197 protein-coding genes and 18 pseudogenes (2 of these 215 only partly in view) are annotated in these 224,450 nt (G+C 70.7%); 121 read left to right on the plus strand and 94 right to left on the minus strand.

The genetic code is table 11. From position 1 onward, the window contains the following. The 3 genes in view from SSPS47_RS16995 to SSPS47_RS17005 are tightly spaced (at most 58 nt apart) and all read left to right on the plus strand, a layout consistent with a single transcriptional unit that may run on beyond the window. Window positions 1-748, plus strand: the 3' portion of a protein-coding gene (locus SSPS47_RS16995) for an NAD(P)/FAD-dependent oxidoreductase (RefSeq protein ID WP_164251839.1). It extends 311 nt beyond the left edge of the window; 748 of the gene's 1,059 nt are visible here — the last part of the coding sequence; its start codon lies beyond the left edge, outside the window; it ends in the stop codon at window positions 746-748. A gap of 58 nt (window positions 749-806) precedes the next feature. Then, on the plus strand, window positions 807-1,175 hold the full coding sequence (locus SSPS47_RS17000; RefSeq protein WP_164251840.1) for a metalloregulator ArsR/SmtB family transcription factor: 369 nt from the start codon (window positions 807-809) through the stop codon (window positions 1,173-1,175). A gap of 29 nt (window positions 1,176-1,204) precedes the next feature. Continuing rightward, window positions 1,205-1,651: a GNAT family N-acetyltransferase gene (locus tag SSPS47_RS17005; protein WP_239064937.1), complete on the plus strand. Its 447-nt coding sequence runs from the start codon at window positions 1,205-1,207 to the stop codon at window positions 1,649-1,651. On the opposite strand, the gene arsB is transcribed toward SSPS47_RS17005, so the two are convergent. After that, window positions 1,614-2,750, minus strand: a complete 1,137-nt coding sequence (arsB, locus tag SSPS47_RS17010) for an ACR3 family arsenite efflux transporter (protein WP_164251841.1) — start codon at window positions 2,748-2,750, stop codon at window positions 1,614-1,616. The two genes, SSPS47_RS17005 and arsB, sit on opposite strands and share 38 nt — an antisense overlap. Further along, a complete protein-coding gene (locus tag SSPS47_RS17015; RefSeq protein WP_164251842.1) occupies window positions 2,747-3,055 on the minus strand; it encodes a metalloregulator ArsR/SmtB family transcription factor in 309 nt (102 codons plus the stop codon). Before SSPS47_RS17015 ends, arsB begins: the two co-directional genes overlap by 4 nt. 114 nt (window positions 3,056-3,169) lie before the next feature. On the opposite strand from SSPS47_RS17015, the gene SSPS47_RS17020 reads away from it, so the two are divergent. Together SSPS47_RS17020 and trxB are read left to right on the plus strand one after the other, a co-directional pair. After that, complete coding sequence (locus SSPS47_RS17020) at window positions 3,170-3,583, plus strand: arsenate reductase ArsC (RefSeq protein WP_164251843.1); 414 nt, start codon at window positions 3,170-3,172, stop codon at window positions 3,581-3,583. Then, on the plus strand, window positions 3,580-4,578 hold the full coding sequence (gene trxB, locus SSPS47_RS17025) for a thioredoxin-disulfide reductase (protein ID WP_164251844.1): 999 nt from the start codon (window positions 3,580-3,582) through the stop codon (window positions 4,576-4,578). The genes SSPS47_RS17020 and trxB overlap by 4 nt, the downstream gene beginning before the upstream one ends. An 8-nt stretch (window positions 4,579-4,586) precedes the next feature. On the opposite strand, the gene SSPS47_RS17030 is transcribed toward trxB, so the two are convergent. Further along, on the minus strand, window positions 4,587-4,895 hold the full coding sequence (locus SSPS47_RS17030) for a thioredoxin family protein (protein ID WP_164251845.1): 309 nt from the start codon (window positions 4,893-4,895) through the stop codon (window positions 4,587-4,589). 75 nt (window positions 4,896-4,970) lie between these two features. Continuing rightward, window positions 4,971-5,336, minus strand: coding sequence for a metalloregulator ArsR/SmtB family transcription factor (locus SSPS47_RS17035; protein ID WP_164251846.1), 366 nt, complete (start codon window positions 5,334-5,336; stop codon window positions 4,971-4,973). Window positions 5,337-5,494: 158 nt separating this feature from the next. Between SSPS47_RS17035 and SSPS47_RS17040 the strand changes: the two genes are divergently transcribed. After that, window positions 5,495-6,163: an arsenate reductase ArsC gene (locus SSPS47_RS17040; protein WP_164251847.1), complete on the plus strand. Its 669-nt coding sequence runs from the start codon at window positions 5,495-5,497 to the stop codon at window positions 6,161-6,163. Between the two features lie 52 nt (window positions 6,164-6,215). On the opposite strand, the gene SSPS47_RS17045 is transcribed toward SSPS47_RS17040, so the two are convergent. The 7 genes from SSPS47_RS17045 to SSPS47_RS17075 form a co-directional block, all read right to left on the minus strand. Next, complete coding sequence (locus SSPS47_RS17045) at window positions 6,216-6,503, minus strand: hypothetical protein (RefSeq protein WP_164251848.1); 288 nt, start codon at window positions 6,501-6,503, stop codon at window positions 6,216-6,218. Between the two features lie 10 nt (window positions 6,504-6,513). Next, on the minus strand, window positions 6,514-7,299 hold the full coding sequence (locus SSPS47_RS17050) for a response regulator transcription factor (RefSeq protein ID WP_164251849.1): 786 nt from the start codon (window positions 7,297-7,299) through the stop codon (window positions 6,514-6,516). A gap of 52 nt (window positions 7,300-7,351) precedes the next feature. Beyond that, window positions 7,352-8,200 carry a phosphate ABC transporter ATP-binding protein PstB gene (pstB, locus tag SSPS47_RS17055; RefSeq protein ID WP_164254623.1) on the minus strand — a complete coding sequence of 283 codons (849 nt, stop codon included), beginning with the start codon at window positions 8,198-8,200 and terminating at the stop codon, window positions 7,352-7,354. A gap of 61 nt (window positions 8,201-8,261) precedes the next feature. Continuing rightward, window positions 8,262-9,176 (minus strand): phosphate ABC transporter permease PstA, encoded by a 915-nt coding sequence (gene pstA, locus SSPS47_RS17060; RefSeq protein WP_164251850.1) that lies wholly within the window; start codon window positions 9,174-9,176, stop codon window positions 8,262-8,264. Beyond that, window positions 9,173-10,123: a phosphate ABC transporter permease subunit PstC gene (pstC, locus tag SSPS47_RS17065; RefSeq protein WP_164251851.1), complete on the minus strand. Its 951-nt coding sequence runs from the start codon at window positions 10,121-10,123 to the stop codon at window positions 9,173-9,175. The genes pstA and pstC overlap by 4 nt, the downstream gene beginning before the upstream one ends. Beyond that, window positions 10,120-11,097, minus strand: a complete 978-nt coding sequence (locus SSPS47_RS17070; protein ID WP_275405152.1) for a PstS family phosphate ABC transporter substrate-binding protein — start codon at window positions 11,095-11,097, stop codon at window positions 10,120-10,122. Before SSPS47_RS17070 ends, pstC begins: the two co-directional genes overlap by 4 nt. Window positions 11,098-11,487: 390 nt before the next feature. After that, complete coding sequence (locus SSPS47_RS17075; protein ID WP_164251852.1) at window positions 11,488-11,643, minus strand: hypothetical protein; 156 nt, start codon at window positions 11,641-11,643, stop codon at window positions 11,488-11,490. Window positions 11,644-12,298: 655 nt separating this feature from the next. On the opposite strand from SSPS47_RS17075, the gene SSPS47_RS17080 reads away from it, so the two are divergent. Further along, on the plus strand, window positions 12,299-12,739 hold the full coding sequence (locus tag SSPS47_RS17080) for a hypothetical protein (RefSeq protein WP_164251853.1): 441 nt from the start codon (window positions 12,299-12,301) through the stop codon (window positions 12,737-12,739). Window positions 12,740-12,805: 66 nt separating this feature from the next. On the opposite strand, the gene SSPS47_RS17085 is transcribed toward SSPS47_RS17080, so the two are convergent. Both SSPS47_RS17085 and SSPS47_RS17090 read right to left on the minus strand, forming a co-directional pair. After that, complete coding sequence (locus SSPS47_RS17085) at window positions 12,806-14,611, minus strand: AIPR family protein (protein WP_239064939.1); 1,806 nt, start codon at window positions 14,609-14,611, stop codon at window positions 12,806-12,808. Window positions 14,612-15,032: 421 nt separating this feature from the next. After that, a complete protein-coding gene (locus SSPS47_RS17090) occupies window positions 15,033-15,647 on the minus strand; it encodes an NAD(P)H-dependent oxidoreductase (RefSeq protein WP_164251854.1) in 615 nt (204 codons plus the stop codon). Between the two features lie 143 nt (window positions 15,648-15,790). On the opposite strand from SSPS47_RS17090, the gene SSPS47_RS17095 reads away from it, so the two are divergent. From SSPS47_RS17095 to SSPS47_RS17110, 4 genes are all read left to right on the plus strand, one after another. Continuing rightward, complete coding sequence (locus SSPS47_RS17095; RefSeq protein WP_147873283.1) at window positions 15,791-16,144, plus strand: helix-turn-helix domain-containing protein; 354 nt, start codon at window positions 15,791-15,793, stop codon at window positions 16,142-16,144. 194 nt (window positions 16,145-16,338) lie between these two features. Next, window positions 16,339-17,802, plus strand: coding sequence for a DUF2252 domain-containing protein (locus SSPS47_RS17100; RefSeq protein ID WP_164251855.1), 1,464 nt, complete (start codon window positions 16,339-16,341; stop codon window positions 17,800-17,802). 70 nt (window positions 17,803-17,872) lie between these two features. Continuing rightward, window positions 17,873-18,817: a hypothetical protein gene (locus tag SSPS47_RS17105; protein WP_164251856.1), complete on the plus strand. Its 945-nt coding sequence runs from the start codon at window positions 17,873-17,875 to the stop codon at window positions 18,815-18,817. 68 nt (window positions 18,818-18,885) lie between these two features. Continuing rightward, entirely contained in the window at window positions 18,886-19,230 is a 345-nt protein-coding gene (locus SSPS47_RS17110) for a rhodanese-like domain-containing protein (RefSeq protein ID WP_147873286.1), read from the plus strand. 54 nt (window positions 19,231-19,284) lie between these two features. On the opposite strand, the gene paaE is transcribed toward SSPS47_RS17110, so the two are convergent. From paaE to paaA, 5 genes are read right to left on the minus strand one after another with little or no spacing between them, the layout of a single operon-like run. Beyond that, on the minus strand, window positions 19,285-20,349 hold the full coding sequence (gene paaE, locus SSPS47_RS17115; protein WP_164251857.1) for a 1,2-phenylacetyl-CoA epoxidase subunit PaaE: 1,065 nt from the start codon (window positions 20,347-20,349) through the stop codon (window positions 19,285-19,287). Continuing rightward, the gene (gene paaD, locus SSPS47_RS17120) at window positions 20,350-20,856 is read right to left on the minus strand and encodes a 1,2-phenylacetyl-CoA epoxidase subunit PaaD (RefSeq protein ID WP_164251858.1); all 507 of its coding nucleotides are present in this window, start codon (window positions 20,854-20,856) and stop codon (window positions 20,350-20,352) included. Further along, the gene (gene paaC, locus SSPS47_RS17125; RefSeq protein ID WP_164251859.1) at window positions 20,850-21,632 is read right to left on the minus strand and encodes a 1,2-phenylacetyl-CoA epoxidase subunit PaaC; all 783 of its coding nucleotides are present in this window, start codon (window positions 21,630-21,632) and stop codon (window positions 20,850-20,852) included. Before paaC ends, paaD begins: the two co-directional genes overlap by 7 nt. After that, window positions 21,629-21,919, minus strand: coding sequence for a 1,2-phenylacetyl-CoA epoxidase subunit PaaB (gene paaB, locus SSPS47_RS17130; protein ID WP_069628646.1), 291 nt, complete (start codon window positions 21,917-21,919; stop codon window positions 21,629-21,631). The genes paaC and paaB overlap by 4 nt, the downstream gene beginning before the upstream one ends. Further along, window positions 21,916-22,938, minus strand: a complete 1,023-nt coding sequence (gene paaA, locus SSPS47_RS17135; protein WP_164251860.1) for a 1,2-phenylacetyl-CoA epoxidase subunit PaaA — start codon at window positions 22,936-22,938, stop codon at window positions 21,916-21,918. The genes paaB and paaA overlap by 4 nt, the downstream gene beginning before the upstream one ends. Window positions 22,939-23,052: 114 nt before the next feature. Here paaA and SSPS47_RS17140 point away from each other — a divergent pair, with 114 nt between their 5' ends. Genes SSPS47_RS17140 through SSPS47_RS17150 form a run of 3 tightly spaced genes read left to right on the plus strand, consistent with a single transcriptional unit; the run spans window position 23,053 to window position 25,866 of the window. Next, entirely contained in the window at window positions 23,053-23,808 is a 756-nt protein-coding gene (locus SSPS47_RS17140; protein WP_164251861.1) for a DUF5819 family protein, read from the plus strand. Continuing rightward, on the plus strand, window positions 23,805-25,079 hold the full coding sequence (locus SSPS47_RS17145) for an HTTM domain-containing protein (RefSeq protein WP_239064940.1): 1,275 nt from the start codon (window positions 23,805-23,807) through the stop codon (window positions 25,077-25,079). The genes SSPS47_RS17140 and SSPS47_RS17145 overlap by 4 nt, the downstream gene beginning before the upstream one ends. A 34-nt stretch (window positions 25,080-25,113) precedes the next feature. Further along, window positions 25,114-25,866 (plus strand): TrmH family RNA methyltransferase, encoded by a 753-nt coding sequence (locus SSPS47_RS17150; protein WP_164251862.1) that lies wholly within the window; start codon window positions 25,114-25,116, stop codon window positions 25,864-25,866. Between the two features lie 50 nt (window positions 25,867-25,916). Here the strand turns inward: SSPS47_RS17150 and paaN are convergent, their stop codons facing one another. Further along, window positions 25,917-27,626, minus strand: coding sequence for a phenylacetic acid degradation protein PaaN (paaN, locus tag SSPS47_RS17155; protein ID WP_164251863.1), 1,710 nt, complete (start codon window positions 27,624-27,626; stop codon window positions 25,917-25,919). Between the two features lie 243 nt (window positions 27,627-27,869). Between paaN and SSPS47_RS17160 the strand changes: the two genes are divergently transcribed. Then, a complete protein-coding gene (locus SSPS47_RS17160; RefSeq protein WP_164251864.1) occupies window positions 27,870-29,402 on the plus strand; it encodes a 3-hydroxyacyl-CoA dehydrogenase in 1,533 nt (510 codons plus the stop codon). After that, window positions 29,399-29,995: a TetR/AcrR family transcriptional regulator gene (locus SSPS47_RS17165; RefSeq protein WP_147873295.1), complete on the plus strand. Its 597-nt coding sequence runs from the start codon at window positions 29,399-29,401 to the stop codon at window positions 29,993-29,995. Before SSPS47_RS17160 ends, SSPS47_RS17165 begins: the two co-directional genes overlap by 4 nt. A gap of 44 nt (window positions 29,996-30,039) precedes the next feature. Here the strand turns inward: SSPS47_RS17165 and SSPS47_RS17170 are convergent, their stop codons facing one another. Continuing rightward, on the minus strand, window positions 30,040-30,555 hold the full coding sequence (locus SSPS47_RS17170; RefSeq protein WP_147873296.1) for an Lrp/AsnC family transcriptional regulator: 516 nt from the start codon (window positions 30,553-30,555) through the stop codon (window positions 30,040-30,042). Window positions 30,556-30,730: 175 nt separating this feature from the next. Here SSPS47_RS17170 and pdhA (SSPS47_RS17175) point away from each other — a divergent pair, with 175 nt between their 5' ends. The 7 genes from pdhA (SSPS47_RS17175) (at window position 30,731) to SSPS47_RS17205 (ending at window position 39,185) form a co-directional block, all read left to right on the plus strand. Continuing rightward, window positions 30,731-31,912, plus strand: a complete 1,182-nt coding sequence (pdhA, locus tag SSPS47_RS17175) for a pyruvate dehydrogenase (acetyl-transferring) E1 component subunit alpha (protein WP_164251865.1) — start codon at window positions 30,731-30,733, stop codon at window positions 31,910-31,912. Next, on the plus strand, window positions 31,909-32,940 hold the full coding sequence (locus tag SSPS47_RS17180; protein WP_164251866.1) for an alpha-ketoacid dehydrogenase subunit beta: 1,032 nt from the start codon (window positions 31,909-31,911) through the stop codon (window positions 32,938-32,940). Before pdhA (SSPS47_RS17175) ends, SSPS47_RS17180 begins: the two co-directional genes overlap by 4 nt. Next, a complete protein-coding gene (locus SSPS47_RS17185) occupies window positions 32,940-34,376 on the plus strand; it encodes a dihydrolipoamide acetyltransferase family protein (protein WP_164251867.1) in 1,437 nt (478 codons plus the stop codon). Before SSPS47_RS17180 ends, SSPS47_RS17185 begins: the two co-directional genes overlap by 1 nt. Before the next feature lie 133 nt (window positions 34,377-34,509). Continuing rightward, window positions 34,510-35,469: a DUF6457 domain-containing protein gene (locus SSPS47_RS17190; RefSeq protein ID WP_164251868.1), complete on the plus strand. Its 960-nt coding sequence runs from the start codon at window positions 34,510-34,512 to the stop codon at window positions 35,467-35,469. Next, entirely contained in the window at window positions 35,466-36,977 is a 1,512-nt protein-coding gene (locus SSPS47_RS17195) for a molybdopterin molybdotransferase MoeA (protein WP_164251869.1), read from the plus strand. Before SSPS47_RS17190 ends, SSPS47_RS17195 begins: the two co-directional genes overlap by 4 nt. A gap of 20 nt (window positions 36,978-36,997) precedes the next feature. Beyond that, complete coding sequence (locus tag SSPS47_RS17200) at window positions 36,998-38,053, plus strand: potassium channel family protein (protein WP_343234925.1); 1,056 nt, start codon at window positions 36,998-37,000, stop codon at window positions 38,051-38,053. A 145-nt stretch (window positions 38,054-38,198) separates the two neighbouring features. Continuing rightward, window positions 38,199-39,185, plus strand: a complete 987-nt coding sequence (locus tag SSPS47_RS17205) for an NAD(P)H-quinone oxidoreductase (RefSeq protein WP_164251871.1) — start codon at window positions 38,199-38,201, stop codon at window positions 39,183-39,185. A gap of 79 nt (window positions 39,186-39,264) precedes the next feature. Here the strand turns inward: SSPS47_RS17205 and SSPS47_RS17210 are convergent, their stop codons facing one another. The 7 genes from SSPS47_RS17210 to SSPS47_RS17240 form a co-directional block, all read right to left on the minus strand. Next, window positions 39,265-39,819: a bacterial proteasome activator family protein gene (locus tag SSPS47_RS17210; RefSeq protein WP_164251872.1), complete on the minus strand. Its 555-nt coding sequence runs from the start codon at window positions 39,817-39,819 to the stop codon at window positions 39,265-39,267. A gap of 111 nt (window positions 39,820-39,930) precedes the next feature. Next, complete coding sequence (locus SSPS47_RS17215; RefSeq protein ID WP_164251873.1) at window positions 39,931-42,894, minus strand: ABC transporter permease; 2,964 nt, start codon at window positions 42,892-42,894, stop codon at window positions 39,931-39,933. After that, window positions 42,891-43,634, minus strand: a complete 744-nt coding sequence (locus tag SSPS47_RS17220; RefSeq protein WP_164251874.1) for an ABC transporter ATP-binding protein — start codon at window positions 43,632-43,634, stop codon at window positions 42,891-42,893. The genes SSPS47_RS17215 and SSPS47_RS17220 overlap by 4 nt, the downstream gene beginning before the upstream one ends. 82 nt (window positions 43,635-43,716) lie before the next feature. After that, window positions 43,717-44,382: a PadR family transcriptional regulator gene (locus SSPS47_RS17225; RefSeq protein WP_164251875.1), complete on the minus strand. Its 666-nt coding sequence runs from the start codon at window positions 44,380-44,382 to the stop codon at window positions 43,717-43,719. A 158-nt stretch (window positions 44,383-44,540) separates the two neighbouring features. Next, entirely contained in the window at window positions 44,541-45,203 is a 663-nt protein-coding gene (locus SSPS47_RS17230; RefSeq protein WP_239065284.1) for a hypothetical protein, read from the minus strand. A 170-nt stretch (window positions 45,204-45,373) separates the two neighbouring features. Continuing rightward, window positions 45,374-45,841 (minus strand): hypothetical protein, encoded by a 468-nt coding sequence (locus SSPS47_RS17235; RefSeq protein ID WP_164251877.1) that lies wholly within the window; start codon window positions 45,839-45,841, stop codon window positions 45,374-45,376. A gap of 68 nt (window positions 45,842-45,909) precedes the next feature. Beyond that, window positions 45,910-47,529 carry a protein kinase gene (locus SSPS47_RS17240; protein ID WP_164251878.1) on the minus strand — a complete coding sequence of 540 codons (1,620 nt, stop codon included), beginning with the start codon at window positions 47,527-47,529 and terminating at the stop codon, window positions 45,910-45,912. A 396-nt stretch (window positions 47,530-47,925) separates the two neighbouring features. Between SSPS47_RS17240 and SSPS47_RS17245 the strand changes: the two genes are divergently transcribed. Next, a complete protein-coding gene (locus SSPS47_RS17245) occupies window positions 47,926-49,524 on the plus strand; it encodes a protein kinase (RefSeq protein ID WP_164251879.1) in 1,599 nt (532 codons plus the stop codon). Between the two features lie 21 nt (window positions 49,525-49,545). Here the strand turns inward: SSPS47_RS17245 and SSPS47_RS17250 are convergent, their stop codons facing one another. The 3 genes from SSPS47_RS17250 to SSPS47_RS17260 form a co-directional block, all read right to left on the minus strand. After that, window positions 49,546-50,667: a phosphotransferase gene (locus SSPS47_RS17250; protein ID WP_164251880.1), complete on the minus strand. Its 1,122-nt coding sequence runs from the start codon at window positions 50,665-50,667 to the stop codon at window positions 49,546-49,548. 45 nt (window positions 50,668-50,712) lie between these two features. After that, a complete protein-coding gene (locus SSPS47_RS17255) occupies window positions 50,713-51,165 on the minus strand; it encodes a pyridoxamine 5'-phosphate oxidase family protein (RefSeq protein WP_164251881.1) in 453 nt (150 codons plus the stop codon). Window positions 51,166-51,328: 163 nt separating this feature from the next. Continuing rightward, window positions 51,329-51,988 carry a response regulator transcription factor gene (locus SSPS47_RS17260; protein ID WP_164251882.1) on the minus strand — a complete coding sequence of 220 codons (660 nt, stop codon included), beginning with the start codon at window positions 51,986-51,988 and terminating at the stop codon, window positions 51,329-51,331. A gap of 326 nt (window positions 51,989-52,314) precedes the next feature. Between SSPS47_RS17260 and pdhA (SSPS47_RS17265) the strand changes: the two genes are divergently transcribed. From pdhA (SSPS47_RS17265) to SSPS47_RS35460, 4 genes and pseudogenes are all read left to right on the plus strand, one after another. Further along, the gene (gene pdhA / locus SSPS47_RS17265; RefSeq protein WP_147873315.1) at window positions 52,315-53,505 is read left to right on the plus strand and encodes a pyruvate dehydrogenase (acetyl-transferring) E1 component subunit alpha; all 1,191 of its coding nucleotides are present in this window, start codon (window positions 52,315-52,317) and stop codon (window positions 53,503-53,505) included. A gap of 2 nt (window positions 53,506-53,507) precedes the next feature. Beyond that, a complete protein-coding gene (locus SSPS47_RS17270) occupies window positions 53,508-54,488 on the plus strand; it encodes an alpha-ketoacid dehydrogenase subunit beta (protein ID WP_164251883.1) in 981 nt (326 codons plus the stop codon). Between the two features lie 14 nt (window positions 54,489-54,502). Beyond that, window positions 54,503-55,933: a dihydrolipoamide acetyltransferase family protein gene (locus SSPS47_RS17275; protein WP_164251884.1), complete on the plus strand. Its 1,431-nt coding sequence runs from the start codon at window positions 54,503-54,505 to the stop codon at window positions 55,931-55,933. 274 nt (window positions 55,934-56,207) lie between these two features. Beyond that, window positions 56,208-56,563 (plus strand): annotated as a pseudogene (locus SSPS47_RS35460) (protein-L-isoaspartate(D-aspartate) O-methyltransferase); the annotation flags it as partial. 233 nt (window positions 56,564-56,796) lie between these two features. Here the strand turns inward: SSPS47_RS35460 and SSPS47_RS17285 are convergent. Further along, entirely contained in the window at window positions 56,797-57,615 is an 819-nt protein-coding gene (locus SSPS47_RS17285) for an RNA methyltransferase (RefSeq protein WP_164251886.1), read from the minus strand. Between the two features lie 156 nt (window positions 57,616-57,771). Next, entirely contained in the window at window positions 57,772-58,671 is a 900-nt protein-coding gene (locus tag SSPS47_RS17290; protein ID WP_147873555.1) for a serine hydrolase, read from the minus strand. A 276-nt stretch (window positions 58,672-58,947) separates the two neighbouring features. On the opposite strand from SSPS47_RS17290, the gene SSPS47_RS17295 reads away from it, so the two are divergent. Beyond that, on the plus strand, window positions 58,948-59,625 hold the full coding sequence (locus SSPS47_RS17295; RefSeq protein ID WP_164251887.1) for a GntR family transcriptional regulator: 678 nt from the start codon (window positions 58,948-58,950) through the stop codon (window positions 59,623-59,625). A gap of 110 nt (window positions 59,626-59,735) precedes the next feature. Further along, the gene (locus SSPS47_RS17300; protein WP_239065285.1) at window positions 59,736-60,977 is read left to right on the plus strand and encodes an MFS transporter; all 1,242 of its coding nucleotides are present in this window, start codon (window positions 59,736-59,738) and stop codon (window positions 60,975-60,977) included. Between the two features lie 26 nt (window positions 60,978-61,003). On the opposite strand, the gene SSPS47_RS17305 is transcribed toward SSPS47_RS17300, so the two are convergent. Further along, window positions 61,004-61,828: a maleylpyruvate isomerase family mycothiol-dependent enzyme gene (locus tag SSPS47_RS17305; RefSeq protein ID WP_164251889.1), complete on the minus strand. Its 825-nt coding sequence runs from the start codon at window positions 61,826-61,828 to the stop codon at window positions 61,004-61,006. Between the two features lie 177 nt (window positions 61,829-62,005). Here SSPS47_RS17305 and SSPS47_RS17310 point away from each other — a divergent pair, with 177 nt between their 5' ends. Continuing rightward, window positions 62,006-62,818, plus strand: coding sequence for a carbon-nitrogen family hydrolase (locus SSPS47_RS17310; RefSeq protein WP_164251890.1), 813 nt, complete (start codon window positions 62,006-62,008; stop codon window positions 62,816-62,818). A gap of 267 nt (window positions 62,819-63,085) precedes the next feature. Here the strand turns inward: SSPS47_RS17310 and SSPS47_RS17315 are convergent, their stop codons facing one another. After that, entirely contained in the window at window positions 63,086-63,580 is a 495-nt protein-coding gene (locus SSPS47_RS17315; protein WP_164251891.1) for an LURP-one-related family protein, read from the minus strand. Further along, window positions 63,577-64,821, minus strand: a complete 1,245-nt coding sequence (locus SSPS47_RS17320; protein ID WP_164251892.1) for an MFS transporter — start codon at window positions 64,819-64,821, stop codon at window positions 63,577-63,579. The genes SSPS47_RS17315 and SSPS47_RS17320 overlap by 4 nt, the downstream gene beginning before the upstream one ends. Before the next feature lie 101 nt (window positions 64,822-64,922). Between SSPS47_RS17320 and SSPS47_RS17325 the strand changes: the two genes are divergently transcribed. Together SSPS47_RS17325 and SSPS47_RS17330 are read left to right on the plus strand one after the other, a co-directional pair. Next, entirely contained in the window at window positions 64,923-65,906 is a 984-nt protein-coding gene (locus tag SSPS47_RS17325; protein ID WP_164251893.1) for a winged helix-turn-helix domain-containing protein, read from the plus strand. A 61-nt stretch (window positions 65,907-65,967) separates the two neighbouring features. Next, on the plus strand, window positions 65,968-67,821 hold the full coding sequence (locus SSPS47_RS17330; RefSeq protein ID WP_164251894.1) for an NHL domain-containing thioredoxin family protein: 1,854 nt from the start codon (window positions 65,968-65,970) through the stop codon (window positions 67,819-67,821). A 204-nt stretch (window positions 67,822-68,025) separates the two neighbouring features. Here SSPS47_RS17330 and SSPS47_RS17335 read toward each other — a convergent pair whose 3' ends face one another. The 3 genes from SSPS47_RS17335 to SSPS47_RS17345 form a co-directional block, all read right to left on the minus strand. Next, on the minus strand, window positions 68,026-68,244 hold the full coding sequence (locus SSPS47_RS17335; RefSeq protein ID WP_147873327.1) for a DUF6458 family protein: 219 nt from the start codon (window positions 68,242-68,244) through the stop codon (window positions 68,026-68,028). 89 nt (window positions 68,245-68,333) lie between these two features. Then, entirely contained in the window at window positions 68,334-69,638 is a 1,305-nt protein-coding gene (locus tag SSPS47_RS17340) for a M18 family aminopeptidase (RefSeq protein WP_164251895.1), read from the minus strand. A 117-nt stretch (window positions 69,639-69,755) separates the two neighbouring features. Beyond that, window positions 69,756-71,582: an acyl-CoA dehydrogenase gene (locus SSPS47_RS17345; RefSeq protein ID WP_164251896.1), complete on the minus strand. Its 1,827-nt coding sequence runs from the start codon at window positions 71,580-71,582 to the stop codon at window positions 69,756-69,758. A gap of 173 nt (window positions 71,583-71,755) precedes the next feature. Here SSPS47_RS17345 and SSPS47_RS17350 point away from each other — a divergent pair, with 173 nt between their 5' ends. Beyond that, window positions 71,756-72,217 carry an SseB family protein gene (locus SSPS47_RS17350; protein WP_147873330.1) on the plus strand — a complete coding sequence of 154 codons (462 nt, stop codon included), beginning with the start codon at window positions 71,756-71,758 and terminating at the stop codon, window positions 72,215-72,217. Window positions 72,218-72,317: 100 nt separating this feature from the next. Here the strand turns inward: SSPS47_RS17350 and SSPS47_RS17355 are convergent, their stop codons facing one another. Then, window positions 72,318-72,944: a hypothetical protein gene (locus SSPS47_RS17355; RefSeq protein WP_203557862.1), complete on the minus strand. Its 627-nt coding sequence runs from the start codon at window positions 72,942-72,944 to the stop codon at window positions 72,318-72,320. A 98-nt stretch (window positions 72,945-73,042) separates the two neighbouring features. After that, a complete protein-coding gene (locus tag SSPS47_RS17360; protein WP_164251897.1) occupies window positions 73,043-73,546 on the minus strand; it encodes a hypothetical protein in 504 nt (167 codons plus the stop codon). A 288-nt stretch (window positions 73,547-73,834) separates the two neighbouring features. Here SSPS47_RS17360 and SSPS47_RS17365 point away from each other — a divergent pair, with 288 nt between their 5' ends. Continuing rightward, window positions 73,835-74,788 (plus strand): pirin family protein, encoded by a 954-nt coding sequence (locus tag SSPS47_RS17365; protein WP_164251898.1) that lies wholly within the window; start codon window positions 73,835-73,837, stop codon window positions 74,786-74,788. Window positions 74,789-75,032: 244 nt separating this feature from the next. Further along, window positions 75,033-75,497: pseudogene (locus SSPS47_RS17370) on the plus strand (AI-2E family transporter); the annotation flags it as partial. Window positions 75,498-75,671: 174 nt separating this feature from the next. Here SSPS47_RS17370 and SSPS47_RS17375 read toward each other — a convergent pair. Further along, the gene (locus SSPS47_RS17375) at window positions 75,672-77,849 is read right to left on the minus strand and encodes a SpoIIE family protein phosphatase (protein ID WP_164251899.1); all 2,178 of its coding nucleotides are present in this window, start codon (window positions 77,847-77,849) and stop codon (window positions 75,672-75,674) included. Window positions 77,850-78,039: 190 nt separating this feature from the next. Here SSPS47_RS17375 and aspS point away from each other — a divergent pair, with 190 nt between their 5' ends. The 3 genes and pseudogenes from aspS to SSPS47_RS17390 all read left to right on the plus strand — a co-directional run bounded on the left by aspS (window position 78,040) and on the right by SSPS47_RS17390 (window position 81,347). Then, window positions 78,040-79,803, plus strand: a complete 1,764-nt coding sequence (gene aspS, locus SSPS47_RS17380) for an aspartate--tRNA ligase (protein ID WP_164251900.1) — start codon at window positions 78,040-78,042, stop codon at window positions 79,801-79,803. Between the two features lie 203 nt (window positions 79,804-80,006). Further along, a pseudogene (locus SSPS47_RS17385) lies at window positions 80,007-80,254 on the plus strand (hypothetical protein); the annotation flags it as partial. A gap of 268 nt (window positions 80,255-80,522) precedes the next feature. Further along, window positions 80,523-81,347, plus strand: a complete 825-nt coding sequence (locus tag SSPS47_RS17390; protein WP_164251901.1) for a L,D-transpeptidase family protein — start codon at window positions 80,523-80,525, stop codon at window positions 81,345-81,347. Window positions 81,348-81,570: 223 nt separating this feature from the next. On the opposite strand, the gene metG is transcribed toward SSPS47_RS17390, so the two are convergent. Beyond that, window positions 81,571-83,184: a methionine--tRNA ligase gene (gene metG, locus SSPS47_RS17395; protein WP_164251902.1), complete on the minus strand. Its 1,614-nt coding sequence runs from the start codon at window positions 83,182-83,184 to the stop codon at window positions 81,571-81,573. A gap of 156 nt (window positions 83,185-83,340) precedes the next feature. Between metG and SSPS47_RS17400 the strand changes: the two genes are divergently transcribed. Both SSPS47_RS17400 and SSPS47_RS17405 read left to right on the plus strand, forming a co-directional pair. Then, window positions 83,341-84,000, plus strand: a complete 660-nt coding sequence (locus SSPS47_RS17400) for a response regulator transcription factor (RefSeq protein ID WP_147873341.1) — start codon at window positions 83,341-83,343, stop codon at window positions 83,998-84,000. Continuing rightward, a complete protein-coding gene (locus tag SSPS47_RS17405) occupies window positions 83,997-85,118 on the plus strand; it encodes an ATP-binding protein (RefSeq protein ID WP_164251903.1) in 1,122 nt (373 codons plus the stop codon). Before SSPS47_RS17400 ends, SSPS47_RS17405 begins: the two co-directional genes overlap by 4 nt. Window positions 85,119-85,141: 23 nt before the next feature. Here the strand turns inward: SSPS47_RS17405 and SSPS47_RS17410 are convergent, their stop codons facing one another. The 3 genes from SSPS47_RS17410 to SSPS47_RS17420 all read right to left on the minus strand — a co-directional run bounded on the left by SSPS47_RS17410 (window position 85,142) and on the right by SSPS47_RS17420 (window position 88,040). Next, a complete protein-coding gene (locus SSPS47_RS17410; RefSeq protein WP_239064941.1) occupies window positions 85,142-85,624 on the minus strand; it encodes a hypothetical protein in 483 nt (160 codons plus the stop codon). A gap of 172 nt (window positions 85,625-85,796) precedes the next feature. Next, complete coding sequence (locus tag SSPS47_RS17415; protein ID WP_164251904.1) at window positions 85,797-87,575, minus strand: alpha/beta hydrolase; 1,779 nt, start codon at window positions 87,573-87,575, stop codon at window positions 85,797-85,799. Between the two features lie 9 nt (window positions 87,576-87,584). Then, window positions 87,585-88,040: a hypothetical protein gene (locus SSPS47_RS17420; protein ID WP_164251905.1), complete on the minus strand. Its 456-nt coding sequence runs from the start codon at window positions 88,038-88,040 to the stop codon at window positions 87,585-87,587. A 237-nt stretch (window positions 88,041-88,277) separates the two neighbouring features. Between SSPS47_RS17420 and SSPS47_RS35990 the strand changes: the two genes are divergently transcribed. From SSPS47_RS35990 to SSPS47_RS34870, 6 genes are all read left to right on the plus strand, one after another. After that, the gene (locus SSPS47_RS35990) at window positions 88,278-88,406 is read left to right on the plus strand and encodes a hypothetical protein (RefSeq protein WP_275405154.1); all 129 of its coding nucleotides are present in this window, start codon (window positions 88,278-88,280) and stop codon (window positions 88,404-88,406) included. Window positions 88,407-88,649: 243 nt separating this feature from the next. Beyond that, window positions 88,650-91,652, plus strand: coding sequence for an AfsR/SARP family transcriptional regulator (locus SSPS47_RS17425; RefSeq protein ID WP_164251906.1), 3,003 nt, complete (start codon window positions 88,650-88,652; stop codon window positions 91,650-91,652). A gap of 159 nt (window positions 91,653-91,811) precedes the next feature. Then, a complete protein-coding gene (locus tag SSPS47_RS17430) occupies window positions 91,812-92,429 on the plus strand; it encodes a hypothetical protein (RefSeq protein WP_164254633.1) in 618 nt (205 codons plus the stop codon). A gap of 35 nt (window positions 92,430-92,464) precedes the next feature. Then, on the plus strand, window positions 92,465-92,923 hold the full coding sequence (locus SSPS47_RS17435) for a hypothetical protein (protein ID WP_164251907.1): 459 nt from the start codon (window positions 92,465-92,467) through the stop codon (window positions 92,921-92,923). Window positions 92,924-93,262: 339 nt separating this feature from the next. Then, window positions 93,263-93,931, plus strand: coding sequence for a hypothetical protein (locus SSPS47_RS34865; protein ID WP_203557863.1), 669 nt, complete (start codon window positions 93,263-93,265; stop codon window positions 93,929-93,931). Continuing rightward, entirely contained in the window at window positions 93,928-94,116 is a 189-nt protein-coding gene (locus tag SSPS47_RS34870; protein ID WP_203557864.1) for a hypothetical protein, read from the plus strand. The genes SSPS47_RS34865 and SSPS47_RS34870 overlap by 4 nt, the downstream gene beginning before the upstream one ends. A 5-nt stretch (window positions 94,117-94,121) precedes the next feature. Here the strand turns inward: SSPS47_RS34870 and SSPS47_RS17445 are convergent, their stop codons facing one another. The 4 genes from SSPS47_RS17445 to SSPS47_RS17460 are packed head-to-tail and all read right to left on the minus strand — an operon-like array spanning window position 94,122 to window position 95,695. Further along, window positions 94,122-94,454 (minus strand): MazG nucleotide pyrophosphohydrolase domain-containing protein, encoded by a 333-nt coding sequence (locus SSPS47_RS17445; RefSeq protein ID WP_164251908.1) that lies wholly within the window; start codon window positions 94,452-94,454, stop codon window positions 94,122-94,124. A gap of 26 nt (window positions 94,455-94,480) precedes the next feature. Beyond that, complete coding sequence (locus tag SSPS47_RS17450) at window positions 94,481-94,669, minus strand: DUF397 domain-containing protein (RefSeq protein WP_164251909.1); 189 nt, start codon at window positions 94,667-94,669, stop codon at window positions 94,481-94,483. Continuing rightward, a complete protein-coding gene (locus SSPS47_RS17455) occupies window positions 94,662-94,871 on the minus strand; it encodes a DUF397 domain-containing protein (protein WP_164251910.1) in 210 nt (69 codons plus the stop codon). Before SSPS47_RS17455 ends, SSPS47_RS17450 begins: the two co-directional genes overlap by 8 nt. Further along, window positions 94,850-95,695: a helix-turn-helix transcriptional regulator gene (locus tag SSPS47_RS17460; RefSeq protein ID WP_164251911.1), complete on the minus strand. Its 846-nt coding sequence runs from the start codon at window positions 95,693-95,695 to the stop codon at window positions 94,850-94,852. Before SSPS47_RS17460 ends, SSPS47_RS17455 begins: the two co-directional genes overlap by 22 nt. A 121-nt stretch (window positions 95,696-95,816) precedes the next feature. Between SSPS47_RS17460 and SSPS47_RS17465 the strand changes: the two genes are divergently transcribed. Further along, entirely contained in the window at window positions 95,817-95,999 is a 183-nt protein-coding gene (locus SSPS47_RS17465; protein WP_164251912.1) for a hypothetical protein, read from the plus strand. Window positions 96,000-96,287: 288 nt separating this feature from the next. Here SSPS47_RS17465 and SSPS47_RS17470 read toward each other — a convergent pair whose 3' ends face one another. Beyond that, the gene (locus SSPS47_RS17470; protein WP_164251913.1) at window positions 96,288-96,560 is read right to left on the minus strand and encodes a RidA family protein; all 273 of its coding nucleotides are present in this window, start codon (window positions 96,558-96,560) and stop codon (window positions 96,288-96,290) included. A 216-nt stretch (window positions 96,561-96,776) separates the two neighbouring features. On the opposite strand from SSPS47_RS17470, the gene SSPS47_RS35465 reads away from it, so the two are divergent. After that, on the plus strand, window positions 96,777-97,178 hold the full coding sequence (locus SSPS47_RS35465) for a hypothetical protein (protein WP_164251914.1): 402 nt from the start codon (window positions 96,777-96,779) through the stop codon (window positions 97,176-97,178). Between the two features lie 74 nt (window positions 97,179-97,252). Here SSPS47_RS35465 and SSPS47_RS17480 read toward each other — a convergent pair whose 3' ends face one another. Further along, window positions 97,253-98,194 carry an alpha/beta hydrolase gene (locus SSPS47_RS17480; RefSeq protein WP_164251915.1) on the minus strand — a complete coding sequence of 314 codons (942 nt, stop codon included), beginning with the start codon at window positions 98,192-98,194 and terminating at the stop codon, window positions 97,253-97,255. Window positions 98,195-98,310: 116 nt separating this feature from the next. Between SSPS47_RS17480 and SSPS47_RS17485 the strand changes: the two genes are divergently transcribed. Then, entirely contained in the window at window positions 98,311-99,291 is a 981-nt protein-coding gene (locus SSPS47_RS17485; RefSeq protein WP_164254635.1) for a WYL domain-containing protein, read from the plus strand. 72 nt (window positions 99,292-99,363) lie between these two features. On the opposite strand, the gene SSPS47_RS17490 is transcribed toward SSPS47_RS17485, so the two are convergent. Both SSPS47_RS17490 and SSPS47_RS17495 read right to left on the minus strand, forming a co-directional pair. Further along, window positions 99,364-99,978: a YdeI/OmpD-associated family protein gene (locus SSPS47_RS17490; RefSeq protein WP_203557865.1), complete on the minus strand. Its 615-nt coding sequence runs from the start codon at window positions 99,976-99,978 to the stop codon at window positions 99,364-99,366. A 361-nt stretch (window positions 99,979-100,339) separates the two neighbouring features. Further along, window positions 100,340-100,480: pseudogene (locus SSPS47_RS17495) on the minus strand (RidA family protein); the annotation flags it as partial. 46 nt (window positions 100,481-100,526) lie between these two features. Here SSPS47_RS17495 and SSPS47_RS17500 point away from each other — a divergent pair. The 3 pseudogenes from SSPS47_RS17500 to SSPS47_RS35470 all read left to right on the plus strand — a co-directional run. Then, a pseudogene (locus tag SSPS47_RS17500) lies at window positions 100,527-101,216 on the plus strand (WYL domain-containing protein); the annotation flags it as partial. A 94-nt stretch (window positions 101,217-101,310) separates the two neighbouring features. Beyond that, a pseudogene (locus SSPS47_RS17505) lies at window positions 101,311-101,666 on the plus strand (RraA family protein); the annotation flags it as partial. After that, a pseudogene (locus SSPS47_RS35470) lies at window positions 101,660-101,989 on the plus strand (SAM-dependent methyltransferase); the annotation flags it as partial. The pseudogenes SSPS47_RS17505 and SSPS47_RS35470, both read left to right, overlap by 7 nt. A 91-nt stretch (window positions 101,990-102,080) precedes the next feature. Here the strand turns inward: SSPS47_RS35470 and SSPS47_RS17510 are convergent. Both SSPS47_RS17510 and SSPS47_RS17515 read right to left on the minus strand, forming a co-directional pair. Then, window positions 102,081-102,791: an AAA family ATPase gene (locus tag SSPS47_RS17510; RefSeq protein WP_164251917.1), complete on the minus strand. Its 711-nt coding sequence runs from the start codon at window positions 102,789-102,791 to the stop codon at window positions 102,081-102,083. Between the two features lie 109 nt (window positions 102,792-102,900). Beyond that, the gene (locus SSPS47_RS17515) at window positions 102,901-104,253 is read right to left on the minus strand and encodes a VWA domain-containing protein (RefSeq protein ID WP_203557866.1); all 1,353 of its coding nucleotides are present in this window, start codon (window positions 104,251-104,253) and stop codon (window positions 102,901-102,903) included. 372 nt (window positions 104,254-104,625) lie between these two features. Here SSPS47_RS17515 and SSPS47_RS17520 point away from each other — a divergent pair, with 372 nt between their 5' ends. After that, window positions 104,626-106,686, plus strand: coding sequence for a PhoX family phosphatase (locus SSPS47_RS17520; RefSeq protein ID WP_164251918.1), 2,061 nt, complete (start codon window positions 104,626-104,628; stop codon window positions 106,684-106,686). Between the two features lie 190 nt (window positions 106,687-106,876). Here SSPS47_RS17520 and SSPS47_RS17525 read toward each other — a convergent pair whose 3' ends face one another. Beyond that, window positions 106,877-107,518, minus strand: coding sequence for a DUF6879 family protein (locus SSPS47_RS17525; protein WP_164251919.1), 642 nt, complete (start codon window positions 107,516-107,518; stop codon window positions 106,877-106,879). Window positions 107,519-107,963: 445 nt separating this feature from the next. Here SSPS47_RS17525 and SSPS47_RS17530 point away from each other — a divergent pair, with 445 nt between their 5' ends. The 3 genes from SSPS47_RS17530 to SSPS47_RS17540 all read left to right on the plus strand — a co-directional run bounded on the left by SSPS47_RS17530 (window position 107,964) and on the right by SSPS47_RS17540 (window position 110,612). Beyond that, a complete protein-coding gene (locus SSPS47_RS17530) occupies window positions 107,964-109,652 on the plus strand; it encodes an ATP-binding cassette domain-containing protein (protein WP_164251920.1) in 1,689 nt (562 codons plus the stop codon). Window positions 109,653-109,662: 10 nt separating this feature from the next. Next, window positions 109,663-110,055 carry an RNA-binding S4 domain-containing protein gene (locus tag SSPS47_RS17535; RefSeq protein ID WP_147873357.1) on the plus strand — a complete coding sequence of 131 codons (393 nt, stop codon included), beginning with the start codon at window positions 109,663-109,665 and terminating at the stop codon, window positions 110,053-110,055. 110 nt (window positions 110,056-110,165) lie between these two features. After that, window positions 110,166-110,612 (plus strand): ATP-binding protein, encoded by a 447-nt coding sequence (locus tag SSPS47_RS17540; RefSeq protein WP_239064942.1) that lies wholly within the window; start codon window positions 110,166-110,168, stop codon window positions 110,610-110,612. 27 nt (window positions 110,613-110,639) lie between these two features. Here the strand turns inward: SSPS47_RS17540 and SSPS47_RS17545 are convergent, their stop codons facing one another. Continuing rightward, window positions 110,640-112,643 carry an FUSC family protein gene (locus tag SSPS47_RS17545; protein WP_239064943.1) on the minus strand — a complete coding sequence of 668 codons (2,004 nt, stop codon included), beginning with the start codon at window positions 112,641-112,643 and terminating at the stop codon, window positions 110,640-110,642. 282 nt (window positions 112,644-112,925) lie between these two features. Between SSPS47_RS17545 and SSPS47_RS17550 the strand changes: the two genes are divergently transcribed. From SSPS47_RS17550 to SSPS47_RS17565, 4 genes are all read left to right on the plus strand, one after another. Further along, on the plus strand, window positions 112,926-113,255 hold the full coding sequence (locus SSPS47_RS17550; RefSeq protein ID WP_239064944.1) for a hypothetical protein: 330 nt from the start codon (window positions 112,926-112,928) through the stop codon (window positions 113,253-113,255). 171 nt (window positions 113,256-113,426) lie between these two features. Further along, window positions 113,427-114,026: an NAD(P)H-dependent oxidoreductase gene (locus SSPS47_RS17555; protein WP_164251921.1), complete on the plus strand. Its 600-nt coding sequence runs from the start codon at window positions 113,427-113,429 to the stop codon at window positions 114,024-114,026. A gap of 118 nt (window positions 114,027-114,144) precedes the next feature. Then, window positions 114,145-115,176, plus strand: coding sequence for an ATP-binding cassette domain-containing protein (locus SSPS47_RS17560; RefSeq protein WP_164251922.1), 1,032 nt, complete (start codon window positions 114,145-114,147; stop codon window positions 115,174-115,176). Then, window positions 115,173-116,033 carry an ABC transporter permease gene (locus SSPS47_RS17565; RefSeq protein WP_164251923.1) on the plus strand — a complete coding sequence of 287 codons (861 nt, stop codon included), beginning with the start codon at window positions 115,173-115,175 and terminating at the stop codon, window positions 116,031-116,033. Before SSPS47_RS17560 ends, SSPS47_RS17565 begins: the two co-directional genes overlap by 4 nt. 109 nt (window positions 116,034-116,142) lie before the next feature. Here the strand turns inward: SSPS47_RS17565 and SSPS47_RS17570 are convergent, their stop codons facing one another. Next, on the minus strand, window positions 116,143-119,520 hold the full coding sequence (locus tag SSPS47_RS17570; protein WP_164251924.1) for an AAA family ATPase: 3,378 nt from the start codon (window positions 119,518-119,520) through the stop codon (window positions 116,143-116,145). 150 nt (window positions 119,521-119,670) lie between these two features. Then, a pseudogene (locus SSPS47_RS35475) lies at window positions 119,671-120,045 on the minus strand (helix-turn-helix domain-containing protein); the annotation flags it as partial. On the opposite strand from SSPS47_RS35475, the gene SSPS47_RS17580 reads away from it, so the two are divergent. From SSPS47_RS17580 to SSPS47_RS17595, 4 genes and pseudogenes are all read left to right on the plus strand, one after another. Continuing rightward, the gene (locus SSPS47_RS17580) at window positions 120,035-120,814 is read left to right on the plus strand and encodes an SDR family oxidoreductase (protein ID WP_239065286.1); all 780 of its coding nucleotides are present in this window, start codon (window positions 120,035-120,037) and stop codon (window positions 120,812-120,814) included. The pseudogene SSPS47_RS35475 and the gene SSPS47_RS17580 sit on opposite strands and share 11 nt — an antisense overlap. Window positions 120,815-120,850: 36 nt before the next feature. After that, on the plus strand, window positions 120,851-121,198 hold the full coding sequence (locus SSPS47_RS17585) for a nuclear transport factor 2 family protein (RefSeq protein ID WP_164251927.1): 348 nt from the start codon (window positions 120,851-120,853) through the stop codon (window positions 121,196-121,198). Between the two features lie 81 nt (window positions 121,199-121,279). Continuing rightward, on the plus strand, window positions 121,280-121,804 hold the full coding sequence (locus SSPS47_RS17590; RefSeq protein WP_239064945.1) for a GNAT family N-acetyltransferase: 525 nt from the start codon (window positions 121,280-121,282) through the stop codon (window positions 121,802-121,804). 69 nt (window positions 121,805-121,873) lie between these two features. After that, a pseudogene (locus SSPS47_RS17595) lies at window positions 121,874-122,455 on the plus strand (GrpB family protein). Between the two features lie 7 nt (window positions 122,456-122,462). Here the strand turns inward: SSPS47_RS17595 and SSPS47_RS17600 are convergent. Then, entirely contained in the window at window positions 122,463-123,338 is an 876-nt protein-coding gene (locus SSPS47_RS17600) for a peptidoglycan DD-metalloendopeptidase family protein (protein ID WP_164251928.1), read from the minus strand. 206 nt (window positions 123,339-123,544) lie between these two features. On the opposite strand from SSPS47_RS17600, the gene SSPS47_RS17605 reads away from it, so the two are divergent. From SSPS47_RS17605 to SSPS47_RS17620, 4 genes and pseudogenes are all read left to right on the plus strand, one after another. Next, the gene (locus SSPS47_RS17605; RefSeq protein WP_164251929.1) at window positions 123,545-124,000 is read left to right on the plus strand and encodes a nuclear transport factor 2 family protein; all 456 of its coding nucleotides are present in this window, start codon (window positions 123,545-123,547) and stop codon (window positions 123,998-124,000) included. Between the two features lie 249 nt (window positions 124,001-124,249). Then, window positions 124,250-125,446: a S1 family peptidase gene (locus SSPS47_RS17610; RefSeq protein ID WP_164251930.1), complete on the plus strand. Its 1,197-nt coding sequence runs from the start codon at window positions 124,250-124,252 to the stop codon at window positions 125,444-125,446. A 147-nt stretch (window positions 125,447-125,593) separates the two neighbouring features. Further along, window positions 125,594-126,556, plus strand: coding sequence for a helix-turn-helix transcriptional regulator (locus tag SSPS47_RS17615; protein ID WP_239064946.1), 963 nt, complete (start codon window positions 125,594-125,596; stop codon window positions 126,554-126,556). Window positions 126,557-126,832: 276 nt separating this feature from the next. After that, window positions 126,833-127,600: pseudogene (locus SSPS47_RS17620) on the plus strand (AAA family ATPase); the annotation flags it as partial. Window positions 127,601-127,706: 106 nt separating this feature from the next. On the opposite strand, the gene SSPS47_RS17625 reads toward SSPS47_RS17620, so the two are convergent. Beyond that, window positions 127,707-127,850: a hypothetical protein gene (locus tag SSPS47_RS17625; protein ID WP_164251931.1), complete on the minus strand. Its 144-nt coding sequence runs from the start codon at window positions 127,848-127,850 to the stop codon at window positions 127,707-127,709. A gap of 33 nt (window positions 127,851-127,883) precedes the next feature. On the opposite strand from SSPS47_RS17625, the gene SSPS47_RS17630 reads away from it, so the two are divergent. Then, a complete protein-coding gene (locus tag SSPS47_RS17630) occupies window positions 127,884-129,416 on the plus strand; it encodes a hypothetical protein (RefSeq protein ID WP_164251932.1) in 1,533 nt (510 codons plus the stop codon). A gap of 28 nt (window positions 129,417-129,444) precedes the next feature. Here SSPS47_RS17630 and SSPS47_RS17635 read toward each other — a convergent pair whose 3' ends face one another. The 3 genes from SSPS47_RS17635 to SSPS47_RS17645 form a co-directional block, all read right to left on the minus strand. Continuing rightward, window positions 129,445-129,873, minus strand: a complete 429-nt coding sequence (locus tag SSPS47_RS17635) for a protein-tyrosine phosphatase family protein (RefSeq protein WP_164251933.1) — start codon at window positions 129,871-129,873, stop codon at window positions 129,445-129,447. Between the two features lie 146 nt (window positions 129,874-130,019). Next, entirely contained in the window at window positions 130,020-130,820 is an 801-nt protein-coding gene (locus tag SSPS47_RS17640; protein ID WP_164251934.1) for an SAM-dependent methyltransferase, read from the minus strand. Continuing rightward, a complete protein-coding gene (locus SSPS47_RS17645; RefSeq protein ID WP_343234890.1) occupies window positions 130,817-131,776 on the minus strand; it encodes a helix-turn-helix transcriptional regulator in 960 nt (319 codons plus the stop codon). The genes SSPS47_RS17640 and SSPS47_RS17645 overlap by 4 nt, the downstream gene beginning before the upstream one ends. A 150-nt stretch (window positions 131,777-131,926) precedes the next feature. On the opposite strand from SSPS47_RS17645, the gene SSPS47_RS17650 reads away from it, so the two are divergent. Together SSPS47_RS17650 and SSPS47_RS17655 are read left to right on the plus strand one after the other, a co-directional pair. Next, on the plus strand, window positions 131,927-132,394 hold the full coding sequence (locus SSPS47_RS17650; protein WP_164251936.1) for a hypothetical protein: 468 nt from the start codon (window positions 131,927-131,929) through the stop codon (window positions 132,392-132,394). Between the two features lie 358 nt (window positions 132,395-132,752). Next, window positions 132,753-133,439, plus strand: coding sequence for an SDR family NAD(P)-dependent oxidoreductase (locus SSPS47_RS17655; protein WP_164251937.1), 687 nt, complete (start codon window positions 132,753-132,755; stop codon window positions 133,437-133,439). Window positions 133,440-133,548: 109 nt separating this feature from the next. On the opposite strand, the gene SSPS47_RS17660 is transcribed toward SSPS47_RS17655, so the two are convergent. Both SSPS47_RS17660 and SSPS47_RS17665 read right to left on the minus strand, forming a co-directional pair. Next, window positions 133,549-133,995, minus strand: coding sequence for a PPOX class F420-dependent oxidoreductase (locus SSPS47_RS17660; RefSeq protein ID WP_164251938.1), 447 nt, complete (start codon window positions 133,993-133,995; stop codon window positions 133,549-133,551). A 45-nt stretch (window positions 133,996-134,040) separates the two neighbouring features. Further along, window positions 134,041-134,913, minus strand: coding sequence for an NAD(P)-binding domain-containing protein (locus tag SSPS47_RS17665; RefSeq protein ID WP_164251939.1), 873 nt, complete (start codon window positions 134,911-134,913; stop codon window positions 134,041-134,043). A gap of 81 nt (window positions 134,914-134,994) precedes the next feature. Between SSPS47_RS17665 and SSPS47_RS17670 the strand changes: the two genes are divergently transcribed. The 8 genes from SSPS47_RS17670 to SSPS47_RS17705 all read left to right on the plus strand — a co-directional run bounded on the left by SSPS47_RS17670 (window position 134,995) and on the right by SSPS47_RS17705 (window position 146,131). Next, window positions 134,995-135,384, plus strand: coding sequence for a MerR family transcriptional regulator (locus tag SSPS47_RS17670; RefSeq protein ID WP_164251940.1), 390 nt, complete (start codon window positions 134,995-134,997; stop codon window positions 135,382-135,384). 370 nt (window positions 135,385-135,754) lie between these two features. Then, window positions 135,755-136,999 carry an alanine racemase gene (locus tag SSPS47_RS17675; RefSeq protein WP_203557867.1) on the plus strand — a complete coding sequence of 415 codons (1,245 nt, stop codon included), beginning with the start codon at window positions 135,755-135,757 and terminating at the stop codon, window positions 136,997-136,999. Between the two features lie 35 nt (window positions 137,000-137,034). After that, window positions 137,035-138,024 carry an aminotransferase class III-fold pyridoxal phosphate-dependent enzyme gene (locus tag SSPS47_RS17680; RefSeq protein WP_164251941.1) on the plus strand — a complete coding sequence of 330 codons (990 nt, stop codon included), beginning with the start codon at window positions 137,035-137,037 and terminating at the stop codon, window positions 138,022-138,024. Next, window positions 138,021-139,607 (plus strand): pyridoxal-dependent decarboxylase, encoded by a 1,587-nt coding sequence (locus tag SSPS47_RS17685; protein ID WP_239064947.1) that lies wholly within the window; start codon window positions 138,021-138,023, stop codon window positions 139,605-139,607. Before SSPS47_RS17680 ends, SSPS47_RS17685 begins: the two co-directional genes overlap by 4 nt. Continuing rightward, window positions 139,604-141,445, plus strand: a complete 1,842-nt coding sequence (locus SSPS47_RS17690; RefSeq protein WP_164251942.1) for an IucA/IucC family protein — start codon at window positions 139,604-139,606, stop codon at window positions 141,443-141,445. Before SSPS47_RS17685 ends, SSPS47_RS17690 begins: the two co-directional genes overlap by 4 nt. Continuing rightward, window positions 141,442-142,911 (plus strand): SidA/IucD/PvdA family monooxygenase, encoded by a 1,470-nt coding sequence (locus tag SSPS47_RS17695; RefSeq protein WP_203557868.1) that lies wholly within the window; start codon window positions 141,442-141,444, stop codon window positions 142,909-142,911. The genes SSPS47_RS17690 and SSPS47_RS17695 overlap by 4 nt, the downstream gene beginning before the upstream one ends. Beyond that, window positions 142,908-144,722 (plus strand): IucA/IucC family protein, encoded by a 1,815-nt coding sequence (locus SSPS47_RS17700; RefSeq protein ID WP_164251943.1) that lies wholly within the window; start codon window positions 142,908-142,910, stop codon window positions 144,720-144,722. Before SSPS47_RS17695 ends, SSPS47_RS17700 begins: the two co-directional genes overlap by 4 nt. Beyond that, window positions 144,719-146,131: a glutamine synthetase family protein gene (locus tag SSPS47_RS17705; RefSeq protein WP_164251944.1), complete on the plus strand. Its 1,413-nt coding sequence runs from the start codon at window positions 144,719-144,721 to the stop codon at window positions 146,129-146,131. The genes SSPS47_RS17700 and SSPS47_RS17705 overlap by 4 nt, the downstream gene beginning before the upstream one ends. Before the next feature lie 227 nt (window positions 146,132-146,358). On the opposite strand, the gene SSPS47_RS17710 is transcribed toward SSPS47_RS17705, so the two are convergent. Then, on the minus strand, window positions 146,359-147,330 hold the full coding sequence (locus SSPS47_RS17710; RefSeq protein ID WP_164251945.1) for an iron-siderophore ABC transporter substrate-binding protein: 972 nt from the start codon (window positions 147,328-147,330) through the stop codon (window positions 146,359-146,361). A gap of 275 nt (window positions 147,331-147,605) precedes the next feature. Here SSPS47_RS17710 and SSPS47_RS35480 point away from each other — a divergent pair. Both SSPS47_RS35480 and SSPS47_RS17720 read left to right on the plus strand, forming a co-directional pair. Then, window positions 147,606-147,746, plus strand: a pseudogene (locus tag SSPS47_RS35480) (GntR family transcriptional regulator); the annotation flags it as partial. Between the two features lie 179 nt (window positions 147,747-147,925). After that, complete coding sequence (locus tag SSPS47_RS17720; protein ID WP_164251946.1) at window positions 147,926-148,624, plus strand: GPP34 family phosphoprotein; 699 nt, start codon at window positions 147,926-147,928, stop codon at window positions 148,622-148,624. A gap of 27 nt (window positions 148,625-148,651) precedes the next feature. Here the strand turns inward: SSPS47_RS17720 and SSPS47_RS17725 are convergent, their stop codons facing one another. Then, window positions 148,652-150,115 (minus strand): hypothetical protein, encoded by a 1,464-nt coding sequence (locus SSPS47_RS17725; RefSeq protein WP_239064948.1) that lies wholly within the window; start codon window positions 150,113-150,115, stop codon window positions 148,652-148,654. A 113-nt stretch (window positions 150,116-150,228) separates the two neighbouring features. Here SSPS47_RS17725 and SSPS47_RS17730 point away from each other — a divergent pair, with 113 nt between their 5' ends. Then, a complete protein-coding gene (locus SSPS47_RS17730; RefSeq protein ID WP_164251947.1) occupies window positions 150,229-151,548 on the plus strand; it encodes a molybdopterin-dependent oxidoreductase in 1,320 nt (439 codons plus the stop codon). Between the two features lie 364 nt (window positions 151,549-151,912). Here SSPS47_RS17730 and SSPS47_RS17740 read toward each other — a convergent pair whose 3' ends face one another. From SSPS47_RS17740 to SSPS47_RS17750, 3 genes are read right to left on the minus strand one after another with little or no spacing between them, the layout of a single operon-like run. Then, window positions 151,913-152,737 carry a methyltransferase domain-containing protein gene (locus SSPS47_RS17740; protein ID WP_239064949.1) on the minus strand — a complete coding sequence of 275 codons (825 nt, stop codon included), beginning with the start codon at window positions 152,735-152,737 and terminating at the stop codon, window positions 151,913-151,915. After that, the gene (locus SSPS47_RS17745; RefSeq protein ID WP_239064950.1) at window positions 152,734-153,387 is read right to left on the minus strand and encodes a DUF2064 domain-containing protein; all 654 of its coding nucleotides are present in this window, start codon (window positions 153,385-153,387) and stop codon (window positions 152,734-152,736) included. Before SSPS47_RS17745 ends, SSPS47_RS17740 begins: the two co-directional genes overlap by 4 nt. Continuing rightward, entirely contained in the window at window positions 153,384-154,127 is a 744-nt protein-coding gene (locus SSPS47_RS17750; protein ID WP_164251948.1) for a glycosyltransferase family 2 protein, read from the minus strand. Before SSPS47_RS17750 ends, SSPS47_RS17745 begins: the two co-directional genes overlap by 4 nt. 123 nt (window positions 154,128-154,250) lie before the next feature. Here SSPS47_RS17750 and SSPS47_RS17755 point away from each other — a divergent pair, with 123 nt between their 5' ends. From SSPS47_RS17755 to SSPS47_RS17765, 3 genes are all read left to right on the plus strand, one after another. Then, complete coding sequence (locus SSPS47_RS17755; protein ID WP_164251949.1) at window positions 154,251-155,222, plus strand: response regulator transcription factor; 972 nt, start codon at window positions 154,251-154,253, stop codon at window positions 155,220-155,222. Next, complete coding sequence (locus SSPS47_RS17760; protein WP_164251950.1) at window positions 155,219-156,325, plus strand: HAMP domain-containing sensor histidine kinase; 1,107 nt, start codon at window positions 155,219-155,221, stop codon at window positions 156,323-156,325. The genes SSPS47_RS17755 and SSPS47_RS17760 overlap by 4 nt, the downstream gene beginning before the upstream one ends. A gap of 118 nt (window positions 156,326-156,443) precedes the next feature. Next, entirely contained in the window at window positions 156,444-157,274 is an 831-nt protein-coding gene (locus SSPS47_RS17765; RefSeq protein ID WP_164251951.1) for an isocitrate lyase/phosphoenolpyruvate mutase family protein, read from the plus strand. On the opposite strand, the gene SSPS47_RS17770 is transcribed toward SSPS47_RS17765, so the two are convergent. Next, complete coding sequence (locus SSPS47_RS17770; RefSeq protein ID WP_164251952.1) at window positions 157,233-158,318, minus strand: NAD-dependent epimerase/dehydratase family protein; 1,086 nt, start codon at window positions 158,316-158,318, stop codon at window positions 157,233-157,235. The genes SSPS47_RS17765 and SSPS47_RS17770 overlap by 42 nt on opposite strands. 116 nt (window positions 158,319-158,434) lie before the next feature. Between SSPS47_RS17770 and SSPS47_RS17775 the strand changes: the two genes are divergently transcribed. Both SSPS47_RS17775 and SSPS47_RS17780 read left to right on the plus strand, forming a co-directional pair. Beyond that, complete coding sequence (locus SSPS47_RS17775) at window positions 158,435-160,108, plus strand: hypothetical protein (protein ID WP_164251953.1); 1,674 nt, start codon at window positions 158,435-158,437, stop codon at window positions 160,106-160,108. A gap of 70 nt (window positions 160,109-160,178) precedes the next feature. Then, on the plus strand, window positions 160,179-160,520 hold the full coding sequence (locus SSPS47_RS17780; RefSeq protein ID WP_164251954.1) for a DUF5713 family protein: 342 nt from the start codon (window positions 160,179-160,181) through the stop codon (window positions 160,518-160,520). A gap of 9 nt (window positions 160,521-160,529) precedes the next feature. Here the strand turns inward: SSPS47_RS17780 and SSPS47_RS17785 are convergent, their stop codons facing one another. Then, window positions 160,530-160,877 (minus strand): hypothetical protein, encoded by a 348-nt coding sequence (locus SSPS47_RS17785; protein WP_164251955.1) that lies wholly within the window; start codon window positions 160,875-160,877, stop codon window positions 160,530-160,532. A 404-nt stretch (window positions 160,878-161,281) separates the two neighbouring features. Beyond that, window positions 161,282-162,514: a DNA sulfur modification protein DndB gene (locus SSPS47_RS17790; RefSeq protein WP_164251956.1), complete on the minus strand. Its 1,233-nt coding sequence runs from the start codon at window positions 162,512-162,514 to the stop codon at window positions 161,282-161,284. A 170-nt stretch (window positions 162,515-162,684) separates the two neighbouring features. On the opposite strand from SSPS47_RS17790, the gene SSPS47_RS17795 reads away from it, so the two are divergent. The 5 genes from SSPS47_RS17795 (at window position 162,685) to SSPS47_RS17815 (ending at window position 171,735) form a co-directional block, all read left to right on the plus strand. Next, entirely contained in the window at window positions 162,685-164,910 is a 2,226-nt protein-coding gene (locus SSPS47_RS17795) for an N-6 DNA methylase (protein ID WP_239064951.1), read from the plus strand. A 91-nt stretch (window positions 164,911-165,001) separates the two neighbouring features. Next, window positions 165,002-167,014: a class I SAM-dependent DNA methyltransferase gene (locus SSPS47_RS17800; protein WP_164251957.1), complete on the plus strand. Its 2,013-nt coding sequence runs from the start codon at window positions 165,002-165,004 to the stop codon at window positions 167,012-167,014. 71 nt (window positions 167,015-167,085) lie between these two features. Then, window positions 167,086-168,315, plus strand: a complete 1,230-nt coding sequence (locus SSPS47_RS17805; RefSeq protein ID WP_164251958.1) for a restriction endonuclease subunit S — start codon at window positions 167,086-167,088, stop codon at window positions 168,313-168,315. Then, window positions 168,312-171,500, plus strand: coding sequence for a type I restriction endonuclease (locus tag SSPS47_RS17810; protein ID WP_164251959.1), 3,189 nt, complete (start codon window positions 168,312-168,314; stop codon window positions 171,498-171,500). Before SSPS47_RS17805 ends, SSPS47_RS17810 begins: the two co-directional genes overlap by 4 nt. A 73-nt stretch (window positions 171,501-171,573) precedes the next feature. Then, the gene (locus SSPS47_RS17815) at window positions 171,574-171,735 is read left to right on the plus strand and encodes a hypothetical protein (RefSeq protein ID WP_164251960.1); all 162 of its coding nucleotides are present in this window, start codon (window positions 171,574-171,576) and stop codon (window positions 171,733-171,735) included. Window positions 171,736-171,807: 72 nt separating this feature from the next. On the opposite strand, the gene SSPS47_RS17820 is transcribed toward SSPS47_RS17815, so the two are convergent. Both SSPS47_RS17820 and SSPS47_RS17825 read right to left on the minus strand, forming a co-directional pair. Then, the gene (locus SSPS47_RS17820; protein ID WP_164251961.1) at window positions 171,808-172,053 is read right to left on the minus strand and encodes a DUF397 domain-containing protein; all 246 of its coding nucleotides are present in this window, start codon (window positions 172,051-172,053) and stop codon (window positions 171,808-171,810) included. An 8-nt stretch (window positions 172,054-172,061) separates the two neighbouring features. Next, window positions 172,062-172,928, minus strand: a complete 867-nt coding sequence (locus tag SSPS47_RS17825; RefSeq protein WP_239064952.1) for a helix-turn-helix transcriptional regulator — start codon at window positions 172,926-172,928, stop codon at window positions 172,062-172,064. 120 nt (window positions 172,929-173,048) lie between these two features. Between SSPS47_RS17825 and SSPS47_RS17830 the strand changes: the two genes are divergently transcribed. Then, window positions 173,049-173,546 carry an ATP-binding protein gene (locus SSPS47_RS17830; protein WP_164251962.1) on the plus strand — a complete coding sequence of 166 codons (498 nt, stop codon included), beginning with the start codon at window positions 173,049-173,051 and terminating at the stop codon, window positions 173,544-173,546. A gap of 37 nt (window positions 173,547-173,583) precedes the next feature. On the opposite strand, the gene SSPS47_RS17835 is transcribed toward SSPS47_RS17830, so the two are convergent. From SSPS47_RS17835 to SSPS47_RS17845, 3 genes are read right to left on the minus strand one after another with little or no spacing between them, the layout of a single operon-like run. Continuing rightward, entirely contained in the window at window positions 173,584-173,847 is a 264-nt protein-coding gene (locus SSPS47_RS17835) for a hypothetical protein (protein ID WP_239064953.1), read from the minus strand. Window positions 173,848-173,906: 59 nt separating this feature from the next. Then, window positions 173,907-175,298 carry a hypothetical protein gene (locus SSPS47_RS17840; RefSeq protein ID WP_164251964.1) on the minus strand — a complete coding sequence of 464 codons (1,392 nt, stop codon included), beginning with the start codon at window positions 175,296-175,298 and terminating at the stop codon, window positions 173,907-173,909. Beyond that, complete coding sequence (locus SSPS47_RS17845) at window positions 175,295-175,735, minus strand: hypothetical protein (protein ID WP_239064954.1); 441 nt, start codon at window positions 175,733-175,735, stop codon at window positions 175,295-175,297. The genes SSPS47_RS17840 and SSPS47_RS17845 overlap by 4 nt, the downstream gene beginning before the upstream one ends. Before the next feature lie 267 nt (window positions 175,736-176,002). Between SSPS47_RS17845 and SSPS47_RS17850 the strand changes: the two genes are divergently transcribed. The 3 genes from SSPS47_RS17850 to SSPS47_RS17860 all read left to right on the plus strand — a co-directional run bounded on the left by SSPS47_RS17850 (window position 176,003) and on the right by SSPS47_RS17860 (window position 181,405). Continuing rightward, window positions 176,003-177,589 carry a serine/threonine-protein kinase gene (locus tag SSPS47_RS17850; RefSeq protein ID WP_164251965.1) on the plus strand — a complete coding sequence of 529 codons (1,587 nt, stop codon included), beginning with the start codon at window positions 176,003-176,005 and terminating at the stop codon, window positions 177,587-177,589. A 37-nt stretch (window positions 177,590-177,626) separates the two neighbouring features. Then, window positions 177,627-179,765 (plus strand): UvrD-helicase domain-containing protein, encoded by a 2,139-nt coding sequence (locus tag SSPS47_RS17855; RefSeq protein ID WP_164251966.1) that lies wholly within the window; start codon window positions 177,627-177,629, stop codon window positions 179,763-179,765. Window positions 179,766-179,890: 125 nt separating this feature from the next. After that, a complete protein-coding gene (locus tag SSPS47_RS17860; RefSeq protein ID WP_164251967.1) occupies window positions 179,891-181,405 on the plus strand; it encodes an alpha/beta hydrolase in 1,515 nt (504 codons plus the stop codon). A gap of 26 nt (window positions 181,406-181,431) precedes the next feature. Here the strand turns inward: SSPS47_RS17860 and SSPS47_RS17865 are convergent, their stop codons facing one another. Further along, window positions 181,432-182,730 carry a CAP domain-containing protein gene (locus tag SSPS47_RS17865; RefSeq protein WP_164251968.1) on the minus strand — a complete coding sequence of 433 codons (1,299 nt, stop codon included), beginning with the start codon at window positions 182,728-182,730 and terminating at the stop codon, window positions 181,432-181,434. Between the two features lie 362 nt (window positions 182,731-183,092). Between SSPS47_RS17865 and SSPS47_RS17870 the strand changes: the two are divergent. From SSPS47_RS17870 to SSPS47_RS35490, 4 genes and pseudogenes are all read left to right on the plus strand, one after another. Next, window positions 183,093-183,786, plus strand: a pseudogene (locus tag SSPS47_RS17870) (class I SAM-dependent methyltransferase). A 99-nt stretch (window positions 183,787-183,885) separates the two neighbouring features. Then, window positions 183,886-184,962 carry a pyridoxal-phosphate dependent enzyme gene (locus SSPS47_RS17875; protein ID WP_164251969.1) on the plus strand — a complete coding sequence of 359 codons (1,077 nt, stop codon included), beginning with the start codon at window positions 183,886-183,888 and terminating at the stop codon, window positions 184,960-184,962. Further along, window positions 184,959-185,228 (plus strand): annotated as a pseudogene (locus SSPS47_RS35485) (argininosuccinate lyase); the annotation flags it as partial. The gene SSPS47_RS17875 and the pseudogene SSPS47_RS35485, both read left to right, overlap by 4 nt. A 95-nt stretch (window positions 185,229-185,323) precedes the next feature. Continuing rightward, a pseudogene (locus tag SSPS47_RS35490) lies at window positions 185,324-185,763 on the plus strand (MFS transporter); the annotation flags it as partial. A gap of 50 nt (window positions 185,764-185,813) precedes the next feature. On the opposite strand, the gene SSPS47_RS17880 reads toward SSPS47_RS35490, so the two are convergent. Together SSPS47_RS17880 and SSPS47_RS17885 are read right to left on the minus strand one after the other, a co-directional pair. Next, window positions 185,814-186,458 (minus strand): sigma-70 family RNA polymerase sigma factor, encoded by a 645-nt coding sequence (locus SSPS47_RS17880; protein ID WP_164254665.1) that lies wholly within the window; start codon window positions 186,456-186,458, stop codon window positions 185,814-185,816. Between the two features lie 142 nt (window positions 186,459-186,600). Further along, window positions 186,601-187,314 (minus strand): hypothetical protein, encoded by a 714-nt coding sequence (locus SSPS47_RS17885; protein ID WP_203557870.1) that lies wholly within the window; start codon window positions 187,312-187,314, stop codon window positions 186,601-186,603. Between the two features lie 228 nt (window positions 187,315-187,542). Here SSPS47_RS17885 and SSPS47_RS17890 point away from each other — a divergent pair. The 7 genes and pseudogenes from SSPS47_RS17890 (at window position 187,543) to SSPS47_RS17920 (ending at window position 197,464) form a co-directional block, all read left to right on the plus strand. Beyond that, a pseudogene (locus SSPS47_RS17890) lies at window positions 187,543-188,558 on the plus strand (ferric reductase-like transmembrane domain-containing protein). Between the two features lie 263 nt (window positions 188,559-188,821). Beyond that, window positions 188,822-191,035: a septum formation family protein gene (locus SSPS47_RS17895; protein WP_164251970.1), complete on the plus strand. Its 2,214-nt coding sequence runs from the start codon at window positions 188,822-188,824 to the stop codon at window positions 191,033-191,035. Between the two features lie 53 nt (window positions 191,036-191,088). Next, complete coding sequence (locus SSPS47_RS17900) at window positions 191,089-191,895, plus strand: FHA domain-containing protein (protein WP_164251971.1); 807 nt, start codon at window positions 191,089-191,091, stop codon at window positions 191,893-191,895. Then, a complete protein-coding gene (locus tag SSPS47_RS17905; RefSeq protein ID WP_164251972.1) occupies window positions 191,892-193,013 on the plus strand; it encodes a serine/threonine-protein kinase in 1,122 nt (373 codons plus the stop codon). The genes SSPS47_RS17900 and SSPS47_RS17905 overlap by 4 nt, the downstream gene beginning before the upstream one ends. Beyond that, entirely contained in the window at window positions 193,010-193,858 is an 849-nt protein-coding gene (locus tag SSPS47_RS34880; RefSeq protein WP_203557871.1) for a hypothetical protein, read from the plus strand. Before SSPS47_RS17905 ends, SSPS47_RS34880 begins: the two co-directional genes overlap by 4 nt. Next, complete coding sequence (locus tag SSPS47_RS17915; RefSeq protein WP_164251973.1) at window positions 193,851-196,367, plus strand: Hsp70 family protein; 2,517 nt, start codon at window positions 193,851-193,853, stop codon at window positions 196,365-196,367. The genes SSPS47_RS34880 and SSPS47_RS17915 overlap by 8 nt, the downstream gene beginning before the upstream one ends. Before the next feature lie 5 nt (window positions 196,368-196,372). After that, complete coding sequence (locus tag SSPS47_RS17920) at window positions 196,373-197,464, plus strand: hypothetical protein (protein WP_164251974.1); 1,092 nt, start codon at window positions 196,373-196,375, stop codon at window positions 197,462-197,464. Window positions 197,465-197,490: 26 nt separating this feature from the next. Here the strand turns inward: SSPS47_RS17920 and SSPS47_RS17925 are convergent, their stop codons facing one another. Both SSPS47_RS17925 and SSPS47_RS17930 read right to left on the minus strand, forming a co-directional pair. Further along, window positions 197,491-197,856, minus strand: a complete 366-nt coding sequence (locus SSPS47_RS17925) for a PH domain-containing protein (protein WP_164251975.1) — start codon at window positions 197,854-197,856, stop codon at window positions 197,491-197,493. 145 nt (window positions 197,857-198,001) lie between these two features. Further along, window positions 198,002-198,997: an alpha/beta hydrolase gene (locus SSPS47_RS17930; RefSeq protein WP_239064955.1), complete on the minus strand. Its 996-nt coding sequence runs from the start codon at window positions 198,995-198,997 to the stop codon at window positions 198,002-198,004. Between the two features lie 450 nt (window positions 198,998-199,447). Here SSPS47_RS17930 and SSPS47_RS35995 point away from each other — a divergent pair, with 450 nt between their 5' ends. After that, on the plus strand, window positions 199,448-202,450 hold the full coding sequence (locus SSPS47_RS35995; protein WP_164251976.1) for a LuxR family transcriptional regulator: 3,003 nt from the start codon (window positions 199,448-199,450) through the stop codon (window positions 202,448-202,450). 117 nt (window positions 202,451-202,567) lie between these two features. Here SSPS47_RS35995 and SSPS47_RS17940 read toward each other — a convergent pair whose 3' ends face one another. Further along, the gene (locus tag SSPS47_RS17940; RefSeq protein ID WP_164251977.1) at window positions 202,568-203,140 is read right to left on the minus strand and encodes a hypothetical protein; all 573 of its coding nucleotides are present in this window, start codon (window positions 203,138-203,140) and stop codon (window positions 202,568-202,570) included. Window positions 203,141-203,388: 248 nt separating this feature from the next. Further along, window positions 203,389-204,351, minus strand: coding sequence for a threonine/serine dehydratase (locus SSPS47_RS17945; protein ID WP_164251978.1), 963 nt, complete (start codon window positions 204,349-204,351; stop codon window positions 203,389-203,391). Window positions 204,352-204,493: 142 nt separating this feature from the next. Here SSPS47_RS17945 and SSPS47_RS17950 point away from each other — a divergent pair. Further along, a pseudogene (locus tag SSPS47_RS17950) lies at window positions 204,494-205,368 on the plus strand (IS5 family transposase). Window positions 205,369-205,548: 180 nt separating this feature from the next. Here the strand turns inward: SSPS47_RS17950 and SSPS47_RS17955 are convergent. Continuing rightward, window positions 205,549-205,908, minus strand: coding sequence for a darcynin family protein (locus tag SSPS47_RS17955; RefSeq protein ID WP_164251979.1), 360 nt, complete (start codon window positions 205,906-205,908; stop codon window positions 205,549-205,551). Window positions 205,909-206,107: 199 nt separating this feature from the next. Here SSPS47_RS17955 and SSPS47_RS17960 point away from each other — a divergent pair, with 199 nt between their 5' ends. Beyond that, the gene (locus tag SSPS47_RS17960; RefSeq protein ID WP_203557872.1) at window positions 206,108-206,323 is read left to right on the plus strand and encodes a hypothetical protein; all 216 of its coding nucleotides are present in this window, start codon (window positions 206,108-206,110) and stop codon (window positions 206,321-206,323) included. 333 nt (window positions 206,324-206,656) lie between these two features. Here SSPS47_RS17960 and SSPS47_RS17965 read toward each other — a convergent pair whose 3' ends face one another. The 3 genes from SSPS47_RS17965 to SSPS47_RS17975 form a co-directional block, all read right to left on the minus strand. After that, a complete protein-coding gene (locus SSPS47_RS17965) occupies window positions 206,657-207,346 on the minus strand; it encodes a siderophore-interacting protein (protein ID WP_164251980.1) in 690 nt (229 codons plus the stop codon). Window positions 207,347-207,673: 327 nt separating this feature from the next. Continuing rightward, window positions 207,674-208,875, minus strand: a protein-coding gene (locus SSPS47_RS17970) for an IS3 family transposase (RefSeq protein WP_164250193.1) whose coding sequence is annotated in 2 segments (ribosomal slippage) — window positions 207,674-208,584 and window positions 208,584-208,875 — 1,203 coding nt in all. Because the reading frame shifts where the segments join, the coding sequence is not laid out codon by codon here. A gap of 455 nt (window positions 208,876-209,330) precedes the next feature. Then, window positions 209,331-209,954, minus strand: coding sequence for a TetR/AcrR family transcriptional regulator (locus SSPS47_RS17975; RefSeq protein ID WP_164251981.1), 624 nt, complete (start codon window positions 209,952-209,954; stop codon window positions 209,331-209,333). 133 nt (window positions 209,955-210,087) lie between these two features. Here SSPS47_RS17975 and SSPS47_RS17980 point away from each other — a divergent pair, with 133 nt between their 5' ends. Then, window positions 210,088-211,167: an aldo/keto reductase gene (locus tag SSPS47_RS17980; protein WP_164251982.1), complete on the plus strand. Its 1,080-nt coding sequence runs from the start codon at window positions 210,088-210,090 to the stop codon at window positions 211,165-211,167. On the opposite strand, the pseudogene SSPS47_RS17985 reads toward SSPS47_RS17980, so the two are convergent. After that, window positions 211,103-211,764 (minus strand): annotated as a pseudogene (locus tag SSPS47_RS17985) (DedA family protein). The gene SSPS47_RS17980 and the pseudogene SSPS47_RS17985 sit on opposite strands and share 65 nt — an antisense overlap. A 304-nt stretch (window positions 211,765-212,068) precedes the next feature. Between SSPS47_RS17985 and SSPS47_RS36000 the strand changes: the two are divergent. From SSPS47_RS36000 to SSPS47_RS18000, 3 genes are all read left to right on the plus strand, one after another. Next, a complete protein-coding gene (locus tag SSPS47_RS36000) occupies window positions 212,069-212,710 on the plus strand; it encodes a TetR/AcrR family transcriptional regulator (protein ID WP_164251983.1) in 642 nt (213 codons plus the stop codon). A gap of 68 nt (window positions 212,711-212,778) precedes the next feature. After that, window positions 212,779-215,070 carry an MMPL family transporter gene (locus SSPS47_RS17995; protein ID WP_164251984.1) on the plus strand — a complete coding sequence of 764 codons (2,292 nt, stop codon included), beginning with the start codon at window positions 212,779-212,781 and terminating at the stop codon, window positions 215,068-215,070. A 294-nt stretch (window positions 215,071-215,364) separates the two neighbouring features. Then, on the plus strand, window positions 215,365-216,348 hold the full coding sequence (locus tag SSPS47_RS18000; protein WP_164251985.1) for a sporulation protein: 984 nt from the start codon (window positions 215,365-215,367) through the stop codon (window positions 216,346-216,348). Window positions 216,349-216,576: 228 nt separating this feature from the next. Here the strand turns inward: SSPS47_RS18000 and SSPS47_RS18005 are convergent, their stop codons facing one another. Together SSPS47_RS18005 and SSPS47_RS18010 are read right to left on the minus strand one after the other, a co-directional pair. After that, window positions 216,577-217,530: a M56 family metallopeptidase gene (locus SSPS47_RS18005; RefSeq protein WP_164251986.1), complete on the minus strand. Its 954-nt coding sequence runs from the start codon at window positions 217,528-217,530 to the stop codon at window positions 216,577-216,579. Window positions 217,531-217,533: 3 nt separating this feature from the next. Beyond that, entirely contained in the window at window positions 217,534-217,929 is a 396-nt protein-coding gene (locus tag SSPS47_RS18010; protein ID WP_164251987.1) for a BlaI/MecI/CopY family transcriptional regulator, read from the minus strand. Between the two features lie 167 nt (window positions 217,930-218,096). Here SSPS47_RS18010 and tatA point away from each other — a divergent pair, with 167 nt between their 5' ends. Beyond that, window positions 218,097-218,450 carry a Sec-independent protein translocase subunit TatA gene (tatA, locus tag SSPS47_RS18015; RefSeq protein WP_164251988.1) on the plus strand — a complete coding sequence of 118 codons (354 nt, stop codon included), beginning with the start codon at window positions 218,097-218,099 and terminating at the stop codon, window positions 218,448-218,450. Window positions 218,451-218,547: 97 nt separating this feature from the next. Here tatA and SSPS47_RS18020 read toward each other — a convergent pair. After that, window positions 218,548-218,878 (minus strand): annotated as a pseudogene (locus SSPS47_RS18020) (LLM class flavin-dependent oxidoreductase); the annotation flags it as partial. A gap of 1 nt (window position 218,879) precedes the next feature. Here SSPS47_RS18020 and SSPS47_RS18025 point away from each other — a divergent pair. The 5 genes from SSPS47_RS18025 to SSPS47_RS18045 form a co-directional block, all read left to right on the plus strand. Continuing rightward, window positions 218,880-219,776: an erythromycin esterase family protein gene (locus SSPS47_RS18025; RefSeq protein ID WP_164251989.1), complete on the plus strand. Its 897-nt coding sequence runs from the start codon at window positions 218,880-218,882 to the stop codon at window positions 219,774-219,776. A 391-nt stretch (window positions 219,777-220,167) separates the two neighbouring features. Further along, window positions 220,168-221,811, plus strand: a complete 1,644-nt coding sequence (locus SSPS47_RS18030; protein ID WP_164251990.1) for a hypothetical protein — start codon at window positions 220,168-220,170, stop codon at window positions 221,809-221,811. A gap of 192 nt (window positions 221,812-222,003) precedes the next feature. Then, window positions 222,004-222,678, plus strand: coding sequence for a hypothetical protein (locus SSPS47_RS18035; protein ID WP_239064956.1), 675 nt, complete (start codon window positions 222,004-222,006; stop codon window positions 222,676-222,678). Between the two features lie 125 nt (window positions 222,679-222,803). Continuing rightward, a complete protein-coding gene (locus SSPS47_RS18040) occupies window positions 222,804-224,045 on the plus strand; it encodes a SpoIIE family protein phosphatase (RefSeq protein ID WP_164254673.1) in 1,242 nt (413 codons plus the stop codon). A gap of 117 nt (window positions 224,046-224,162) precedes the next feature. After that, window positions 224,163-224,450 carry the 5' portion of a TerD family protein gene (locus SSPS47_RS18045; RefSeq protein ID WP_164251991.1) on the plus strand. The gene runs 297 nt beyond the window's last position, so the window shows 288 of its 585 coding nt (coding positions 1-288); the start codon lies at window positions 224,163-224,165; the stop codon falls past the right edge of the window.

A 224,450-nucleotide genomic window follows, 5' to 3' on the forward strand; every position in this document is an offset into this window, starting at 1 on the left:
GGACGGGGACGGGTTCACCCTCACCATGGCCGACGGATCCGAGGCCGGCGCCCGAGCCGTGGTGGCCGCGACCGGCGGCTTCGGCCGGCCCAAGCTACCCGCGCTGCCGGGCCTGGACTCCTTCGCCGGAAGAGTCCTGCACGTCACCGACTACCGCAGCCCCGAGCCCTTCGCCGGGCAGCGCGTCGTGGTGGTGGGCGCCGGCAACTCCGCCGTGCAGATCGCGTCGGAACTCGCCCTGCGCTCCCGTGTCACCCTCGCCAGCCGGGCACCCGTGAAGTGGTTCAGGCAGCGCCCGCTGGCGGGGAAGGACCTGCACTTCTGGCTCAAGGTCACCGGCCTGGACACCGCACCGCTCGGCCGCTTCCAGAAGGCTCCGGCCACCATGGCCGTCATCGACGACGGCCGCTACCGCGCGGCTCTCGCGGCCGGGGCGCCCGACCGGCGCCCGCTGTTCACCGGCATCGACGGCACGGAGCTGACCTGGCAGGACGGTACGACCGAGCACGTCGACACCATCGTCCTGGCCACCGGCTACCACCCCGACCTCGCCTATCTCGCCCCCCTTGGCGCACTGGACGGGCAGGGACGCCCCCGTCACCGCGACGGAGCCTCCCTCACCCATCGCGCCCTGGCGTATGTGGGCCTGGAGTGGCAGCGCAGCCTCTCCTCCGCTTCCCTGCGAGGCGTCGGCCGCGACGCGCAGCGCGCCGCCCGTCGCCTCGCGACCCGCCTCAGCCTCGCGTAACCGTCCACGGCAGCGGCAGCCCCTGGGCGCTTGGTTCGACGTGTGTCAACATAGACGTATGTCGAATGTGCAGGTGTTGCCGCTGCTGGAGCCCGAGGCTGCCGTCGCGCCGTGCTGCCCGCCGCTGACCGAACGGCCCTTCAGCGCCGAAGAGGCCGAAGTGGCCGCCAGGATGTTCAAGGCGCTCGGCGACCCGGTCCGGCTCCGCCTGTTCTCCGCGGTCGCCTCCCACGAGGGCGGCGAGGCGTGCGTGTGCGACATCTCCGACGTCGGTGTCTCCCAGCCGACCGTCTCCCACCACCTGAAGAAGCTCAGGGACGCCGGACTGCTGACCTCCGAGCGGCGGGGCACCTGGGTCTACTACCGGGTGGAGCCCAGCGTGCTGGCCGCGATGGGCCGGCTGCTGACCACCGCGGCCGGCACCTGACCTTCGCCCCGACCCGCAGGAGCCACACCGTGTCCACCCACGTCGGACGGGCGCCCACCGTCATCGTGCCGCTCCGAGCCGCGCACGCCGACGAGGTGCTGGCGATCTACCAGGCCGGCATCGACGAGGGCAACGCGACCTTCGAAACCGCAACACCGTCCTGGGAGTCCTTCGACACGGCGAAACTGCCCGAGCACCGCTTCGCCGCCCTCGCCGACGACGGCACGGTAGCGGGCTGGGCAGCCGTCGCACCCGTATCAATCCGCCCCGCGTACGCAGGAGTTGTCGAGCACTCGGTCTATGTCCACCCCAGTGCCCGAGGGCGCGGCATCGCCTCCGCACTGCTCGGAGCACTGATCGAATCCACCGAGGCCGCCGGCATCTGGACCATCCAGTCCAGCATCTTCCCCGGGCGTGCCGGGCAGTTGGGTCCGCCCATCAGCGGTTGGTCGTATGCGTGGCCGTGCTGGTGGTGATCGCCGTGGGGGCGAACTTCCTTCGCCAGGCCAGGGAGACGTAGACGAGACCGATGAGGACGGGGACTTCGATGAGGGGGCCGACGACGCCGGACAGGGCCTGGCCGGAGGTGACGCCGAAGGTGGCGATGGCGACGGCGATGGCGAGTTCGAAGTTGTTGCCGGCCGCGGTGAAGGCGAGAGTCGTGGTGCGGTCGTAGGCGAGTCCGATGGCCTTGCCCAGCGCGAAGGTGCCGAAGAACATGATCGCGAAGTACACCAGCAGCGGGAGCGCGATCCGGGCGACGTCCATGGGCTGGGAAGTGATCGTCTTTCCCTGGAGGGCGAAGAGGATGACGATCGTGAACAGCAGGCCGTACAGGGCCCAGGGGCCGATCTTCGGCAGGAACGTGGACTCGTAGGACTCGCGGCCCATCTTCTTCTCGCCCAGACGGCGGGTCAGGAAGCCGGCCAGCAGGGGGACGCCGAGGAAGATGACGACGTTCAGCGCGATCTTCCACATGGAGATGTCGAGGCTCTCGCCGTCGCCCAGGCCGAGCCAGCCGGGGAGCAGGTCGAGGTAGAGCCAGCCGAGCAGGCCGAAGGCGATGACCTGGAAGACGGAGTTGAGGGCGACGAGGACGGCGGCGGCTTCGCGGTCGCCGCAGGCGAGGTCGTTCCAGATGATGACCATGGCGATGCAGCGGGCGAGGCCGACGATGATCAGGCCGGTGCGGTACTCGGGCAGATCCGGCAGGAAGATCCAGGCCAGTGCGAACATCACGGCCGGGCCGGCGATCCAGTTGACCGCGAGGGACGAGAGCATCAGCCGCTTGTCCCCGGTGACGGCGTCCAGCTTGTCATAGCGGACCTTCGCCAGTACGGGATACATCATGATCAGCAGGCCGACGGCGATCGGCAGGGAGATGCCGCCGATCTCGACCTTGGCGAGCGCGTCGTTCAGTCCTGGGATCAGCCGGCCGAGCCCGAGACCGAGGGCCATGGCGAGCAGGATCCACACCGCCAGGAACCGGTCGAGCGTCGAGAGCTTGGCGACGATCGAGGCGTCCTCTCCGCTCTGCGCAGTGGCGGTAGCAGCGGTCGGTTCGGTGGGGGTCACGGACAGGCCCTCTTGTTCTCGGCAGCGGTACGGGCGGAGGCGGCCAGGTCGGAGAACTGGCCCGCGAGCTGGGCGATGACGTCGGGCCGGAGCTTGTAGTACGTAAAGCGCCCGCACGGTTCCGTCTCCACCACGCCTGCCTCGCGCAGGACCCGCAGGTGGTTCGAGAGGTTCGTCTGCCGGGCACCGGTCTCCTCGACCAGATGCGTGGTGCAGAGGGTCTCGCGGGCGAGCAGGGTCACGATCTGCATCCTGAGCGGGTCCGCGAGAACCCGGATCAGGTCAGTGTCGACTGACGTCATCATGGGCTGATACTGTCACATCAGTGGCGACTGACGCCACCGGGTACTGATGTCACTGGTGCCTGACTTTGTCGCGTGACGCCTGGCGTCGCCCGTGAGAAACAAGAGACCCCCTCGATGTCTGACAAGCCTTCTGTGCTGTTCGTGTGTGTCCACAACGCCGGCCGTTCCCAGATGGCCGCCGCCTGGCTGACCCATCTCGCGGGGGACCGCGTCGAGGTCCGCTCGGCCGGCTCGAACCCCGGCGACGCCGTGAACCCCGCCGCCGTCGAGGCGATGGCCGAGGTCGGCATCGACATCTCCGCGGAGACCCCGAAGATCCTCACCGTCGACGCGGTCAAGGAGTCGGACGTCTGCATCACCATGGGCTGCGGCGACACCTGCCCCGTCTTCCCCGGCAAGCGCTACCTCGACTGGACGCTGGACGACCCGGCCGGCCAGGGCGTCGACGCCGTACGCCCCATCCGCGACGAGATCAAAAAGCGCGTCGAGGTCCTGATCCAGGAGATCGCGCCGGAGAAGACGGCATGAGCGGGATACGCGACGTCATCGTCATCGGCTCCGGCCCCGCCGGCTACACCGCCGCGCTCTACACCGCTCGTGCGCAGCTGAAGCCGCTGCTGTTCGGCAGCTCGATCTTCGTCGGCGGCGCCCTGACGACGACCACCGAGGTCGAGAACTTCCCCGGCTTCCCCGACGGCGTCGACGGGCCCGTCCTCATGGAGAACATGCGGGCCCAGGCCGAGAAGTTCGGCGGGGAGATGGTCGACGACGACATCGTCTCCGTCGACCTGACCGGCCCCGTCAAGGAACTCACCGACTCACAGGGGACGGTCCACCGCGCGAAGGCCGTGATCGTGGCAACCGGCTCCGGCTACCGCAAGCTCGGACTGCCGCGTGAGGACGAACTCTCCGGACACGGTGTGTCCTGGTGCGCGACCTGCGACGGCTTCTTCTTCAAAGGCCGCGACATCGTCGTCGTCGGCGGCGGGGACACCGCCATGGAGGAAGCCACCTTCCTCACCCGCTTCGCCAGCTCCGTCACCGTCGTCCACCGCCGCTCCGCCCTCCGCGCCTCGCAGGTCATGCAGAACCGCGCCTTCGCCGACGACAAGATCTCCTTCGCGTTCGACAGCGAGATCGCGGAGATCAAGGAGAAGGGTGGCATGCTCTCCGGCCTCGTCCTGCGGGACACCTTCACCGGCAAGACCCGCGACCTCGACGCGACGGGCCTGTTCATCGCGATCGGCCACGACCCGCGCACCGAACTCTTCACCGGCCAGCTGGAGCTGGACCACGAGGGCTACCTCAAGGTCGACACCCCATCCACCCGCACCAACATCCCCGGGGTCTTCGCGGCAGGCGACGTCGTCGACCACACCTACCGCCAGGCCATCACCGCCGCCGGCACCGGCTGCGCCGCCGCCCTGGACGCCGAGCGCTACCTCGCCGCCCTCACCGACACCGAGAACGCCACGCGCGGCACGAACACCGCCGAGCCGGGCAGGGCTCCCGCCGGCGTCTGACCCCTCGTCTACGGTCCGTGAGTGAGGACTTGGACGAGCTGGTCCACGGTAGGTGCGCCGGCGAGCCCGTCGCGGGTCGTATAGAGGCGGCAGGTAGGTCCGTAGGTTTCGCCTGGGGCCGGGAAAGGGTCCTGCCCGTCGATGCGGATCGTGGGTGATCCGGGGAAGCGCAGAGCCTGGGCCGTCGCGTCCGTGTCCACGGGGCGCAGGCGCACCGCCTGGCCGGGGCTGCCGGTGGCGTTCAGTGCTTCGGTGAGGCGTTCGTGGGTGAGGTGCCAGTTGGGGCAGCCGTCGAAGTAGAGCAGTTCAATGTCCACGGGCCCATGATGTACCCGGCCGCACCCTTCGATTCGGGGTGTTTTTCCTCCGACGGCGTGACCGGGCAGCGGCGCTCAGACGGTTGCCGGGTCCAGAATGTTGCGGACGCGGCGAAGGCCGTCGTGGTTGACGGAGAACCAGGCCCAGGTGCCGCGGCGTTCGCGGTTCAGCAGTCCGGCCTCGGTCATGAGCTTCAAGTGGTGGCTGATGGTCGGCTGGCGCAGGCCGAGGCACTCGGTCAGGTCGCAGACGCAGGCTTCACCGTCGGGTGAGCGTTCGATCAGGCGCAGGAGCTGAAGCCGGGTGGGGTCCGCGATGGCCTTGAGCATGCCGGCCAGACGCTCGGCCTCTTCGCGTTCGATGAGCAGGCAGGCCAGCTTCGGTGAACACGGTTCCGTGTTCACCGCCGTCTGCGCCGCCCCGACTGTAGTGATGGCCATCTATTCACCGTACGTGCCCATGGCACCCAATTCGGCATAGCCAACCGTCTATTCACTTGCCGTTCACTTTCGCCGCACCGCTGTTCCGGAAGATAGATGAATGTCTATAATCGCAGTTCGGTGACTATGACATACCGACAAGTGCGAGGAGATGCGTGATGGACGATTCCCGCCCCGGCCGGGCCACGCCGCCTTTGCGCAGCAGTGCAGCTCTGCTGACGCGCATCACCTCGCGCCTTGCGGCACGTCACGGCCGGTCGTTCTCGAAGCAGACCGTGGAGCGGTACGTGCAGGAGTGCGCCGCCGTTCTGGCGGGCCGGGCGAGTGTGCCGCTCCATCTTCCCCTGCTCGTCGAACGGTTCGCCGACCAGCGGCTGGGGGCCCTGGCCCGTGGGCTGGGGCTGTCGCCCAAGCCGGTCCCGGAGGTCTTGTTCGTCTGTACGGAGAACGCGGGACGCTCCCAGTTGGCCGCAGCGCTGATGCGGCACCGCGCCAAGGGGGCGGTCAGGGTGATGACGGCCGGGTCCGACCCGGCCGCCGGCATAGCGCCGGTGGTGGTGCGACTGCTGGCCGAGCAAGACCTGGACACTGGTGAGGAGTTCCCTAAACCGCTGACCCCGGAGGTGGTCACGGCCGCTGATGTGGTGGTGACCCTGGGCTGCGGCGACGCGTGTCCGGTCAGGCCGGGCCGCCGTTATCTGGACTGGGACCTGCCGGATCTCAGTGGGCTCGACATCGAAAGCGCGCGGTCGGTACGTGATGCGCTGCAAAGCCGCATCGACCTGCTGACGCAGGAACTGCTGTCGGCCTCTCTGTCGCAACACTGAGACCGGCCCCAGTTCTTGCCCGGCGATGAGAGGGGAGCACCGTCCGCTCCGGTCAGGGCTGTCGGCGCGGGTCGGGCAGGCACCACGAGATCAGTGTGCGTGCTTCGGACAAGGTGTCGGCGGTGATGAGCTCTTCCACCGTCGCCCAGTCGGTGACGCCCGACTGCCATTTGCTCGTGCCGGTCGCGAGGAATCTGATGCGGACTTTCGAGGAGTACCACCGCTTGCGGTGCACCGGCGTCCCGACCGTCGGGACGTGATGTCGACCCCGGATGCCCGCGAACCTCGGATGGCGCACCGCCCACACCGGCATCTCGATGAAGGAGTCCTCCTCCGGCACACCGTCTCCCCTACTGTGCCGGCGCCGGCCGCTGTGAGGTCGGCCCGTGCGTGGTGCGGGGGCTGCACTCCAGCCGGTAGCCCATGCCGCGGATCGCGTCGATGGTGCAGCAGCTGCCGGACTCCTCGCGGAGCCTGTTGCGGACCCGCCGGACGTGGACGGTGAGGGTGTTGCTGTCCAGGCTGTCCGAGCCCCACAGGGCCTGGGTCAGTTCATTGCGGCTGACAACGCGGTTCGCGTTCTGCATCAGATAGCGCAGCAGCATGAATTCACGTACCGGCAACTGCAGCGGGCGGTCCCGTACGTGGACGTGAAACCCGGCCGGGTCAAGCTCGATGTCACCGACAGTCAGCGGGGTGGCTGAGCTGCCGATCGGGTTCAGTCCGGAGAGGAGAGGGAGGATCTCCTCGATCCGGTAGGGGCGGGTCACGAAGGCTACGGCGCCGGCGGCGAGGGCAGCGGTGGCTTCGTCCACTCCGTCGGGCCCGGCGCCGACGATCACGGGGACCGGCTTGAGTCTGGCGATCAGCGCCGTGACGTCGGCCGCGCCGACCACCGGCAGGGGTGCGCCGAGCAGTACCGCGCGGGGTTGGCAGACCCCGGCTTGCAGGAGCGCTTCGGCGCCGTCGCGGCAGGCGGTGACGTTGATACCCGCGGCGGCGAAGCGGGCGATGGCCTTGGCCGCGAGTTTCTCGTCGGACTCGGCGAGAAGCAGGGGCGGTTCGTGACCGGAGCCGGGGCAGCACGGGGCGGCCCGTGTGTCGGTCTCCGGTGGTCGTCGTGGGTCTGGGTACACCTCTGGGACTCCTTCACGTATGGCGGTGCGCAAAGGGCAGTTGGTCTGCGGATCAGCCGAAGCGGCCCGAGATGTAGTCCTCGGTGCGCTGGTCGGAGGGGTTGGAGAAGATGCGGGCCGTCTCGTCGTATTCGACGAGACGGCCGTGGCGTACGCCCTTGGCGTCGACGTCCGCCGTGAAGAAGGCGGTGCGGTGGGATACTCGCGCGGCCTGCTGCATGTTGTGGGTGACGACGATGATCGTGAATTCCCGGGACAACTGCTCCATCAGGTCTTCGATCTTGGCCGTCGCGATGGGATCCAGGGCCGAGCAGGGCTCGTCCATGAGGATCACCTCGGGCTTGACCGCGATGGTGCGGGCGATGCACAGGCGCTGCTGCTGGCCTCCCGACAGGGCCAGGGCGGAGGTCTTGAGCTTGTCCTTGACCTCGTCCCACAGGGCGGCGTGGGTGAGGGTCTCCTCGACGAGGTCGTCGAGACTGCCCTTGAAGCCGCCGACCCTCGGCCCGTAGGCGATGTTGTCGTAGATCGACTTGGGGAACGGGTTCGGCTTCTGGAAGACCATGCCGATCCGGCGGCGGACCTCGATGGGATCGACCTCACGGCCGTACAGGTCCTCGTCGTGGTAGTGGACCTTGCCGGCCACACGCGCGGTGGGCACCAGGTCGTTCATGCGGTTGAAGCAGCGCAGTACGGTCGACTTGCCGCAGCCCGACGGGCCGATCATCGCGGTGATCTGGCGGTGTCCGATGTCCATGTTGACGTCGCGGACGGCCTCGTGGTCCCCGTAGAACACCGACAGACCGCCGACCTGGAAGACCGGGCTGGCAAGGGAGGGGGCATCGCGGAAGGCGACCTGCGGAGTCCGGGTTCCCCCGGCGGCGTCGGAGGAAGGGGGCATGGCGGTCTCCTGCGGAGTGTCGGCGGGCGGTTCGAGCGCGTCGGTGGCGGACGTCATGGGGTCACCAGGTCCGGGAGTAGCGGTTGCGCAGCCAGATGGCCACGGAGTTCATGGCGAGCAGGATCGCCAGGAGGATGACGATCGCGGCCGAGGCGAGGGAGACGAACTCGGCCCGTGACTGGCTGATCCAGTTGAAGATCTGGATCGGCAGAACGGTGAACTGGCTCTGCAGACCGGTCGGGTTGAACGTGATGAACGTCAGGCCGCCGAGGAGCAGCAGCGGCGCCGCCTCGCCGATGGCACGGGAGAGCGCGAGGATCGAGCCCGTCGCCATGCCGGGGACTGCCGCCGGGAGGACCTGGCGCGAGATGGTCTGCCACTGGGTGGCCCCCAGCGCGAGGGAAGCCTGGCGTATGGACTGCGGCACCGCTCGGATCGCCTCTCGCGAGGAGATGATCACCACGGGCAGGACCAGCAGGGACAGGGTCAGCGAGGCGGTGAGGACGGTCTGCCCGAAGCCCAGACCGCGGGAGATGATGCCGAGACCGAGGATGCCGTAGACGATCGACGGGACGGCGGCCAGGTTCTGGATGTTGATCTCGATCGCCCGGTTCCACCACCGGTTCGGGTCGGCGTACTCCTCCAGATAGATCGCTGTGAGGATGCCGGTCGGCAGGCAGTACACGGCCGTGAACCCGATGACCCAGACGGTCCCCATGATCGCGGACTGGGCGCCTCCGTTCTCGGGAGCGATGATGTCCGGGAAGTTGGTCCACAGGCGCGGGTCCAGCCGGGACCATCCCTCGCTGATCACGTACGCGAGGAGAGAGCCGAGGAAGGCGACGGCGATCGCCAGGGAGACCCACAGGCTCAGATGGAAGAACCGCTCCCGCAGCGGGGTGCCGCTCCCCCTGAGGCGTGGCACGTGCGGGGTGTCCCGCACGGGCGCGTCGCGGTCGATGACGTCGGGACTCATTCGTACACCTCGCGGTACTTACGCACCAGACGGATGCTGAGCAGGTTCATCACCAGGGTCATCACGAACAGCAGGGAACCCACGGCGAAGATCGTCTGGTAGCCGGTCGAGCCGGTGGGCAGGTCGCCGATACCGGCCGCGGCGATGAACGCGGTCATGGTCTGCATGCCCTCCAGCGGGTTGAAGGACAGATTCGGCTGGCCGCCGGCGGCGATCGCGACGATCATCGTTTCGCCCAGTGCCCGGGAGATGCCCAGCACGACAGCGGCGACGATGCCGGACAGCGCGGCCGGGAACACCACGCGCGTGGACACCTGCATGCGCGAGGAGCCGAGCGCGAACGCGCCGTCACGCAGGGCGCGGGGTACGGCGCTCATGGAGTCCTCGGCGAGCGAGGCGATCGTCGGGATGATCATGATGCCCATGACGAACCCGGCGGCCAGGGCGTTGAAGATCTGCGGGCCGTCCCCGGCGGGCCAGATGTCCTGCAACATTGGGGTGATGGCCTTCAGGGCGAAGAAGCCGTAGACCACGGTGGGGATGCCGGCGAGCACTTCCAGCAGCGGTTTGAAGACCGTGCGCACCCGGCGGTCGGCGTATTCACTCAGATACACGGCCGCGCCCAGTCCCAGCGGTACCGCGACGAGCAACGCGATGAGCGTGACCATCAGAGTGCCGCCGACCAGCGGCAGGACCCCGAAGTGCGGGGGCTTGAACAGCGGTGACCAGTTGGTGCCGGTGATGAACTCGCCGAAGTCGACCTTGCCGAAGAACTCGCCGGCCGGGGGGATCAGGGCGATGACGATGCCGACCGTGGTCAGCACCGAGACCATGGAGGCGGCCACCAGGAGGACCTTGATGACCTTCTCGCCGTAGCGCGGCTGGGACCGCTTCAGGAAGCCGGGGCTTCCCGAAGCGGTACGCCGCCCGCTGAGGGAGGAGCTCATGACTTGTGCTGCTCCCGCAGGGTTGCGAGGTCCTTCTTCAGTTCAGCTTCCTGTGTCGTGTTCAGCGGCACGAACTGCGACTTCTCCGCGATGTCGGCGTTGTTCTCGACGTAGAACTCGACGAACGCCTCAACCTCCGGCTTGTCCAGGGACGTCGCCTTGGGGTAGATGAACAGAGGGCGACTGAGCGGCTTGTACGTGCCGTCCTGCACCGTCTGGACGGTGGGCGCGACGCACCCGTCGCCGCCGTCGATCTCAAGGGCCTTGAGCTTGTCCTTGTTCTCCTCGAAGTAGGAGAGGCCGAAGTAGCCCATGCCGCCCTTGGAGCCCGACACACCGCGGACGGTGACGTTGTCGTCCTCGCTCGGGTTGTAGTCGGTGCGCGAAGCGCCTTCCTCACCGTTGATGGCGTCGGTGAAGTAGTCGAAGGTGCCCGAGTCCGTGCCGGCTCCGAACAGCTCCATCTTCTGGTCCGGGAACTGCGGGTCGACCTGGTTCCAGTTGTTGACCTTGGAGCCCGGCTCCCAGATCTTCTTCAGCTGCTCGACGGTCAGGCAGTCCGCGAAGTCGTTGTCCTTGCTCACCACGACGGACAGACCGTCATTGGCGACAGTGAACTCCTCGAAGCTGATGCCCTCCCTGTCACAGAGCGCCGTCTCCTCGTCCTTGACCGGCCGCGACGCGTTGGCGATGTCGGTTTCCCCGGCACAGAACTTCTCGAAGCCGCCGCCGGTGCCGGACGTGCCCACGGTGACCTTGACGCCCGCGTTCTCGGCCTGGAAGAGCTGAGCCGCGGCGGTGGACAGCGGGGCGACCGTGCTGGAGCCGTCGACCTTGACGTTGCCGGCGAGCTTGTCGCCGTCACCACCGGAAGTGCCGGCGTCGGCACCGCCGCACGCACTCGCGGCCAGCAGCACAGCAGCCGATAGAGCCAGCGGAACCCTGGCCCGGCGCAACGAAGTGGATATGTTCACGACTTTCGACCCTCGTGTCTGCCGGGCAACCCGGCGTTTGGCTCAGGCACGCAGCGCGCCCCGTTGACCCTTGGATCGAAGCTCGCCTATATGAACAGGCGGTGTACGGACAGCCCCTTGGGGATGAACTATAGTCAGGCATCTATATAGATGATCGGTAATCAATGCCGGTCGAGAATTCACCTGTCGCTCCGGCAGATCTCGACGATCTGTCCGTTGGATCTGCGGACTTCCGTGTTGCCCGGGGGGCGAGGAGCGGCAGCGGCGTCTGTTATCCGGGCGAGGGGAAGACTGGCGATCAACGTCACGACGACGCCAGTGCTTCTGTTCGGTGCCTCAGGGCGCGTGATCGGCCCGCTCTCGGCCGGGCGGGCCGTGGCACCGATCAACTCAGCGCAGGTGGTAGGAGTCGATGGTGATCGTTCCTCGGCGTACAGGCTCGTCGGCGTAGACGTCCGGACGCAGCGCCGGCCCGTAAGCCCGGTCCATGGCGTCCAGCCGCCAGGGCGTCGTCCGGTAGTCGACGGTGCGGTAGTCGGCGATCAACTGGGCTACCTCCGTTGCGGAGTCATTGCCTTGCGGCATGAGATCGGCGGCGCGAGCGGCAGCGGCAACCCGTAGCGGGTCAGTCCACAGTGCCCGCTCCAGCCACGGGCGGGGTGCGCGGAGGCTGCGGACCGCGAACAGAAGCACGGGATCCCCGCGACGGAGCATTGCCGGCGTGAGAAGTGGTGAGCACCGCTGTCAGCGAGACGAGCCTTCTGTCGTCCGCCGTCGCAGCTCCGTCCAGCCATGCGTTGATCCGCGCTTGGAGGGAGAGGACGGCGCTGTCACTTACGGGCACCGGAAGATACTTGGTGACAGGGAATCCACATCGCTCGTCGTATCCGTAGCGATGAAAGCGCTCGTCCGCCGTGCCGGCCTCGCAACGAACCTCGAAGCGGATGCTGGTGCCATCGGACAGTGGCATGCAGGAGCGTGGCTCTGCGACCGGCACCTCCGCTGGTGCCCTCGCTGTCTTCCGGCTGTTCCCATAAGGCAGATTCTTCGATCTGAGTGGGACCGGAAACCGCGAATGGGCGCAAGACCACCGGTGTGAGTGATTGCGGGTTGCCTCGTGGTTTACGCCTTGGGACGCCTTCGCGCATCACGATAGAACCCAAATAGCGCTATTCGAATAGCACTATTGGAGAGTGAGGGGATGACCAAGGCGACTCCCGAGGCCGGCGACACTGTGCGCCCGGTGCTCTTTTCCTCCTCGGAGCGGCAGCTCCTCCTTACGCCCGTGGGTGACGTCTGGGCTGTGCCGAGCATCCCGATCCGCCCTGGAGAGACCAGCCGTCGCGCCGCAGTTCGCCACCTGCGGCGAGAATTGCGACTTCCCACGGTTCGGATCATGCCGGTCATCGGCCGGCTGGAGGCCAGAAGAAAGCCGACGGGCGCTCAGTACGTGGTCCTGGTAGCGCCCGCTGCCGGAAGCTGGCCCACCTCTGTTGGCCGTGCGCTGGGCCCGGCCACGCGATGGTGGACTACGGAGAGCCTGCGCACGGCGAACATGATCGTCGAGCCAGTACAACTACTCGATCTCATGGACGGCTACCGGGAAGGGTGGCTGCCAGACGGTGAAATCGCGCTGGACTGACTCACGGAGTAACGGGTCATTCGAGGAGCTTCCGATGGCGCCGGGTCCGGACTGTCAGGGTTCGGATTACTGCCCGTCAATCTCCTTGTTGCTTCCTTCCTTTTCGGAACGAACTTTCTGGACCAAGTCGCGGCACTTCGTAATGTTTTTGAAGAGACTGGTCAGATAATTATTCGAATAGGCCTCATTGATACACTCCGTGAGGGACATCAAGCTCTGCTCGGTCAGCCCGGGAACACGTTTCAGTTCCGATGACCAGTCGTACTCGGGATCCTCGATACGCTGCAGATCGAGTTCCCGGAAAACCAGATGAAGAACCAGTCGATTCCCTTGGAGGCAGATGGAACGCGGGCGCCCATCAAGCTGACCCTTCAAACGCGTCAATGTCGCGTCAACTTCTCGCATGACTTCGACGCAGCGCCATACGCGATAGGGTCCTATCCTCGGATTGAAGAGTGTTCGGTACGGGGCCTTTTCTATGGACTCCCAGAGACTTCCCATCCTGCTCTTCGCCATAACCGCAAAACTGGGCTCCCTGTTCGCACACGCCAGAGCCACTGTGGCGTCGACCACCGTGCAGCCATGTTCGGGACTCGGAACCGGCTCCCCACGCTTGATCGAATATGTCTTTTTGAGCGAGAGAACCAATTCTGTGCGCAGGCGGCCCTGCTCCGGGTCCAGCGAGACAAAATCTCGGGTCTCCACAGTGTTCTGTGTGTTCGTCGCCCTGGTCACCGCTGTTGCAAAACCTTCTGGGCATCCTTCAAGGCTGATAAAGCGAACCCACACCATGGCTTCGTCCAGGCCGGCTTCGCCCTTGTGTGCTGCTTGATGAATGCTTGCCACCGTCTGGGCGCCGTTGACGATGCTCACGCCCGTGAGCGAGAAATCACCAAAAGTGCGACTGGCGGCACCCCGTGCGGTCTTCTTTACGCTCTCACACAGGGCTGTCACACCATTGTTGAAGTACCAGAAGTGCTGTGGATCCTTGAGGATCGTGTGCGTGACTGCCTCATTGACACTGGTATTGCCCAGGGATTTCCTGATGTTCTGAGAGAAAAGGCGATCCCCGAAATGCTCGTACCAGTTCGCAACGCTTGAAGCGGTAACCACGCCGTAGTAGGCCTCATATGGCTCGCTTACCGTGCCCCAGTTCTCCAGCTGTACGCCGAAGTCGATTCGCGAACCCCCCAATCCTTCGGATATGAAGGAATGGAAATCGCTCAAGCCCAGGGTCTCCATGGATACGACCTGCTGTGACTCGTTCATTTCATCGAGCAGGTCGCTAAAAACGGCAGACGAGGGCGCGGCCAAGTCGGTTCGGCCGGTGGTCGCCACTACAAGGATGAAGGTCACATCGACGTCGTCAAGTGCGTCCGTGATCTTCGCCTCTTGGGCACGTAGCCGTGCGTTGAACCGGTCGAACTTCGTGTCAAGAAGATCCCTGAACCCGGCCGTAAAGTGCCGGGAATCACCCAATCCGAGGCTGCCGTCCCCGGAACCGTCCCACTTTGACTGGACAAGGATCACCCTTCGCTGCAGGGGATCGATTGCGATGGCATCGATTCCGTTGTCGCCGGATCCGTCGACCACTGTGGCCGCCGCTTCGGCGGCAGACAGTTCGGTGAACCTCTGTACGGCGAGAGCCGCTAAGGATCGGCTCAGGAAGGACTTTTCGCGGACGGAGTCGCTGGCTTTTGCGTAGTCACTCATGTCGATGTGCTCCGCGAAACCCGTGTGCAGCGCCTCCTTGACGTGCCTGACCCACAGCCGTTTCATGCGGCCCCCCTGATCACCAGTTCTGACAGACATGCTCAAGGTGCGGAGGCCACGGTAGCCATCGCACAGGGTGATCAGGAAGAGGCGGAACATGATCCGGCTATGTACGCCTGTAACTCTGTCCTGTGGTCGCCACTCTGCCCCGCCTGCGCCCTGGCAGACATCCTGCTGAGACCCTCGGTGACCAGCGCGGTGGGAAAAGACCGCTTGATTCGCGGGAAAAGATCTTGGACGCGCAGAGATCGCCGCTGATCAGCGCATTTCGTCGGTTGCCCACCAGACCAGGAGACCCGTTTCTCGTATGCCCGGATCCTGTGCCGCGATACCCGTGCCGCGATGTGGCTTGTCGTGAACCCCGCGTCGAGTGGGGTGCGGTGCGCGGGGGGCGTGGGGTTCGCCTCGGCGGTGACGCATGTCACCGGGCGGGTGCGTGTGTTCATGATCCGACCCGCACCCGTACTGCTCGGGGTGCGGGTCGGTCTGTTCCGGCTGTGCCTCCCGTTCTCGGTCCGGGTCAGGCGGCGAGGCGGGAGGCGAGGGCCTTGGCCTTCTGCGCGGCCTCTTCCTGCGCCCTGGCGCGGGAGGCCTCGGCGAGCGGGATGAGCTCGGCCATGGCGGGCACGGCGTGGGCGAGGGTCAGCTCGGGGACGATGAAGTCGACCTCCTTGACGCCGAACATGCCGGTCAGCACCTTCTCCAGATAGTTCTGGACGAACTCGAAGTCCGCGCGCGGGCTGCCGGCCACGTACGAGCCGCCCCGGCTGGCGACCACGGTGAACGGCGTGCCGGTGACGGGACTCTCCTCAAGGGCGTTGTAGCCAAGGATGATCACGTGATCCAGCCATGCCTTCAGCGTGGACGGAATCGTGAAGTTGTACATCGGGGCGCCGATGAGAACGGCGTCCGCGGCCGCGAGTTCGGCGGCGAGTTCGGCGCGCAGCGCGTTGTCCGCGCCCGCCGCGACGGCGGCGATGTCCAGGTGCGGCAGCGGGGCCGCGGCGAGATCGCGGTAGACGACCTCGCCCTCGGGGTGCTGCTCGCGCCAGCTCTTGACGAAGGCGGCGGTGACGTCGCGCGAGGCGGATCCCTGCGGGGAAACGGCGGAGTCGATGTGCAGCAGCGTGGCCATGAGGGTCTCCATGGGGAACAGAGGGGTGGGTCTCGGCACGGCGGACGGCCGGATGCCGGGTCCGCACTTTCGTACGTACCTATTGATAACACAGGAGCTTACTTTTTTTCACCCCCTCATGGGTTCGCAGTACTCTGGGTGTCATGGAGGGAAACGGGGATCCGTGTAAGCCGGTGGACGTGGGGATGACGCGCGTCTTCGAACTGTTCGGCAAGAGGTGGACCGGGCTGATCGTGTCCGTCCTGATGCAACGGCCCGTGCACTTCGCGGAGTTGCGGCGGGCGATCCCCGGCATCAGTGAGCGGATGCTGTCCGACCGGCTGACAGAGCTGGCGGGCGCGGGACTGGTGGTGCGCGAGGTCGACGAAGGGCCGCCACTGCGGGTCGCCTACCGGCTCACCGATGCGGGGGCCGCGATGGAGCCCGCGCTGCAGGAACTGGGACGGTGGGCCGAGAAGCATCTGGCGGGCGAGAGCGGCTGCCCGAATCACGGTTAGGAGCCGTCCGGGCTGTCGGGACCAGGCCCGGTTCGGGCTGTCCGGGCTCGCCCGGCGCTCCGCGACCCGGGTGTGGGTTACGGCTGTCCGGGCCGGGCTGTCGAGGGTTGTCCACAGGGGGAGACGACTTTCGGGGCGCGGCGGTAACGTCGTGGGCGGTTGATGTTGGACGAGAGCGGGGGAGGCGGCGCGCCATGGGTGAGGCCGGTGCGGTGGTGACGGACGAGCGCATTCCGGTCGTGCCCGGGTTCGCGGGGCGCGCGGCGTCGGGCGGTGGGCGGGGCACGCCGAAGGACGCGGGGAAGGCGCTGCGGGAGCGGGTTCCGAGGTCTTCGCACGATTCGCTGGTGCTCCCGGCCGCGCGGCCGGACGCGGTGCGGGCCGTCGAGGAGTCGAGCCGTGACCGGGTGCCCGAGCTGGCTCCGCTGCGGGTGGGTCGCATGGCCGCGACGCCATTTGCTTTTCTGCGGGGCGCGGCGGGACTGATGGCGCACGATCTGGTGGGGACGCCGGTGACGGGCGCGGGGGCGCAGATCTGCGGCGACGCGCACGCGGCGAACTTCGGACTGTACGGGGACGCGCGAGGCCGGCTCGTCATCGATCTGAACGACTTCGACGAGACGGTCGTCGGCCCCTGGGAGTGGGACGTCAAGCGGCTCGCGACCTCGCTGGTGCTCGCCGGTCGTGAGGCCGGAGCGGACGAGGACACGTGCCGCCGAGGTGCTCAGGACGCCGTGGGGGCGTACCGGCGCACGATGCGGCTGCTGTCGAAGCTGCCGGCCCTGGACGCGTGGAACGCGATCGCCGACGAGGAGCTGGTCTCCCACACGGACGCCCGCGATCTGATGGGCACCCTGGAGCGGGTGTCGGAGAAGGCGCGCAAGAACACGAGCGCGCGGTTCGCCGCCAGGTCGACGGAGATCGTGGACGGCGACGGGGACGCCGAGGGGAGCGGGAGCGCGGGTGCGGCGGCGCAGCGGCGCTTCGTCGACGCGCCGCCGGTGCTGCGGCGGGTGCCGGACGAGGAGGCCGCGGCGGTCGCGGCCTCGCTGGGCGAGTATCTGGGCACGCTCTCGCCGGACCGGCTGCCGCTGCTCGCGCGGTACGCGATCCATGACGTGGCGTTCCGGGTGGTCGGCACGGGCAGCGTCGGGACGCGGTCGTACGTGGTGCTGCTGCTGGACCACCGGGGCGAGCCGCTGGTGCTCCAGGTGAAGGAGGCGCGGGCGTCGGCGCTGGTGCCGTTCCTGGAGGCCGCGGGGTTCGAGGCGCCGGGCGTGGAGCACGAGGGGCGCCGGGTGGTGCTCGGGCAGAAGCGGATGCAGGTCGTCAGCGACAATCTGCTGGGCTGGACGACGGTGGCGGGCCGGCCGTATCAGGTACGGCAGTTCAGGAACCGCAAGGGCAGTGTGGATCCGGCCGCGCTCCCGGCCGACCAGGTCGACGACTACGCGCGGATGACCGGCGCGCTGCTGGCCAGGGCGCACGCGCACAGTGTGGATCCGCGTCTCGTCGCCGGGTACTGCGGCAAGAGCGAGGAGCTGGACGAGGCGGTCGCGGCCTTCGCCGTCGCGTACGCGGACCGGACCGAGGCGGATCACGCGGAGCTGGTGACGGCCGTCAAGAGCGGCCGGATCGCCGCCGAGCTCGGGGTGTGAGGCCGGGCGCGGCGGGGCGTGGGGCCGGGGACGTGAAGGAGGAGGGCGGGTTCGCCCGTACGCTGGACGGGTGACGCAGGACGCCCCCGGGGAGCCGACGATCCGTAACGACGACGAGCAGGACGTGCCAGACGTGCCGGACGCCACGACGGATGCCACCAAGGACGCGGACGCCACCGAGGACGCCGCGGACGCGGCAGGCGCGGCGGACGGGGGAGCCGACGCGGGGGCGGGGCCCGAGCGGCCGGAGGCGCGGCTGGAGCGGGCCGTGCGCGCCGCCGAGCAGGCGCTGATCGAGTTCGAGATCGCGCTGGAGACGTTCCGGGTCGAGGTGGAGAACTTCTCGCGGCTGCACCACCAGCGGCTGGGCCCGATGTACGCGCGGCTGGACGAGCTGGACGCGATGATCGCCGAGGCCCGCGCGTCCCGGTCGGGCGACCCCGAAGATCTGCGCAAGGCGCGTGAGGCCCGTGCCATGGTCCAGCCGATGCCGGGGATCGAGGAGCTGTTCCACGACTGGCTCGACTCCGACGGCCTGTCGGCCGAGGCCGCGGCGATGCTGACCGACCAGCCCGTGCAGCCGCCGAAGCGGGTGCGGCCGACCGACGAGGTACGCAAGCTCTACCGCGACCTGGCCCGCAAGGCGCACCCGGACCTGGCGCAGGAAGAGACCGAGCGGGCCCGGCGCGAGGAGTTCATCACCCGCGTGAACGCGGCCTACGGGCGTGGGGACGAGGGACTGCTCAGACAACTCGCGGAGGAGTGGGAGGCGGGGCCCGCGCCGCAGGAGCCGCGCCTGAGTGAGAACGAGGAGCTCTACGCCCGGCTGGAGTGGCTGGCCCAGCGCAAGGAGATGCTGACGCTCCTGGCGCAGGAACTGGAGCAGAGCGCGATCGGCGCGATGCTGCAGATGGCGCCCGACGACCCCGACCGGCTGCTGGAGGAGATCGCCGAGCAGTTGCTCGCCGAGGTCTCGGGACGCGAGTCGGAACTGGCCAGGTTGGTGCAGTCGTAGCACGTCCCGTGCGCGAGGCTGTACCTGTCGCACCCGCATACACACACGTACGAGAGAAGGCGCATCACATGAGTTTCGCCCAGCTGCCCACGGTGGATGTCGCGGCAGTCCCGTCCGACGCCCTGGTGCTCGACGTCCGGGAGGACGACGAATGGGCGGCGGGCCATGTCGAGGGCGCGCTGCACATCCCGATGAGCGAGTTCGTCGGACGCTTCGGTGAGGTGACCGAGGCGGTGGCCGACGGGCGCAGGGCCTATGTCATGTGCCGGGTCGGCGGCAGGTCCGCGCAGGTCACGCAGTATCTGGTGGGGCAGGGCGTCGACGCGGCGAACATCGACGGCGGGATGCTGGCCTGGGACGGCGCGGGCCGGCCGATGGTCACCGACAACGGCAGCCCCGCGCTGGTTCTCTGACGAACCGTCGGCCGCGCCGGGGGCCCGCCCAGTAGACCGGGCGGGGGCCCCGGGTCAGCGGTCGAAGTCCAACTCGACCTCGGCGGTGGCCGGATGGGACTGGCAGGCCAGTACGTAGCCCGCTTCCGTCTCCTCCGGCTCCAGGGCGTAGTTGCGGTCCATCCGCACCTCGCCCGAGACGAGGAAGGCCCGGCAGGTCCCGCAGACGCCCCCCTTGCAGGCGTACGGCGCGTCCGCCCGGCTGCGCAGCACCGTCTCCAGCAGGGAGTCCCCGTCCTGGACGGGCCAGCTGCCGGAGCGGCCGTCGAGCGTCGCGGTGAGTTTGCTGCCTCCGGGCGCGGCCGACGCGGCGGCGGTCCTGGCGGGCGTGGTCACGCCCGGCGCGCCGTCGTCGATGTGGAAGATCTCCTGGTGGATCACCTTCCGGGGGACGCCGAGGGCGCGCAGTGCCCGCTCCGCGCCCATGACCAGACCGAGCGGACCGCACAGGAACCAGCCGTCGACGCTCTCCACCGGGAGCAGCGCGGGCAGCAGACCCGCCAGCCGCTCCTCGTCCAGTCGGCCCGAGGGGAGCCCGGTCTGCTGCTCCTCCCTGGAGACCACCGTGACCAGCTGGAAGCGGTCCGGATGGCGGTCCTTGAGGTCCGCGACCTCCTCCAGGAACATCGTCGAAGCCACCGTGCGGTCGCTGCGGATCAGACAGAACCGGGCGTCCGGCTGCCGCGCGAGGAGCGTCGAGGCGATCGACAGCACCGGGGTGATGCCGCTGCCGCCGACGATCGCGACGAAGTGTCCGGCGCGCGGCTCCAGGCGGAAGCGGCCGGTCGGCTCCATGACGTCCACGGTGTCGCCCACGGCGAGCTCCTTGAGGGCGTACGTGGAGAACTCGCCGCCCTCGACCAGCCTGATACCCACCCGCAGCACGGGGCGCTCACCGGCGGGCGTGCAGATCGAGTACGTACGGCGGATCTCCTCGCCGTTCACGACCCGGCGCAGCGCGACGTGCTGTCCGGGTGTGTGCCGGAACGTCTCGTTCAGCTCGGGCGGCACGGCGAAGGTGACGGTCACCGAGTCGTCCGTGAGCCGCTCGACCTCGCTGACACGGAGCGGATGGAACATCTACAACTCCTTGAAGTGGTCGAACGGTTCACGGCAGGCCGCGCAGCGGCGCAGCGCCTTGCACGCGGTCGAGGAGAACCTGCTCAGCAGCTCGGTGTCCGTCGAGCCGCAGTGCGGGCAGCGGATGGCGAGGGTGAGCGGCACCGGCCCGTCCGTGCTGTGCGGGCGGGGCGGTGCGATGCCGAAGTCCGCGAGCTTGCGCCGTCCTTCGGCGCTGATGTCGTCCGTCGACCAGGCGGGGGAGAGCACCGTGACGACGGAGACGTCCGGTATCCCGTGGTCGTGCAGGATCCGCTCGATGTCCGACGACATCGTCTCGATCGCCGGGCAGCCGGTGTAGGTGGGGGTCAGCTCGACCTCGACCCGGCCGGGGGCCGAGACATGAACGGCGCGCAGCACGCCCAGCTCCTCCAGTGTCACCACCGGCAGCTCCGGGTCGGGCACGGAACCGGCGAGCGCGCGCAGTTCGCTCTCCAGCGCGGTCGGTCGGCCCGTGTCGGTCACCATGACGCCCCCGGGTGGCTGCGGTGCAGGTGCTGCATCTCGGCGAGCAGCCGGCCGAACGATTCGGTGTGCAGGCCCTGCCGGCCCGCGCCCGCCGCCCAGGCCCCGGAGCGCGGTCCGTCGGGCACGGTCAGCGTCGCGCGCTCCAGCACGGCGGTGATCGAGGAGAGCCAACTCTCCTCCAGCTCCTGCCTGTTGACGCCGCCCAGCCCGTCCGGCCCGTTCCCCGCGTCGCTGCCGCCGGCGCCGTCATCCTCGCCCACGACAGGTTCGAACATCTCGCCGGTGAAGCGCCACAGCGCCGTACAGGCCCGCTGCATCCGCTCATGGCTCTCGGCGGTGCCGTCACCGAGCCGCAGCGTCCACTGCTCGGCGTGGTCCTGGTGGTAGTCGACTTCCTTCACGGCCTTGGCGGCGAGCCCGGAGAAGGGACCGTCACCGGCCGCCAGGGCGCCGTACAGGAGCCGCTGACAGGTGGAGAAGTAGAGCTGGCGCGCGATCGAGTGCGCGAAGTCGCCGTTCGGCTGCTCGACCAGCTGGAGATTGCGGAAGGCGCGCTCCTCGCGCAGGAAGGCCAGCTCGTCCTCGTCCCCCACGAGGGAGTACAGGATGCGGGCCTGGCCCAGCAGGTCCAGCGCGATGTTGGCGAGGGCCACGTCCTCTTCCAGCTCGGGCGCGTGTCCCGCCCACTCCCCCAGCCGGTGCGACAGGATCAGCGCGTCGTCGGCGAGGGCGAGGGCCGCGGTGTCGGTCCCGGTCCGGGTCGGGGTGCCGGTCACAGGTGACGCACCCCCTCGGGGATCTCGTAGAACGTCGGGTGGCGGTACGGCTTGTCACCGGCCGGTTCGAAGAAGGAGTCCTTCTCGTCCGGTGAGGAGGCCGTGACCGAGGCGGAGGGGACCACCCAGATCGACACCCCCTCGCTGCGGCGGGTGTAGAGATCGCGCGCGTTGCGCAGGGCCATCTCGGCGTCCGGGGCGTGCAGGCTTCCCGCGTGCGTGTGCGACAGCCCGCGGCGGGACCTGACGAACACCTCCCACAGAGGCCACTGGGTCGATCCGCTCATGCCGTCGCCTCTTTCTCCACGTGCCCGGCCGCGTCCTCGGCCGTGCTCCTCCCGGCGTGTTTCGCCGCGTACGCCGTCGCCGCCTCGCGCACCCACGCGCCTTCCTCGTGGGCACGGCGCCGCTGGCCGATCCGCTGTTCGTTGCAGGGGCCGTTGCCCTTCAGGACCTCCCGGAACTCGGTCCAGTCGATCGCCCCGAAGTCGTGCTGGCCCCGCTCCTCGTTCCACTTCAGGTCCGGGTCGGGGAGCGTGAGACCGAGCGTCTGGGCCTGGGGGACGCAGATGTCCACGAACCGCTGGCGGAGTTCGTCGTTCGAGTGCCGCTTGATCTTCCAGATCATCGACTGCACGGAGTGCGCCGACTCGTCGTCCGGGGGGCCGAACATCATCAGCGACGGCCACCACCAGCGGTTCACCGCGTCCTGCGCCATCTCGTGCTGGGCGGGGGTGCCACGGCTCAGGGCGAGCAGCGATTCGTACCCCTGCCGCTGGTGGAACGACTCCTCCTTGCAGATACGGACCATCGCACGGGCGTACGGGCCGTAGGAGCAGCGGCAGAGCGGAACCTGGTTCGTGATCGCGGCGCCGTCCACGAGCCAGCCGATCGCGCCGACGTCCGCCCAGGTCAGCGTCGGATAGTTGAAGATCGACGAATATCTCTGGCGGCCGGCGTGGAGCTTGTCCAGCAGCTCGTCACGGCTCGTGCCCAGGGTCTCCGCCGCGCTGTACAGATACAGCCCGTGTCCCGCCTCGTCCTGCACCTTGGCCATCAGGATCGCCTTGCGCCGCAGCGAGGGCGCGCGCGTGATCCAGTTCGCCTCCGGCTGCATGCCGATGATTTCCGAGTGCGCGTGCTGGGCCATCTGGCGGACGAGCGATGCGCGGTAGGCCTCCGGCATCCAGTCGCGGGGCTCGATGCGCTCGTCGGCGGCCACGGCCGCGTCGAACGCCGCCTCGGCTTCCTCTGCCGTCGTCTCCACCGTTGCCTCCACAGCCGTCCCCGCGGTCACTGCCGTCATCCGAGCCCCCTACCGACCGATCGTTCGGTTCATTGACTTCAATGGTCGGTCGGCGGCCCGTAGGGTGTCAACCCTGTGGATAACCGACTGTGGAAAGACGGGGATCGGGGCGGGATGGATTCGTACGACGCCAAGGGTGAGAACCCGGCACCAGAACCGGGTCCACCAGCGGGTCCACCGAGGGGGATAGCCGGCCTCTCCTTCCCGTACCAAGTGGTCGCCGCCATCGCCCTCGCGGTCGTCGGACTGTTCGCCGTGGGCCATGTGGCCATGGTGTTCCTGCACGTCGCGCCCGACAACACGGTCTCCAAGGAGTACGGCGAGGAAGTGGGCGACTGGGTGTTTCCGGAGTTCGAGCAGAACTGGAAACTCTTCGCGCCCAACCCCCTCCAGCAGAACATCGCCGTCGAGGTCCGTGCCGAGGTGGACCGGACGGACGGATCGCGCGGCACGACCGGTTGGATCAACCTCACAGAGGAGGACGCCAGGGCGATCCGCGGCAACCTCCTCCCCAGCCATGTCGACCAGAACGAGCTGCGCAGGGGCTGGGACTTCTACGTCGATTCCCACGACGAGAAGGCCCGCCCCAACGGTCTGCGCGGGCAGCTCTCCGAGAGCTACATACGCCGGATAGTGATGCTGCGGCTGGAGGCGCACGACCTCGGCGGTCCCGTCGAACGCATCCAGCTCAGGTCCGTCACACGGGCGGTCGCGGCGCCCCCGTGGAGCGACGAGAAGATCAGCACGAAGCCCGGCCACCGGCTCTTCCCCTGGTGGACCGTGACCTCGGACGACCTGCCCGAAGGCGTCCGGAACGAGGGCGTGGGCAACGGCGCGCGCGACGACGCCCGTACGGAGGCCCGCCGATGAGCCGCCCCGCCCACGAGCTGTCCGTCGACCGCAAGGCCGCGCTCGCCCTCCAGCGCGTCACGTCCCGGTCCCTCGGCCCCTACCAGAGCGCCGTCGTCCGCATCGGCTTCGCCGCCGCCTGGCTGCTGTTCCTGCTGCGTGAGCTGCCGAACCGCCGTGAGCTGTACGGGCCCGGCAGCCCGTGGAGCTGGGACATGGCCCAGCAACTGATCGCGGGAAACGGCGCGTTCACCACACTGATGTGGTCCGACAGCGGCGTCTGGTTCGAGATCGTGTACGCCGTCGCCGTACTCTCCAGCGCCCTGCTGATGCTCGGCTGGCGCACCCGCACCATGTCGGTGCTCTTCATGGTGGGCGCGCTGTCCCTCCAGAACCGCAGCATCTTCATGGGTGACGGCGGCGACAACGTCATCCATCTGATGGCGATCTACCTCGTCCTCACGCGCTGCGGCCAGGTCTGGTCGCTGGACGCCCGCCGACAGGCCCGCGCCGAGCGCGTCGTGGCGTCCGGCGGGACCGCGCCCGCCGACCGGGTCGGGCCGGTGCTGTGGGTGGTGCTCGGCGTGGCCCTGCTGGGCACGCTGCTGGATTCCACCGGCGGCGAGTGGTGGGTGATCGCGCTGCTGTGGACGCTGTGGATCTCGCAGGGGGTCTGGTGGGCGGTCAACCGCTACGCGCCCAGGAGCGAGCCGCGCGCGCTGCTGGACGTCCTCGCGAACCTCACGCACAACGCCACGCTCGTCGTGATCATGGTCGAGGTCTGTCTGATCTACGCCACGGCCGGCTGGTACAAGATCCAGGGCTCGCGCTGGCAGGACGGCACCGCGCTGTACTACCCGCTGAATCTGGACTACTTCGCGCCCTGGCCCGCTCTCTCCGACATCCTGGCGTCCAGCGGCGTGATGGTGATGGTGCTGACGTACGGCACGGTCATGGTGCAGGTCGCCTTCCCGTTCACACTCTTCAACCGGCGCGTCAAGAACGTCCTGCTGGTGGCGATGATGCTGGAGCACGCGGGTATCGCCCTGCTGCTCGGGCTGCCGTTCTTCTCGCTGGCCATGATCGCCGCCGACGCGGTCTTCCTGCCGACGAACTTGCTCGTGCGCGTCGGGGACATGGCGGCGAGGAGCGCGCGGCTGCTCCCCCAGCGGACGCCGGGCGCCACCGGGCCGGACGGGCGCCGGGGGGACGACTCCGGGAAGCCGGGCACCGACTCCGCTACCGATACCGGCTCCGACGCCGCCGGCGCGGACCCTTCGCTCGTCCGGTGACGGCCGGCTCCGTCGGCCCGCCTACGCTGGCGCGATGAACGATGTCGATCCCGGGGGCGCCGTGCGGCTGTGGCACGAGAGCGCCCCCGGCGCGGTGGTGCTCGACGGCTTCCACGCGCTGAAGCACGCGCTGCGGTTCGGGGCGGAGGTGCGGGTGGCCCTGACGAGCGACAAGGAGTCCGTGCTCGCCCTCGCGGCCGAACTCGCCGACGATCTGACCGGCACGCTGCGGCGCTCCGTCGTGGAAGTGCCGGCGGAGGCACTGCGGCAGCTGGTGCCGAAGGTGCACCCCACGCGGGTGATGGCCCTGGCCGTCAGGCGGGGGCGCACGGACAATCTGGCCGCGTTGGCGGCGGCGCCCCGGCGCTCGCCGGTCGTCGTGCTCGACAATCCGCGCAATCTCGGGAACGTCGGTGCCGTGGTGCGGCTCGCGGCCGGTTTCGGGGCGACGGGGGTGGTGACGACCGGGGATCTCGATCCATGGCATCCGAACGCCGTCCGCGCGGGCGCCGGGCTGCACTTCGCCACCGCGGTGGAGCGGCTGACCCTCGACGCGTTCCCCCCGGGCCCGCTGTACGCGCTGGCTCCGGAGGGCGACGACATCCGCTCGGTGACCGTCCCCGACGACGCGCTGCTGGCCTTCGGCTCCGAACGGCACGGGCTCTCCCCCGAACTGCGGGCGCGGGCCGACGCGTTGCTGGCCCTGCCGATGCGGCCCCAGGTCTCCAGCTACAACCTCGCCACCAGCGTGGCCATGACCCTCTTCCACTGGGGCGGTCCGAACTGACCCGCGCCCGGCCGCCGTTGGACGGCCGGGCCCCGGATCGTGTCCGGGCCTCAGCCCTGGCGGCGGACCTCCACCGTGCGGAAGCGGTTGGCCACGAAGGCCGCGTCGCACAGCGCCGCGTTCGCCGCCGGGTTGCCGCCGGAGCCGTGGAAGTCGGAGAAGGCAGCCGTCTGGTTCACATAGACGCCGCCCGTCAGATTCAGCGAGAGCTGGGCCAGCTCCTCCAGACAGACGTCCTCGACGGCGCGCTCCGTCTCCGCCGAGGTCGTGTACGCGCCGACCGTCATCGCGCCCTTGTCGCGCACCGTGCGGCGCAGCAGCTCCAGCGCCTCCTCGGTCGAGTCCACGGCGACGGCGAACGAGACCGGGCCGAAGCACTCGGCGAGATACGGCGCCTCGGAGCCGTTCCCCCCTGCCGCCGCGTCCCACTGCTTGCGCGAGCCGTCGGACTTCACGATCGCCGGTGTGCGTACCACCGCGTCCGGGAAGTCCGGGTTGGCGATCTCGCGTGAGGCGAGCGCCACATCGCCCAGATCGGCGGCGGCGTCCAGCCTCGCCTTCACGTCCGGGTTGACCAGCGCGCCCAGCAGACCGTTGGCGCGGGCGTCGTCGCCGAGCAGACCGCTCACCGAGGCCGCCAGGTCGGCGACCACCTCGTCGTACGACTTCGGGCCCGCGTCCGTCGTGATGCCGTCGCGCGGGATGAGCAGATTCTGCGGGGTGGTGCACATCTGGCCGCTGTAGAGGGAGAGCGAGAAGGCCAGATTGGCCAGCATGCCCTTGTAGTCGTCGGTGGAGTCCACGAGGACCGTGTTGACGCCGGCCTTCTCCGTGTAGACCTGCGCCTGGCGGGCGTTGGTCTCCAGCCAGTCGCCGAAGGCGGTGGACCCCGTGTAGTCGATGATCCTGACCTCGGGCCGGACCGCCAGGGTCTTGGCGATGCCCTCGCCGGGGCGCTCGGCGGCCAGCGCGACGAGATTCGGGTCGAAGCCGGACTCGGCGAGGACCTCGCGGGCCACCAGCACCGTGAGGGCGAGGGGCAGCACCGCGCGCGGGTGCGGCTTGACGAGGACCGGATTGCCGGTGGCCAGCGAGGCGAACAGGCCCGGATAGCCGTTCCACGTGGGGAAGGTGTTGCAGCCGATCAGCAGTGAGACGCCGCGCGGCGCGGCGGCGAAGGACTTCCGCAGCTCCAGGGGATCGCGCTTGCCCTGCGGCTTCGACCAGTCGGCCTCGGCGGGGGTGCGGGTCTGCTCCTGATACGCGTACGCCACCGCCTCCAGACCGCGGTCCTGCGCGTGCGGCCCGCCCGCCTGGAACGCCATCATGAAGGCCTGGCCGCTGGTGTGCATCACGGCGTGGGCGAACTCGTGGGTGCGGGCGCTGATCCGGGCCAGGATCTCCAGGCTGACCAGGGCGCGCGTCTCGGGTCCCGCCGCGCGCCAGGCGCCCATGCCCGCGCGCATGGCGGGCAGCAGGACGTCCACGTCCGCGTGCGGATACTCCACGCCGAGCTCCGGGCCGTACGGCGACCTCTCGCCGCCCGTCCAGCCGTCGGTGCCCGGCTGGTCCAGGTCGATACGGGTGCCGTGCAGAGCCTTGAACGCGGCCAGGCCGTCGGCCGGCGCGCTCTCGCCGTACGCCTTCGGGTGCTCGGGGTGCGGCGACCAGTAGGCGCGCGTACGGATCGCGTCGAGGGCCCGGTCGAGCGTGGGCCGGTGCTTCTCGTTGAGCTGCTGGGGGCTGAGCTGGGCGGCCATGACTGACCAACTCCTCGTCGAGCTGGGCGGGAGGGGGACAAGTGGGACAGCGGGACACGGGCAACGGACAGAGTTAGAGTAACCGAACGATCGGTCGGGACAAGGGGGGCTGTGGAAAACCCGTGTCTTCCCGCCGTCGTGGACGGTTCCGTTCCGGTCAGTTCCGGCGGATCGGCGCCCGGGACCGGACTCCTTGCGGAGGTCCCGTACCGCGGCGGAAGTTCATACAGGAGGATCGGTTTCATGACTGCAATCGAGCGCTCCCGCGTCGTCGCGGTGGTCGGCACCGGCACGATGGGACAGGGAATCGCCCAGGTGGCCCTTGTCGCCGGCCATCCGGTGCGCCTCTACGACGCCCTGCCGGGCCGCGCCCAACAGGCGGCCGAGGCCGTCGGAGCCCGGCTCGACCGGCTGGCCGAGAAGGGCAGGCTGGACGCCGGGGCCCGCGACAGCGCCAAGGCCCGGCTGCTCCCCGCCGCCGAACTGTCCGAACTCGCCGACGCCGCACTCGTCGTGGAAGCCGTGCTGGAACAACTGGCGGTCAAACAGGAGCTGTTCGCCGCGCTGGAGGACATCGTCGCCGACGACTGCCTGCTCGCCACCAACACCTCCTCCCTCTCCGTCACGGCCGTCGCCGGCGCCCTGCGCCACCCGGGCCGCTTCGTCGGCCTGCACTTCTTCAACCCCGCGCCGCTCCTGCCGCTCGTCGAGGTGGTCAGCGGCCACGCGACCGACGAGACGGCGGCCACGCGCGCGTGGGCGACAGCGGCGGCGTGGGGCAAGACACCGGTGCGCTGCGCGGACACCCCCGGCTTCATCGTGAACCGCGTCGCCCGCCCCTACTACGCCGAGGCGCTGCGCCTGTACGAGGAGCGGGCCGCCGACCCCGCGACCATCGACGCCGTCCTGCGCGAGTCGGGCGGCTTCCGGATGGGCCCCTTCGAGCTGACCGATCTCATCGGCCAGGACGTCAACGAGGCGGTCACCCGCTCCGTCTGGGAATCCTTCTACCAGGACGCCAAGTTCACGCCCTCGCTCGCCCAGCGGCGCCTCGTCGAGTCCGGCGGGCTCGGCCGCAAGTCGGGCCGGGGCTGGTTCTCCTACGAGGACGGCGCCCCCGCCCCCGTACCGCACACCGCGCCGCCCGCCGACCCTCCGTCGTCCGTGGTCGTCCAGGGCGAGCTGTTCGCGGCGGGCGTGCTGCCCGAGCTGATCGAAGAGGCCGGGATCGGGGTCATGCGCAAGGAGGACGCCGTCCCCGGATTCCCCGGCTGGCTCGAACTGCCCTGCGGCACACGGCTCTTCCTCACGGACGGCGAGGCCGCGGACAACTCCGACCTCCGGCTGATCCACTTCGACCTCGCGCTCGACTACCGCACCGCGACGCGGATAGCCCTGGCGCCGTCCGCCACGGTGGCCGAGGAGTCCCTCCGTACGGCCGTCGGCCTCTTCCAGGCGCTCGGCAAGCAGGTCAGTGTGATCGCCGACGTCCCCGGCATGATCGTGGGCCGTACGGTCGCCATGCTCGTCGACTTCGCGCTCGACGCCGAGGCACGCGGCGTCGCGGCGGCCGAGGACATCGACACCGCGATGCGGCTCGGGGTGAACTACCCGCGCGGGCCGCTCGACTGGGGCGCGGAGCTGGGCGCCGACCGCACGCTGTATCTGCTGGAGCGGCTGCACGAGGAGTATCCGTCCGGCCGGTACGCCGCCTCGCAGGCGCTGCGCCGACGCGCCGCCGCCGAGGTCGCGTCGTCGGAAGGGGCGGGCTCATGACGACCGCCAAGCGGGACACCTACACCCCGGAGACACTGCTGACCGTCGCGGTCGGCGTCTTCAACGAACGCGGCTACGACGGCACGTCCATGGAACATCTGTCGAAAGCCGCCGGTATCTCCAAGTCCTCGATCTACCACCATGTGGCGGGCAAGGAGGAACTGCTGCGCCGCGCGGTCAGCCGGGCCATCGACGGCCTCTTCGGGATCCTCGACGAGCCGGGCGCCGGGCGGGGCAGGGCCATCGAGCGCGTCGAGTACGTGACGCGCCGCACGGTCGAGGTCCTGATGGCGGAGCTGCCCTATGTGACGCTGCTGCTGCGGGTGCGCGGGAACACCAACACCGAGCGCTGGGCGATGGAGCGGCGGCGGGAGTTCGACCAGCGGGTCGCCGATCTGCTCAAGGCGGCGGCGAACGACGGGGACCTCCGCGCGGACATGGACATCCGGCTGGCGACGCGGCTGCTCTTCGGCATGATCAACTCGCTGGTGGAGTGGTACCGCCCGCAGTCGGCCGGCGGCTACGACAGCGACCAGGTGGCCGAGGCGGTCGTACGGATGGCGTTCGACGGGCTCCGCACGGAATCGGCGTAGCGCTTCCGGGCGCCCTCGCGGGGCAGGGCACGCCCGCCGCCCGGTCAGGGCGCGGGCGGCGGAGCCTGCTGGTCGAGGTCGGTCTCCTCGAAGACCAGCAGGGTGCGCGTGGACAGCACCTCGGGGATCGACTGGAGGCGTGTGAGGACCAGCTCGCGCAGTGTCCGGTTGTCCGGGGCGTGCACCAGCAGCAGCACGTCGAAATCGCCGCTGACCAGGGCGATGTGCGTGGCTCCCGGCAGCTCCTGGAGCTGTTCGCGCACGGTGCGCCACGAGTTCTGCACGATCTTGAGCGTGATGTACGCGGAGGCGCCCTGACCTGCCCGTTCGTGGTTGATCCTGGCGCCGAACCCGCGGATGACACGGTCCTCGATGAGCCGGTTGATCCGGGCGTACGCGTTGGCACGGGAGACATGGACACGCTCGGCCACGGACCGTATCGAGGCGCGGCCGTCGGTCTGCAGGATGCGCAGGATGTCCCGGTCGATCGCGTCCAGCGGCCGGGGCGGGAGCTCCTGCCCGGTGCGCTCCCAGTCCTCGGCCATTTGTTCAGCCGCCATGTCCCCCACCTCTCCGCTTGTGGACGCCTTGTGCCCATCTCAGGCTGTGCAGAACCGTTTGTCCACAGGCTGAAGCCGCCAGTAGCCAAAATGGCTCGGCAACCGAACAATCGGTAGGTGAGGCGCACCACACTCATGCGCCGCCCATGCCCGCTCCCATGAGGAGGTGCACGCGTTGAAGAAGAGCAGCACGACGGTCCAGGAGCCCCCGGGTGCCGTCGTCCACCGGTCCACCCCGCCCCCGGCGTGGCAGCCCCGCACGGACCCCGCCCCGTTGCTCCCCGACCGCGAGCCGTACCGCGTGCTGGGTACGGAAGCCGTGGCGGACGCCGACCCCGAGCTGCTGCTGCGGCTCTACGCGGAGCTGGTCCGCGGCCGTCGGTTCAACGCGCAGGCCACCGCCCTCACCAAGCAGGGCCGACTGGCCGTCTACCCGTCGAGCACCGGTCAGGAGGCCTGCGAGGTCGCCGCGGCCCTGGTGCTCCAGGAGCAGGACTGGCTCTTTCCCAGCTACCGCGACACCCTCGCCGTCGTGGCGCGCGGCCTCGACCCCGTCCAGGCCCTCACGCTGCTGCGCGGCGACTGGCACACGGGCTACGACCCGCGCGAGCACCGCATCGCCCCGCTCTCCACACCGCTGGCCACCCAGCTGCCGCACGCCGTGGGGCTGGCGCACGCCGCGCGTCTGAAGGGTGACGACGTGGTCGCGCTCGCCCTGGTCGGCGACGGCGGCACCAGCGAGGGCGACTTCCACGAGGCGCTGAACTTCGCCGCCGTATGGAATGCCCCGGTCGTCTTCCTCGTGCAGAACAACGGCTTCGCCATCTCCGTCCCCCTCGCCAAGCAGACCGCGGCGCCGTCGCTGGCCCACAAGGCCGTCGGCTACGGAATGCCGGGCAGGCTGGTCGACGGGAACGACGCGCCGGCGGTGCACGCGGTGCTCGCCGAGGCCGTGCGGCGGGCCAGGAGCGGTGGCGGCCCGACGCTCATCGAGGCCGTGACCTACCGCATCGAGGCGCACACGAACGCGGACGACGCGACGCGCTACCGCGGTGACGCCGAGGTCGAGGCGTGGCGCGCGCACGACCCGGTCCGGCTGCTGGAGCACGAGCTGACGGAGCGCGGGATGCTCGACGAGGGCGGGATCAGAAGGGCGGCCGAGGACGCCGACGCGATGGCCGCGCGGCTGCGCGACCGGATGAACGCCGATCCGGAGCTGGAGCCCATGGACATCTTCGCGCACATCTACGCCGAGCAGACCTCGCAACTGCACGAGCAGGCCGTTCAGTTGCGGGCCGAGCTGGACGCGTCGGCCGAGCCGGCCGACGACGCACGCGGACAGGGAGAGGCGCGATGACCACCGTTGCCGCCACGGCCGCGAAGACCGCCAGGGCGGCGAAGCCCGCCACGATGGCGCAGGCGTTGCAGCGCGCGATGCGCGACGCGATGGCCGAGGACCCGGCCGTGCACGTCCTCGGAGAGGACGTCGGCGCGCTCGGCGGAGTCTTCCGGGTCACCGACGGACTCGCCGCCGAGTTCGGCGAGGACCGCTGCACGGACACACCGCTGGCCGAGGCCGGCATCCTCGGGACGGCCGTCGGCATGGCCATGTACGGGCTGCGGCCCGTCGTGGAGATGCAGTTCGACGCCTTCGCCTATCCGGCGTTCGAGCAGCTGACCAGCCATGTCGCCAAGATGCGCAACCGCACGCGGGGCGCGCTGCCGATGCCGATCACCATCCGTGTGCCGTACGGCGGCGGGATCGGCGGTGTCGAGCACCACAGCGACTCCTCCGAGGCGTACTACATGGCGACGCCCGGCCTGCATGTCGTCACCCCGGCGACGGTCGACGACGCGTACGGGCTGCTGCGGGCCGCCATCGCCTCCGACGACCCGGTGGTCTTCCTGGAGCCCAAGCGGCTGTACTGGTCGAAGGCGCAGTGGTCGCCCGAGGCGCCGGCCACGGTGGAGCCGATCGGCCGGGCCGTCGTGCGGCGGACGGGACTGAGCGCCACGCTCGTCACGTACGGCCCCTCCCTCACGGTCTGTCTGGAGGCGGCGGAGGCGGCGCGCGCGGAGGGCTGGGACCTGGAAGTGGTGGATCTGCGCTCGCTGGTGCCCTTCGACGACGAGACGGTCATCGCCTCCGTACGGCGCACGGGGCGTGCCGTGGTCGTCCATGAGTCCAACGGTTTCGGCGGGCCCGGCGGGGAGATCGCCGCCCGGATCAGCGAGCGGTGCTTCCACCATCTGGAGGCCCCGGTCCTGCGGGTCGCCGGATTCGACATCCCGTATCCGCCGCCGATGCTGGAACAGCACCATCTGCCGGGTGTGGACCGGGTGCTGGACGCGGTCGCGCGGCTTCAGTGGGAGGCGGACAGCTGATGGCCCAGGTGCTCGAATTCAAGCTGCCGGATCTCGGTGAGGGGCTGACCGAGGCCGAGATCGTCCGCTGGCTGGTGGCGGTCGGCGACGTCGTCGCCATCGACCAGCCGGTCGTCGAGGTCGAGACGGCCAAGGCGATGGTGGAGGTGCCGTGTCCCTACGGGGGCGTGGTGACCGCGCGGTACGGCGAGGAGGGCACGGAGCTGCCGGTCGGCGCGCCGTTGCTGACGGTGGCGGTGGGGGCGTCCGAGTCGGCGCCGGCCGCCGCCACGGGTTCGGGTACGCAGCCGGCCCCGGCGGGCAACGGGACCGGACCGGCCGAGACGTCGGGCAATGTGCTGGTCGGATACGGCACGGGCGCGCCCGCCGCGCGGCGGCGCCGGGTCCGCCCGGCCGCCTCACCCGTCGTTTCCGTGGCTCCCGCCGAGGTCGTCGATCCGGCACCCGCACCTGCGGCGGCGCCCGCACCGACGCCCGCGACCGCACCGGCTTCCGTGCCCGAGCGGTCGGGGCCCGTTCCGGTCATCTCGCCCCTGGTACGGCGGCTGGCCCGGCAGAACGGGCTCGATCTCAGGGCGCTTGCGGGCTCGGGCCGGGACGGGCTGATCCTGCGGTGCGACGTCGAGCTGGCCATCGAGCGGATCGGGCAGGCCGCCCCGGCTCCCGCCCCGACTCCCGCTCAGGCCCCCGCCCCGGCTCCCGCCCCCGCTGTGAACGGCACGTCCGGTGCCTCCACCGCCGGGGCCGTCACCGAGCGCGTACCGCTGCGCGGCGTACGGGGCGCGGTCGCGGACAAGCTCAGCCGCAGCCGGCGCGAGATCCCGGAGGCGACCTGCTGGGTCGACGCGGACGCGACGGAGCTGATGGCGGCCAGGACCGCGGCCAACGCGGCGGGCGGCCCGAAGATCTCCCTCATCGCCCTGCTGGCGCGGATCTGCACGGCCGCCCTCGCGCGGTTCCCGGGGCTCAACTCCACGGTGGACATGGAGGCCAGGGAGATCGTCCGGCTGCGCGACGTCCATCTCGGCTTCGCCGCCCAGACGGATCGCGGACTGGTCGTCCCCGTCGTACGGGACGCGCAGAGCCGTTCGGCGGAGTCGCTGAGCGCCGAGTTCGCCCGCCTGACGGAGGCGGGCAGGTCGGGGACGCTGACGCCCGGTGATCTGACCGGCGGCACGTTCACGCTGAACAACTACGGCGTGTTCGGCGTCGACGGCTCCACGCCGATCATCAACCACCCCGAGGCGGCCATGCTCGGCATCGGCCGCATCGTCGCCAAGCCGTGGGTGCACCGGGGCGAGCTGGCCGTACGCCAGGTCGTCCAGCTCTCCCTCACCTTCGACCACCGGGTGTGTGACGGCGGCACGGCGGGCGGCTTCCTGCGGTACGTGGCGGACTGCGTGGAGCAACCGGCGGTGCTGCTGCGCACGTTGTAGGACGGCCGCGCACCGCGCACCGCGGGCCGCGTACCGCGGACCGCAGTCCCGGCCGCGGTCCAGGATCGCGGCCGGAGATCACGGTCGGACATCACATGGTCCGGGACGCGCGATCGCGGACCATACTTCTGCCATGACCACGACCGCCCATGACGCCATCGTGCTCGCCGGAGGTGCCGCCAAGCGGCTCGGCGGAGTCGACAAACCCGCCGTCAGCGTCGGCGGCCGGGCGCTGCTCGACCGGGTGCTCGGCGCGTGCGGCGGTGCCGGGCACACCGTGGTCGTGGGCGGCCGGCGCCCCACGATCCGGCCCGTGCGCTGGGCGCGCGAGGAGCCGCCCGGCGGTGGCCCGGTCGCCGCGCTCGACGCGGGGGTTCGGCATGCCGAGGCGGACACGGTGCTCGTCCTGTCCGCGGATCTGCCGTTCCTGAAGCGGGAGACGACAGTCCGGCTGCTGGACGTACTCGCGGCGGACGGTGAGCGCGAGGGCGCGATGCTCGTCGACGCGGACGGCCGCGACCAGCCGCTGGTCGCGGCGTACCGCACGGAGCCGCTGCGCCGTGAGATCGCCCTCCTCGCCGCCGAACACGGCAACCTCGTGGGGCTGCCGCTACGACTGCTGACGCATGAACTCGACCTCGCCCGTGTCCCGGCGGATGCCGACCCTCTCGCGTCCTTCGACTGCGACACCTGGGAAGACATCTCCACGGCGCGGGCACGCATCAGGGAGCATGGGACCGTGCTGGACGAATGGATCACCGCAGTCAAGGATGAACTCGGCTTCGAGCTCGACGTCGACATCAAAGACCTCCTCGATCTCGCCCGCGACGCCGCGCACGGTGTCGCCCGGCCCGCCGCGCCACTGACGACCTTCCTGGTCGGGTACGCGGCGGGCCGCGCGGCCGCCGGGGGCGGAGGGCCGGAAGCGGTGGCCGAGGCGTCCCGGAAGGCCACGGCGCTCGCCCTGCGCTGGGCCGACGAGGCGGACGGGACGACGAACAAGAGCGGTACGGGCGGCAGCGGTAGGGACAAGAGCGGTACGGACACGGCGTCCGGGGGCGGCGGCGGGGCCGAGGGGGCCGACGCCGGATGACGGCTCAGGACCGCGAGGTCGACGGCGTCGAGGACGTCCTCGCGCTGTTCGCCAGGCAGCCGGACGAGGGGTCCGGCGAAGCGCCGGACACCGACCGGGCCGCCTCCGCCCCCAACGACCGCGACTCCAACCCCAACCCCAACCGCGACGCCGCGCCCCCGAAGTCCGCGTCCGGTACGCGCAGACACCGCGCCACACCGTGGGCCGAGGCCCGCGCGATCGCCGCCCGGTCCGGCCGGTCGGCGGCCACCGCCCCGGCCCCCGCGCAAGCCCCGGCCCGCACCCGGCGCGTACCGCTCGAACAGGCCCTGGGCCATGTCCTCGCCGAGCCCCTGGTCGCGCTCACCGACCTCCCGTCGTTCGACACCTCCGCGATGGACGGCTGGGCGGTCTCCGGACCCGGCCCCTGGTCCGTACAGCCCGATCAGGTCGATGAGGCCGACCGCCCCGACGACCCGGCGGACACCCGGTCCACGCCCGTCACCCGGTCCACGCCCACCCCCGGCATACTCGCCGGGCACGCCGCCGCCACCCCGCTCCCCGACGGCACGGCGGTACGGATCGCCACCGGCGCCCGTATCCCGCCCGAGGCGACAGCCGTGGTCCGCAGCGAGCACGCCCGTACGGACTCCACCGGCCATCTCCACGCCGAACGCGCGGTGGTCCAGGGCCAGGACATCCGCCCGCGCGCCCAGGAGTGCCGCTCCGGCGACCGACTCCTGCCCGCCGGCGCGGTGGTGACCCCGGCGGTGCTCGGTCTGGCCGCCGCAGCCGGTTACGACGAACTGCTCACCGCCCGCCGCCCGACCGTCGACGTCCTCGTCCTCGGCGACGAACTGCTCGTGCGCGGACTGCCCCACGACGGCCTCATCCGCGACGCGCTCGGCCCGATGATCGCGCCCTGGCTGCGGGCCCTCGGCGCGGATGCCATCGACACCCGCCGTGTCGCGGACGACGCCCACGCCCTGTTCCGCGCGGTCACCGAGTCCGAGGCCGATCTGATCCTCACCACGGGCGGTACGGCCGCCGGCCCCGTGGACCATGTCCACCCCGTGCTCGCCAGGGCGGGCGCCGAACTGCTCGTGGACGGTGTCGCCGTACGCCCCGGCCACCCGATGCTGCTGGCCAGGCTCGCCTCCGGCCGCCATCTGGTGGGTCTGCCGGGCAATCCGCTCGCCGCTGTCTCGGGGCTGCTGACACTCGCCGAACCGCTGCTGCGTACGCTCGGGGGGCGGGTGCCACAGCCCGCGTACCACGCGCCTGTACGGGACGAGGTGCACGGCCATCCGTACGACACCCGGCTCGTGCCCTTCGTCCACCGTGACGACCGGCTCGTGCCCCTGCGTTACAACGGTCCCGCCATGCTGCGGGGGATCGCCGTCGCCGACGGACTCGCGGTCGTGCCGCCAGGCGGCGCGCGCCAGGGAGACGAGCTGGAAGTCCTCGACCTGCCCTGGGCGGCCTGGGCCGATGCCTCCGCCTCCACCGATGACGGGTGTTTCACGTGAAACTTCCCGGTCAGGACGCGATGGCGCGTCATGCCGATGAACACCTGGTCACCAGCCGGGTGAAACTGCCGCGGCGGATCGTCGACCGCCCGCTGCGGCAGGTGAGCAAGCGACTGCTGATGGCGCTGGGGGTGCTGGCCGTCACGGTCTTGATCGTCTGGATCGACCGCGCCGGCTACCACGACAACTCCGACGACTCGGTCGACTTCCTCGACTCCGTCTACTACGCCACCGTAACCCTCTCCACCACGGGTTACGGCGATATCGTCCCGTACAGCGACGGGGCACGGCTCATCAACGTCGTGCTGGTCACGCCGCTGCGCGTGCTCTTCCTGATCATCCTGGTCGGCACCACTCTTGAGGTCCTCACGGAGCGCACCCGGGAGGAGTGGCGGCTGAACCGCTGGAGGTCCAACTTGCGTGACCACACCGTCATCGTCGGCTTCGGTACGAAGGGCCGGTCGGCGATGCAGACCCTCTGTGCCACGGGGCTGAAGAAGGACCAGATCGTCATCGTCGACCCGAGCGCGAAGGTGATCGAGGCGGCCAACGCGGACGGTTTCGTGGGCGTCATCGGCGACGCGACCCGCAGCGATGTGCTGCTGCGGGCCGAACTCCAGCGGGCACGGCAGATCGTGATCGCCACGCAGCGCGACGACACCGCGGTGCTGGTGGCGCTGACCGCGCGTCAGCTCAACCGCGGGGCGAAGATCGTCGCTGCCGTGCGTGAGGAGGAGAACGCGCCGCTGCTGCGCCAGTCCGGCGCGGACGCCGTCATCACCAGCGCCAGCGCGGCGGGCCGGCTGCTCGGTCTCTCCGTGCTCAGCCCCGTCGCCGGCACGGTGATGGAGGACCTGATCCAGCAGGGCAGCGGCCTCGACCTCATCGAACGGCCGGTCATAAAGGCCGAGGTGGGGCGGAGCGTACGGGAGACGGACGATCTGGTGGTCAGCGTCCTGCGCGGGCACCGCCTGCTCGGGTACGACGACCCCGCGGCCAGCCCGCTCCAGCTCACCGACCGGCTGATCACGATCGTGCGGGCCGATCCCAACCCGGAGCAGAACAACGGGGACTGATCCGGCCGCCGGAACCCCGCCGCCGGAACCCGGCCGGCTGTCCCCGCCACCGGGCTCCGCGAGTCGGTACCGGCCCCGCGAGTCGTACCAGTACAGGGAATCCGTACCGGCACTACGAACAGGACCGGGGGGTAGCCTCCCGACCATGTATGCGATCACGATTCCGGAACCCGGTGGCCCCGAGGCGCTCGTCTGGGCCGAAGTGCCCGATCCCGTACTCGCCGAGGGCGAAGTCCTCGTCGATGTCGTGGCGAGCGCGGTCAACCGCGCCGATCTGCTGCAACGGCAGGGCTTCTACGACCCGCCACCCGGCTCGTCCCCGTACCCCGGTCTGGAGTGCGCGGGCCGCGTCGCCGCGCTCGGCCCCGGCACCGAGACCTCGGGCTGGTCGGTCGGCGACGAGGTGTGCGCGCTGCTCGCGGGCGGCGGTTACGCGGAGAAGGTCGCCGTTCCCGTGGGCCAGCTGCTCCCCGTGCCCGACGGCATGGACCTGGCGACGGCCGCCGCGCTTCCCGAAGTGACCTGCACCGTCTGGTCGAACGTCTTCATGATCGCCCATCTGCGCCCCGGCGAGCTGCTGTTGGCGCACGGCGGCGCGAGCGGCATCGGCACGATGGCGATCCAGCTCGCCAAGTCGGTCGGCGCACGGGTCGCCGTCACGGCGGGTGGGCCCGAAAAGCTGGCACGCTGCGCCGAGTTGGGCGCGGACATCCTGATCGACTACCGCGAGCAGGACTTCGTCGAGGAGCTCAAGAAGGCCACGGACGGGGCGGGCGCCGACGTCATCCTCGACATCGTCGGCGCGAAGTACCTCGACCGCAATGTGCGGGCCCTGGCCGTCAACGGGCGGCTCGCCGTGATCGGGCTCCAGGGCGGGGTGAAGGGCGAACTCAACCTGGCAGCCCTGCTGGGCAAGCGCGCGGCCGTCACGGCCACGTCGCTGCGGGGGCGTCCGCTCGGTGAGAAGGCCTCGATCGTCGCGGCGGTACGGGAGCACGTCTGGCCGCTGGTCGGCGCCGGGCAGGTGCGGCCCGTGGTGGACCGTACGTTCCCGATGCCCGACGCGGCCGAGGCGCACGCCGCCCTGGAGGCGGGCGACCACGTGGGCAAGATCCTGCTGCTGCGCTCGTAGCCGCCGCTGTCGAAAGAGGACGCCGGAGGGGCCGCCGCGGCGGCCCCTCCGGCGTCCTCTTCCGACAGTCGGGGGGAGATCAGAGATACGGGCCGGAGCGGATCGCGCCGTGCGCGCCCGGGTCCTCGTCGTCGTCGCCCTCGTGGGACGCGCCCGGCGGCAGCGCCCGGCGCATCTGCTCCAACTGCGCACGCGCCGCCATCTGCTGGGCGAACAGCGCCGTCTGGATCCCGTGGAAGAGTCCCTCCAGCCAGCCGACCAACTGGGCCTGCGCGATGCGCAGTTCGGCCTCGGAGGGGATCGCCTCATCGGTGAACGGGAGCGACAGGCGCTCCAGTTCGTCCACGAGTTCGGGGGCGAGACCGTCCTCCAGCTCCTTCACCGAACCGGCGTGGATCTCCTTGAGCCGTACCCGGCTCGCCTCGTCCAGAGGAGCCGCCCGCACTTCTTCGAGCAACTGCTTGATCATGCTGCCGATACGCATGACCTTCGCGGGCTGTTCGACCATCTCCGTCACCGGGATCTCGCGCGGCTCGTCGTCCCCTTGCCCGCCGCCGAGCGCCATCCCGTCCTGCCCCACCACGAGGACATGGGGGTTGCTCTCCTGCGACCGTTCGTTCCTCGGCATTTCCATACCCTCATTGTCTCGCACCCGTGTCCCGATGCGCGGTGAGCCCCCGTAAGAGAGTGGTCCACTCCCCTACGGGGGCCCGATCGGCCTCCGGGCCCGGTGTCCCGGCGTGCGTCAGATCGCCGCCCGGCGGGCCAGCGCGCCCCGCGAGCGGGTGACCAGCGCGGCCAGCACCGCCGCGCCGAGCGGGACGACGACGAGCAGCAGGCCCAGCGTCTCCCAGGGGATCACCACGGGCACGAACGGCGCCGTGGACTCGGACCCGCCGGCCCACCCCGCGTCCAGCATCTGCTCGTACATCTGGTCCTCCGCGCGGCGTTCGGTGAAGCGCAGCCCGATGGCGGGCAGGATCCCCGACGCCGAGCCGAGCAGCACACCCATCGCGGCGACCACCCCGCACTGGAAACCGCTGAGGGCCTTGCGGACCCTGGGCGGTGCCCCGACGGCGGCGAGCGTCCTCAGATCGGCCTCGGCGTCCGCCTGGGCGAGCCCGGTGGCGATACCGGCGGCGCCGATCGTGATCAGCCCCGCGAAGACGGCGAGCGCCAGCAGCGTGGTGCTGTTCTCGGGGGTGAAGCCCTTCTCCACGGTCAGCCAGATGTCGCCGCCGGTCTTGGCGAGTTCGCTGTTGAGCTTCTGTTCCTGCGCGTCGCTCGGCAGCCGCTCGGTCGAGAAGAAGGCACCCAGCGGTACGGTCGTGAAGCCCGCCTTCCGTGCCGCGTCCGGAGGCACGATCATCGTGACGCCGTACGCGTTCTGACCGGCGGAGATCTGGCGGGCGGGGATCGAGGTGACGGCGCCGGGGGGCTCCTTGCCCTCCATGCTCGCCGCTTCCGCCGCCTCAATGTCGGCGGCGGAGATGACGCGGATGTCGATCGTGCCCTCCGAGCCGGCCTTCGGGCCGCCATCCGTGAGGACGGCCCCGCCGCGCGCGCCGCCCTTCGCGGCGGCTTCGGCGTTCCGGCCGTCCGCGCCCGCGGGGTTGATGTTGCGGTTGAGGAAGGACACGGCCTGCCCGCTCGCCAGCGCCTTCTCCGCGGCCGGGTCGTCGATCTTCAGCACCTTCAGCAGCTTCGCGTCACCGATCAGGATTTCGCCGGCGCCATTGCCGACGCCGCCTCCCTGCTCGGAGCAGCGCCAGTCCGTGGCGAGCTTGCGCCGCTCGGCCTTGGAGAACTTCGAGGCAGGGTCCTCACCGGTGTCGTCGTAACTCCACAGCGGGCACTCGTGGTCCTTGGGCAGGACGATCTCGTACCGTCCGCAGCCGTCGCCGTCCCCGTACGCCGAGCAGTTCCTCTTGCCGACCACGACCCGGTCCACATCGGCCCGCACCTCCGTCGGCAGCAGCTTCTGCACGTCGTCGCGTATCGACGGGACGTCGGCCGCGGATTCCGGCGACAGGATCGCGACCGCGCCGTGCGGCAGGGATGCCTCGTACTCCGCCCGCTCCTGCGCCTCCGAGCTGGACGTGTACGTCGCCACCGCCACCGTGCCGGCGACGGCCGCGAGCACCGCCGCCACCGCCGGAGCCGTACGGCCCCGGTTGCGCACGGCGTCGCGCAGCGCGAGCCGCGGTGACAGCGGCAGCCAGCGGCCGATCCGTCCGAAGAGGCCCACCAGGGCGGGCGTCAGCGCCACCACGCCCAGCTCGGCGAGGGCGCTGCCGCCTCCGACGAGCGCGACCTGGTCGGACACCGTCGACCCGTACAGCGCGACGCCCGCGCCGAGGACGACGGCGGTCAGACCGAGGACCGGGAGCACCCTGCTGCTCCTGCGGACGCCGCGGCGGCCGGTGAGAGAGGCCACGACGCTCTGCCGGGAGGCGGTGACCGCCGGGACGATCGCGGCCAGCAGACCGGTCACGACCGCGATCAGCGCGATGCCGATCAGCTCCAGCGGGCGCAGGTCGAAGTCGCCGAAGCGCTTGCCCAGCCAGTCCTCCAGCACGGGCTGGAGGGCGAAGGTCAGACCGATGCCCAGCGCCGTGCCGACCACGGCGGCCACCGCGCCGATCACCAGACCGCCGCTGAGGACGATGGCCCTGATGTGGTGCCGGTCGCCGCCGTTGGCGCCGACCAGGCCGAGCTGGCGGCGGGAGCGGCGGGCGCCGACGGCGAACGCGGGTCCTGCCAGCAGGCAGATCTCCAGCATCGCGAGACCGACGACGGTGCTGAGGATGGCGAGTTCGGTGGCGTTGTCGGAGCCGCCCCCTCCGAACGCGGCGCCCTCCTGCTCGTAGTACGGCACGTCCGAGTCGGGCGGAGGGCTGAGCGTGACGGCGCGCGAGACGACCGTGACGCCCTTCTTGTTGGACTCCTTGACCATGTTCCACGTGAAACCGGCGTCGCCGGGCACGGAGACCAGATACGTGGTCGACGTCTGGGTGTCGGGCAGCTCGGCGGCGGCCAGCGCCTTGTCGAGCGGGGCCAGCAGGGCGCCGGGAAGGGCGTTGACCTGGGCGTCGCCCAGAGCGTTCGGCAGTTCGTAGGCGCCGACGATCCGGTAGGTGGCGTCGAGGCCGTGCGCGGTCAGCTCGGATCCGACGCGCAGACCGCTGCTCTCCAGGAAGGCGTTGGTCGCGGCGACCTCGTCGGCCTTGCGGGGGAAGTGGCCGCGGTCGAGGCGCATGATGCCCTCGGCCGTCGGGTCCGCCGCCTTCAGCTCCCGGATCGGGGTGCTGAGCAGTCCGTGGGTCGTCTTGAGTCTGGCCCTGCCCTCGGCGTCGACGAGCGACTCGGCGCCTCCGGGGATGGCGGCCTCGACGTCCGTGTCGCCGTCGGGCCACGGCTTGTCGTCGTAGTTCCCTGCCGGCAGGTAGTTGTCGGCCTTGGGGTCCTGGAGGAGGGCGACGCCGCCGAGACCCGGGTCGTTGACCCGGGCGTCGGCGCGGCCCAGATCGCGCTCCAGTGACTGGGCGGGCGACAGCTCGGCGCTGCGCAGGGTCAGATCGGCGGCGCTCACACCGAGGATCGGCAGGGCGAGCATGGCGAGGACGAGGAAGCTGCGTCCCTTGAAACGCCAGGCGTCCCGGCGGGCTATGCGGATCGCGGCGCGCCACGAGTGGTACCAGGTCTTCACCGCTCGGCCGCCTGGCCCGTGAGCAGGGAGTCGGCCTGGCTGCGGATCGTCTGGTCGACGACGGCACCGTCCCGGAGGAACACCACGCGGTCGGCCCACGCCGCGAAGCGCGGCTCGTGCGTGACCAGGACGCCGGCCGCGCCCGCGTCGCAGCGGCTGCGCAGCAGGGCGAGCACGGACTCGCCGGTCTCGGAGTCGAGGGCGCCGGTGGGCTCGTCGGCGAGGACGAGGCGGCGGTCGCCGACGAGCGCGCGGGCGATGGCCACGCGCTGCTGCTGGCCGCCGGACATCTCGTCCGGGAAGCGGTCGGCGAGATGGTCGAGGTCCATCTCGCGCAGCGCGGCGACGGCCTCGACGCGGGCCTTGCGGGCCGAGGTGCCGTCGAGCTCGCGGGGGAGGGAGACGTTCTCGGCGGCGGTGAGTGCCGGGACGAGGTTGTAGTCCTGGAAGACGTAGCCGATGCTGCGGCGGCGCAGGGCGGCGATCTGCTTGCGGTTCGCGGTGGTGAGGTCGGTGTTCTCGACTATCACCTGGCCCGATGTCGGGGTGTCGAGGCCGCCGGCGATGGTGAGCAGCGTGGACTTGCCGGAGCCGGACGGGCCCATGACGGCGACGAGTTCGCCGGGGAAGACGTCGAGGTTGATCCCGCGCAGGGCGTGGACCTCGGTGGCGCCACTGCCGTGGACGCGGGTCAGGTCTTTCAGCTGCAGTACGGGATGCGGTGCCTGCTGGTCAGGCATGGTGGTCCCCCTTGAGAGCGGATCTGGTGCGTAGGTGTGTGGGTGGTGGGGTGTCCGGCGGCCGGGCGCCGGCGGCGCGGTGTCAGTGGCGGCCGGAGCGGCCGAGGCCGGCGCGCGGGGCGGGTGCCGGCTTCTCCCCCGGCGGCGGTGAGCCCTCGGCGTTCGCCTCCGGCTCCGCCCGCTCGCTCTCCCGCTGCTTCTCCTGCTGCGCGGCCATGAGTGAGAGCCGGACGAGCCTGGCCTCGCAGTGGTCGAGCCAGCGCGCCTCGGCCTCGGTCTGGAAGATGAGCTGTTCGAGGACGAGCAGCCACGCCACGTCGTCGCGGTTGTCCGGTGACACGTCGGTGGCCTGGGCCTTGAGCCGGGTGTAGTCCTGCATCGCCTGCACGGTGTGGTGGCGCTGCGACTGGATCACCTCCCGGATGTCGATCCCGGGTGCGCCGACGGCCATCGCGAGTTTGATGGCCAGCTCGTCGCGCGGCGGACTGCGCCGGTCGACCGGTGAGCGGAACCAGTTGCGCAGCTCCTCGCGGCCGGCGTCCGTGATCACGTAGAGCGCGTGGCCGGCGTCGTCCTCACCGTCCTGGACGACCATGCCGTCGCGCTCCAGACGGCTGAGGGTCGTGTAGACCTGGCCGACGTTCAGCGGCCAGGTGGCTCCGGTGCGGGACTCGAACTCCGTACGGAGCTGAGAGCCGTAGCGCGGTCCGGGTTCGAGGAGGGCGAGTAGCCCGTGGCGGATCGACATACTCAGTATGTATACCGAGTATGGCCTCGACGGCAAGGGCCCTGAGGGGGACCTCACGCGTCAGTCGTAAGGAGGAGGTAGGGGCAACGCGAGATGGACGGGAGCCTTGAAGTCGCAGCTCGGACGGGGTGTGCGGGGCCTCGGACGGGCCCTCGTCATCAGTGCCGGCGCAGCCGCAGGCCGAGAAAGCCGATGCCGAGCCCCATGAGCGCGATCCCGATACCGAGGGTCAGTGCCGGGACGGCGCGGGCGACCGGCTGGGGCAGGGCCTGGTCGTTCCGCTCCTGGGCGTTGGTGTCCCGAGGGGGTGTACGGAGCGGGAAGGGCACGTCCGTCGGGGCTCCGAAGTCGTCCGACGGGGCCTCGTCGTCATCTCCCTCGTCCCCGTCCGGGCTCTCCCGCTCACGCTCGTGTTCCGTCTTCGGGTCGTTCTCCTCGCCGCTGCTCTCGCCGCTCTCCGGCTCGTCGGACGGGGACGCGGGACGGTCCGGAGAGGGCGAAGCGGAACCGGACGACAGTCCTCCGCTCGCACTCGGCAGCGTCGGCAGTTCCGGCAGCGTCGGGAGTACGTCCAGGGACGGGGCGAAGGCCCCCGGCGACGAGGCCCCGGCACTCGCGGTCGTCCGCCCCGGCCGCGGCCTCCCCTGCCCGGCCTGATTCCCGGCCAGCGACGAGGACGCGCTCGGGGAGGGCGGCGGGGCGGCACGCGGGGATTCGCGCTCCTCGGCGTACGCGGGGGCCGCGGCCGACAACAGGGTGGCGACCGCGACCACGACCATGAGCGCGCGGAAGGAACGGGGCCGTGCGTGGAGCCGTGACATCACCTACTCAGCGTCACATGCGGTGACAGGAGCGGCATCTCGGCTCTGCGTCATTCGGCGCGAGGTTGACGCCCGGGCGCCGGGCGGCCGAATGCCCGGCACACGCGACCGTGTGCCGGGCGGGCTTCGCGAAACAGAGGGCCGGATCCGTGTGCCGGACGGCTCGGATTTTAGTAGTACGGGTTGGCGATGGAGTTGTCGCCGCAGGACCGGATCACGTCGTTGCCCTCCATCACGAACGCCTCGATGTAGGCGTACTTGATGCCGAGGGAGTCGGTGGCCGTCGTGTTCCAGGTGTGTGAGGCGCCCTTGCCGCCGTACTCGTGATGCAGCATCCAGAGGTGTGACGCGCCCGATCCCCGCACCGTCTGCAGCTGGATCGCCACGTGGTGGCCGTCGGCGGCGGTGTCCGTGATCTTGAGGACGACGCTGTTGAGCCGGGTCCGGCTCGCGAAGACCCAGGAGCCACTGCCTGAGGCACCCGTGACGCTGCACGAGGCGCCCACGGCACTCGCCGTCGCGCCCGCCGGTGACGCGGCGGCGGGGACGACGATGACGGCGGCTGCCGCGGCGGCGACAACAAGGCTGGACAGTCTTTTGCGCATGGTGATCCCCCGGTGGTGAGTTGTTGTGTGCATGCTAGCTCACAGGGGGTGCGCGGCCGACTGCTTATTGTCACGCCGGGCGGTTCGCGCCGGGCGGGTGATCAACCGGCCTTGCCGGTGGAGATCTTCAGCTCGAATTCCTGGTCCTTGGGCAGGACAGCCGCGCCCTGACGCGGGTACTGCTCGATGACGATGCCCTCGGCCTGGGTGCCGTCGTCCACTTCCTTGACCTCGGCCCACGTCCAGCCCGCGGCTGTCAGACAGTCCTTCACGGAGAGGATGTCCTTGTAACGCAGGTCGGGTGCCTGGACCTTTGTCGGATCCACCCCGTCCTCCGAGGCGTCCGAGCACTTGTCCGGCTCAATCGTCCGATAGCGCTCCGGCGGCCGGTGGCCGGCCACCGACGAGCCCGTGGGCTTGGCGTCCGGGTCCTTTTTGTCGTCGCCGCCCTGGCTGAGCGCGAAGGTGAGGCCGCCGATCGCGGCGATCGCCACCACGATCGAACCGACGATCACCGGCAGGTTCCGCCTGCCGCCGCCGTTGCCGCCGCCGTGGCCCCCCTGACCGCCGTGCCCCGAACCCATCTGCTGCTGCGGTGACATCGAGTACGTGGGCGCCGGGGTCGGGTAGCCCTGGTTGTGCTGCGGCGGGTAGCCGTACGTAGGAGGCGGCGTCTGCATCGGCGTCGGGGTGGGCGGGCCGTACGCGCCCGGCTGGTAGGGCGTCTGCACGCCCCCCTGGGGCGCCGGCGTTCCCTGGTCCACCGGCGGGAAGACCGCCGAGCCCACACCCGCGCCGCTCGACGACGGGGCGCCCTGCACGATCACCGGCGCCCCGGTGTGCCCCTGCGGGAGGACCCGCGCGCACTCGTCGCGCATCGCGGCGGCGCTCGGGAACCGCTCGTTCGGGTTCTTCTTCAACGCCCGCGCCACGAGCGCGTCCATCGCGGGAGTGATGGACCGGTTGATGGAGGAGGGCGCGACGGGCTCCTCCTGCACATGCGCGTACGCGATCGCCAGCGGCGAGTCCGCCTCGAAGGGCAGCCGGCCCGTCAGCAGTTGGAAGAGCATGATGCCGACCGAGTACAGGTCGGAGCGGGCGTCGACGCCGCGCCCCAGCGCCTGCTCGGGAGAGAGGTACTGCGGTGTGCCGACGACCATGCCGGTCTGCGTCATCGACGTGACGCCGGACTGCATGGCCCGCGCGATGCCGAAGTCCATCACCTTGACGACGCCGCGCTTGGTCATCATCACGTTGCCGGGCTTGATGTCGCGGTGGACCAGTCCCATCTCGTGGCTGGTCTCCAGCGCGGCCAGCACGTCCGCCGTCACCTTCAGCGCGCGGTCGGCCGGCATCGCGCCGTAACTCTGGATGTCCGACTGGAGCGCGGAGCCGAGCGGCTGCCCCTCCACGTACTCCATGACGATGTACGGCATGAGCGAGCCGTCCAGCTCGTCCTCACCCGTGTCGAAGACCGAGACGATGTTCGTGTGCGACAGCTTCGCGACGGCCTGGGCCTCACGCCGGAAGCGCTCGCGGAAGGACTGCTCACGGCCGAGCTCGGTGTGGAGCGTCTTGATGGCGACCTGCCGGTCGAGCGCCGCGTCGTACGCGAGGTAGACGGACGCCATGCCGCCCTCGCCGAGCAGGTCACGAAGCTGGTACCTGCCGCCTGCGACCGAACCGCCCGCGTAGCGGCCCTGTGCGCCGTCGTGGCTCATGACTGTGCTTCCCCCTCGGCGCGGCGACGCGGTGATCCAGTGCTTCGCGCTGATCCGTACTCACGCGATCCGGTGATCCCGTGATCCCGTATTTACGGCCAAGTCTGCCGCAGGGCAGTGACACGTCAAGCCAGGTGCCCGTTCCGTGACCCTACGCACAACAAGCGTCTCGGAAGCGTTACAGGAAAAGCATGGAATTTGCGCGGCCGGAGCTGTAGCGGGTTTGATGGCCGGTCCATCTCCAATTGGCGTGTCGCACCGAGGCTGTAGCGTGACCGGCACAGCACCACCGCAGGAATCACCCCGACTCCTGCGAGCGCTTCTTCATCCATCCCAGGTACCACCGCGTCCCCGCGCACGCGGGCGGCACGCGGACAGAAACGACGGCGAGGACTGATGGCACCCGAACCCGAAGCAGGCGGCGGCGGAGTGCCTGATGCCGCTGACTCATGGGGCGTCGGCGGGCTGGTCGGAGACGGCCGCTACCGGATGACGTACCGCCTCGGCCGGGGCGGTATGGCGGAGGTGTACGCGGCGGAGGACGTCCGGCTCGGCCGTACCGTGGCCGTCAAGCTGCTGCGGTCCGACCTCGCCGAGGACCCGGTCTCCAAGGCCCGCTTCACCCGCGAGGCCCAGTCGGTGGCCGGGCTGAACCACCATGCCGTGGTGGCGGTGTACGACTCCGGTGAGGATGTCGTGGGCGGCCAGACCGTTCCGTACATCGTCATGGAGCTCGTCGAGGGCCGCACGATCCGCGATCTGCTGCTCAACGCCGAGGCGCCGCCGCCGGAGCAGGCGCTGATCATCGTCTCCGGTGTCCTCGAGGCCCTCGCCTACTCGCACCAGCACGGCATCGTGCACCGCGACATCAAGCCCGCGAACGTGATCATCACGGACGGCGGCGCGGTCAAGGTCATGGACTTCGGCATCGCGCGTGCCCTGCACGGCGCGCAGTCGACGATGACCCAGACCGGCATGGTCATGGGCACGCCGCAGTACCTCTCCCCCGAGCAGGCGCTGGGCAAGGCCGTCGACCACCGCTCCGACCTGTACGCGACGGGCTGTCTGCTCTACGAACTCCTGTCGCTGCGGCCGCCGTTCACCGGTGAGACACCGCTCTCCGTCGTGTACCAGCACGTCCAGGACATCCCCGTCCCGCCGTCCGAGGTCTCGGACGTCGTGCCGCCGGAGCTGGACGGGCTGGTCATGCGCTCCCTCGCGAAGGACCCGGACGACCGGTTCCAGAGCGCCGAGGAGATGCGCGGCCTCGTCCAGTACGGCATGCAGATGCTCCAGCAGCAGGGCAGCCACACGGGCACGTGGAACACGGGCCCCGTCGACATGCACGAGGGCGGCAGCACCCCGGCGATGGGCGTCGCCGCGACGACAGCGCTCGGCCACCCGCCGCACGGCGACACCGCGCAGCGCCCGCTGCTGCCGCCGCAGAATCCGAACGACGGCGGTTACGACGGCGGTCACCACGGCAACGGGGGCGGGGGCCGCGGCAAGATGTGGCTGTTCGCCCTGCTCGCGGTCGTCGCGATCGTCCTCGGCGCCGCGTACGCCGTACAGAACATGGGCGGCACGGGCGACGACAACAAGCAGGACCCGAAGACCGAGCAGAGCCGGACCGGCGAGCCGACCGACAAGCCGTCGAAGACGGAGGAGGACTCCACTCCCTCCGAGGACACGGACGACTCGACGGGCGGCAACCAGCAGCCGGAGTACCCGCCGGACGACACCCCGACCGATGAGCCGACCCCGTCGGACAGCCCGTCGGACACCCCGTCGTCACCGGACCCCGGCGACGACGAGGGGACGACGGAGGGCGACGACGAGGGCCCGACCGGCGACCCGTCCTCGCCCCCGGACACGGGGACGGCGGACGGCGGCGCGGCCGAGGGCGGCACCAACGAGGGCGCCACGGGAACGCCGGGCGGCGGAGCCGCCGGTGATCCCGGTGGCGGCGACCCCGAGGGCGTGATCGGGGGGTAGGCACCCACGACGGGTCGCGGGTCACCCCGCGAACGCCTCGCGCACCTCCTCGTACCTCCGCGTCCACCAGACCGCCAGGGCCGACACCGCAGGGAACTGCGGGTCGGCCCTTCGGTCGTTCAACTGGTAGCGCCAGCGCAGTATCCAGAAGTCGTTGAGCCGCTCCCACCACACCCGGTGCACGGCGGCGGCCAGTTCGCGGGGGTCCGCCCCGGTCGTCAGCCGGTACGCCCGCGCGTACGCCCGCACCTTCACCAGGTCCAGCTCTCCCGACGGCCGTACGAAGAAGATCGCCGCCGCCCGGACCGCCTCCTCGGCGCGGGGCTGGACGGCCAGCCGGTCCCAGTCGACGATCGCGGCGGGGTCCGTGCCCCGGTAGAGCACGTTCAGCGGGTGGAAGTCGCCGTGCACCCACCCCGTGGCCGTCTCGGCGCCCGGGGGCGGCTGGTGGTGCGCGTTGAGCTCCAGCAGCGTGCGGCGTTCCAGCAGCCGGTGTTCGGCGAGCGAGTCGAAGCCGTCGCCCGGGGTGCGCCCGCGGGCGAGGGCCAGTAACTCGTCGATGAGCGCGAAGGTGTCGGCGGGGACCGCGCTGGCGTAGACGCCGTCACCGGCCGCGTCGTGCGGGCTGCCTTGCGCGCCGATGCGTGCGCCGAGGCGCGTGCCGTCGCGTGTGCCTCCGTGGCCGAGGCGGTCCGCCACCGGCTTCATGACCTGCTCCAGACAGGTGTGTACGACGCCGAGGAGCGAGCCGAGCTGCCACGAGGCGGCGGGTGTCAGATGGGCGCCGGTGCGGTGCCGGCCGTCGACCCAGGGGTGCAGGGCGTAGCAGTGCCCGCCGACGACGGCGACGGTGCCGCCCTCGGTGTCCCGGACGGGCGGTACGACGGGTACACCCAGGGCCTGGAGCCGCCGGGTGACGCGGTGCTGGCGGGCGATGGACTCGCGGTCGCCGTCGAGGTGGTGCTTGAGGAAGTAGGTGCCGTGGGTGGTGGTGAGCCGGTAGCCACGGTTCAGCAGCCCCTGGGCGAGGGGCCGGCAGGCCATGGGCTCGCCGACATGGTCGTAGCGTCGGAGCAGTTCACCGAGGGGCAGGCAGCCGAAGGAGGGATCGATCAGGGGCGGGTCGGTCGCGACAGAGGGCATCGTCGCTGTCATTGCATATGAGCGCGGCACCCTTCAAATGATAGATCACGCAGCGTGGCTGTTATGTCGCCGTCCGTTCGCGGCCTCGCTCGCGGCCGCGGCCGGCTCGGTCCCGTATTCGAGGATGTGCACGGTCGCGAACTGCGGCGTCAGACGCATGTAGACCGGCTCGAACGGTTCACCGTCCACGTGGTGCGGACCCGGTCCGAACAGCTCCAGCTGGTCCTCCGTCGGCCTGACCATGTTCGCGGTGCCGGTGAACTGGACCGCCCAGAGGTCGGGCCCGCCCGAGTGGAAGTTGTCGGCGCCGTACGCGACGACGCTGCCGCTGCACGCCTGGTGGTAGCCCATCCCGCGGTGCATCCGCAGGACGACGCGGTCGTCCGCGACGATGTGCCGGGCGGGGGCCACGAACGGCATCGCCCGCATGCTCGTGGCGACCCGCCCGTACCGGACCCGGGTGAGCAGCTCGATCGCGCGCAGATCATCGGTGGACATGCTGTCCACTCTCTGTCACCGATCGTCCACGAAACAGAGGAGCCCGCCCCGGATCGGCAAGGACCTTCGTCCTCAGCGGATCCTTGGAAAAGCCGGTCGGGGTCGGGCCTTTCGACAGGTTTCGGAGCCGCTCAGCAGGATTTCAGCACCGGTCGGCCGAATCTCAGCGCTGCTCGGCCTGGATTCTCGCCACGTAGGCGGCGGCCTGCGACCGCCGCTCCATCCCCAGCTTGGACAGCAGACTGGACACGTAGTTCTTGATCGTCTTCTCGGCGAGGTTCAGCCGCTCGCCGATCGCCCGGTTGGTCATGCCCTCGCCGATGAGATCCAGGATCCTGCGTTCCTGTTCGGTGAGGCCGGCGAGCCTGTCGTCACCCTTGGGGGTGTTGCCCTCGCGGAGCCGCTGGAGCACCCGCGCCGTCGCGACCGGGTCCAGCAGTGACCGGCCGGCGGCCACGTCCCGTACGGCGGTGAGCAGTTCGTCGCCCCGGATCGCCTTGAGCACGTAACCGGAGGCACCTGCCATGATCGCGTCGAACAGCGCCTCGTCGTCGGAGAAAGAGGTGAGCATCAGGCACTTGATGCTCTCGTCCTTTGAGCGGATCTCGCGGCAGACCTCCACGCCGCTGCCGTCCGGCAGCCGTACGTCCAGCACCGCCACATCGGGCCGGGTCGCCGGGATCCTGGTCAGCGCGTCGGCGGCGGTACCCGCCTCGCCCACGACCTCGATGTCCTCCTCGACGGCGAGCAGTTCATGGACGCCCCGCCGGACCACCTCGTGGTCGTCCAGAAGAAATACGGTGATTTTTCCCTTTTCAGGCACAGGATCAGTCAAACACACTTCCCCCTATCCCCGTCGTGGGCGGCCGGGATAACGTGCCGTTGTTCCGGCGGCCTGCAAGGCTGTGACCAGTGATTGTTCCCCGACCTGCTCGGTTTACTTGGAAATCCAAGTAAAATCGCAGGTCAGTAGGGGTTTCGCAGGAATGCGACCCACTGGGTAACGTGCCTGTGACAGGGCGCTCGCCGGGGCACCTGTCACGCCTGTCCCGGTCGAGTCGCACCCACCCCGTGCACGCGTCCGGAAGCAGGCGAGCCGCACTGGTTCCCGGCGGATCCCGGGGACCGGACCGACGGAGGAGCACGCACGTGACCGTGGAGAGCACTGCCGCCGCGCGAAAGCCGCGACGTAGCAGCGGCACCAAGCGCGCCGGCGCCAAGACGGCGCCGCAGCCGAAGGCTTCCGAGCCCCAGCTCGTACAGCTGCTGACGCCCGAGGGCGAACGCGTCAAGAACGACGAGTACGACGGCTACGTAGCCGACATCACCCCCGAATCCCTGCGCGGGCTGTACCGCGACATGGTCCTGACGCGTCGTTTCGACGCCGAGGCCACGTCCCTCCAGCGCCAGGGCGAGCTGGGCCTGTGGGCCTCGCTGCTCGGCCAGGAGGCCGCCCAGATCGGCTCCGGACGCGCGCTGCGCGACGACGACTACGTCTTCCCGACCTACCGGGAGCACGGCGTCGCCTGGTGCCGCGGCGTCGACCCGACGAACCTGCTCGGGATGTTCCGCGGTGTGAACCACGGCGGCTGGGACCCGAAGACCAACAACTTCCACCTGTACACGATCGTCATCGGCTCGCAGACGCTGCACGCCACCGGCTACGCGATGGGCGTGGCCAAGGACGGCGCGGACTCGGCCGTCATCGCCTACTTCGGCGACGGCGCCTCCAGCCAGGGCGATGTCGCCGAGTCGTTCACCTTCTCGGCGGTCTACAACGCGCCGGTGGTGTTCTTCTGCCAGAACAACCAGTGGGCCATCTCGGAGCCGACCGAGAAGCAGATGCGCGTGCCGCTCTACCAGCGCGCGCAGGGCTTCGGCTTCCCCGGCGTCCGGGTCGACGGCAACGACGTACTGGCCTGTCTGGCCGTGACACGCGCCGCGCTGGAGCGCGCCCGCACCGGCCAGGGGCCGATGCTCGTCGAGGCGTTCACCTACCGCATGGGCGCGCACACCACGTCCGACGACCCGACGAAGTACCGGGCGGACGAGGAGCGCGAGGCGTGGGAGGCGAAGGACCCGATCCTGCGGCTGCGCGCGTATCTGGAGCGGGAGTCGGCCGCCGACGAGGCGTTCTTCACCGCCCTGGAGGAGGAGAGCGAGGCGCTCGGCAGGCGGGTGCGTGAGGCGGTACGGGCGATGCCCGACCCGGACCACATGGCGATCTTCGACCATGTCTACGCGGACGGGCACGCGCTGGTGGACGAGGAGCGGGCGCAGTTCGCGGCGTATCAGGCGTCGTTCGCCGACGGCGCGGGCGCCGCTGAGGAGGGCAAGTAGCCATGGCCGTACAGAAGCTTCCCCTCGCGAAGGCGATCAACGAATCGCTGCGCGTCGCCCTCGACACCGACCCCAAGGTCCTGATCATGGGCGAGGACGTCGGCAAGCTCGGCGGTGTCTTCCGGGTCACCGACGGTCTGCAGAAGGACTTCGGCGAGGACCGGGTCATCGACACCCCGCTCGCCGAGTCGGGCATCGTCGGTACGGCGATCGGCCTCGCGCTGCGCGGCTACCGGCCGGTCGTGGAGATCCAGTTCGACGGCTTCGTCTTCCCCGCGTACGACCAGATCGTCACGCAGCTCGCGAAGATGCACGCCCGCGCGCTCGGCAAGGTCAAGATGCCGGTCGTCGTCCGCATCCCGTACGGCGGCGGCATCGGCGCGGTCGAGCACCACTCGGAGTCGCCCGAGGCGCTGTTCGCGCACGTGGCGGGGTTGAAGATCGTCTCCCCGTCCACGTCGGCGGACGCCTACTGGATGATGCAGCAGGCCATCCAGAGCGACGACCCGGTCATCTTCTTCGAGCCCAAGCGGCGCTACTGGGACAAGAGCGAGGTCGACACGGAGGCCATCCCGGGCCCGCTGCACAAGGCGCGGGTCAGCCGTACCGGCACGGACCTCACGCTCGCGGCGTACGGCCCGATGGTGAAGGTCTGTCTGGAGGCGGCGGCGGCCGCGGCCGAGGAGGGCAAGTCGGTGGAGGTGCTCGATCTCCGCTCGATGTCCCCGATCGACTTCGACACGATCCAGGCGTCGGTGGAGAAGACGGGCAGGCTGGTCGTGGTCCACGAGGCGCCGGTGTTCTACGGCTCCGGCGCGGAGATCGCCGCCCGGATCACGGAGCGCTCCTTCTACCACCTGGAGGCTCCGGTGCTGAGGGTGGGCGGATTCCACGCCCCGTATCCGCCGGCGCGCCTGGAGGAGGAGTATCTTCCGGGCCTGGACCGGGTACTCGACGCCGTCGACCGCTCGCTCGGGTACTGAGGAGTGCCGTGACCATGACTGCTGACACTTCTGCTCGCTATCGAGAGTTCAAGATGCCCGACGTGGGCGAAGGGCTCACCGAGGCCGAGATCCTCAAGTGGTACGTACAGCCGGGCGACACCGTCGTCGACGGCCAGGTGGTGTGCGAGGTCGAGACGGCGAAGGCGGCCGTCGAACTGCCCATCCCCTACGACGGGGTGGTGCACGCGCTGCGCTTCGACGAGGGCACGACCGTCGACGTCGGCGCGTCGATCATCACGGTGGACGTGGCGCCGGGGAGCGACGCCCCGGCCGCGGCTCCCGTCGCTCCTGCCGCCGCTCCCGCGGAGCCGGTCGGCGGGGCCGACGACGCCGCCGAGCCGAAGGGGCGCCAGCCGGTGCTCGTCGGTTACGGCGTCTCGGAGTCGTCCACGAAGCGGCGTCCGCGCAGGGGGGCCGCGGTCCCCGGGCAGGGCGCGGCGGCCCTGGCGGGTGCGGCGATCCAGGCGGAGATGAACGGCCACGCGGCGCCGGCGCCGGTCGCCGAGGCGCTGACGCGCCCGCTGGCCAAGCCGCCGGTGCGCAAGCTCGCCAAGGACCTGGGGGTGGACCTGGCGACGATCACGCCGACGGGTCCGGACGGGATCATCACGCGCGAGGACGTGCACGCGGCGACGGCGGCCCCCGCCGTTCCCGAGGCGCCGGAAGAGCCCGCGACCGCTCCGGCGGCCGTGGCCCCTGCCCCGCCTGTCGCGGTGGCCGGCGGCCGGGAGACCCGTATCCCCGTCAAGGGCGTACGGAAGGCGACGGCGGCGGCGATGGTGGGCAGCGCGTTCACCGCGCCGCACGTCACGGAGTTCGTGACGGTCGACGTCACGCGCACGATGAAGCTGGTCGATGAGCTCAAGTCCGACAAGGACATGGCGGGTGTACGGGTCAACCCGCTGCTGCTCATCGCGAAGGCGCTCCTGGTGGCCATCAAGCGCCACCCCGAGGTCAACGCGACCTGGGACGAGGCCGCCCAGGAGATCGTGCTCAAGCACTACGTCAACCTGGGCATCGCGGCGGCGACCCCGCGCGGTCTGCTCGTCCCGAACATCAAGGACGCGCACGACCAGACCCTGCCCCAACTCGCCCAGTCGCTGAGTGAGCTGGTGGCCACGGCGCGCGAGGGCAAGACGACCCCGGCGGCCATGCAGGGCGGCACGGTGACCATCACGAACGTCGGCGTCTTCGGCGTCGACACGGGCACGCCGATCCTCAACCCGGGCGAGTCGGCGATCCTGGCGGTCGGCGCGATCAAGCTCCAGCCGTGGGTCCACAAGGGCAAGGTGAAGCCCCGCCAGGTCACCACGCTGGCGCTGTCGTTCGACCACCGGCTGGTCGACGGCGAACTGGGCTCCAAGGTGCTGGCGGACGTCGCGGCGGTGCTGGAACAGCCGAAGAGGCTGATCACCTGGGGCTGATGGCTCACGCGACGACCGGAAGGGTCGCAACTCCGCGCGGAGTTGCGACCCTTCCGCTTCCGTACGCCCCTGCTGGTCACGGAGCGAAGCGGGTATGCCTGATTCAGTGACCGACCGCAGTCGGGCCGGTCGGAGAACGGGGGGAGACGCTCATGGGCGAGCACGGTGACGGCAAGGGTGGAACAGAGGGGGACCGGAAGCAGACACCGAAGGAGTCGGACGGTCGGTGGACCAGGCCCGCTCCGCCGAAGAAGTGACCGAGGGCTACGCGCGGTTGCCGGCCCGTCTGACCGCGCCCGGCGCGCCGGCAGAGGGATGGAGGGGTGCGTTCGAGCGCGCCCCGCGTGCGGAGTTCGTGCCGGAGGCCGTATGGGCGCCGGACGAGGAATCCCCGACCGGCCACCGGCGCATCACCCGGGTGCCGAGCCCGAGACGTGGTGGGCGCTGGTCGACGCGGACGAGGTGGTCGTCACGCAACTGGACGACGGCGCCCACGACGGCCCCGGCGTCCCCACGTCCTCCGCCTCCCAGCCTTCGCTGGTGGCCTCGATGCTCAGGCATCTCGATGTCGTCAACGGCGCGCGAGTCCTCGACATCGGTACGGGCACGGGCTGGACAAGTGCCCTGCTGGCGGCCCGACCTTACGAGGCGTGGGACGCGCCGGACGCGGTATGCCAGTGGGGCACCCGCCGCCTCTGGGACGAGATCACGGCGGCCCATGGGTGGTGGGAATCCCACGGCCGCCCGCCCCTGACCCGCTTCGGCCTGACGGTGACCCCTCACGGCGGCCAGACCCCCTGGCTGGACACCCCGTCGAACCTGGTGGCACGTCCCCGATCGGTCGCGGAGTAGCCGGGGGGCGTTCAGGCCCCGCGGCGTTGGCGGGCTGCTTCGTACAGGGTCACCGTCGCCGCGTTCGAGGCGTTCAGGGAGCTTGCCGAGCCCGACATCGGGATACTCAGCACGTGGTCGCACAACTCGCGCCAGCCCGTGCTCAGTCCGGTCGTCTCGTTGCCGATGAGCAGCAACACCGGCTGGGTGAGGTCGAATCGGTCGACGTCGGCCTCACCGCGCTCGTCCGTGCCGACGACCGCGACCGGTCGTCCTGCCGCACGCTCCTCCGCCAGCCACTTCGCCACCTCGTGGTGCGACGGGCTGCGGACGACCGGGAGTGCGAACAGGGAGCCGGTGGTGGCGCGTACGGCCTTGGGGTCGTAGACGTCCGCCGCGTGGCCGGTGACGATCAGCCCGTCCGCGCCGAAGGCGTCGGCGGAGCGGATGATGCTGCCGATGTTGCCGGGCTGGGTGGGACGGTCGAACAGCACGCCCAGGAAGTCGTCATGGACGGGAATCCGGCTCAGGTCGTCCGGCCGCATCTCGACCACTGCCAGGACCTCGGGCGCGCCGTCGGTGCGTTCGCCCAGTTCGGCGAGGAGTTCGGGGGCCATCGCGACACGGTCCGTCGTGATCCCGCGCAGCAACTCCTCGGCCCACCGCGAGAGGGGGCGGCTCGCGTCGTACAGCAGGGCGCGCACGTTCCATCCGTGCTCGACGGCCATCGTGATGGGCCGCACGCCCTGGACGAGGAACTCTCCCTGGCGCTTGCGCTTGTTGCGGTTGGCGAGCAGCGCGTGCCACTGCTGGAAGCGGGCGTTGCGGGTCGTGATCCGCTGACCGGCCACCCGTCCTCCTTGTCGCGCTGCGATCCCTGACCGGGGAAGGCTACAGGGGGCGCTGGGCACGGTCCGTGGACGGGGACGCCCGGCAACCGCACCCCGGACGCAAAAGGCGCGGCCACCACGTGGTGGCCGCGCCCCTTACCGCATCCCGCAGGGGGGTCAGTCGCGCTCGGCACCAGCCGGGAGCTGGCGGAGCTTCATCGTCTTCGCCGCGGACGCGCCGGAGTAGTAGTCGAGCAGCTTCGCCGCGTCGGTGTAGCGGTCCGTGCCGTTCAGGATGACGCCGATGTGCGTCTTGCCGTTACGGGTGGCGGCGAAGATCAGGCAGGGCCCGGCGGCCGTGCCGGTGCCGGTCTTGACGCCGAACGCGCCCGAGTACGAGCCGAGCAGCTGGTTCGTGTTGTACCAGGTGTAGGTGCGGGTGCCGCCCGTGCTGGTCGTCGCCGTGGTCTTGTAGCTCGTGGCCTTGACGACCGTACGCAGCGTGGAGCTGTTCATCGCGTAGTCGGCGATCGTCGCCAGGTCGCGCGGGGTCGTGTAGTTGTCGCCGGCCTGCGAGATGCCGTCGAAGGAGTCGAACTTGGTGTTCTTCAGGCCCAGTTCGGTCGCCTTGGCGTTCATCTTCGAGATGAACGACTTCGTGCGCGCCGCGACCGTGGAGCCGGTGCCGATCGCGTCCGCGAGGGCGTACGCCGCGTCGCAGCCGGACGGGAGCATCAGGCCGTAGAGGAGCTGGCGGATCGTGACTTTGTCGCCGGTGCGGAGGTCCGCGGTGCTCGCGCCCTCGCGGACGACGTAGTCGCGGTACGTCTGCTTGATCGTGACCTGGCGGTTGAGGTCGATGCCCTTGGTGTTGAGCACGACGGCCGCGGTCATGATCTTGGTGGTGCTCGCCATCTGGCGGCGGATGTCCGCGTTCTTGCCGTACCGCTTGGCGCCGGTGGTGTCGTCCAGCAGGAAGGCACCCTTGGCCGAGAGCGTCGGCAGAGCGGCGGCAGCCGTCGGCGCGGACTCGGCCGCCATGGTCGTCGGGGCGACCAGGGCCGTGCCCGTCAGCATGGCGCCGGCGGTGAGGGCGACCACGGCGGTTCTACGCACGTTTCTGCGCACGCCCGGAAGACTGGTTATCAAAGGAACGCTCCGATGTCGCAAATGCGTTGGTTTGACGTGTAGTGGACTCCGTCTCGCAAAAATGAGGAGTCCACTGAAAGACGCGCGAACCGTCCGGAGGGATGCACGACACGCCCAAGAAAATTGTTGTTCGGCGTCGCTTCATGTTGTTCCGCGATGTGGACGGGACCCCCGTCGTATGCCTGTTGTATCTAAGCTGTGCACATGCCTGCCGCGCCCGCCGCCTCCTCCCCTGTCGCCCCCGTGAAACAGCCTCCCGCCGCCGACCGCGTCTACAGCCACATCAAGCAGGGTGTTCTCGACCGGCACTACCAGGGCGGGACCCTCCTCACGGAGGGGGAACTCGCCGAGGCCGTCGGGGTGTCACGCACCCCCGTGCGCGAGGCGCTGCTCAAGCTGGAGGTCGAGGGGCTGATCAAGCTCTATCCCAAGAAGGGCGCCCTCGTCCTCGCCGTCTCCGCGCAGGAGATCGCCGATGTCGTCGAAACGCGCCTGCTGGTCGAGGAGTTCACCGCCCGCAGGGCCGTCCCCGCCTCCGCGCGGCTCGTCGCGCGCCTGGAGGAGCTGCTGGAGGAGCAGCGCCGGCTCGCCGACGAGGGGGACCTCGCCGCCGTGGCCGTCACCGACCGCTGCTTCCACGCCGAGATCGTGCGCAACGCGGGCAACGAGATCCTGTCGAAGCTCTACGACCAGCTCAGGGACCGGCAGTTGAGGATGGGCGTCGCCGTCCTGGAGGCGCACCCCGAGCGCGTACGGACGAGCATCACCGAGCACGCCGAACTGCTCGAAGCCATCCGGGCCGGTGACGCGGAGGCCGCCGCGCGGTGCGTGCGCGCCCATGTCAGCCGCGTCAAGGTGCTCATCCGGGGTGAGGCCAGGTGAGTACGGGACCCTCGGGACCCCCCGGTCCTCCCGGACCCTCCGGACCGTCGGGGCGTGGCCCCGTCCTCTCGCTCCCCGGTGACCCGCCCGGCGGCCGGCGCGCCGTCGCCGTGTGGAGTGTCGGTGTCGCCGTCTACTTCGTCGCCGTCATCTTCCGTACGAGCCTCGGCGTCGCCGGGCTCGACGCCGCCGACCGCTTCGACGTCAACGCCTCCGCCCTCTCCACGTTCTCGATCCTCCAGCTCCTCGTCTACGCCGGGATGCAGATACCCGTCGGCCTCATGGTCGACCGGCTCGGCACCCGCAGGGTCCTCACCATCGGCGTGACGCTCTTCACCGTCGGCCAGCTCGGTTTCGCCCTCGCCCCCAGCTACGGCATGGCGCTCGCCGCCCGTGCGCTGCTCGGCTGCGGCGACGCGATGACCTTCATCGCCGTACTGCGTCTGGGCGCCCACTGGTTCCCGGCCCGCCAGGGGCCGCTGATAGCCCAGTTCACCGGGCTGTTCGGGATGGCGGGCAATCTGGTCTCCACGCTCGTCATCGCCCGGCTGCTGAGCGACCTCGGCTGGACCACGACGTTCGTCGGCAGTTCGATGGCCGGTGTCGTCGTCCTCCTACTGATGCTGTTCTTCCTCAAGGACCACCCCGAGGGCCATGAACCGCCGCCGTCCGAGCACGCCGGCGCGAGCTATGTACGCAGGCAGATAGCCGAGTCGTGGCGGGAGCCCGGCACCCGGCTGGGGCTCTGGGTGCACTTCACCACCCAGTTCCCCGCCATGGTGTTCCTGCTGCTGTGGGGCCTGCCGTTCCTCGTCGAGGCCCAGGGGCAGTCCCGGGCCACGGCGGGCGATCTGCTCACCCTGATCGTCCTCGTCAACATGGTGATCGGGCTCGTCTACGGGCAGATCATCGCCCGCCACCACGCCGCGAGGGCCCCGCTGGCCCTCGGCACGGTCGTCGTGACCGCGCTCGTGTGGGCGTCGACGCTCGCCCACCCCGGCCCCCACGCGCCGATGTGGCTGCTGATCACGCTCTGCGTCGTCCTCGGCGCGTGCGGGCCCGCCTCGATGATCGGCTTCGACTTCGCGCGGCCGGCGAACCCGCCGGCCCGTCAGGGCACCGCTTCCGGCATCGTCAACATGGGCGGTTTCGTGGCCTCGATGACGACGCTGTTCGCGGTCGGCGTGCTGCTCGACGCGACCGGCGGCAACTACCGCGTCGCGTTCTCCTCCGTCTTCGTCCTCGAAGCGCTCGGGATCGTACAGATCCTGCGGCTGAGGGCGCGCACGGCGCGGCGGGAGCGCGAACGGCTGGTGGCGAGCCGGGTGGAGGCCGTGCACGTACCCGCCTGAGCGCCGAGCCGCGTAAGGGGGCGGCGCTACTGCGTGACCGCGAACTCCCGCAGGATCGCCGCCGCCAGGTCCGTGTCCCCGTCCGTCTTGATGCGGTCCGGCACCGCGGCGGCCCGTACCCGCCCGCACGCCAGCCGGAAGTACGTCTCCCAGTCCAGCGCGAGCGTCACCGCGGGGCCGAGCGAGGGGGAGCCGTCTATCGTGCCGCGGCCGTCCGCGTCGACGCGGACGGTCCGCAGGAACTCGACGGGGCCGTGGACGTCGAAGACGATCGCCGTGTTCGGCGGCGCGCCCGCGTCCTTCGCGACGACCTTCGGGAGGGCTTCGAGGAGGACGTCGCGCGTGACGAGCGCGCCGGCCGAGTCGAGGTTGCCGGGCCGGCTCAGCGTCGTACGCAGATCCTGCTCGTGCACCCAGATGTCGAACGCGCGGTTGCGCATGGCCTGTTCGAGCGTCTGCTCGGTGCCGAGCGGGGCGCGGACCATGGCGTCGGGCGCGCGGTTCTCGTTCCGCAGCTGGCGGTTGCGGCGGATGATCGTGTATTCGAGCTCGGAGGTCATCTCCGGAGCGGTGTGGTGGCGCCGTACGTCCACCTGCATCTCCATGTAGCGGGAGATCTCGCTCTGCACGTGGTACAGGTCGCGCGGCAGCGTGTGGATTGGGCGCGGGTCCCCGAGCATTTCGCATTCGAGACCGATGACGTGCGAGACGATGTCCCGCACCGACCAGCCGGGGCACGGCGTGCGCCGGTTCCACTCGCCCTCGACGAGTGGCTGGACCAGCTCGGCTATGGCTTCAATGGAGTGGGACCAGGCATCGGCGTAGGTTTGAAGGCTGGGATGGACGGTCACGGGACCCCTCGACGGTTCTGCGGTTAGCGGGCTGGGCTGCTGGCTGCTGGCTGCGGGCTGTGGGCTGCGTGGGAGGTTCGAGAGCCTAAGTTACGCTGCCCGTTGGCACCCCGGCAGTGCTTTCGTGTGACGATCGTAGGCCCGTGTAGACGGCTCGAATGCCAGGACGGTGGTAGTGTGCGCGCCTCCCTCATCCAGATCGCAGTAGACTCGGACGAATCGGTCAATTCCCGTAGGGAGCGAGCGGCTTCGCTGGTACGGGAGCAGCGGGGCGCGGATCTGGTGGTCCTGCCCGAGCTCTGGCCGGTGGGTGCTTTCGCGTACGAGTCGTTCGCCACCGAGGCGGAGACGCTGGACGGCCCGACGTTCCGGGCGATGTCGGAGGCGGCGAGGGACGCGGGTGTCTGGCTGCACGCCGGGTCCATCGTGGAACGCGCCCCCGAGGCGGTCCTGGACGGCGCGGCCGACCTCTACAACACCGCGCTGGTCATCTCCCCGGACGGCGTACTCGCGCGCTCGTACCGCAAGATTCACCGCTTCGGCTTCGACAAGGGCGAGGCGACGCTGATGGGCGCGGGCGACGAGCTGGCGACCGTGACACTGCCGGACGCGGTGCTTGGCCTGGCCACCTGCTACGACCTGCGGTTCCCCGAGCTGTTCCGGGGGCTGCTGGACGAGGGCGCGCAGGTCTTCGTCGTCCCGGCGGGCTGGCCGGCCCGCCGCCGGGCGCACTGGACGCTGCTGGCGCAGGCGCGGGCGGTGGAGAACCAGTCGTACGTGCTGGCCTGCTCGACGGCCGGGACGCACGCGGGGGTGGAGCAGTCGGGGCACAGCATCGTGGTCGACCCGTGGGGTGAGGTGCTGGCGGAGGCGGGGCCGGGCGAGGAGGTCCTGACCGTCGACTTCGACCCGTCGAAGGTCGAGACGACACGCGACCAGTTCCCGGTCCTGAAGGACCGCCTCCTGGGCGTGAGGGCCCCGCGCCGCTGAGCCCCCCCGGAGCGGGGCCGTGACGGCCCGCCCGACGGACGAATCGCCGCGTTCGCCGGTCGGCCGGGCTGGCTGTGAACGTGCGGGTGGCGCCTGCCTGGGCGGACGGCACGCGCCCCGGCCATCGGCCGGCCCCTCCGGGGGCGTCGGTTCCGCGTCTGCCGGTCGGCCCGGTCGGCTCACGCCCGCCCGGCGGGCGGCACGCGCCCCCGGCCATCGGCCAGACCCGGCGGGCGCGTCGGGACGAGCAGCCCGTCCTGCCGTCGCTCAGCCCTCCTCGTGTTCCTTCTCCGCCATTCGGATCACGCACACCGCCACCGCGATCAGCAGCGACGGGTCCGCGTCGTCGCGGATCACGTTCACCGCGTACGTCTCCCGCATCCGGAACCATTTGCGTGAGACATGTGCCAGCAGTTCGCCGTCGTACTCGATCGCGAACTCGCGGTCCAGGATCCGGCCGCTCACGTCCAGTTCGGTGCCGTCGGCCAGGGTGACCCGGTAGTGGTTGCGGAGCAGGGACAGCTTCTTCTTGCGGATGGTGGCCAGTGACTCGGCGTCACGTTCGAGCGTCATCGCGTCCCGCAGGCTGAGCAGCTTCTGACGGAGTGTGACCAGGACCCGTCCCTGAGGGTCCTTCAGCTCCAGCGTGTCACGCAGCCGCAGCGCCTTTCCGTCCACGAGGAAGGCCTGTCGGCCCCGCTCGTCCTCGATCCAGTAGTCGTCGCCGATGGCGAAGATCTTGTCGCGCACCAAGTACTTCATGCCGGATCCGTACCCACCGGGGCGCCGGGGGACGGCGGAACGGCGTCACCTGCACGCGTACGGACGACAGAGCCCGCCGCCCCCGTTCCTCCCCGCAGCCCGCGCGTCAGCGCGAGGGTGACCGTCAGGGAGGCCGCCGCGAGCACCGTGATGCCCGTCGCGGCCGAGGTCAGTTCGGCCACCGCGCCCGCCAGGAGCGCACACACGCCCTGCATGGTGAGCATGCCCGCGGAGTGCAGCCCGAGCGCGTGCCCGCTCAGTGCCTCCGGGGTCAGCTCCATCAGGCGCTCCTGGAGCACCAGACTCGCCGCGTAACCGACCGTGGCGAGCATGACGGCGGCCAGGGCGAGCGGCAGCGGCGGCCCCAGGACGAAGATCAGGTGCGGCGCGGCGAGCAGCAGCAACAGCGGGACGGCCAGGTGTGTCCGCCGGCGGCGGGGTACGAAGCGGCCGATCAGGATGTCGCCCGTCAGCATGCCCGCCGCGCCGGCCGCGAACAGGATGCCCGCGTGCTGCGGCGCGTAGGGCACGTACAGGGATTCACAGCCCACGACCAGCCCGTTGGGCACCCACAGCCCCAGGAACACGCGGCGGCGGGGCGGGGACGCCCACAACAGCGCGTTGTTCCGCCAGGTCGCGGAGACCGACGGGCGGCCGGTCGCCCGCGGCGGCCTCCTACTGAGGCCGAGCCGCGCCGTGATCGCGGCGGTGAGATACAGGGCGGCGCCGGTGAGCAGCGTGCCGCGCGGGGACAGGACGGTCAGCAGCACGCCGCCGGTCGCGAATCCACCGATCTGCATCAGGCCGGCCGACATGTTGAGCGTGGAGCGCCCGAGCAGATAGCCCTCTGTCGAGAGGATCTCGTTGAGCAGCCCGAGCCGCACCCCGCCGCCGAGCGCGGAGACCACACCGAGGCCGAGTACGACCGCGAGGGCGGCGGCGATCGGCAGACCGGGCAGGGCCGTGGCGGCCGTACCGAGGGCGAAGACGGACGCGACGGTGGTCAGCGTGGCGCGTGGCGCGAGCCGGTCGGCCGCCGAGAGCAGCGTGGTCGCGCCGATCACCTGGGCGAGGGAGGGGCCGAACATGGCGAGCGCGGAGAGCAGCGGCGAGCCGGTCGCGTGGAAGACGAGCGTCCCCAGGGCGAGTCCGCTCACGGTCTGGGCGGCGACCTGCGCGGCGGACGTCAGGAAGAGGGGGGTGAACTCCTTCGTACGGAAGAGCTCCCGGTAGGTACGCATGCCCGGGAGTCTCGATGGGCCCCTGGGCGGCGCGTTACTGTTTCGCGCTGGGGCGAAACATCAGGCCGGGAACCGGCCGGCACGGGGCGGGGAGGTGGCGCGTGGGCTGGTGGCAGATCGACGCGGACACGCTGGCGGGCAGCCGGTTCGTGATCTCGCCCCTGGCCGAGACCGTCGCGAGCCTGAAGGCACTGGAGCGCGGAACGGCCGCACACGCCGGTGCGCACCCCGGCGAGCGCGCGTGGCTCGACGCGCATCTGCCGGCCTACCGGGAACGTCAGGCGGCCGACCCGCTCATCGCGCTGCTCGTACGGTCGGCCTTCGGCCGCACCTGGAACGCGGACTTCATCACGCCGACACCGTCCGGCGACCGTGACGGCGAACCCTCTTTCGAGGAGGAGCTCGTACGGATCCGGGCGACCCCGCCCGAGCGCGCCCGTGACGATCTCCTCCTCTCCCTGGACGGCCCCCTCCCCGCCCGCCTGCACCGCTCCGACCTGCCGGAGCGCGCCGCGGCCGTCCTGGAGTGGGTGTGGGCCGAGGCCGTGCTGCCGTACTGGCCGCGGCGCCGTCGTCTCATCGAGGCGGATGTCGTCGCCCGTACGGCCCAGTTGAGCCAGGGCGGCTGGGCGAGCGCGCTGAGCGCCATGCGTCCGGGTATGCGCTGGCTGGGCGGCAACCGCCTCCAGATCAACACGCGTGGCGGCCCCTCGCAGGTGATCCCCGGTGTGCGGCTGATGTTCGTGCCGGTCACGCCGCACACGGGCTGGGTGTCCTGGGACGCGGACCGTTACGCCGTGGTGTACCCCTGCGCCGGCGCCCTCGCCGACACGGGCCGGGCGCGGGTGCCCGAGCCGCTGCGGGCGCTGCTCGGCCCCGCGCGGGCGGGAGTCCTCGTCCTCCTCGGCGCTCCCAAGAGCACGACCCAGCTCGTGGCGCTGACCGGCCAGGGGCTCGGCTCGGTGGGCCGCCATCTGAAGGTCCTGCTGGACGCGGGGCTGATCCGCCGGCGCCGCGCGGGCCGGTCGGTGCTGTACTTCCGTACGGAGGCGGGGGAGGCGCTCGTCCGGGCGGGCGATCCGTAGGAGGCGGGGGCGCCGGCGAGCGTGTGATCCGCTGTTCACACCCGGATGGCAAGCTTGAAGGATGAACGATGCCGCCCCGTCCCCCGCCCCGCAGCCCGCCCCCGCGCCCCGCCGCCGTGCCCGTGTCCGTGCCCCCGAGCTGATCGGCAAGGGCGGCTGGCTGAACACCGGCGGCAACGAGCTCACCCTCGCCGACCTGCGCGGACGCATCGTCCTGCTCGACTTCTGGACCTTCTGCTGCATCAACTGCCTGCACGTCCTGGACGAGCTGCGCGAGCTGGAGCAGAAGCACAGCGACACCGTGGTGACCATCGGGGTCCACTCCCCGAAGTTCGTCCACGAGGCCGAGCACACCGCCGTCGTCGACGCCGTCGAACGGTACGAGGTGCACCACCCGGTCCTGGACGACCCGGAGCTGGCGACCTGGAAGCAGTACGCGGTACGGGCCTGGCCCACGCTCGTCGTCATCGACCCCGAGGGGTACGTCGTCGCCCAGCACGCGGGCGAGGGCCACGCGCACGCCATCGAGAAGCTGGTCGAGGAGCTGGAGACCGAGCACGCCGCGAAGGGCACGCTGCGGCGCGGCGACGGCCCCTATGTCGCGCCCGAGCCCGTCGCCACCGACCTGCGCTTCCCCGGCAAGGCGGTCGTACTGGCCTCGGGGAACTTCCTGGTGTCCGACTCCACCCGGCACCAGCTGGTCGAGCTGGCGGCGGACGGCGAGAGCGTCGTAGGGCGCGTCGGGACGGGTCAGCGAGGCTTCGGTGACGGCCCCGACGCCGCCTTCAACGAGCCGCAGGGGCTCGCCCCGATGCCGAACGGCCGCATCGCGGTCGCCGACACCGTCAACCACGCCGTCCGCGCGTACGACCCGGTCTCCGGGGTCGTGGAGACCCTCGCGGGCACGGGCAGCCAGTGGTGGCAGGGCTCACCCGCCCACGGGCCCGCGCTCGACGTGGCGCTCTCCTCGCCGTGGGACGTGGCGTGGTGGAACGACCGGCTGTGGATCGCGATGGCCGGGGTGCACCAGCTGTGGACGTACGACCCGGCGACCGGCACCGTCCGGGTCGCGGCCGGGACCACCAACGAGGGCCTGGTCGACGGGCCCGCCGCCGAGGCGTGGTTCGCGCAGCCGTCCGGGCTCGCCGCGACCGGGGACCGGCTGTGGGTCGCCGACTCCGAGACCAGCGCGCTGCGGTACGTGGAGCGGGACGGGGACGGGTACGCCGTACGGACCGCCGTCGGCACCGGGCTCTTCGACTTCGGCCACCGCGACGGTCCCGCGGAGCAGGCGCTGCTCCAGCACCCGCTCGGCGTGACCGCCCTGCCGGACGGCTCGGTGGCCGTCTCGGACACGTACAACCACGCCCTGCGCCGCTACGACCCGGCGACCGGCGAGGTCACGACGCTCGCCACGGATCTGCGGGAGCCGTCGGACGCGGTGCTCGTCGGTGACGACATCGTGGTGGTCGAGTCGGCCGGGCACCGGCTGACCCGGCTGAGGCTGCCCGAGGAGGCCGTACGCGTCGAGTCGGTGGCGCACCGCACGCAGCGCGCCGCGACCGATGTCGCGCCGGGCGCGCTGCGGCTCGATGTCGTCTTCGAGGCGCCGAAGGGGCAGAAGCTGGACGCCCGTTACGGTCCCTCGACCCGGCTCCTGGTCTCCGCCACGCCGCCGGAGCTGCTGGCGCGGGGGGCCGGTGCCGGCACGGAGCTGGGCCGGGAGCTGGTGCTGGCGGACGGCGTCACCGAGGGGGTGCTGCACGTCTCGGCGATGGCGGCGTCCTGCGACGACGCGCCGGAGACCGAGTACCCGGCGTGCCATGTGCACCAGCAGGACTGGGGGGTTCCGGTGCGGGTGACCCCGGAGGGGACCGGGCGGCTGGGGTTGGTGCTGGCGGGGCTCGACGCGTAGGTCTGCGGGGTGGAGTGATCCGGCCGGGGCCGCCCGGTGGGCGGTTCGTCCTCAAGCGCCGGACGGGCTTGAGCTGCCCGCCGGGCGGGTTGGGACGACGCCGGCCGGTGGTGGGTCGTCCTCAAGCGCCGGACGGGCCGGGATTGCCCGCCGGGCGGGCGGGAGTTGCCCGCCGGGCGGGCCGGAGTTGGTCGTCCGGTGGGGTCACATGCCCTGGTGGTGGTCGCGTTCGATCACCGTCGGCGGTGTCACCACCGCGCGGCGGCGCTTCGCGATGCTCGTGAACGTCGCGATGCCGATCATGCCGACCGCCATCAGGATCACCCCGACCAGGTCGAGGTTGACGCTCTCGGCCTCCCAGTCCGTCGCGAACGTGAGGATCGCCCCCACCGCGATGAGTGCGATGCATCCGCCAATGCCCATGAATCCCGCCTCCTGATACGAATGGTGGCCATTCCCGGGCCGTTAATGCGGGTACCCGGCCCGGGAACACCCATGCAGGAGAAGGAAATTCAGCCTTCGAGGAACGCGGCCAGCGCGTTCGCCAGCAGGAACGGGTCGTCCGCGCCGCACAGTTCACGCGCGCTGTGCATCGACACGATCGCCGCTCCGATGTCGACCGTCTTGATGCCGTGCCTGGCCGCGGTGATCGGGCCGATCGTCGTGCCGCAGGGCATCGAGTTGTTCGAGACGAACGTCTGCCACGGCACCCCCGCCCGCTCACAGGCCGCCGCGAACACCGCGCGCCCGCCGCCGTCCGTGGCGTACCGCATGTTGACGTTGACCTTCAGGATCGGGCCGCCGTTGGCGCGCGGGTGGTGCGTCGGGTCGTGGCGCTCCGCGTAGTTGGGGTGCACGGCGTGCCCGGTGTCGGAGGAGAGGCAGACCGTGCCCGCCAGCGCCCGCGCCCGGTCCTCGTACGAACCGCCGCGAGCCAGCACCGAGCGCTCCATCACCGTGCCCAGCAGCGGCCCGTCCGCGCCGGTGTCGGACTGGGAGCCGCTCTCCTCGTGGTCGAAGGCGGCGAGCACCGGGATGTACGGCAGGGCGGTGCCCGATGCGGCGGATCCGGCGACGGCGGCCAGCGCGGCCGTACCGGCGTGCACCGACAGCAGGTTGTCCATCCGGGGCCCGGCCATCAGCTCGCGGTCGCGCCCGAGGTAGGCGGGCGGCTCGACGGAGTGCGCCATCAGGTCCCAGCCCGTGACGTCGGACGCGTCGAGCCCGGCCTCCTCGGCGACGAACCGGATCAGGTCGCCCTCCCCGGCCTCGCCGAGACCCCAGATCGGCTGCATGTGCCGCTGCGGGTTCAGCTTGAGACCGTCGGTGTTCACGCCGCGGTCCAGGTGGACGGCCAGTTGCGGCACGCGCATCAGGGGCCGGTCCACATTGATCAGCCGGTGGGTGCCGTCCCGGAGGGAGAGCCGGCCGGCCAGCCCGAGGTCCCGGTCCAGCCAGGTGTTGAGCAGCGGCCCGCCGTACACCTCGACGGCGACCTGCCGCCAGCCGTACGCACCGGTGTCCGGCAGCGGCTTCACCCGGAGGTTGGGGGAGTCGGTGTGCGCGCCGACGATGCGCAACGGCGTGTGCGGCGCGGCTCCTTCGGGGACGTACCAGGCGATGAGCGCACCGCCCCGCAGGACGTACTTCCCGCCGGTGGTCCCCTCCCAGGCGTCCGTCTCCAGGACCTGCCGGAAGCCGGCCTTCTCCAGTCGCTCGGCCGCGTTCGCCACCGCGTGGTACGGCGTGGGGCTGGCGGCGAGGAAGGTCATCAGGTCGTCGGTGTGGCCGCGGTCGAAGCGGGCGGGTGTGCTCATGGGATCACCCTAACGAGCCACGGTTTGGCGCGTTCGTGTGGACGGCGGCGGAAACCGATCGCCGGACGGGCTGCGAACACAGCCCGTCCGGCGATTGAGGAACCGGGGCGCGGCCCGCTAGAACGCCGCCTCGTCCAGCTCCATCAGCGAGTTGTCGACCGACTCGGCCACCGCTCGCTCCACCGAGACGCCCGGCAGGACGTTGCCCGCGAAGAACTTCGCCGCCGCGATCTTGCCCTGGTAGAAGGGCACGTCCTTCGCGGAGGCCGTCTCCAGCTTCTCCACGGCGACCGCCGCGCCGCGCAGCAGCAGATAGCCGACGACGACGTCGCCCGACGCCATCAGCAGACGGGTGGTGTTGAGGCCCACCTTGTAGATGTTCTTGACGTCCTCGGCGGTGGCGGTGAGGTCGGTCAGCATCTTCCCGACGATCGCCTCCAGGTCGACTGCCGCCTTGGCGAGCGCGTCGCGGGCCGGGGCCAGCTCGGCGCCGCCGGTGCCGACGGCGAGGAACTGCTTGATCTCCTCGGAGAGGGTGTTCAGCGCCTGGCCCTGGTCGCGGACGATCTTCCGGAAGAAGAAGTCCTGGCCCTGGATGGCGGTGGTGCCCTCGTAAAGAGTGTCGATCTTGGCGTCCCGGATGTACTGCTCGATCGGGTACTCCTGGAGATACCCCGAGCCGCCGAGCGTCTGGAGCGACTGCGCGAGCTGTTCGTACGACTTCTCGGAGCCGTAGCCCTTCACGATCGGGAGCAGCAGGTCGTTCAGCGCGTGCTGCGCCTTGACGTCCTCGCCCTCCGCCTCCTTCTTGGCGATCTCGTCCTGGAGGGAGGCGGTGTAGAGCACCAGCGCGCGCATGCCCTCCGCGTACGCCTTCTGCGTCATGAGCGAGCGGCGCACGTCCGGGTGGTGCGTGATGGTGACCTTGGGCGCGCTCTTGTCCATGAACTGCGACAGGTCGGGGCCCTGGACGCGCTCCTTGGCGTACTCCAGCGCGTTCAGGTAGCCGGTCGAGAGCGCGGCGATGGCCTTCGTGCCGACCATCATCCGGGCGAACTCGATGATCATGAACATCTGGCGGATGCCCTCGTGCTTGTCACCGATCAGCCAGCCCTTGGCGGGGTGGCGGTCGCCGAAGGTCAGCTCGCACGTGTTGGACGCCTTGAGGCCCATCTTGTGCTCGACGTTCGTCGCGTAGACGCCGTTGCGCTCGCCCAGCTCGCCGGTCTCCCAGTCGAACTCGTACTTCGGTACGAGGAAGAGCGACAGGCCCTTGGTGCCGGGGCCGGCGCCCTCGGGGCGCGCCAGCACGTAATGAAGGATGTTCTCCGACATGTCGTGCTCGCCGGAGGTGATGAAGCGCTTCACGCCCTCGATGTGCCAGGAGCCGTCCTCCTGCTCGACGGCCTTCGCCCGGCCCGCGCCCACGTCCGAGCCCGCGTCGGGCTCGGTGAGGACCATCGTGGAGCCCCACTGCTTCTCGACGGCGATCTCGGCGATCTTCTTCTGCGCCTCGTTGCCCTCTTCGAAGAGGATGCCGGCGAAGGCCGGCCCCGAGGTGTACATCCAGATCGCCGGGTTGGCGCCCAGCAGCAGCTCGGCGTAGGCCCAGATCAGGGAGCGGGGAGAGGTGGTGCCGCCGATCTCCTCGGGGAGACCCAGGCGCCAGTACTCCGAGTCCATGAACGCCTGGTAGCTCTTCTTGAAGGAGGCGGGCACCGGAGCGGTGTTGGTCTCCGGGTCGAAGACGGGCGGATTGCGGTCCGCGTCCGCGTAGGAGGCGGCCAGCTCGGACTCGGCGAGCTTGGTGACCTCGGCAAGGATGGTCCTGGCGGTCTCGACGTCCATCTCCGCGAACGGGCTCGTGCCGTACAGCTTGTCGCGCCCGAGGACCTCGAAGAGGTTGAACTCGATGTCGCGGAGATTCGACTTGTAGTGCCCCATGGCGACGGCTCCGTAAGCGGTTGGGAGGCAAATTTTTCGAACGCGTATCAGTAGTGACTCCGATGATGCTACCCGTCGGTAATAAGATGCAACCCCCGCCGGACATCTGTGACGAGGACGACGAGGGGCACATGCGGCCCATCGGCGCGCCTTTCCTCAGTACTCTTGGCCGCATGTACGGCTACGACCAGAACGCTGGCGCCCAGCAGCAGTACGCACCCCCGCAGCAGCCGATGGGCGGCGGATACGGGGAGCAGCCGCTGTACCCCGAGCCGTCCCCGCCGTCGCTGGCGGACGCGGTGCGGGCGTTCACGACCGGGTCGCTCTCCGCCGAGGACTTCCAGCAGATCTTCGCGACGTCGAAGGTCTACTGCCCGCGCGGTGACAATCCGGGGTTCCTGGCCCTGCACAACACCCAGCAGCCGGTCATCCCGATGTTCAGCACGCTCAAGGAGCTGCGGCGGTACGCGGGCAAGGAGTCGAAGTACTTCGTGATCACGGGCGCGGAGGTGATCGACCTGCTGCCGACGGGGTACGGCTTCGTGATCGACATGGAGGGCGACCACCGGATGGTCTTCGACGCGAAGGCCGTGGAGCAGATGGTGGACTTCGCGATGCGCCGGATGTACGGCTGAGCCCGCTCCTCCTGAGGAGCCTGATCTTCTTCTGAAGAGAGGTCGCCGGGCGGACCGCGTGTGTGCGGTCCGCCCGGCGACCTCTTCAAGGAGGGCGGTGTCAGCCGCAGTGCTCGGACCGCTCCTGGTCCGTCATCGGACGGGTGTGCTGCGTCTTGGTGCTCGGTGCGTCGGGCAGCGGGCCGGTCGCGTCGAACGGCACGTACCAGTAGTAGTGGCCGTAGAACCTGTCCTCGAAGTGCAGCTCGTACTGGCCGCTGACGCGCTGCATCTGCGCCTCACGCGTCACCCAGCCGACCTCGCCCGGCCGTACGTCGACGTTCGTCTGCTCCGACTCGGTGTGCGAACTCTCCCAGGTGTGGTTGTAGTTGGTCTCGATGCTCACCTTGAACACCTCCGCGAAGCCGACCTCGGCGCTCAGTGAGACCCCGACGCTGTTGGACTCGCCCGTGGTGTCGGACCAGCCGACGGTGGATCGCTGGAGGTCGGCGGTGCAGTTGAAGGCGCTGTCGCCGACCTGGTGCGCCTCGCCCATCGACACCTCGGGCGGGCCGGAGGGGTGGAAGACGCAGAGGTCGGTGCCGTTGTCGCACTTGTCGAGCAGTTCGCGGATGGTGGGCTGTTCGTCGGCCGCCTGTGCGCTGCTGGGGGCCAGGGCCATGCCGCCGGTGGTGAGGGCGGCCGCCAGCAGGATGGGGAGCCGGGCCTTCGTTCGCCTGTTCTTCATGGGTGCTCCGTGCTGTGTGGGGGGTTGGGTCGTACGGGGCCGGGCCGACGTGGGGGCCGGGTCCGGTCCGGGGGCCGTTGCGGCCGGGGGCCGTCGGCTCAGCTGAAGCCGATGGACTGGGTGCGGTCGTTCATGAGGCCGCCGATGTCGGCGGCGTTCTCGTCGAACGGTCCGTCCCGGTCACCGCCGAGCCCCGGCTCCGGGTAGAGCCAGAGCCAGCAGTTGGCCCAGGGCTGCACGGAGCTGATGCGGTTCTTCCAGTCGTCCGGAAGGTCGTACTGGTAGTTGACCCAGCCGTCCTTCTCGCACGGCGCGGTGCCGTAGACGGTGAGGGAGGCGCCGCCGAACTGGGGATCGTCGAAGAACGTGCCCTGGATGACATCGCCGGCCATGGTCCGCGGACCGTTGCCCTGGCCGCTCCTGGCGGCGTCGAGCGCTTCGGGGAGGGTCGCGAAGCAGGTCTCGGCGTTCGTGACGACATCGACGGCGCAGTGCGGCTTCTCGTCGGCGACGGCCGAGGGGGCGGTGAGGGCGCCGGTGGCGAGGAGGACCGCCGTGCCGACTCCGGTGAGGCGGGCGAATCTCGTTTGTGCGGCGGACATAGGCAACTCCGTTTCTGTGGGGGGAAGTTGGCCAGTTGTCGCGGGGGCTCCTGCTCGGAGGGAGCGGGGCGGAAACCGGATGCCCGCTATTGCCCGGAATTCGGGTGTGGAGGCGCAGGTCGTGTCCTGGGGCGTGACCGGTTCTGTGGGGTGACCGGGCATGGAGGGACGGGTGTGGCTACTGGATACGGCGGCCGGGGGTGACTACAGAGCGTTGAGGAAATAACTCCGGACTTGCCAGATGTTTACTGTTCAACTAAATTGAGCCCAAAGCCAAGGAGGCCCCCGATGCCCGCTGTGACCGTCGAAAACCCGCTGACCCTTCCCCGCGTCACGGCGGCCGCCGACGCCGTCGCCCGTCCCGTGCTCGCCGTGTCCACCGCGCCGGGTGGTTTCGAGGGCGAGGGATTCCCGGTGCGCCGGGCGTTCGCGGGGATCAACTACCAGCACCTCGACCCGTTCATCATGATGGACCAGATGGGTGAGGTGGAGTACGCGCCGGGAGAGCCGAAGGGCACGCCCTGGCACCCGCACCGCGGCTTCGAGACCGTGACGTACCTGATCGACGGCACCTTCATCCACCAGGACAGCAACGGTGGCGGCGGGACGATCCGCAACGGTGACACGCAGTGGATGACGGCGGGCTCCGGCCTGCTGCACATCGAGGCGCCGCCGGAGTCGCTCGTCACGTCGGGCGGTCTCTTCCACGGCCTCCAGCTCTGGGTGAACCTGCCGGCGGCCGACAAGATGATGGACCCGCGCTACCAGGACATCCGCGGCGGCCAGGTGCAGCTGCTGACGTCGCACGACGGAGGCGCGCTGCTGCGGGTGATCGCGGGCTCGCTGGACGGGCACGAGGGCCCCGGCATCACGCACACGCCGATCACGATGATCCACGCGACGCTGCGGCCGGGTGCCGAGGTCACGCTGCCGTGGCGCGAGGACTTCAACGGTCTCGCGTACGTCCTGGCGGGACGCGGCTCCGTCGGGACCGACCGGCGGCCGGTGCACACCGGCCAGACGGCGGTCTTCGGCGCGGGGTCGTCTCTGACGGTCCGCGCGGACGAGTCCCAGGACTCGAACACGCCTGACCTGGAGGTCGTCCTCCTCGGCGGCCGTCCGATCCGCGAACCGATGGCGCACTACGGGCCGTTCGTGATGAACAGCCACGCCGAGCTGAAGCAGGCCTTCGAGGACTTCCAGGCCGGCCGGCTGGGCACGGTGCCGGCGGGCACCGAGTAACCGCAGTGACCGGCGTCAGCCGGGCACGGTGAGGTGAGCCGGGCGGGGTGGGTGGGACGGTCGCCGTCCCGCCCACCCCGCACCACCTCTGAGTGACACCCCGGCACCCACCCGGCCCCATCCGTGGGACAGCGGCGCGAGCACCGTGGTCGGGTGGGCGGATGGAGAACTCGCGCGGGGGCACGCCGGGGAGCGAACCCGGCGGGAGCGCGCTCGGCGGGGGTGGGCCGGCGGTGACGTCCGGGCGATGGCGCGGCGCGCGTACGGGGCGGTCGAGGGGTTCATGCGCGGCACGACGTTCATCGCGCTGATCGACGCGACCTGCATCACCGTCGGCCTGCTGATCCTGCGCGTGCCGGGGGCCGTCGGGCTCGGTGCGCTGGTGTTCGTGGGGGCGTACATCCCGTACCTCGGCGCGTTCCTGTCCGGAGCGGTGGCGGTGCTCGTCGCGCTCGCCGACCGGGGGGTGGTGATCGCGCTGTGGGCGCTGGGGGTCGTACTGGCCGTACAGGTGCTGGAGGGGCATGTGCTTCAGCCGATGATCCAGAGCCGTACGGTGCAGATGCATCCGGCGGTGGTGATGCTGGCGATCACGGCGGGGGCGAGTGTGGCGGGGATCCTGGGGATGCTGCTGGCGGTGCCGCTGACGGCGGCGGCGTTCGGGGTGGCGGCGGAGGTCCGGGGCCGGTACGCAGCGGAGGCGCCGTGACCGGGCGCCGCCCCGGCGGCCGGTTCGTCCTCCATCGCCGGACGGGCCGGGTCTGTCGGCCGGGCGGGGTCGGAGTGGCTCGGGCCGGCGGCGGGTTCGTCCTCCATCGCCGGCCGGGCTTGATCGGCCCGCCGGACGGGCTGATACGGCCCCCCCGGGGCGGCCGGTGCGCCGTCAATCGCCGGACGGGCTGAGTTTCTCCGCCGGGCGGGAAGGCAGGGGGGTGTCGTTCTGTTCGTAGATTTCGAACCAGATCGATTTGCCCTCTCCCCGTGGGTCCACCCCCCACGCGTCCGCCAGCATCTCCATCAGCAGCAGGCCGCGGCCGCTCGATGCCAGTTCGCCCGGGCGGCGTCTGTGGGGCAGTTCGTCGCTCACGTCCGCGACCTCCACACGCAGGCGGCGTTTGCCCCGGTCCCCCGCCGCCTCCGCGATCAGCACCGCGTCGCCGTCCGTGTGGACCAGGACGTTCGTCGCCATCTCCGAGAGCATCAGCACCGCCGAGTCGACCTGTTCCTCGTCCGCCCAGTCGTGCAGCAGCTCCCGCAGCTGGTGACGCGCGTCCGCGACCTGATCCGGTTCGGCCTGGGCGATGGTCAGCACCGTACGGCGCGGGGGCCGCCGGGCCGGTGAGCTGTGGCGGGAGAGCAGCAGCAGCGCGATGTCGTCCTCGCGGCGGTCGGCGAGCGGGCCCGTCGTGTAGTGCGAGCCGGGACCGTGGACGGCCTCGACCAGCGCGTCGGCGAGCTTCTCCAGCGAGGTGTCCGTGGTGTTCTCCAGCACGGGCCGCAGCCGGGCCCAGCCGCTCAGCATGTCGTGCCCGCCGGTCTCGATCAGCCCGTCGGTGCAGAGCATCAGGGTGTCGCCGGGCTCCAGGACCACCCGTGTCGTCGGGTAGTCCGAGTCCGCCTCGATGCCCAGCGGCAGCCCGCCCGCCGTCTGCCGGATGAGGGCCACGCCGTCCGCCGAGCGGATCACCGGGTCCGGGTGCCCGGCCCGTGCGATGTCGAGCGTGCCCGAGTCCGGGTCGACCTCCATGTACAGGCACGTCGCGAAGCGCGGCACGGTGTAGTCGGAATCCTCCCCGTCGTCGCTCTGGTCGGGGTGCGTGGGCCCCTGCGCGGTCGAGAACTCGTACATGCCGTGCAGGAAGCGCGAGGCCCGCGACAGCACGGCGTCGGGCCGGTGCCCCTCGGCCGCGTACGCGCGCAGGGCGATCCGCAACTGCCCCATGAGGCCCGCCGCCCGCACGTCGTGCCCCTGGACGTCGCCGATGACCAGCGCCACCTTGGTGCCGCCGGGCAGCGGGATGATGTCGTACCAGTCGCCGCCCACCTGGAGCCCGCCGCCGGTCGGCACGTAGCGCGCGGCGACGCTCATGTTGGGGATGGCCGGCCCCAGCGTCGGCATCATCGAGCGCTGGAGCCCCAGCGACAGCTCGCGCTCCGTCTCGGTGACCTCCGCGCGCGCCAGCGCCTGCGCGAGCATCCTGGCGACCGTCGTCAGCACGGACCGCTCGTCGGGTGTGAACGTCACCGGGTGTTTGAAGCCCGCCACCCAGGCGCCCATGGTGCGCCCGGCGACGACGAGCGGCACGAAGGCCCAGGACCGGCGTTCGAACCGCTTCACGAGCGGCCAGGTCGCGGGGTAGCGGTCCTGGTACTCCTTGGGAGTCGCCAGATAGATCGCCCGGCCGGTCCGTACGACCTCCGCCGCCGGATAGTCCGTGCTCAGGGACATGTCGGTGAAGGGCCCCTCCGCGCCGTCCCCGTGCCCGTGGTGCCCGATGACCGTCAGCCGCTCGCCCTCGACGCCGAAGACGGCGAGCCCGTCGGGGGAGAACCCCGGCATCGACAGCGACGCCGCGACCCGCAGCACCTCGGCGGTGGACCGCGCCTCCGCGAGCGCCCGGCCGGCGTCGAGCAGGAAGGCCTCGCGGGAGCGCCGCCAGTCGCCGGCGACGGGGCTGCGGCCGGTCAGCGCGCCCGCGTGTGGGTGGACGATCTCCTGGACCGTGCCGACCAGCTCGTAGTCCTCGCCGTACTCCCGCTCGGTCGCCAGCGGCTTCGAGCGGGACCTGATCGTACGGATGACCTGCCCGTCCTCGCCCACGACCCGGATGTGGGCCTCGGCGAGTGTCCCCTCGGCGACCGCGAGGCGGATGATGCCGTAGGTCTCGTTCCAGTCGACCGGATGCAGGCGCGCGCGCATGGCCGCCTCGCTGAGGACCGTGGACTCAGCGGGCAGCCCGAACAGCCGAGCCGCCTCCGCGTCGAGGGTGACGAGCCCGGCCGCGTTGTCCCAGCGCCACAGACCGGTCGCGATCGCGGCCAGTACATCCTCGGTGCGCATTGCACCACTTTAGGCAGGTACGGGCGGTGAGTGCGGGGTCAAGGAGGCGTGCGGGTGGCCGCAGGTGTGAGCGGGGACCCCGTGAATACGCGGAAAATACGGGGCAGGGCGTACCGGCCCTGCCGGTAACCTGGTGCGGGCCAAGCACGGCCAGGCACACCCACGAAACGCTAAGACTGGATGAACGACGATGCATCGGTACAGGTCCCACACCTGCGGCGAGCTCCGCGCCTCTGACGTCTCCACCGACGTCCGGCTGAGCGGCTGGCTGCACAATCGTCGAGACCTGGGCGGCATCCTCTTCATCGATCTCCGCGACCACTACGGTCTCGTCCAGCTCGTCGCGCGGCCGGGCACCCCCGCCAACGAGGAGCTGTCGAAGCTCACCAAGGAGACCGTCGTCCGTATCGACGGCAAGGTCTCCGCCCGTGGCGCGGACAACGTGAACCCGGAGCTGCCGACCGGCGAGATCGAGATCGAGGTCACCGAGGTCGAGGTGCTCGGCGCCGCCGGACCGCTGCCGTTCACGATCAACACCGACGACGGCGTCAACGAGGAGCGGCGGCTCGAATACCGCTTCCTCGACCTGCGCCGCGAGCGCATGCACCGCAACATCCTGCTGCGCACGGCCGTCATCTCCGCCATCCGGCACAAGATGACCACGCTGGGCTTCAACGAGATGGCGACCCCGATCCTGACGGCCACCTCCCCCGAGGGCGCCCGCGACTTCGTGGTCCCCTCCCGGCTGAACCCCGGCAAGTTCTACGCGCTGCCGCAGGCCCCGCAGCAGTTCAAGCAGCTGCTGATGATCTCCGGCTTCGACCGCTACTTCCAGATCGCGCCCTGCTTCCGCGACGAGGACGCCCGCGCGGACCGGTCGCCCGGCGAGTTCTACCAGCTCGACGTGGAGATGTCCTTCGTCGAGCAGGAGGACGTCTTCCGGCCGATCGAGAAGATGATGACCGAGCTGTTCACCGAGTTCGGCGGCGGGCGCGAGGTCACGTCCCCCTTCCCGCGCATCCCGTTCCGCGAGTCGATGCTCAAGTACGGCAACGACAAGCCGGACCTGCGGGCCAAGCTGGAACTGGTCGACATCTCCGACGTCTTCGAGGGCTCCGAGTTCAAGGCGTTCGCGGGCAGGCACGTGCGCGCGCTGCCGGTGCCGGACACGGCCGGCCAGTCGCGGAAGTTCTTCGACGGCCTCGGTGACTACGCGGTCGAGCAGGGCGCCAAGGGACTGGCCTGGGTGCGGGTCGGCGAGGACGGCTCGCTGGCCGGCCCGATCGCCAAGTTCCTCACCGAGGACAACGTCAAGGTCCTCACCGAGCGCCTGTCCCTCGTCCCCGGCCACGCGATCTTCTTCGGCGCGGGCGAGTTCGGCGAGGTCTCGAAGATCATGAGCGCGGTCCGCGTCGAGGCGGCCAAGCGGGCCGGCCACTTCGAGGAGGGCGTGTTCCGGTTCTGCTGGGTCGTCGACTTCCCGATGTACGAGAAGGACGAGGAGACCGGCAGGATCGACTTCTCGCACAACCCGTTCTCCATGCCCCAGGGCGGACTCGACGACCTGGAGACGAAGGACCCGCTGGACATCCTGGCGTGGCAGTACGACATCGTCTGCAACGGCATCGAGCTGTCGTCGGGCGCGATCAGGAACCACCAGCCCGACGTCATGCTGAAGGCGTTCGAGATCGCGGGCTACGACCGCGAGACCGTCGAGCACGAGTTCGCGGGCATGCTGCGCGCGTTCCGTCTCGGCGCCCCGCCGCACGGCGGCATCGCGCCGGGCGTCGACCGCATCGTGATGCTGCTCGCGGACGAGCCCAACATCCGCGAGACGATCGCCTTCCCGCTCAACGGCAACGCGCAGGACCTGATGATGGGCGCGCCGAGCGAGCTGGACGAGACGCGGCTGCGGGAGCTGAACATCCAGCTCCGCAAGCCGGTCACGAAGTAGGAGCGGGGTCGGGCCGGTCCGGCGATCGCCGGACCGGCCCGACCTGCCCGACGGGCTTGATTTGTTCGGGGCCCGGAGCCGTATGGTTCCGGGCCCTTCACCGTGTCTTCGTGGCGTCTTCCCGCCATCGGGCAACCTGACGAGGTTCCCGGCGCGTTGACCGGTCGTGGACGACCGAACGGATTGGCGAGGGCGACGAGACGATGGACCCCGGCGACCGCGACCCGGATCGCGACGGCGGCTTCGAGGCGTTCGTCGCCGCCCGTGGGCTCCGACTGCTCCGGGTGGCCCGGCTGTTGACGGGCGACGCGCACCTGGCCGAGGTGTGGCCCAAGTGGCACCGGATCTCGGGGGAGCGGCCGGAGGCGTACGTACGCAAGGCGCTGGTCCACACGCACGCCTCGTGGTGGCGCAGACGCTGGTCCGCAGACGCCGGCGCGGCGAGGTGCCGGACCCGGCGGAGTTGTACGCGCTGGACGAGCCGTCACCGCTCTGCGACAAGCCCAAGGGCACCGAGGAGTACGGCGCCCTGCTGGCCGGACCCGACCCCGGCGAGGACGTGGGCATCCAAGTCGGTGTCCGTGTCGCCGGAACGGGCGCCGGTTCCCCGATCCTCGACGACGTACGCGCCATGATCGCCGGTGCGCAGTATCCCGCCTCCGGGGCGAACCGGGAGCCGAGCAAGGCGCCGCCGGCCCATGCGAACTGAAAGGTCTTACATGTCTTACCGCTCAGGGCCGAGGCCGCACGGGGTGGCCGCTCTTCTGCTCGCCGCCGGTCTGCTGCTCGGCGGCTGCGCGGGCGGGTTCGGGGGAGAAGGCGGATCGTCCGTCCCGCAGGCGGTGAACGGCAAGGGCGGGAACGGGGGCGGCGAGGGTACGGGCGGTGGTCGGGGCCGGGCGGTACCGGGTCCGGCGGCGGAGGAGCAGACCGAGGCGCGCGTCGTGCGGCCGAGGGAGATTCCGTCGCTCGGCCCGAAGACCCGGTCGCGGATCCCGGAGGACAGCCGCCAGGCCGTCGTGGTGACCGGGGACGCGCCGGACTCCAACCGCGCCATGCTGGTTCTCTACGAGCGTGACCCGGTGGAGGGGTGGCGGTCGGTGTCGGACCCGTGGCCGGCGCACAACGCCCTGAAGGGCTGGACCGACGACCACCGGCAGGGTGACCTGCGGAGCCCGATCGGCGTCTTCGGCCTGACGGACGCGGGTGGGCGGCTGCCGGATCCGGGGACGAGGCTTCCGTACGACCGGGGGCCGGCCTTCACGGTCGACGGCGTCGGCTTCGAGGGCGAGCCGCTCGCGGGGTCCTTCGACCACGTGGTCGCCATCAACTACAACCGCCGGCCGGGCACCACCCCGCTGGACTGGACGCGTCCGCTGGGCGCGGGGAAGGGCGGCGGCATCTGGATCCACGTGGATCACGGGGGGCCGACGCAGGGCTGTGTCTCGGTGCCGATGGGTCGTATGAAGGAGCTGCTGCGGTGGCTGGACCCGGGGAAGGTGCCGCAGGTGGTGATGGGTGACGTGTCCTCGCTGGGGCGGTAGGCGACGACCGGCCCGCGACGACCGGCCCGCGACGACCGGCCCGCCCGGTGGGCGGCTGTCCTCAATCGCCGGACGGGCTTGATTTGCCCGCCGGGTTGGAGGGGATTGCGCCGGGTCGGGCCGTGTCCTCAATCGCCGGACGGGCTTGAAATGCCCGGCGATTGAGGACACGGCGCAGGCCGCGCAACGTCGGGTGACGGGCAACGCCCCCCGCCGAAAAGGCTTACGCCGACTTCTCCTCCAGGCGCGGGAAGAGCACCGCGCCCTTCGTGACCGTCGTGCCCGCCGGGAGCAGGCCCCAGGTGCCCGCGTCCTGGACGCGCTGGTCCGCGAGCGCGCCCAGCGCGGCGTCCGCGCCCAGGGAATCCCACAGCTTCTGTGACGTCTCCGGCATCACCGGGTTCAGCAGCACGGCCACCCCGCGCAGCGCCTCCGCCGCCGTGTACAGGATCGTCGCGAGTGCCGCCTGGCCGTCCGGGGACGTGTCCTTCGCGACCTTCCAGGGCTCCTGCTCCGTGATGTAGCCGTTGACCTGCTTCACGAAGTCGAAGATCGCCAGGATCCCGCCCTGGAAGTCCAGCTCCTCGCCGATCTTCCGGTCGGCCTCGGTGACCGCCTTCGCCAGCCCGTCGCGTACGGCCTGCTCGGCGACCCCGCCCGACGTGGTCTCCGGCAGCGTGCCGCCGTAGTACTTGCCGACCATCGCCGCGACGCGCGAGGCGAGGTTGCCGTAGTCGTTGGCCAGCTCGGAGGTGTACCGGGCGGAGAAGTCCTCCCAGGAGAACGAGCCGTCCTGCCCGAACGCGATCGCCCGCAGGAAGTACCAGCGGTACGCGTCCACACCGAAGTGCGAGGTCAGGTCCTGCGGCTTGATGCCGGTCAGGTTCGACTTGGACATCTTCTCGCCGCCGACCATCAGCCACCCGTTCGCGGCGATCTTCCCGGGCAGCGGCAGCCCCTGCGCCAGCAGCATCGCGGGCCAGATGATCGCGTGGAAGCGCAGGATGTCCTTGCCGACGAGGTGTACGTCGGCGGGGAAGGTCTCCTCGAACTTCGCCGGGTTCTCGTTGTAGCCGACGGCCGTCGCGTAGTTCAGGAGCGCGTCGATCCACACGTAGATCACGTGCTTCTCGTCCCACGGCACCGGCACGCCCCAGTCGAACGTCGACCGGGAGATGGACAGGTCCTGGAGGCCCTGCTTGACGAAGTTCACGACCTCGTTGCGCGCCGACTCCGGCTGGATGAAGCCGGGGTTGGCCTCGTAGTGCGCGAGGAGCTTGGGGCCGTACTCGCTGAGCTTGAAGAAGTAGTTCTCCTCCTTGAGGATCTCCACCGGCGTCTTGTGGATGGCGCAGATCTTCAGACCCGCGAACTCACCTTCGCCGTCGAGCAGTTCGCCCGGGAGCTTGTACTCCTCGCAGCCCACGCAGTACGGGCCCTCATAGCCGCCCTTGTAGATCTCGTCCTTGTCGAACAGGTCCTGCACGAACTCCTGGACGCGGTCGGTGTGCCGCTTCTCCGTCGTGCGGATGAAATCGTCGTTCCGGATGTTCAGGTGGTCCCACAGAGGCCGCCACGCCTCGTCGACGAGCTTGTCCGCCCACTCCTGCGGGGTGACACCGTTCGCCTCGGCCGTGCGCATGATCTTCTGACCGTGCTCGTCCGTGCCGGTGAGGTACCACACCTTCTCGCCCCGCTGGCGGTGCCAGCGGGTGAGGACGTCGCCTGCGACGGTCGTGTAGGCGTGGCCCAGGTGAGGAGCGTCGTTGACGTAGTAAATGGGGGTGGTGACGTAGTACGCCCGCCCACCCTGCTCTTCGGATCCAGTGGCGGCCATGGTCGAAATCCTAACGGCCCGGCGCACGTCCCTTCACCTCGGTTAAACCTGAGATTGTGCTTGAAGAGTGTGGATTCGGCACAACCTATGACCCCGTCAAACGCATCTTAAGAAGGAGAGCCGAAACAGATCGGTGGGCCGGGCGGAAGGATCATCATGCGGGTGCTGGTCGCCGAGGACGAGGAAATCCTGGCCGAGCTGATCGCGACGGGGCTGCGGCGGGCCGGTTTCGCCGTCGACACCGTCTACAGCGGAGACGCCGCCCTGGCCTATTTGGGACTGCACGACTACGACGTGGTCGTCCTCGACCGCGACCTTCCCCGCGTCCACGGCGACGACGTCGCGCGCAGGCTCGTCGCGGAGGAGTCCCGCACCCGCATCCTGATGCTGACGGCGTCGACCTCCATGGAGGAGCGCGTCAAGGGGCTCGATCTGGGCGCGGACGACTACCTCGGCAAGCCCTTCGAGTTCCCGGAGCTGGTCTCGCGGGTGCGGGCGCTGCGGCGGCGCAGCGCCCGTGCGTTACCGCCGACGCTGGAGCGCCGCGGCGTACGGCTCGACACCGTGGGCCGTACGGCGGTCCGTGACGGACTGGCCCTCGACCTCTCGGTGAAGGAGCTGACCGTCCTCCAGATCCTGCTGGAGGCGGACGGCAAGGCGGTGACCGCCCAGCAGCTGCTGGAGCGGGCGTGGGACGCGCAGGCGGACCCGTTCTCGGGTGTCGTACGCGTCTGTGTGGGGCAGCTCGGCGAGAAGCTGGGCGATCCGGCGCTGATCCGCACGGTGGATGTGGACGGAGGAGGTTACGTGCTGTGACAGGAGCGATCAGAAAGCGGATCGCCCTCGTCTACGGCGCGGTCTTCCTCGTCCTCGGCGGGTGTCTGCTCACCGTCGTCTACCTGCTGTCCAGCGCCGGTACGCAGACGGAGGCCGCCGAGATCGCGGGCCGCGTCGTCCCGGCGCACCCGCCGTCGTCGGGCAACGGCTACTTCCTGAACGAAGAGGGGCAGCTCGCGCCCGTCACGGTCTACCAGCTCACGGACAACGTCAGCGACGCCGCGTCGGACGAGCTGATGTTCTGGTCCGTGGGCGCGCTGGTGGTGACCGCTCTGTGCGCGGTCGGCGTCGGCTGGTGGACGGCGGGGCGCGTGCTGCGGCCCGTCCACGCCATGACGGCGAAGGCGCGGCTGCTGTCGGAGCACAACCTCCACGAGCGGATCGGAACCACCGGCCCGGACGACGAGCTGAAGGAGCTGGGCGACACCCTCGACGAGCTGCTGGGCCGGCTCCAGACGGCCTTCGACAGCCAGCGCCGTTTCATCGCGAACGCCTCGCACGAACTGCGTACGCCGCTGGCCACGCAGCGCACGGCGATACAGGTCGGCCTCGCGGGCGCCAACTCGCCGGAGGAGCTGGCCCGTACGAAGCAGATGCTGCTCGACAACAACCGGCGCAGCGAACGGCTCATCGAGGGGCTGCTGGTCCTGGCGCGCAGTGAGCGGCAGGTCGAGGACCAGGAGGAGATCCGGTGGGGCGAGCTGGTGACGGAGGAGGCGGCGCGGCACGGTCTGACGGTGACGGTGTCGGAGCCCGGCGGCGTACGCGGCAACCGGGCGCTGCTGGACCGGGTGGTCGGCAATCTGCTGGCCAACGCGCAGGCGTACGGGAAGGGCGAGGTGGACGTCTCGGTGTCGGGGACGGCGGTGACCGTGCGGAACAACGGCCCGCTCATCTCCCCGGAGGAGACAGCGGCCTTCTTCGAGCCGTTCCGCCGTGGCGAGGGCCGTGACCGGATGGGGCCGGGAGCGGGTCTCGGCCTCTCGATCGTCCGCTCGATCGTGACGGCCCACGGCGGCACGGTGACGGCGGAGCCGGGCGGCGCGGACGGGGGGCTGTCGGTGCGGGTGGAGCTGCCGGTGTCGACGGGGCGCTGACGGAGGCGCGGAGGCGACGGGCTTCAGAAACGGTCGACCGTCTCGCCGTCCGGCACCCGGTAGCAGCCGGAGACGACCATCAGGTTGAGATTCGGCGATTCGTCCTTCGCGAAGTGCGCGATCTTGACGCTGTACTTCTTCTCGTCGTTGTCGGCCGTGAGGCTGAGGTTCTTGTTCTTGCTGGTGTCCGGCCCGTACTCGACGACCTTCCAGCCCCGCTCGGGCAGTTCCGTCCTGAGCCGTTCCATCACACCGTCCAGTCGGTCGGCCGATGCCGGGGTGAAGGTCCACGCGTGAAAGATCCGGAAGTACTTCTCCGGGTCCTTGTCGCCGCACTGCGAGACGCCCGGCCCGGTGTCGGACGCCTCTCCCTTGACGCCGATCAGGTCGTACAGCTCGCTGGACACCCGCTCCGCCTCGTCGGCTGCGTCCTGCGTGTTGCTGGTGCCCGCGTCCGGCAGGTCGCCGGAGTTCTCGGAGTTCCCGGAGTCTTTGCTGTCGGTCATGCCGCATCCAGTGAGGGTCGTGAGGGCGAGGGACATCAGGAGCGCGGACGCGCCCAGCTTGATCTTCAAGTCGGAGCCTCGGTTGGTCGGAACAGGACACGGGCCGGTCGCCAGACTCGCACGGGCCGCTGTGCGTGGTCATCTCTCCTCCGCGTGGCCGAAAGGGCGGCGGCTACTTGAGTTCGGCGTTGTCGCCCTTGCCCGCCACCACCAGCCCCTGGTTCCGCAGGCTGTCGGTGCCCTCTTTCCAGTAGTCGCTGTGGCCTTCGGTGTCCGTCCGCAGCTGGTTGGCCCCGAACCGCTCGTCGCTGGGAATCGTGAAGAGCCCGTTCCAGTCGCTCCCCCCGTGCCCGAACCGTCCGATGTCCGGGACGACATCGCCTTCCGCCTCCTGGTTCCAGACGTGGCCCTTCGGGACGTCCATCTGATCGGCGTTGCTCACCTGTACGCCGGGGCTGCCCGCGAAGATCACGTCGTCCACGTTCAGATCACCCTGCCGGGCCGCGGAACCGATGAGGGTCGTACCGTACGAGTGGCCGATCGCCGTGCGGTGCGGGTCCGAATCGACCGTACGCGACGCGTCGAGGCCGTCGAGGAAGCGGTTGTAGGCCGGGGCGCCGTCGTTCGCGTAGTGGCTGAACGGCGAGTCCTTGACGATGTCCTGCGGGGCGTCGTACCCGAGCCAGGTGATCGTGGAGACCGAGCCGTTCTCGGCACCGGAGGCCACCCGCCACACATTCTCCATCCGGCCGATGTCACCGCCGATGCTTCCCAGGTTCGACGTCGTACCCGGCACATGGACGGCCTGGTGGTCGGCCGTGTCCGGATTGCCGTTGGCCACGATCGCCCGGCCGTTGCCCTCCGGGCTGAATCCGAGCAGGTACGCCTCGGGCAGACCCCTCTCCCCGGTCCTGTCGAAGCGGTCCTGGATGCTCCCCATGCCCTTGAGGGACTTGTTGAGCTGCTCGTACCGGTCCCCGTACTTGTTGTGCCACGCCATCCACTCGTCGGTGTGCACCTTCGAGGGGTAGCCGCCCGCGGTGATCCACGTCCACTCGTTGGCGGGCGGTTTCGGCATGGAGTCCAGCTCCATCCGGAGCTGCCCCTGCTTCTCCTCCAGGACCACCCGGTTCGCCTCGTCCCGCACCGTGGCGGGCAGTCCGTCGAGCGCCCCCACCGTCTCCGGCCGGAGCGCGAGCCACGCCGCCTGCTCCTCGGGGCTCAGCTTCTTCCACCACTCGGCGTTCGCCGCCGGGGTGCCGTCCGCCGGGGCCTGCGGCAGCGAGTCGAGATATCCCCTGCCCGCCTCGCCGACGCCGCCCATGTCCGACTGCGCGTCGGCCCAGTCCGCCTTGGAGACGGTCAGGTCGTCGTCGGCCTTCAGCGCGCGCAGTTTCGGCGCCCACTTCGCGTCCGCGTCGGTGGCCTCCCTCAGCGCGTCGGCTATCCGGTTCGCGTACGCCATCGCCCTGCCGTAGTACGGGTTCGGGTGGATGCCCGCGGCCCGGCGCTGCTGGGCGTCGGACGTCGGGCTGCCCCCGGCGCTCCCGGACACCGTGCCGCCCGGCTCGTTCTTCTCCTCACCGGGCCTCTTTCCGGCGGGGTAGTCGACCGAACCGTCCTGCCGCACGGTGCAGTTGTCGGCGCGGGCGTCCTCGATCGCCGCGTCCAGCTTCCGTTTGGCCGCCGCGATGTCGAAGGCGAAGCCGTTGAGGGCGGTGCTCACCAGGCCGCACTCGGTCTGCGCGTAGTGAAAGTTCTTCGCCAGGCTCCGCAGCTCCCGCAGAGCGGCCGCCGCGGCCTCGCCCCTCAGCCGGCCGGTCATCCCCGCGCTGATCCGGTTGTTGATCGTGTCCTTGGCCGCACCGGCCATGTCACCGGTCGTCCGGTAGCCGTCGGCGGCCTCCTCGTACTCCGTCGGCCGGAAGCCCTTCAGCGTCGCGAGATCCATGACGGAGGATCACTGCTCCTTCGGGGCCCGGCCGCCCACGGCCTCGGTGTCCGCGTACTTCACCTTGAGCCGGTCCAGGTCCGTCAGGACGGACTGGTCGGACTTCGCGAGGTCGTGGCCCGACTTCTCCAGCAGCCCGCCGAGTTCACCGCAGCGGCCGCTCACGTCGCCGATGTACTTCTTCCAGGAGTCGTACAACTCCTTCTGCGCGGCGGCGCTCCGGCATCCGGTGGTGTCACCGAGCCCGGCCTGTCCGTTCTCCAGCGCGGTCAGCGCCTTGCCGATGTCGGCCTTCAGACCCGTGACGCCCTCGCCGGCCGTGACCCAGGCCTTCTTGTCGGACCTCAGATCCTCCGACGGTCCGCCGCCACCGCCCTGATCGGCCGGCCGCTGATTGAGGCGCATCCGGGTGGAACGGCCTTGCGCCGCCTCGGCCTTGAGCCCTTCCCACTCGTCCCACGTCATGCGTGAAACCCCCGTTTCCCGTTGTCCCGTGGCTCAGTTGGGTGTCCGGACCCGCGGGCGAACCCGGCCGAGCCGCAACGATCTACGGTTCCGAAGGCTGAAGTCAACAGGACCGGCGCCCTCGTGGAAGTGCGGATCGGTGGCCGGGACGCGCGGCGTCCGGCGCGAGCGGGGAAGCCGGTGTCCAGCCCGTGGAATTCGCCGCTCGGGTCCGCGCGGCCCTGCTGGACAGCACCCATGAGCAAGGTCGGGATCCGGGCCGACGCGACGGTCCAGGACCGCGACCAACTCGCCCAGCACGCCTGGCGCGACGCCGGTAACGAGGCGCGGGAGCGGTGGAGCCGCCGGGTGCGTCCCCTCTACTGACCCGGACGGAGCAGGGCAACCGCCGTGGTACCGATTCCTGACTTTGTCACGGCAGCTCAACCGCTTCGCACGTCCGGTCGATCGCCGCGATCCGGTGGTTAGGGTCGGTCCGTGATCACGGGCGGCACCAGCGGTTCGGGCGGGTGGACGGGTGTCCCGCGGGCCCCCTGGACGGCCGCGTTTGTGGACAGCCGGTGGCTGACGGGTGGCCGTTACAGTTGGTGACGAGAGGTGGGGGCGGCTGTGGACTTCGGGGTGTTGGGCCCGCTCGCCGTGCGGCGGGCCGGTGTACCGCTGGAACTGGGCACGCCGAAGGGGCGGTTGCTCCTGGCGGTCCTGCTGTGCCGGCCGGGCCGGATCGTCTCCGGCGACGCGCTGGCGGAGGCGATCTGGGGCGAGGAGCAGCCGAAGAGCGCTGCCAAGAACGTGCAGACCTACGTGTACCGGCTCCGGCAGGCGCTGGGGGATCCGGGCCGTATCGCCCGGGAGGGCCCCGGTTATCTGCTGCGCGCCGGCCGTGACGAGCTGGACGCGGCGCGCTTCGAGGATCTGGTGGACGTGGCCCGTTCGGCGCTGACGGCCGGTGATCCCGATCAGTCGCGGCGGCTGTACGACGAGGCCCTGGGACTCTGGCGGGGCCCCGCCTTCGCCGGGCTCGCCGACGTACCGGCCCTGGTCGCGGAGGCAGCGCGCCTGGACGAACTGCGGCTGGGGGTACTGGAAGAGCGCATCGACGTCGACCTGCGGCTCGGCCGACACGGCGAGCTTCTCGGCGAGCTGACCGCGCTGACGATGGAGCACCCCTTCCGCGAGGGGATGTGGGCCCGGCTCATGCTCGCGCTGTACCGCGGCGGCCGGCGCGCGGACGCACTGCTCGCGTATCTCCAGGTTCGCGACATCCTGGCCGAGGAGACGGGTCTGGAGCCCGGCCAGAAGCTGCGGGACCTGCACCGGACCATCCTCGGCGACGACCCCGTGGAACACCCCCCGCCGGATCCGGCGGTCGTGACCGGGAATCGGGAGCGCCGGAACGCGAAGAGTGCCCGGATGCTGCCTCCGACGCTCGGCGACTTCAGCGGCCGGCAGGCGGAGCTGTCGGAGATCGAGGCGGTGCTTCACCCGGACCGCGCCGCCGATCGGCCGGCCGCGGTGGTGACGGTCTCGGGCCCCGGCGGGGTCGGCAAGACCGCGCTCGCGGTGCAGGCCGCGCATCGCCTCAAGTCCGTCTACCCCGACGGGCAGTTGTTCGCTGCGCTGGCCGGTACACGTTCCCAGCCGGCCGACCCGGCAACGGTGCTCGGCCGCTTCCTGCGCGCGCTGGGAGTGCCCGCCAACGCGGTGCCGGACGATCCGGAGGAGCGCACGGATCTGTACCGGAGCATGCTCGCGGAACGCCGGATCCTGGTCGTGCTCGACGACGCCTTCGACGAGGAGCAGTTGGCTCCCCTTCTGCCGGCCAGCGGTAGGTGCGGTGTGATCGCCACCGGCCGCGTACGGCTGGGCGGTCTGGGCGGCGCGCACCGCGTCCAGCTCAGCGAGATGTCCGAGGCCGACAGTCTGGCCATGCTGGGCAACACCACGGGCGACTGGGTGGAGTCGGCCACCGGTGCGGAGCTGTCCGACCTGGTCAGGCTCTGTGCGCGGCTGCCGCTCGCGCTGCGCATCGTCGGGTCGCTCCTGGTGTCCCGGCCGCACTGGCGCGTCGCGGACGTGGTGTCCCGGCTGGCGGACGAACGGCACCGGCTGGACACCCTTCGCTACCGCGATCTCGAAGTGCGGGCCAGCTTCGCGCTGAGTTACGCGGGGCTCCGGCCCGAGGCGCGGCGGCTCTTCCGGCTCCTCGGGCTCCTGGAGGCGCCGGACTTCCCCCTCTGGGCGGCGGCCGCCGCGGCCGACACCGAACTGCGCGAGGCCCAGGAACTCCTCGACGAACTGGTCGACGTCCATCTGCTCGACGTCACCGGTACGCCGAACGGCCAGGCACGCTACGGTTTCCACGATCTGATCCGCGCCTACGCGAGGGAGCGCGCGCAGGTGGAGGAGGCGGCGGCGGAGCGGGACGAGGCCGTCGTCCGTGTCCTCGGCGCCCTGCTGGCCCTCACGGACATCGCCGACCGCGGCCACATGGGGCAGAACATGTTCCAGCGGGACGCCCCCCGCTGGCGGCCGGAGCGGGTGGAGGCGAGCCTGCCGCGTTCCGTGTCACCGATGGCGTCGCTGGACCGGGAGCGCGTGCCCTTGGTGGCGGGCGTACGGCAGGCGGCGGAGCTGGGCAGGGACGAGCTGTGCTGGGAGCTGGCCGTCGGAGGGCACGCGCTGTTCGAGACGGAGCGGTACTTCGACGACTGGCAGGAGTGCTACGAGACGGCGATGCGCCTGGCCGGTGCCGCGGGCGACGTACGGGGCCGGGCCAGGCTGCTCATCTCCCTGGCCGGACTGCGTTACGCCCGGCGCCGGTACGGTCCGGCCGAGGAGTCCAACACCGAGGCCATGGGCCTGTTCGAGCGGATCGGCGACCAACGGGGTTATCTGGAGGCGCTGAGCAACGCACCGTTCTTCCTCGTGCCCAACGGGCGCCTGACCGACGCGATCGCGGCGGGCCGCGAGGCCTGGGAGCGGCTCAACGCCGCCGGGCAGAAGGCGGCGGCACTGCACGCGTACTCGCAGGTCGGCCTCGCGCATCTCCAGGCGGGGAGACCTGAGGTCGCGGCGGAGGTTCTCACGGAGATCGTCGCCGGGGCGCGGCAGCAGGGAATCCGGACCCTGATCGCGCGGGACACCTACTGGCTCGGCCACGCGCAGCTCGCACTCGGCCGGCACGCGCCGGCGCAGGAGTCGTTCACCGAACTGACCGCGCACGTCCAGGACATCGGGCCGTCCGGCGCGTTCTACACCGCCCACGCCTGGGGCTGTCTCCACCTGGCCCGGGGCGAGTACGCCGACGCGCGCCGCCGTCTCCTCGAAGCCGTCGAGGTCGCGCGCACCACCCATGACCCCATGTTCGAGACCCGTGTTCTCGTCGACCTGCTCGACCTCCGGCTGTACGACCCGTGCGACCGCCGTGATCTGCGAACCGCCATCGATCGAGGGGAACACGCCGTCGAGGTGGCCCGCGGTATCCACTATCCGTATCTGCTCGCCGGTGTCCTGGAAAAGCTCGCCGGGCTGCGGGCCGCGGCCGGAGACGGGACCGCCGCGAGGAAGCTGACCGGCGAGGCGGCTGCCGTGCGAGCCGGGATCCGCTGAGGCGCACACCCGCTCACCTCGTATTCCAGGTGTGTGCTCGCCGTATTCCAGGGTGTGCCACGGTGCACCTCAGCAAGGCAATCGAACGTTCGGGGGCTTTCGAATGCGACAGCCCCCGTCAGCAGTGAGGTAACAACAGTGCAAAAGCGACGTATCGCGATGGCCGCCGCTCTGGTCACCTTGGCGCTCGGGCTCTCGGCCTGCGACGGTGACGAGGAGGGGGCGGCAGCCGAGGACACGCCGGCGGCCTCGACCTCGGACCCGGACGCGGCGTCGTCCGAGCCGACCGGCGGGGACGCCGACAACGAGGCTCCGGCAGCCGGGGGAGACGTCGCCGCGCCCGGAACGAAGCTCAAGGTCGGCGACAAGGCGGTCCTGCCGTTCGAGTACACGAGCGAAAAAAAGGGCACGGTCGCCGTCACCGTCACGGCGATCGAGGAGGGCGCCGAGGCGGACATGGCCGCCTTCGGTGAGAAGGCGGCGGGTATGACGCCCTACTTCATCAAGATGAAGGTGGAGAACGTCGGCGGCACCGACATGGCGTACGCGTCGCTGAAGCTGAACGGCGTGGTGGACGGTGGCGGCGGCACCGGTGTCATCCTCATCGGCGACATCCCGGGCAAGTGTGACAACGAGACCGCGCCCGCCGAGTTCACCACCAAGGGCGCGTCGTACGAGACCTGCACGCTCAGCGCCACGAAGGGCGAGACCGTCACGGGCGCCTCCTTCGACGAGGGTGACGCGTACAGCGACGACCCGGTCGTCTGGGCCAACTGAGAACCGGAATCACTGAGAAGCCACGGGGAGTCTTCATGAAGTTCAAGCGTGCGAGAAGGTTCGGTACCACCGGTGCGCTGGTCGCCGCGGCGTTCGGCTCGTCGATCGTCTTCACTCCGGCGTCGGCGTCGGCGGAGAGCGAATGGGTCTGCTACGGCACCCAGGTCAAGCGCTGCGCCACCGTCTGGTGGAACGAGGCCACCGGCACCTACCACGCGCGGGCGAAGATCACCGACGTGGCCGGCGGCGGCAACTACGAGGTCAAGGTCACCAACGTCAAGCTCCAGCGCTTCGACGGCGACCGCATGGTGACGGTGCGCACAAAGGCGGACACCGACGGGTGGCACGCCACCGAGGACGTGGCCCTGACGGCATCCGTGGACCCGTGCGTCTGGGACCAGAGTTTCAAAGTGTTGGCCACGTTCAGCTGGCGGGGTGCGTCCTCCGGCGAGAAGACCTGGCGCCCCGACACGGGTTGGTCCCTGATGTGCTGACCACCGGCATGTGCTGACCCGCCGAACGCTTCCGTCCCGCACCGACCGGTGCGGGACGGAAGCGTTTCCACCTCGGGCGCCGCTCAGCCGACCGGCGGCGGTTCGTGGCCGACAGCCGCGTGCCGCCGAGCCCTACCGGCACGCGGATGTCGAGCGGGGGAAACCGTCGTCGACGCCGGTGAGCTGCCCCGGACACGCGGAGAAGGAGCGCGCCACGACCGAGGTCGGCGCCGGGTTCTATCTCGACCCGCCGAACGAGGTCCGTGAGGGCGAGGGGCCGGCGCGCCGGTCTACTGGGAGCACCACAAGCACAAGACCGGCCCGGCACGTACGGCGTACGTGTACTGGTTCTTCTACCCCTGCAACAAGCTGGTCGCGGGCAACAGGCACGAGGGCGACTGGGAGCGCGTCGCGGTCCAGTTGCGCGACGGCGAGCCGCAGGCCGTGACGTTCGCCAAGCACGGCGGCGATCCCTGCCGCACGAAGTGGTCGGAGCTGAACCCGCGCGACGGGCATCCGGCGGTGTACTCGGCGCTCGGTTCGCACGGCTCCTACTCGACCGAGGGATTCCACCGGGTGTCCCACACGTTCGACCGGACGTCGGACGAAGGCGCCGAGTGGCGCACGTGGGACAACGTCCGCCCCGTCGACCGCGAGCCCTGGTGGGGCTACACCGGGTGGTGGGGCGCGCAGCAGCACGTGAACGGGTTCAACGGGCCGATGGGCCCGTACCCGAATCGTCAGCTGCCGGGCATCTTCACCGACGAACCCTGCGGGGACGCGGACAAGCCCCCGGCGGATCCCCCGGCCGACCCGCCGGCCGAGCAGCCCGCGCCCAACGCGCCCAAGACGGTGGAAGGGGCGATCCAGCGGTACGAGGAGTTCCTCCACGCCGTGGGCCGGGAGGACATCGACACGGTCTGCGAGGTGGCCGGGCCCGCGGCGAAGCAGGCCGAGGACCAGGGGTTCGGTCCCTGCGAGTCGACGTTCGCATCACGTTCCGGATGATCCCGCCGGAGAAGAAGAAGGCTCTCCAGACGGCGACGGTCGATCCGGGGGGCGTGACCGAGACGGCCCCCGACAAGTTCGAGATCCCGGCCGAGGCGGTCAGGGCCTCCGTCACCTTCTCCGAGAGCGAGATCGGCAGTTCCACCATGGGGTACGTGAAGGACGAGTGGTACGTCGTCGACTGACGGGCCTAGTCAGCGCCCGGGGGAAGCTGGGCGCGGATCGAGCCATCGAGTTCGTCCATGGTCCGCCGGAACGCGTGGTCGAGGTCGACGCCGTACCGGTGGGCGAGGATGAGGACTGACCAGAGGCAGTCGGCCAGTTCGTGTTCGAGGGCCTGGCGCCCGCCTCCGGGGCGGGCGCCTTCCTCGGCCATGACGAGCTTCGCGAGGTCGCCGACGTCCCCGACGAAGCCGAGCATGAACTCTTCGCGAGTCCAGACCCGGCCACGCGTGTGCTGGTTCAACTCGTCGTACAGATCGTGAATCCGCAGGGCCCGCGCCTGCAACTCGTGTAGGTCCATGCGCGTTCAAGCCCTCCGTGGACGCGTCAGACCGAGCGGAGGAACACGCTCCACGCGGTGGGGGTGAGGAGCAGGACGGGGCCGGTGGGGGTTTTGCTGTCGCGGACGGGGACGATGCCGGGGTGGCCGTGGGCGACCTCGACGCAGTTGCCGCCGTCGCCGTTGCTGTAGCTGGACTTACGCCAGTTCGCGGAGGTCAGGTCGGCGCTAGGCATGGGTTTGGCCGCCGGCGAAGGCGACGAAGTCGCTCCACGCGGTGGGGGTGAGGAGAAGCACCGGGCCGGTGGGGGTCTTGCTGTCGCGGACGGGGATAAGGCCGGGGTAGGCGTCGGCAACCTCGACGCAGTCGCCGCCGTCGCCGTTGCTGTAACTGGACTTACGCCACTGTGCGGTGCTCAGGTCGGGTCGGGGGAGCATGGTTTGTTCTCCTCGATCAGTCGCTCGATGAACGCCACGGTAGCTTGGGGCGAGAGGGCCAAATCCCTCAGCAGATCGTAGGACAGGCGTAGTTCGTCGACGGACGCTGCATCCTCCATCAACTCGCCCGAGTGGGCGTCTTCCGTATAGGCCACTGCCTTGCCGTCCGGAAGCCAGAGGATGGTGACCGACGTGCCCAGCAGGGCGTGTGGCCCCGCATCAAAAGGCAACACCTGAAGCGTGACGTTTGGCAACTGGCTGACCTCCAGCAGATATTCGAGCTGCCTCTCCCATTCCTTCGGATCGCGCGCCTTACGGCGCAGCACGGACTCGTCCAGGACCGCACGGAAGTGCAACGCGTTGTCCCTGCGCAGCAGCTCCTGACGTCCCAGCCTCGCCGCGACCTGCTCGGCCAGCTCGTGCTCGTCCCGCAGCCGGGCGGCTTGGAAAACCTCGCGGGCGTACCCCTCGGTCTGGAGCAGGCCAGGGATCGCGCCGACGGCGTACGAGTAGCGAACTGTCGCCTTCTCCTCAAGCTCCATGAAGCGTTTGTACTTGTCGCGGAACGCGTCATGGCGTGCCAGCTGCCACAGCATCAACAACTGCTCCCCCGACCCGTACACCGCGCTCAGCGCGGCGATCACCTCCGGTGACCCCACCCGCGCGCCCGTTTCGAGCTTGTGCAGATACGCACGGTCATACGTTGTGTCCTCGCCGAGCGTGGCCAAGGACTTGCCCGACTCCTCCCGCAACCGCGCCAGTTCCTTCGCGAGCATCTGCCGTGCGGACGGCCTCTGACCTGCGTTCGACTTCCGTGCGCCCATGACAACTCCCCTGTGTCCCACGGCAACCCGGCCATGGCCAAGCCCTTTTGGACATGGCCGCATCTGCCGATTCTTGATGCACGGAACGTAATTGCGCAATGACGGAAGGTGCGTACCCCTCATGTTCGAACCTGACGCTCGAACAGCGTCCCGCGTCACCGCCGATGTGGCCGAGCTGGACGCCGTCGTGCACGGCGGCGGTTTCTGGCGGCTCGTACCCGACTCCGTCCCCCGTGTGTACGCACCGTTGACACCTGAGCTGCTCCGGCGCGTTGAGCAAGGCCTGAAGCGGGTCGCGGAGTGAGCGGCAGCGAGGCGCGGCGGCTTCTGTCCCGGTTGATGAACACATTCGGTACGGATGGGGTGCTGGTGGTGCGGAAACTAGACAGCGGCAGCGACAGCGACGGCGGTAGCGACGGCGACAACGACACGGCGTGGCTTCTCGGCCCGGGGGCCGCACTTGCGTGGCCCAAGTGCGAGTGCGGCAGTCCGAAGTGTCCCGACTACGTACCGCCCGCCCCGCCGCCGACCGGCCTGAGCGCGCGTCTGGCGGAGCGCAACCAGCACAGTCGGCGGGGGCGGTTGTAGACCGTCAGGCGACGGCGGTCCCCTCCAGCTCGACCAGCTGGCCGGGAATCGCCAGTCGCGTCACCCCGAGCATCGTGGTGGTCGGCGCCGCCCCGGCGGCGCCCAGCCGCGCGGCCAGCACGCCGTAGTGCGGGAAGAGCTGATCGACGTCGGTCGTGTAGACGTTGAGCCGGACGAGGTTCGCGAGAGACATCCCGGCCTCGCTCAGCACGGCCTCCAGGTTGTCGATGCTCAGCGCCAACTGCTGCTCCATGTCACCAACCGCCGCCAATTGCATCAGATGCGAATTGGCGACAGCGTGCGAATCGCCCTGAAGGAGGGCGCCAACCGCGCTGCGGATTGGTGGCGTTGGGCGCTTGAACTACTGGTGACAGTAGCGGCAGGAACAGCCTTGCCGCCACTCACCCGGGGGGCTGACCTGCGGGTTTTCTGGCGACTCGCATAGGATGCGATTTCCTCGCATCAGATGCGAGTCACGGAGAGTGGTGGATCGGTGGGGTTCAACGGGTCGATACCGGGTGCGGCGAGGCTGCATCTGGTGGACGGGGTCGCGCTGCTGCGGCCGGAGGAACAGGTCTTCACGGCGATGCTGACGGGGTTCGCCAATCAGCAGCTGGCACGGAACCTGGCCCGCACGACGGTGGAGGGCCGGGAGAACGCGGTGAAGGCGTTCACCGCGTACATCGGTGTCCCGGTGGCAGCAGCCCGCGGCGCCGCCATCCGCCAGCAACTCCTCGACATGCCCGCTCCCGTCGTCGCGGACGCTCTCGGCTACCACCACAAGACCACCACCCGGCTCCGCAACGAGACCGGCGGCACATGGAGCCGATACGCCGCCGGAGACCACGGGAGGTCACCGATCGGCTGGGCACCCAAAAAAACCGGCGAGAGTTGATTTCGCGAGCCCATTTGTCATCGGTGTGATGCGAGAACTCGGCCTTCAGGTGGTACGAACCGGATCACAGGACACTAACCCTGCCGGTCCAGCCATTCTGAGATCACGCGGTTGGTTTCTTCGGGCATTTCCCCCTGGATCCAGTGACCGCAGTCCAGGCCGACCACTTCCACGTTGGGCACGAACTCTGCCAGTCTTTCGAACCTCGGGACCGCGAAGTCCTGGTCGCCGTAGATCATGAGGGTGGGCTGCTTGATGATCGGGTCGGCGTCCGCCAGCTGGTGCCAGTTGCGGTCGAGGTTCCTGTACCAGTTGATGCCGCCCGTGAATCCCGACGTCTCGAACGCGGAGATGATGACGGCCAGGTCACTCTCAGTCATGACGGGTTCACCGAGTGGTGTTTCCGCCTTGGCGAGGTTGATGAATGCCATGCCCGGCTCAGGGGGTGCGGGGGGCACGTTCTTCCGGTAGAGGTTGCGGAGGAACTGGGAGGTGTTGGCATCGAATACGGCGTCCGCGACGCCCGGCTGCCGGTTGAAGTGGACGAAGTAGAAGTCGCCGCCGAGGAAGGTTTCCATGACCTCGATCCACGGCGTTTCTCCGCGCTCCTGGTAAGGCAGGCTCAGGTTGATCAGCTTGTTCACCCGGTCGGGGTGCAGCAGGGTCAGTCCCCAGACGACGAACGCACCCCAGTCGTGGCCGACGAAGGTGGCGTCCTCGTAGCCGTAGTGGTCCAGGAGCGCGACGAGGTCACCCGTCAGGTGTTCGATGTCGTAGTCCGTCACCTCGGTCAAGCGGGATGAGTTGCCATATCCCCGCTGGTTCGGTGCGATGACGTGGTAGCCGGCTGCGGCGAGGACGGGCATCTGGTGACGCCAGGTGATGGTGTGCTCCGGCCAGCCGTGGCAGAGCACGATGGGCTTGCCCTTGTTTTCCCGGCCTGCTTCGAAGACTTCGAGCTCCACACCGTTGACCTGGATGAGGGTGGGCTCGGGAAATTCTGCTTGGTTGAACACTGCATTCCCTCTCTGGGGGCGTTCGCCGGTGGTCGACCTCCTCGATGAGGTCATGTCGCCAGCTTGCTCCCCAAACCGGTCACCTCATGACCGGTTTTTATGAGAGTTTTGTCGGTATGCGATCCGATCGGCTGGTGGCCATACTCCTCTTGCTCCAACGGCGCGAGCAGGTGACAGCCGCGGAGGTCTCCCGCGAGCTGGACGTCTCCGAGCGCACCGCCCGCCGTGACCTCGACGCCCTGGCCATGGCCGGGGTGCCCGTGTACTCCGTGCAGGGCCGAGGTGGCGGCTGGCGCCTGGTGGGCGGTGCTCGTACCGACCTGTCCGGGTTGACCGCCAGTGAGGCGCGGGCCCTGTTCCTGGCTGTCGGTCCGGCCTCGGATGCGACGCCGGCGATGAAGGCGGCTCTGCGCAAGCTCGTCCACGCTCTACCGAAGCCCTTCCAGGTTCAGGCCGAGGCAGCGGCGGCGTCGCTGGTCGTAGACCCGCAGCGATGGGGGGCGAACCGGATCGAGCACCGGCCGCCTCGCTTCCTCGACGAGCTCCAGGACGCGGTGATCCGCGGCGTCCAGGTGTCGCTCGGCTACGTCGACAGCAAAGGCGTCGAAACCCGGAGAACCGTCCACCCGCTGGGCATCGTCGCCAAAGGTCCTGTGTGGTACCTCGTCTCCAACACCGAGACCGGGAGACGGGTCTTCCGGATCGACCGCGTGTCGTCCGCCGACCCGACCGGCGACCCTGTGCACCGACCCGGGGACTTCGACCTTGCCGAGAGCTGGAACGAGATCGCCACAGAGGTCGATCGCAAACGAACGCCGCTGGAGACCCAGGCGGTATGCACACCCGACGGGATAGGCATACTCCGGATGGCGCTCGGCGACCGGCTCGACGTGGGAGGTTCCACGACCGACGGCCGCATCGAGGTCGTGATCCGCGGCCCCAACGAGTACATCCTCGCCGGCGAGCTCTCCGGGCTGGTCGAATGGGTCGAGGTGACCGGCCCTCCGAGTGTCCGAGACCGCCTGGCCTCGATCGGCAACGCCCTCGTCGAACGATACGGCCGGTCGCGCACCAGCGGAGACCTTCACCCGTCTTGAAGCGGACGAGGCAGGGCTTGGAGAAAAGTTCCGCTCAATAGGCTGGGTTTGTCCGTTCCGGCAGGAGCCCGGCTACGACGCCGGCGGGTCCGCTGGCCTGGCCCTCTGCGGGTGGACCGTCTCGTGCCGGACCAGCATCGCCACGCACTCGGCAATCTTCCGGGTGCGCGTCTCGGCGCGCTTGACGGCATTGACCCGGTTGATGAGGGCGAAGCGGTTGGTCTTGGTGAGTACCTCGAACATCGCCTGCGCCGCTGGGTCGGCGGCGATCGCGGCGCGCAGGTCGGCCGGCACCTCCGCTTCCGATGACGGCGCATAGGCGGCCGTCCACCGCCCGTCGGCCTTCGCGGCGTCCACCGCGGCGCGGCCGGCGGGCAGCATCAGACCGGCCGCCTCCAACCGGGCCACGTTGGTGACGTTGCGCTGGGACCAGACGCTGCGGGGCCGGCGCGGGGTGAACCGCCGCCAGGAGCTCTCCTCATCGCGCTTGCGGGCCTGCCCGTCGATCCAGCCGAAGCACAGTGCCTCGTCGACCGCCTGCTGCCAGGTCAGCGTGGTAACGGTGCCGCCCTTCCTGGTCAGGGCGAGCCACACGCCAGGAGAGGCGGTGTGGTTGTCCAGCAGCCACGCGCGCAGCGCCGCGCCGTCGGCAACGATCAACTCATCCAGCTCGGTTCCGGTCACCACCGCAGGTTAGTGCCGCAACCAGGTGTCGCGACCTGCCGGGGTGACTCGTTGAGCCCGCAGCGTCGATGTCGGCCTGGCTCGCCCTCGCCGACGCCACATGAAGAACGGCTGCCCTCTCCGGTCAGCTCAACGACCTCGGCGTCCCCACAGCCGCCGCCCGGACCGGAGCGATCCGCCACAGTGGGTCCTGGAGATGCCCGCCCCGTCGTCGACGCCCTCGGCTACCACGACGTCATCGCGACCCGCCTCGCATCCGAGGTCGGAGAAGACTGGAGTCCCTACGCCGACGACCACGTACGGTCACCAGCAGGCTGGGCCCCAGTCGGAACTGGCGACAGTTGAATACGCGAGCCCACCAGTAGTCGTGCTGAGGCTTGCCGTCGGCGCTCATCGCGGTCTGTCCCGAGATGTAGAGAGTCCGGGTGTGACCGGAGACGACCTCACCCTGGTTGAAGCCCATGTCCAGCGACCACGTCACGGGGTTGACCGCCACTCGTTCCACTGCCACTTCGGTTCCATTCGTCTCGGCGACTTCGTGTGCAACGAGGGGTTCGGCGCTCGCCTCCGCCATGCGGAAAGTGGTCGACGCCCTGCCCGAGAGCCACCGGGCCTCCGCGAGTGACGCGGCCCAGCGTTTTCTCGTGGACCCGCAGACCGATCTGCTCTCACGCCGGCTGGTCACCGAGGAGGTGCCCGACACCACGATGATCGAGGTCAGGCGTGCCGTGCTCGCCGGGCACAAGCTGCGCATCCACTACGCGGCGACGGGCCAGGCGCCGCGGTGGCGGTCGGTGGACCCGATCGGGCTGGTGACCGTACGGGAGCGGGCCTACCTGCTGGCGACGAGATCCGGCGCGGACCGTACGTACCGGCTGTCGCGGGTGCTGGCCGCCGAGGGACTTCCCGAAGCGGCCGAGCGCCCGAACCGGGTGGATCTGGACCGGATCTGGCGGGAGCGCTCCGCGCGGTTCCTCTCCGGTGGTGACCACATCACCGTGCTGGTGCGGGTGAGTCCGGCCCGGCGGGAGGACCTGCTGGACTCCGCGCTGGCTGTCCGGGCGGAGGAACCCGGGGCGGACGGCTGGCCGCGGCTGGAGGTGACCTTTCAGGATTTCCGGCATGCCGAATGGGCGCTTTGGCAGCTCGGTACGGACGCGGAGGCCCTGGCCCCGCGTTGGCTGCGTACGTCCCTGCGCGAGCGCGCCGTGGAGATCGCCGCTCGCTACGGGGACTCGTAGGGGCGCTTTCGGCATCGGAGCGGGGTCGGCGGTCGTCGGTGGTCTTCGGGCTGGCCCAGTCCTCCGTGGGAGGGCGTCCGGACGGAGGAAGTACATGAACGACCTCAGTGGTTTCAAGGACATCTCCCCGACCACGCTCGCCGAATCCCTGGGCCGCGGACAGGTCATGGACCTCGGCATCCGCCCGCTCTGGCCGTCGGTGCCGCGGATCGCCGGCCCGGCGTTCACCGTGCGGTGCGCGCCCGGTGACAACCTCATGCTGCACGCGGCGATCTACCGCGCGGAGCCGGGCTCGGTGATCGTCGTCCAGGCGGGGGATGTGGATTACGCGCTGGCCGGCGGGAACGTGTGCGCCGTTGCCAGCGGCGCGGGATCGCGGGGTTCGTTCTCGACGGGGTGATGCGCGACCTGGCGGAGGTACGGGAGTTGAACTTCCCGGTCTGGTCCAGGGCTGCTACGAGCGCTTCGATCCGGCGACGCCTCCGGGGCTGCGGCCCCCCGCCGCGGCTGACGTCGACACCTCGGACCACGGTGACGAGGTCGCACGCAGCGGCCGGTTCGGCCCTGTCGCCGTCCGGCGCCATGAGTGGGACCTGACGTACACGACATCGGAGTACCTGGACGTCCTGCGGACCTACTCCGGCCACCGCGCACTCTTGCCGCAGGCCCGTGAGGGGCTGCTGGCGTGCGTCGCGGGACTGATCGACGGGCGGTACGGCGGCCGGATCACCAAGCGGTACCTGACCGAGCTGCGGGTGGCGCGAACGGTGTGATCGTCGCGATCCCGTCCTCCCGTGACCGGCCGGGACCCTGTGACCGGCCGGCTCGGCTGGACGCCCTCCCGGATCCGTCGGCGCCGGCGGATCAGTCGAGGACGTGCCGCAGATACAGCCGCGGATCGGACAGATAGCGGCGCCAGTGGTCCACCAGGGCCAGGTCGTCCCAGGTGGTCCGGCGCATGCCGTGGTCGCCGACCTCGATGATGTCCGCGCCCGGGAGCGCGGTCAGCAGCGGGGAGTGCGTGGCGCAGATGACCTGGCCGCCGTTCTGCGCCAACTGGTCCATGTGGCCGATGAGTTCGAGGCAGGACTGGAAGGAGAGCGCGGCCTCCGGTTCGTCCATCACATACAGCCCGGCCTGCTGGAACTTCTGCCGGAACACCGCCAGGAAGCCCTCGCCGTGGCTGGCCGACTCCGGGTCGAAACTCTCGCGCTTCAGCGCGTCCATCGCCGTCTCCGCGCGCAGGAAGAATCCCTGCCGCGCCGACCAGTTGCCGAGCATCCGTCTGCCCCGGCCCGGCGCCGCGTCGAAGCGGAGCCTTTCGCCCAGTGGCGACTTGGCGCGCGGACTGGCGTAACGCCAGTCGTGCGAGCTGCCCCACGGGTCGAGGCCGAAGCCCTCCGCGAGCGCCTCCACGAGCGTCGACTTGCCGGAGCCGTTCTCGCCGACGAGGAAGGTCACGGGGGCGGTGAAGTTCAGACCGCCCGCCAGCAGCTCGGCGACGCACGGCACCGACCAGGGCCAGACATCCGCTTCTCCCGGGGGCCTCGATGCGTACGCACGTTCGACGATCACCTCTCGACCCTCTCACAGGACCGGACAACGAGACGCGCCCTCCGTGGTCGGCCGGAGGGCGCGTCTCGTGGTGGAGATGGGTGGCGCGGGGTGGATCAGGTGGCGGGCCTCAGGAGTTGCGGGCCGACCACCAGGCCGGGAGCGCCGCGAGCAACTCGCCGTAGACCTCCGCGTCCGAAAGGTCCTTCGGGGCGGGGCCCGCGTGGAAGAACGCCACGTTCGGCGCCTTCTCGTCCGCGCCCAGCTTCCGCGCGAAGTCGAAACCCTTCGCGTCGTGCTCGCCGAACGCCACGAACTGCCAGAACAGCGGCAGCTTCGCCGCGTCCGCGAACGCCTTCTCCGCAGCCTGCTTGGCCGTCGGCGCGCCGTCCGTCTGGAAGATCACCAGCGCGGGGCCGGAGTTGCCCGACTTCTCGTGCAGGGCGACGACCTCTTCCACCGCGCGGTGGTAGTTCGTACGGCCCATGTGACCGAGCCCGGCGTGCAGTTCGTCCACCCGGCTCTCGTACGAGGTGAGGGAGACCTCGCCCGTACCGTCGATGTCCGTCGAGAAGAAGACGACCGGCACGGTCGCCTTCTTGTCCAACTGGGCCGAGAGCGCCAGCGTCTGTTCGGCGAGGTGCTGCGCGCTGCCGTCCTTGAAGTACGGGCGCATGGAACCCGAACGGTCGAGTACGAGGTAGACGGTCACCCGCTCCCCGGCCAGACCGGCGGCCTTGAGCGCGACGCCCGCGGCCTTGTACGAGTCGAGGAGTTCGGGCGCGCTGGTCTTGACCCGCGCGGCGGAGTTCGCGGGCTTGCCCGCGGGGGCGGGGGTGGGCTCGGGCTGCGCCGCGACGGCCGGCTCGGGTGTCGGGTGGGGTACGACCTCGGCGGTGACCGGCTCGGGTTCGGGGTCGGGTGCGACCTCGGCCACGACGGGCTCGGACTTGGGGGTGGGCTCCGGCTCGGGCCGCGCTTCGGCGACCGGCTCGGGTGCGACCTCGGTGACGTCCGGCTCGGGGGTCGGCTCGGCGGCGACCTCCGCCACCGGCTCCGCCGGCTTCGCGGGCTCCGGCTCGACCACCGGTTCAGGTTCCGCCTCCGGTTCCGGCGTGGACTGGGCCTGGGCCGGGACCGTCGCCGTCTTCGGCTCCTCCCGCTTCGTCTGCGCCGGGACACTGGGGTTGTCGAAGGCGGCGGCGACCAGATCCTCGGCCTTCTCCTCCTCCGTCTTCTTGCTCGGCGTGGGCTTCTCCGCCGTTACTTCGTCCGCGGCGGGTGACGGCTCCTTGGCCGGCGCGGGCACCTTGGCGGTGGCCTTCGCCGACTCGGCCGTCGTGGTCGCCGTGCTCGCGGAGGGCGTTGTGGACTCCGACTGATGCGAGCGATCGGTCTGGGCCGGCACCGACGTGGCCACCGACTCGTCACTCTCCGCACGCTCGCGTCCAAACACCTTGCGCAGCAAGCTCCGAATGCCCATGGGCGAGGCCTTTCAGATGAGTTGGGTGCGGCATATATCCGCATTTGGAACAGGGGATCCGGGGGTGCGCCCGGACCGAAACTCGGCATCCCTGGCCACGGCGGATACGTAAGGTTAGCGGCCACCCGGCGCCTGCCCCGGCAGGGGCGCCCCGGGACCTGGAATGTGCCTCCGACGAATGCCCGGCCGACACCCGGCCCACGCCCGGCCGATGCCCCCGGAGACCCGGTGAATGCGCGGTCGGCTCACATTCATTCCGCGTTCATCTCGAGGCCGCTGAACCGGGTGCCTACGCGCATAGCGTCGCCGCCGTACATATCCCGACACATTGTCGGCGCAGGGCGCGCCGAGCAAAGCCCACCGGAGGGGAAAGTGCGCAAACTGCTGCCGCTGCTGAACTCGCACCCGGGCGGACGTTCCGCCATGACCTGCCGTTACCGCTGCGGTGACGCCTGTTTCCACGAGACGCCCAACACCAGTGACAACGAGTATGTCGGCGACGTCATAGCCGGTGTCCTCTCCCGTCGCTCCATCATGCGCGGCGCCGCCGTGGTGACCGTCGCCGCCGCCGCGGGAACCGCGTTCGTCGCGGGCCCCGGCAACTCCCCGGCCTCCGCCACCTCCCTCGCCGCCGGCGGCAACGGCCAGGGCGGCAAGAAGCCCGACGGCGCCCGTGGACTGCGCTTCGCGCCCGTCGCGCCCAACACCGCCGACAAGGTGACCGTCCCCGACGGCTACACGCAGAACATCGTCATCCGCTGGGGCGACCCGATCCTGCGCGGCGCACCGGAGTTCGACCCGAACAAGCAGACCGCCAAGGCGCAGGCCGGGCAGTTCGGTTACAACAACGACTTCCTGAGCCTCCTCCCGCTCAAGAGCGAGCGCGGAAAGCAGCTCCTCGTGGCCAACCACGAGTACACGGACGAAATCCTGATGTTCAAGGGTTACGACGCCGACAAGCCCACCCGCGAGCAGGTCGAGATCGCCTGGGCCGCGCACGGCCTGTCGGTCGTCGTGGTGGACGAGCAGCCGCGCAGCGGGAAGCTCACCGTCGTACCGCGTCACGAGCTGAACCGCCGTATCACCGTCACGTCCGAATTCCGGCTGACCGGACCGGCCGCGGGCGGCGCGCTGCTCCGCACCTCGGCCGACCGTACGGGCAAGAAGGTCTACGGCACGCTCAACAACTGCGCCGGCGGCACCACCCCGTGGGGCACGATCCTGTCGGGCGAGGAGAACTTCAACCAGTACTTCGCCAACGGGTCGAGCGCGACCGACAAGCGCTACGGCATCGGTACCGCCGCCACCGAGCGCAAGTGGGAGCAGTTCGACAAGCGCTTCGACCTGAAGCAGGAGCCCAACGAGGCGCACCGCTTCGGCTGGGTCGTCGAACTGGACCCGTACGACCCCGACTTCACGCCGCGCAAGCGCACCGCGCTCGGGCGCTTCAAGCACGAGGCCGCGCAGCCGCGCCTGACCGGCGACGGCCGCGCCGTCGTCTACATGGGTGACGACGAGAAGTTCGACTACTTCTACAAGTTCGTGTCGTCCAAGGCGATGAAGAAGGGCAACAGCCGCGCCGCCCGCGACCACAACCTCACGCTGCTGGACGAGGGCACGCTCTACGTCGCGAAGCTGACCGGCGACAGCCCGGTCGAGGACATCGACGGCAGCGGCAAGCTCCCCAAGGACGGCGAGTTCGACGGCTCCGGCGTGTGGATCCCGCTCGCCACCGGCGACGTCTCGCACGTGCCCGGCATGACCGCCGAAGAGGTGTACGTCTTCACGCGCCTGGCCGGCGACAAGGTCGGCGCCACGAAGATGGACCGCCCCGAGGACGTCGAGCCCTCGCCGCGCACGGGCCGGGTGTACGTCGCGCTGACGAACAACTCGGACCGCGGCGCCGCCGGCAAGGCCGGGGTGGACGAGGCCAACCCGCGCAACGCCAACAAGCACGGTCAGATCCTGGAGCTCGCCGAGAACTGGGACGACCCGGCCGGCGACGGGTTCGCCTGGCGGCTGTTCCTGGTCGCGGGCGACCCGAAGGACCCGGCGACGTACTTCGCCGGCTTCCCGAAGGACAAGGTCAGCCCGATCTCCTGCCCGGACAACGTGGCGTTCGACGACCACGGCAACCTGTGGATCTCGACGGACGGCGCGCAACTCGGCTCGCACGACGGGCTGTTCGGCGTGGCGACGCAGGGGGAGCGGCGCGGTGAGCTGAAGCAGTTCCTCACCGTTCCCAACGGCGCGGAGACCTGCGGCCCGATCATCCAGGACCGGCGCGTCCTGGTCGCGGTGCAGCACCCGGGCGAGATCGACGGCGCGACGGTCGAGAACCCGCTGAGCGCGTGGCCCGACGGCCGCGGCAAGATGGTCCGCCCTGCGGTGGTCGCGGTCTGGCGCAAGGACGGCGGCGACATCGGCGTCTGACGCGCTGGTGCGTGCCGGATGACGGGGCCGCGTGCACGGCCGGCCCGGCGGCCGGTTCGTCCTCGATCGCCGGACGGGCTCAATGAGCCCGCCCGGCGATCGAGGGCACCCGAGCTCGCCCTCCAGGACCACCCGGTACGCGGTGTGGCCGACCGGGCCGACCGGGCCGGCCCGGCGGGGCACTTCGTTCCTACGGCACCGCGTGGTGCCAGGCCGCCTCGCGGGCCTGCGCGTAGCGCAGGACGTCGACCGGGTTCGTGATCAGTTCGACGCGGGTCGTCCCGTCGTCGGCGCCGAAGCGCGGCAGCGCGACCACCCTTGAGTCGAAGATCCAGAAGTCCCCTTCGGGGAGGTCGAGTTCGGCGGCGCGTTCGCGGGACAGGATCCGGAGGTCCTCGTCGGCCCGTGCTCGCGGGCCGGAGCCCGCGGGGTCCGGGGCGTCGACGGTGTCGACCAGGCGCACGCGCTCGAAGCGCCTGCCCGGAGCCGGACGCCCGGCGCGGGGGCGGGTTCGTCCGTCGCTCGCGTAACGCCGGCGGGTCTCCAGCCCCCACACGCTGTGCTCCAGCGTGGTGAACATCTCGCCGAACTCCTCCGGGGAGATCCACTGCGCCACCCGCACGGGCTCCTTCGGACCGAAGTTCGCGAGCAGCTCGCGGGGCACCACGACCGCGCTCTCGCGCTCCGTCGGACGGTGGAGCTGGGTCAGCTCCGCGGGATCGGTGACGGTGTCGCCCTGCACCACGTAGTCGTCCGTCCCGGGCACTTCGTAGAGCGTCGGGCAGTTGCCGTTTCCACTGTTCGTACCGACCTTGCTGAGTCGTCGGGCCATGGGTCCCCCTGGGCGGACGGGCGGTCTGGGTCTGCCGGGCACCGTAGCGCCGGGTGGGAGGTCGGCGACAGGGCGCATTCGGTCGCGTGGCGCGCCCCCTCCGGAGAGCCCGGAAGTCCCGTCGCCGGTGTCCGGAAGTCCTTTGCCTCCTCCGCCCGCGTCGCTTATCGTCGACACCGTCCTTGTCGTCTCCGATAGAGGTGGACGTTGCGCATCTGAGGTTCGCGATCAGCACGCCGTACGGCTCCCCGGCTTCATGCCGGTCTCCCGCCGTACGCCCGCGTGGCAGCGACCTCGATGCATGGGCCGTCCCCCGATCCACGGACCGACGGACAGCCGCATCTTCTCCTCCGGGCTCCGGCCCGCCGGTCCGTACGGGCCCGGTCGCCGCGTGGTGGTCGCATACGACGTCCCCCATCCCACCGCGCCCCGCGAGGACACCACCATGTCTCAACCCATCACCCCCAGCGCCTTCCTGACCTGCTCCGCGCTGTCCTTCCAGTGGGCGGACGGCACGCCCGTCTTCGACGGGCTCTCCCTCAGCGTCGGGCGGGGCCGCAACGGTCTCGTCGGCACCAACGGGACCGGCAAGACCACCCTCATGCGGCTGCTGGCGGGCGAACTGCGGCCCTCCGCAGGATCGGTCACCGTCGGCGGCAGCCTCGCCCACCTGCCGCAGAACATCACCCTCGACACCGCCCTCCGTGTCGACCAGGCCCTCGGCATCGCCGAGCGCCGCGACGCGCTGCGCGCCATCGAGAACGGAGACGTACGCGAGGAGCACTTCGAGACCGTCGGCGAGGACTGGGACGTCGAGGAACGCGCGATCGCCACCCTCGGCTCACTCGGGCTCGGCGGCATCGACCTCGACCGCACCGTCGGCGAGATCTCCGGCGGCGAGACGGTCCTGCTGCGCCTGGCCGCGCTGCTCCTGGAGCGGCCCGACGTCCTGCTGCTGGACGAGCCGACGAACAACCTGGACCTGCCGGCCCGCCGCAGGCTCTACGAGGCCGTCGACTCCTGGCGCTCCGGCGTGCTGGTCGTGATCAGCCACGACCGCGAGCTGCTGGAGCGCGTCGACCGCATCGCCGAGCTGCGGTCCGGCTCGGTGAGCTGGTACGGGGGCGGCTGGTCCGCGTACCAGGAGGCGCTGGCCACCGAGCAGGAGGCGGCGGGCCGCACGCTGCGCGCCGCCGACGCCGACGTACGCCGGCAGAAGCGGGAGCTGGAGGAGGCGCAGATCAAGAGCGCCCGCCGCCAGCGCCAGGACAAGAAGCTCAACGCCCAGCGGAAGGCCTCCCGGATCGTGGCGGGCGGACTCAAACGGTCCGCGCAGGAGTCGGCGGGCAGGTCGCGGGTCCTGCACGAGGAGCGGCTGACCGAGGCACGCGAGCGCCGCGAGGAGGCGGCGGACGCGATCCGCGACGACGCCGAGATCAAGGTGAGCCTGCCCGCCACGGCCGTGCCCGCGGGCCGTACGGTCCTGACGCTGCGCGAGGTACGGCCCCGCTACGGGAAGCTGCGCGAGGGCACCCTCGACGTACGCGGGCCGGAACGGATCGCCCTCGTCGGACGCAACGGGTCCGGCAAGACGACCCTGCTGCGCACGCTGACCGGAGAGCTGGCGCCGCTGTCCGGCGAGGCCGGGACCTTCGTACCGCTGCGGTTCTTGCCGCAGCGTCTCGACGTGCTCGACCCGGAGCTGAGCATCGCGGCGAACGTCGCGCGCCTGGCGCCCGGCGTCACCGATCAGCACATCCGCTCGCAGCTCGCGCGCTTCCTCTTCAAGGGCGCACGGGCGGCGCAGCTCGCCGGCACGCTCTCGGGCGGCGAGCGGTTCCGCGCGGCCCTCGCCGCGATGATGCTCGCCGCGCCCGCCCCGCAACTGCTGATGCTGGACGAGCCGACGAACAGCCTCGACATCGCCAGCGTGCGGCAGTTGACGGGCGCGCTGGAGTCCTACGAAGGCGCGCTGCTGATCGCGAGCCACGACCTGCCGTTCCTCGAATCGGTGGGGATCACGCGCTGGCTGGTGGTCGGGGACGAACTGCGCGAGACGTCGAGGGACGAGGTGCGGGACGTGCTGGAGGCGTCGTCGGAAATGGCCGAGCCGCCGCAGGAGGACACGCTCTAAGCTCGGGGGCATGGCTGCTGAAGCTCATGTCACCGAGGACCAGGGGTCGGTACGGGCGGACGTCTGGATCTGGTCCGTACGGCTGACGAAGACCCGCTCCCAGGCGGCGTCCGCCTGCCGCGCGGGCCACGTCCGCGTCAACGGGGAGCGGGTGAAACCCGCGGCTCCGGTGAAGGTGGGCGACGAGATCCGGGTCCGGCACGCGGAGCGCGAACGGCTCGTCGTGCTCAAGCGGATCGTGCGGAAGCGGGTGGGCGCGCCGGTGGCCGTGCAGTGTTACGTGGACAACAGCCCGCCGCCCCCGCCGCGCGAGTTCGCCGGTCCGGTGGCTGTTCGCGAACGGGGCGCGGGCCGTCCGACGAAGCGCGAGCGGCGCGTACTGGACGAACTCCAGGGCCACTAGGGCCTGTTCGGGAGGTGCGGGCGCGGCGCGACCCCGCACCGCGCCGACCTCGGTAAGTCACGTTCCGTGTACGGAAAGTAAAAGCCCCTGTCGTGGGGAAGGTCATCTCCATGAACCACGACTGTGACCAGCACATGAGGCTCCGCCTCCCCCGCCATCCCCGCAGCGTCGGCCGTGCGCGGGAGGCCCTGACCGGGCTCATGGGGCTGTCGGGCGAGTTCGGTGAGACCGCGGCGCTGCTGCTGTCGGAACTGGTCACCAACGCGTTGCGGCACGGGTCGCCGCCGGGGCGGGAGATCGTGGTGACCGTCCGCAGGGCCGACGGGCTGCTCCGGATGGAGGTCGAGGACGCGGGGGACTCGGTGCCCCGGCCGCGTACGCCGGACCCCGTCGACGAGTGCGGGCGCGGGCTCGCGCTGGTCGTCGCGCTCGCCGACGACTGGGGGGTGGCGCCGAGGCAGGGGCCGGGGAAGCGGGTCTGGGTGACGCTGAAGACGCCGGACTACGGACTACTGAATGTGCCGCGTCGCCTCGACGGGCCGCGTTCGCCGGGCTGACGGCGCGGGGCGCGGCCGGTGGCGTTCTCACCGGCGCTGTGAGGTGATCGCCTGCGCCGCGCGCAGCTCCTGCCGCAGCGGGGCCAGCACGCCCTCCTCGTCGGACGCCGACCACTCCTCGCGCACGTCCACCAGGACCACACTGGAGCGCACCCGCGCCGCCAGCTCCCGCAACTGCTTCTCCGCGTCCGCGATCTCGGCCGCGCCGGGCGGCGCCGCCCCGTGGTTGACGCGTACCCGCGCCGCCGTCGTCGCGTCGATGATCCGCTCCAGCGCCACGACCAGCGGCCACCAGGCGGCGGCACGTCTGCCGGTCGGCGGCGGCTCCGTGAGCGCGCGCTGGAACTCCGTCCGTACGACGGACAGATCGCGGTAGATGACGCGTCTGCGCCGCACCCGCTCGGCCTGGTTCGCCGCCGTCTCCGCCTCCGTACGGCCGGTGGTCGGGCCGAACGCGTACGCCAGGTAGTCCGCCGTGTCCTCCACGGCGTCCGCGAGCCGGTCGCCGATCCGGGTGTGCCAGCTCTCCGGCCAGAGCAGATAGCCCGCGACCAGCGCGATCGCGCAGCCGATGAGACTGTCCACGAGACGCGGCACGACCAGCGCGAACCCCTCGTGGTTGAGCACGTCGGAGACCAGCAGGATCACCGGTGTGATGGCCGCCGTCTGGAAGCCGTAACTCTTCGCCGAGACCGCCGGGATGAACGCGGCGAGCACCACCATCACCGGCACGTCCCACCAGCCGCGCGGCACGTGCCCCAGGACGGCCGCGGCCACCACGAGACCGGCCGCCGTGCCGAGAGCGCGCAGGACGCCGCGCGAGAAGACCGAGCCGAAATCCGGCTTGAGGACGAAGGTGACGGTGAGCGCGACCCAGTACGAGCGCGGCACGTCGATCACCGACACCAGGGACTGGGCGAGACCGATGCAGAGCGCGAGGCGCAGCCCGTAGCGCCAGGACGACTCGCTGAACAGCATGTCCCGCCCGGCGCGGCGGATCCGGACGCCGAGGGCGGCGGGGCGGCCGAGGCGGTCGTCCACGTTGTACGGGTCGGGGTCGGGCTTGTGCACGACGGACGCGGCGTGCCGCAGCGCGGCGTCGACGGCGCGCTCCGAGGGCGTCCCGGGCGGCGGCAGGTCGAGGTCGGCGCCGCCGAGGCGGCCCTCCTCGACCGCCCGCGCCAACTCCCTGACGGCGGCCGGGATCTCGTCGGGCAGCGGGCGGCGTCGCAGATGGGCGGCGGGCGCGGCCTCGACGAGCGGGATGAGCACGTTGAGCTGCGAGAGCAGCCGTACGAGCGGGCCGCGTCTGCCGTTGTCGCGGGCGCGGCGGGCGAGGACGAGGTCGTACGCCTCGTTCAGCGCCGCGGTGACGGCCTGCCGCTTCCCGTCGTAATCCCCGTCGGTGTCCTGCCGGCCCGCCGACTCCAGCAGGTCGGCCGAGGCGCGGTACGCGTCGGCGACGGCGGTGCGCTCCGCGACACGGCCGCGGAAGGGCCAGCCGAGCAGGGACAGGGCGAGCACGAAGAGACCGCCGCAGGAGAGCAGCAGCGGGGCCACCCACCAGGGCTCGGGCATCTGGAGACCGGCGCCGACGACCGCGTTGAGGAGCAGCAGCAGCCCGGAGACCGAGGCCACCGCGCCGATCGAGGAGATCATCCCGGAGACGAGCGCGACGAGTGTCAGCGCGACGACGGCGAGCCAGCCGTGGCCGAAGACGAGCGTGCCGAGGGTGACGCCGATCGCGCCGAAGAGCTGGGGAATCGCGATGGTCAGTATCCGCAGCCGGTAGGCGCCGGCGGTGTCGCTGATCACCCCGGACAGCGCGCCCATGGCGGCGAGGGCGCCGTACGTGGGCCGGCCGACGGCGAGTCCCACGGCGAGCGGTGCGGCCAGCGCGACGGAGGCGCGGACGACGGCCGCCCAGGGGACGGGGGCGGGCTTCGGCCGCAGACCGCTGAGCAGCCACTCCGGTGGCGTGAGCCGGACGGTGGGCCGGGTGGTGGGCCGGTCGGGACGGGGAGAGATCACGGTGGCCACAGTGACGTATGGGGGGCCGGGCTGTCAGCCCCGGGCGGGGTGGAGCGGGACGGGCGCGGCGGTCCGAGTTGCCGGGGGCTGTCGGCGGGTGTGCTCTGGAAGAAGGACGAGCGGGAGGAGTTCTCTGCCATGGCCACACAGGCACCGACGTCCACGCACGGGACCACGTCCGGGCCCCGGCACGCGCGTCCGTCGCGCTTCTCGGGGCACTTCCCGGGACGGTCCTCGGGGCGTTCCCCGGGGCCCGGGAGGCGCCGTATCCCCCTGCACACCGTGGCGGTGCCGATCTCGCTCGGCATCCTGTACGGCATCTGGGCCCCGTTCATCCAGCGCCACGGCAGCCCGCTCAACGCCCTCCAGATCACCCTCGGCGTGGTCTCGGGCCTCGCGGTCGCCGTGCTCGTCTTCGCACTGATGCGGCTTCCGAAGACGATGCCCCCCGAGCTGCGGGCGATGGCCTTCGGTGTGGTGGCGGGCGTCTCCGTGGGGTTCCTGCACAGCCTCACCTACGCGAGCGTGCTCCGGTCGTCCGGCATCGGGCTGACGGTGGGGGTGGCGAGCGCGGTGGCGACCTTCTACTACTTCCACACGCGCGAGGACTGAGCCGGCCGCCGGACCTCCGGTGAGCTGACGCCCGGACCACGCAGACCGCGTCCGACCTGCCCTTTCCGTATCCCGCGCGCCCGCCAGATCTGATCTGGCGGGCGCGCGGTCACGTCTAGCGCCTTCTGGGTGAGGGGGAGCGACGGCGGACGAGGGAGGGAGGCGGCCCGGATGCGACAGCACTGCGGGAGCGGCACGGCGGCGGCGCCGCTGCGCGTCGCGGTCATCATCGGCAGCACCCGCGAGGGCCGTCTCGGTGAGGCGGTCGGGCGGTGGTTCGTCGAGCGGGCCGCCAAGCGGGACGAGCTGGAGCTGTCGGTCGTCGACCTCGCCGCGTTCGACTTCCCCGCGCGCTATCCCGACCTGCCCACGGGGCCGATGGCGGAGTTCACGGCCGAGGTCGACCGCGCGGAGGCGTTCGTGGTGGTGACACCGGAGTACAACCGCTCGTTCCCCGCCTCCCTCAAGCAGGCCGTCGACTTCGCCTACGACGAGTGGCAAACGAAGCCGGTCGCTTTCGTCAGCTACGGCCACGGGTCCGGCGGGCTGTACGCGGTGGAGGGGCTGCGCACGGTCTTCACGGAGCTGCACACGGTCACCCTGCGCAACGGGGTGTCGATCAACCTCTTCGACTGCGGCGACGACGTCCTCGACGTCGACGCGGCGGCGGAGGAGCACAGGGACCGGGCGGCGAGCGTGCTGCTCGACCAGCTCGCGTGGTGGGGCCTGGCGCTGCGCGAGGCGCGGGCGGCCCGCCCGTACATCTGCTGATGAGTTTTTGGCACCGGCGGAGTCATAGGACAGAACCCGCCGAAGACGATCCAGAACCACGTACTCGTACCACGTACTCGTACGACGTACACGAACGACGACAGACGAAGGACTGACGATGAGTAAAGACGACCTCGCGATCGAGACCACGGGGCTGGTGAAAGTCTTCGGCTCGAACCGCGCCGTGGACGGAGTCGATCTCGCCGTGCCGACGGGCATGGTCTACGGAGTACTCGGCCCGAACGGCGCGGGGAAGACCACCGTCGTACGGATGCTCGCCACGCTGCTTCGCCCCGACGGCGGCGAGGCCCGCATCTTCGGCAAGGACGTGGTGAGGGACGCCGAGGCGGTCCGCGGCCGGGTCGCGCTGACCGGGCAGTACGCGTCGGTGGACGAGGACCTGACCGGTTCGGAGAACCTGATCCTGCTCGGCAGGCTCCTCGGGCACACCAAGCCCGACGCGCGCGACCGCGCGGGGCAGTTGCTGAACGCGTTCGGTCTTGACGAGGCGGCGGGTCGGCAGGTCAAGAACTACTCGGGCGGTATGCGGCGCCGTATCGACATCGCCGCCTCCATCCTGAACACCCCTGACCTGCTCTTCCTGGACGAGCCGACGACCGGCCTCGACCCGCGCAGCCGTAACCAGGTGTGGGACATCGTGCGGGCCGTTGTCTCGCAGGGGACGACGGTGCTGCTGACGACGCAGTATCTGGACGAGGCCGACCAGCTGGCGTCCCGTATCGCCGTGATCGACCAGGGCAAGGTCATCGCCGAGGGCACGAAGGGCGACCTGAAGGCGTCGGTCGGTTCCGGCGCCGTCCATCTGCGGCTGCGCGACGCGGCCCAGCGGCCGGACGCCCGGCGGGTGCTGGCCGCCGCACTGCGCGCGGACATCGTGCTGGACGCGGACCCGCTCGCCCTCACCGCCACCATCAGCGGGGGCGGCACCGAACAGGGCGCGGCCGAGCAGGCCGGGCGCGCGCTCGCCGAGCTGGCCCACGAGGGGATCGTCGTGGACAACTTCTCCCTCGGTCAGCCCAGCCTGGACGAGGTCTTCCTCGCTCTCACCGACAAGAAGAAGCCGTCGGACGACGCGTCGCGTGCGTCGTTCGGCAAGAGCACCGATGTGAAGGAGGGGGCAGCGGCATGACGACCGTAGCCACGAAGACCCAGGACCTCGACGACCTCGAACTCACCACGCCCACGGCGGACGACCTCGCCGCGCTGCTCGTGAACAAGGAACGGCCGCCGAGGCCCAGCGCGCTCTCCGCGTCGATGACCTTCGGCTGGCGGGCGATGCTGAAGATCAAGCACGTGCCCGAGCAGCTCTTCGACGTGACCGTCTTCCCGGTCATGATGGTGCTGATGTACGCGTATCTGTTCGGTGGTGCGCTGGCGGGGTCGGTCTCCGCGTACATCCAGTTCCTGCTGCCCGGCGTCATGGTGATGAGCGTCGTGATGATCACGATGTACTCGGGCGTCGCGGTCAACACCGACATAGCCAAGGGCGTCTTCGACCGGTTCCGCACGCTCCCGATCTGGCGCCCGGCCCCGATGGTCGGCTATCTGCTCGGTGACGTGATGCGCTACATGATCGCCGCGATAGTGATCCTGGGCGTGGGCCTGGCCATCGGCTACCGGCCCGACGGCGGTGTGCTCGGCATCGCGGCGGGAGTGCTGCTGCTGCTCGTCTTCTCCTTCTCGTTCTCGTGGATCTGGACGATGCTCGGCCTGATGCTGCGCACCGAGAAGTCGGTGATGGGCGTCAGCATGATGGTGATCATGCCGCTGACGTTCCTGAGCAACGTCTTCGTCGACCCGAAGACGATGCCGGGCTGGCTCCAGGCATTCGTCAACAACAGCCCCGTCTCCGAACTCGCCAGCGCGGTGCGTGAGTTGATGGCGGGCAACTGGCCGGCCCACGACATCGCGGTGACGCTCGGCTGGTCGGTCGGACTGGTGCTCGTCTTCGGCACCTGGACGATGCGGCTCTACAACCGCAAGTGAGGGCATGAATCCAAAGGCCGGTGGCCCGCGACTCCCCGGGGGAGAGCCGCGGGCCACCGGTGTGTGTTGACCTTGCCCGAGGGGGAGGCCCCAGCATCGGCGGTGGGGCTCACAGGCGCCAGGTGAGGGTGGCGGAGGTGTCGTCCTCCGTGCCGTCGGGGCGGTAGGCGCAGGTCGCGCCCGTGGTTACCGACTTCCGCAGATGCGCGGCCAGTTCGGGGTGGAGGGCGTCGAGCTTGCGCAGGGTGTCGCGGATGCGGGCCGTGACCGTCTTGCGGGCCCGCTCGGCCTCGTCGCCCAGGCGGCGGGTGCGCCCGCCGAGTCCCGCGGCGGTGCGGAGTTCGTCGAGGAGGGCCTGGCGCTCCCTGTCGTACGCGGCGGCCCGCGCGTCGTCGCCGCGTTCACCCGCGCGGTCGATCTCCTGGTCCAACTGGTCGAGCCGCCGGCGGTACTCCGCCTTGGCCCGTTCGTCCAGCACCGGGTCGCCGCCCAAGGCGTGCGCCGCCGCGGCCGTCTCCCCGCCGTCGGGGGAGAGGAGGCGGACCGCGGGGAAGTCCGTGCCGGGGTGCGAGACCAGGGTGTGCAGATCGCGCAGCCCCTTGGCGTCGGGCACATGGACCGCCCGCCCTTCGAAGGCGAGCGCCCAGACGGCCCCGTCCCGTCTGAACTCCGCTCCGGACGGGGCCGGTCGAGCGGCGGCGGCGCGGGCGCTCCCGTCCGGGCCGGCCTCCGCCTCCGTACGGCCTCCGTCCGGTCTGCCCGGCCCCCTCGGGCCCGCGCCGTCCCCCCAGGGGCCTCTCACCCACGGCCCCCGCCGGGTGTCCGGGGCGGGCGGGTCCGGTGACCCGGCCGAGCCGGGCTCGTCCGCCGCCACCTCCACCCCCGGGGCGCGCCTCTCCAGATGCCGCAGGCCCATCGTCCGCGCCGCCGGCGCCGCCCGCGTGCGCAGAGCCGCCTCCGCGGCGGCGTCCCCGGTCCCGCCGCGCGCCCGCAGGGCGTCGGCCAGCGCCAGGCCCGCCCGCAGGGACCACGGTTTCGCCTGGAGACGGTCGGCGGAGTCACGCGCGGCGGTGAAGGAGGCCACCGCCGCGTCCCAGCGCTCCTCCGCCGCGTCCAGCAGACCGAGCCAGAAGTCGACGGGCCCGCTGATGTCGCAGCCGTACAGCGCGACGAGCCATCGGCCGCTGTGCGCGCCGAGCGCGCCCCTGGCCTCGGCGATCAGCGCGGGATCGCCCGACGCGGCGGCGGTGTGCGCCAGGAGCCGGAACCGCAGCGGTGCGAAGACCCGCGAGACGGGCTCCGGCCGGTCCGACACCTCCCGGAGAAGCCGCAGCGCCCGCGCCGTGTCGCCGCGCTCGATCGCCGAGATCCCGTCGAGCAGCAGCGGGTAGAAGTAGTCCACCCCGTCGAGGCCGCGCGTGACGGCGTCGGCCTCGTCGTAGCGGCCCCGCGTCATGTGCAGGGCCCAGCGCAGATGGGAGGTGAGATATCCGTACGCCGCCTGGTCGGGCACGGCTTCGAGCGTGTCCGTGTACCACTTCTCCGCCTGGTCGAAGTCGCCGTTGAGCGCGGCGACGATGCCCAGGTCGAGGGTCTTTCCCAGCTCGTACCTGCGCTTGCCCGTGCGCTCGGCCACTCCCGCGTACGTACGCAACTGGTTCAGATAGCGCGGGTCGCCCATCTCCAGGAGGGTCACCCAGCGCATCGCCGCGGCGTGGACCTCCATGTCCAGATTCTGGGTGCGGCGGGCGACGGTCGACATCTCGGTGGTGAGAGCGAGCCGCTCGTCGGACGTCCCGAGGCCCCAGATGGTGTCGTGCCGTGCCCAGAGGGAGAAGGCGAGCGCCTCGTCGTCGTCGTCCCGCCGGGCGAGGTCCGTGGCGCGGACGGCGAGGTCCTGCGCGATCCGCTCCATCTCGTTGCTGCCGGGGCCGCCTCTCCCGCCGCTCCTGGCGGAACCGTCCCTCTCTTCCTCCCCGAACACCGCGCGGTACGCCTCGTGCAGCAGCTCCCCCGCCTGCGAGCCGTGGCCGGGCATGTCCTGCTGCTGATGGAGGGTGAGCGCGACCCGCGTGAGCAGCTCGGGATCGCCCAGCTCGCGCGCCGGTGTCACCGCGCGGTCGAAATACCGCCGGGCCTCCTCCTCCATGCCGTGGTGCCGCAGCTCGCCCGCGAGGTCGAGCGAGATGAGGACGGCGCGGCGCGGATCGCCCTCGCCGGGCGTCTCCGCCACCTCCAGGGCACGCCGGAAGTGACCGACGGCCTCGTCGACCGCGAGCCTGCTCGACGCGTCGCGCGCGGCCGCGAGCAGCAGATCGATGCGGTGGCCGCGGTCCACCGTCCCGCCCGCGAGATGGGCGTGCCGGGCCAGATCCGCGGGGACGATCTTCTCGCTCAGTGCCGGGGCGGTGTCCAGGGCGCGCACGACCGCGCCGTGCAGACGGGCTGCGTCGGCCTCTTCCAGAAATTCGTAGAGCGTCTCGCGGACGAGGTCGTGGGCGAAGGCGAACCGGCCGCCCCCGCGCGTCACCACGAGCCGGGCCGACACGGCCCGGTCCAGCAGCCGGTCCACGTGCGGCACGGGAGCGGACGTGGCGGCGGCGAGCACCTGGCGGTGGAACTCCCGGCCCAGCACGCTCGCCGTGACCAGCAGGTCGCCGACCGGCTTCGGCAGCATCGACAGCCGTCGCCGCACGGCCTCGCGCACGCCGGGCGCGATCGTGCTGACAGAGCTGCCGCCGTGCCAGAGACGGGCGGTCTGCTCGACGAAGAACGGATTGCCGCCCGTACGGCTGTGCACCTCGTCCACCAGCGCGGGCTCCGGCTCCCGCCCGGTCGTGAGCGCGAGGAGCGCGCCCACGTCGTCCCTGTCGAGCCCGGTCAGCGTCACCGCGGTGGTGGCTCGGGCGACGAGGGGAAGGATGAGCTGCTGGAGCGGATGGCCGGGCGCCTCCACCTCCACGTCGCGATACGTCCCGATGAGCAGCAGCCGCTCGAACCAGGCGTGCTGGGCGGCGAATTCGAGGAGGCTGAGCGACGCGGTGTCCGCCCAGTGCAGGTCGTCCAGGACGACGACGACCGGCCGGTCCTGGGAGACGGTGACGAGGGCGGTCGTCACCGCGTCGTACACGGAGAAGGCGTCCTTGGCCTCGTCGTCCCCCGCGGCCTCGCCGAGCAGCACCGCGAGCCGTCCGCCCGCCGCCTCCTCGGCCTTCGCCCACTCCTGCTCACGGAGGCCGCGCCGCATCCCGCGCACGACCTGCACCCACGGCCAGTACCCCGGAGCGCTGCCCTCCCAGCACGAGCCGCCGAGCACCAGGGCCCCGCGCTGCCGCGCCTCCAGCGCGACGGCGGTGACGAGCGTGGTCTTGCCGATGCCCGCCTCGCCCGCGACCAGCACGAGACCCCCGTGGCTGTCCGTCGCACGGCCGATCTCCGCGCGGAGGACGCCTGCGGGGTGGTCACGCCCGATCAGTGCAGGGGTCATGACCAAAACCATAGAAGGCACCACTGACAATCGGCATACGAAATCTTGCCGACGGACAGACGTGCAGGTGGCAGGGCCGGGGTACGATCCACGCCCGCCGACGCGGGCCCCGCCCTGCGGGCGGACGGCGCTACATTCCGGAGACACGCCCTAAAACACGTCTCGCGGATCCCGTGCCTCCCGCGGACCGGGCGCGGAGCCGCCGTACCGCGCCAGCATCCCGCCCGTCGCCGCCGGGCCGGCCGCGAAGACGTACGCCTCGCTGTCGTCGAGCCTGTGCCCCGTTGCCGCGTCGACGATCACCGGCTCGACCTCCTCGCCGGTCTCCGCGTCGACGAGGATCATGGTCCGGTCCTCTGTCGGCAGGCGCGAGTTGCCCCATGCGGCGAGACTGACGAGTACCGGGCGAAGCGAGCGGCCGAGGTCCGTGAGGACGTACTCGTGGCGCGTCGGCCCCTGTTGGTACGGGCGGCGCTCCAACAACCCGTCGGCGACCGAGGAAAGCCGGGGACGGATCGTGGAAGAGTCACTGGACGGCAGGCGTGCGCTGGTCACCGGCGGTACGAAGGGGGCCGGCGCCGCCATCGCCGCGCGGCTCGCGCGGGCCGGTGCCACCGTGCTGGTGACCGCGCGCCACCGTCCTGAAGAGGTCGAGCCGCAGCGGTTCATCGGCGCGGACATCACCACACCCGACGGCGCCCGCACGATCGTCTCCGAAGCGCTCGACCGGGTCGGCGGGATCGACATCCTGGTCAGCAACTTCGGCGGCTCCCACGCCCCGTCCGGCGGCTTCGCCGCCCTGGACGACGCGGCGTGGGACACCGAACTCAACAGCAACCTGCTGGCCGCCGTACGGCTGGACCGCGGCCTGCTGCCGGGCATGATCGCGGCAGGCAAGGGCGCGATCGTGCACGTCACCTCCATCCAGCACCGGATGCCTCTGTACGAGGCGACGCTCGGCTACGCGGCGGCGAAGGCGGCGCTCGCGACGTACAGCAAGGGCCTGGCCAACGAGGTCGCCCCGCACGGCGTCCGCGTCAACACCGTCTCGCCGGGCTTCATCAGGACCACGGCCGCGGAGGCGCTCGTCGAGCGCATTGCGGCGGGCGCGGGCATCGACACCGACGCGGCGCTCCGTCGGCTCATGGACTCGCTCGGCGGGATCCCGCTGGGGCGGCCGTCAGAGCCCGAGGAGGTCGCCGAGCTGGTCGCCTTCCTCGTCTCGGACCGCGCGTCGTCCATCGTCGGCGCCGAGCACGTCATCGACGGCGGGACGATCCCGACCGCCGCCTGACCGCCCCCACCACTCCCACCTCCCAAGGAGCACACCATGAGCGTCAACGGCCCGGCACCCGCACTCCCCGATGTGGTCAACCGCTATCTGACCGCCCACCAGATCCGCGACAAGGAGTCCGCGCTCGCGACCTTCCACGAAGGCGCGACCGTCACGGACGACGGCTCGACGTACACCGGCAGGGCCGCGATCGGGCAGTGGCTCGGCAAGGCGGCGAGCGAGTACACGTACACCACCGAACTCCTCGGTGCCGAGAGCCCGGACGAGAACCACCACGTCGTCACCAACCGTCTGGAGGGCGACTTCCCCGGCGGGCGCGTCGACCTCCGTTTCCGGTTCACGCTGCGCGCCGGGCTGATCGAGGACCTGACCATCGCGCCGTGATCGAGGCGACCCGCCCTCCCCCGCGATGGCAGACTCCGGCGTCGACTCGACTCCCTACGCCACGTTCCTCAGGAGACTCCCGTGCCCGACCTGACCACCGACCGTCTCGTCCTGCGTTCCTGGCCCGCCGAGGATGTCGCCGCCGTCGTCGCCGGTGAGAGCGGGTTTCCGCACTGGGCCGAGGACTTCCCCGCCGAAGGCGACCGCGTCATCGCCGGATTCATCGCCGAACACCCCGGCACCCTCGGTCCCTACGGCCAGCGCCAGATCATCGAGCGCGCGACCGGCCTGGTGGTCGGGGCGGTCGGCCTCTTCCCGCCGTCGGACGGCACGATCGAGTTCGGCTACGGGATCGTCCCCTCCCGCAGGGGCCGGGGCTACGCCTCCGAGGCCGCCCACGCCATCGCCGCGTTCGCCCTGACGGCGCCGGACATCCACACGGTCGGCGCGAAGGTGGAACTGTCGAACCCGGCCTCGGCACGCGTACTGGAGAAGGCGGGACTCACCCGGGTGAGCGCCGACGCCGAATTGGCCCTTTTCCAGGCCACGGCGCCACTGCCGGAGCCGTCGCCGCAGTCCCGGCCGTCCACGCAGCCCGCCCCGTAGTAAGCAGTACGCAGTGCACGCACACACGGGAGTTGAGGGCTCATGGCGGACGACCACGGTCAGCGGCCGATGACCGACGACGAGATCGGGGCCGCCGCGCTCGGGGCCGCCCAGCGGGTCGACGGGCAGGTGACGCTGAGGGAGTACGACCCCCGGTGGCCGGGGGTCTACCGGCGCGAGGCCGTGTCGATCGGCGCGCGGCTCGCCGACGAGGGCGGCGCGTCCGGGCACCGGATCGAGCACGTCGGCTCCACCTCGGTGCCCGGTCTTCCCGCGAAGCCCGTCATCGACATGCTGCTGATCGTCGACGACCCCGGCGACGAGGACGGTTAGGTGCCCGCCCTGACCGCCGCCGGCTACGCGGTCGCCGTCCGGGAGCCCGAGTGGTACGAGCACCGGGTGCTCCGGAAGCGGGACCTCGACCCCTCGGCCGGCTCGGCCAACCTGCATGTCCTGCCCGCCGGTTGCCCCGAGGTCGACCGCATGCTGCTCTTCCGGGACCGGCTGCGCACGCATACCGGCGACCGTGAGCTGTACGCGAGGACGAAGCGGGGACCGGCGCGGCAGGAGTGGAAGTACATGCAGAACTACGCCGACGCCAAGACCGAGGTGGTCGAGGAGATCCTGGCCCGCGCCAGGAGCGCGGGCTGAGACCCGCTCAGTCCCAGCGGTCCTCGTTGAGGAAACGGGCCACAGCGCGCCAGGAGTTGGGGCCCATCACCCCGTCCACCGGCCCGGTGTACCCGTAACCGCCCGCGAGCCGCTGGAGCGCGGCGTACGTCTGCTGACCGGGTGCGCCGTCGATGGGGCCGGCGTAGCCGTGGTGGTCGCGCAGGTTGCGTTGCAGCGCCGCGTACGTCCGGGTGCCCGGCGCGCCGTCGACGGGGCCCGTGTAACCCGACTCGATCGAGAGCCACTTCTGGGCCCGCTGCCAGAACACCGTGCCCGGCACACCGTCCTGCTCCGTCGAGGTCTTCGGCAGCCCGGTGCCGCCACCGCCGTTCCCCAGGAAGGTGAGCGGATTGATGCGCACGCCGTTCGGGTCGATCATGTGCCAGTGCACGTGCGGGCCGGTGGACGAGCCCGAGCCGGGCGCACCGGGCGCGCCGCCGGAGAGCCCGACGATGCCGCCCGCGGCGACCGAGGCGCCGTTGCCGAGCAGGAACTGGGACAGGTGCATGTACTGCGTGCGGTAGCCGTTGGGGTGGGTGATGGTCACGGTGTGGCCGCCGGTCCCGTTTTCCGGGATGTTGGTGACCGTCCCGCCGCCGGCCGCCGGGAGCTGCGTTCCGACGCCCATGCCGTAGTCGAGACCGCCCAGCGAGCCGCGGTCGATGTGCTCCTGCCAGGTGCCGGTGATCGCGTAACCGCTGAACGGGTTGTGGAAGTTGTCGCGCGGCGCCCGTTCGGCGCCGCTGTCGGCGTACGCCGGTGTACCGGTGGTGGCGACGAGGCCGATGCCGAGCGCGCCGACGCCGAGTGCGCCGGCGGATCCGCGCAGCAGGGCGCGGCGGCTGAGGTGGGGCTCACACATGAGGACTCCTGTGGGGGGAGGAGTGGACCGGACGACGTCCGAACGTAGGGGATTTCAGGCGCGGTTGGTATGGCAGCTTCTGATAAAAGCTGAGGCCGGCTCGGCGGTGTTACCTCCGGGGTAATCGCCATCGTCCGGACGTCCCGGTCAGGATGTGGTCGCACGCCGCGCCGGCAGGGCGCGGGGCAGGTGAGGGGTGGGTAGGCATGTCGGTGGAAGCGAGTGCGCGGACGCGTCAGGTCGTTCAGGAACTGCTGCGCCGGATCGGGGCCGGGGACCCGGACCGGATCGGCGAGCTGTACGCGGAAGAGGTCGACTGGGGGCTGGACTGGCCGGAGGCCGAGCACGGGCGGGCCGCGACGCCCTGGATCCGGCGGCGGAGCAGCCGCGCCGACGCGGTGGCCAACTACCGCGAGATCGCCGAGCACCATGTGCCCGGCGAGGTCGGTACCGAGATCGAGCGGATCCTGGTCGACGGGAACGACGCCGTCGTGACGGGCGAGATACGGCAGACGGCCCGGTCCACCGGACGCGCGTACCGGGCCCGGTTCGCCCTGCACCTCACCGTCGAGAACGGTCTCGTCACCCGTAACCACGTCTACGAGGACAGCCTCGCGGTGGCCCAGGCGTTCGACGGGGCGGCCGTGGGGCCGGGCGACTGACGGCCCGCCCACCTCCCGTCCCCCCGACTTCCTCTCAACAGTTATCCGCAACTCTGTTGAAAATACCTCCCTGGCCAGGCCTTGTACGGAAAGGGAGCGTTCAGCGAGAGTTCATCCCGCGACGCCCCACACACCCCCCAGCCACGTCGCCGGACAAGCGCCCACCCACGAACGCGCGGCAACAGGCCCTGTTCCCCGAAGGCTTGGCACGCCGCTGTTCGGCGCTGCTCCGATACGAGAGGAAGCACCGTGCAGGTTTCCCGGAAATACCTCGTCGCCGCCGTCACCGGCGTCCTGCTCTCGGCCTCCGCCGTCACCGGCGCGCAGGCAGCCGACCCGTACGGCGCGGGTCAGGCGCCGCGGTACCAGCCCGAGATGGTCTCGGCGCTCGCCGAGACCCTCGGTACCACCGAGCGGGAGGCCGTAGAGCGGCTCGACCGCGAAGCCGCGCAGCAGCGCGAGTTGGCCGCCGTGAAGAAGCAGGGCATCAAGACGGACGGCGCCTTCTTCACCGAGTCGGGGACGCTGACGGTGAACGCGCCGGACGCGAGATCCGCGGCCCGGGTGGCGGACGCGGGCCTCGTCGCCCGCGTTCCCGAGCACGGCAAGTCGGCGCTGGACCGGATAAAGGCGGAGCTGGACGCGAAGGCCGTCGAGCGGGCCCCCGCCGGTGTCTCGTCGTGGTCGGTCGACCTCGCGTCCGACACCGTCACGGTGGAGGTGAGCAGCGACAGCGGTACCGCCGCCCGTTCGTTCATCGAGGCCGCGGGCAAGCACGGCGACGCCGTCCGCGTCGTCCGCGGCCAGGAGCGGCTGGAGACCCAGGCGGTGGTGCCCCCGGGCAGCCGTATGACGTTCAACGGCTACATCTGCTCGGTCGGGTTCGGGGCGCGTGACGCCGCGGGCAAGCAGTACCTGGTCACCGCCGGGCACTGCATCGAGGAACTGCCCGACCTCGCCTACAACAACGTCAAGTTCGCCAAGGGCACCGACTCGCGCTTCGCCGTCGGCACGCGCAGCGTGGACATGGGCATAGCGGCGGTCGACGCCGAGGACTCGATAGGCACGCAGGTCACCACGCACGGCCAGGCGGGGAACGTCGCGGTCCGCGGCGGTACGCGCGCGGCGACGGGCGCGGCGATGTGCAAGTCCGGCCAGACCACCGGCTGGACCTGCGGCACCGTGCGCTCGTACAACGTCACCGTCACGTACACCGACGCCAACGGCGGCCCCGACACGGTCGTCACGGGCCTCGGCAGCTCCACCGTCTGCACCGAGGGCGGCGACAGCGGTGGCGCCTACATCTCCGGCAACCAGGCGCAGGGCATGACCTCCGGCGGCCCGATCGGCCAGAACTGCGGCGGCGTGAACACCACCGGCTCCTCGTACTTCCAGCCGCTGACCGACGCGCTCTCGCACTACAAGCTGACCCTCAACACCAACTGAACAGGTTTTCGTCTCTCCGATGCCCCCGGAGAGACGGCGGCGGAGCCGCCCACCCTTACCGGTGGGCGGCTTTCGTCGTCCGCATACCATCGACGCAGAGAACGGGGTCCGGCCGTCCGGGACTCCTCTTCGATCGGAGCTGCTGCCATGACCGACACGGAAACGGGCATGGGCGGGGCCACGGGCGCGGGAGTGGACCCGGACGTCGCCGGGGACGCGGAAGTGACGTTCGCCGATGTCTTCCGGGAGGCCCTGCGCCGCCGCGGTCTCTCGCTGGAGCGCGTACGCGACCGGCTCGAAGCACAGGGAATCGGCGTCAGCCTCGCCACCCTCAGTTACTGGCAGCGCGGGCGCAGCCAGCCCGAACGCGCCAGGTCCCTGCGCGCCGTCGACGCGCTGGAGGACATCCTCGCCCTGCCCGCCGGCGCCCTCCGCTCTCTCCTGCGCCCCGGCCGGCCGCGCGGCCGTACGGCGTCGGACCTGCTCGATCTCTCCGCCTCGCACCGCGTCTTCGGTGAGAACTCCGACGTGGAACAGGCCCTCGGCGCGGACTTCGCGCGCTTCAACGAGGACGTCACCTCCCTGGTCATCCACGAGACCGTCCATCTCGACGCCGAGCGCCGCATACGGCAGATGTCGGTGAACCAGGTGCTGCGCGCCACCCGCGACGGCGCGAGCCGGCTGACCGCCGTGCATGTCATCGACGACCCGGCGACGGAGTCGGTCGACGTCGCCGTACGCTGCGGCAGGCTCGGCCGGGTGGAGTTCCTGCCGGAGCGGCGGAGCATCGTGACGGAGATCCTGTTCGGCGGTGAAATGGCCAAGAACGAGACGGTGGTGGCCGACTACACGATCTCGCTCTCCCCGAGCCGCGAGGTCTCGACGTACCACGAGCGCCGCACGCGGGTGAGCCTGCGGGAGTACCTGCTGCACGTGTACTTCGACCCCGACGCGCTGCCGGTGAGCTGCCACCGCTACTACCGCGAACGGATCGGCGCGGAGAAGACGAGCAGCAGGCAGATCGCGCTGGACGTCTCGCACACGGCGCACATGCTGCCGCCGAAGTGCCCGGCGGGGATACACGGCATGTCGTGGGAGTGGCCCGCCTGACCTTCGCGCCCGACGCCCGCGCGCCCGACGCCCGCGGTCCGACGCGCGCGCGCCCGCGCGCCCGCGGTCCGACGCCCGCGCACCCGACGCCCGCGCACCCGACGCCCGCGCGCCCGACGCCCGCGCGCCCGACGCCCGCGCGCCCGACGCCTGCGCGCCCGCGGTCCGGCGCCCGACGGGATGTCAGACCCCGGCGCTAGGGTTTTTCGCATGACCGAAGCGGCCGTGACCACGACCACGAGCGTCGCCGATCTGCGGGACTGGCGACGGCTGTTGAAGGTGATCGTCTGGGACGGGTACAACCGGCCCAAGGACGAGGCCGCGTTCGCCAAGCTGATGGAGATCACCCAGGAGTGGACGCTGGCCGGGCGGCCGGTGGAGGGCCTGCGCGCGCAGATCGCGCTCCAGAACCCGCCGTACCACCTGGGCAGAAAGCTCCGGGTCAGCAGGAACAACGTGGCGCGGGCCAGCCGCTTCACGGTCAGCTACGAGGTGCGGCCCGAGGACATCCCGGCGAACGAATGGCTCATCGCGGCGTACGGCGATGTGGCCGAGACCGTCCTCGAATGGTGGAAGAACGACATCGACGACGAGGCCCGTGACTGGATCACCAAGCGGACGCTGGAGCGGCTGATCAAACTGCATCTGGCGGGCCAGCCGCTGATGTTGGGCCTGATCCATCTGGGCGAGGGCGAGTTCACGCCGGTGCCGCTGACCGGACTCGAAGCCAGGCTGGCCGGGATCGGGCAGGAAGTGGCGCTCGGCTTTCGGGAGTTGGTTCGGGACGTCGACCTCTGGGAGAAGCGTCTCGCCGTCGCGTCGGAGGTCTCCTCGGAGGGGACGAACGACACCGACGTGGTGCACCGGGTGCTCGCCAACGCCGAACTGTCCCAGCTCAAGCGGCACGGCGAGGTCGTGGCACGGCTGCTGCGCCACATGCCGCCGAAGCTGCGCGCCACCCATCTCGTCGGGCAGACGCCGGCCCGGCAGAGCTACTGGGTGGGCGTGCTCGCCCGGATGAAGGAGCTCGCGGCGTCCTCCTGAGACGCGTGTCCGCCCTTTCGGACCGCCGCCCCACCGCAGCCACGTCGCCCGAACGCCCGAGAGAGTCCCAGATGCGCCACGCCGAACACACCGTCGTATCCGCCGCCTACGCCCTGGTCGACCGGGAACTGACCCGCGCGCTGATGCCGCGCATCCGGGAGGAGACGGTCAGGCTGCTGGACAGCCGCGTCCCGTTGCCGCCGTCCCTGCTGGAGGAGTTGACCGCCACCCGGGACCCGGAGCTGCGCACGGCGCTCGTCGCCTCCGCCGGGCACGCGACGACGTGTTCCAGCGGCTGGCCGGGCAGGGTGATCCCGCGCTGGCTACCGGTCTCTACGGCGAGCGCGAGTGGGACCGTACACCCGCTCAGCGCGACGCGGTGTGGGAGGGCGCGGTGGCCACGGCCGGGGACCCCGGCTGGCGGGCGCAGGACGGTCTGCCGGCGAAGCTGCTGGCGTCCCGGCGCCAGGAGCTGCTGGAACCGGCCCTGCTCTCGCCCTTCCCCGAGGTGGTGGCGCACGCGCGGAGCGTCCTCGACCGCAGGGCCGGCTCCGACAGGGGCGCGGGCTCCGGGACCCGGCCCACCGGGCCGTCGAACACCACCCCCCGGAAGAACCGGCAGTCGTGGGAACGCCACCCGTGGACGACGACGGAGTTGATCGGGGACTTCAGGGACAAGGGCTTCCACGGCACGACGGAGCTGCCGGCGGCACCGGGCGCCCTGGACTGGGACGCCCTGGTCGCGGAGCACCGTGCCGAGCCGTTCCGCGCCTCGGCACTGGCGGCTCTGTGGGGGCACCCGGACTGCCCGCAGGAGCTGGTCCTCGCCGCCTTCGAGGCCAACCGGAACAACACGCTGCCCGACGGCGCCGTCCACTGGCCGATGCTGGCGAGCCCCACTCTCGGCATGCTCGAAGACCACGCACTGTCCAAACTCCTCGGCCGCGGACTGGTCTCGGGCGCCGTCCCCGCCGAGCGCGTCCTGCGGGAGACGGCTCCGGCCCGCAGGATCCTGTGTGCCCTGCCGCACGGCCACGGGCCGGTACGGGACGCCCTGGTCGCCCAAGTCGCCCGGCTGGGACCGGATCTCGCGCCCTGGCGGGCCGTGTACGCGCTGCTCCCGCGGTTCTCCGGCACCGTCACCGAACTCGTGGACGCCGCGCTCGCCGAGGCGCCGAAACACCGTGACAAGCCCTGGCCGAAGCCGATGGGGCCCGAATTCCCCAGCCGTGGGACGTCGATCGGGCGCGCGGCATGGCTGTATCTCTACGACGCGGCGGGTCACGGGACGCGGTGCGCGCTCGTCGAGCACATGGACCTGCGCGCCATTCAGCAACTGCTGCTCTGGCACCGGCCGTCCCCTGAACTGCGCGCGTACATAGTCCGGTCGCGGGGCGCGTCGGCCCTCGCGGGCATCGCGTCGAGCTGGGACACCCGCCCTGAGGTGATCGAGGAGCTGATCCCGTACAACGAGTCCGAGGTCAACGCCGCGCTCTTCCTCCACACCGATCTCACCCCCGCCCAGCGCCGTCACGTGCTGTCCGGCCGGCGCTGGCGGGACGGAGGGTCGGCCGACACCCCCGCCGCCGACCGACCGGATTCCCGGCCCAGGCGACCATCGCCTTTCTGTCCAGGGCGCTGGCGCCGGGTGACTCGCCCGGCACCGAGGAGGTACGGGCCGCACGCCGCGCGGTCGCCGCACTCGCCAATGAGCACCTCTCGGACGACCCGGAGGGCTGGGCGCTCGCGCTCCGCCTGGCCCCGGACTTCGAGGGCACACTGCCGGACCTGCTGCTCGCGTCGGGCGCGGTGGTGAGCTGAGGGGCCCGGGGCCTGTGCGGCGGTTACGCGAAGCGCGAGACGTAGCGCTTCTGCCACGGGGTCTCGACCGCGTGGCGCGAGTAGTGCTCGCGGACGTAGGCGACGGCCCGCGCGTTCGGCACGCCGTCCAGGACGGCGAGACAGGCCAGGGCCGTGCCCGTACGCCCTCGGCCGCCGCCGCAGGCGATCTCGACGCGCTCGTCACCGGCCCGCTCCAGTGCCTCGCGCAGCGCCTCCGCCGCCCCGGCCCGGTCGGCCGGCAGCCGGAAGTCCGGCCAGCGCACCCAGCGGGCCGTCCAGTCGACGGCGGGCGGCTCCTTGCCGAGGAGGTGGAGCGCGAAGGCGGGCGCCGGGCCCGCCGGGAGGGGGCGCCGCAGTCCCCGGCCGCGTACGAGCCGGCCGGAGGGCAGTCGCAGCACACCCGCTGCCGTGGGCTCCCAAGTGGTGGTCACGGAGCCGAGGTTAGCCGGGCCAGCCGGGCCCGTGCGGCGAAACGGCCGACGCCGCCCAGCAGCGGTCGGCACCGGTGCCGGGAGGCGGGCCGGAACCGGTGCCGGGCGCACGGGTGTCCCGACTCGGACCTGTACTCGTCCCGTGGCTACGGCTTGACCGCCAGGAATCCCCACTGGACGCAGTCCTCGGCCCCGGCGGGAGCGGTGGTCCCGGCCGGCAGGACCAGTTCCGGAAGCGGGCGCAGTCCCGGCGGGAGCAGGGCCAGTCCGCGGGCGCAGTCGGCGATCTGCTCGGGCGCACGGGCGAGATAGGCGCCCTCGGGGTCGGCCTGTACGTAGTGCTCCTGCATCCTGAGCACGCCGGGCGTCTCGATCGTGTCGCACACCGCGAGGTAGGAGCCGGAGACGAAGCGGCTCGTGTAGCTCGCGACGAGGTCGGCCGCCTCGGCGGGCGGAAAGTGGCCGAGCGTGGAGAGCACCAGCAGGGCGACCGGCTCGTCCAGGTTCAGGGTCGTCGACACACCCTCCAGCACGGCTTCCACGTCACGGAAGTCCTGCTGGAAGTAGTGGATCCTGCCCTCGGGTGAACTTCTCAGCGCGCTCGCGTGGTTCAGGACGACGGGGTCGTTGTCGACGTAGACGACGCGTGACTCCGGTGCCACCTTCTGTGCCATGCCGTGGGTGCCGCTGCCGGTGGGGATGCCCGTGCCCAGGTCCAGGAGCTGGCGGATGCCGAACTCCCGTACCACGTGGTCCGCCACCCGCTCCTGGAAGGCCCGCGACTCCATGGCCGCCGTCTTGATCTCCGGGAAGTCGCCCATCATCACATCGCCGAGCTCCCGGTCGACCTGGTAGTTGTCCTGGCCGCCCTGCGCGTAGTTCCAGATCCGCGCGGAGTTGGGGACGGTGGGCATCACATTGGTTCCGGGGCGTACGGAGTCGCTCATCCGAAGTCCTTACTCGTCAGGGGCAGGGGAGTGAAACGGGGCGGTGCGAACCCGCTGGTCACATCCACCGCCATTCGGTAGTTCTCAACTGCGTCGGAGTCGTCGGTGATGAGCGTCATGGACGGATGGAGGCCGATCTGGATCAGCCTCTCCCCCATCCCGAACTCCTTGAAGCGGAGAATCTCCAGGTGGCCGCAGAGGCTGATGGCCAGGGGGTGCGGTACGCGCGGCGGAATGACCTGGATGGCCACCGAAGAACGTACGTCGGCGATACGGCTTTCAAGGTAGTCCAGTTGACGGGCCATCACTCCGGGACCGCCCACCCGGCGCCGCAGTGTGGCCTCCTCCAGCAGCACCCACAGGCCGGCCCGGTCCCTGCCGTTCCCGTCGCCGATGGTGTGCTCCTTGCGGGCCTCCAGCAGCTCCAGCCGCAGACGGCGTACGGCGGGGTCCTCGTACGGATTGCGCAGGCTCATCAGGGCCTCCGCGTACTCCGTGGTCTGGAGCAGGTCCGGCAGCACGCCGGGCGCGTAGGAGCGGATGCTGGTCGCCGCGGACTCCAGGTCGATGACACCGACCTCGGCGACCTCGCGCCAGGGGTGCCACCAGCCGGGTTTCTTCGCCTCCGCCAGCGCGCGCAGGACCTCGGCCCGCTCGTCGGCGGGCGTCTCGTAGAGGTCCAGCAGGACGCCGACCATGCGGGGGTTCGGCACCGTCTCCGCGTTCTCCCAGCGCGCCGGTGTCACCCGGTCCTTCTTGATCTTTTCGGCGACGCTCTGCAGCGTCATGCCCGCCGCTTCGCGCCGACGGCGCAGATCTGCCCCGAAACACCGCAAAGCGACCGTGGGGCCGGATCGTGGCTGACTCACCGGACCCTCCTCGCGTCCGCGGGTGGCGAGGGTCTTTTCCTCTCCGTTCGGCGCGCTCCACGATACCCGCCGATCGAACTCTGTCACGTTGCAGAGTGTGGGGTCGGATGGATATGCTGAAGTCTGGAGTTTCCCTACGCGGTACCCCCCCCAGACCGCCGCGCAGGGTTCGGGAACCGACCCCGCCGGACACGCCGAGAGGCGTGACAGGGCGGGGGGTCACGGAGAACCGATGCCATGCACGTCTCACTACCGGCCGTACCGGAGCAGATCCAGGTCGCGCGCCGTATCGTCCGCAAGGAGCTGGCCGGTCTCGGCTGGCCGTCGGCGAAGATCGCCGCCTGCGAGGAGATCGCTGTCCAGCTGGCCCGGCACGCCATCGGTGTCGTGGGCGTCAGCGGCTACTACCTCGGAGTGACGAAGCGCCCCGGGCCGCAGGGCGACGCCGTGGCCATAAGGGTCAGCGTGACGATCCTGGACTCGCCCGCCGCGCCGGCGACGGTGCCGGCGCAGGGCCGGCCCGCCGAGCCGACCGGACCGGCCGAGCCCGCGGGGCGCGTCGAGTTCGACGAGGACAACTCCCGCCTGGCCGACGTTCTGACGAAGCGATGCGGGACCCGGGTCAGCATCGTCGCGCAGCAGGGCAGTTGGGCGGCCTCGGCCACCCTCACGGCCGAGGTGCCCTGCGTCGGCGCGCGGCCGTGAGAGGCCGGTCGACCGCCGGATCGCCGCCCGGCGAGCACTGTCGGTCGGGCCCCCCTGACCAACCCGTCTTGGAGAGGCTGCTGTGGACGCACTGAGGGGTGCCGCATCCGATGACCCCACGTGGGAGCCCAGGCGTGAGACCACCGCGGCGCACACCGGAGCACGTCACGCGAGCAGATCATCCGTCGGGCAACCGCCGCCCCCGGCACACGCGGCGCCCCCCGCGCACACGGCGAATCTCGCCGCCGGTCACCGTCTGCCGCGGTCTCCGCGCGCCCGCAGGTGGACGGCCTGGTACCGGCCGACGAGCGCGGATCCGGTCCCGGTACGCGACCGTGGAGTCACGCACGGTGGGGAAGTGGCAGACGTGAGCCGTTCGGTACTGGTCGTCAGCGGAGCCAGCGGAAGCGCCGAGAGCGTCGCCGCCGCCTACGCCCGCCAGGACGACTGGGTCGGGTTCCTGTACGAGCGGGGGACCCCGCCCGACGAGCTGTACAACGTGCGCTGCGACGTGAGTGACGGACTGCAACTGGACGCCGCCGTATCGGAGTTCGAGACCGGGCACGGAGTCGTGGACGTCCTCGTCGTGGACGCCGACCGCCACGACCGGTACGGCGAGGAGACCGCCCACTCGGCGGCGGCCGGAACGCGGGCCCGCGCGAACGCGATCATCGGCCGCACGCTTCCCGGTATGCGCGAGGCGGGCCACGGACGGATCGTCCTGATCGCCTCCACGAAGGGTCTGGGCCGAGGCTCGGCCCTGTCCGGCGGCGCCCCGCACGCGGACCTGATGAGCCTGGCCTGGCACCTGGTCCACGAGTGCCGCGGCTCGGACATCACCGTCAACGTGATCACATACGGCTCCCCCGAGGGCGCCACCCGCCAGGGCCGCGCCCACCGCGCCCAGCAGATCGCGAACCTGGCGGTCCACCTGACCCGCCCGGAGGCCACCGACACGGGCGCGGTGATCCCGATCGAGGTCCTGGGCGCGATCCCCTCCCTGGGCCCGGCCCGCACGGACGGAGCGTCCTACCGGGGCCACTGACCGCCGCGTCTCCAGGGGGCCCCTCAGCCCCGGAGGCGCGGCACCGCGCCGGGAACGGACCTCCGCGGCGGGGCTCCCCGAGTCGAGCCCCGCGCGCGAGGCCGCCGCGTCAGGCGATCTTCGCCCCGTACACGTGGTCCACCGTCATCGCCATCAGCACCCGGCGGTCGGACACCATCACCGCGCGGTACTCGGCCCAGTCGGGGTGTTCACCGGAGGCGCGGCGGTAGTAGTCCACGAGTGCCTCGACCTCCCGGCCGTCGGGGTCGGTCCCCGGGCCGATGAGGGTGACCGGGCCCTCGGCCGTCGCCCAGGACCAGCCGTCGGGGCTGGTGACCTCCAGGGCGGCCCGCGGGTCCCGGCGCAGGTTCGCCGTCTTCGCGCGGCCCTCGGTCATCGATACGTAGAGGATGCCCGCCTCCTCGTCGTAGAAGGGCATGACGGGGGAGAGCTGCGGGCGGCCGTCCGACTTGATGGTGGCGAGCACGCCGAGGCGGCTCTGCGCGAGCAGTGCGCGCGGGTCGAACGGCGTGGACGGTGCGGATGATGTGGTCATGTCCGGCTCCAAGTCGTGACGGGACGTCGGCTGTTCCCGCGTCCTCTATGGCTCGCGGAAGAGTTCGATCATCGACGCATACCCCTCGGTGCCGTGGCCGTTCGCCACGGAACGTTCCGCCAGGGCCCTGACGAACTTGGGGAACTCGGCGCTGACGCCGAGGAATTCACTCTCGTGGACCAGGTGGTTCATCGAGGCCAGATGGGTGTTCAGGGTGGCGTCGACGGCCGGGTACGCGCCCTTGTCGATCTGCTCCGCGTAGCCGGGGACCCAGTCCGCGATCATCTTGACGCTCTTGGCCGCGAGCGGTGCGAACACCGAGGCGTCGACGCCCGCCGCGCCGAGTACGGCGGCGCCCTGGAGGAAGCTGTTCAGGACGCCCCACATCATGCCCAGCACCGCCACGTCGTACAGCGACGACAGGCCGTGGTCGTCGCCGAGGTGGGTCGCGGCCCCGCCGAAGAGCCGCAGGGTCGGCTCGTGGGCGTCGAAGGTCGCGCGCGGCCCGCTGTAGAGGACGACGGCGTCCGCCGTGCCCACGCCGTCCGGGTCGGTCAGGATCGCGCCGTCGAGATACGTGGCGCCGTGCCCCGCCGCCCACCGCGCCGTCTCACGGGCTCCCTCGGACGTGCCCGACGTCAGGTTCACCAGGACCCGGCCGTCGAGAGAGCCGGCCACCGGGTCGAGGAGTCCGTGCACGGCGTCGTAGTCCAGGACGCAGATGATCACGAGCTGGCTCGCCGCGACGGCGTCGGCGACCGAGTCCGCGAGCTCGGCGCCCTTGGCGACGAGAGGTTCGGCCTTGGCCGCCGTACGGTTCCACACGGTCGTGGCGTGCCCCTCGCGCAGAAGGGCCTCGGCCAGCGCCTGGCCCATCAGACCCAGGCCCAGCACGGTCACGGGTGCAGCAGCATTCATTCTTCGCTCCTCGATATGGCTTGGTGCGCGTGACAGAATCTTCAACGTTCATACCGATATGAAGGTCAAGGGGGAGCCGCCGTGCTGATCGGGGAGCTGAGCCGGCGGACGAGTGTCCACGCTCATCAGTTGCGGTACTACGAGGCCCAGGGCCTGCTCGAACCGGAGCGCGGAGCCAACGGCTACCGCGAGTACGGCAGCGACGCGGTCGTGACCGTGACGCAGATCAGAAGGCTCCTCGAAGCGGGGCTCTCGACCGAGGAGATCGCCTTCCTGCTGCCCTGTGCCACCGGCGCGGGACCCGATCTCCTGCCCTGCGACGACGTCCTGGAGATGCTCCGGGCGCGCCAGCGGGGACTGGACGATCACATCGACACGCTTCTCCGCTCGCGCCGGACGCTTCAGGAGTTCATCGACGCGACCGAGCGGCGGGCGTCGCCGTACGCCCGGTCCGGGGCATGCGAGGCCTGAGCGCGCCGGCGTCGGCACGGGTGTTGGCGTCGGCCGCGGGGATGTGTGCGGGGACGCGTGCGATCGAGCCAGTCGCGGAAGCGGGGGAACACCCGCTCCGTGTCCGGAAATCGCCCCCCGCGCATGGGCCATTTTGGCATCTACCCGGCAAGGCTTTAGGTTAGGCTCGCCTAAGTCTTCGGCCGGCCCCCCGGCGTGTGCCGCCGCCGCCGACCGCTCTGTTCTCATCCGAAGGGGCCCATGTCAGCGCCCGGCACGGCCCCCGGACCCACCCGGTCGGGGCCGCAGGCCCACCGGCCACGGCCGGCGCCGCACGGGACCCACCCGGGCCGGTTCGATTCCCCACCCCCCAGCCGAGGTTGAAACCGACGTGTCCGTCCAGTTCCCGCCATCCGCCGCGCCGCTCGTCGCCCACCCCGTGGACGTCCTGCCGGCCCCCGTCCGCAGCCGACTGCTGGAGATGGCGCGGGGCGCCGAACCCGTGTCGGCGTACGTGTACGACGGAGAGGTCGCCGCCGCGCGCGCCCGGGAGCTGCGCGCCGCGCTGCCCGACTGGGCGGCCGTCTACTACGCGGTCAAAGCCAACTCGTTCCCCGGCATCGTCCACGCCCTCGCCCCGCACGTCGACGGCTTCGAGGTCGCCTCCGTCAGCGAACTGGAACTCGCCCTGACAGCGGCCGGGTTCGCGGACACGCCGGCCGTCGTCGCCGCCGGGCCCGCCAAGTCCGTACCCGTCCTCACCGCGCTCGTCCGCGCCCGCGTCGAGGCGATCAACGCCGAGAGCCTGCTCGAACTCCACCGGATCAGCCGTATCGCCGTCGCCGAAGGCGTCACCGCGCGCGTCGCGCTGCGCGTCAATCCGGCCGGCATCCCGATCAGCGGCTCGCTCCACATGGGCGGCGCGCCCTCGCAGTTCGGGGTCGCCGAGCCCGACGTGCCGGACGTCCTGGCCGCCGCGGGCAAGCTCCCCGGCCTCGACATCGTCGGCTTCCACATCCACGCCGCGTCCAACAACCTCGACGCGGACACCCATGCGGCGTACCTGCGTTGGTGCGTCGAGTGGAGCGTCCGCACGGCCGCCGCCACCGGCATCGAGCTGCGGCACATCGACATCGGCGGCGGCATAGGCGTGGCGTTCGAGGGCGAGGCGCCCTTCGACATGGCCCGCTTCGGTGAACTCACGGCGCTCGTCGAGCCACCCGTAGGGGTGAAGGTCGTGCTGGAGCCCGGCCGGTTCCTGGTGGCGGACTGCGGCTGGTACGCCGCCGAGGTGACCGACGTCAAAGCCTCGTTCGGCGAGTGGTTCGCCGTACTGCGTGGCGGAATCAACCACTTCCAACTGCCCACCTCCTGGGACATCGTGCACAACGTCGCCGTGCTGCCCGTCGACGCGTGGGAGGCGGGTGAGGGGTGTCCGAGGCCCGCCGCCGAACACACGCGTGTCACCGTCGTGGGCGAGCTGTGCACGCCCGAGGACACCCTGCTGCGCGACGTGTACGTCGAGCGGGTGCGCGCCGGTGATCTCGTCGTCTTCCCCAACGCGGGCTCCTACGGCTGGGAGTTCGCCATGCACGCCTTCCTCGGCCACCCGGTCGCCGGGCGCCAGCTGCTCTGAGCCGTCTCCTCCACCTCATACTCCGGAGCCGATCCATGACCGTTCCCGCTGCCACGCTGTCCGCCTCCGGGTATCCCGCCGGTGACCCGGACACCGGCGACGCCGGCGCCCCCGGTGACGCCCACTCCATCCTGGAGCGGCAGCGCGCCAGGGAGTCGTCCGCGCGCACGTACGCCCGCAGCTTCCCGATCGTCCCGGCCCGCGCCCACGGGATGACGATCGAGGGCGTCGACGGCCGCCGCTGTCTCGACTGCCTCTCCGGCGCCGGAACGCTCGCGCTCGGCCACAACCACCCCGTCGTGCGCGAAGCCCTCCGGCGCACGCTCGACAGCGGGGCGCCACTGCATGTGCTCGACCTCGCGACACCGGAGAAGGACGACTTCACCGACGCGCTGTTCGAGACGCTGCCGAAGGCGTTCGCCGACCGCGCCCGCGTCCACTTCTGCGGGCCCGCCGGGACGGACGCCGTCGAGGCCGCGCTGAAGCTGACCCAGACGGCGACCGGGCGGCGCGGAGTGCTCGCGTTCACCGGCACGTTCCGGGGCAACACGCTGGCGATGGCGACGGGCGCGGCGACGCTCCGGTACGTCACGCGCGAAGGGCTGGCGGAGCGGTCGGCGACGGTCGGCGCGCGGATGTCGGCGCGGCTCGACGGGCTGCGGTCCGAACTGCCGCTGATCGGCGACGTACGGGGGCGCGGGCTGATGATCGGCGTCGAGATCATCGACCCCGAGGGGCCGTCGGACTCCTGCGGGGCCCGGCCGGTGGCGCCCGGACTGGCGGCGCGGGTTCAGGAAGGCTGCCTGAAGCGGGGGCTGATCCTGGAACTGGGCGGGCGGTTCGGGTCGGCGGTGCGGCTGCTGCCGCCGCTGGTGATCACGGACGAGGAGGCCGAGTCGGTGCCGGAGCGGCTGACGGAGGCGATCGCCGAGGTGGCGAAGGCGCCGGGGAAACCGAAGCCGTCGAAGGCACCGGAGTCCGTGGACGGTGCCGGGGCCGTGGGTGTTTCCGGGCGGGCGGCGTGACCACGGAGGCGCTGGGCGCCGCCGTCGAGGACGTACTGCGAGCACTCCGGCCGGAGACCGGGACCGAGTTGTCGGGCGGGGTGGGCGGAGCCGCCGCGCTGGAGCCGCTGGTACGTGACGTGCTGGGTGCGCTCGCGGCGGGCGCGGCACGGCGCGGCGGGCCGGTCGCGGCCGGTGCGCCGGCCGGGATCGAGGCGGCCGTCGCCGAGGTGTTCCGCACCGCGGGCGGTCCCAGGGCGCTCGGCGAGCTCACCGAACTGCTGTCGTACGGCAGCGCGGACCCGGCCGACCCCGCGTGCGCGGCGCATCTGCACTGCCCGCCGCTGGCCGTCGCCGTCGCCGCCGACCTGGCGGTGTCCGCACTGAACCCCTCCCAGGACTCCTGGGACCAGGCCCCTGCGGCAACTGCCCTGGAAACACTGCTCCTTCAGGAGCTGGCGGCCATGCTCGGGTACGACCCCGCCGAGGCGGCGGGCGTGCTCACCTCGGGGGGCACCGAGTCCAACCTGATGGGCCTGATGCTCGCCAGGGACCGGGTGCTCGGCGCGGCGACGGGCCGGCAGATCGAGCTGACGGGGGTGTCGAGGACGGGCGCCGGGGTCGGCCCGGGGGCGGTGGCCGGGGCACGGCCGAGGATCCTGGCGTCCGCCGCCGCGCACTTCTCGGTGCAGCGGGCGGCGGCCCTGCTCGGGCTCGGCGAGGACTCGGTCATCCCGGTCGCCGTCGACTCCCAACTCAGCATGAAATCGGGCGCGTTGGCGGCGAAGCTGGAGCAGTGCGTCGAACGCGGGCAGCTGCCCGTCGCGATCGTCGCGACCGCCGGTACGACCGACACGGGCGCGATCGACCCGCTGCGGGAGTGCGCGGAGCTGGCGGCGGAGTACGGGGCATGGCTGCACGTGGACGCCGCGTACGGGGGCGGCGCGCTGCTGTCCGACCGGCTGGCGCCACTGCTTGACGGTATCGAACTGGCCGACTCCGTCTCCCTGGACTGGCACAAGCTGGGCTGGCAGCCCGCCGCCGCCGGGGTCTTCCTGGTGCGGAAGTCGCAGACGTACGCCTCGCTCGCGCGCCGCGCGGTCTATCTGAACCCGGCGGACGACGAGGAGGCGGGCTATCCGAGCCTGCTGGGTCTCTCACTGCGGACGACGCGCCGCGCGGACGCCTTCAAGATCGCGGTGACGCTGCGGACGCTGGGCCGGGAGGGGCTGGGGCGGCTGGTCGACGCGTGCCACGAGCTGGCGGTGGCGGGGGCGCGGGCGGCGGCCGCGCATCCGCGGCTGGAGCTGCACGGCGGGGGCGGGCCGGGTGGCGGAGATCCGGTGCTGACGGCGTTCCTGTTCCGGTACGTGCCGGCGGAGGGCGCGGCGGACGGGGCCCGCACCGACCACCTGAACGCTTCGCTGCGCCGGCGGTTGCTCCGCGAGGGCGGCGCGGTCGTGGGCCGCACGGAGCTGCCGGGGGAGGGGCCGGGGCGCGTACGGCTGAAGCTGACACTGCTGAACCCGCATGCGACGGTGGCGGAGGTGGAGCGGCTGCTGGACGCGGTGGTGGCCGCGGGTGTGGCGGAGGAGGGGTTGTGAGCGGGGCGGGTGGTTGGCGGTGCGCTGCCCCGGACCCCGCTCCTCAATCGCCGGAGGGGCTTGATCGGTCCGCCGGGGTCGATCCGCTCGATCTACCCGATCCCCTCCGCGCCGCCGACTCCGTCGCCGTCGAGACCCTGCTCCGTGCCTACGTCCGGGAGACCGGGACCGACGTGCCCGGCAGCGGCAGCCTGCTGTATCTGGCCCTGCCGTGCAGTGCGCTGACCCTGCGCGTGCGGGTGCTGTACCGGTCCGTCACCGGGTGGCACCGGTTCGGGAGCGTACGTGTCGTCACCTCCGGCAAGGGCGGCAGCCTGCCCGCCGACGTGGGGCTCGTCGCCGCCGCGCTCGTACGCGAGTCCACCCTCGGGCGCGGCGCGCCGCCGTACCTCGGCGCCGATGCCGTCGGGCGGATCGTCAACTCCGCCGTGCGGACCGGGGCGCACCTGGTGCGGCGGCGGGGCGAGACACCGGGGACGCGAGGGGTGACGCCGTTTCTCGACGCCGAGCAGGCGTTGCTGCTCGGGCACCCCTTCCACCCCGCGCCCAAGAGCCGCGAGGGCGCATCCGACAGCGAACTCGACGCGTACTCACCGGAGTTGAGAGGATCCTTCCCGCTGCACTGGTTTGCCGTGCACCCGGACGTCCTCGTGGGCGAGAGCGCGGACGGGCGCACCCCCGCCGAGTTGCTGCGCCCCCTCACCGACGGGCTCGGGCTGTCCGTACCCGACGGGATGACCGTGGTGCCCGCGCATCCGTGGCAGGCGCGGGACGTGCTCGCGAGGCCCGCCGTCCGCCCGCTCGTGGACGCGGGGCTGCTGCGGCCGCTGGGGCCCGCCGGGCCCCACTGGTACCCGACCTCGTCCGTGCGGACCGTGCACCGGCCCGACGCCGGCGTCATGCTGAAGCTCTCCCTCGGTATGCGGATCACCAACTCCCGCCGCAACAACCTGCGCGGCGAGATGCGGCTCGGTGTCCGCGCGGCCCGGCTGCTGGCCGCCGGGCCCGCCGGACGGCTGCGGGCCGAGCATCCGGAGTTCGGGATCCTGCGCGACTCCGGGTGGGTGTCGGCCGGTGTGGACGGCGACGCCGAGACGGGGCTGGAGACCGCCGTACGCGACAACCCGTTCCGGGGCGGCGCAGGCGACGGGCTCTGCGTCGCCGGGCTGGTGGCCGAGCGGACCGGGCCCGGCGACGGCTCGCCGCCCGCGCACCGCGCGCTGCTCTCCGAGGCCGTCGCCCGTACCGCCCGCGCCCACGGTGTCTCCACCGCGGAGGCGTCCGCGCGCTGGCTGGCCGCGTACCTGGACGTGCTCGCCGTTCCGCTCATCCGTCTCCGCGCCTGGTACGGCATCGCGCTGGAGCCGCACCACCAGAACACACTGGTCGCGCTCGGCGCGGACGGACTGCCGCGCGCCGGCTGGTACCGCGACAGCCAGGGTTACTACGTCGCCGCGTCCCACGCGGCCGACACGGAGCGGCTGTTGCCGGGCGCGGCCGACGGGCTCGACCTTGTCTTCGACGACGCGTTCGTGGACGAGCGCGTCGCGTACTACCTCGGCATCAACAACCTCCTCGGCCTCGTCGGCGCGTTCGGCGCCCTCGGGCTGGCCGACGAGGGCGACCTGCTGCGCGTGCTGCGTGCCCGGCTGGAGCGGCTGCGGGCCGCGGAGCCCGGCGCGAAGGCACTGCTCGACCTGCTGCTGGACGCGCCCGTGCTGCGCTGCAAGGGCAACTACCTGACCTGCGTGGACGGGCTCGACGAGCTCGTCGGGGACGTCGAGTCCCAGTCCGTCTACGTCGACCTGACCAACCCCCTCGCGGAGGCCCAGCGGTGACCGAGTCCGAGCCCGAGTCCGAATCGAGTACCCCTGTGTACGACCTGGTCGGCGTCGGCATCGGTCCGTTCAACCTCTCCCTCGCCGCCCTGGCGGACGGTGCCCCGGAGCTGCGCACGCTGTTCCTCGACGCGAAGCCCGCGTTCTCCTGGCACCCCGGTCTGCTGATGGAGGGCACCACCCTCCAAGTCCCCTTCCTGGCGGACCTCGTGACGATGGTCGATCCGACGAGCCCCTGGTCCTACCTCAATTATCTGCGCCACCACGACCGGATGTTCCCCTTCTTCTTCTCGGAGCGCTTCCACATACCGCGCCGCGAGTACGACGCCTACTGCCGCTGGGTCACGGAGGGGCTGGCGTCCTGTCAGTTCGACGCCCACGTGGACCGGTTGGGGTGGGACGAGCGGCGGGAGCTGTTCGTCGTCGCCCACCGCACGGCGGACGGCGCCCTCACCCGCGTCCTCGCCCGGCAGGTCGTCCTCGGGGTGGGGACGAACCCGGTCGTGCCGGAGCCGCTGCGCCCGCTGCTCGCGGACAGCGCGCACACGGGCCGTGTCCTGCACAGCGCCGACTACCGGACGCACCGCGCACGGCTCGCCGCCTGCGACGACGTGACCGTCGTCGGCGCCGGCCAGTCGGGCGCCGAGGTCGCGCTGGACCTGCTGCGGCACCAGGACGGGGCGGGGGCGGGCGGCCCGTACGTCCGCTGGCTCGCCCGCACGAACGCGTTCGCGCCGATGGAGTACTCCAAGATCGGGCTCGAACACTTCACACCGGACTACATCCGCTACTTCCGCGCCCTCCCGGAGGACCGGCGGGAGCAGCTCGTACGGGAACAGTGGCAGCTCTACAAGGGCGTCAGCGACGAGACGCTGGGCGAGCTGCACGACGAGATGTACGAGCGGACGATCGGCGGGACGGACCCGAGGGCCGCGCTGCATCCCGGAGTCGAGATCGTCGCGACCGAAGTGGCGGGCGGCGACTACGTGTTGACGTGCCGTCACGCGCAGCAGGACGCGCTCTTCGAGATCCGGACGTCCGCGATCGTCTCGGCCACCGGGTACGCGGCCACCCGGCCCGCCTTCCTCGACGGCGAGGAGGGCGAGGGCGGCGAAGGCGGCGAGCGGGGTCTCGGCACGCTCGTGGACTGGGACGCACAGGGCAGGTACCGGATCGACGGCGAGTACCGCGTCGCGCTCGACCCCGGAGTGTCGGGCACGCTGTACGTCCAGAACGCGGAGATGCACACGCACGGCGTCGGCGCGCCCGACCTGACCCTCGGCGCCTGGCGCGCGGCGACGATCCTGAACGCCGTGGCCGGGCGGACGGTGCTGCGGGTCCCGGAGCGGGCGGCGTGGACGACGTTCGGGGTGCCGCGCCCCGGCTCCGGCACGGACCGCGCCCACCCCCACCTCCCCGCGCCCGCCTCCGCCCATTCCGCCGTCCACGAGGAGAACGTCCGATGAACCAACTCGACCGGGACGCCTGGGAGCAGGCCGGCCGACGGCTGCTGATCAAGGCCGTCGAGGAGTTCGCGTACGAGGAACTGCTCGTCCCCCTACCCGACGCCGGGACCGCCGGCCAGTACCGGCTCGACCTCGGCGACGACGTGCACTGGACGCTGCGCGCCGCTCGCGGCACCTTCGGGACCTGGCGTGTCGAGCCCGGCAGTCTGCTCCGCCACCCGGACGTCGGCGACGGCCGGGAGGCCGGCCCCGAGCGCCTGCTGCTCGACGCGCGCGGTGTCCTCGGCTGGGACGGTGTCACCACCGCCGAGGTCCTGCGTGAGCTGACCGCCACCCGGCGGGCCGACGCCGAGGCGATCACCAGGGCGCTGCCCGCCGCCGAGCTGGCCGATCTGGACCATCTGGAGCTGGAGGCGTACCAGGACGGGCATCCCTGCATGCTCCTCAACAAGGGCCGTCTCGGTTTCGCCGCCTCCGACGCCGCCGCCTACGCGCCCGAATCCGCCCCCGCCGTACGGCTGTTGTGGGCCGCCGTGCACAGCGACCTCGCCACGTACTCCGGCGTCCCCGGGCTCGACGCGGAGCGGCTGCTCGCCGAGGAGCTGGACCCGGCGACGCGGGAGCGGTTCGCGGCCGTCCTCGCCGAGGAGTGCGCCCGGAACGGCCTGAGCGGCGAGGAGTTCAGCTGGCTGCCGGTGCACCCCTTCCACTGGGACGAGGCCGTCGCCACCCTCTTCGCGCCCTATCTCGCCGAGGGCCGCATCGTGGCGCTCGGGCAGAGCGACGACCGCTACCGTCCCCTCCAGTCGATCCGCACCCTCGCCAACATCGACCACCCGCACCGCCGCAACGTCAAGGTTCCCCTCCTCATCCGCAACACCCTTGTCTGGCGGGGGCTTTCGACCGAGCCGACCGAGGCCGCGCCCGACGTGAGCGCCTGGCTGCACTCCGTACGGGACGCCGACCCGTATCTGAGCCAGGAGCTGCGCATCCATCCGCTCGGCGAGGTCGCGGCCGTCGCCGTGGGGCATCCGCTCTACGAGTCGGTCAAGGACGCCCCGTACCGCTACCACGAACTCCTGGGCGCCGTCTGGCGCGAGCCAGTGGCCGCGCTGCTCGACACGGACGCGGGGGAACGCGCCCGCACCATGGCCGCGTTGCTCAAGACCGGCTCCGACGGGCGCGCGCTCACCGCCGAGCTGGTCGAGCGCTCCGGGCTCGGACCCACGGCCTGGCTGGAACGATTCTTCGGGGCGCTGCTGCCGGGGCTGCTGCACTACCTCTACCGCTACGGCGTCGCCTTCTGCCCGCACGGCGAGAACACCGTCGTCCTCTTCGACCGCGACGAGATCCCGGTCGGTACCGCGGTCAAGGACTTCGCCGAGGACGTGAACCTGCTGCCCGGCGCCCGGCCGGAGTACGCCACGCTCTCCGAGCGCGCCGACCGCGTCCTGCTGCGCTGGCCGGCCCACGAGCTGGCGCACTCGCTGCTCAGCGCGGTCTTCGCCGGGCACTTCCGGTTCTTCGCCCCGCTGTGCTCCGCCCAACTCGGCGTGCCCGAGGACGAGTTCTGGGCACTCGTCCGCGCCGAGATCGAGCGCTACCACGCCCGGTTCCCGGAGCTGGCCGACCGCTTCGACTCGTACGGGCTCCTCGCCCCGTCCTTCGACCGCGTCGCGCTGAACCGTGAACAGCTCCTGGGCGGCGGCTTCCACGACCGCTCGGAGCGCGACGAGGGCTTCGACGTCGTGCACGGCACCGTGCCGAACCCGCTGGCAGCCGCACCGGCACGAACAGGGGAGCGGATATGACCGGGGAACGCCCTTCACCGTACGAGCGGCTGCGCGCCGACGCCGCCGCGGGGCGGGTCGAGGAGGTGATCGTCGCCGTCCCCGACATCCAGGGGCGGCTCCAGGGCAGCCGGCTCTCCGTCCCGTACTTCCTCGACGAGATCGACGGCGCGGGCGAGAGCGGCGGGGACGGTGACGGTGACAGCGACGGCTTTGGCGCGTGCGTCTATCTCCTCGCCTCCGACGTGGAGATGGACACCCGCCCCGGCTACGCCATCGACGCCTGGCGGACCGGCTTCGGCGACTTCCTCCTCCGCCCCGACCCCGCCACCCTGCGCACCCACCTGCCCTGGGACGAGGGCACGGCGCTCGTCATCGCCGACGCGCACTGGCCGGGCGCCGGGGGCTCACCGGTCGCCGTCGCCCCCCGCCACGTCCTGCGCACACAGCTCGACCGACTCGCCGAGCGCGGGCTGACCGCGCTCGCCGGTACGGAACTCGAATTCCTCGTCTTCCTCGACACCTACCGTGCCGCCCGCGAGACCCGCTACCAGGGCCTGACGTCCGGGACCGCGTACAACGTCGACTACTCGCTCCAGGGCCTGTCCGGCATCGAGCCCGTCGTGCGCCGGATCCGCCGAGAGATGGGCCGGGCCGGGCTCGCGATGGAGACGGCGCGCGGCGAGTGCCACGCGGGGCAGTACGAGATCGTCTTCCGCTACGCGGAGGCGATGACGACCTGCGACAACCATGTCTTCTTCAAGAACGGTGCCAAGCAGATCGCCGCCCAGGAGGGCGTGGCGCTCACGTTCATGCCCAAGTTCGACGAGGGCGAGGGCAATTCGTGCCACATCCATCTGTCGCTGCGCGGCGAGGACGGCACAGCCGTCCTCGCCGACGCGTCCGCCGACGACGGCATGTCCGCCCTGATGCGGCACTTCGTCGCCGGTCAGCTCGCCTGTCTGCCGGACTTCGCCCTGCTGATGGCGCCGAACATCAACTCCTACAAGCGACTACAGCCCGGAGCCTTCGCGCCGACCGGCATCACCTGGGGCCGGGACAACAGGACGTGCCCGATACGGGTGGTGGGGACCGGGTCCTCGATGCGCATCGAGCACCGGGTGCCGGGCGGGGACGCCAACCCGTATCTGGCGGTCGCCGCGGCGGTCGCCGCCGGTCTGTACGGGATCGAGCACCGGCTCGAACTCCCGCCCCCGCACCGGGAGAACGCGCTCGCCGATCCGTCGGTGCCCCGGCTGCCCGGCACGCTCACGGAGGCGCTGCACCGCTGGGAGAGCAGCGGGATCGCCGCGAAGGTCTTCGGTGAGCCGGTCGTCGCGCACTACGCGCAGGCGGCCCGTACCGAACTGGCCGCGTTCGAGACGTCGGTGACGGACTGGGAGCGGATGCGCGGCTTCGAGCGGCTGTAGCCGCCGGAAGGCCGGGCCGGCGGCGAAGCCGGCCCGGCCCGTCAACAGCTCGGGCGACAGGAGACCTAGGGCCTGTCGTTCGGATCTTGCCGGGCTCGCGGTCCCCGGCACGCACGCCCGCCGCGTTGTCGTCGGTCGCCAACGCTCCGCGTTGTCTCCCTCCTCAGCCTTGCGGTCGCACGCACCAGACCCCGCTCCCTGATCCGGCCTGATCCAAACGACAGGCCCTAGCCGGCGGCGGCGCCGTAGTTCTTCTCGATCTCGTCCAGCACCTTGCCCGCGCCGGTGTAACCGATGCCCAGCATCCACACGTTGTCGTCGACCTTGAACACCTTCCCGGACTTCACCGCGTCCAGGTTCTTCCAGAGCGGGCCGCCGATGATGTCGGTCTCGTTGGCCTTCTTCGCGTCACCGTAGGTGGAGTAGAAGACGACGTCCGCGTTCGCCTCGTCCATCTTCTCCGGGCTGACGTCGAGCGAGAAGCCGGTCTTGTCCTGGTTGGCCGGGCGGCCGACGCCGAGGTCGCCGTAGATCGAGCCGACGAACGTGTCGTTGAGGTAGAGACGCGTGTCGGCGCCCTCCACGAAGCGGACGAAGCCGAACGTGGTCTTCTTCGCCGCCTCCGGGCCGCCGAACGTCGTGGTCAGCTCCTTGACCCGGGTGTCGTAGGCGTCGGCGATCGTCCTGGCCTCCGCCGTCTTGCCGAGGGCGTCGGCGTGCAGCTCGAAGTTCTCACGCCAGTTGGGGCCCGTGGTGTCGGAGAAGACCGTCGGGGCGATCTCCGACAGCGGCTTGTAGTTCTTCTCGTCGCGGACCTTGCTGCTCAGGATCAGGTCGGGCTTCAGGGCGGCGATCGCTTCGAGGTTCGGCTCGGCGATCAGCCCGACCGACTTGATGTCCCCCAGCTTCTCCTGCGGCAGATAGGTGGAGAACGGCGTGTCCGCGACGGCCGTCGTGGCACCGACCGGAGTGATCCCGAGCGTGATCGCGGAGTCGAGCGCGTCCGTGTCGAGGACGACCACACGCTTGGGGTCCCGCGGTACCTTCACCTCGCCCATGGCGGTCGTGACGGTGTGCGTCCCTCCCGGCGCGGCCTTGTCCGAGGACTCGTCGCCGTCGCCACCGCACGCGGAGAGTGAGACGGCGAGCGCGGTGGCCGCGGCGGCCACGCCGATACGGCGGGTGAGGTGTGTGGACACGGTGGGCAAGCCTCCTGACGACCGCCCGGAGTCGGCCCGGACGTAACTAAGGCAAACCTAACTATAGCGGGACCGGCCCAACAAGTTCCGTACATCACGGTCCAGTCACAGGGCCCGCCGCCGGCGCCGGAGCCCGCTCCGAAGGAGTAGGGCGGGCTCGCACGTACCATCGACGGGTATCCGACCCCCCGGACGACCGGCCGGCCCGACGATCCGGACCACGAGCCGCGACGGCGCACGGACCGACCGGCCCCGCCTGGGGCACCCAACTCGACCTGGGCGAACGGGCCGCGGGCCCCCTGCACCTGCGGCTCGTTCGGGCCCTCCGGGCGGCCGTCGTGGACGGCCGTATCGCTCCCGGCAGCGCTCTGCCGCCCAGCCGGGCGCTCGCCGCCGATCTCGGCTGCTCCCGCTGGGTGCGTGTGCGTGTCCGTGTTCCTCGGGTCACGCTGGGCGCCGGTCGGCACGGTGTACCGGTCCGATCCACGGATGAAAAACCACTCCGATTCGCGGCTTGGGAGCCAATCCCGCTCCGCACGCGTCCCCAGAGGCAAGACGGCTGAATACCCCCACAGTTCGAGGAGAGACGAGCGTCATGGACTTCGCCACGAATACGCCGACGAACACACCGGTCGAGACCACGCTGGGCGAGCAGCTGCTCCTCCTCTCGCTGGACGACGAGTCCGGGGCCGAGAAGGAGTCGATGAACGTCTCCTACGCCATCGCGGCGGCGTCACTGGTCGAACTGGTGCTGGCGGGCCGTGTCGAGGTGAACGAGGACCAGGTCACCGTCCGCGACGCGGCGCCCCTGGACGACCCCACCCTGGACGTGGCGCTGGCCGACATCTCCGGCGAGGACAAGCGCAAGCCGCGCAAGACGAAGGAGTGGATCGAGCACCTGAAGAAGGGCGCGGTGGCCGGGACGACCGGGAACCTCGTGGCAAAGGGGCTGATCCGCGAGGAGAAGAAGAAGGTGCTCGGACTCTTCCCCGTGCGCCGCTACCCGGAGGCCGACGGCTCGGTGGAGTCGGCGCTGCGGCAGCGGCTCGACGAGGTCGTGATGCGCGGGGCGGCTCCGGACGAGCGCACGGCGAGTCTGGTGGCCCTGCTGCACGGGGCGAAGTTGCACGGACTGCTTTACGAGAAGCCGCAGTTGGCGACCGCCAAGGTGAACATGGAGAAGGTCGCGCACGGCCAGTGGGCGGGGCCGGCGGTGCGCCAGGCGGTCAAGGCGGCCGAGGACGCGCTGACGGCGATCGTCCTGCTGACGGTCGTCACGACGACCGTCCTGTGACCGGCCGAGGCGGCCTCACCAGCCCTCTCACCAGCCGGTGAAGACGAGGTGGTTGACCAGCAGGGCGACGGCCGCCTGCCCGGCCAGCCACCATCGCCGGCGGCCCGGAAGCAGGGCGGTGGCGGGGATCAGCCACAGCATGAACGGCAGCCAGATGCGTTCCGTCTCCGCCTTGCTCATCCCGGACACATCCGCGGCGACGATCGCGAGCGCCGCCGCCAGGACGAGAACGGCCAGGCGAAGCGTGGGAGTTGAGGCCGCTCGGGCGGGTCGGACCCTCCGTACGGCGCGGGGCGCGAGCACGAAGACGCGGCCCAGACCGGCCGCCGTCGCGAGGCCGACGGCCAGGGTGGTGGCGGCGAGGTTCCCCCAGATCCAGTACCAGTACGGGCGCACCCCGCCCGCGCCCTGGTAGTAGCGCACGACCAACTCGTGGTACGCCTCCCACCAGTTGAACCCCGCGAGCGTGAACGCCACCGGCACGACCAGGGCGCCCGCCAGCACCAGGGGCAGCGGACGCGCGGTGCGGGCCAGGACGAGGATCCCCAGGCCGGGGAGCGCCATGAGCGTCAGGCCGTACGAGAGATAGCACGTCCATCCGTACAGCAGCCCGGCGCCCAGCGCGGCGGCGGCCGGGAAGCGCGCCGTACGCGTCGCGGCGAGCGCGAGCAGGGCGAGCGACCAGGCGGCGACGCCCGCGAAGTAGCCGTCGGCCGACGTGCCCACCCAGACGGCGGCCGGGGCCAGCGCCAGGAAGGGCGCCGCGCGGCGCGCGGTGCGCTCGTCGGTCAGCGCGCGGAGCGTGACGAGTACGGCGGCCACGGCCGAGCCGCCCACCACGATGCACCAGACCCCGGCCCACGAGCCGCCGCCGAGGCCGATCCGGTCGAGCCAGACGAAGGTGAGGGTGGCGCCCGGCGGATGACCGGCGACATGGGCGGGCCAGTTGCCGGGCGGGCCGATCACGATGTGGTCGCTGAAGCCGCGCAGCGTCGCGCCGATGTCGGAGAAGCGGTCGATGACGGTGAGGTACTCGTTCTTGGTGGTGAGCCGGCGCGCCACGCCCCAGTGCCACCCGTCGACGAGCGCCAGCGAGAACGTCCAGGCCAGCGCGGCGGACCAGGTGGTGAGGAGGAGCGCGCGCCACGGCAGCCGGGCGGCGAGACCGGGGCCGTACGCGACGATCAGGACGGCGACGGCGAGCGCGGCGGGGGTGCCGGGGCCGACGCGGGGGTCCCAGGTGCCCAGCAGCGGCGGCCAGTTGACCTGGAGGCTGCCCTCGGCGCGCTGGATCGCCCCGCCGACGAGCGCGGCCGTGGTGACGAGCGCGAGGCCGACGCCGGCGGCGACGAGATCCCGGCGGTGCGGGCGGCCGGTGCGTTCGTGTCCGTGGACGTCCGCGTCTTCGGCCGCGTCCGCGTCCGGGTGCGCGCCGGTGGGTGTGTCCGTGCCCGTGTCGCCGAGTGGGTGTCCTCGTTCATCTGTCTTCACCCCGGCACGTTATGCAGCGGGTGGCGCGTTCCGGCGGTACGGCGGCGCCACGTCACCATTTCGTCAGAAGTCGTACCGCCTCCCGGGCGGGTGCGCGGGTTTACGGTCGCGGTATGGACCACCCCCCACGGCTGTCGAAGCGCCCCGTCGGCGCACTGCCACCGCTGCCGACCGACCCCACCTTCTGGCGCAGTCCGGTGCGCGGTGTCCGGTTCACGGCGGTGCTCGGACTCGTACTGCTGGCCGGACTCACCCTGCTGTTCGTGACGGGTCTGCTGTCGTACGCGGCGTACAACCCGGATCTCGCGTCCGTCAACGACAAGACCCCGGACCGCGGATGGCTCGGCTTCTACCTCTTCGACTGGCCGACCCACCCGTACTGGCTCTACCGCCTCATCCAGGGGCTGCACGTCACGGTGGGCATCGCGCTGATCCCGGTGCTGCTGGCGAAGCTCTGGTCGGTGATCCCGAGGCTGTTCACGCTGCCGCCGGTCACGTCGCTCGCGCACGCGCTGGAGCGGATCTCGCTGGTGCTGCTGGTGGGCGGCGCGCTGTTCGAGTTCGTCACAGGCGTGCTCAACATCCAGTTGGACTACCTGTTCCCCGGGTCCTTCTACCGGCTGCACTTCTACGGGGCGTGGGTGTTCTTCGGGGCGTTCGTCGCGCACGCCGCGCTGAAGATGCCCAAGGCGCTGCGGGCCATCCGGAGCGGGGAGCTCCGCTCCGGGAGAACCGGCGGCGGTACGGGGGCCGGGGCGCACCGCGCCGCGGGGACGGAGGACGACCTGGCGTCCCCGGCGCCCGCGCCGCCGACCCTCTCACGGCGCGGCGCATTCGCCGTCGTCGGCACGGGATCGCTGTTCATGCTGCTCACGACGGCGGGCCGGAGTTTCGACGGTCCGCTGCGCCGTACCGCGCTGCTCGCCCCGCACGGCTGGCAGGACCCGGGAGGCGGCCCGAACGGCTTCCAGATCAACAAGACGGCGGCGGCGGTCGGGGTCAGGGCGGCCGACACCGCCGGGGACCGGTGGCGGCTGGTCGTCAGCGGCCCGGCCGGGGACGTACGGCTCTCGCGCGCGCAGCTCCTCGCGATGGACCAGCACACCTCCGAGCTGCCGATCGCCTGTGTGGAGGGCTGGTCGACGTCGAACCAGTCGTGGCGCGGCGTACGCCTGCGGGACCTCGCCGCACTGGCCGGGTATCCGGCCGACGCGCCCGGTGTGTTCGTGGAGTCCCTCCAGGCCCGCGGGAGTTTCCGTTCGGGCGCGCTGCGCGACAACCAGGTGCGCGACGGGCGTTCGCTGCTGGCGCTCCGGGTCAACGGCGCGGACCTGTCGCTCGACCACGGCTTCCCGGCGCGGATCATCGTCCCGGCCGCGCCCGGGGTGCTGAACACGAAGTGGGTCACCAGGCTGACGTTCGGAGCGCTGTGATGAATCGCCGGAACCGTACGGGGCGCGCCATCGAGCGCCGCGTCCTCAAGGACCGCTCCCTCCAATACCGCTCGCTGCTGGGCAGTCCCCTCCAGATCGTGCTGCTGCTCGCCACCCTCGCCTTCGTGGGATATGTGGGAGTGCGCCTGCTGGTGGGCGAGACGTTCCTGATCGTGGTCTGGTTCGTCGGCGCCGCGCTCGTGCACGACCTCGTCCTGGTGCCGCTCTACACGGCGGCCGACCGGACGGTGACCGCCGCGCTGGGACCACGGCGCCGGCTCGTCAACTACGTACGTGTACCGGCCTTCCTGTCGGGGCTGCTCCTGCTGGTGTGGTTCCCGATGATCACGGGGCGGGTGAGGCGCTACGAGCCGTACGCCGCCCTGTCGCCCGACGGGTTCCTGGCGCGCTGGCTGCTGGTCACGGCCGCGCTGTTCGTGTGCTCGGCGCTCTGTCTGGTGACGCGCGCGGTACTGCGGCGCAGGGCGACGAAGGGGCGGCCCGCCGCCTCCCACTGATCGACGGGCTGCCAGCCGATGGCCCGGCCGTACCGGAGCAGCGCCGGGGTGCCGAGCCGGGCCCACGGGAAGTGCGAGCCCGTGGCGCGGGCTCCGTCCGCCGGGGGGTGGCGCCCGTCGTCCACCCGTACGCGCACCCGCTCGTCGATGTCCACGGGCGCGGTCTCGGCGATGATCAGCCCGCCGTGCCTCAGCAGTCCGGCGGCCCGGCGGAGCAGTCCTGCCGGGTCCCCGCCGATACCGATGTTGCCGTCCACGAGCAGGACGGTGCCCCAACGTCCCTCGCCGGGAAGGGGGTCGAAGACGGAGCGGTGCAGGGCGGTGCCGCCGAGCCGCAGCGTGCGTTCGACGGCAGCCTCGCTGACATCGACGCCGAGCGCCTGCCGCCCGCGCGCCGCGAGCGCGGCGACGAGGCGGCCGGGGCCGCAGCCGATGTCCAGGACGGCGCCCTCGCAGCGGTGCAGGGCCGAGAGGTCGGCGGCGTCGGCGCGGGCGCACCAGCGCTCGACGTCCAGGGGCAGCAGCCAGCCGTCCGTACGGCGCAGGAAGAGCGGGCCGCGGCCGGCCCGGAGGGCGTCGGCGTACGGGTCGGTGCTCCAGGCGGCGGCCTCGGTGCCGGTGTCCGCTGTGCCGGTCGCCGGGGCGTCGGTGCCGGTGTCCGTGGTGCTCACCGGGCGCCCACCGGGGTGAGCCGGCGCAGGGTGGCGGCGAACTGCCCGTCCGGGGCCGCCGATGCGACGTACTCGGCGTCGGCCGCCGAGTCCACGTCGCGCAGCGGCGGCAGATCGCGCACGGTGAACCCGGCGCGGACGAGACGGCGGCGCTGGACGGCGCCGGTGTCGGGTGCGGACATGGGCACCCCGCGAATGAGGTCCGGCGGGGCGGACTCGGGGGCGGCGAGGCCCAGCGCCCAGAAGCCGCCGTCGTCGGCGGGTCCGAACCAGGCGTCGCAGCCGTCCCAGCCGGCCGGACCGAGCGCGGGGGCCAGCAGGTCGGGGGTGATCTGCGGGGTGTCCATGCCGACGAGGAGCGTCGGCCCCTTACAGCTTTCGAAGGCGGCGGCCAGCCGCTCGTCGAGCCCGCCCGCGCACTGCGGCACCACGTCGATGCCGGGTGGCAGCCAGGGTCCCGGGCGTCCTTCGAGGACCAGGACACGGCGCCGGGCGGGGAGGGCGCGGACGGTCCGCAGGGTGTCGGCGAGCGCGGCCTCGGCGAGGCGGGCGGCGTCGGCGGGGGGGAAGGGCGGGGTGAGGCGCGTCTTGACGCGGCCGGGGAGGGGTTCCTTGGCGATGACGAGCAGGGTGGTGGTGGGGGAGGTCACTTGGCGGCCTCCGCGGGAGCGTTCGGGACGGTGTTCGGCGCGGTGCTCGTGCGCCGTAGGGACTGCGCGGGGGGCCGGCTCAGCACGGCGCGCATGTCGCGTACCGCGTGCCAGGTGCCCCGCCAGGTGCCGGTGACCTTGGACCTGCCCGTACGCGGTCGGTAGGGCACGTCGGCCTCGTTGACCCTCAGTCCGGCGTCGGCCGCGCGCACCACCATCTCCAGCGGGTAGCCACTGCGCTGGTCGGTGATGCCCAGCGCCAGCAGGTCCGCGCGGCGCGCGGCACGCAGCGGGCCGAGGTCGCGCAGCGTCACGCCGGTGCGGCGGCGCAGCATCCGGGAGAGGGCGAGATTCCCGGCGCGGGCGTGCGCGGGCCAGGTACCGCGGCCCTGCGGGCGACGGCGGCCCAGCATCAAGTCGGTCTCTCCGAGGGCGACTTGGCGTACGAAGCCGGTGAGGAGACCGGGGTCGAGGGAGGCGTCGCAGTCGCAGAAGCAGACGTACTCGGCGTCGGACGCGAGGAGGCCCGCGTGGCAGGCCGCACCGAACCCCCGTCGCGGCTCGTGGACGACGGTGGCGCCGAACGAGCGTGCGACGTCCGCCGAGCCGTCCGTGGAGCCGTTGTCGACGACGATCGCGCGCCAGCCGACGGGGATGTGTTCCAGCACCCATGGCAGCGCGGCCGCCTCGTCGAGGCAGGGCAGAACAACATCGGCGGTAAGATCAGAGAGGTTGGTCACGGCGCTCACCCTACGGATCGTAAGGCCGCATAACGGACTTCTGGACCTTACGAAACACGGACGTTCGGCCGATCCGGGCGCTCGGGCGGTCTCTCGCGCGGGGCGCGGTGCGAAGGTGGACGTATGCAGAGCAATCCCATCGGCGGCGACGCCGGCCACGGCGCGAACGGGCAGGCACCCGCCCATGTCCTCGTCGTCGACGACGATCCGACCGTCGCCGAGGTCGTCGCCGGCTACCTCGACCGGGCCGGTCACGACGTCGCACGCGCCGCCGACGGCCCGTCCGCGCTCGCGCGATTCGCCCGCAGACGGCCCGACTTGGTCGTGCTCGACCTGATGCTGCCCGGCATGGACGGCTTCGAGGTCTGCCGCCGGATGCGCGAACAGGGCGGCCCGGTACCGGTGATCATGCTGACGGCGCGCGGGGACGAGGAGGACCGCGTACTGGGGCTGGAGACGGGCGCGGACGACTACGTCACCAAGCCCTTCAGCCCGCGGGAGTTGGTGCTGCGCGTCGGGTCGGTGCTGCGCCGGGCGCGGCTGCCGGTGCCCGTGCCCGGTACGTCGCCGGCGGCGGGCGTGCTGCGTACGGCGGCCCTCTCCCTGGACCCCGCGGCGCGGCGCGCCACCCGCGAGGGCGCCGAACTGGCGCTCACCCTCCGGGAGTTCGACCTGCTGGCCTTCTTCCTGCGGCACCCGGGGCGGGCGTTCTCGCGCGAGGAGCTGATGAGCGAGGTCTGGGGCTGGGACTTCGGAGACCTGTCGACGGTCACGGTCCATGTCCGCCGCCTGCGCGCCAAGATCGAACACGACCCGGCGCGGCCGCGGTTGATCCAGACGGTGTGGGGGGTCGGTTACCGCTTGGCGGAGCCGGAGGACATGGCTGCGGGCGGGAGCGCGGGTGCGGGCGCCGGGCGTCCGCCGCAGGACACCCGGCCCGCACCCGGCGCGGAAGGCGTCCCGGACATCCCGGCCGGCGCCTCGGCGTCCTCGCCGGACACGCCGCCCCGGTCACCGGACACGCCGCCCCGGTCACCGGACCCGTCACCCGGCTCGGACCCGTCACCCGGCTCCCGGAGGTCCGCCCGGCCATGAAGGACATGCTCCTCATCGCTCTCATCGCGTTTCTCGGCGCCGCGGCCGCGGGCCTCCTCGGGGCCCTCACGCTGCGCCTGTTCCGGCGCCGGTCGCTCGTGGTGTCCGTGACCGTCGTCGCCGCCGTCGCCGTGACCGCGATGCTCGCCGGGACGCTCGCCGTCGCCTGGGCGATGTTCCTGTCACCGCACGATCTGAGCGTCGTCACCACGGTCGTCGCGATGGCCGCCGTCGTCTCGCTCGTCACCGCCGTCCTCCTCGGCAGATGGATGGTCGCCCGCAGCAGGGATCTGACCCTGGCCGCCAGGTCGTTCGGCGACGGCGGGGTCTTCGCCGCGCCCGTCGAGCCCGCGACCGCCGAACTGGACGCGCTGACACGCGAGCTGGCGGCCACGAGTGCCAAGCTCGACAGCTCGCGTGAGCGTGAACGCGCGCTGGAGACCTCGCGGCGCGAACTCGTCGCGTGGATCTCGCACGATCTGCGCACGCCCCTCGCCGGGCTGCGCGCCATGTCGGAGGCGCTGGAGGACGGCATGGCCGCCGACTCCCCGCGCTATCTGCGGCAGATACGTACCGAGGTCGAGCGCATGAACGACATGGTCGGCGATCTCTTCGAACTCTCCCGGATCCACGCGGGATCGCTCACCCTGACCCCCACCCGTATCTCGGTGTACGACCTGGTCGGCGACGCCCTGGCCGGCGCCGATCCGCTGGCGCGCGAGCTGGGCGTACGGCTCGTGGGCGACCGGATCGACGCCGTACCGGTGGAGGTCGACAGCAAGGAGATGAGCCGGGTCCTCGGCAATCTGCTGATCAACGCCATCCGCCGGACCCCGGCCGACGGCACGGTCGCGGTCGCCGCGCGGCACGGTCAGGGCGGGGTGGTGCTCTCGGTGACCGACGGCTGCGGCGGAATACCGGAGGAGGACCTGCCGCGCGTCTTCGACACGGGCTGGCGCGGCAGCGACGCCCGCACACCCCCGGCCGGCGCGGGCCTCGGACTCGCGATCGTACGAGGCATCGTGGAGGCCCACGCGGGCCGGGCGGCGGTCCGCAACGTGGCGGGAGGCTGCTGCTTCGAGGTGACGCTCCCCGCCGCCTGATCCGAGCCGCGCCATACGGAGCGGGGAGCGCGTCACGGCCGGGCGCGCCCCGCCGCCCGGACACGCCCGGCGCCCCCGGTCACCGCGCCCTGCGGCGAGCGCTCCGTACGGTTCGTCCATGACTCCCCCCGGTTCACCTTCTCGCCCGGCCCTCGGCTTCCACGAACTGCACCACCGCACCGCGCCCTTGGTCCTCCCCAACGCCTGGGACGTCCCCTCGGCCCTCGCCTTCGTCGACGCCGGGTTCGAGGCCGTCGGCACGACGAGCTTCGGTGTCGCCTCCGGGCTCGGCCGTCCGGACGGCGGCCGGTCGACGCGTGACGCGAACGTCGCGCTGGCCAGGGCCCTGGCGCCGCTGCCGGTGCACGTCAGCGTGGACATCGAGGACGGCTACTCCGACGACCCGGACGAGGTCGCCGCGTACGTCTCCACGCTCGCCGCCGCCGGTGCCGACGTCGCGGACGTCGCGGGCGTCAACATCGAGGACAGCACCGCCGAGACGCTGATCGACCCGGCCGCGCACGCCGCGAAGGTCGCGGCGGTGAAGCGGCGCTGCCCGGAGGTGTTCGTCAACGCCCGCGTCGACACGTACTGGCTCGGCCAGGACGCCACCGTCGACTCGACGCTCGAACGCGCCGCGCGTTACATCGAGGCGGGCGCGGACGGCGTGTTCGTCCCCGGCGTCACGGAGCCCGGCGTACTGCGCGAACTGGCCGCGGCCGTCACCGTCCCCCTCAACGTCCTCGCCGTCCCCGCCCTCTCGCTCACCGAACTCGCGGGGCTGGGCGTCCGCCGCGTGAGCACGGGGTCCCTGCCGTACCGCGCCGCGCTGCACGCCGCCGTGCGGGTGGCGGACACGGTACGGGGTGGTGGCGGCGCCCTACCCGAGGCGACGCCGTATCCGCAGCTACAGGCGCGGCTCGTCGACTACGCGTCCCGGCTCGCGTAGCGGCGCGGTCGCGAACTCCGCCATGCCGTCGGCGAAGCCCACCTCCGGCTTCCAGCCCAACTCCTCGCGCAACGCCCGCGAATCTGCGGTGACATGGCGTACGTCCCCGAGCCGGTACTCGCCGGTGACGACGGGCGCGGGCCCGCCGTGCGCCGAGGCCAGCGCGGCGGCCATCTCGCCGATGGTGTGCGGCTCGCCGCTGCCGGTGTTGTACGCGGCGAAGCCGGACGGCCCGCCCGCGCACACCGCGTCGAGGGCGGCCACGTTGGCGGCGGCCACGTCCCGTACGTGCACGAAGTCCCGCCGCTGACCGCCGTCCTCGTAGACGCGGGGCGCCTCGCCGCGCGCCAGCGCGGAGCGGAAGAAGGAGGCGACCCCCGCGTAGGGGGTGTCGCGGGGCATGCCGGGCCCGTAGACGTTGTGGTACCGAAGGGACACCGCCCGCCCGCCCGTGGCCCGCGCCCATGACGAGGCCAGGTGCTCCTGCGTGAGCTTGGTCGTGGCGTACACGTTGCGGGGATCGACGGGCGCGTCCTCCGCCACCAGCCCCGGCACCAACGGCGAGCCGCAGTCGGGGCAGTTGGGCTCGAACCGCCCGGCGTCCAGATCGGCGGCCGCGCGTGGTCCCGGCCGGACCACGCCGTGGCGCGGGCAGTCGTAGCGCCCCTCGCCGTAGACGACCATCGACCCGGCGAGCACCAGCGCCGGCACACCCGCGTCGGCCATGGCGGCGAGAAGCACCGCCGTGCCGAGGTCGTTGCACCCCACGTACGCGGGCGCGTCGGCGAAGTCCTTGCCGAGCCCGACCATCGCGGCCTGGTGACAGACGGCCTCCACCCCGGCGAGCGCCCCCGCCACGGCCTCCCGGTCCCGCACGTCCCCGACGACCAGCCGCTCCCCCTCCCGCGTCGGCCGCGGTGGGGCCCCGCCGTGCGCGGAGGGCAGCAACGCGTCGAACACGACGGCCTCATGGCCGCGCGACACGAGGGCGCCGACGACCTCCGATCCGATGAACCCGGCTCCGCCGGTGACAAGTACACGCATGGGGCCCACGCTAGGCGCGCGATCACGCAGTGGTCGGTACCCGCCACGGCATGTCACGGGACCGTAAGATCACGCGCGCGTCAGTCGAGCGGCAGCACCCTTCGAAGGAGATGTTGATGGAGTACTTCGACCTCGGGACTCTCACCCGGCCCGTGTCGACGCGTTCGGCCGACGCGCAGCGCTGGTTCGACCGCGGGCTGGCGTGGACGTACGCGTTCAACCACGAGGAGGCCGTCCGCTGCTTCGAGGAAGCGGCGGGTGCCGATCCCGGCTGCGCCATGGCGCACTGGGGCATCGCGTACGCGCTGGGGCCCAACTACAACAAGCCCTGGGAATCGTTCGACCCGCTCGACCTGGAGCGGACCGTCCGCAGGACCCATGCCGCCGTCGAACGGGCCCGCGCCTCCTCGGCCGGCGCGACCGACCTCGAACGCGCCCTCATCGAGGCGCTCCTCGCCCGCTACCCGCGATCACAGGCCCCGGCGGACTGCTCGGTCTGGAACCTGCCCTACGCCGAGGCCATGCGCGGCGTCTACGAACTCGCGCCCGACGACCCCGACATCGCCACGCTCTACGCCGACGCGCTGATGAACCTCACTCCCTGGCGGCTGTGGGATCTGCGTACGGGCGAGCCCGCCGCCGGCGCCCGTACGCCGGAGGCCAAGGCGGTCCTCGACCGGGCGCTGCTGAGCGGGGCGGGGGCCGACCACCCCGGCGCCCTGCACCTGTACATCCATCTGATGGAGATGTCCCCGACACCGGAGGACGCGCTGGTGGCCGCCGACCGGCTGCGCGGGTCCATGCCCGACGCGGGACACCTGCACCACATGCCGTCACACCTCGACGTCCTGTGCGGTGACTACCGGCGCGTCGTATCGGCCAACAGCGAGGCCATCAGGGCCGACGAGCGGTACCGGCGGCGGGCCGGCGCGATGAACTTCTACACCCTCTACCGCTCGCACAACTACCACTTCAAGATCTACGGCGCGATGTTCCTGGGACAGTCCCGGACGGCCCTGGAGACCGCGGCACAGCTCGAAGCCTCCATCCCCGAGGAGCTGCTGCGCGTGCAGAGTCCGCCCATGGCGGACTGGCTCGAAGGCTTCCTGGCCATGCGGGTGCATGTGCTCATCCGGTTCGGCCGGTGGGCCGACATCCTCGCCCTGCCGCTGCCGGCCGACGCCGATCTGTACCGCGTCACCACCGCGATGATCCGCTACGCCTGGGGAGTGGCGTACTCGGCGACCGGACGGATCCCCGAGGCCGAGACCGAGCGCACGGCCTTCCACCTCGCCGTCGAGCGGGTGCCCGAGAGCCGGATGCTGTTCAACAACACCTGCCGGGACATCCTCGCCGTCGCGTCGGCGATGCTCGACGGCGAACTGCACTACCGCGAGGGCGAGTACGACCTGGCGTTCGCCTCGCTGGAACGCTCGATCGCGCTCGACGACAGCCTCCCCTTCGACGAGCCCTGGGGCTGGATGCAGCCGACCCGCCACGCGTACGGGGCCCTGCTGCTCGAACAGGGCCGCGTCGCGGAGGCCGAAGCCGTCTACCGCGCGGACCTCGGCCTCGACGACACACTCCCCAGACCCTCCCGGCACCCCGGGAACGTATGGGCGCTGCACGGATTCCACGAGTGCCTGGTACGGCTCGGCAGGACGGGCGAGGCCGAGATCGTGTCCCACCAGCTCACGGTCGCGACCGCGCTCGCGGACGTCCCGATCAACGCCTCCTGCTTCTGCCGCCTGAACACGCCGGGCCCTTCGGACACCTGCTGCTCGACCTGAGCGGCCCGGCGTTGTCAGACCCGTGGTGCAGGATCGGCGCATCGGCTTTTCGAAGGGGATGGGGATCACCATGCCGGTCACGAACCAGCAGGTCGCCGGGCGTGAGTTTCTGCGGGGGTTGTACCCGGACGAGTACTTCCCGGATCGGCTCCTCGACAAGGGGCGGGTCATCCTCCTGCGGCTCTGCGAGCGCATCGAGGCGGAGCGGCCGGCCGATCTGGCGGCGCTGTACGCGCTGACCGCGGTCGCCACCGAGGAGTTCAACCGGCTGCAGGAGGAGTTCTGGGCGGCGGGGAGCGAGATCGAGACCGTGGCGCGTGACGAGATAGCCGGGGACTTCGCGTTCGTGGCGTCGGCCTACGGGTTCGCGGACGCGGATCTGGAGGAGGTGGTGGCCGAGCGTGATTGGTGACCGGGCCCGTCAGTCGACCTGCCAGACGATGTCTCCACTGCGGCCCGGGGAGTAAGTGACCGTGCCGAAAACCGGACCCGGCCGCCCCACCTCCATGACGAGGAACCCTTCGACGCTCTCGCCGGGCTTGAGCCGTACCACCTGGGGCAGTGCGGGTCCCTGAACGGGTTCGAAGTCGGTGGCGGTCGTGCCCAACGGCTTCTCGCCCTCGCGCGGCCCGACAGCCGCCCGGTGGAGGGGCCGCTCCTCGATGTCCTTCTCTCCCACATTCTCAAAGCTCAGTTCCAGCGCGGCCCAGGACCCTCCCTCAAGGAGCGGCCCCAGTTCCCCGGGCTTCATCTCGGCCGGATCGATCACGCTCCTGAGCGTGTGGACAGCCTTGCCCCCACCCTCCAACTCCCGTGTCACGCTGGTCCCGACGGCCAGTCGCGGGTCCTCCCCGCCACCGGAGCAGCCGGTCACGCCGCCGGCGAGGAGCAGAGCTGTGGCGAGGCACGGAGTGGTGTCCTGGCGCGCATGGAATCCCCCGAGTGGTGCGGTCCCGACGGGCTCGGTCCGACCGGGCGGCCAAGCCCGGTCACCCGTTGGGTGTGCCCGAGCACTTTTTCATATCGGTTGGGGGAGCTACGACGGGTCGCCCTCGCACCCGCGGAACCCCGAATAGCAGGTGGTCACGGCTGTCGTCGGAGGCGGCTTCAGGCGGGAACGCGCGCTGGATGGTTGTGATTGTCACGGCGCGGCGTCCCCGCCTTCCCAATCAGCTACGCCTGAAGGCCGCGGATCTTCCGGCCCGACTCCGTGGCCGGGTAGAGGATCGCGTCGGCCACGCGCCCGCCCGAGTCTTTGACCCCACCGCTGAAGTTGAGGCGCCCGGTGGTGCCCGTCTTTGCGGCGATGCCGTCCCAGTACGCCGCCTCCCGCTCCCAGCGGACGCCGGACAGCAGCCGATGCAGGTCATCGGCGCTCGTGCGATTGAGGGAGTCGGCCCACGGGGTGGCGTGGTGCGCAGCGACGCCGACTCCGGCGATCACGGCAGGAGCCGTGATGGCGCTGCGAGAAGTGAAGGCGTTGGTGTGATCGGCGATGAGACCCGTCAGGAGTGCGACGACTGTGCGTTCGACGAGTTCTCCGTTGGTCCCCGCGGGCAGGTCGTCCTCGTGGATGGTCTCCGCCGAGAGGTTCAGTCCGGAGCGGCCGTACACCGTGGTGATGACGAGCGCTCGCAGCGCGGAGAGCGTCACGACCTCGGCGTCCGTCTTGCCGACCTGGCGCTTGGTGGCGTTGACGAGTTTGCTGAACGGCACGCTCTTGCCGTCGATCTCGACCTTGACGGCTTCGGCCACGCGGTGGGCGAGTTGAGTGGCCAGGTCGCGCTGATCCATGGACATCGAAAGGTTCTTGGAGACTTCGATCCCGAGGACGTTGCGGTCGTGGAAGATCTGCCGGGCATCGGCCGCGGACAGGCCCACGTACATCTCGAACGGGATGCGCACGGCCACGAGCTGCTCGTAGGTGAGCCCGAACTTCTCCGGGTGGTCGAACAGGTCGTGCCACGCGGTCAGTTGGGTCTCGCCGTCGACCGCGACGACAGTCGCGCCCGGTGCGATGGTGACGGTTCGCAGCCCGGTGCCGGACACCAGTTCGTCGCTGATCGCGGCGATGTCGTCGGCATGCCAGAGGGTCATCGGCGGCAGCGACCAGGCGTCAGCCCATTCGCCGTTGATGCCTGCGGCGATGTACTCGGCGTACGACGTGGCGTTCCTGCCCTTACCCGTCGACTTCAGTGTGCGCTGGACCTGGGCACGCATTTCGGCGTGCTGGCGGACCTGGCCGGAGGCGGTCTTCAGTAATTTCTGGTCCTCTTCGCGGCGGGGAGAAGGGACGATCTGGAGAAGCGCGGGGAGAGAGATCGTCCCGATGACCGCGTTCTCGCGGAACGGCATGACGGTGATCCGGGTCCCCTCGATGACGGTGGTGGGCATGGTGAGGCGCATGGCTGCTCCTTGATGGGGTGGTGATCCGACGGGTTACTTCGTCGGCCGCTTGCTTCGGTAAGCAAGTATGAGTAAACAAGTAAGTGAAAGCGCTGTCAAACTAGTTGACGGTGATTGTTGCTGGTGTAAGTTGTTAACAGTTCACTTCTGAGAGGCCAGGACACCACGCCATGCGCCAGCCGTCGTCCACGCAGCACTCGCAGCCTTCGTCTTCGCCGCAGGTGACGGCCGCCGAGATCTCCCGTATCGCGGGGGTCACGCGCGCCACGGTCAGCAACTGGCGCCGCCGGCACGAAAATTTCCCCGTGCCGGTCGGGGGCACGGAGAGCAGCCCGCTGTACGACCTGCGGACTGTGCAGGACTGGCTGGAGAACCGCGGTCACACCTCCACCGCCTCCCCTGCGGAGGAGTTGCGCACGGTCCTGCGCCTGCATGGTGGCTCCGGCCTTGCCGTACGCCTGATGGCCTCGGTGGCCGCCGCTTCGCGCCGCACCCCCGAGGAACTGGCCGAGCTCGCCGCCGCACCCGACGACGAGCTGATCGCCCTCGCCGCCGCCGACGCCGACCGTCTTCGCGAAGCGGTCCCCGTGGTTGAACGCGTTCGGTACGGCGCCAAGGACGCGGGAGTGGTCCGTGCACTCCTGCGGTGCGTACACGGGGCCGGACCGCAGGCCGCTCTCGATGTCCTGGCCGAGCGCGCGCTGGACGAGAGCGCGGCCACCGGCACCTACGAGACGCCGGGAGAACTGGCCACGCTGATGGCGAGCCTCCTGCCGGTCGACGCCGGCTCGGTCTTCGACCCTGCCTGCGGCAGCGGCACGCTGCTCGCGGCGGCGGCCCGCCGGGGAGCGTACGAGCTGTACGGCCAGGATGTCGTTGCCGTACAGGCACAGCGCGCGGCCGTACATCTGCTGCTGGAAACCCCACCGGCAACTGATCCCATCAGGGCTTCCGATCCGGTGGGTGGCTGGGCGGGCGCAGCCACGGTCAGCGTGGGCGACAGCCTGCGCGCCGACGCGTTCTCCGACCTCACGGTGGACGCCGTCCTGTGCAATCCCCCCTTCGGCGACCGGGACTGGGGCCACGAGGAACTCGCGTACGACCCGAGGTGGGCATACGGGCCGCCGCCTCGCTCGGAATCCGAACTGGCTTGGGTACAGCACGCGTTGGCGCACGTCGCGTCCGGCGGCCTCGCGGTCCTGCTGCTCCCGCCCGCCCTCGCCTCAAGGCCCTCGGCGCGTCGTGTCCGGGCAGAACTCGTACGAAGTGGCGCGCTGCGCGCCGTCGTCTCCCTACCGGCGGGCGTGGCGCCGCCCCTCCACATCGGGCTGCACATCTGGGTACTGCGACGACCCGAACCGGGCGGCACGGAGCGGCAGTCGGTGCTGTTCGTCAGTGGTGAGAGGGAACGGGAGAACGCATCGGGCGGTGGTGTCCGCAAGGAGCTGGTCAACTGGTCGGCCCTGACAGCCCGCGTCCTTGACCAGTGGACGGCGTTCTCGGCCGACCCGGACGCGTTCACGGACGAGCCGGGTGTGGCCCGAGCCGTACGTGTCATCGACCTTCTCGGAGACGTCGTCGACCTCACGCCGGCCCGCCACGTGCGAGTGACGGCCACGGACATCGACCCCGAGACACTGGCCCGGCGTGTAGCGGACCTGCACAGCCAGTTGAACGAGCAGCTGGCCGCTCTCGCCGCCGCCACTGTCCACGGGAAGTGGCAGCCGTCGCCCGATGCATCGGCCGGTGCGTGGCGTACGGCTACGGTGGCGGACCTCGCGCGGGGCGGTGCTTTGACCTTGCTGCGGGGGGCGGCCGTGCTGCCGGTCTCGCAGGATTCCGTACGAGAGGGGACGCCGGAGCGTGCGGGCGCGGGTGCGCCCGTACTGACCACCGACGACGTTTCGGCCGGGCGCCCGCCCTCGGGACCTGCCGAACGGCTCGGCGCCGAGGCCACGCAGACCGTGGCCGAGGGAGACGTCATCCTGCGCGGTGACGCCCCCACCGGCGTCCGGCGCCCGATGACCCGCGTCGCCGACGGCACGGACGCGGGCGCCCTGCTGGGCCCGCGTCTCCATCTGCTGCGGCCCGACCCGGCCCGGCTGGATCCATGGTTCCTCGCCGGATTCGTCGGTACCGAGGACAACATCGCGGCGGCCTCGACCGGTACCACAGTCGTGCACGTCAACCCGGGCCGGTTGCGCGTTCCGCTGCTGCCGCTCGAAGAGCAGCGGCGTTACGGCGAGGCGTTCCGCCGTGTTCATGAACTTCGGGTGGGCGCTGTGCGGGTCGCCGACCTGGCGATGGAGGCGGCGGGCGCGGTGAGCGCGGGACTGACGACGGGCGCTCTGCTGCCGCGACCCCCTGACGGAGAGTCGGTCTCCGAATCTGCCTGAAACCAGCCGTTGGCTCAGCCGATCGACCACACTTGAGGCCCATCCGTCCCGTGATGGGCGGTACGTAGTGGAAGGAAACCGGGGAAATCCTTTGAACAGCAGCAAGCACACGGAACTCGCGAACCACGCCTGGTCCGTAGCCGATCTCCTGCGCGGCGACTACAAGCAGTCGGACTACGGCAAGGTCATCCTGCCGTTCACGGTGCTGCGCCGCCTGGAGTGCGTTCTTGAACCGACGCGCGAGAAGGTCGCCGAGACGGTGGCCAAGTACAAGGACGAGGAGATCGACGCCGATCACTTCCTGCGCCGCGCATCGGGGCACTCCTTCTACAACAAGAGCGCGCTGACGTTGAAGACCATCGCGGGCGACCCGCACGGCATGGCGGCGAACCTCCAGCTGTACGTCGGTTCCTTCTCCGACAACGCCCGTGAGGTACTGGAGCAGTACGAGTTCGCCCAGCAGGTCAAGCGGCTCGCCAACGCGGACCTGCTCTACAAGGTCATCGGCAAGTTCACCGACCTGGACCTGCGTCCAGAAGTCGTGCCGAACCACAACATGGGCTACATCTTCGAAGAACTGATCCGGCGTTTCGCGGAACAGTCCAACGAGACCGCGGGCGAGCACTTCACGCCCCGTGAAGTCATCAAGCTCATGGTCAACCTGCTGATCGCGCCCGACGGGGACGCGCTGAGCGTGCCGGGCGTCGTCCGCACGGTCATGGACCCGGCGTGCGGTACGGGCGGCATGCTCAGTGCTGCCGAGGACCACATCACGGCGCACAACCCCGACGCCACGGTGGAGGTGTACGGGCAGGAGCTCAACCCGGAGTCGTGGGCGATCTGCCGTTCCGACCTCATGATCAAGGGCCAGGACCCGGAGAACATCGCGTTCGGTAACTCCTTCTCCAATCCTGGCCAGGAGAAGGGCGCGAAGTTCGACTACCTGCTTGCGAACCCGCCGTTCGGCGTGGAGTGGAAGAAGGTCAGGAGCGAGGTCGAGTACGAGCACGAGAACCTTGGCGACGCCGGCCGTTTCGGTGCTGGGCTGCCGCGTATCAACGACGGGTCGCTGCTCTTCCTCCAGCACATGATCTCGATGATGAAGCCGGTGGACGTCAACGGTAAGGGCGGGTCGCGCATCGCGATCGTCTTCAACGGCTCCCCACTGTTCACGGGCGCGGCGGGCTCGGGCGAGTCGGAGATCCGGCGCTGGATTCTGGAGAACGACTGGCTTGAGGCGATCGTCGCACTGCCGGACCAGCTCTTCTACAACACTGGGATCTCCACGTACTTCTGGATCCTGACGAACCGAAAGAACGCGGAACACAAGGGCAAGGTGGTGCTGCTGGACGCGCGGGACCAGTGGCAGAAGATGCGGAAGTCGCTGGGCGACAAGCGCAAGATGCTGGGTGACGGGGAGGGTGGCAGCCCGGACCACATCGGCGACATCACGCGCCTGTACGGCGACGCGGTGTCGGTCGCGGCGAACGCGGACCACCCGCTGCACGGCAAGGTAAAGGTCTTCGACAACTCGGCGTTCGGCTACCAACGGATTACGGTGGAGCGGCCGTTGAAGCTGCGGTTCGAGGTGACGGAGGAGACGCTGGCGGCGCTGAAGGCGTCCAAGGTCATCCAGAAGCTTCCGAACGCGTCGGTTCTCTTTGACGCGTTCGAGTCGATGGACGTGCGGTCGTGGGCGACGAAGTCCGAGGCATGGGTCGCCCTGAAGGACGCGGCGGTCGCGGCCGGCACGACGTGGCCGACGGGAGCGCCGTTCAACAAGGCGCTGCGGGACGCGATTGGGGTGCGGGACCCGGAGGGCGAGGTCCAGAAGGTCAAGGGCCAGGCGGAGCCAGATGCAGACTTGAGGCACTTCGAAAACGTGCCGTTGGGGGAGGACGTCGAGGAGTACCGGAAGCGGAAAGTGCATCCGCATGTGGCGGATGCATGGATCGATCACCTGAAGACGAGGGTGGGGTACGAGATTCCGTTCACGCGGCATTTTTATGTGTACAAGCCGCCGCGGCCGTTGAAGGAGATTGACGCAGAGTTGAAGGTGCTTGAGGCGGAAATTCAGATGCTGCTCGGGGAGGTCACAGAATGAGTTGGAATCGGCTGTCTCCCGGATCTCCGGTCTCGTGGCCATCCAAGTGGCGAACGGCTCCTCTATGGTCGATGTTCGAACGGGTGAAGGATGTCGGGCATCCTTGTGAGGAATTGCTCAGCGTGTACCGCGACCATGGCGTTGTGAAGCGTCAAGGTCGAGAGGATAACTTCAATAAGGCGGCATTGGATCGAAAGATCTACCAATTGATCCACCCCGGCTGGCTCGCGATCAATCGAATGAAAGCCTGGCAGGGTTCCGTTGGCATCTCCCCCTATAGAGGAATTGTTTCTGGTCACTATATTTGTTTTCGTCCCAACCATAGCGAAGATAATCGATTCCTGAATTGGCTCCTTCGTTCTGCTCCATACGCGGCCGAGTATTCATCACTCTCGCGGGGTGTTCGTCCCAACCAAGTTGAGATCGACAACGAGTGGCTACAGACACTCCTGGTGAAACTCCCCCCACTGGAGTCGCAGCGTCGAATTGCCGACTTTCTCGACGTCGAGACTTCTCGAATTGATCGTTTGATTAAGGTGCGACAAGGTCAAATTTCATTGCTTGAGGAACGTTCCGACGGGCTGATTTTTGATGCCATTCGTGGATCCGAAGAGTCGGCCCGGAGTGAAAGTGGACTTGCCTGGCTCGGCAGCATCCCAACTGGATGGGCGATCATGCCTGTCGGATTTCAATTCGAAGTGCTCTTGGGGAAGATGCTAAACCAGGAGAATGTTCGGGGTTCCGACCTATTGCCGTACCTCAGGAATACGAATGTGCAGTGGGATCGCATTACAACTGATGACCTACTGCTGATGAACTTTCCTCCCGAAGAGCATCGCCGATACGCCGTACGCTCGGGTGATCTATTGGTTTGCGAGGGTGGTGAACCTGGAAGGGCCGCCATCTGGGACGGACGCGTAAGCGAGATCTATTACCAGAAGGCGCTGCATCGAGTGCGGCCACGGGGATACAGTTCGCCTCGATGGCTCTTCTACTGCTTGCGCGCAGCGACGGCGCAGAATGTTTTCGCGGTGGAGGGCAACACAACAACCATCTCTCATCTGACAGGAGAGCAGCTACGGGCTCATAGATTTCCCTTTCCCAGTCGAGAAGTTCAAGATCGTCTGGTGGCACAACTCGATGCGGCAGCTCTTCGCCAGGAGAATTTGATCGCAGCCTTTCGCAGACAACTCGCCCTCCTCGTCGAACGGCGCCAAGCCCTCATCACCGCCGCCGTAACCGGCCAGTTCGACGTATCCACCGCCAGCGGACGCAACGTAACGGACGGAGTCCAGCCATGAGCCCCGCACACGACGAGGCCGCGTTCGGCAACGCCATAGTCGCCGCCATGATCGAGCGCGGCTGGCGCGAGGCTAGGCCCCAGGCGTACCAGGCCGAACTCGGGCTGGACACCGACGAACTGTTCGCGTTCATCGAGGAGACGCAGCCCGACGAGTGGAAAGAACTCCTCTCCGTCTACGGCGGCAGCTACAACGAGGCCCAACGCGGCTTCGCCCAGCGCCTCGACAGGGCCATCGGCGAAGACGGGCTGCTCAACGTCCTCCGTAACGGCCTCAAGGACCGCGGCGTTCGGTTCCGCGTCGCGTACTTCAAGCCGAACCTCTTACCTGACGACTCCGTCCTGAACGGCTACCGCGCCAACCGCCTCACCGTCGTACGTGAACTCCGTTACGCGGCCAAGCAGGCCGACCAGGGCAACGAGCTCGACCTCGCCCTGTTCCTCAACGGAATCCCCGTCGCCACAGCCGAGTTGAAGAACCCGCTCACCCGCCAGGGTGTCGAGATGGCCAAGGAGCAGTACCGCACCGAGCGCGACCCCACCGAGCTGATCTTCACCCGCCGCGTCATCGCGAACTTCGCCATAGACCCGGACCTCGTCTTCGTGACGACCCAACTCCGCGGTGCGAAGACGCGATTCCTGCCCTTCAATACCGGTTCCAACGGCGCCGGCCAGCCCGGCGGCGCCGGTAACCCCGACCCGAGTACCCCTGGCACGTACGCAACCTCCTACCTCTGGGAGCAGGTCTGGGCGCCCGACAACTGGCTTGATCTGCTGCAACGGTTCGCGCACCAGCAGAAGACAAAGACGCCCGGCGGCGGCACGACGAAGAAGACGATCTTCCCGCGCTTCCAGCAGTGGGACGCGGTCAAGAAGCTGACCGCCCACGCCGCCGCCCACGGCCCAGGTCAGAACTACCTGATCATGGCCTCCGCCGGCTCCGGCAAGTCCAACACCATCGGTTGGCTCGCCCACCGCCTCAGCGATCTGCACGCCGACACCGACCCGCGCAAGCTTGACCCGGAGGCCGTGACAGCCGGACGGATCACGCCCGGCGTGCCCGTCTTCGACAAGGTCATCGTCATTACCGACCGCCGCAACCTGGACGCCCAACTCCGCGAGACCGTCGGTAGTTTCTCCCAGACCGAAGGCCTCGTCGTGAAGGTCGACGAGAAGCACGGCGCGAAGAGCGAGCAGCTCGCCCGTGCCCTCTCCCGCGACACGGGCAAGATCGTCACCGTCACCCTGCACTCGTTCCCCGCGCTCATCCACTACATCAAACGCAATCCGACCGAGATCAAGGGCGTGAACTTCGCGATCGTCCTGGACGAGGCGCACTCCTCGCAGTCGGGTGACGCGGCCACCGACGTACGTGCCGCGCTCCGCGAACTCGGTCTGGACGCCGACTCCGACGACGACGGCGCGACATCCGTCGCCGTTTCCACTGAGAAGAAGCTGAAGCGGAAGGCCCTCGAACGCTCTCGCGCGGCCAACCTCTCCTACTTCGCGTTCACCGCCACCCCGAAGGCCAAGACCCTCGAACTCTTCGGCACAGAGCACACCGTGAACGGCAAGGCGGTCTACCGCCCCTTTCACACGTACTCCATGCGCCAGGCCATCGAGGAAGGCTTCATCCTCGATCCGCTGCGCAACTACGTCACGTACAACACGTACTGGAAGCTGGTGAACAAGAACCCGGACGAGCGCGAGGTCGACCCCTCCAAGGCCAACGGCCTGCTCGCCCGGTACGCGCTCACCCACGAGTACACCGTCTCGCAGCACGCCCAGGTGATCGTCGAGCACTTCGTCACGCACTCGCGCGGCCGGCTCGGCGGTCGTGCCAAGTCCATGGTCGTCACGGGCTCCCGGCAGTCCGCCGTGGAGATGGCGCGCGCGATCAAGAGCTACATCAAGGACCGGGAGTACGACACCAAGTACCCGGACCTCGGCGTCCTCGTCGCGATCTCCGGTTCTCTCACCATCGACGGCGCCGAGACCACCGAGGTGAAGGAGAACGGCGGGATCTCCGAGAGCGGGCTGCCGAAAGCGTTCTCGTACGTTCGCGCCGACGACAAGGCCGTGGCCGCGGGTGGACGGGGACAGCAGGAGTACAAGATCCTCGTCGTCGCCGACAAGTACCAGACGGGCTTCGACCAGCCGCTCCTGACGACCATGTACGTCAACAAGAAGCTCACCGGCATCTCCGCCGTACAGACGCTCTCCCGCCTCAACCGCACCGCCGAGCGCAAGAGCCAGGCCGACCTCGCGGTCCTGGACTTCACCAACGACGCCGACGACATCCAGGACGCCTTCCGCCCGTACTTCGAGGAGGCGCAGGCCCTGCCCACCGAGCCGAATCTCCTTTACACGGCGCAGGGCCGCGTCATGTCGGCGCCGATCATCTCCGAGCCGGAGATGGACGAGTTCGCCGCCGCCTACTTCGACGCGGACGAGAAGGCGGCCGGCTCGCAGGCGAAGTGGGAGAAAGCGCACGCGGAGCTGTACCGGTTGCTCTCCCCGGCCGTCGCCCGATTCACCCCGCTCCTTGAGAGCGAGGACGAAGACGACGTGGAGACGGCAGAGGACTTCCGCTCGGCCCTCAACGACTACGTACGCATGTACGGCTTCCTCGCGCAGATCGTGCCCTACCGGGACCCCGAGCTGGAACGGCTCCACCTCTACGGCCGCCACCTCCTCAACCGGCTTCCGCGGCGCGCCGACGGCGGCGTGGACATAGGCGAGATCGACCTCAGTCACCTGCGGGTGGAGAAGACCGGTGAGCACGACAAGTCGCTCACCGCCGAGGGCCCGGCCGAGCTGAAGGGCTTCGGCGAGGGCAAGGGCGGCGCGTCGGAGGTCGAGAAGTCGCTGCTGTCCGAACTGATCGACAAGTTCAACGCCAAGTTCGGCACGGACTTCACCGAAGAGGATGTCCGGCAGCCCTTCGAGGAGGCCAAGGAGGACGGCAAGGTCCGGGCAGCTGCGGTCGTCAACGACGAGGAGAACTTCGGCAAGGTCTTCGACAAGGTCTTCGCCGACAAGATGGCGGACCACATCGACAGTGTTGCCGGCATGGGGCGTCAGTACTTCGGCCCGGACAAGGGCTTCAAGTCCAGCCTGGACCGCAGCGCCCGCCGGGCGGCCTGGCGGATGATCCGCCGCGAAGAGGGCGTGGACGCGGCGTAGTCCGGTACGGGGCGTACAGGAGGGCCCGCGGCTGCGCTCGTACGGCGCGTGGCGGGGCAGCAAGCAGAGAGACGTGGAGATCGGCATCGACGAGCATCAGAGCTTGCGTGACCTGGCGGAGCAGGCCGAGGAGTCCTGGCTCAACCGCCTTGCCGACGAAGCGGAAGCCGAAGGAGTGGATGAGGCGATCTCGCTCGCCGAGATGGCTGCCCTCCTTCACACGCACAGGGTGTGAACTTGTGCAGGAGAGGGTCCCGCGTTGCGTCCGTGCGGCGCGTGGCGGGACTCTCCCGGTCTGCGAGCGGGGTCAGTTGACGACTAGCCCGACGAACCCGGCCCATGCCTCGGGTCCTACGGTCAGCACGGGGCCGGTCGGCTTCTTCGAGTCGCGGATGTGTACGTGGGTGGGGGCGGCGCCGACCTCGACGCACTCGCCGCCTTCGCCACTGCTGTAGCTGCTCTTTCGCCAGGCGATTTCGACGCATTCGCCGCCGTCGCCTGTGCTGTGACTGCTCTTGATCCAAGTCAACTTGGGCACGCTTGGCACGTTCATCCGGCTGATCATTTCTCTCCCAGAAGTCCCTCGACGAACGCCAGCGATTCACGCGGAGTGAGAGCCTGTGCGCGGATGATCCCGTACTGCTGCTCGATATCCCGCACTACCGTCCGCTCGGTGTGCAGACGGCTGTCCCGCTGAACCTCAACGTAGGCCATCCTCCGCCCGTCGAGTTTCTCGATCAAGGTGAACGGTCCCGCGAGACCGCTGTGTTCCATCCTGTCGGTAGGCATCACCTGGAGCTCGACGTTGCGTCGCTGCCCGAGAAGAAGCGTCTGCTCCAACTGCCCCTGCATCACGTGCCATCCGCCGATTGGACGCCGTAACACTGACTCTTCAACCACGAAGCTGAGTGTGGGCAGAGGCTGGCGGGCAAAGATCCCCTGGCGGGCCAGGCGTGCCGCGACGCGGCGTTCTACTGTCTCCTCGTCCAGGAGTGGACGGCGCACTCTGAACACGGCACGTGCGTACTCCTCGGTCTGCAACAGGCCTGGCACAGCCAGCGTCGCATAGACATGAAGGGACACCGCTACTGCTTCCAGTCGAGCCATGTCTCTGAAGAACGGTGGGTACTCCGCCCGCGCCACCTCCTCCTTCAGCGCCTTCAACACGCCCCCGGCGTCCAGCACATCATCCGCCCGGTCGATGAACCGCGGCTGCGGGATCCGTCTGCCCTGCTCGAAGGATGCGACCGACTGGGCCGCGTATCCCACCCGTTTCCCGAACTCCGTCCGGTCGAGGCCTGCCCGAGCGCGCAGCAGCTTCAACTGCCGGCCGAAGGCCACGACCACTCCCGAGCCCGGCTCGTCCTCCGGCCGCGGTCCGGCATCCGCGTCCGCACGCGTATCGGCGTCCATCTCGTCCCGCGTCATACCGTCACCTGTTCCACACCCGTTCCACGCGCGTACACGCCGTACGCCGACGCGTACAAGCGGTCCGCGACGGCGAGTCACCCCTGGTCACGCTATGCCACCGAGCGTCACCGTGTGGGCATGAACGGAAAACCGCCACTTCCCGTACGTCCCGTCCGTGTCACCCAACCCCCCGCCCCCACAAATCACTTCACGATGCGCTTCTCCTCAACCCCGCGCGGCGCCCGTCTGGTGCGATGCCTGGCCGGGGAGCGCCTCGACGCGTGGGGCATCGCCTACGGGAGCGAGCCACACGACGCGCTGACGCTGATCGTCGCGGAACTCTGCGCGAACGCCGTGTGTCACGGGCGCGTGCCCGGCCGCGACTTCCGGTTGGGTCTGACCGTCGCGCAGGCACCTGACGGCGCGTCCGTCGCTGTGGAGGTCACCGACACTCGCGGCGAGAAGCTGCCCGAGCCATCCCCCGCCCCCGCCGGTTCACCCGACCCACCCGACGACGCGGACGGCGGCCGAGGGCTCCTTCTCGTTGCCGCGCTCGCGGACGACTGGGGCTGGTACCCCCGCTTCGACGGGCCGGGCAAGACCGTATGGGCCACGTTGCACGCCGTATCCCGGTAGGTGCCCGCGCCGGTCACCACCCCGCCCGCGGCTGACGTCAGCCGCCGAACGCCCAGCGGACAGCGGCGACCGCAGCAAGGACCAGTGGCGGAACGAGCCACCCGCGTCCCATGGCGCGGCGCACCGTAGGAGGGATGACTGTGATGAGCAGCGCCACAGCACTGAGAGCGATGGTGAAGAAACATGCCAGGGTGATCGCGCCGTATGCGTCCTTGTCCCACGTCCCCGACGGGCGGATGGTCAGCGCGTAGTAACAGCAGCCGGCCGCGAGGGCGTAAAGGATCAGCAGGGGTACGGCCATGACCCATCGAAGGCAGCCTTGATCCTCGGCCGCACGCGCAGCTTCCGAGCGGTCGAGCATCAGCGCAGCGCGTCCCTTGCGTTGTCGAGGTGGTTGGTGAAACCCCGGCCGTATCCCTGGGCGTCCTCTTCCGCCCAGTACGGTCCGCCGTTGTACCGCGCCGCGAGCTCCTGGTACTGGGCGGGTGTCATTTCCTCCGGCGGCACGTCGGCGAACTCGCTCTCCGCTTTGAGCTGAGCGAGGTACTCGGATGCGATGAAGATGTTCTGTCCTGGATCCTGGAGAGACTCCTCCACAACCGCTCGCTGGTGTTCGGTCAGGTTGTCCGGGTCGTAGCCGAGCACTTCGGCCCCCCGGCGGACCTGGATCGCGATGGGACCGAAGGACGTCTCATCGGGACTTCCACCGAGACGCCCCGGCAGGTTCTCCGGTGAGATGGGGCTCAACCCCCAGGGGGCGTCGGCCTGTTCGCGGATCGTATCGACTACATCGTCCGCGATTCCCGGCTGGCCGCCGATCTCCTGCCAGGCGATACCGGCGACCATGTCGGCGGGCAGCCCCGAGTTTCTCGCTGCGGCCTGAATGATCTCCTTGTTCGCGGCGATCCATTCCTTCCGATCCTGGTCCGTGGACGGCAGATCCCAGTAACTGTCCTTCGCCCCGGGCAGGTTGGCCACTTGCATGCGGATGTCGCGGAGCGTCGGCGAGATGGGGCGCTCTCCGACCGGCAGGGCGTAGTCCTGCTTGGGGCCGCTGCCAGGGAGGTGGGTAAGGGGATTTTCACTCGCTTCACGGGCTTCACCCCGCATGGCTGCGATGGCGGAGAAGATGTCCACACGCGGCACGGAATTCAGCCTGAATTCGGGCAGTAGGTCGTACGCCGCCTTCATTCCGTGTACACAGATGTCACGGGCTTCCTTCTCCGTGGTCTTGGCGAGGTGGAAGTCCCCTCCTGCGGCGTCGTGCAGCCGGTTCGCCTGGTCTTTGATGTCGTCGATGTCCATGGTGAGTTCGGCGAAGAAGTCGAGGACGCCCGTGGTTCCCCGCATGTCCTCCCACTGGCGCATGGGCTCCGCATCCTGTGCCTCACGGGTGATGGCGGTGCCTTTGGTGCCGATCAGATCGGCCAGTGCCCGTTCGTTCGCCTTGCCGTTGGAGTAGTGGCTCTTGGCTGTCTCCAGCGCATAGGCGTAGTTGCGCAAGGCGCTGGTGGCCTTGCCGTACCCTGCTGAGATGTCCGTCAGTAGCTTGCGCGCCTCCGCGACGCGTGCTTCGTAGCGCTTGCTTCCTTCGCTGTGCCAGTGCGTCTTCTTTTCCGCTCGCTCGGCGGGCTCGTCGAGTTCCACCAGCATGTCTCGTATCCGTTTGAATTCGTCGGCGTTCCGCTCCACGAGTGCCGGGTTGCAGCCTTCCAGGAATTCGACGTCCTTGCGGTAGCTCAACCCGCTCACTTCGCCTCCGGTGCCACGTACTGGCCATAGCGCAGGACGCTGTCGAGGAAGCTTTGGGCGGTGCCGTCGTCCACGGTCACGAAGTTGGTCCCGGCGGACTTGAGCCGGGTGGCGAGAGCCGCGAAGAGTGCTATGGAATCCTGGAACTGGTCGTCGGCGAAGCGGCTGAAGCGCTCGACCTGTGCGGCTACATCGCTGTGTGTCCTGGGTTCCCGGGCCATGGTGCTCAGGTCTCCGTCAGGTCTGCCTTCGTAGAGGAAGCCCGCGATTTCGATGAGCAGATTGGCATTGCCGTTGATCGAAGCAGTGTTGTAGTCCAGGGTCCCAGTGGCGGTAGTGCCGCCAGGATCCGCTGGCAGTTGATTGAGCTGCATACCGGCGGACCGGCGTGCCAGCGCCTCGGCTTTGAGCTCGGCCCACTCCTCGTCGAACGTCATACGTCCCCCATCAGCGACGACCTCACCTCACGAGCAGTGGATGATGCTACCGAAAGGGCAGTTGGGGGCACCGGGGTGTCAACTCGCGGCATGTCGAGGGGAGTTCTGAAGGCCCTGGGCGTGCGACCGGGAAGAGGTTGCCCGAGCCACGCCCCATTCCGTCACCGCTGGACTACGCATCGCGATGTCGAGAGACTCGTCTCCCAGTCACGTCAGGGTGACGCCAACGTCGCATCGGTGTCACGCACATGCACACACGGGGGCAACGTGCCACAGCAGCCGATCGCCGGTCGTTACGAACTCCTGGAGGAGCTCAGCAACGGCGGCATGGGGGACGTGTGGCGCGGCTACGACGCCGTACTCGACCGACCGGTGGCCGTGAAGAAGATCCGGCAGCAGGCGGTCGTCGGCTCTCCGCAGATCGCCGAGGAGTTCGCCAAGCGGTTCCGTCGCGAAGCCCGCATCACCGCGCGGATCCAGCACCCCGGTGTGCCTCAGGTGTACGACGCGGTTCTCGACGACACGCACGAGCGGCTGTTCCTGGTGATGGAGTTGGTCGACGGGGTTCCGTTGTCCACGTACATCAACCCCGAGCGACCTCTGCCGGTCAGCTGGGCGGCAGCCGTGGCGGCGCAGGTCTCCACCGTGCTCTCATACGCGCACGACGTGCCGGTGATCCACCGCGATCTCAAGCCGGGCAACATCCTCGTCGCGCGCGACGGGACGGTGAAGGTTCTCGACTTCGGCATCGCCGCCATGTTGCGGACCGATGTCACCAAACTGACGGCGACGGGCAGCCCCATCGGCACGTACCAGTACATGGCGCCCGAGCAGGTACGCGGCGGGCGGACCACACCGCAGACCGACCTGTACGCCCTGGGTTGTGTCCTGCACGAACTACTGAGCGGTCGCCTGCTGTTCACGGCGGACAGCGAGTACATGGTGATGCATCAGCACGTCAACGCCGCCCCCACACCGTTGCGCGCCCTGCGCCCCGACGTGCCGAGCGCTCTGGAAGAACTCGTCCTGCATCTGCTGCTGAAGGCGCCCGAGTCACGGCCGGCCGATGTGCAGGAGGTCTACGAGCGGCTGCGGCCGTTCCTGCCGTCGCCTGGTGAGCAGGCCGTCCCGGGTGAAGGCGGCCCGGACGGGGCGCCCGACCCGACCGGGATCTTCCGCCGCCCGTACGCACCGCGCGCCCGCGCCGCGCAGGGTGGGGCGACGCCCGCCGTCGGCGTGAACGCCGCTCAGGCCGCTCCTGTCCCCGTCCCCGCTCAGCTGAGTGAGGAGATCAGGGACGCGTACGCCCACTCCGACGCCCTGCTTGAGGAATGGCGGTTCGGGCAGGCCGTCGAAGTGCTGAGCGAGATCATTGAGCCCGCGGCGCGTGCTCTCGGCACGGACAACCCGAAGGTCTTGGAGTTGCGCATGCGGCGGGCGGCTGTTCGCCTGCTCGGCGGCGACTATCGTGCCGCGCTGCCCGAGTTCGACGCCCTCGCCGACGCCTTCGCGCGGACCGGTGGACCCACGGGCGAGCGGGCACGCGCCTGCCGGGCCCAGGCCGCCCGCTGCCGCGCCGAACTCGGCCATGTCACGGAGGCGTTGGGGGCTCTACGCGGCGTACTCGATGTCGTCCGGGCCGTCGACGGTGACGTGAGTGAGGAAGCCGTCGAACTCCGGCGGGACATTGGAATGTTGCTGTTGGCCCAGGGACTTGCCACCGAGGCCGACCTGGTCCTCGGACCGCTCCACAACGACTTGGTCCTGGTGTTCGGCCCGGCTGACGAAATGACCGAAGAAGTAGCCGAAGCACTTGCCGTGATTCGCCTGGACCTTGACGGAAACGCCACTTGAGCCTGCGTTTGGCGCAGGGAGGAGAGAACAGCCCACCATGCCGCACCTTGCCTTCGACATCGGTTTCTGCGCACAGCTCGCCAAGCTTCAAGGCACCGTCAAACAAGGCGTGTTCGATGCCTGGGAGAAGTTCGAGCGGCTGACCCTGGACGAGTTGTTCAAGGACCCAGGGCTGAGGCTGGAGACGCTGAAGAGTGCGCGCGATCGGCATATCCGGACGATTCGGATCGATCAGGGAACGCGGGGAGTCGTCCTCGCGCCCGACAGCGGCGACACCTACGTACTTCTCCGGGTGATGCCACACGACAAGGCGATCGACTGGGCGATCAAGCAGAAGGCGAGTATCAACACGGTCACCCGTGCCGTCGAGATCCGTGACATCGCCATGCTCGACGAGCTGACGCCCGCCTACGAGCGCATCGCCCCCGACGCGGACCGGCGGTTGTTCGCCAAGGTCTCCGACGGGGACCTGGCGGCACTCGGGATCGACGACACCACCCTGCGGCAGGCTCGTGTTCTCACCGATGTCGAACAGTTGGAGGTCTTCGCGCCCTACTTCCCTCAGGACCAGCGCGAGGTTCTTGAGTACTTGGCCGCAGGCTTCACGGTGGAGGAGGTGTGGCGTGACGTCGTCTCCGTCAGTCTTTCGACGACCGCGCCGTCCGACGAGCCTGTGGACACCGCGGACTTCGCCACCGCGATCCACCGCACTCGCACCCGTATCGCTCTCGTCACCGGGTCCGAGGAACTGCGCGACATCCTGGACAAGCCCTTTGCCGCCTGGCGGGTCTTCCTTCACCCCTCACAGCACAAGGTCGCCTACCGGGCGTCCTACTCCGGGCCCGCCCAGGTCACCGGCGGCCCCGGTACGGGCAAGACGGTCGTTGCCCTCCACCGCGTACGGCATCTGCTCGGGCATCTGCGCGACGGTGATCGCATTCTGTTGACGACCTACACCAACGCACTCGTCGGTGCACTGCGCAGTGGCCTCGCGGCTCTGATCGAGGACGAGGGGCTCCGGGACCGGGTGGACATCATGACCGTGGACGCGTTCGCGGGCCGGGTCGTGTCCACCTCGCGTCGGCCACTTCGCGGCGGGGAGGAGGAATCTCGTTGGGCGGAGGCTGCCGAGGCCGTCGGGTTCGCCGGCACCGCGCAGTTCCTCACCCAGGAGTACAAGCATGTCATCCTCGCGCAGCACCTGCGCTCTCAGGAGGAATACCAGGCCTGCGAGCGCAGGGGGCGCGGCAGCGCCCTGCCGGCCTCGGCACGTGCGTCGGTTTGGCGCACCGTCGAGGAGTTCACCGGGCGGCTCGCCGCTGATGGACTACGCACCTATCTCGGTACCTGTGCCGAGGCCGCCGATCAGCTGGAGTCGGACGGCCCCCGTTACCGGCATGTGGTTGTCGACGAGGCGCAGGACCTGCATCCCGCGCAGTGGCGCCTGCTGCGGGCGGCTGTCCCGGCCCGTCCCGACGATCTCTTCATCGCGGGCGACCCCCACCAGCGCATCTACGACTCGAAGGTGTCTCTGAAGACTGTCGGGATCAAGGTCGCGGGCCGGTCGACGAAGATGCGTAAGAACTACCGCTCCACGCACGAGATCCTCAGTTGGTCCACCGCCCTCCTCGTGGGCCGCCCGTTCGCACAGCTGGCGGACGATGCCCGGAACGAGACGCTGATCGGTTACCGTTCCGCGCTGCACGGCAGCGGTCCGGACGTGTATGCCGCAGCGTCGGAGGACGCCGAGTTCGACGCGTTGGTGGAGCGTGTCCGCCGTTGGCTCGACGACGGGGTCGCACCTGGTGACATCGGCGTGAGCGCACGCTTCAACAAGACGTGCGACCGGGCCGCCGAGCGACTGCGTGCCACGGGTGTCGCTGTCGTACGGCCGCGCGGACATGCCTCAGAAGACACCGACGCCGTCCGGATCGGCACCATGCACTCCTTCAAGGGACTGGAATTCCGTTGCGTCGCGGTCATCGGGACGCACGACGGGGCAATGCCGTATCCGGGGGCGATCACTCCGGTCGAGCTGGACAGGCTTCAGCATGAGGCTGATGTGACGGCCGAACGCTGTCTGCTTTTCGTGGCGTGCACTCGAGCCCGGGACGGGCTGTACGTGTCGTGGTCGGGGACACCGAGTCCGTTTCTGAGCGAGGCAGGCGCTGCCTGAGGTTCTGCCGAGCACCGCGAAGTGGTGCTTTCGCTCTCTGAGTCAGGCCAGGTGGGGATACCCCCACCTCCTGGATGCCTGCCTGCCGCATGGGAAACAGCCGCCCGCTCAACAACCCTTGCACCATGACGACTTACCGGAACAACAGCCGAAAGACACTCCTCCTCGCCCTCTCCGCCGCCGTCGTGGCCGGGTCGCTGGCCGTCGCCGGGCCCGTCGGGGGCGCGCGGGCCGTCGAGGGTGGGGGCGGGCTGGAGTGGGAGCCGTGCGCGCGGGCCGGGGGGCCCGCCGGGCAGGAGTGCGCGGAGTTGGAGGTGCCGCTGGACTACGGGAAGCCCGGCGGGCGGCAGTTGACGCTCGCCGTCTCGCGGGTGCGGAGCGAGGAGCCGCAGGCGCGGCGCGGGACGCTGCTGTTCATCCCCGGCGGGCCCGGCGGGTCCGGGGTGCAGGCGCTGACCAGAAAGGGGAACGCGCTGCTGGGAGAGCTGGACGGCGCGTACGACGTCGTGAGCTTCGATCCGCGCGGGGTCGGCGGCAGCACGACGGCGAGTTGCGGGCTCGACGCGGACGACCGGTACCTGGCGAAGCTGCGGTCGTGGCCCGGCGCCGACGGGCGGATCGGCGAGAACGTGGCCCGCTCGCGCCGCACCGCCGAGGCGTGCGACGAGAACGGGGGCGCGGTGCTGCGGAGCTTCACCTCCGCCAACGAGGTGCGGGACATCGAGCGGTTCCGGCAGGCGCTGGGGGAGGAGAAGCTGTCGGCGTGGGGGACCTCGTACGGCACGTACATCGGTGCCGTGTACGCGCAGAAGTACCCGGAGAGGACCGACCGCTGGGTGCTGGACAGCAGCGGTGACCCGGACCCGACGCGTGTCGAGCGGGGCTGGATGGCCAACACGTCCAGGGCCGTGGAGGACCGCTTCCCCGACTTCGCCGCCTGGGCCGCCGATCCGGACCGGGACGGCGAAGGGCTGCGGCTGGCCGAACGGCCCGAGGACGTAAGGCCGTTGTTCATCGCGCTCGCGGCCCAACTGGACCGTGAGCCCAAGGAGTCGACCACCGAGGGCAATCCGCTGACCGGCGCCATGCTGCGGCAGGCGTTCCTGAACGGCCTCTACGGCGACTCGGTCTTCCCTCAGCTCGCCCGGCTCGTCCTGGCGGCCCAGGACCCGGCCGCCAGGCCCGTCCTGTCCCCGGACCTCGCCCAGCCGCTGCGCGACGAGGACGCGTCGGTCACGATCGCAGTGATCTGCAACGACGTGCGCTGGCCGGCCTCCGTGGGCGGATACGCGCGGGCCACGAAGGAGGACCGGGCCCGTTATCCGCTCACCGCGGGCATGCCCGGGAACATCCTGCCCTGCGCCTTCTGGAAGAACGGCCCGGCGGAGAAGCCGACCCGGATCACGGACCGGGGCCCGTCCAACATCCTGATGATCCAGAGCCTGCGGGACCCGTCCACCCCCTACTTCGGCGCTCTGAAGATGCGTGAGGCGCTGGGCGACCGCGCCAGGCTCGTCACCGTGGACCAGGGCGGCCACGGCATGTACCTGGCCAACGGCAACGCGTGCGGCGACAGCTTGGTCACCGCGTTCCTGACGACGGGCGAGCGCCCGGAGCGGGACGTGTACTGCGCGAGCTGAGCCGTTCCGCCGTCTTCGGGGACTTCCTACCCCGACATGCCGAACAGCTGGGTCCAGTACGTACCGGCCTCACCGCCGCCGTGGAAGCCGATGCCTATGTGGGTGAAGTCCGGCTTCAGGATGTTGGCGCGGTGTCCGGGGCTGTCCATCCAGCCCCGGACCACCTCGGCGGCCGAGCGCTGACCGCACGCGATGTTCTCGCCTGTGCCGCGGTGTGTGCAGCCGGCGGCGGCGGCCCGGTCCCAGGGCTGCCGCCCGTCCGGGCTCGTGTGCGAGTAGAAGCCCCGCGCGACCATCTCGTCGCTGTGCGCCTGCGCCGCCGTCGTCAGCCGGGGGTCGTCGGACAGGGGGCGCAGGCGGGCGGCCGTACGCTCCGCGTTCGTGAGCGCCACGACGTCGGAGGCGACGGACGCCAGGCCGTGCGGGGTCAGCGGGCGGGCCCACACCGCCGTCCAGAAGATGTCCCCGCCGGGGGCCCGCGCCCGGCCGACGCCGACCTGCGAGAGGGCCGGGTCGCGGACCGTACGGCCCATGCGCGCGTCGGTCAGGCAGTACGCGAGGAGGTCCGCCTCCGTACGAGGACCGGAGACCAACTGCTCGGCGACGGTCAGATACGTGTACCCCTGGGCCGTGATCCGCTGAAAGAGGGACGCACCCGACCGGGGCGCGGCCCCGAGCCGGCCCTCGGCCGCCATGCCGGCGCAGTGCGCCTGCGCGGCCGCCGTGAGACGGGCGTCGGCGGAAACGGGCGGCGCACCGGAGCGTGAGCGCTCGGCGTTGACGAGAGCGACCACCCCGTCGCCGGGGACCGTGGGGGTGGAGACGGCGGGCGGGGCGCTGTCCTCGGCCACCTCGATGCCGAAGTCACGCGCGACCCCGGCCAGCCCGTCCGCGTACCCCTGCCCCAGCGCCCGCAGCTTCCACCCGCCGCCCCGGCGGTAGATCTCCGCGAGCAGCAGGACGCTCTCGTGCGCCGGGCGTGGCGGGGTGAACCGGGCGAGGGACGGGCCCGGTTTGTCCGCTCGTGTCACCGACAGCGTGGGCGCGGGCAGCCCGCCCAGCGGGACGGACGGGTCGGCCGCGCTCACGACCACCGTGACCCCGCTCGCCCCGGCACGCAGCCGCCCCACGTCCACCGTGACCGTGTCGCCCCGCAGTCGGGCGCCGGGCGCCGACGGCTGGTTGTAGAAGACGAAGTCCCCGTCGCCGGACACCTTTCCGTCGTCGCCGGTGATCAGGACGGACAGATCGAAGGGGCCCGGCACCCGGATCGCGAGGACACCGCCGGGCAGGAACACGTTTCCGCCCGGGACCAGGTCGAGCATCGCGCGCCCCCCTCTCTTCGTTCCGGCTGTCCGACTGTCCGTTCCGGCCGTCTGATCCGGCCGTCTGATCCAGCTCCGCGTCCCGGACGGTCGACCGTAGAACGCCGTGCGCGAGCGCCGGGGTTCCCGCCCCGTCCGTCGTGGCCATCTCTCGCCATTTCGCGCGCTCCGGGAACTCGGGCCCGCCACGCCGCGACAACTCACAAGGACCGGCAAGTGCGGGGACGGACTACCTGGAGGCCGACGTGCCGAGCGATGTGCCGAGCGACGTGCCGAGCGATTCGACCCGTGACGTGCCGGGCGAGGCGACGGGCGGCGACTGGTACGACGACGACAGCCTGTGGGTCGACTTCGCCCCCGCCATGTTCTCCGGCGCCCGCGCCGAGACCGTCGCCGAGCTGGTCCGGTCGGCCCCGCTGCTGGACTTCCCGCCCGGCTCCCGGGTCCTCGACCTGTGCTGCGGCCCCGGCCTCTTCCTCGTCCCCCTGGCGGCGCGCGGCCACCACGTGACCGGCGTCGACCTGAGCCCGGCCATGCTGGAGCGCGCCGAAGCGGCCTGCCGGGAGGCGGCGGCGGACGTCCGGCTCGTACGCGAGGACATGCTCACGTACGCGGCCCCCCGAGAGCTACGACGTGATCCTCAACGTCTTCACGTCCTTCGGTTACTTCGAGAACGCGGACGACAACGCCCAGGTCCTGCGCAACGCGTGGCGGAGCCTCTCCCCCGGCGGCAGGCTGCTGGTCGACGTCATGGGCAAGGAGGTGCTCGCGGGCTGGATCGGCCGTCCACAGGCTGTGGATCTGCCGGACGGTTCGTACATCGTCCAGCGCGACACCGTCCTGGACAGCTGGCGCAGGCTCCGCACCGACTGGACGCTCGTCCGCGGGGAGACCGCCCGCACCGCGTCCATCAGGTCGTTCCTCTACAGCGCCGCCGAACTGCACGACCTGTCCGTGGCCTCCGGGTTCGGGGACGTCGAGTGCTTCGGGGACTTCGACGGCGACCCCTGCGACCAGAGTTCGCGCCGGCTGATCGTCCGGGGCCTGAAGAAGTGACGCCGGGCGACAACCGCGTACGGGGCCCGCCCCCCGGCCGCGCACCCCGTCACCCCCGTCCGTACGCCACGCTCCACAGTTCTGGAGGACCCGTACGCCATGCCCCGGCTCAGCCCCGCCACCCCCCAGCTCTCGGTCCCCGTGCACGACCACATCACCGACGCCATGAAAGCCCCGGCCTTCCTCCGGCTCTCGGGAAATGTGGTGCTGGCCCGCTTCGAGACCATGAAGGTGTACGCGGCGCTCGGCGCCGTACGCGCGCTGCTCGAACGCGGCCGGGTCGTGCCCGGTCAGACCCTCGTGGACAGTTCGAGCGGCATCTACGCCCTCGCGCTCGCGATGGCCTGCCACCGGTACGGTCTGCGCTGCCACATCGTGGCCTCGACCACCGTGGACGCCACGATGCGCGCCCAGTTGGAGGTACTCGGCGCCACCGTCGACCAGATGCCGCCCTCGCGGAGCCTGCGGCTCGACCAGGAGCGGCGTGTCCGGCACGTGCGCCAACTCCTCGCCGACCGTCCGGACTTCCACTGGATGCGGCAGTACCACGACGGGGTGCACCACACCGGCTACCGAGAGCTGGCCGACCTGGCCGCCGCCGCCCTGCCCGGGGAGGACCTGACCGTCGTGGGCACCGTCGGCACCGGCGCGTCGACCGGTGGGCTCACGCGGGCGCTGCGCGCGGACGGCCGTACGGTACGGCTGGTGGGCATCCAGCCCTTCGGCAGTGTGACGTTCGGCAGCGAGGGCTTCAGCGACCCGGAAGCGATCATCGCGGGCATCGGCAGCTCCATCCCCTTCGGGAACGTGCGGCACGAGTTGTACGACACCATGCACTGGCTCGACTTCCGGCACGCCATGGCCGGTTCGGTGGCACTGCTGAGGCAGCACGCGGTGTTCGCGGGGCTGTCCACGGGCGCCGCGCACCTCGTCGCCGGCTGGGAGGCGGCCCGCGATCCGCGCCGTACGCATCTGGTCCTCGGCGCCGACACCGGACACCGTTACGCGGAGCGGGTGTTCGCGCGGCACGCCGAGGCGTCCGACCCGAGCGCCCTGCGTCCCGAGCGCATCGACGAACTCGCCGAACTTCGCCCGCCCTGGGCCGTGTTGGAGTGGGCGGGCCGGCCCGCGCCGCCCGCCGCGGTCGTCACGCCCGAGAGTGAGGCCGTCCGATGACCATCGCCGCCCTCGAAGCACTCTCCTTCGGACTCGGACGCACGGCGCGGGCCGCCCACGCCGCCGGTCACCGGTTCGTCCTGCTCACCGGTGACCGGAGTGTGTACCGCCATGAACTGGCCACCGCGCACGGGGCCTACGGGGTGGACGTCATCGACGTCGACACCTTCGACCCGGACGCGGTACGCGGCGCGCTCGCGACCCTGCCCGACCTCGCCGGGCTGATCAACACGACGGACACCTGGAGCGTGCCCGCGGCCGACCTCGTTCGTACTGACGTCGCCCGCGGGGCTGTTCACGGGGGTCGCGGTGCTGTTCGCGCTGGTGGGGGCGGGGCATCTGCTGCTGCCGTGGGTGGCGCCGCCTCGCCGCGCTCCCGTACGCGACGGCGCTCCGGATCGGCTTCGGCGCGATGGCGGTGGGTACGGCGGTGCTGGCGCTCGGCGGCCGGGCGGGGATCGCGGTCGGGGCGGTGTTGCTCTGTCTCGGCGAGATCGTCCTCTTCGTCCAGAACGACCTGGAAGCGCTCGACCGGTCCGCCGCCCCCTCCGCGACGGTCTTCGGAAGGCAGCGGCTGGCGGCCGGGCTGGGGCGTTCGCGGCGGCCGTGGTCGGCGGCCAGTTGTACGGGGCGGCCGAACGGGCCTCGGGGGTACCGGTGTTCTGGCTGCTGGTCAGCGCGCAGGCGGTGCTGCTGCCACTGCTGCTGGTGGTCCGGGTGGCGGGGACACGGAGGCGGGCTCGGGCGCGGGCCCGGCGCCGCGCGGGCGGCGACCTTGTGGGGGCTCGCCGCCCGCGCTGACGCGGGCGACCGGGCACACGTCCACGCCGAGGCCGGCGCCGACGTCCGCGTTACACGGGAACGGTCACCGTCGGCTCCGCGCTCCGGGCATCCGCGTAGTCGGCCTCCGGCGCCCAGACCGCCGCGAGATCGCGCCGGGCGCGGGCGACGCGGGACCGTATCGTCCCGACCGGGCAGCCCAGCGCGTCGGCGGCCTCCGCGTACGAGAGCCCGATGAGCCGGGTCAGTACGAACGCCTGCCGGCGCCCCGGATCCATCGCGGCCAGCGCGTCCGCGAGCGCCACGGACTCCTCGAAGCCCGGCAGATGCCGCGGCTGGGCCCGGTCCGCGACGGTCACCCAGTCCGCGGTGTCGGCGATCCGCGGCCGTACGGCCGCCCGCCGGTAGCGGTCGACGACCACACGGCGCGCGATCGCCAGCAGCCACACCCGCGCGCAGGAGCGCCCGGCGAACCGCGCGAGGCTCGCCAGCGCCCGCAGATACGTCTCCTGGGTCAGGTCGTCGGCGCCGCGCACATCGGCGCTGAGGTGCGCGACGAACCGGCGTACGTCGTCGTACGTCGCCCGCACGAACAGTTCGGCGGCTCTCCTGTCGCCGAGACCGGCGGCCAGGGCCCACGCGGTGATCTCGGAGTCGTCGGCGGAGCCGGCGACCGGGTCGCCGACGCGTGTGCGCCGGCCGGTCGTCGGATGTATGCGGGTGGGGGGTATGGGCGCAGGAGGTACGCGTGTGGGCACAGGTGTGTGCCGGGCAGCAGGTATCACGGAAAGTCCTTCGCGTCCGGGCCGCCGGGGCCGTGGAATCAGAGCGATGGGATGTGTGGAGTGGAGAAAGCGCTCAGGGCGCAAGGAGTGGCGGTCCGCGCCTCGACACGGCGTGCGGGGCCGGGAGTTGGGCCGGGGGCCGGATCGGCCGGTACGGCACCGGGGGCGGGAGCACCCGGAGGTGGGCGGGCGCGCCGCCGCTCAGCACCTCATGGGCGAACCGGAGCCGCGCGTACGCGAAGCCGTACGCGAACTCGCAGGCGAACAGGGCGAGCGCGCGCACCAGTTGTACGAATGCGCGGTCGCCGCGCCACAGCCACCAGCCGCACACGAGGCCGGCGAGCAGGTGGGCGCCGAGCATGCCGGAGGTGAAGCCGGAACTGTCGAGCAGTCCGGCCAACCCGTTCGGGCCGAGGAGTTCACCGAAGGCCTCGTGCGAGACCTCGCGGCCGTCGCCGACGGTCGTACCGCCGCCGCGCTCGGCGGCGCCGTGGCCGTCGTGTCCGGCGTGACCGCCGGGCGGGAGGGGGTGCAGACCGCTGAACACGGCGTGCAGCAGCAGCTGTCCGGCGGCGCTCGCGCCTACGACGACCGCGCCGCCGCGTTCCTTCCCGGACAGCCACCAGCCGGCCGCGCACACCGGCAGGAAGGCGAGGGCGAGGACGCGCGGCGGCAGCGGGCCGCCGGACGACAGGGCATGGCCGAGCCCGGACACCACGACACACACGGCGGCGAAGACCGCGGTGCGTGCGAGGCGGAGTGCGGGCCCGGCTCCCATGGCCGTCATGGTGCCAGCGTGACAGGGCTGTCGGGAAAGCCCACCTGATGGGCATACATCGGATGTTCACGCGCTATGCGGGGACAAGGAGTTGATGTGATCCAGCTCACATGAAGGTCCCGGGGATCTATCGGGTCCGGCCACCGACACCTCCAACAGTACGACCGCGCACCAATCCGTACGACGGAAGATGACGGAACCGGAGACCGCCCGATGAGTCCGCCCCCAGAGCCCGCGATGCCCGACGCAGAGAAGACCTCGGTCCCGGAGGCGGCGCCGGTATCCCAGGCGGCGCCGGTCCCCGACACCGCCGCTGCCGAAACCACCGCGCCCGCCGCCGCCACGCCCAGGCGCGTAACCCTCCGTTCGGACCTCCGCGCGAGCTGGCTCGACGGCCTGGCCGCCCTGGTCGTCACGGCCGCCGTCTTCGTCATCCTCTTCGTACGGATCAAGGCGGAGACGTCGTCCACCCTGACGGTCATGCCGTTCATGGCGGACACCGGCGAATTCCGGACGTACTACCTCAGCCAGGCGTTCGGCTGGTCCGCCCTGCTGTGGCATGGGGCACCGTCATCATCGGGCTGCTGCTCTCCGGCCCCCGCCCCGCGCGCCTGCCGCTCTCCGGCCCCCGCCTGGAACGCCTGCACCGCACCACCAGCCTCAACACGATCGCGCTCATCGTCGCCCACGCGCTGCTGTTCGCCGCCGAGTTGATCTACCAGGACACGGACGCGTGGCCCTCACGGGTGGGCTCCGCCGTACTGGAGACGTTCATCCCCGGCGGCTACAACTCCGGCACCGGCGTCTGGGCCACGCCGATCGGCCAGGCGGCCCTCTACCTCGCCGTCCCGCTCGGCCTGCTCTTCTACGTACGCCACCGCATCGGCCCGAAGACCTGGCGAGTCCTGCACCGCTTCGTGCTCGTCGTGTACGTCCTGAGCGTGTGGCACACGCTGCTGTACGGCACGAACGTCTGGTACGACGGAGCCTTCCGCAACACCGTGTGGCTGCTCCAACTCCCCATCGCCGCGCTCTTCCTGCTCCGGCTCCTCCGCCCGGCCCGCCGTTCGGAACGCCTCGCGTCGCCCGGCGAGCACCGCGGGTCCAGGGCCGGCTGGAGTCTGCGTCTGACGGGCCGGGTGGCGGCCGTGGCCATCATCGGTGTCCTGGTCGCGGTGATCGCCTCGGGGCGTGACGGCGGGCGCACCGTACCGCCGGAGGACACGTCGTCCACGCACGTGCACGACGACTGACGGCCGAGTCCGACGGCTGACGGCCGGCGACCGGTACCCGCACGAACCGGCACGCGCACGCGGTGTCCGGGGCAACCGGACGGTAGCCGTCCGCCCTGTAACTTCCGCACCTTCTCCACCAACTCTCCCGCCCTCTTCGCTCAGGCCCGGATCATCGTCCAACCGGGCCCGGCGAAGGGGGCGTTACCCATATGAATTCCATTCAGTTGCCATGGAGCGGGGCACTCGGGATCGCCATACTTTGCAGAGGGACAACCCTCGACATGGTCGATTCGGAGCGTGCTGTGATCGACGAGACGACAGCCGGACTGCTGGAGGCGGCAGGTCCGCAGATGTACCGCCGCAACGCCTTCCGTATCACCGGCCTGCCCACCGACGCCGACCGGCGGTCCGTGCGTCAGCGTCAGCAGCGCATCACCCCCGCGCTGGAGCTCGGAGCCGACGTCGACCTCGGGCACTCGCTCCCCGTCCGGCTCGACGATGTCCGTGGCGCCTTCGACCGCATCCTCGGCGATCCGCGCCGCCGGCTGGTGGACGAACTGTTCTGGCTGTGGGACGGGGCCGCCGGCGGTTCCTCGAACGGCGCGAACCCCGTAACGACCACGACCACGACCGCCTGCTCGTGCCCGAAGTCGCTGCACGCCGACCACGACGCCGCCGTACGGGCACACAGCGCCGCACTCGACCTGGAGGCCGGGAACGACGCGGTGTCGGCCGGACCCCGTCTCGACGAGGCCGTCCGGCTCTGGTCCGACGCGTCACGCCTGTGGGGCCAGGTGCTCAGGCGCGCCGTCTTCTGGGACCACGTGCGGCACCGTATCGCCGCACTGGACGACCGGCAGCTCGACGAGTCGGTCATCGACACGTTCCGCGAAGCGATGCCGGGCACCCTCGTCAAACCGCTCATCGAGCTGGCCGCGGCGGCGTCGGCGCCCGCCGACCGCCTCCGGCTCGCCAAACTGGCGCGCGACTGGCCCCTCGTACCATCCGGCACGGTGGACGACCAGCTCGAAGAGGCCGCCGCGCCTCACTACGAGTCGCTGCGCGCGACCGCGAAACGGGCGTCGTCCCAGTTGGAGGAGAGGGACTGGGACGACGCCGCGGCCGAGGTGTACGACCACGCCCTGCCCGCACTGGCACTGCTGGAGTCGCTCGTCCCGCACGCCAGGCACCGGCGTACCGCGAGCGCCCGCAACGATGTCGCCGTGCTGCTCAACAACTGCGCCACCGCCGCCACGGACGGGCTCGGTCCGGCCGCGAACCTGAACGCGTCGAAATGGTTCCGTACGGCGGCCGAACTCGCGACGGACCAGGTCACCCAGCAGACGGTCAGGACGAACCGCGACGGCCTGCGCGACATGATGACGACGTTCAATCAGATCCGCACCCAGGTCGACCAGTTGGTCGCCGCCGGACGCATCGGCCTGGCCAGGACCCTGCTGCTGAACGTCAAAAGCCAGTTGGCCGGCGGACCGGGGACCGACGAGATCGACCGCATGCTGGCCTCTCTCCACGGCTCGCGACCGGGAACGTACGGCACGCGCCCCAGGCGTGGACGGGCCCTCGCCTGGGCCCTGTTGGCACTCGTCGTCCTGGGCTTCCTCGTGGCGAAGATCGCGGGGGCCTTCGACGACGACGGCGGTGGCGACGACAGCTACCGGCCGCAGGGCGGCACCGTCGTCATCTCCGCGGAGAACGTCGAGGACAACGACCCGCCCGGCGGGTGCATCGGGAGCAAGTCGGACTGGCGGCCCGGCGAGCGCGAGGTGGACGTGGTCCCGTGCGACGAGGCGCACTGGGGAGAGGTGGTGGCCTACGAACCGCTGGCGGACACCGCGTCCAGGTATCTGACGGGGAAGTATCCGGGAGCGGAGCAGGCGACCGCGCTCGCCCGGTTCCGGTGCGAACTCGCCCTGGCGCGGCTCGGTCCGGAGGGGAAGGGGCTGAAGGTGACCTTCACCGTGCCCCCCGAGACGGCCTGGGACGCCCAGGGGCCCCTGCTGGACGAGTACACGACGTGTGTGGCGCACTGGCCGGACGACCGGTACATGACGGAGGACGACCAGGTGCGGCTGGACGTACCGGTCACGACCGAACCGGCGCTGATGGGCACGTTCGGCCAGCGCATCGCGGACAACGCGCCCGTGGGTTCGTGCGTTCGGACCAAGAAGGATCTGTCCCTGGAGTCGGTCGGCATCCCCATCGTGCCCTGCGAAGAACTCCACTGGGCCGAGATAGTGGCCTATCCCGTCCTGTACCCCGACGGCACCGGTGAGTGGCCCGGCGACGACGCCGTCTACGCACGGGCGAAGGCGGCGTGCGAGAAGGAGACGAAGGGCTATGAGGGCACCATGGTCCTGAACGTCACCTATCCCGCTCAGGACTGGTGGACGTGGAACGCCAAGGACAGCCCGATATACAGCATGTGCGCCCTGTCCTACGCGGGCGACAGCACATTCACCGGCGGGCTTCGATGACCATCCGGCCAGACGGAAAAAGCCCGTCCGACGCACGACTACCGATGATGACCATGGAGGAGAAACGGGTGGTGGGGGTCAAGGGGGCCGCTCTGCGGGTCAGTTCGCCGGAGAGGGCACAAGCCGTCTTCGAGCTGGCGGGCGTGTCGGTGACCATCGGCCGCGCCGTGCCGGAGCGGGCACCCGACGTCGGACTCGGACCCGATCCACAGCGCTGGGTCGGCCGGCTGCACTGCACGCTCGACTTCGCCGACGGCATGTGGTCGGTGACGGACAACGCGAGCGTCAACGGAACGCTGCTGAAGCACGGCGACACCATCGAACGGCTCCAGGCCCGCAAACGTATACAGCACGGTGACACCCTGCTGATCCTCGGCGACATGGACCCCGAAGGCGAGCCGGTGTACTGGGAGCTGACCTTTCTGGACCCGCACACCACCCGCCCGGCGCCGTTCGGTTCCCCTTCCGACGTACGCCACACCGGACCGTGCCTGCGCTACGACTGGGTCGCCGCCAGGGCGTACCGCAACGAGGACGGCGAGGAGACCCTGATCACCGGACTGCGGCCGCAGGGGCACCAGTTGCTGCGCTACATGGCGGGGCGCAGCATCAGCGGAGCGGCCGTCGCCTGCGAACACGCCGAGCTGATCACCGCGTTGTGGGGCGCGCACGAGGAGTGGGCGCCGCACCGCTCGTACAGCAGGGCCGACATCGCCGGGGTCGTACGGGCCGTGCGCCGGTGCGTCGAGGCGGATCCGTCGAACCCGAAGATCCTGGAGACGGTGACGGGCATCGGCTACCGGCTCAACGTGCTGGCGGGTGGGGGGAGTACGGGCGAACAGGGGGCGTCGGGGCTATGACACTGCTCGTCAGCGGTGACCGCGTCAGCGACACGCTCGTGATCGACCGCCCACTGGGCGAGGGGGCGTTCGCCGAGGTCCACCGGGTGCGCCACGAATACCTCGGCTGGCAGGCGATGAAGCTGTTCAAGCGAGTCGCGTCCCTGGAGGAGACGCGCCGGATGCTGGACGAGGCGCGGCTGCTGTCGACCCTCGGGCACCCGAACATCGTCCGTCTCTTCGACGCGAACACCGTCCGCACGCCGGAGGGGCTGCGGGGCTTCTTCACGATGGAGTACGTCGCGGGCGGCAGCCTCGAACGGCTCGCCGCCGCGCACAAGTCGATGGTGCCCAGGGACCTGGTCGCCGAGGTGATGACACAGATCGCGAGCGGTCTCGCCGTCGCCCACGACCAGGACCCGCCGATCGTGCACCGGGACGTGACCCTGGCCAACGTCCTGATCGGTTACGACGGAGCGGGCATGCGGGTGCGGGTCAGCGACTTCGGTCTGGCGAAACGCGCCGATCCGTTCACGCATCTGGCCAGCGCCCAGGGGACGTACGCCTTCATGGCGCCCGAAGTGATGCGCAACCAGGGCTACTCGTGCGCCAGCGACGTGTGGTCGGTCGGTGTGATCGCGTATCTGCTGCTGACCAACCGCTTCCCGTTCCATCAGGGCGGCGAGGAGTTCTCGTCGTTCTCCTTCGGGCGGTTCAACCGGTCGCTGCTCCCGCCGAGCAGCTACAACGACGAGGTCGACGCGGATCTGGACCGCATCGTGCTGGCCACTCTCGAACTCGACCCGCAGAACAGACCCGCCACGGCCCAGTTCCTCGCGGACGCCCTGCGCGAGCGTGCGGAATCCATGGCCGGCGCGGCAGCCGGTGTTCCCGGCTCCGCTGCGCCCGGGGCCTCGCGGACGACGGGCGAGCCACCCCGGCCCACGACCAGGCGTCCCGTCGGACCGCCCACGGAACGTGCGCGGCGGCTGGCCGAAGAATCACTCGCACTGGCTCGCTCGCCGGGGGAACTCGACCGCGCCGCCGACCTCATGGAGGAGGCCGTCAACTTGTCGCCGTACCTGCGCGACCGGTATCTGTCCAAGCTCACGCTGTGGCGCCGGGGGGTGATGATGTGAGCGGGCGGCTGTCCCGGCTGAGGGAGGATCTCCGGCAGCGCCGGCACCACCGCGCTTTCCGGATCGCGCCGCTACCGTGGGACGAACCCTCCCGCGAGGAGCTGGAGCGGCTGCTGGCCACGGTGGCGGCGTCGGTCGCGACCGCTGGGACGGCGGCGCCGGATACGGCTGTTCAACCACCGCCCGCCGAGGACCCGTTGGACGCGAAGGCGCTCGCCGATGCCGCGACGAACCTGTGGCGTGCCCAGCGCAGGCTCACCCGTCAGGGGGAGGCGGCGTCGTCGCGCTCCCGGCAGACCGGGCGCTATCTGCGGTCGTGCCGTGAGGCGCTGGACGACGCCGGTCTGCTCGTGCAGGAACACGAGGGCGACGCGTTCCACACCGGACGGTCGCTGGAGGCGCTGACCTTCCAGGAGGATGCGTCGCTGACCGCCGAGACGGTCCTGGAGACCATCAGGCCGACGATCTATCTGCACGGCCGTCGGATCCAGATGGGCCAGGTGATCGTCGGCTGTCCCCCGGCCCCGGCCCCGGCCCCAGCGCTGGCCCCAGCGCTGGCCCCAGCCCCGGCCCCGGAGCCGGAGCCCGAGCCGGCGCCCGAACCCGCGCCGGAGGTCACGCCCGTATCGGTTTCCGCCTCCGCGTCGGAACCCGAGCCGGGGGCCGGGTCCGGTCCGGCACGTGCGCCCGTACCCGCGCCCGCGGTGGAGTCCGGTCCCGCTCCTGCGCCGGTACCGGCGCCCGCGCCGGGACCCGAGGACGCCGTCCCCGCCTCCGCCCACGCACCCGCTCCCGCCCGCGAAACGCCGTGCAGCTCGGACCACGAGAGGACCGATCATGCGTGACACCGTCGACTTCGGTATCGACCTGGGTACGACCAACAGCGCCATCGCCGTCGTCGAGGGCGGCAACGTCTCCGTCATCAAGAACAACGACGGCTGGGACATCACACCCTCCGCGGTGTGGATGCCCAAGGAGGGCAGGGTCCACGTCGGCCGCGCCGCGCGCGACCGCGTGGAGCACGACCCGGCGAACGCCACCGCCGAGTTCAAGCTGGAGATGGGCCTCGCCGACTCGCGGAAGACCTTCACCACCGCCGGAGTCTCCCTCAGCCCGCCCCAGCTGTCGGCGGAGGTTCTGCGGTCGCTGCGCGCGGACGCCGCTCACCACTGCGGCACCCCGCCCGAGTCGGCGGTGATCACCGTCCCCGCGGCGTTCGCGCTGAACCAGAACAAGGCCACCATGGAGGCCGCCGAGCTGGCCGGATTCACCTCCGCGTGCCCGCTGGTGCAGGAGCCGACGGCGGCGGCCTTCGCGTACGGCTTCCAGGACGCCACCGACCGCGCGTACTGGATGGTGTTCGACTTCGGGGGCGGCACCTTCGACGCCGCCCTGGTCAGCAAGCGCGACGGCGACCTCCGGGTGCTCAACCACGCCGGAGACCCCTACCTCGGCGGCAAGCTGATCGACTGGGCGGTGATCGAGCGGCTGCTGGTGCCCGCCGCCGCCGCCGAGCTGGGTCTGACGGAGATGCGCCGGGACAACCCGCAGTGGCGCGCGAACTTCGCGAAGCTGAAGCGCGCGGCGGAGGACGCGAAGATCCATCTCTCCCGGCGCGACCAGGTCGACATGCTGATCGAACTGGGCGACGCCGACGGCAACCCCCTCACCCTCGAACACACGCTGACCCGCGGTGAGCTGGACGCGATCGCCGAGCCCTTCTACGTCCGGGCGATCAACCTCTGCCGCGACGCGCTCGCCGAGGCGGCGCTCGGCCCCGACGACATCGACCGGCTGCTGCTCGTCGGCGGCGTGACGCTCTCTCCCGGGCTCCGTGAACGGCTGGCCGACCCGCGTCACGGCCTCGGCATCGAACTCGATGTCAGCCTCGATCCGACGACGGTCGTCGCCCGTGGCGCGGCGATCTTCGCCAGCACGGTGCGGATCCCGCGGTCGAAGTCGGCGCCGGTGCCGGCGGGGCAGTTCGCCGTCGAGCTGTCGTACGAGCCGAGTGTCACCACGCTCCAGCCCACGGTCGGCGGACGCCTGCGCGGTGCTTCGGAGCCGGCGGCGGGCTCTTCGGAGACCGGGGCGCCGTCGGGGGTGGACTGGGCCGGTTACACGGTGACCCTGAACAACCCGGACGGTCAGCCGCCGTTCCGCTCCGCCGCCATCTCGCCGAACGCGGACGGCGTCTTCGTCACCGACGTGGCCGTCGACCCGCACACCACGTCGAAGTTCTTCGTCGAGCTGACGGACCCGTCGGGCGCCCGGTGCGAACTCGCCTCCAACACCCTGTCGATCACCCACCGGGACCTGGAGTTCGGCGGCGTACGGCTCGCGCACTCGCTGGGCATCCAGCTCGCCGAGCAGGTCTTCGCGCCCATGCTGCGCAAGGGCGCCACTCTGCCGACCTCGGTGCGTGAGGTGTTCCGTACGTCGGCGGCCCTGCACCGCTCCGACGCCGACGCCACGATCCGGATCCCGGTCATCCAGGGCGAACGCGGCCGGGCCGACCGCAACCGTGGCGTGGGCATGCTGGAGATCCGGCCGCGTGACATCCGGATCGATCTGCCCGCCGGCAGCGAGGTCGAGGTGACCGTCGAGGTCGACAGATCCAGCATGGTGACGGTGATCGCCGATGTGCCGCTGGTGCAGGCGCAGTTCGAGGCCGAGATCGACCTCGACAACATCCGCACCACGGATCCCCAGGAGCTGCGGAAGTCGCTGGAGCAGGCGGAGGAGCGGCTGGGGGCGCTGCGCGGGTTCGTGGCCGACACGGGCTCGGCCGACGCCGAGCGGCGGCTGGCCAAGCTGGACGAGGAGCGCACCGTCAGCACGGCCCGTGACCAGGTCGGCGCCTCGACGGTGGACGTCGGGGCCGCCGCCGCCGCGGAGGAGCGACTGCGCGATCTGGAGGCCGAGTTGGACGACATCGCGGACGCGGTGGGGCTGCCGGGTCTCGTACAGGACCTGCGGGCCGCGATCGCCGAGGCCGACGAACTCGTGCGTCAGCACGGCGACGCGGCCGACCGGCAGGAGCTGGCCGCCATCCGGAGCCGGGCCGACGAGGCGATCAACGCACAGGACTCGGTCGCCGTCCGCGGGCTCATCGACCGGACGGGGTCGCTGCTGTTCGAACTTGAGCGGCGCAGCCCCGACTGGGCGGTGAAGCTGTTCTACACGCTCCAGGAGATGCTCCGCTCGTCCGGACAGGCGGGGCCGCTCATCCAGCAGGGGCAGCGGGCCATCGCGGCGAACGACCGGCAGGGCCTGGACGCGGTGAACCAGCGGCTGTACCGGCTGCTGCCCAAGGATGAGCAGGACAAGGTCGTCTGGCTGGGCAGGGCGTGAGAGGCGTGACGGATGTGACGGACGACAGGGCGGATGTGACCGATCCTGCGCGGGCACGGGCACTGAGCCTGCAACTGGCGTTGAACCGGGCCCACTCGGCGGCCCGTACGGGTGATCTCGACCTGGCGGCGCGGCTGCTGGACGAGCTGGACGAGCTGGGCGAGTCGGACGAACCATCCGGGCCGGACGCCCACTCCGCTCACGCGACGGTGCTGGCCGCCCTCAATCTCCGCGCCAAGGTGCATGCCCAGCGCGGCGAGCTGACCGAGGCGGACGCGTGCTGGTCGCGGGTGGAGGCCCTCGCCCCCGACGACCCGGACGCGGCGGCCGGCCGCCGTACCCTCGCGAAGATCGCCGCCGGGCGGCGGCACGCCCGCCCGGTCGTCCACACCGGCCGGGTCGCGGTCGTCGCCGCCGCGCTGGCGGGAGTCGCGCTGATCGGCGGTGGCGGCTGGCTCCTCGCGACCGGCGACGACGGCGACGGCGACCGGCGCTCGTCGGACTCGGTGGCCGAAGCGGACACCGGATCGGAGCGGCTGCGGGAGGAGTCGCGCCGGGCCGATGCCCTCAAGGAGCGTCTGGAGGCGCTCGAAGCGGGCGACACGGCCGCCGCGGCGCGCCGTGACAGCACGCTCGACGCGGTCGCCGAGCGCCTGGCGATGCCGGGTGTGGAGATCCGGCGGCATGCCGATGACGTCCAACTGGTCTTCAGCACGGGGGTGTTCCCGTACGACTCCGTCATCGGCCCGCAGGGCGCGTCCGCGCTGACGGAGATCGGCCGCAGGCTGGCCGACCTGGAGTCCGACCTCGGGGCTGGGGCGGGGGCCGGGAGCGGTACGGGGGTGGAGACCACCGTGGTGGGCCACTCCGTTGCCGTGCCCGGCGGCGCCCCGAGCGGCGGATCGGTGGTCGCGCTGAACCGGGCCCGGGTGGCCGCCCAGTATCTGGCGCAGGACAGCGACCTGCGGCTGACGGACTTCCGGCTGGTCAGCGCGGACCAGCGGCGGGGCCCCTTCCCGGCGACGGAGGCGAACGCGCCCCGCAACCGTACGGTCACGCTGCTGATCACCCCGAAGGAGCCACCGCCCGCGCCCTGATGACGCGGCGCCCCGAGAGCCCCCGGCTACCGTGCCGCGAACTGCGTGAGGATGGCCTGCACTTCGTAGATGTCGACGCCCTTGGTGAAGGTCTTCTGGATCGGCACCGAGGCCCCGGAGAGCCAGATCTTCAGCTCGGCGTCGAGATCGAACGTGCCGGCCGTCTCCACGGCGAAGTGCGAGATGCTCCGGTACGGAATGGAGTGGTACTCGGTCTTCTTGCCGGTTATCCCCTGCTTGTCGACGAGGATCAGCCGCCGGTCGGTGAAGAGGATGCTGTCACGGATCAACTGGTAGGCGGCGTGCACCTGTTCGCCCTGCCCCAGCAGTCGCGCGTAGTCCTGCTGGGCGGTGGCCGGATTGATGGTGTGTGCGTTGCCGAACAGTGCCATGAGATTCCCCCATTTATCCAAGTTGCACGGTCCGCGTACTGTACCGGCCACTGCCCGAGCGGGCCGGGACGGAAGGTCGAGATCCTCCTGCCCGCACATGACCACCATGCGACTATTCGACGCCTCACGCCGGGACCGGTGGTGGTCAGGCGGGCCGGGACGTGCCGAATACCTCGGGCTCGGAGGCGTAGGGCAGGTTCTCCAGCGGGCGGTCGGTGCAGAAGCGCGCCATGAGGTCGGCGAAGTCGGCGATGCGTTCCACCGGGGCGAGGTGGTCCGTCTCCCCGATGGTCATGAACCGCGCTGTCGGCAGGCACGCGGCCATGGTGCGGCCCATGGCGGGTGTGGTCAGGGTGTCGTGCTCACCGGTGACGACCAGGCCGGGGATGTCGGGGGTCGGCTCCGGGCGGTACCACTCGTGGCGCATCAGCCGGGAGTTGTGTTCGGCGGACATACGCAGCTGCTCGGGGCTCTGCGAGGCGATCTGCTGATAGACGAGGCGGGCGACGGCGGCCTTCTTGCGTACGTGGCCGGTGCCGGGGGGCGACATGAAGCGGTCGGCGAGTTCCCGGGCGATGGGCTCCGTCTCACCGCGTCGGATCATGCCGTCCCAACGCTCCATCGCCACCGCGTAGTCGGCCGGGATGACGGTGGTCATCCCGACGAGCATCATCCGTTCGAGGAGGTGAGGGTAGTGCTGGGCGAACCGTACGCCGATGGCTCCGCCGTAGCAGGCGGCCACCAGATTGATGCGGGGGATGCCGAGTTCCCGGACGACGTGGCGGACGGCGGCGGCGAGGAAATCGACGCCGTATTTGGCGGGCAGGAAGTCGGCGGTTCCATAGCCGGGCAGGTCTACGGTGATCACGGAGCTGAGCGGGGTGAGCCATTTCTCGTGCCGCTGCCATGAATTGCGGTCCTGGGAGGACCCGCCCAGGATGACGACGGGCTGGGTGTCGAGAGGACCCCGGCGGGCGATTCGGCAGGTGTAGCGGAATCCGTCGAAGGTCAGATCGTGTTCGACGACTTCCGTGGACTGCTGCCCGGTGTTCTCGGCTCCCGCGTCGGTGGCCTGGGGCGGAAGCGTGAGGGCGCCGTCGGCGGTGGGGGTATGTGAACTGGTGATCGCGTCGGTGGGCACAGGCACAGGGTGGCTCCAAGGACTGAGGTGGGGGTGTCGCCGTCCGGCAAGTGACCCTGCACGTCCCGCAGTGGCGGTACACCGGATGCGGACGCGAGCGAGCAGGAGCACTTTCCGCTTCACTGCTCCTACCAACGACCAGAATTCGCCACGAAATCATCCGCAGGTGAGTCTTGGGGAGAAAGTGGAACGGGATTCCCTCGTACGAGTTCCAGGAATTCGCGCACATCTGCGTCTGGCGGCCGGGTGCCCCACCTTCGACCGGCCGCGGCGGACGGCAGTTCGACGGCGGAACGTGGCAGCGGTTCGGCGCAGGTGGCCGGGCGCTGTCTGTTCTGTGCATGTCGATGCGTGATAGGCAGCGAACGCCGGAGGGCGGTGGCCTGCGACTCCGTCCCGGACGGGCCGGTACGGCGACCGGTGTGCGACGACCGTGAGGAGTGGCCTCTCGTGTACGAACAGACGTGGGAGCGGCGATTGGCGTCCGCGCTGTCCGGCACCTGCACCGGCATGGGTGCGGGGAGCGGGGCGGGGCAGGAGCCGACGCTGGTGCTGGTCGAGGGCGACGCGGGGATGGGAAAGAGCAGACTCGTGCACCGGCTGCTGGAGATGCCACAGGCGCGGGCGGTGGCGCGGCTGGTGGTGACGTTCCAGGCGTCGGGCGGTCTGGTGGTCGCCGACCCGCTCGGCCCGGAGCCACGCGTCGGCAGTTCGGCGGTGCCCGGGAGGCGGCTGAACGCGACGGGGACGTCGGGGGCGGGCCGGGACGAGCCGGCCGAACCGGCGACCGCGACCGCACAGAACACGGCGCGGGGGCAGGACGCGGCTCCGCTCGGGGTGCGGCTCACCGCGTACCAGGCACTTGAGGCGCTGCTCGCCTCCGCCCGCCCCGCCCTCCTGGTCGCCGAGGATCTCCACCACGCGGACGACGACTGTCTGGCGCTGCTGCGGGGTCTGCTGAGGGAGCCGCCCGCGCCCTTCGCCGCGGTGCTGACCTATCGGCCCGAGCAACTGCCGAGAACCGGGCTGCCGTTGGGCCGGGCGGTGGATTATCCGGCGCGGCTCTCGGTCGTGCGGTGGCGGCTGGAGCCGTTGGACGAGCGGGGCGTGCGGAGTGCGGCGGGGGAGTTGCTGGGGGCGTGGCGATGTCCCCAGGACTTCGTGGCGCGGCTCCGGCAGCGTTCGGCCGGGGTGCCGCAGGTCCTCGTGGACCTGCTGCGGATGCTGCGGGACGCCGCCGACGACCGGAACGGCCCCAGCGACAGCGGCCGTCACCGCGACGTCCAGGACCGCGACGTCCAGGACCGCGACGTCCAGGACCGAGGATTCACCGCAGGGGACGTGGACGAGGTCGGAGTCCCGGTCCGGCTGGCGGAGTTGGTGCTGGAGAGGACGGCCGCGTTGCCTGAGCCGTACCGTCCGGTCGTCTGGGCCGCCGCGGTGCTGGACGAGCCGGCCGGTGCCCAGGACCTGGCGGCGGTGGCGGGCTGTCACGGCGACGAGGGCCGTACGGCGCTGATCGCGGCGCTGGCGGGCGCGGTCCTGCGGGAGACGAGCGAGGGGCGGTACGGGTTCGCGGTGCCGCTGGCGGCGACAGCGCTGTACGCGGAGCTGCCGGGGCCCGTGCGGGAGCGGCTGCACCGCCGTGCGGCGGCGATGCTCGCCGCACGCGAGCCGGCGCCCTGGGCGCGTATCGCGCGCCACTGGCGCGGCGGCGGGCGTACGGAGGACTGGCTGCGGGCCGCGGAGCACCTCGGACGCGACGACGAGGCCGCCGTCGCGCTGCTGGAGGAGGCGCTGGACACCGGCGGCCTCCCGGCCGACAAGCGGGGGGCGTTGGCACTGACGCTCGCCCGTGGCGCCGTACTCGGCCGCCGCTCGGAGGGGACCACCCGCATCCTGCGCGGGATCGTCGAGGACCCGGCGCTGCCCGCCGCCGACCGGGGTGAGATACGGCTCGAACTGGGCCTGCTCCTGCACAACCGCAAGAGATGTTTCGAGGAGGGGCGTTCGGAACTGCGCCGGGCGGCGGACGAGTTGGCCGAGGCCGAACGGCCCGCGCTCGCCGCACGGGCGATGGCGGCGCTGGCGAACCCGTTCTTCCCGGGTGCCTCCCTGGCGGAGAACGTGACCTGGCTGGAGCGCGCGGAGACGGCGGCCGAGGCGTCCGGGGACCGGGCCGCGCGAACCGCGACCGCCGCCTGCCGGGCGACCGTCCTGATGAACACCGGCGACCTGGACGCCTGGCGGCTGGTGGCGCGGCTGCCCCGGGACAGCCCGGACCGGGCCGGCCGCCAACAGGTGGCGCGGGGGCTGTGCAACACGGCGAACGGCGCGGTGTATCTGGGCCACTACCGGCGTGCGGACGAACTGCTGACGGAGGGCATCGAGCTGGCGGCGCGCAGTGGCGCGCCGTTCCTGGAACGGGTGGGACGCGGTACGGCGCTGTTCCGCGACTGGCTGACCGGCCGCTGGGAGGGCCTGGCCGAACGGTGCACGGGGCTGGTGGCGGAGGACGGCAGCGCGAGTGACGCCCGCGTCGTGCTGGCCCTGCTGGCACTGGCGAAGGGTGACTGGGAGGCGGTGCGGGACTGGCTCCCGCGAGCGGATCGCGTCCACGGGACCTACCGGGTCTACGAGAGCTGCGAGGCCCCGGTGGCGGCCACGGCGGCCGGTGCCCATATCCGGCTCCTGCTCGCCCGGCAGCAGGTCGACTCCGCCGCCGAAGCCGCCGCGTCGGCCTGGGCGTGGCTCGCCGGGAAGGGCGTCTGGGTCTGGGGCGCCGAACTGGCCCCCTGGGTGGTCCTGGCCCATGTCAGTGCGGGGCAACGGCAGTCGGCGCAGCGCGTGGTGGCGGAGTTCGCCGCCGGGCTGACCGGTCGGGACGCTCCGTCGGCGACGGCGGCCCTGCTCTGGTGCCGGGCGGTACTGGCCGAGGCGGACGGTGAACTGGCGCAGGCGCGGGGGTGTTTCCAGAAGGCGGGCGCGGCGTACGACGGGCTGCCGCACCCGTACGCCCGCGCGCTCATGGCCGAGGGCGAGGGCCGTTGCGCGCTGCTGCTCGGCGTCGGCCTCGGCGCCGACGAGGTGGAGGCGGCGGTCGAGGACCTCACCCGCCGAGTGGCGGAGCTGACCGACCTCGGCGCGGTCTGGGACGCCGCGCGCGTACGGGCGACGCTGCGCGCCTACCGCCCCGCAGCCGGGCGGCGTCCCCCGGGCCGGCCGGCGTACGCGGAGCGGATGTCCCCTCGCGAGGGGGAGGTCGCGGAACTGGCGGCGACGGGGCTGACGAACCGTGAGATCGCGGCCACGCTGTATCTGTCGCCGCGCACGGTGGAACAGCATGTGGCGCGGGCGATGCGCAAGCTCGGTATCGCCAGTCGGCAGGGCCTGGCGAAGGAGGTGTCGCGTGCTCGCGCGACGGACGGCGAAGGAGGGGGCGACGGCGGGTAGGCGCGTAAGGGCCGCCTCCGCCGCGACCTGCGGCGAAGGGCGGGCCGACCGTCGTGCGTGGTCGGCCCGCCCTGTTCGACGAGTGCTCGTCAGCCCGAATCCCGGAGGAGCAAGGGATCAGCTGCACATGGTCGTGCGCATCACGTCGGCCTGACTGGCCCAGCTCGCGCAGCCCGTGCCGGAGTGCCCGTACCAGTTGTGGCCGAACTCGTGGGCGGCCAGCAGCGCGAAGTCGCCGACCATGGTGGACAGTTCGATGCGCTGGCCGGAGCCCCAGTTGCAGCCCACGACGTTGCTCCCGCCGCAGCCCTGCACATAGCCGCCGACACAGGAGACGGGTGTACCGCTGGATGCCGTCTCGGTGGCGGAGCCCCAGTAGTTGGCGCCCTGGCGTATCGCGCCTTCACGACCGCTGCAGGACGAGGTGATGTGGTAGCTCCAGGCCGGTACCCGGACGGCTCGCTCGTCGGCCTTGACCGTCGGCAGGTCCGACAGGTTGCCGGCGTCGCCGGTCTTGAAGCGGGGGGCGGGGGTGGCGTCCGCGGCGACAGCGGCCTCGGCGGACTGCGCCACGGCGGCGGGACGGGCGATGTCACTGTTCTCGATGGCGTTGGCCGACGTGGGGAGCGCGAAGAGAAGGGCGGCGGCGACGGCCGATGCCCCAGCGATTCTTCGGATTGACGAGAGCATGACAGATCTCCTTGTGGGGGGAGCGGCGCACATTCATGCCGGTGCGACCCGTCGTGGACGACGCCGCGGGACTCGGGCCCGCGGAACGGGCCCCGTACATGGGGGGATCGCCAGCAAAGTACGTGCGCCCGTGCCGCCCGCCTATCCGGATCCCCCGACATACGGATACGCAAAGAATCCCCGGCGAGGTGGTCGCCGGGGACGGGTACGGGCCCTTGACCGAGCCGTCAGGGGCCCTCACCGAACCGTCAGCGGAGGTTGAAGCGTTCCGCCCAGGACATGACGTCCGCCGTGGTCGCGTTGCCGCCGCACAGCACCAGGCCCAGACGCGCGTCCCCGCCGACGCGTTCGAGTACGCGGCGGGCGGCCGGTAGGAGACACCCGGCGGCCGGTTCGGCCCAGACCTTCGCCTGGTTCGCGAGGTCGAGCGTGCCCTGGACCGCCTCGGCGTCCGAGACGACGAGCACATCGCTGACCAGGTCGGTCACATGGTCGTAGGTGATCCGCGAGACCGTGGGCGCGCTGAGCGTGGAGACGATGGACGACAGCCGGACGGGCTTCGGGCCTCCGGCCGCCAGCGCCTCGGACATGGCCTGCGCGCCGACGGTCTCGACGCCCCAGATCCGTACGCCGGGCAGCCGCGCGTGCAGCGCCGCCGCGACACCGGAGATGAGCGCGCCGCCGCCGATGGAGACGAGAACATCCGTGATCCCGGCGCTCGCGTCCTCGGCGAGCTCCAGGCCGACCGTGCCCTGTCCGGCGACGACCACCGGGTCGTCGAAGGGGTGGACCATGGTCAGTCCGTCGGCCTGGAGCCGCGACATGAGCGCGAACGCCTCGTCCATCGTGTCGGTCAGCCGCACCGTCGCGCCGGCCGCCTCCGCGATCTCGACGGCGCGCGCGGGTGCGGACTTCGCCATGACGACGGTGGCCTTCACACCGAGCGCCTCGGCCATCACCGCGACCGAGATCGCGTGGTTGCCGCCGCTCACCGCCACCACCCCGGCCGCGCGGTCCGCCTCGCTCAGGGACAGGAGTTTCGCTGTCGCCCCGCGCGCCTTGAAGGAGCCGGTGCGCTGAAGCACCTCCAGCTTGGCGGTGACGGGCACCCCGAGCAGCGCCGACAGGCCGGGGCTGTCGACCGTCGGCGTACGCGCGACATGTCCGGCGATCAGTCCCGCCGCCGCTTCGATGTCCGAGATGCCGATCACGACACGTACCTCCTGTTGACGGCCGGTTGCCGCCGCTTCTGGAGACCGTACAGACCGCCGTCCCCCGGGTCGGCCCGGGGTGCCCCGACCCAGCTAGGCCGTGTATCGAAAGTGGATCTTGCGCAGTGAATGATCACGGTTCATGGGTCGGGGAGATCTCACGGACGAGCAGTGGGCGGTGCTGGAGGCGTTGTTGCCGAAGGGGACGAAGGCGGGTCGGCCGCCTGTCTGGCCTCGGCGGCAGTTGATCGACGGCATACGGTTCCGGGTCCGTACCGGGGTTCCGTGGCGGGACGTGCCTGTCGAGTACGGGCCGTGGGGCCGGGTCTACGACCTGTTCCGCCGGTGGCAGCGGAATGGCACTGCACCGGATCCTGAGCCGACTCCAGGTCCTGGCGGACGCAAAGAGGGCGATCACGTGGGACCTGAATGTCGACTCCACAGTCTGCCGCGCCCATCAGCATGCGGCCGGGGCCCGCAAGCAGGGCGACGTGCAGAAGGAACCACCTGGCGGCATCTTCACCGAGCCCCCCTGATCACGGGCTGGGACGCTCACGCGGGGGGTTCACCACCAAGCTGCATCTGGCCGTTGAGCAGGGCCAGAAGCCCATGTCGATCGTGATCACGGCAGGACAGCGCGGGGACTCGCCGCAGTTCGAACCCGTGCTGGACAAGGTCCGCGTGCCCTGCATCGGGCCGGGCCGGCCACGCGTCCGGCCCGATCTCGTGCGGGCTGACAAGGCGTACGCTTCCCGCAAGAACCGTGCCTACCTGCGACGACGCGGAATCCGCTGCACCATCCCGGACAAAGCCGACCAGGCATCCCATCGCAAGAAGCGCGGCTCCCGCGGCGGCAGGCCGCCCAAGTTCGACGCCGAGGACTACAAAGCTCGGCACGCGGTCGAGTGCGGGATCAACCGCCTCAAGCGCCACCGGGCCGTGGCCACGAGATACGACAAGCTCGCCGTCCGCTACGAAGCGACCGTGCTGGTCGCAGCCATCAACGAGTGGATGTGACCAGCACAATCGCAACAGGCCGCAGGAGGAAGGGTCGCGACGTCCGCCATCCCGGGATGGCTCGTTAGCACTTGCGAGGGCGCCCTGTGCCGCCACTGAAGCAAAGCGTCCGGTGCCGCATCGCGGTTCGCCTGGTGGTCGCCTACCACGCCGCGCCGGTAGGCGACCACCAGGCGATACTCAGGCGTTGTTGGTCGCCAGAATGTCGGTGTCGTAGTGCTTGGCGTACGCGTTCTCGACGCCCACGAGGATTTCGACGATCTCGAAGTAGTGGTCCCAGAACGGCGTCTCGCGCAATGCCTCGATGACCAACTGGAAAGCCTCGTGATCGCGTGCCTCCCAGACCCAGATGTCGGTAACGCGGGCCGTGTAGAACTCGGTGTCGTAGTAGCGCCAACGTACGTCCTCGGCCTTGTCCTTGATGGCGGGCAGAACGCTTTCCTGGAAGGCGGCGACGCGCTCCGGCACGGACAGCTCCAGCCAGGCGCGATTGGTCTTGAGGAGAATGAACGCTGTTACGGCGGGCTCGAAGTCGGACATGGAAGATCTCCTCGCAGGGTGCTGGATGGTGTTTGCGGTGCGGTGCCGTAGGCCCCGCTTAGGGTGTCCTCGTCCAGGCCGGGCCGGTCGGATTCCAGTCGGGAAGCTCGCGCGTGCGGGTGCCCGTGGCCCCTGGACGAAGACGTGCATGACTTTCCCGCACCAGTTTGGGTTCACCGTGTGTCGAAACGATCCGGCGGTGAAACAGTTGATCGCGACCAAGGACGTTCTCAGCGCCGGCGCGTGTGCCGTCCTGAATCGCATCGACCCGGCCCGGCCAGCCGGCGATCAAGCAATCGGCCGGCTGTTCGGACCGGCCTTCTTCTGGGGCATGAGCGGGCGCGACCCGGCGCAGCTCGACACGCACGAGCTGGCACGAAGCTTCCTCCGTGGCCTCGGATCTGAGGAATCCTGAAGGCGAGCCCGTCATGCCGCTCCCGGCCACGCACCGGCGGCTGTCGTCGGTGTTTCTGAATTGACGTCACCACTCAGTTCCTGCCGTCAACAGGCAGCTACGGCAGTGGGCGTGTCCGCATGACTTACCATCAGGCACGGAATGGTTGCTGGTTCAGGCGATCGACGAAGTCGCTGTTCGCCAAGACTCGGCAGGGCTTCAAGAACGGATTTCTTACTACGCCGATTCAAGGGCCACCGCACGCCAACTGCCGGACTCTCGGAAGCTGAAGAATCCGCCTCGTACCAGTGGGTGCGGCGGCGGCATCCCTGGAAGCACAGGCGCGATGCTGTCCTACTCCAGCCCGCGCTTGCCCGGTGCCCAGAACGGCTTGGTGAGTACCGCCCGTCGGTCCCAGCCGGCCTCTCGCACGAGCACCTGCCGCACGTGCTGCACGGTCCGCGCCTCCCCGGCGACGTACGCGATCCCGCCTGACTCAGGGGCGAGGCGTCGCACCGCATCCGGGAGCGAAGTGCCACTCCTGATGATCCAATCGAGGCGGTCCGAGTACGGCAGGGGGAGCCGGTCGGCAGCCGTCTCCGTTTCGATGCAGCCGGAGATTCGCGCCCCGTCAGGCAGTGCGCCCAGCATCGCGCCGAAGGCGACCGACGCCGTCTCCTCCCCGACGAACACGTGGTGCGCGGCGTCGGGCCGCAGCATGAACGCCCCTTCCGGCTTGCGCATTCGGACCCGGTCGCCGACTGTGACGCTTCTCCCCCACCGTGCTCCGGGACCACCCTCAGGGTGATCCAGTACGCACAACTCGACGGCGCCCTCCGGGTCGTAGCGCCAGATCGAGTACGTGCGCAGAGTCAGCCCGCCGCCGACCGCGACCCTCACCTGCTGTCCGGGGCGGACGGCCAGCCCGGACAGGGCCTCGCCCTCGATGCGCAGGCGACGGAGCCGGGCGGCGACAGGCTCGGTCTCGGTGGCCGTGCCATGAAGCGTCAGCAGGTCCAGGAGAGGGGAGAGCAGGGCAGCCATAGGACTCCTCGGAAACTCGTCGATGCGGTGGGGCGCTGAAGGCCAACATCCAACCGAACGCGACACTATCGCGTTCTGCTCAGAACGCGATAGTGCTTGTTTTTGTGTGTGCCCGCGTTCGGCTACGCCGGGCTCCTTTGACGCCGCGATCAGTAGGCCGACTTCGCGAAGGTCGGGGCCCTGGCACATGCGGAGCCGAGACGGACAGTCGGGGCCCTGCCGGTGACGGCGACAACGGGGGTTGCGCGGCCCCCGCGCCCGATGCGTCTGAACCAGATCCAGCTCCGCCTGGGCGGAGGGGCCTTCACCCGGAATCTTGGACACGGGCTATGCGGCTGGGGCCAGGGTAGTTGATGTTGAGTTGAGGGCTGTCTCGTAGGCGATGGGACTGCGTTGTCCGAGGCTGGAGTGGCGGCGTCGGGTGTTGTAGCGGTGGAGCCAGCGGAACAGGTCGAGGCGGGCTTCGCGCTCGTCGGCCCACGCCCTGCGGCCCTGGAGTGTCTCCCGCTTGCAGGTGGCGTTGAAGGACTCGGCGAGTGCGTTGTCCGCCGAGCTGCCGATGGCGCTCATGCTCTGCATCACGCCCGCCCGGCGACAGGCGTCGGCGAACGCCCTGCTCGTGTATTGGGCGCCGTGGTCGGTGTGCATGACGGCGCCGGCCAGGCTGCCGCGGCACCGTTCCGCGGCGGCCAGGGCGTCGGTGACCAGTTCGGCTCGCATGTGGTCGGCGATCGCCCAGCCTGCCAGGCGCCGGGAGGCGAGGTCGATGACCGTGGCCAGATACAGGAACTTCCCGCCGGTCAGCGGGAGGTAGGTGATGTCGCCGACGTACTTCGTGTTCACCTTCGCGGCGGTGAAGTTGCGGCCGATGAGGTCTGCTGCCTTCGCGGCGGTCGGATCCGCGATGGTGGTGCGGTGCTTCCTGCGCAGCCGCAGTCCGGCGAGTCCCGTGGTCTGCATGAGGCGGGCGACACGTTTGTGATTGATCCGCTCGCCGTTCTCGCGGAGCTCGGCGGTGATCCTCGGGACGCCATAGGTGCCGTCCGAGCTGTGGTGGATGGTGCGTATCCGCGCGGCGAGCTTCGCGTCGGCTGCCTTGCGGGCCGCCCTCGCGGCCGCGGTGTTGCGCCAGTAGTAGAAGCTCGAGCGGGCGATGCCCAGGATGGTGCACAGCCGCTTCACGCCGAAGCGGCGCTGGTGGTCGGCGACGAACTGGAAGCGGTTCACCAGCGCGTCTCCCCGGCGAAATACTTCGCCGCCTTCCTCAGGATCTCGCGCTCCTCCTCCAGCTCGCGGACCTTCTTGCGCAGGGCCGCGTTCTCCTCCTCCAGCGGCGTGGGCGGCTCCGCGGCTGTCTCCGCCCGGCGCCCCCTCGGCCGGTTCGCCCCGGCCGCCCGAACCCAGTTGCGCAGCGTCTCCGGGTTGACTCCCAGATCAGCGGCAACCGACCTGATCGTCGCTCCGGGCCGGGACCGGTACAGCGCGACCGCGTCCGCCTTGAACTCCGGCGGGTAGTGCTTCATGACCACGAGATGTCCGTTCTCAGATCCTCAGGATCCAGTGTCTCGTGTGCCCAAGATCAAGGGTCAAGGCCCGAGTAGAACTCACCCCGGAAGCGTGACAGTCCCGCAATCGGATCCTGCCGGACGACGTGATGCGACAGACTCATCCCCACGGCCTTCGTGCTAAGCGTTGTGTGTTCCTTGGTCGGATCACATGCTCAGCCGAAGGCCGCCCGCACGTAGGGCAGTTACCAGTCCGAGTGATCAAGTACGACGAACCGTTCGGACCCCGAGGTTAAAGATCAAGCTAGTACTGAAGCGCCGTCGCGACGTCCCTGCCGATGCGTTCCACCGCGCCCAGGTCGAGTCCGTAGTGCACGTAGCGGCCGTTGCGTTCCGTACGTACGGATGGATCACGGGCAGCAGCTGGGAGAGGTTCCGGTCCTGAACCGCCCCGCGTCCCCGGCCCCGGCCTCCCCGCGCTACGTGTAGACGCCCGCCCGCGCCGCCGCCGCTGCCGCCTCCGCCGCTCGTGTCCCCGCCGCCTCGTCGAGGGGGGCGTCGCTGGTCAGCAGGCGGTAGTAGAGCGGGGCCGAGACCGCGCGGATCACCTCGTGCGGGTCCGTCCCCTCCGGCAACTCGCCCCGCAGCACGGCTTGTTCGACACACGGCGCCCATTCGGCGACCCGGATCTCGTAGAAGCGGTGCAGGGACTCGGCCGTTCTCGCGTCCGTCGTCGCCGCCGCGATCACCGCCTTGAACAGCGCGCCCTGGCGCGGGTCGGCCAGAGTGCGGCGTACGAGTTCGGCGTTGGCCCGCAGATCGCCGAGCAGCGAACCGGTCTCGGTGTGTGGCAGCGACCGCTCGGCCATGTCCGTCAGCAGGTCGGCGACGAGACCGGCCACCGTTCCCCAGCGGCGGTACACGGTCGACTTGCCCACGTCCGCGCGGCGCGCGAGATCGGCGAGGTCCAGCCGCGCGAAGCCGTCTTCGGCCAGGGCGTCGCCGGCTGTGCGGAGCACCGCGGCGCGCACCCGAGCTGTACGGCCTCCGGGGCGCAGGGTCCCGGGATCGCCACAGGCGTCGTCGTTCTCTTCAGCGCTCATCGGCGCACCTCACCCCCATAACGGGACTCCAGTTTCATTAGCCACACTCCTCTGTTACGTTGGGGCCATCTTAAAGGGACAGAAGTCCCGTTAGTGTTCTCGGCTTCTCAGGGTCTCGTGAAGGGTTTCGATCATGGAGTACAGGCAACTGGGAGCGTCCGGGCTCAAGGTCCCGGCACTCAGCTTCGGGGCGGGCACGTTCGGCGGCCGGGGGCCGCTCTTCGGCGCCTGGGGCAGCACCGACGCGCAGGAGGCGCGCAGGCTCGTGGACATCTGCCTGGAGGCGGGCATCTCGATGTTCGACACGGCGGACGTGTACTCGGCGGGCGCCTCCGAGGACGTCCTCGGCCAAGCGATCAAGGGCCGTCGGGACGAGGTGCTGCTGTCGACCAAGACGAGCCTGCCGATGGGCGACGGACCGGGGGACGCCGGATCCTCGCGCTCGCGGCTGATCCGGGCGACCGAGGACGCGTTGCGTCGGCTGGGCACCGACCGCATCGACCTCTTCCAGCTCCACGCGTTCGACGCGGCGACCCCGGTCGAGGAGGTGCTGTCCACACTCGACCAGCTCGTACGGTCCGGGAAGATCCGCTACGTCGGCGTCTCCAACTTCTCCGGCTGGCAGCTGATGAAGTCGCTGGCCGCCGCCGAGAAGCAGGGCCACCCGCGCTATGTGGCGCACCAGGTCTACTACTCGCTCGTCGGCCGCGACTACGAGTGGGAACTGCTGCCCCTCGGTCTCGATCAGGGTGTCGGCGCGATGGTCTGGAGCCCGCTGGGGTGGGGGCGGCTCACCGGCAAGCTGCGCCGTGGCCAGCCGCTGCCGGCCGGCAGCCGACTGCACGAGACCGCCGGCTTCGGGCCGCCCGTCGACGACGAGCATCTCTTCCGTGTGGTCGACGCACTCGACGAGATCGCGGAGGAGACCGGCAGGACCGTCCCCCAGGTGGCCATCAACTGGCTGCTGCGACGCCCCACCGTGGCCTCCGTCATCATCGGCGCCCGCAACGAGGAACAACTGCGTCAGAACATCGGTGCCGTCGGGTGGGAGCTGACGCCCGAGCAGGTGGCCCGGCTCGACGCGTCGAGCGCGAAGGTGGCGCCGTATCCCTACTTCCCGTACGAACGCCAGGAGGGCTTCGCCCGCCTCAACCCCTCCCCGCTCGCCCGCGCCGCCGCTGACCGCTGCCGGCGAGAGGCCGCAGGCGCGTGAGCGCGTACGTGACGACGGCGAGCAGGACCAGGGCGAGAACCACCTTGGAGAGCACCCCGACGTATGTCTCCACCAGATGCCACTGGTCGCCCAGCCAGTAACCGGCCAGCACCAGAACCGAGTTCCACAGCAGGCTGCCGAGGGTGGTCAGGGATATGAAGACCGGCAGCGGCATGCGCTCGACCCCGGCCGGCACCGAGATCAGACTCCGGAATATGGGCACCGTGCGGCCCAGGAAGACGGCCTTGGTGCCGTGCTTGGCGAACCACTGCTCCGTACGCACCAGATCGGCGTCCTTGACCAGATCGCGTGCATCCGCTCGCGGCCGAAGAGCATCCCCACCCAGTACAGGACAACCGCTCCCACCACCGAACCGAGCGTGGTCCAGAAGAGCGCCGCTCCCAGACCGATGACTCCCTGACCCGCCGCGAAGCCGGTCAGCGGCAGGATGATCTCGCTCGGCAGCGGTGGGAAGAGATTCTCCAGCGCGATGGCGAGGCCCGCGCCCGGCGCCCCCATCGTGTCCACGAGATCGGCGGCCCAGCCCGCGATGCCGCCCGCAGGTTCCTGCGGGAGAGCGAGCAGTACGACATCCATCAGTTGGCTCCAGGGGGCGCGGGTGTGGGGTGTGGGCTGGGGGTGGGGGCGGACCCGTCGGACGGTTTCCAGCGTCCGACGGAGAGGTTCCAGCGGATCCGGCGCGTACGTCGCGCTTCCCCCACAACAATAGAAACCGCAGGCCAGCCCCGGTATGCGGGTTACCGCCGGGCCCGCTGCGGAAAACCGCAGGCAGCCCCCTGCGGTTTTCCGCAAGGAACCGGGAAGGCGCCCAAGGGCGTTCAGAGGCGCCCGGCCACCCCCGTCCATCAAAGCTGACCGATCGGACAGTTATGGTGGACGCATGGCACGCCCCGCCTCCGCCCTGCGCGGACACATCCAGGAATCGGCGTTGCAGTTGTTCGCGACCCGCGGCTACGAAGGCACGTCGCTGCACGACATCGCGACCACCGTCGGCTGCTCGAAGGCGTCCCTGCTCTACCACTTCACCAGCAAGGAAGCGATCCTCACCGAGCTGCTGACCCCGGCCGGCGAAGGGCTCGCCGCCCTCGACGCCCGGCTACTCGACCTCGACGGGCGGGCGGCAACGGAGGCCGCCGTCACCGGCTACGTCGATCTCGCCATGCGTTTCCGGCGCGAGATCAAGATCCTCTTCGAGGACATCCCCGGTATGACCGCCCACCCCGCGCTCGGCAGCATTCCCGGCACCGTCGACCGTCTGCTGGACGCGTTCGCGGGCCGGTCGAAGGCGGCACGGGACGTGGTCGCGGCCTACATGGTCCTCGGGGCCGTCTTCGTGACGGGCGCCAGCGATGTCGACGTACCCGATCAGGAACTGCGCGACGAACTCGTCCGCGGCGCGCTGCGCACCCTCGCACCCGCACCCGGACCCGGACCCGCACCCGCACCCGCACCCGCCTCACGAAACCCCGGCCCCGGCCCCGACCCCACCCCCGACCCGGCGCCGGCCCCCGCCCCCCACTGATCGCGCGCAGCCCCCTCGCCCCCCGGGCCGAGCCCGACCACCGACCACCGAGAAGAGAAACCTTCGCCATGGCTTCCCTGCTGTACCGGCTCGGCCGGTTCTCCTTCCGCCGACGCAGGCGCGTCGTCGCCGTATGGCTCCTCCTGCTCGCCGCGCTCGGCGGAGCCGCCGCCACCCTCATGGGCCCCAGCAGCGACAAATTCACCATGCCCGGCACCGAGTCCCAGCGCGCGCTGGACTCCCTCCAGGAGCAGTTCCCGCAGGCCAGCGGCACGACCGGCACCATCGTCATAGCCGCGCCCGAGGGCGGGAAGCTCGCCCCGGCCGCGGTCGCGCCGGTGGTACGGGACGCCGCCGCCGTGCCCGGGGTGATCGGCGCGGTCGACCCGTTCCAGGCGGGCGCCGTCTCCGAGGACGGCCGGTACGCCCTGGTCCAGGTGCAGTTCGAGAAGGCCGTCGACGAGGTGACCGACGCGCAGCGCGCGGCGTACGAGAAGGCCGGCGCCGACGAGGAGGGGCTGCGGGTCGAGCACGGCGGTGAAGTCCTCAGCGCCGAGGTGGAGGTGGGCTCCACCGAGGCGATCGGTGTCCTGATCGCCGCGGGCGTCCTCGTCGTCACCTTCGGCTCGATGGTGGCCGCCGGTATGACGCTGCTGAACGCGCTCGTCGGCGTCGGGGCCGGCATGGCCGGGCTGTTCGCCCTGAGCAGCGTGGTCGAACTGACCAGTACGGCACCCATCCTGGCGCTCATGCTCGGGCTCGCCGTCGGCATCGACTACTCGCTGTTCATCACCTCACGGCACCGCCAGTACCTGACCGAAGGCATGGACGCCGAGGAGGCGGCCGGCCGCGCGGTCGGGACAGCGGGTTCTGCCGTGGTCTTCGCGGGCGCCACCGTCGTCATCGCCCTCGCCGGGCTGACCGTCGTCAACATCCCCTTCCTGAGCGTCATGGGCCTGGCCGCGGCGGGTACGGTCGCCGTCGCCGTCCTGGTCGCGCTCACACTCCTCCCGGCGCTTCTCGGCTTCGCCGGCCTCCGCGTCCTGCCCCGCAAGCAGCGCGACAGCCGCACAGGCACAGGCACAGGCACAGGCACCGGCACCGGCACCGAAAGCAGTACCGGCACGGGCTCCGGCAGCAGCGCCGTCAGTGGCACCAACACCTCGAAGGACGGCTCGACCACCGAGCCCCGCGAGGCCCTCGGCTTCCGCTGGGGCCGTACCGTCACCCGCTTCCGCGTCCCCGTCCTCCTCGTCGGCATCCTCGGCCTCGGCGTACTGGCCCTCCCCGCCGCCGACATGCGCCTGGCGCTGCCCGACGCGGGCACCGCCGCCGCGGGCTCCGCGACCCGTGAGGCGTACGACCTCACCAGTGAGGGGTTCGGCCCCGGCTTCAACGGCCGTCTGATCGCCGTCGTTTCGAGCGACGACGCCGCGGCCACCGCCGCCGCCGCGAAGGAGGCGACGGAGCGGATCCAGGGCACCAAGGACGTACTGGCCGTCACACCACCGCAGTTGAACAAGCAGGGCACCACGGCGCTTCTCACCGTCATTCCCAAGGCGGGCCCCACGGACGAGGCCACCGAGGCGGTCGTGCACGCCGTCCGTGACCGCGTGGCGGACATCGGGGACGCCCCGGGCGCGGCGGGCGCGGATGTCGCGCTCTCCGGCACCACGGCCGTCGGCATCGACGTCTCCGAGAAGGTCGCGGACGCGATGCTGGTCTATCTGCTGCTCGTCGTCGGTCTGTCGATCCTGCTGCTGATGCTGGTCTTCCGCTCGTTCCTGGTACCGCTGAAGGCCGCGCTGGGCTTCCTCCTCACCATCGGAGCCACCTTCGGCATCACCGTGGCGATCTTCCAACAGGGCCGTTTCGCCGATCTGTTGGGCGTCGACACCCCCGGGCCGCTGGTGAGCTTCCTGCCGATCCTGCTCATCGGCATCCTGTTCGGGCTGGCCATGGACTACGAGGTCTTCCTCGTCTCCCGGATGCGCGAGGACTACGTCCACGGCGCCGGCGCGCAGCAGGCGACCGTCAGCGGGATGGGGCACAACGCCCGTGTCGTCACCGCCGCCGCGCTGATCATGACGGCCGTCTTCGGCGGGTTCGTCCTCATGCCCGACCCGATCATCAAGTCGATGGGCTTCGCGCTGGCCATCGGTGTGCTCGTCGACGCGTTCATCGTGCGCATGGCGCTGGTCCCGGCGGTGATGTCCCTGCTCGGGCGCGCCGCCTGGTGGCTGCCGCGGTTCGTCGACCGGATCCTGCCCAACCTCGACATCGAGGGCGAGAGCCTGCAACGCAAGCTCGTACCGGAGCAGCGCGCGGCGGACGAGAGCGAGGACGCGGTCAGGGTGTGACGCCGGAGCCGCCCCGGCCCGCGGGAAGGCGGGCCGGGGCGGCACGGATGTGACCGGACGGCGGGAGCGGCGCGGGTCGGACCTCCTCGGGGGTCGACCGGTGGCTGCCGGTGAGGGTCGCGTACCGCGGGTGCGCGTACGGCGGTTGAATGCATCCCCTTTGCGGCTGAGTGCTGTTGATGTGCATTCGGCGGCCTCCGTCAGGCGTATTGGTCCCTATGCTTGGTGCGTACTTCTACAGACCTGTAGAGATACGTCCGTAACTGGTCCGGGAACGAAGGAGGGAACACCTCGATGGTGTTCAAGCGGCTGCTCGGTTCACTCGGCGTCGGCGGGCCGACGGTGGAAACGGTGCTGGAGGCCGGTGCGGTACTGCCGGGTGGCACCTTGCGGGGCGAGGTCCGGCTGGTCGGCGGGAGCGAGTCGTACGACGTCGACCGCGTCGACCTGGAACTGGTCGCCCATGTCGAGGCGGAGCACGAGGAGGGGGAGAGCAAGGGCTACGTCGGCTTCGAGCGGTACGAGATCGGCGGGGGTTTCCGGCTGGGCGAGGGGGCGTCGCACAGCGTGCCGTTCTCGGTGCCGGTGCCGTGGGAGATCCCGTTCACCGAACTGCACGGTGAACCGCTGGGGGTCAGCCTGGGCGTGGTCACGGACCTGGAGCTCTCGGGCGCGAGGGACAAGGGTGACTTCGACGCCCTCGCCGTACGGCCGTTGGCGGTGCAGGAGGCCGTGCTGGAGGCGTTCGGGCAGCTGGGCTTCGGGTTCAGGTCGGCGGACCTGGAGCTGGGACACATCAACGGGACCGGCCAGCGCCTGCCGTTCTACCAGGAGATCGAGTTGATCCCGGCGCCGAGTTACGCCCACCGGCTGAACGAGGTCGAGGTGACGTTCCTGGCGCACCCGGGCGGGACGGAGGTCGTCCTGGAGGCCGACGGGCGCGGTGAGGCGGGTGTGGACGACGCGTTGAACCGGCACACCGTCGGGCACGAGGAGGTGCCCCACACCGACTGGAACGCGGTGGTGGCGGGGTGGATGGACCGGCTTGCGAGCGGTTACGGGGACCACGCGTACGGGCACGGTCACGGCTCCGACCACGGGGCCGGGCACGGTCACGGCTCCGGCATGAGTACGGGCGCGGCGGTCGCCCTCGGCGCGGCCGGTCTGGCCGTGGGGGTGGCGGGCGGCATGGTGGCGGCGGAAGTCGTGGACGAGGTGGGCGACTTCTTCGAGGAGGAGGAAGAGGAGGAGGGCGAGGAGGAGGGCGAGGAGGGCTAGGGTCCTGCCAGGCGTCCCGGGCCCCCGAAGATCCGCCGGACAGGGCCTGGACCGGGTCCGTCCGGGGCCGGTTCATCCTCAAGCGCCGGACGGGCTGGAGGTGTTCGGCCGGGTGGGGTGGGGGTGGGCGCCGGTGGTCGGTTGTCCTCAGGCGCTGGAACGGCTGGGCCGGCTCGGGCGGTCGCCCGGCGGGCTGAAGTGGGGCCCGGCGGGCGGGCGTCAGGCGTGCTAGAGCTGGGTCGATGCCTTCAGGACGAAGAAGAGCGTCACCGTCGCGTTCGCCGAGGACAGTGCCGAGCCCACCGTTCCCGCCGTCGCCGTCCAGATCGCCAGGCCCGCTCCGGTGAAGACCGGCGGCCACGTCATCGCGGCGGGTGCCGGGGCCAGCAGTGCGGCGACCCGGCGGGGGACGGGGCCCGCGCCGGCGATGCCGGCCAGCGTCGGTGCCGGGGCCCCGCGGGACACCAGCGCCGCCTTTCCGATCGCGCGGGCGACCAGCGTGCGGCTGCCGGTCGTCCGGGCCGCCTCCTCGTCCGCCCAGCGTTCCGTCGTGTACGCCACGGCCGCCTGTAAAGGCCGCAGTAAGGGATTCGCCCGCGCCGCCAGCCGTACCGCGAGCAGACCGCGGTGATGACGTCTCGTCAGATGAGCGCGCTCATGCGCGAACAGGGCCGCCCGCTCGCGGGAGTTGAGGCAGTCGAGCAGCGCGCTGGAGACGACAATCCGACCCGCCCGCTTCCCGTCCCGGCCTCGCCCGCCGCCCGGCAGCGCGTACGCGTACGGCGCCTGGTCCGGCAGCACCACGAGCTGCCGCTCGGGCATCCCCGCCAGCGCGCTCCATGCCCGCCGCCGTACGCGCAGGTGCCGCCAACCCGTGGCCGCGCATGCCGCCGCCACCGCGACCAGCGCGGCGATCGCGGCCTTGCCGGCCACCTCGTCGTACGGCACGGCGTCCCGCACCTCCGCGTCCGACCAGCCGTCGGGCAGCGGATTGCCCGGCAGTTGGGCCGTCCCGACGACGACCAGCAGCCCCAGGCAGAGCGTGCTGCACACGGCCAGCACCACCGTCAGCGCGGTCAGGAGGCGCGTGGCCAGGCGCGGATGGAGATGCTGCTCGGCCAGTCGCGCGACCGGCACCGCCGTGAGCGGCAGTACGAGCGGCAGAAAGACGAACACGCCCACGGGTCAGTCCTCCGCCTCGTCCTCGGTGGCGTGCAGCAGGTCGCGCAGCAGCCGCTCGTCGTCGTACGACAGGGCGGTGACGAACCGCGCGAGCACCGCCTCCCGGTCCGACTCCGCGTCCAGCACCCGGCGCATCCGCAGTGCGGCCAGCCCCGCGCCGTCGGAGGCGGCGCGCCACTCGAAGGAGCGGCCCGAACGCTCGCGGGTCACGGCGTTCTTGGCCTGCAGGCGGGTCAGGGTCGTCATCACGGTGGTGTACGCGAGGGTCCCGCCGAGCCGTTCGCGTACCCACCCCGCGTTCGCCGGCCCCGGTGCCTCCCGGAGCGCGGCCAGTACCTGCGACTCCAGTTCACCCTGCCCCCGGCGCCGACGTTCGTCGGGACCTTCGTGCTCGGTCACACCGTCTCCCTCAGGCTCCGGAGCGGGCCGCCCGCAGGCTTGGAATGCCCTCTCCCGCCAATCTCTACAGTCCTGTAGATTCTGGCAGCAGATAGCGGGTCCGTACCAGTGCGGGCCCGTTCCGGTGCGGGGCGTCCGGCCGCGCCCCACGTGGTCTGGAGGTCCAGTTGCTCGGGCTTGGTGAGCTGGCGATCATTCTGATCGTCGTGATTCTGGTGCTCGGCGCCAAGAGGCTGCCGGACCTGGCCCGTTCGGCGGGCAAGTCGGCCCGGATCCTCAAGAGCGAGGTCCGCGCGATGAAGGCCGAGAACCCGCCCCCGCCGACGGCTCCTGTGACGGACACGCCCTACCCCGTCCGTCCCGGCGAACCGACACGCGGCGAACCGACACGTGTTGAGCCAACGCATGTTGAACCGACACGTGTCGAACCGGGACTCACTGAACCCACTCGCGTTCAGCCGGCGTACACCGACCCCGAGGACCGCCCGCCCGGCGCCCGCCCCTCAACTCCCGGTCGGTGAGCGGCCACCGGACTTCCTTCCGCGTCGCCGCCTTGATGGAGAAGTTGGGCACGATCCGCTCCAGCCGGCCGGGCATGACCCAGTTGGCCGCCCCGTATCAGGAGGCGGCCGGCTGCCAGCCGAGTGCCGGGCCCAGGCAGGTGGCGATGTCGGTGAGTATCTGGACGTAGTCGTCGTGGTCGAAGGTGAACGGCAGCGCGAAGGAGACCTCGTCGATCTCCCGGAACGCGGCGTGGCCGTGGAGCCGTTCGGCGATCTCGGCGGACGGGCCGACGAGATCGGGGGCGAACATCGGCCGGCCCCTGGGGCGTGGCCGTCCGTGGCAGCCGCGTCCGCGCGTACTCCTCGTACTTGGCGCGCTGCGCCGCCGTCGCGTTGTCGGTCGGGACGACGACGAGCCCCTGCGAGACGCGGGCCCGGTCGCCGTCCATGCCCGACCAGCATCCGTCCCCCCCCCGCCTGCTCGCCGACTGGTTCCGTGCGCACTCCGTCCAGCTGACCGGCCTCGACGCGGACGAAGCACTCGACGATCTCGAACCGCTGCGGGAGATCGTCGGCGACGCCCGTGTCGTCGGCCTCGGCGAGAACGCGCACTTCGTCGAGGAGTTCTCCCACGCCCCTCAACGCGTGCTGCGCTTACTCGCCGAGCGCTGCGGATTCACCGTCCTGGCCTTCGAGTTCGGTTTCAGCGAGGGCTTCGCGCTCGACCGGTGGCTCAGCGGCGAGACGCAGGGCGAGAGTGAGGCGGAGGTGAGCAGGGCCGCCGCCGAGTGGGGCTTCGCCGACTTCATGGACTGGCTGCGCCGCTACAACCGCTCCGGCGGCCACCCGCTGCGGTTCGCGGGCCCCGACATCCCCGCGGCCGGCGGGGCGCTGCGACCCGCACTCGACCCGGTGGCCGACTACCTCCGCGAGGTCGACCCCGACGCGCTGGCGCTCCTCGAAACGGCCCTGGAGATCAGCGACCGGTTCCTCGGCGGTGAGAAGACCGGTTCCGGCGCAGCCGCGGCCCCCGCCTGGGGCGAACTGGAACCCGCCGAGCAGAACGAGCTGACCGCCACGCTGGCACGCCTCCTGCTGCGGCTGCGCGCAGTCGAACCGGTCCATGTGGAACGCGGCGGTCAGAGCGCCTTCGACATCGCCCGGCGCCTCGACCCTCGGCGAGGCGCCGTGGGAGCGGTCGACGGTCGTCGACAAGCCGGCGCCGAGGTCGCCGACGACCTCAAGGCGACCGAGGGCGGCGACGTCCTCGTGCTCTCCAGTGCGAGCGTCATCAAGGCGCTGCTGGCGGCCGACAAGGTCGACCGGCCGGCCCTCGCGAGCTGAAGGCGACGGCCGAGGCACGCGTCAACGGGTGACGACGTCCGGCGGTTCGTGGCCGGTCGATCGCGGCGGCGACCACTCCGCGCGCCCCGGCGACACCCTCGGCCACCCACCCCCGGCCGCCCAACTCCCGCCCGTCGTCTCCCGCCAGGCCCTCGACCTCGGTGTGCAGCCGCGCCCGGAGTGCGGCCGGACGAGCCGCGGGGTGCCCGGTTGTGCCCGTACCCATGCCGCCATGGTCCGTATGGCCCGTGTTCCGCGTCCGTTAACGATCTGAGCGCTCAGCTGGGCCCGCGGGTGGGCCCCTAGGCCCTGCGACTGGGTCCGGGCCTCTCCCTAGTCTCCGGAGATCTCCCGAGCGGGGAGGCCGGGAACGCTGGACGGAGGAGTCCGGATGACAGGCACACGGTGCGCCCACGGGGCTCCGCGGCGCGGTGCACGGGGTCAGGGCGGTGTCGAGTACGTCGCGCTGATAGGCGTCGTCGCCGCGATCGTCGGTGCGATCGTGGCGCTGACGGTCCCCGACGACACATCTGTGGCGCTGAAGGACGCGGTGTGCCGCATCGTCAACGCCGGTGACGGCGGCGAGGGTTGCGACTCCGGCGACGGAGGCGGCGGGGACGGGGGCGGTGGAGACGACGGAGGCCCCCTGCCCCAACCACCGCCGGGCGACCCCTTCCAGCCGGCGAAGTGCCTGCTCTCCCAGGATCAGACCAAAGAAACGGTCGTGGTCCAGATCCTCTTCATCAAGATCAGCAGCTCCGAGCAGATCAAGCTCCAGCAGTGGTCCGACGGCACCGTCACGCTGGAACGCGTGACCGAGACCGGCGGCGGTGTCACCGCGAGCATCTCGGCCGGCATCCCCGGGCTGAAGGAGTGGGGCGGCAGCGCCTCGCTCAGCGGCAGCTACGTGAAGGGCAGCGGCAGCGGCGGTCAGTGGCTGTTCAACGGCAACAAGACCGGTGACTCGCAGAAGGACCTTGAGCTGAACCTGGAGGACGCGAAGCAGTTCACCGAGTACCTGAAGGCCCAGAGCAAGTGCAACTCGCGCCCCGCCGGGCCCCGTTCCTCCGAACTCGGCATGATCTGCGGCTACCACGCCGACAAGAAGAAGCCCGATCTGCCGCCGGAGAAGGCCCCGGACGTCGACATCACCAAGACCAGCACCGAGGCGTCCGGCAGCGTCAGCTTCGGCAAGGGGTTCAAGAAGGGCAAGGGCGGCAAGGACAAGGACGGCAAGCCGACCGACCTGGGGAACATCTCGGGTGAGTTCGGCAGCGGCACCATGACCGAGGACGTCGTGGTCATGCGCGCCAACACCGGCCCCGACGCCGGGAAGATCACCTTCGTCTACACCTTCAGCGTCGACGCCAAGGGCGGTGAACTCGCCCAGGGCAAGGCCACCCGTATGCAGCAGGTCTCCGTGACCTACGACGCGGCCACGTTCGACCAGGAGGAAGAGGACGGCAAGGAGCACCGCCCGGAGAAGCTGGTGATCACGACCAGTCAGGAGAACGGTGAGGGCGCCGGCATCCAGGCCGGTGCGGGCGCCAATGTTCCCGGTACGCCGGTGACGATCGATGTGGGTGGTGGTGGCGGCAACATCAAGTCGCAGATCCACACCGAGTCGGCCGAGGTCGCGCTGGACAACGACGCCGACAGCAAGCTGGTCGAGGACTGGCTGCGCGGCCGGGGCGACTTCCCGGCCAGTGACGTCCTGCCCACCCCCTCGGACGCGGCGGAGGTCCCGGGCAGCGACGCCGGCCCGCTGGAGCGTCTCCTCCACGACAAGGGCAAGCTGTCGCGGCTGGACTACAACGCCAACACCGACTGGTGGAACGCCTCCCTCGGCATCGGCTTCGGGATCTCCGCCGGCCAGGTCACCGCCGGGTTCAAACTCTTCGGCATCGACATCACGCACGAGGAGAAGAACCAGACGATCACCGGCAACCCCTCGTACGCCACCGGGCCGAAGAACGGCGGGGCGCGCCCCTGGGTCGAGTGGACCAACTGCACGAAGACCAAGCCGATCACGTAGCGGCCCCAGGCAGACCCCCGGCGTTCCACGGACCGTTCCACTCCCCGCGTATGACGGCACGTCAGCGGGGGTGGAACGGTTCCGGGCGTTCCACCCCTGTCGCGGTGTCTTGCCTGGTCAGGGCGGGTCCGCCAATGCTGGTGATCGTTCAGCCGACCACGATCACCAGCACTGCCGACGGGGAGCCAGACCATGACGACCAAGACCGGGACCACCACCACGAACGTGAGAACGTACGCGAACACGAAGGCGAACACGAAGTCGTACGTGAACGCGGTCCGCACCGCCGTACTGACCGCCGCGGTGACGGGCCTGACCCTCGCCTCACTCGCCACCGCCACCGCGGCCGGCCCGGCGCCGAAGTTCCTCTCCGCGGGGCAGCTGCCCGCCGCCAGTACCCCGTGGGTCGCCGACGCGGTACAGCAGGGCCTGCCGGAGTACGGCTCCGTGTGCACCGAGGGAGTCGCCCCGGCGGCGGGCACCTCCTACCGGGACTTCCGTACCGACCTGGACACCAACGGCCGCCAGACCACCACCGTCGCCGCCACCGAGGCCAAGGCGAAGACTCTGGCCACCAAGCTGAAGCAGCGGATCGCGGGCTGCCTCGACCGGCTCGCGGTGGCGTACCCGGGCACCGTCGGCGAGGCGTTCTACCACGGCGGGATCGCCGTCGAGGAGGGCGCCGACGTCTACAACGTCGACACCTCCCACCCCGAGACCGGCACCGCCGACGCGCACCTGATCTCCGTGGGCCGCGACGGCCGCACCGTCACCGTCCTGGAGGTCAGCCACCTCGGCCGGACCCTCTCCGAAGAGGTCGGCCCCTTTTGTAACAGCACCCGCACCGCCGTCGCCAAGCTCTACTGATCACCCGGCACTGATCGACCCCGCACCGTCCGGCCACATCCGCGCCTCGCGCGGCGCGGATGTGGCCGGGCGGAATGGGCCTTAGTTTGGAGGGGGGAAAGGGAGCAGCGGGCAGGTCAGGAGCGATCATGCCGGACATCGACTACGCCGTTCTGTTCCAGGCGCTGCCCAGCCCCTACCTGATCCTCGACCCGCACCTGGTGATCCTCGACGCCAATGCCGCCTATCAGCGTGTCGCGTCCCTCCACCGGGACCAGCTTCTCGGCCGCTACATCTTCGACGCGTTCCCCGACAACCCCCACGACCCGGACGCGGACGGGGTCAGGAACCTCTCCGCCTCGTTCGCCCGCGTTCTGGCGAGCGGCGAGCCCGACACCATGGCGCTTCAGCGCTACGACGTCCGGGATCCGCGGCGGGCGGGCCGGTTCACGGAGCACTGGTGGTCCCCGGTGAACACCCCGGTGGTCGACTCGCAGGGCGAGGTGACATGCATCATTCACCGTGCCGAGGATGTCACCGCCTTCGTGCGCTCCCGGCGCTTCCGCAACCAGGGCGGCGGGGAGCTGACCTCGCGCGAGGAGGGCATGGAGGCCGAGCTCTACGCCCGTGCCCGTAAGCTCCAACGGCTCAACGAGGAGCTGCGGCTCGCCCATGGCCGGGAGCGGCAGGTGGCGGTCACGCTCCAGGAAGCGATGCTGCACTCGCCGGACCTGGCCCGCCACCCGAACATCGCCGTGCGCTACCTCCCCGCCATCGGCTCGCTCAATGTGTGCGGGGACTGGTACGACACGGTCGATCTCTCCGATTCCCGGTTCGCCGTCGCCGTGGGTGATGTGGTCGGCCACGGACTCGAGGCCGCCACCGTCATGGGCATGCTCCGCAGCGCGCTCTCCGCCGTCAGCCGCACCGTCACCGGCCCCGCCCAGGCTCTGGAGATCCTCGGCCTGTACGCCCGCTCCCTCGACGGCGCCATGGCCACGACCGCCGTCACGGCCATGGTGGACGCCCGCAGCAACCTCATCATGTACAGCAGCGCCGGCCACCCACCGCCGGTCCTGCTGCACCGCGACGGCAGCTACGAGCTCCTCGACAAGGCCACCGACCCACCCCTCGGAGCCCGCGTCGAGCACGTACTCCGCCCCCAGGCCGGCATCACCTACGAGGTCGGGGACACCCTCGTCCTCTACACCGACGGTCTGATCGAGCGCCGGGGCGAGGACATCGACGCGGGCCTGACCCGGCTCACCGACGCGCTCGCCACCTGCGCCGATGTCAGTCCGGAGACTCTGGCCGACACGCTCCTGGAACACCTCCACCTCACGGCAGGCTCCAGCGACGACATCGCCCTGGTCGTCATCCGCCTGTAGGTCCCGTCCGTGCGAGCGTCATGCCCGTGGCACCGGCCGCGCCCTGCTTGACCGGGCGTGCATCGCACCAGGCACACTTCAGGTATCGCACTATTCCGGCCATCAGAAGGATTAGGCATGATCACGCTGACGAAGGAAGACGGTCCCGCCGACCTGGACGGGGTGACGCATCTGTCCATCGGGGTGTCCTGGGACCCGACCGTGGGAAGCAGCGGGGGAGTCCTGGGCAAGCTCCGGCAGAAGGCCGGCACCGACCTCGACCTGATCGCGATCGCGGTGCAGGGCGCGGATCCGGTACGGCTGGCGGGGCTGGACTCCCTGGACCCGCTGGGGAACGGTTCGCTGCTGCACAGCGGCGACAACCAGACGGGCAAGGGCGACGGCGACGACGAGACCGTCACCGTC

The organism is Streptomyces sp. S4.7 (assembly GCF_010384365.1).
GTDB lineage: Bacteria > Actinomycetota > Actinomycetes > Streptomycetales > Streptomycetaceae > Streptomyces.

What these genes read in the sequence shown, in the direction of transcription:
- SSPS47_RS17000 (WP_164251840.1), top strand. Translation starts at nt 807, where the DNA reads ATGTCGAATGTGCAGGTGTTGCCGCTGCTGGAGCCCGAGGCTGCCGTC.
- SSPS47_RS17015 (WP_164251842.1), bottom strand. Translation starts at nt 3,055, where the DNA reads ATGATGACGTCAGTCGACACTGACCTGATCCGGGTTCTCGCGGACCCG.
- SSPS47_RS17020 (WP_164251843.1), top strand. Translation starts at nt 3,170, where the DNA reads ATGTCTGACAAGCCTTCTGTGCTGTTCGTGTGTGTCCACAACGCCGGC.
- trxB (WP_164251844.1), top strand. Translation starts at nt 3,580, where the DNA reads ATGAGCGGGATACGCGACGTCATCGTCATCGGCTCCGGCCCCGCCGGC.
- SSPS47_RS17035 (WP_164251846.1), bottom strand. Translation starts at nt 5,336, where the DNA reads ATGGCCATCACTACAGTCGGGGCGGCGCAGACGGCGGTGAACACGGAA.
- SSPS47_RS17040 (WP_164251847.1), top strand. Translation starts at nt 5,495, where the DNA reads ATGGACGATTCCCGCCCCGGCCGGGCCACGCCGCCTTTGCGCAGCAGT.
- pstB (WP_164254623.1), bottom strand. Translation starts at nt 8,200, where the DNA reads ATGCCCCCTTCCTCCGACGCCGCCGGGGGAACCCGGACTCCGCAGGTC.
- pstA (WP_164251850.1), bottom strand. Translation starts at nt 9,176, where the DNA reads ATGAGTCCCGACGTCATCGACCGCGACGCGCCCGTGCGGGACACCCCG.
- pstC (WP_164251851.1), bottom strand. Translation starts at nt 10,123, where the DNA reads ATGAGCTCCTCCCTCAGCGGGCGGCGTACCGCTTCGGGAAGCCCCGGC.
- SSPS47_RS17080 (WP_164251853.1), top strand. Translation starts at nt 12,299, where the DNA reads ATGACCAAGGCGACTCCCGAGGCCGGCGACACTGTGCGCCCGGTGCTC.
- SSPS47_RS17085 (WP_239064939.1), bottom strand. Translation starts at nt 14,611, where the DNA reads ATGTTCCGCCTCTTCCTGATCACCCTGTGCGATGGCTACCGTGGCCTC.
- SSPS47_RS17090 (WP_164251854.1), bottom strand. Translation starts at nt 15,647, where the DNA reads ATGGCCACGCTGCTGCACATCGACTCCGCCGTTTCCCCGCAGGGATCC.
- SSPS47_RS17095 (WP_147873283.1), top strand. Translation starts at nt 15,791, where the DNA reads ATGGAGGGAAACGGGGATCCGTGTAAGCCGGTGGACGTGGGGATGACG.
- SSPS47_RS17100 (WP_164251855.1), top strand. Translation starts at nt 16,339, where the DNA reads ATGGGTGAGGCCGGTGCGGTGGTGACGGACGAGCGCATTCCGGTCGTG.
- SSPS47_RS17110 (WP_147873286.1), top strand. Translation starts at nt 18,886, where the DNA reads ATGAGTTTCGCCCAGCTGCCCACGGTGGATGTCGCGGCAGTCCCGTCC.
- paaE (WP_164251857.1), bottom strand. Translation starts at nt 20,349, where the DNA reads ATGTTCCATCCGCTCCGTGTCAGCGAGGTCGAGCGGCTCACGGACGAC.
- paaD (WP_164251858.1), bottom strand. Translation starts at nt 20,856, where the DNA reads ATGGTGACCGACACGGGCCGACCGACCGCGCTGGAGAGCGAACTGCGC.
- paaB (WP_069628646.1), bottom strand. Translation starts at nt 21,919, where the DNA reads ATGAGCGGATCGACCCAGTGGCCTCTGTGGGAGGTGTTCGTCAGGTCC.
- paaA (WP_164251860.1), bottom strand. Translation starts at nt 22,938, where the DNA reads ATGACGGCAGTGACCGCGGGGACGGCTGTGGAGGCAACGGTGGAGACG.
- SSPS47_RS17140 (WP_164251861.1), top strand. Translation starts at nt 23,053, where the DNA reads ATGGATTCGTACGACGCCAAGGGTGAGAACCCGGCACCAGAACCGGGT.
- SSPS47_RS17145 (WP_239064940.1), top strand. Translation starts at nt 23,805, where the DNA reads ATGAGCCGCCCCGCCCACGAGCTGTCCGTCGACCGCAAGGCCGCGCTC.
- SSPS47_RS17150 (WP_164251862.1), top strand. Translation starts at nt 25,114, where the DNA reads ATGAACGATGTCGATCCCGGGGGCGCCGTGCGGCTGTGGCACGAGAGC.
- paaN (WP_164251863.1), bottom strand. Translation starts at nt 27,626, where the DNA reads ATGGCCGCCCAGCTCAGCCCCCAGCAGCTCAACGAGAAGCACCGGCCC.
- SSPS47_RS17160 (WP_164251864.1), top strand. Translation starts at nt 27,870, where the DNA reads ATGACTGCAATCGAGCGCTCCCGCGTCGTCGCGGTGGTCGGCACCGGC.
- SSPS47_RS17165 (WP_147873295.1), top strand. Translation starts at nt 29,399, where the DNA reads ATGACGACCGCCAAGCGGGACACCTACACCCCGGAGACACTGCTGACC.
- SSPS47_RS17170 (WP_147873296.1), bottom strand. Translation starts at nt 30,555, where the DNA reads ATGGCGGCTGAACAAATGGCCGAGGACTGGGAGCGCACCGGGCAGGAG.
- SSPS47_RS17180 (WP_164251866.1), top strand. Translation starts at nt 31,909, where the DNA reads ATGACCACCGTTGCCGCCACGGCCGCGAAGACCGCCAGGGCGGCGAAG.
- SSPS47_RS17185 (WP_164251867.1), top strand. Translation starts at nt 32,940, where the DNA reads ATGGCCCAGGTGCTCGAATTCAAGCTGCCGGATCTCGGTGAGGGGCTG.
- SSPS47_RS17190 (WP_164251868.1), top strand. Translation starts at nt 34,510, where the DNA reads ATGACCACGACCGCCCATGACGCCATCGTGCTCGCCGGAGGTGCCGCC.
- SSPS47_RS17195 (WP_164251869.1), top strand. Translation starts at nt 35,466, where the DNA reads ATGACGGCTCAGGACCGCGAGGTCGACGGCGTCGAGGACGTCCTCGCG.
- SSPS47_RS17200 (WP_343234925.1), top strand. Translation starts at nt 36,998, where the DNA reads ATGGCGCGTCATGCCGATGAACACCTGGTCACCAGCCGGGTGAAACTG.
- SSPS47_RS17205 (WP_164251871.1), top strand. Translation starts at nt 38,199, where the DNA reads ATGTATGCGATCACGATTCCGGAACCCGGTGGCCCCGAGGCGCTCGTC.
- SSPS47_RS17210 (WP_164251872.1), bottom strand. Translation starts at nt 39,819, where the DNA reads ATGGAAATGCCGAGGAACGAACGGTCGCAGGAGAGCAACCCCCATGTC.
- SSPS47_RS17220 (WP_164251874.1), bottom strand. Translation starts at nt 43,634, where the DNA reads ATGCCTGACCAGCAGGCACCGCATCCCGTACTGCAGCTGAAAGACCTG.
- SSPS47_RS17225 (WP_164251875.1), bottom strand. Translation starts at nt 44,382, where the DNA reads ATGTCGATCCGCCACGGGCTACTCGCCCTCCTCGAACCCGGACCGCGC.
- SSPS47_RS17230 (WP_239065284.1), bottom strand. Translation starts at nt 45,203, where the DNA reads ATGTCACGGCTCCACGCACGGCCCCGTTCCTTCCGCGCGCTCATGGTC.
- SSPS47_RS17235 (WP_164251877.1), bottom strand. Translation starts at nt 45,841, where the DNA reads ATGCACACAACAACTCACCACCGGGGGATCACCATGCGCAAAAGACTG.
- SSPS47_RS17240 (WP_164251878.1), bottom strand. Translation starts at nt 47,529, where the DNA reads ATGAGCCACGACGGCGCACAGGGCCGCTACGCGGGCGGTTCGGTCGCA.
- SSPS47_RS17245 (WP_164251879.1), top strand. Translation starts at nt 47,926, where the DNA reads ATGGCACCCGAACCCGAAGCAGGCGGCGGCGGAGTGCCTGATGCCGCT.
- SSPS47_RS17250 (WP_164251880.1), bottom strand. Translation starts at nt 50,667, where the DNA reads ATGCCCTCTGTCGCGACCGACCCGCCCCTGATCGATCCCTCCTTCGGC.
- SSPS47_RS17255 (WP_164251881.1), bottom strand. Translation starts at nt 51,165, where the DNA reads ATGTCCACCGATGATCTGCGCGCGATCGAGCTGCTCACCCGGGTCCGG.
- SSPS47_RS17270 (WP_164251883.1), top strand. Translation starts at nt 53,508, where the DNA reads ATGGCCGTACAGAAGCTTCCCCTCGCGAAGGCGATCAACGAATCGCTG.
- SSPS47_RS17275 (WP_164251884.1), top strand. Translation starts at nt 54,503, where the DNA reads ATGACTGCTGACACTTCTGCTCGCTATCGAGAGTTCAAGATGCCCGAC.
- SSPS47_RS17290 (WP_147873555.1), bottom strand. Translation starts at nt 58,671, where the DNA reads ATGCTGACGGGCACGGCCCTGGTCGCCCCGACGACCATGGCGGCCGAG.
- SSPS47_RS17295 (WP_164251887.1), top strand. Translation starts at nt 58,948, where the DNA reads ATGCCTGCCGCGCCCGCCGCCTCCTCCCCTGTCGCCCCCGTGAAACAG.
- SSPS47_RS17315 (WP_164251891.1), bottom strand. Translation starts at nt 63,580, where the DNA reads ATGAAGTACTTGGTGCGCGACAAGATCTTCGCCATCGGCGACGACTAC.
- SSPS47_RS17320 (WP_164251892.1), bottom strand. Translation starts at nt 64,821, where the DNA reads ATGCGTACCTACCGGGAGCTCTTCCGTACGAAGGAGTTCACCCCCCTC.
- SSPS47_RS17330 (WP_164251894.1), top strand. Translation starts at nt 65,968, where the DNA reads ATGAACGATGCCGCCCCGTCCCCCGCCCCGCAGCCCGCCCCCGCGCCC.
- SSPS47_RS17335 (WP_147873327.1), bottom strand. Translation starts at nt 68,244, where the DNA reads ATGGGCATTGGCGGATGCATCGCACTCATCGCGGTGGGGGCGATCCTC.
- SSPS47_RS17340 (WP_164251895.1), bottom strand. Translation starts at nt 69,638, where the DNA reads ATGAGCACACCCGCCCGCTTCGACCGCGGCCACACCGACGACCTGATG.
- SSPS47_RS17345 (WP_164251896.1), bottom strand. Translation starts at nt 71,582, where the DNA reads ATGGGGCACTACAAGTCGAATCTCCGCGACATCGAGTTCAACCTCTTC.
- SSPS47_RS17350 (WP_147873330.1), top strand. Translation starts at nt 71,756, where the DNA reads ATGTACGGCTACGACCAGAACGCTGGCGCCCAGCAGCAGTACGCACCC.
- SSPS47_RS17355 (WP_203557862.1), bottom strand. Translation starts at nt 72,944, where the DNA reads ATGAAGAACAGGCGAACGAAGGCCCGGCTCCCCATCCTGCTGGCGGCC.
- SSPS47_RS17360 (WP_164251897.1), bottom strand. Translation starts at nt 73,546, where the DNA reads ATGTCCGCCGCACAAACGAGATTCGCCCGCCTCACCGGAGTCGGCACG.
- SSPS47_RS17365 (WP_164251898.1), top strand. Translation starts at nt 73,835, where the DNA reads ATGCCCGCTGTGACCGTCGAAAACCCGCTGACCCTTCCCCGCGTCACG.
- SSPS47_RS17375 (WP_164251899.1), bottom strand. Translation starts at nt 77,849, where the DNA reads ATGCGCACCGAGGATGTACTGGCCGCGATCGCGACCGGTCTGTGGCGC.
- aspS (WP_164251900.1), top strand. Translation starts at nt 78,040, where the DNA reads ATGCATCGGTACAGGTCCCACACCTGCGGCGAGCTCCGCGCCTCTGAC.
- SSPS47_RS17390 (WP_164251901.1), top strand. Translation starts at nt 80,523, where the DNA reads ATGTCTTACCGCTCAGGGCCGAGGCCGCACGGGGTGGCCGCTCTTCTG.
- metG (WP_164251902.1), bottom strand. Translation starts at nt 83,184, where the DNA reads ATGGCCGCCACTGGATCCGAAGAGCAGGGTGGGCGGGCGTACTACGTC.
- SSPS47_RS17400 (WP_147873341.1), top strand. Translation starts at nt 83,341, where the DNA reads ATGCGGGTGCTGGTCGCCGAGGACGAGGAAATCCTGGCCGAGCTGATC.
- SSPS47_RS17410 (WP_239064941.1), bottom strand. Translation starts at nt 85,624, where the DNA reads ATGACCGACAGCAAAGACTCCGGGAACTCCGAGAACTCCGGCGACCTG.
- SSPS47_RS17415 (WP_164251904.1), bottom strand. Translation starts at nt 87,575, where the DNA reads ATGGATCTCGCGACGCTGAAGGGCTTCCGGCCGACGGAGTACGAGGAG.
- SSPS47_RS17420 (WP_164251905.1), bottom strand. Translation starts at nt 88,040, where the DNA reads ATGACGTGGGACGAGTGGGAAGGGCTCAAGGCCGAGGCGGCGCAAGGC.
- SSPS47_RS35990 (WP_275405154.1), top strand. Translation starts at nt 88,278, where the DNA reads ATGAGCAAGGTCGGGATCCGGGCCGACGCGACGGTCCAGGACCGCGAC.
- SSPS47_RS17430 (WP_164254633.1), top strand. Translation starts at nt 91,812, where the DNA reads ATGGCCGCCGCTCTGGTCACCTTGGCGCTCGGGCTCTCGGCCTGCGAC.
- SSPS47_RS17435 (WP_164251907.1), top strand. Translation starts at nt 92,465, where the DNA reads ATGAAGTTCAAGCGTGCGAGAAGGTTCGGTACCACCGGTGCGCTGGTC.
- SSPS47_RS34870 (WP_203557864.1), top strand. Translation starts at nt 93,928, where the DNA reads ATGATCCCGCCGGAGAAGAAGAAGGCTCTCCAGACGGCGACGGTCGAT.
- SSPS47_RS17445 (WP_164251908.1), bottom strand. Translation starts at nt 94,454, where the DNA reads ATGGACCTACACGAGTTGCAGGCGCGGGCCCTGCGGATTCACGATCTG.
- SSPS47_RS17450 (WP_164251909.1), bottom strand. Translation starts at nt 94,669, where the DNA reads ATGCCTAGCGCCGACCTGACCTCCGCGAACTGGCGTAAGTCCAGCTAC.
- SSPS47_RS17455 (WP_164251910.1), bottom strand. Translation starts at nt 94,871, where the DNA reads ATGCTCCCCCGACCCGACCTGAGCACCGCACAGTGGCGTAAGTCCAGT.
- SSPS47_RS17460 (WP_164251911.1), bottom strand. Translation starts at nt 95,695, where the DNA reads ATGGGCGCACGGAAGTCGAACGCAGGTCAGAGGCCGTCCGCACGGCAG.
- SSPS47_RS17465 (WP_164251912.1), top strand. Translation starts at nt 95,817, where the DNA reads ATGTTCGAACCTGACGCTCGAACAGCGTCCCGCGTCACCGCCGATGTG.
- SSPS47_RS17470 (WP_164251913.1), bottom strand. Translation starts at nt 96,560, where the DNA reads ATGCAATTGGCGGCGGTTGGTGACATGGAGCAGCAGTTGGCGCTGAGC.
- SSPS47_RS17485 (WP_164254635.1), top strand. Translation starts at nt 98,311, where the DNA reads ATGCGATCCGATCGGCTGGTGGCCATACTCCTCTTGCTCCAACGGCGC.
- SSPS47_RS17515 (WP_203557866.1), bottom strand. Translation starts at nt 104,253, where the DNA reads ATGGGCATTCGGAGCTTGCTGCGCAAGGTGTTTGGACGCGAGCGTGCG.
- SSPS47_RS17525 (WP_164251919.1), bottom strand. Translation starts at nt 107,518, where the DNA reads ATGGCCCGACGACTCAGCAAGGTCGGTACGAACAGTGGAAACGGCAAC.
- SSPS47_RS17530 (WP_164251920.1), top strand. Translation starts at nt 107,964, where the DNA reads ATGTCTCAACCCATCACCCCCAGCGCCTTCCTGACCTGCTCCGCGCTG.
- SSPS47_RS17535 (WP_147873357.1), top strand. Translation starts at nt 109,663, where the DNA reads ATGGCTGCTGAAGCTCATGTCACCGAGGACCAGGGGTCGGTACGGGCG.
- SSPS47_RS17540 (WP_239064942.1), top strand. Translation starts at nt 110,166, where the DNA reads ATGAACCACGACTGTGACCAGCACATGAGGCTCCGCCTCCCCCGCCAT.
- SSPS47_RS17555 (WP_164251921.1), top strand. Translation starts at nt 113,427, where the DNA reads ATGCGACAGCACTGCGGGAGCGGCACGGCGGCGGCGCCGCTGCGCGTC.
- SSPS47_RS17560 (WP_164251922.1), top strand. Translation starts at nt 114,145, where the DNA reads ATGAGTAAAGACGACCTCGCGATCGAGACCACGGGGCTGGTGAAAGTC.
- SSPS47_RS17565 (WP_164251923.1), top strand. Translation starts at nt 115,173, where the DNA reads ATGACGACCGTAGCCACGAAGACCCAGGACCTCGACGACCTCGAACTC.
- SSPS47_RS17570 (WP_164251924.1), bottom strand. Translation starts at nt 119,520, where the DNA reads ATGACCCCTGCACTGATCGGGCGTGACCACCCCGCAGGCGTCCTCCGC.
- SSPS47_RS17585 (WP_164251927.1), top strand. Translation starts at nt 120,851, where the DNA reads ATGAGCGTCAACGGCCCGGCACCCGCACTCCCCGATGTGGTCAACCGC.
- SSPS47_RS17600 (WP_164251928.1), bottom strand. Translation starts at nt 123,338, where the DNA reads ATGTGTGAGCCCCACCTCAGCCGCCGCGCCCTGCTGCGCGGATCCGCC.
- SSPS47_RS17605 (WP_164251929.1), top strand. Translation starts at nt 123,545, where the DNA reads ATGTCGGTGGAAGCGAGTGCGCGGACGCGTCAGGTCGTTCAGGAACTG.
- SSPS47_RS17615 (WP_239064946.1), top strand. Translation starts at nt 125,594, where the DNA reads ATGACCGACACGGAAACGGGCATGGGCGGGGCCACGGGCGCGGGAGTG.
- SSPS47_RS17640 (WP_164251934.1), bottom strand. Translation starts at nt 130,820, where the DNA reads ATGAGCGACTCCGTACGCCCCGGAACCAATGTGATGCCCACCGTCCCC.
- SSPS47_RS17650 (WP_164251936.1), top strand. Translation starts at nt 131,927, where the DNA reads ATGCACGTCTCACTACCGGCCGTACCGGAGCAGATCCAGGTCGCGCGC.
- SSPS47_RS17660 (WP_164251938.1), bottom strand. Translation starts at nt 133,995, where the DNA reads ATGACCACATCATCCGCACCGTCCACGCCGTTCGACCCGCGCGCACTG.
- SSPS47_RS17665 (WP_164251939.1), bottom strand. Translation starts at nt 134,913, where the DNA reads ATGAATGCTGCTGCACCCGTGACCGTGCTGGGCCTGGGTCTGATGGGC.
- SSPS47_RS17680 (WP_164251941.1), top strand. Translation starts at nt 137,035, where the DNA reads ATGACCGTTCCCGCTGCCACGCTGTCCGCCTCCGGGTATCCCGCCGGT.
- SSPS47_RS17700 (WP_164251943.1), top strand. Translation starts at nt 142,908, where the DNA reads ATGAACCAACTCGACCGGGACGCCTGGGAGCAGGCCGGCCGACGGCTG.
- SSPS47_RS17705 (WP_164251944.1), top strand. Translation starts at nt 144,719, where the DNA reads ATGACCGGGGAACGCCCTTCACCGTACGAGCGGCTGCGCGCCGACGCC.
- SSPS47_RS17720 (WP_164251946.1), top strand. Translation starts at nt 147,926, where the DNA reads ATGGACTTCGCCACGAATACGCCGACGAACACACCGGTCGAGACCACG.
- SSPS47_RS17730 (WP_164251947.1), top strand. Translation starts at nt 150,229, where the DNA reads ATGGACCACCCCCCACGGCTGTCGAAGCGCCCCGTCGGCGCACTGCCA.
- SSPS47_RS17755 (WP_164251949.1), top strand. Translation starts at nt 154,251, where the DNA reads ATGCAGAGCAATCCCATCGGCGGCGACGCCGGCCACGGCGCGAACGGG.
- SSPS47_RS17760 (WP_164251950.1), top strand. Translation starts at nt 155,219, where the DNA reads ATGAAGGACATGCTCCTCATCGCTCTCATCGCGTTTCTCGGCGCCGCG.
- SSPS47_RS17765 (WP_164251951.1), top strand. Translation starts at nt 156,444, where the DNA reads ATGACTCCCCCCGGTTCACCTTCTCGCCCGGCCCTCGGCTTCCACGAA.
- SSPS47_RS17770 (WP_164251952.1), bottom strand. Translation starts at nt 158,318, where the DNA reads ATGCGTGTACTTGTCACCGGCGGAGCCGGGTTCATCGGATCGGAGGTC.
- SSPS47_RS17775 (WP_164251953.1), top strand. Translation starts at nt 158,435, where the DNA reads ATGGAGTACTTCGACCTCGGGACTCTCACCCGGCCCGTGTCGACGCGT.
- SSPS47_RS17780 (WP_164251954.1), top strand. Translation starts at nt 160,179, where the DNA reads ATGCCGGTCACGAACCAGCAGGTCGCCGGGCGTGAGTTTCTGCGGGGG.
- SSPS47_RS17790 (WP_164251956.1), bottom strand. Translation starts at nt 162,514, where the DNA reads ATGCGCCTCACCATGCCCACCACCGTCATCGAGGGGACCCGGATCACC.
- SSPS47_RS17795 (WP_239064951.1), top strand. Translation starts at nt 162,685, where the DNA reads ATGCGCCAGCCGTCGTCCACGCAGCACTCGCAGCCTTCGTCTTCGCCG.
- SSPS47_RS17805 (WP_164251958.1), top strand. Translation starts at nt 167,086, where the DNA reads ATGTTCGAACGGGTGAAGGATGTCGGGCATCCTTGTGAGGAATTGCTC.
- SSPS47_RS17810 (WP_164251959.1), top strand. Translation starts at nt 168,312, where the DNA reads ATGAGCCCCGCACACGACGAGGCCGCGTTCGGCAACGCCATAGTCGCC.
- SSPS47_RS17820 (WP_164251961.1), bottom strand. Translation starts at nt 172,053, where the DNA reads ATGAACGTGCCAAGCGTGCCCAAGTTGACTTGGATCAAGAGCAGTCAC.
- SSPS47_RS17825 (WP_239064952.1), bottom strand. Translation starts at nt 172,928, where the DNA reads ATGACGCGGGACGAGATGGACGCCGATACGCGTGCGGACGCGGATGCC.
- SSPS47_RS17830 (WP_164251962.1), top strand. Translation starts at nt 173,049, where the DNA reads ATGAACGGAAAACCGCCACTTCCCGTACGTCCCGTCCGTGTCACCCAA.
- SSPS47_RS17835 (WP_239064953.1), bottom strand. Translation starts at nt 173,847, where the DNA reads ATGGCCGTACCCCTGCTGATCCTTTACGCCCTCGCGGCCGGCTGCTGT.
- SSPS47_RS17845 (WP_239064954.1), bottom strand. Translation starts at nt 175,735, where the DNA reads ATGACGTTCGACGAGGAGTGGGCCGAGCTCAAAGCCGAGGCGCTGGCA.
- SSPS47_RS17855 (WP_164251966.1), top strand. Translation starts at nt 177,627, where the DNA reads ATGCCGCACCTTGCCTTCGACATCGGTTTCTGCGCACAGCTCGCCAAG.
- SSPS47_RS17860 (WP_164251967.1), top strand. Translation starts at nt 179,891, where the DNA reads ATGACGACTTACCGGAACAACAGCCGAAAGACACTCCTCCTCGCCCTC.
- SSPS47_RS17865 (WP_164251968.1), bottom strand. Translation starts at nt 182,730, where the DNA reads ATGCTCGACCTGGTCCCGGGCGGAAACGTGTTCCTGCCCGGCGGTGTC.
- SSPS47_RS17875 (WP_164251969.1), top strand. Translation starts at nt 183,886, where the DNA reads ATGCCCCGGCTCAGCCCCGCCACCCCCCAGCTCTCGGTCCCCGTGCAC.
- SSPS47_RS17885 (WP_203557870.1), bottom strand. Translation starts at nt 187,314, where the DNA reads ATGACGGCCATGGGAGCCGGGCCCGCACTCCGCCTCGCACGCACCGCG.
- SSPS47_RS17895 (WP_164251970.1), top strand. Translation starts at nt 188,822, where the DNA reads ATGGTCGATTCGGAGCGTGCTGTGATCGACGAGACGACAGCCGGACTG.
- SSPS47_RS17900 (WP_164251971.1), top strand. Translation starts at nt 191,089, where the DNA reads ATGGAGGAGAAACGGGTGGTGGGGGTCAAGGGGGCCGCTCTGCGGGTC.
- SSPS47_RS17905 (WP_164251972.1), top strand. Translation starts at nt 191,892, where the DNA reads ATGACACTGCTCGTCAGCGGTGACCGCGTCAGCGACACGCTCGTGATC.
- SSPS47_RS17915 (WP_164251973.1), top strand. Translation starts at nt 193,851, where the DNA reads ATGCGTGACACCGTCGACTTCGGTATCGACCTGGGTACGACCAACAGC.
- SSPS47_RS17925 (WP_164251975.1), bottom strand. Translation starts at nt 197,856, where the DNA reads ATGGCACTGTTCGGCAACGCACACACCATCAATCCGGCCACCGCCCAG.
- SSPS47_RS17940 (WP_164251977.1), bottom strand. Translation starts at nt 203,140, where the DNA reads ATGCTCTCGTCAATCCGAAGAATCGCTGGGGCATCGGCCGTCGCCGCC.
- SSPS47_RS17955 (WP_164251979.1), bottom strand. Translation starts at nt 205,908, where the DNA reads ATGTCCGACTTCGAGCCCGCCGTAACAGCGTTCATTCTCCTCAAGACC.
- SSPS47_RS17965 (WP_164251980.1), bottom strand. Translation starts at nt 207,346, where the DNA reads ATGGCTGCCCTGCTCTCCCCTCTCCTGGACCTGCTGACGCTTCATGGC.
- SSPS47_RS17975 (WP_164251981.1), bottom strand. Translation starts at nt 209,954, where the DNA reads ATGAGCGCTGAAGAGAACGACGACGCCTGTGGCGATCCCGGGACCCTG.
- SSPS47_RS17980 (WP_164251982.1), top strand. Translation starts at nt 210,088, where the DNA reads ATGGAGTACAGGCAACTGGGAGCGTCCGGGCTCAAGGTCCCGGCACTC.
- SSPS47_RS36000 (WP_164251983.1), top strand. Translation starts at nt 212,069, where the DNA reads ATGGCACGCCCCGCCTCCGCCCTGCGCGGACACATCCAGGAATCGGCG.
- SSPS47_RS17995 (WP_164251984.1), top strand. Translation starts at nt 212,779, where the DNA reads ATGGCTTCCCTGCTGTACCGGCTCGGCCGGTTCTCCTTCCGCCGACGC.
- SSPS47_RS18000 (WP_164251985.1), top strand. Translation starts at nt 215,365, where the DNA reads ATGGTGTTCAAGCGGCTGCTCGGTTCACTCGGCGTCGGCGGGCCGACG.
- SSPS47_RS18025 (WP_164251989.1), top strand. Translation starts at nt 218,880, where the DNA reads ATGCCCGACCAGCATCCGTCCCCCCCCCGCCTGCTCGCCGACTGGTTC.
- SSPS47_RS18030 (WP_164251990.1), top strand. Translation starts at nt 220,168, where the DNA reads ATGACAGGCACACGGTGCGCCCACGGGGCTCCGCGGCGCGGTGCACGG.
- SSPS47_RS18035 (WP_239064956.1), top strand. Translation starts at nt 222,004, where the DNA reads ATGACGACCAAGACCGGGACCACCACCACGAACGTGAGAACGTACGCG.